The sequence below is a fragment of the Streptomyces sp. B5E4 genome (genome assembly GCF_039871555.1).
GTDB lineage: Bacteria > Actinomycetota > Actinomycetes > Streptomycetales > Streptomycetaceae > Streptomyces.
In genome coordinates, this window is sequence record NZ_JBDPMI010000015.1 from 1 (window position 1) to 198834 (window position 198834).

Below are 198834 nucleotides of genomic sequence, written 5' to 3' on the forward strand. Positions count from 1 at the left end.
GGGGGGGGGTGGGGGGGGGGGCCCGCTTGGGGGGTGGGGTCGGCCGGTGCGGGCTCCGGGTGCGGCGGCTGGGGTTCCGCCGTGCTGGAGCGGGCCGAGCTCCACGTGTCCGGGGCGTCGAAGTCCAGGCCCCGGGTGGCACGGGGGGCCACCGGGGCCGTGACGTACGTCGGCAGCGGCACCGGTACGGGGTCCCAGCCGGCGTCCGCCGGGCGGTCCCGCTCGCGCTGCTGGTCGACCCACTCCGCGTGGTCGGTCTGCTCCACCAGCGCCCTGCGGTCCGCCTCGTACGCCGCCGCCGGGGCGTCGAACGGGGCGGTCGCGGACGGGTCGTCCTCGGGGCCGGCCTCCGCGTCCCGGGGGTCCCCGTCACCGCTGCCGGGCGCGTTCTCCTGCGGCCGGCGCGGCGCCGCCTCGCGGTCCTCGCGCAGCCGGCGGGCCGCCGCCTCGCCGCGGGCCTGGTCCGCGGTGAACGTGCGGCGGCGGCGCTCCTGGGTGCGTACGCGGACGACGTACGCCGTGAGCAGCAGCACCGGGACCACGACCGCCCACAGGAAGCGCGGTCCGCCCACCGAGGCCGCCACCGCACCCACGGTCAGCGCCACGAACAGCAGCGTCAGCGTGCGCCTCCGGCGCGCCAGCACCCTGGCGCGCGCCCGGCGCTCGGGAGTGGACTGGGGCTGCTGGTTGCGGGCGGACGGCGCGGGGGGTTTCTCTTCCGGGGCGCGCGGGCCGGCGGTCGCGCCTGCCTGTGCGTCCGTACGCTCCACCGGAGCCGCCTCCGGCTCCTCGTCCGCCGTCGCCGCGACACCCTGGCGCACCACCGGGGCCGCCGGAGTCTCCTTGCGGGTACGGCGCGGGGCGGCGGCGCGGGGGTCGGTCACGGGCACGGCAGCGGCCCGGACGTCGACCACGCCGCCTGCGGCGGGTGCGGCATCCGGGCCCTCGTCGTCACCTGCGACGCCCTCCCCGGAACCGGAGACCGATCCCGGGCCCGGGTCCGCGTCCGCACCGGAGTCAGCGTCGTCCCGGTCCCGGGTACTACGGTCCGCCCCGCCCCGTCCGGTCAGCAGCCGGATGGCGGTGCTGAAGCGTTCCGTCGGACGGGCTTCGTTCAGCTCGTCCTGCCTACGGAGCCACATCGGCACCAAGTAGGCGGCCCAGGCCCCGACGATCATTGCGTAGATGAGGCCGCTGCTGCTCACGCCTTACACGGTAGAGGCCGCGGCGTCAGCGCATGGGCCAATTGGCTCGGTGTGTCGCACCATCTGGCTGATATCTCGACCTTTTCTTCTGACTTTTTACCCCGCGCTGTCGAATCTTTGTTTCATTTCTCCGAGTGGCGCAGCCCGCGCCAGCGGTTGACCAGCCCCTCGGGGACTTCCTCCGCGGTCAGCACGAACACCAGATGGTCGCGCCAGGCCCCGTCGATGTGCAGGTACCGCGGGCGCACGCCTTCTTCGCGAAAACCCAGCTTTTCCACGACACGACGGCTCGGGACGTTCTCAGGACGGACGCAGACCTCGATGCGGTGCAGCCCCACCGTCCGGAAACAGTGGTCCACGGCGAGCGCCACCGATGTCGGCATCACACCGCGGCCCGCGAAATCCCGGTCGATCCAGTAGCCGACGTGCCCGGAACGCATCGAGCCCCATGTGATACCCGCCACGGTCAACTGTCCGCACAGCGTGCCCTCGTATTCGATGACGAAGGGCAGCATCCTTCCGGCGCTCGCCTCGCTGCGCAGATGCCGGACCATCTGCCGGAACGTGGGGCGGCGGGTATGGGGGGTTCCGGGGGGCGGGGGCGGGACGGTGGCCTCCCAGGGGCGCAGCCAGTCGCGGTTGCGCTGGTTGATCTCCCGCCAGGCGCGCTGGTCGCGCACGCGGATGGGGCGCAGGGTCACGGGTCCCTCCGCCAGCACCGCGGGCCAGGACGCGCTCAGTGGGCACCGCCGGGGTGTCTGGGACGGCCGTCCTCCGCACGCGGGCCGTCGTCAGCGCGCGCGTGGTCGCCGCCGTGCACCTGGTCGACAGCGTGCGGCAGCAGCCGCGCGAGCACTGAGAGCCCGTCGCGTACGCCCCCGGACGAGCCCGGGAGGTTCACGATGACCGTACGGCCCGCGACCCCGGCGAGCCCGCGGGAGAGCGCGGCGGTGGGCACCTTCGCGTACCCGTACGCCCTGATCGCCTCCGGTACGCCCGGCAGGTGGCGGTCGAGCACCCGGGCGGTCATCTCCGGGGTGCGGTCGGTCGGCGAGACGCCCGTGCCGCCGGTGGTCAGGACCACGTCGTAGCCTGCGGCGACGGCCTCGCGCAGCACCGCCTCGACGGGATCGCCGTCCGGCACCACCCGGGGGCCGTCCGCGGCGAAGCCCATCTCCGTCAGGCCCGCGACGAGCAGCGGGCCGCCCGTGTCCGCGTAGACCCCCGCGGCCGCCCGGTTGGACACCGTGACCGCCAGGGCCCTCACGACCGGCTCCAGTCGCCGGACTTGCCGCCGGTCTTCGTCTCGACCCGTACGTCCGTGATGACCGCCGCCTTGTCGACGGCCTTGACCATGTCGACCACCGTGAGCGCCGCCACCGACACGGCCGTCAGCGCCTCCATCTCCACGCCCGTACGGTCCGTGGTGCGCACCGTCGCCGCGATCTCCACCGCGTCGTCCGCGACGGCGAGGTCGACGGTGACGCCGGAGAGGGCGAGCGGGTGGCAGAGGGGGATCAGGTCGGGGGTGCGTTTGGCGCCCATGATGCCGGCGAGGCGCGCGGTGGCCAGGGCGTCGCCCTTGGGCAGCGTCTCGCCGGGCGCGGTGCCGCGGAGCAGTTCGACGACGCGCGGCGAGACGAGGACGCGCCCGGAGGCGCGGGCGGTCCGTGCGGTGACGTCCTTGGCGGAGACGTCGACCATGCGGGCGGCGCCCGTGTCGTCGAGGTGGGTCAGGCGGCTTGGCTGGCTCATGCTGTCAGGAGCTCCCGGGGTGAATTCGCGCGGAGCCACGTTACCCCCACGGCCTGCGGTTCGGCTCCGCACGTTTCCCGGCTCCCGCCGCTCAGTCGAGGAGCACGACGTCCACGGGCGCCCCCGGCGTCACCTCCGTGGTCTCCTCCGGTACGACGACGAGCGCGTTCGCGCGGGCCAGCGCCGCGACGAGGTGCGACCCGGAGCCGCCCACCGGGGTGACCGCCCCGGCGTCGGGGTCCGTGCCGCCGTCGGCCCGCTCGTGCTCGTACCAGCCGCGGAGGAACTGCCGGCGGCCCGCGGGCGAGGTCAGCGGCTCGGTGCCGGCCAGCCGGGCCCGTACCACCGGGCGGTGCACCGGCTCGACGCCCATCAGCCTGCGGATCACGGGCCGGACGAACATCTCGAAGGAGATGTACGCGCTCACCGGGTTGCCCGGGAGCGCGAACAGCGGGGTGCGGTCGGCGCCGATACGGCCGAAGCCCTGCGGCTTGCCCGGCTGCATCGCCAGCCGCCGGAACTCCACTCCGCCGCCCGCCTCGCCGTCCAGCTCGGCCAGCGCCTCCTTCACCACGTCGTACGCCCCGACGCTGACGCCACCGCTGGTGACCAGCGCGTCCGCGCGGATGAGCTGGTCCTCGACGGTGGCGCGCAGCGTCTCGGCGTCGTCGGCGACGGCGCCCACGCGGTAGGCGATGGCGCCCGCGTCGCGGGCGGCGGCGGTCAGCGCGTAGCTGTTGGAGTCGTGGATACGTCCCGGGGCGAGCTGCTCGCCCGGGGGCACCAACTCGCTGCCGGTGGACAGCACGACGACCCGCGGGCGCGGGCGCACCCGCACCGTGCCGCGGCCGATGGCGGCGAGCAGGCCGATCTGCGTCGGGCCGAGCACGGTGCCGGCACGCAGCACCAGATCGCCGGCGAGGACGTCGCTGCCGCGGGTGCGCACGTACCGTCCGGTGTCGGCCGGCTCGTAGATCCGCACCGCGCCGCCGGCGCCCGCGGGCGACTCGCTGTGCGGGCGCATCGCGTCGACCCGGCCGCGGCCCGTGCCGCCGTCGGTCCACTCCACCGGGACGACGGCCTGCGTGCCGGGCGGCAGCGGGGCGCCGGTCATGATGCGGGCGGCCTCGCCGGCGCCGACGTGCGGCAATTCGCCGCCGCCCGCCGGTACGTCGCCGACGACGCGCAGGACGGCGGGGAACTCGTCGCTCGCGCCCTCGACGTCGACGGTGCGCACCGCGTACCCGTCCATGGAGCTGTTGTCGAACGGCGGGAGGGCGACGGCCGCGGCGACGTCCTCGACGAGGACGCAGCCCTGGGCGTCGAGCAACTGCATCTCCAGCGGCTCCAACGGCCGGATCTGCCGCAGTATGTCGTCGATGTGCTCATCGACGGACCACACCCCTGCGGCCCGGCGCCCCGGCCCGGCGCCGCCGGCCTCCTGTGCATCGCCGGTCACCGTCGCCTCGCCGCCCGTCTCCTGCGGCCCGGTCGCCGGCTCCTGCTCCCCCGTGTCCGTCGCGCCCTTCACGGCCTCGCTCAATCCGCCATCTCCTCCGCGACGTACTTCCGCAGCCACGCGCGCAGGTCGGCACCGAGGTCCTCGCGCTCGCACGCGAGGCGGACGATCGCCCGGAGGTAGTCGCCGCGGTCGCCCGTGTCGTACCGCCGGCCCTTGAACACCACGCCGTGCACCGGGCTCTCCAGCGCCTCGTCCGTCGCCAGCCGCTGCAGGGCGTCGGTGAGCTGGATCTCGTTCCCCCGGCCGGGCTCCGTCGTGCGCAGCACGCCGAAGATCGCCGGGTCGAGCACATAGCGGCCGATGACCGCGTAGTTACTGGGCGCGTCGGCGACGGCGGGCTTCTCGACGAGGTCGGTGACGCGCACCACGTCGCTGTCCGCGGTCGTCTCCACGGCCGCGCAGCCATAGAGGTGGATCTGCTCCGGGTCGACCTCCATCAGCGCGATGACGCTGCCGCCGTGGTCGGCCTGGGCGCGCACCATGCGGGCCAGCAGCGGATCGCGCGGGTCGATGAGGTCGTCGCCGAGGAGGACGGCGAACGGCTGGTCGCCGACGTGCTCGGCGGCGCACAGCACCGCGTGCCCGAGGCCGCGGGGGTCGCCCTGGCGGACGTAGTGGATGTTCGCCAGGTCGTTGGACTCCGCGACCTTGGCCAGCCGCCGGTCGTCCCCTTTCCTGCGCAGGGCCTCTTCCAGCTCGTGGTTGCGGTCGAAGTGGTCTTCGAGCGGGCGCTTGTTCCGCCCGGTGATCATGAGGACGTCGGTGAGTCCGGCCGAGACGGCCTCCTCGACGACGTACTGGATCGCGGGCTTGTCCACGACGGGCAGCATCTCTTTCGGCGTCGCCTTGGTCGCCGGCAGGAAGCGGGTACCGAGGCCGGCAGCCGGGATGACAGCCTTGGTGATCCGAGTACGCGAAGAATCCATGTTCAGCACCATAAGGGTAGGTACGGACAAGTGGGCAGCGACCAGGCCAGAAAGGCGGCGTTGCGCCGCACCCTACTCGCGGCGCGGGCCGCGGTGCCGCCGGGTGAGGCCGAGGCGGCGGCGCGGCGGCTGGCCCGGCGGGCGCTGGAGCTGCCGGAGCTGGCGGGGGCGCGGACGGTGGCGGCGTACGTGTCGGTGGGGCGCGAACCGGGCACGCGCGAGCTGCTGGAGGCGCTGCGGGCACGCGGGACGGCGGTGCTGCTGCCGGTGCTGCTGGCGGACGACGACCTGGACTGGGCGGAGTACGGCGGCCCGGACGCGCTGCGGCCCGCCGGGCGGGGGCTGCTGGAGCCGGCCGGGCCGCGGCTGGGTCCCGAGGCGGTGCGGACGGCGGAGGCGGTGCTGCTGCCGGGGCTGGCCGTCGACGGCCGGGGGCTGCGGCTGGGGCGGGGCGGCGGATCGTACGACCGGGTGCTGGCGCGGCTGGCGGGGGGCGCCGGCGGCGGTGATGGCGGCGATGGCAGTGATGACGGTGGGGCCGACGGCGGAGTCCCTGACGCTACGGGTCGCGCGGGCGACCGGCGTAGGGGCGTGAGCCCCCGGCGCACGGGCGCGGAGACCGGCGCGCCCCCCGCCGCCGCGCCTCCCGCCGCCGGGCCCGCCCTCGTCGTACTCCTCTACGACGGCGAAGTGCTCGACCACGTACCCGCCGAGCCCCACGACCGCCCGGTGGCCGCCGCGGTCACGCCCTCCGCGGTGCACCGCTTCCCGCCGCCGTAGCAGCCCGGCGAGCGGCCCCGTACACCTCACGGCGACAGCGTCATGGTGTCCTTCGCGGCCTCCTGCACCGCCTTGTCGGAGAAGGCCCACTCGTACAGCTCGCCCTTCGCCCACGCCGTCGTCTGGTCCGTGTAGTTCGGGTGGAAGGCGTGCCCCGAGGCGCCGGAGAGGTTGACCCAGCCGGAGGCGTCGAGGTCCGCCAGATCGACCACCATCCGCATCGACGGCACCCACAGCACGTCGTATCCGCCCGCCGCGTTCCAGCCGGTGGCGTTGACGGCGGCCTCGCCGCCGCTGAGGTTCCACGGGCCGCGGTTGAGCAGCCACTGCACGACGCCGGGGCCATCGGTGCCCAGCGTCTGGTTGCGCAGCATCAGTTGGTGCAGCCGGCCCCAGGACCAGGTGTCGATGTCCTTGCCCAGCTCGGCGGTCAGCTCCCAGCGGGCGTCGTTCATGGCGTGCTCGAACAGCTCGTCGCGGTTCTCGTCGAGGGGCTCGCCGTCGCTGCCGGTGGTCGTCCACCAGCGGTTGTCCTCGTCCTTGAGGATGCTCCGTACGACCTCGTACCACCGGTCGCCGCCGTCCGGCTGGGCGGCGTCCGCGTCGCGCTCGCCGCACTCGCGCACGGTGGCGGGGCCGTCGGGGTTGGCCGCCGGGTTGGCGGGCGGCACGTGCAGGCACTCGCCGTCCGGGCGCAGCTCCTTGGGCATCTTGTCGCCGAAGGAGAGCTTGAGGATGTTGCGCCAGACGGCGTTGAAGTACGCGGCTGCGGCGGAGTCGGTGTCCTGGCTGTAGTCCCAGTCCTTCAGCAGGTCCTGGGCCTCGCGCACCATCGGGTCGTCGATCTCGATCTTCAGCAGCAGCGGGGTGAGGAGTTCGGCGATCTCGCTGTGGTTGTCGAGCTGCATGGTGCGCATGTCGTCGGGAGAGACCTTCCCGCCGTCCTTGATCTTCTCCTCGATGAGATCGGAGATGCGGTTGCTGCGGGCACCGTAGCCGGGATCGGTGGTCAGAAGATACGGGTAGTCGTTCTCGTCGACGACGGCCTGGTTGGCGGTGACGACGTAGCCGCGGTCGGGGTTGAGCTCCCAGGGCAGCGCGTCGAAGGGGATGTAGCCGTCCCAGGAGTACGCCGGGTCCCAGCCGGGCGCGGGCAGGCTGCCGTCGCCGCTGCCGCGCCGGGGGATCTTGCCGGGCGCCTGGTAGCCGATGTTGCCGTCGGTGTCGGCGTAGACGAGGTTCTGCGAGGGCACGGCGAAGTCGCGGGCGGCGTCGCGGAACTCGTCGAAGTCCGCCGCCTTGTTGATGCCGAAGACGGCGTCCATGGTGCTGGACGGCTCCAGGGCGGTCCAGCGCAGCGAGACGGCGTAGCCGTCGCCGCGGTCGGGCGCCGAGTTGCCCACGGGGGCTTCCTTGCCCACTTCGGCCAGGTCGTCGCTGCGGTCGGAGATCACCGGTCCGTTGCGCGTGGTGCGTACGGTGATGCGTTTGTCCTCGCCGTCCGCGACCTTGATCAGCTCCTCGCGGGTGCCGAACTCGCGCGTCTTGCCGTCGTACAGATAGCCGTCGTCCTCGACCTTCTCCAGATACAGGTCGGCGACGTCGGCGCCCAGGTTGGTCATGCCCCAGGAGATGTCGGCGTTGTGACCTATGACGACGCCGGGCATGCCGGAGAAGGAGAAGCCGCTGACCTCGTACGGGCAGTCGTCGCTGACCCGGGTGCACTGCAGGCCCATCTGGTACCAGACGGAGGGGAGCTGCGCGGACAGGTGCGGGTCGTTGGCGAGCAGCGGTTTCTCGGTGGTGGTCAGGTCGCCGGAGACGACCCAGGAGTTGGAACCGATGCCGCTGCCGCTGGGGCCGAGGAGGGCGGGGATGTCGTCCATGGTCTTCGCCAGCGAGCCCATCTGGCTGCTGAGGCCCTCGGAGGCGGTGCTGTACGTGTTCTCCACCGCCTGCGCCCCGCCGGCGCTCTGCGGCTGGTAGCCGTCGGTGGTGGCGGCGCCGCCTTCCACTATGGGCTTGTTGCGCTTGTACGGGTACGGCGGATACAGGTCCGCGATCTCGCCGTCGTCGAAGCGCTGGGACAGCAGTGAGCGATCTATCTCGTCCTCGACGTTCGCCCGCAGGTCCCACGCCATCGCCTTCAGCCAGGCGACGGAGTCGACGGGGGTCCACTTCTCCGGCTCGTAGTCGTTGACGAACCCCAGGGCGGCGTACTCCACGGACAGGCTGGAGCCGCCGTGGTCCGCCAGGTAGGCGTTGACCCCGTCGGCGTAGGCCCGCAGGTACTTCTTGGTCTCCCCCGAGAGCTTCTCGTCGTACTCCTTCTGCGCCACCTGCCGCCAGCCCAGCGTGCGCAGGAACTCGTCGGTCTCGACCTGCTCCTTGCCGAACATCTCCGACAGCCGGCCGGACGTCATGTGCCGGCGGACGTCCATCTCCCAGAAGCGGTCCTGCGCGTGCACGAAGCCCTGCGCCCGGAAGAGGTCCTCGGCGGTGTCCCCGTAGAGCGTCGGCACCCCATGGGCGTCGCGCTTGACCGTGACCGGCGAGGCCAGGCCCGGCAGTTTGAGCGATCCGGTGGTCTGCGGGAAGGAGTCGCGCACCGTGCTGACGGTCCAGAACGCGGCGGCGCCGACGCCCAGCACCAGCAAGGTGGCGAGCCCGATCGCGACGTAGATGAGGCGGCGCCTCTTGCCTGCCGTGCGGCCGTTCTCGTTGACGGGCATGCCTGTCCTTCTGGAGCCAGCGGAGCACTTGCTGGAGCAACCTTAGGCGTCCGGTCAAGGGGCTCCGAACGGCCCCTGTGCTGTCCCCCGAAGCAGCAGGCGGACGGTCACTCCGGGTAAATTCTCCGTCAAGGCAGAAAAGACGAGAGGGAGAAAGCTGTCAGTCGAAGAACTCAACAAGCTCGCGCTCATCGGCGCCCTGGTTCTGCTCGTGGCGGTCGCGGCGGTCCGGCTCGCGTCCCGCAGCGGCCTGCCCAGCCTCCTGCTGTACATGGGCATCGGCGTCCTCGTCGGCGAGGACGGCCTGTTCGGCTACAACTTCGACGACGCCGAGCTGACCCAGGTCTTCGGCTACGCGGCCCTGGCGCTGATCCTCGCCGAGGGCGGCCTCAGCACGAAGTGGACTGAGATCAAACCCGCGCTGCCCGCGGCCGCCGTCCTGTCCACGGCGGGCGTCGCGGTCAGCGTCGGCGTGACGGCGACCGGCGCGCACCATCTGGTCGGCCTGGAGTGGAAGCAGGCGCTCATCATGGGCGCCGTCGTCTCTTCCACGGACGCCGCGGCGGTCTTCTCCGTGCTGCGCAGGGTGCCGCTGCCGAAACGGGTCACGGGCGTGATGGAGGCCGAGTCCGGGTTCAACGACGCTCCCGTGGTCATCCTGGTCGTCGCCTTCTCCACCTCGGGGCACATCGAGGCGTGGTACCTCCTCATCGGCGAGATCCTGCTGGAGCTGGCCATCGGGGCGGCGCTGGGACTGGCGGTCGGCTGGCTGGGCTCCATGGCGCTGCGGCACGTGGCGCTGCCGGCCTCCGGCCTGTACCCGATCGCGGTGATGGCCCTCGCCATCGTCGCGTACGCCGTGGGCGCCCTGGCGCACGGCAGCGGGTTCCTGGCGGTCTATCTGGCGGCGATGGTCCTGGGCAACGCGAAGCTGCCGCACTGGTCGGCCACCCGCGGCTTCGCCGACGGGGTGGGCTGGCTGGCGCAGATCGGGATGTTCGTGCTGCTCGGGCTGCTGGTCACGCCGCACGAGCTGGGCGACGACATCGTGCCGGCGGTGATCGTCGGGCTGGTGCTGACGATGGTGGCGCGGCCGGCGTCGGTGATCGTGAGCCTGCTGCCGTTCCGCATCCCGTGGCGGGAACAGGCACTGATGTCGTGGGGCGGGCTGCGCGGCGCGGTGCCGATCGTGCTGGCGACGATCCCGATGGTGAACGACGTCCCCGACTCCGGCCGCGTGTTCAACATCGTCTTCGTACTCGTCATCGTCTACACGATGGTGCAGGGGCCGACGCTGCCGCTGGTGGCGCGGTGGCTGCGGCTCGGGGACGGCGACGCGGCGTACGACCTGGGCATCGAGTCGGCGCCGCTGGAGCGGGTGCGGGGGCACCTGCTGTCGCTGTCGGTGCCGGAGCGCTCCCGGATGCACGGGGTGGAGGTCGGCGAACTGCGGCTGCCGCCGGGGGCGGCCGTGACGCTGGTGGTCCGGGACGGGGCGAGTTTCGTGCCGGCGCCGACGGACATCCTGCGGCGGGGGGACGACTTGCTGGTGGTGGCGACGGACCAGGTGCGGGACGCGGCGGAGCAGCGGCTGCGGGACGTGGGGCGGGGCGGCAAGCTGGCGCGGTGGCTGCAGGCGGACGAGCGGAGGGCACGGTAGGGCGGCGGCCGGGGCGCCGCCGGCTTCGGTGGCCTCCGGTCTTCGCCGGCCGGGGTGGGGTTCGGTAGGGTCGGGGTGGAATTCGTACGAACAGATGTCTCTGTCTGATGCAGGGCCGGCGCGCCTGACGGGTGCGCACAGCGGACGGCTCTCGGTGCGTGCCGTCGGACTTGCTCCCCGCCCGGTCCCGGGCGGGTGGGTCCCGCGCGAGCGGCGCGGTCGGCGCACTACCAGGCAGCAGGAAGGACCGGGCCGTGTCGCGCCCGTCTCAGCCTTCGCCCTCGGGACCCTCTTCCCCTTCGGGATCTCCCTGCCGTACGCCCCTGGATCGGGCTGCCGGTGCGCGGCCCGGTTACCGTCAGTTGCTGCGCACGCCCGGGGCCCGCAGCTTCGTCCTCCCCGGCTTCGCCGCGCGGCAGCCGTTCGCGATGCTGACCATGAGCATCGTGCTGCTCGTGGAGCACACCTCCGGCTCGTACACCCTGGCCGGCACGGTGGCCGCCGCGGCGGGGCTGTCCATGGCGTTCTTCGCGCCCGTCAGCGGCAAGCTCGCGGACCGCTGCGGGCAGTCCGCGGTGCTGCTGCCGAGCGTGCTGCTGCACGCCGCCGCGGTCGCCGTGCTGAGCGTGCTCGCGCTGGCGGGTGCGCCGGGGTGGGCGCTGGTGGCCGCGGCGGTGCCGACGGGCGCGGCCATCCCCCAGATCGGGCCGATGGTGCGGGCCCGTTGGTCGCATCTCTTCGCCGCCGGGCCGGATCCGCGTACGCCGCTGCAGCACACGGCGACGGCCTTCGAGTCGGTGACGGACGAGTTCACGTTCGTCGTGGGGCCGGTGCTCGCCGCGGCGCTGTGCACGGGGGTGCATCCGGCGGCGGGGCTGGTGGCCGAAGGGGTGCTGACGCTGAGCGGCGGGCTGCTGTTCGCCGCGCAGTGGCGGACGGCGCCGCCGGCGGGGCGCGGGGACCGCACGGGACTGCCGCGGGGGCGACGGGCCTCCGCGCTGCGGGCGCCGGCCCTGCCGGTGCTGGTCGCGGCGTTCTTCGGCGTCGGCGCGGTCTTCGGCGGCATGCAGGTGTCGCTGACGGCGTTCAGCGAGTCGATCGGCCGTCCCGGGCTGAGCGGGGTCCTGTACGGGGTCTTCGCCGCCGGCAACATGCTCGCCGGGGTGGTCGTCGGCGTGGTCCACTGGCGCGGCCCGGCGCAGCGGCGCCTGCTCGTCGCGTACCCGCTCCTGGTCGCCACCGCCTCGGGGCTGTGGGCGGTCGCGGGACTGGAGTCCGCGGCGGCGCTCGGCGGCCTCGGCCTTGCGGTGGGCGTGTGCATCGCGCCCGCGCTGATCACGGGCTTCACGCTGGCGGACGCACTGGTGCCCAAGGAGGCGCGCACGGAGGCGTTCACGTGGCTGACGGGTGCCGTCGCACTGGGGCAGGCCGCCGCGACGACGGCGGCCGGACGGCTGGCCGACGGCCCGGGCGCGAACGCCGGATTCCTCGTGCCGCTGGCCGCGACCGCGCTCGCGTGCGCCACACTGCTGCTGCTCCGGCGGCGACTGCGGCCTGCGGACAGCCACGGAGTGATCACGGTCCGTGGCGGCGGCCGCCCGGTGCCCGCGCCGGTGGACTGACGGGCGGGAATGCTGCATGATGAAGCGTCGTTAGCACTCAACAGTTGAGAGTGCCAGGAGGAAGCACGTGCCGACCTATCAGTACCAGTGCACCGAGTGCGGCGAGGGCCTCGAAGCGGTGCAGAAGTTCACCGACGAGCCGCTGACGGTGTGCCCCGCCTGCCAGGGGCGGCTGCGCAAGGTGTTCTCCGCGGTCGGCGTCGTCTTCAAGGGCTCCGGGTTCTACCGGACGGACAGCCGCAGCGGTTCGGGCTCGGGCGGTTCCGGTTCCGGCGGTTCCGGGTCGGGGTCGGGGTCGGGGTCGGGTGAGAAGAAGGGTTCGGAGTCGTCGACGTCGTCCTCTTCGCCGTCGCCCTCGTCTTCTTCCTCCTCTTCCTCTTCGGGTTCGTCGTCTTCCTCGACGTCCTCGTCCTCTTCCTCCTCGTCGTCCTCCAAGTCGTCCAGCGGGACGTCCGCGGCCTGAACGCCGCCGGGGCCGGCCGCGCGGTTATCGTTGCGGCATGGCTGAGGCAGCGGCAGTACAGGCAGAGATCGGCGTCATCGGGGGCTCGGGGTTCTACTCGTTCCTCGACGACGTCACGGAGATCGCCGTCGACACACCGTACGGACCGCCGAGCGACTCGCTGTTCCTCGGCGAGATCGCCGGGCGGCGGGTCGCGTTCCTGCCCCGGCACGGCCGCAAGCACCACCTGCCGCCGCACCGGATCAACTACCGCGCCAACCTGTGGGCGTTGCGCTCCCTGGGCGTACGGCAGGTGCTCGGACCGTGCGCCGTGGGCGGGCTGCGGCCGGAGCACGGGCCGGGGACGCTGCTCGTACCGGATCAGATGGTGGACCGTACGAAGTCGCGCGCGCAGACGTACTACGACGGCGAGCAACTGCCCGACGGCACCACGCCGAACGTCGTGCACGTGAGCCTCGCCGACCCGTACTGCCCCACGGGGCGCGGCGCCGCGCTGAAGGCCGCGCACGAGAGCGGCTGGGAGGCGGTCGACGGGGGGACGCTCGTCGTCATCGAGGGACCGCGGTTCTCCACGCGGGCGGAGTCGGTGTGGCATCAGGCGCAGGGGTGGGCCGTGGTCGGGATGACCGGGCACCCGGAAGCGGTGCTGGCCCGTGAACTGGAGCTCTGCTACACGTCGATGACGCTGGTGACGGACCTCGACGCGGGTGCGGAGACGGGCGAGGGCGTCTCGCACGAAGAGGTGCTGGAGGTCTTCGCGGCGAACGTGGGGCGGCTGCGGGGCGTGCTGTTCGACGCGATGGGGCGACTGCCTGCGACGGCGGACCGGGACTGCTTGTGCGCGGGGGCGCTGGCGGGGATGGACCTGGGGATCGAACTGCCGTAGAAACCGGTGGGGTCTCGGGGGTCTGGGCGCGCCGGGTTATCCACAACTGGGGAGTTATCCACAAGCTGGAGCGGGGAAGGCGGGGATCGGGCAGAGTCGAGGGCGTCACGGAACGCGATCGACTCGTCACGAAAAGGTGGTGCCCGCCCCATGTCCGCCCTGGTCCGCACTCGTCCCGACTCTCCTCTGACTCCTTCTCCCGGTAAGGACGCCGGCTTGCGCTACGGCGAGGCGGGCGCCGGAGACAACGGCCCGGCGGGCGCGGCGACTTCACGCGAAAGCGGCGGGTTCGCGACCGGATCGGGTTCGTCGCCGCGTGGGGCGCCGCCGCCGCGCGGGGTGCCTGAGTTCGAGCCGCTGCGCCCGGCGCGCGGGGCCCGGCTGCGGCGGGCGCTGGCGACCCGTCGACGGCTGCTGGCCGCCCTGCTCGCGATGACGGCGGCGGCCCTGGCCGCGGTGCCGCGCAGCGACGCGGAAGGCCCGCCGCCTGCCGCGGCGCCGGACGGCCCGGAGCGGGGAACGTCCGGCGACGTCACGGGTTCGGCGGCCGGGGGGCGGGGCGGGGGCGGTACCGGCGGCGGGGAGGTGCTGGCGCCGGTGCGGATCGCGGACGCGGGGGTGGCCGGGCTGCTGAGGCCGGGCGATGTGGTGGACGTGCTGGCCGTGGACGGGACGGACGGCGGCCCGGCCCGGGTCGTGGCGCGGGCGGCGCGGGTGGCGGAGATCCCTGGGGCGGCGGGGGTGCCGGATGCGGAGCGAGGAGCGGACTCGACGGCGGCCGCCGAGATGCCGGGGGCTGTGGAGGTACCCGGGTCGATAGAGGCGCCTGATGACGCTGCCGTGCCGGAGGCTCCTGAGCTGGAGTCGGCGTCCGGAGCACCGGGGTTGGCGGGATGGGAGGACGGGGCGCTGGTGGTGCTGTCCGTGCGGCGGTCCACGGCTGCGGCACTGGCCGGTGCGGGGGCCGGCGAGCGGCTGGTGGTGACGCTGCGATGACGACACTTGCGCGGATGGTCACCGGCATGGGCGGGAGGAGTGGACAATCCTTCCGTATCTCTGCCATACCTTGCTGGGTCGGCCGACCCGTCGAGAGTGAAGCGAGGAAGGGCATTGAGCACGCAGGGCGCCGGGAGCACCTCGGAGAGTCAGGGCGTCGTCGCCGGGTTCAAGCAGTTCCTGATGCGCGGGAACGTGATGGAACTCGCGGTCGCCGTCGTCGTCGGCGCGGCGTTCACGAGCATCGTGAACGCGGTGGTGAAGGGCGTCGTCAACCCCATCGTCGGCATCTTCGGCTCGAAGAACCTCGACAAGTACCACTCGTGCTTCAGCGATGTCTGCACGACGAGCCCGGAGGGCGAGGTCACCAAGGGCGTCGCGATCCTGTGGGGCCCCGTGCTGAGCGCGACGCTGACGTTCGTCATGACGGCGGCCGTCGTGTACTTCGCGATGATCCTGCCGATGAACAAGCTCAGGGAGCGGCAGGCGGCGAAGGCCCCGGCGGAGGCGACCCCCGTGGAGGTCACGGAGATCGAGCTGCTGACGCAGATCCGCGACGAGTTGGTGGCCCAGCGGAACGCCGCGACGCCGAACCGCGACGGCGGCACGCTGCCGACGCAGAGGTAGGGCTGCGGGCGGCCGCCCGGAAGCGGCGGACGCCGGGGGCACGTGCCGGGTCAGATGTGGTGCGGGGGCTTCTCGTCGAGGAAGCGGGCCAGATCGGCGGCGCTCCCCTCGGCGGCGGGCCGCTCGCCCCAGCCCTCGTCGGTGTCGTCCCGGCTCGGCTGCGCCAGCGGGTCGTCGAAGACGAGCGGGTTCTCGGGCTCGGTGCTCATGCATCACAGGGTACGGGGCAGCCGCGGTCGGAGGCCGGGGCGGCGGCGTAACGGAGCGGCGCGCCACGGCGCGCACGCCGGACGGGCGGCACGGGCACGGATGTAGGCCCGTGCGCGCTTTGGCCCGTGCACGGCGGCCCGTGCGTGGCCCTCCGACTTTGCCACCGGGGGGCGCGGGGTGGGCGGTTAAAGTGCGTCGCATGGGCGTGGACGGGATCACGGATGTGGCGGGGGTGCGGGTCGGGCATGCGTCGCGGGTCGGCGGCGGGTGGCTGACCGGGACGACGGTGGTGCTCGCGCCCGAGGGTGGCGCCGTGGCCTCCGTGGACGTACGCGGGGGCGGACCCGGCACACGCGAGACCGACGCCCTCGACCCGCGCAACATCGTGCCGCGGGTGGAGGCGGTGGTGCTGACGGGCGGCAGCGCCTACGGGCTGGCCGCCGCCTCCGGCGTGATGGCCTGGCTGGAGGAGCAGGGCCGCGGCTTCCGGGTGGGGCCCGACCCGGCGCAGGTGGTCCCGGTGGTCCCGGCGGCTGCCCTCTTCGACCTGGGCCGCGGGGGTGACTTCCGGGCCCGCCCCGGCGCCGCCATGGGCCGGGAGGCCGCCGCCGCGGCAGCGTCCTCGGCGTCCGGCGCCCCGGTCGCGGAGGGCAACGTCGGCGCGGGCACGGGCGCGGTGTGCGGGGCGATGAAGGGTGGTGTCGGCACGGCGAGCACCGTGCTGCCGTCCGGCACCACGGTCGCGGCGCTGGCCGTCGTCAACGCGGCCGGCTCCGGCCTCGACCCGGCCACGGGCGCGCTGTACGCCGAGCAGTCCGGCGGGGCCGCGGAAGGTCCGCCCGGTGCGGAGGTGCACGCGGCGGCGCTGCGGCGGTTGGAGGCGGCCCGGGAGGAGACCGGACGGCGGTTCGCCGCCTCGGCCCGGCCGCCGCTGAACACCACGCTGGCCGTCGTCGCCACGGACGCCGCCCTCGGCAAGGCGCAGGCGCAGAAGCTGGCCGGCTCCGCGCACGACGGTCTGGCCCGTGCCGTACGCCCCGCGCACCTGCTCTCCGACGGCGACACGGTCTTCGCCCTCGCCACCGGCGCCCGGCCACTGCTCCCCCCGGGCGAAGCCGCCCCCGACCCGGCGTTCGCGGTCCACCAGGAAGCCGGCGCCCTCAACGAGGTCTTCGCGGCCGGCGCGGACATCCTCACCCGCGCCATGGCCAAGGCCCTCCGCGCCGCGGAAACCATCGACGGCCCGGGTGGCATCTTCCCGTCGTACACCGACCTCTACACCCCAGCCTGACGGCAGGCTTCCCCGCCCGGCCCGCCCGCCTCCGTCGCGGGGCGGTGCCGTCCCGGGGCCGTATCCGCTCCTCGCGCGGGTGTCCGCCGCCTCCACGACCGGCGCCGCCGTCGGCGCGTAGTCCTGCGGGCACAAAGGAGCCCTCGATGCCGGGGGGAGGCACCGAGGGCTGCTCGGGGTGCGGTGTTACGCCGCGGACTCGAAGCCCGTGTCGCGGGCGAGCTTCTTCAGTTCGACCAGCGCGTGCTTCTCGATCTGCCGGATCCGCTCGCGGGTCAGGCCGTGCTGCTTGCCGACCTCGGTCAGCGTGCGCTCACGGCCGTCCTCGATGCCGTACCGCGCCTTGATGATCGACGCCGTGCGCGGCTCCAGGCGGCCGATGAGACCTTCCAGCTCCTCGCGGCGCATCATCACCAGCACGGAGTCCTCCGGCGAGTCCGCGCCGGTGTCCTCCAGCAGGTCGCCGAACTGGGTCTCTCCCTCGTCGTCCACCGCCATGTTCAGGCTGACCGGGTCGCGCGCCCAGTCCAGGACGTCCGTCACGCGCTCGGGCGTCGAGCCCAGCTCGGCGGCGACCTCCGCGGGCTCCGGCTCACGGCCGTGCTCGCGGTTGAACTCGCGCTGTACGCGCCGGATACGGCCCAGTTCCTCGACGAGGTGGACGGGGAGCCGGATCGTCCGGGACTGGTCGGCGATGGAGCGGGTGATGGCCTGCCGGATCCACCACGTGGCATACGTGGAGAACTTGAAGCCCTTCTTGTAGTCGAACTTCTCGACGGCGCGCACCAGGCCGGCGTTCCCCTCCTGGATCAGGTCGAGGAGCGGCAGCCCGCTGCGCGGGTAGCGGCGGGCGACGGCGACGACCAGGCGGAGGTTCGAGCGGATGAAGAGGTCCTTGGCACGCTCGCCCTGGGCCACGATCGCTTCGAGTTCGTCCCGGTCGGCCGACGCGCTCGGCGCGTCCACCGCCTCGGGTTTCGCCTCGCCGGCGAGCAGCTTCTCGGCGTAGACGCCGGCCTCGATGTCCAGGGAGAGCTCGACCTCCTTCGCAGCGTCGAGCAGCGGCGTCCGCGCGATCTCGTCGAGGTACATCCCGACGAGGTCGCGGTCGGCGATCTCGCCGCTACTGGCGCGAGCGCCACGAGCGCCGCGAGCGCTGCTTGCCCCGCCGGCCGGGGTCTCGGCCTGGCGGCGGGCGACGGCACGGGTTGCCATGCATACTCCCTTGCGAGTGAGTTCCAAACCGGTGGTCGACACCTACCGGGTGTCCCTTGCATCTCGTCCAACGAAGAGAATCAGGACAGAATTCCCCTCGGGTGCCCCGATTTTCGTGATCTTGCAGTATCCTGCCCCGCCTCAAGGCAGGCTCAGGACGCCGTACGACGCGCCGTACGGGTGCCCCGGGAGAGCCTGGTCAGACCCGGCGGTGAGCGGCTGCCCGCGGCCCGGGCCGGTGCCGGCCGCCGCTGGTCCGTGAGATGCCCGTCACGTCCGACATCGTGACCTTCCCCCCTGGGCGGCACCGCTCTGGGCCGCCCTCCCGTTGTGAAGACGGCGCGCGGGGGTTTCTGGTTGCTCCCGCGGCCGGAAAGTGCGGGTGGTGTGCCTGGGCCCGTAGACCTACGGGGACCTAGGGCCCGCGGCCGTTACGGACCGGCGGCGGCGGACGTAGCGTCGCCGGCATGGAGACGAGCCGTGAGGACGCACGTACTAAGACGGGCCGCACCCGGGACGACAGCGGGGTGCTCGACGAGGCCCTGGAGCGGCTGCACGCCGCAGGACCCGAGCGGCAGGGCTGGCTGACCAACCACGGGCCGATGGCCGTCGAGGCCCTGGTGCACGGCGACCGTGCGGCGACGGTGCACCGCTGGCTGGACCACTACCGCGACAAGCTGGAGGACATGCCGCCGCAGGCCCGGCCCATCGACCCGGCCGCCTGGCGCGAGGCGCTCGGCGACCCGGCGCGGCTCGGCGACTGGCCGACGTACTTCGCGCGGGAGTTGGACGCCCGCCCGTGGCGCGAGGTGCTGGCGGAGTGGTGGCCGCGGCTGCTGCCCGGACTGGCCGGCGCCGCGACGCACACCGTGATCCGCGCGGGCCATGCCGTACGGACCCTGCAGGACACCGAGGCCGCGGGCCACCCCGCCACCGGGCCCCGCGTCACCGAGCTGGCACACGCCCTGGGCTACTGGGCCGCCCGCTACGCCCGCCTGCCCAGCGCCCCCGTCCCCGCCGGCACGGCGGGCCCCGACGCCGCACTGGCCGCCGTGCCCGCGGTGCCCGCGCAGGCCGGCGGCATCCGCGAGCGGCTGGCGCAGCTCACCCCGGAGTCGACGCCCGGCTGGCCGGCGGCGGTGAGCGCGCTGACCCCGGCGCGTACTCCCGAGGAGGCCCGCGAGGCGCTGGCCGGGCTGGTGCGGGCCGCGGTCCACCGTTATGCGGCGTACGGCCACGGCGAGCCGGTGATGCTGGTGCACGCGGCGACCGCCCCGAACGCCGTGCTCCGCGCCCTGCCCGCGCTCCCCTGCGACCTGTGGGCCCCGAGCTACGCCGCCGCCTGGGCGGCGAGCGCCGCCGTCACCGCCGCGTACGGACCGGCCGCCCCGCTGCCGCCGGAGCGCGTCCCTGCGCCGCCGGCCGGGGACGCCGCGGCCGCCGCCGACGAGTTGCTGACCCGGGCGGCGGCGCACGGCGACGAGCACACGATCAAGTTCGTCGACACCGCGCTGGACGTCGGCGACGACACCGCGCGCGTCGCCGCGCTGCAATCGGTCGCGCTCATCGACCCGGTGTTCTGACGGGCCCACGGGCGGAACGCACGCGAGCACCGCACACCGGCACCGCACGCGAGCACACATCCGAGCGCGGGTATGGTTGAAGTCTAAACTTCAAGGGGACCGGAAGGCGGCGACCCACAGATGCCCACCATGCCCGCGCTCTACCTCTCCCACGGCGCCCCACCGCTCGCCGACGACCCCGTCTGGCCGGCGGAGCTGGCCGCCTGGGCCGCAGGGCTGCCCCGCCCGCGCGCCGTCCTCGTGGTCTCCGCGCACTGGGAGGAGGCCCCCGTCGCCCTCGGGGCCACCACCACCGTCCCGCTGGTCTACGACTTCTGGGGCTTCCCCGAGCACTACTACCGCGTCCGCTACCCCGCCCCCGGCGCCCCCGGGCTGGCCGAGTCCGTACGCAAGCTGCTGCGCACCCCGGGCGACGCCGTGCAGGACTTCCCCGACCGCGGCCTCGACCACGGCGCGTACGTGCCGCTGGTGGAGATGTACCCGGACGCCGACATCCCCGTGCTGCAGCTCTCCATGCCGACCCTCGACCCCGAGCGGCTGCTGGCGCTCGGCCGCCGGCTCGCGCCGCTGCGGGCGGAGGGCGTGCTGATCGTCGGCAGCGGCTTCTTCACCCACAACCTCGCCGCCCTGCGGCACACCGGCGAGGGGCCGCCGGCGTGGTCCGCGGAGTTCGACGCCTGGGGCCGCGAGGCCCTGGCGGCGCAGGACGTGGACGCGCTGCTGGACTTCGTGCACAAGTCGCCCGCCGGCCGGCTGGCCCACCCCCGGACCGAGCACTTCGCCCCGCTGTTCGTCACCCTCGGCGCCGCCGAGGACGACCTGCCGACCCAGCGCAGCGTCATCGACGGCTTCTGGATGGGGCTGGCCAAGCGCTCCCTCCAACTGGGCTGAGGGGGACGGCGGCAGGCACCGGCCGGCGGGCATGGAGAAGGCCCCTTCCCGTCCCCCCGAGGAACGGAAAGGGGCCTTGGCCCAGCCCTGAACTCTCCTTTGAGTCAGTGCACGAGCGCGGTCAGTGGACCATCACCGGCGCCTGCACCTCGTCCTCCGCGCCCTTGCCGCCGCCGACCGTCTCGTGGCCCGACTGGGCCCGTGCGGTGACGAGGGTGTACGCGATGGCGGCGGAGACCACCAGGATGCCGACCGCCCACCAGATCGCGGTGGAGTAGCCGTGCACGGCCGCGGCGTTCGCGAAGCCCTCGCGGCCCAGGGTGCGGGCCTCGGAGCCGTGCGAGGAGATCCAGCCGGTCGTGGCGCTGGCCGCGATCGTGTTCAGCAGCGCGGTGCCGATGGCGCCGCCGACCTGCTGCGAGGTGTTGACCATCGCAGAGGCGACGCCCGAGTCGCGCGGCTCCACCCCGAAGGTGGCCAGGGCCATGGCCGGCATGAACGCCGTGCCGAGGCCGAGGCCGAGCAGGATGAGACCGGGCAGGACGACCGCGGCGTACGAGCTGCCGGGCTCCATCTGGGCCAGCAGCAGCATGCCGAGCGCGCCGACGAGGAAGCCGGGCACGAGGAGCAGCCGCGGCTGCACGCGGGTCATCAGCCGGGCGCCGATCTGCGTCGAGCCGATGATCATGCCCACGATCATCGGAAGGAACGCCAGGCCGGTCCTGACCGGGCTGTAGCCCTTCACGACCTGCAGGTAGTAGGTGAGGAACAGGAAGACGCCGAACATCGCGATGACCGCGAGGCCGAGCGACAGGTAGACACCGCCGCGGTTGCGCTCCAGCAGGACGCGCAGGGGCAGCAGCGGGTTCCTGACCCGGGACTCCACCGCCACGAACGCGGCCAGCAGCACCACGGACGCGACGAACATGACCAGCGTCAGGGTGTCGGTCCAGCCCGCCGACTCGGCCCGGGTGAAGCCGTACACCAGCGCCACCAGACCGGTGGTCGCCAGCAGCACGCCCGGGATGTCGAGCGTCGAGCGGTTCCTGCTGCCCTTCGGGTCGTGGATGACGGCCATCGCGCCGAGCACGGCGATGACGGCGAACGGGATGTTCACGAAGAACGTCCAGCGCCAGTCCAGGTACTCGGTCAGCACGCCGCCGAGGATCAGCCCGACGCCGCCGCCGGCGCCGGCGATGGCGCCGTAGATGCCGAACGCCTTGGCCCGCTCCCTGCCGTCGGTGAACAGGACGGCGAGCAGGGACAGCGCGGCAGGCGCGAGCAGGGCGCCGAAGACGCCCTGGAGGGCGCGGGCGCCGAACATCATGGCCTGACCGGTCGCGGCACCGCCGAGCGCGGAGGCGAGCGCGAAGCCGACGAGACCGGTGATGAAGGTGCGCTTGCGGCCCCAGAGGTCGGCGATACGGCCGCCGAAGAGCAGCAGGCCGCCGAAGGCGAGCGCGTAGGCCGTGATGACCCACTGGCGGTTGCCGTCGGAGATGCCGAGGTCCTCCTGGGCGGAGGGCAGCGCGATGTTCACGATGGTCGCGTCGAGGACGACCATCAACTGGGCCACAGCGATGAACGCGAGGGCTTTCCAGCGCCTCGGATCAGGCTGAAGTGCCGTTTCTGGCATGGGGGTACCCACCATTCGAGTTCAGGGTTGATCTTGGTGAACGAATCAGAACGAACCGGTGCTCAACACCGCACAGGGCTCGGAAGCAGAAGAGTCTCGATGATCAGAACAGACTCACCGTGCGTGGATCACCTCATTTACGTGCCCTTCTGCCGCAAAGCCTCGAACGTGGCGGCGCTGCCGGACAGCGTTGACCTGGCCGGATTCATCAGCCCGTCGAGAAACAGCTCCAGATGCCTGTGCATATACGTGTCGAACCCCACACTGCACTCCAGGCCGGGCAGCGGCCGGGTGAGCTGCGCGAGCGCGACCATCAGGTCGCCGACGCCCACGTCGGACCGGAGCGTGCCCTCGGCGCGGGCCCGCGCCATCAGGTTCTCCAGCGCGGTGTCGAGCCGCTCGCGCATGTCGACCACTTCGGCCGCCGCGTGGTCGAAGCCGTCGGCGAGCAGCGGGCACAGCGACCCGATCCGCTCGTCGGCGCCCCGGTGCACGAAGCCACGCAGCGCCTCGAACGCCTCGGCGTCCTCGGCGAGCGCGGCCTCCGCCAGGTCGGCGATGCGGCGCATGGATTCCAGGGTCACCTGGAGGATGAGTTCGCGGCGGTCGGCGAAGTGCCGGTAGACCGTCGCGTTGCCGACGCCGGCGCGGCGGGCGATCTCGTCGAGCGGGACGTCGGGGCCCCACTCCACGAACGCCTCCCGGGCGGCGTCGATGATCCGTTCGCGGTTGCGGGAGGCGTCGGCTCGCATACGGGGCTGCCGCCGCTCGGGGAGCGTGGCGCTCTTGCCCGTGCCCATGGTTGCCTCCCTGATGGCTTCCGGGGAATCACTCCCCGCTTTCTTCGGACACCAGCTAAACGGGGAAGCACTCCCCGCTATTTCCCGGCCCCGATGTGATCTGCGCCACGCGGGCCCCGGGCCGCGGCCCGGACGCGCTCGGGCGCACCGGCACCGATAACTTGGGGCAGGTACCGTCTTTCGCTCCAGACTCGGAGGCTGACCGCCATGGCAACCACCCGCACCGCGAAGACCCACTGGGAGGGCAACCTGCTCGAGGGCAAGGGGACCGTCGCCCTTGAGTCCTCCAAGATCGGCACGTACGACGTGAGCTGGCCGGCCCGCTCCGCCGAGCCCGGCGGCAAGACCAGCCCCGAGGAGCTGATCGCGGCGGCGCACTCGGCGTGCTACTCCATGGCCTTCTCGCACGGCCTGGCCGGCAAGGGCCACACCGTGGAGTCCCTGGACACCAGCGCCGACGTGACGTTCCAGCCCGGCGAGGGCATCACCGGCATCGTGCTGACGGTGCGCGCGACGGTGCCGGGGCTGTCCGAGGAGGAGTTCCAGGCCGCCGCCGAGGACGCCAAGAAGAACTGCCCGGTGAGCCAGGCGCTGGCGGGCGTCAAGAACATCACGCTCAACGCCACGCTGGTCTGAGCGGACGCCGTACGCACCCTCCGGCCCGGCTGCGCAGGCGGCGGGGCCGGACCGGATCGCCCGGTCCGCGCCATGGCGCGGACCGGGCGATCGTTGTGCTCGCGACCCGTCAGGTCGTGCCCGACGGGTCCGGCGAGGTGGAGTCGTCCGGGCACGGGGACGGGTCCACCTCGCCGGGGCTGGGCGAGGGGGACTCGCTCGGGTCGGCCGGGCAACTGTCGCTGGGATCCGGGTCGCCGGGGTCGCCCGTGCCGCCGCCGGGGTCGCCGCCCGGGTCGCCGCTGCCGCCCGGGTCACCGGAGCCGCCGGTCTCCCCCGGGTCGCTGGGGCTGGGGCCCGGGTCGCCGCCGCCGGGGTCGCCGCTGCCGCCCGGGTCGCCGGAGCCGCCGGTCTCCCCCGTACCGCCGGATCCGCCCGGATCACCCGAGCCTCCGGAGCCCTCCGAACCCCCCGAGCCGCCCGAACCGCCTCCCGGCGGACTCGGCTGCGGGCCGACCACGATCCCGCCGCCCGGACCGTCGGAACCGCCCGGCGACTTGCGGCTCCCCTTCTCCGGTACGGAACGGGGGTTGCCCGCGCCGGAACTGGCCGGCAGCACGCCCGTACCGTCCGGCACCTCGTGCACGCCCGAGCGGTAGAACCCCAGCCACGCCAGCACGGTGTCGAGGTAGTCCCGCGAGTAGTTGTAGCTCAGGATCGCCCGGTCCAGATCGGCCGCCGCCGTCAGATCCCGCGTGCCCGCGCACAGGTAGTGGCCGGCCGCCAGCGTCGCGTCGTAGACGTTGTTCGGATCGGAGCGTCCGTCGCCGTTGCCGTCCGCGGCCCATCCCGCCCACGTCGACGGGATGAACTGCATCGGCCCCACGGCCCGGTCGTAGCCGGTGTCGCCGTCGTAGCGGCCGCCGTCGGTGTCGGAGATGTTCGCGAAGCCGTTGCCGTTGAGGACCGGGCCGAGGATCGGGGTGAGGGTGGTGCCGTTCGCGTCGACCGCGCCGCCGCGGGCGTGCCCCGACTCCACCTTGCCGATGGCGGCCAGGAGTTCCCACGGCAGCCGGCAGCCGGGGTCGCTGACCGCGAGCCGCCGCTCCGCCTTGCGGTACGCGTCGAGCACGGTCGCCGGGACGCCGGACTGCTGCTCGATCACCGCGGGCGGCGTGGGCTGCGTGCCGACGATCGGGTCCATGCCCTGCAGCGGCGGGATCTCGGTGTGGTACTGACCGTCGCCCGGCGTCCCCGGCGGCAGCACGGGCGTCGTGTCGAGCCGGTCCTCCGCCCCGCCGCCGCCCTGCCGGCCGGCCTCGTCGCCCGGGGCCTGCGAGGCGGTCAGCGCGACCATCGCCGCCGCCGCGAGCGCCGCCGTCGCCACGCTGTGGCGCATCCTGCTGAGTGAAGCCATGGACCTGCCTCCCGGCGGAAGTCGAGGGTTGCGGTTGCCGTGGTCGGTCGTGGTTCGCGGCCGTGCTTCGCGTCGTGGTCATGCGGTCGGGCGGTCGGGCGGTCGGGCGGTCGTCAGCCGAAGGTGTCGATGTTCGAGATCCGCCACCTGTCGCCGTCCTTCACCGCGTCCACCGCGACCATCGCGGCTCCGTACGACGTCTCGTCCGTGTCCGTACGTGTGTTGCGCTGGTCGGCGAAGACCAGCACGCGGGCCCCGCCGTCGTCGGCCAGCTCCACCGCCGAGTCGGTCACGGTCGTGGTGAGGACGAGCTTCTGCGACGGGGCCTGCTCGCGGACGTCGGCGAGCATCCGCCGGTGCTGGGCGACGGCTTTGCCGGTGAGGTACGTGCGGGCCGCCTGCCGGTTCTCGTCGAGGTCGGTGTAGTCGACGGAGAACACCGCCTCCACGGCCTCGCCGACGCCGCCCTTGACCTCGCTGGTCAGCGGCGCGTCCACGAGCGCGGCGTTGTCGGCCGCCGGGTCGCCGCCCCCGCTCGCCTGCACCGCTGCGAAGGCCGCGAAGCAGCCGAGCAGCACGGCGGCGGCGCCCAGCGCCGCGGCAAGCCGCCCGCCGCGCGCCGGCGTTGCGGCGTCCCGGGCGGTACGGTCCCCGGCGCCGCGGTCCCGGGTGTCGCGCCGCCGCCGGGACGGCGCCGGGGTCTGCTTCCCGGCGGGCTCCGCCGGCCGGGCCCCGGTCCTGCTCCTGGGCCGGGTCCGTACGGCAGCCGCGGGCGGCCGGCGGGCCGGCTTCTGCGCCTCCTCGGCGGGGGGTGCGGTGCGGCGGCGCCGGTTGATCAGGTGGCGGGTCGTCGACATCTGTGCGGTCCTCTCCGGAAGTTCACTGTCCGGCTTCGCCGGCCCGGCCCGAGTCCGAGCCCGATCCCTGGTCGGCGCCCTGACCGGAGCCCTCGCCCGCCCCCTCGCCTGCGGAGTCGCCCGCCGGCGCCTGCCCGAGGGCGCTGAGCTTCCAGCCGTCGCCGGTGCGGGTGACCTCGCCGAGCATCCGGCTCTCCTTGGCCTGCGGCTTCTCCCCGGGCGCGGCGACCGTGATCCGGACCGCGACCAGCACGTCCGCCCGGCCGGCCCGGTCGTCCAGCTCGGTGAGCGCCGCCGACAGCACCTCGGCCGTGGTCACGGTCTCCGCCTTCCGCACCTCCTTCTCGAACCCCTCGCGGCCCTGCCGCAGTTGGGCGAGGAGTTCGCCGGTGGCGGACGCCTCCCAGCGGTCCAGGCCCCCGTCCAGCTCGCGGTGGTCGAGGGTGTTGAGGTTCGTCACGGCCTGCCGGGCGGCGGCCAGCGCGTCGTCCCGGGAGGCGGCGAAGTCCGCCGCGTCGTCGTTCGCGGCCGCGTACCAGGAGGTACCGGCCCACACCGCGAGCACCGCCGCCAGCGCGGCCGCCACGAGGGCCAGCGTCAGCAGGGGGTTCTTCCTCAGGCTCACGTCGATCCGCCCTTTCGCTAGCGGGACTTCAGGTCGGTGATGCGCCAGTGCCCGTCCTGCCGCTCGGCGGTGACGGAGAGCTGCGCGCCCACGCTCGTCGGGTCCTTGCCCCGGCGTTCGGTGATCTGGTCGAGGAGGACCAGCAGCGAGGCGTCGTCGCCGTCGAGCCGGATCACCCCGGCGCGCACGACGTGGGTCGTCAGCGTCAGCTCCTGGGCGACGACCCGCTGCTCGATCTGGCCGAAGAGCTGCCGGTACTGCTCGCGGGCGCGTCCGGCGAGGAGTTCGTCGGCGTCCCGTGCGGTGACGCCGGGGTCTTCCGGCGTGTACGAGAACACCTTGCTGAGGGCGTTGCTGACGTCGCCGGCGACCCCGGCGGTGCCGGAGGAGTCGGTGAGCGCCCGGTTGGCCAGCGCGTCGTCGCCGTTGAGGCGGGCGGCCTGGACGAGGAGTCCGGTGCCGGCGAGGAGCAGCGCGACGAGCACCGCGGCGCCGGCGGCCCGCCGGCGCCGCCGGGCCGCTGCGGGTCGCCTACGCTCCTCACCACCGGACTCGGCAGCGTCCTCGCCGGATCCATCGGAGCCGGTGGCCTCCACCGGCTCCACCGGTTCCTGCTCGCGCGCGTCGACGGCGACGCCCGCGGTGCTGTCGCTGTCCCGGCTCATGAATCGCTCCCCTCCACCGTGATCGCGGTGAGCGACGCGATCTTCCAGCCGTCCGCCGTCCGCTCCAGGCCCGCCTCGAACCGCTTGCGGTCCGTCCGCTCGCCGTCCGCCCCGCCCCTCGTCTCCACCCGCACCGTGGCCAGGGCCTTCGCCGTGCCCGCGCGCGTGTCCAGCTCGGTGACGGCCGCCTCCGTGACCGTGGCGCGGGCCGTGACGCCCGCGCGGTCGAAGGCGTCGGCGCTCGCGGCCCGCGACCGGCGCAGGTCCTCGTGCAGCGGACCGGTGGTGGCGTCCTGCCAGCGCGCCAGGCCCGCGTCGGGGTCGGCGGCGTCGATGCTGTTGAGCGTCCCGATGTGCTCCTGGCCGGCGGCCAGCACCCGGTCGCGTTCGCGGCCGAAGTCCAGGTCGTCGCGGGTCGCGGCGGCGGCGTAGCGCCAGGCGGAAAAGCCGGCGAAGGCGAGGACCAGCGCGACGACGAGTGCGGTGACCAGCGTCTTTTGCTGCGGGGCGCCGCGGACGTACGGCGGTTGGGGGCTCATCGCGCCTCCTTCAGACCGAGCAGTCCGGCCATGTCGGTGGGTCCGTCGCCGACCGAGGGGAGCCCGAGCGCGCCGGGCAGGGCGCCGGGCGCGGCGCGGGTACCCGGCCGGTCGTCGGCGAGGCCGGAGCCGGGCTTGGCGGGCTCGGGCACTCCGCCGCCGCCCGGGGAGTGCGCGGAGCCGCGGACGTTGACGCCGCTCGACGCCGGGGCGGTGCAGCGGGCGGCGGTGTTGAAGCCCGCCGGGCCGGTCTTGAGGCCGTTGCGGTACGCCGTGGAGCCGTACCCCTGGGTGCAGGGCAGCGGGTCGAAGAAGCTGAGGGCCATGCCGAAGCGGGCACCGTCGGAGGTGATGGCGGTGGAGCCGGCGGCGGCCACCTGCGGTACCTGGACGAGCAGTTGCTCCAGGCCGTCCTGCCGGGTGACCGCGATCTCCGAGGTGGTCAGCAGGTTCGCGAGCAGGATGCTCAGGCTCGGGTCGAGGTCGCGCAGCAGCCCGGTGACCTGGCTCGCGGCGCCGGGCCCCGCCTCGACGACGCGGCGCAGGTCCCCGTCGGAGCGCTTCAGTTGCGCGGTCAGCTCCTCGGCGCCCTTCGCGAAGTCCTGCAGCGCCTCGCCGGAGTCGTTCTGCGTGCGCAGCACCGTCTCGCCGTCGATCATGAGCCGGGTGCTGTACGGCAGCGCCGCGTCGGCGGCCCGGATGAACTCGCTGCCGGTGTCGAGGAGCCGCTGCAGGTTCTCGCCCTGCCCGGCGAGGGCGTTGCCGAGTTCGTCCACGACGGTGCGCAGCTCGCCGGTGTCGACGGAGGTGGCGAAGGAGTCGACGCTGGTGAGGAGGTTGGTGACGGGAGCGGGCGTCGCCGTGTGCTGGCGGCCGACGACGGCGCCGTCCTTCAGGTACGGACCGCTCGCGCCGACGGGCTTGAGGTCGATGTACTGCTCTCCCACGGCCGAGTAGTTGGCGACGTCGGCCGACAGGTCGGTGGGGATCGGCGGGGCCGAGTCACGGATCTGCAGTTCGGCCTCGACGCCCGTGCCGGTCAGCTCGATCGCCCCGACGCGCCCGACCGACACCCCGCGATAGGTGACCTCCGCGTGGGTGAACAGCCCTCCGGTCTCGGCGAGTTCGACGCGCACCGTGTAGTAGTCGCGCATGCCGACGTAGCGGCCGAGGTCGGCGTAGCGCATGCCGACGTAGCCGATGACGAGCACCGCGACGAGGGCGAACACGATGTTCTTGACGATGACGGACCTGGTGATCACCGGCCCTCACCCCCGGGCGACCGGCTGCCGGACGCCGGCGGCGACTCCGGCTCCGTACCGGCCGGGCTGCCCGGCGGCGACCCCGACGGCGTGCCGGCGCCGTCGGACGGGCCGCCGCCGGGAGAGGCGGACCCCGGGTCCTCGGGTCCCGTGTCGTCCGGCGCCGGATCGCTCGGATCCGGGGACGCCGACGGGTCGGCGCCGGGCGTCGTGGGCCCCACGGACGGCAGCGGCAGCGGCAGCGCCAGCGCGGTGCCGGGCGGGGCGGCGAGCGGGTCGGTGGTGGTGCCCGCTCCGGTCGCGCCGGGAACGGGGTCCTCGGTCAGCGGCGGGATCAGCTCCGTGCCGCGGGGGGCGGTGACGCCGAGGTAGATGTTGAGGTAGTCGCCCTTGACGCCCCGCAGCACCTCGTCGGTGAAGGGGTACGTGAGCAGCACCTCCAGGGAGGCCGGCAGCGTCTGCCCGGCGTCGGCGAGATTCTTCAGCACCTTCCCCAGGGCCCTGAGGTCGGCGATCATGTCCTCTTTGCTCGCGTCGACGGTCTCCACCGCGACGTCGGAGAGCCGTTCCAGCGAGCGCAGCATGGTGACCAGCGCGCCGCGCTGCTCCTCCAGCACCTTCATGCCGGGGCTGAGGTCGTCGAGGATGACGCCGATCTCCGTCTTGCGGGTGGCGAGGGTGGCGGACAGCCGGTTGACGCTGTCGAGCGCGTCGGTGATGCCTTCCTTGTTGTCGTCGAGGCTCGTCATCAGGGTGTCGACGCGCTTGAGCATGGAGCGGACCTGCGGCTCGTTGCCCTGGAGCGCGTCGTTCAGCTCCCGGCTGATGGTGCGCAGTTGCTCGATGCCGCCGCCGTTGAGGAGCATCGACAGGGCGCCGAAGACCTCCTCGACCTCCGGGTTGCGGTTGGTGCGCGCGAGCGGGATGTCGGTCTGGGTGCCGTCGGGGAGAACGGCCGTCGTCACGTCCCCGGGCGCGGTGCCGAGGCCGGCCGCCTGCTGCGCGTCGACCTGCTTCTCCCGGGGCGGGGCGATGAGCTGGACGTACTTCTCGCCCAGCAGGCTCGACTGCTCGATACGCGCGTACGCGTCGGCCGGCAGCCGCACGTCGCCGTTGACCTTCATGGTGACCACGGCGGTCCACCGGTCGTCGGCCACCTCGATGTCGGTGACCCGGCCGACGGCCACGTCGTTGACCCGTACCGAGGACTGCGGCACGAGGCTCAGTACGTCCTCGAACTCGGCGGTGACCTCGTACGGGTGGCTGCCGAGGTCGGCGCCGCCGGGCAGCGGCAGGTCCTGGATGCCGGTGAACTCGACGTCGGCGCTCTCGTAGACCTCCCTCACCACCAGGGGGGAGGCCACCACGAGCGCGGCGGCCACGACCCCGGCGACCGTCTTGACGTGCCAGTTCATCGCCCGCCTCCCTGCTCCGGAGTGCCGTAGACGTCGCCGACCGCGGGCAGCGGCAGCCCGGGCAGCTCCTCTTGCCGGTCCGCGGGCGCCGGTACGAGTCCCTCGCGGCCGGTGGCGCTGCCGCCGGCGGCGTTCGCCAGGTCGGCGTCCGGCGGGCCGCCCATGCTCAGCTCGTTGAGGTTGCCCCGGCCGTCGATGGTGCGCTTGCCGGGGTTGTACGCGCGCAGCAGGTTGTCGGTGGCCAGCGGCGCGGCGTCCAGCGCCTCGGCGAGCGAGGCCCGGTTGTCCACGAGGATGCGGGTCAGGTCGGCGAGCTTGCCGACGTTGGCCTTGAGCCGGCCGCGGTTGTCCTTGATGAACCCCTGCACCCTGCCGAGCGCCTTGCCCAGCTCCTCCAGCGCCGCGGCCAGTTCGTCCTTGTCCTCGGCGAGGAAGGTGCCGACGTCGGCGAGTTGCTGCTCGGCGTCGCGCACCTGCCGGTCGTTCCGCTTCAGCATGGTGGTGAAGGACTGCAGGTTCTCGATCGTGCCGAAGAGGTCGCCGCTGCGGCCGGAGAGCGTCTGGGTGGCGTCGCCGAACCGGTCGATGCTGTCGCCGATCTCCTTGCCGTTGCCCTCCAGGTTGCGGGCGCCGGTTTCGAGCAGCTTGCTCAGCTCCCCCGTGGCGTTGGCGCCGTCGGGGCCGAGAGCGTCGGTGAGGTCGGTGAGGGAGGCGTACAGCTCGTCGATCTCCACCGGGGTCGCGGTGCGCTCGACGGGGATCTCGTCGCCGTCCGCGAGTTCGGGCCCGCCGGAATAGGGGGGACTGAGCTGCACGTAGCGGCCGGAGACCACGCTCGGCGCGATGACCGCCGCCTGGACGTCGGCCGGCGCCTGGACGCCGTCGTGGAGGGTCAGCCCGACGCGTACCCGGTCGCCTTCGGGCTCGACGGAGTCCACGGTGCCGACCTTGACGCCCAGGATCCGCAGGTCCGAGCCCTCGTACAGGCCGACCCCGGAGTCGAAGTAGGCGGTGACCGCCTTGCCGTCGGGGCCCGTAAGCGCCCGTACGCCCCAGGTGCCCGCGGCCACCAGCACCGCCGCGGTCACCAGCAGCGCGACCGGCCTGCGGGACCGCAGCCGGCCGGCGGCCGCGCGGATCCGCCGGACCGCTCCCGTTCGCGGCCGTGCCATCATCGGCCCCCCTCCGGCTTGGGCGGCCGGCACCCGCGGTTCGGCACGACGTCGGGCGCGTACTCCCGGGGGACGAGTCCGCACAGGTAGCTGTCGAACCAGCGGCCGCTGCCGAGGGTGTTGCCGACGAGCCGGTAGTACGGGCCGGCCGTGGCCAGCGCCTTGTCGAGGTTCTTCTCGTTGGCCTGGAGCACCCCGGTGACCCGGTCGAGGGCGTCGAGCGTCGGGCCGATCTGCTCCTCGTTGTCCTCCACCAGCCCGTCCAGCTCCTTCGCCAGGTCGCGGGTGCCGGTGAAGAGGGCGTGGATCGCGTCGCGCCGGCTGCGTACCTCGGCGAGCAGGTCGTTGCCGTCCTTCAGCAGCGTCTCGAACGTGTCGTTCTGGTCCTTCAGCGTCTTGGTGATCTCGTCGCTGCCGGACAGCAGCCGGGCCAGCTCGGCATCCCGGGAGGAGATCGTCTGCGACAGGTCCGCCAGCCCGTTCGCCGCCTTGCGCACGTTCGGCGGGGTGTCCTCGAACGTTTCCGAGATCACCTCGAAGCTCTCCGCGAGCGCCGTGGTGTCCAGCTCGCCGACGGTGGACGACAGATCCTGGAACGCCTGCGTGACGTCGTACGGGGACGTGGTGCGCCCGACCGGGATGGGCTGGTCGGCGTCCTGCCGGGCGTCCCCGAGGGGGTCGACGGCCAGGTACTTCTCGCCGAGCAGCGTCTCGATGGCGATGGCGGCGGTCGACCGGTCGCCGATCCAGGCGTCGCGCACCGTGAAGTCGACGGCGACCCTGGGCCCGTCGAGCCCGACCTCGTCGACCTCGCCCACCTTCACGCCCGCCACCCGCACCTCGTCGCCGGAGCGCAGCCCGGCGGCCTCGGAGAAGTGGGCCGTATAGGAGGTGCCGCCGCCGACGCCGGGCAGCGCCTCGGCGCGGTACGCCGCGAACCCGCCCAGGGCGAGGACCAGCAGTCCCACCAGCGCCACCGCGATGGGGTTGCGTTCGCGTACGGGCTTCAGCCCGGGAACTCTCATCGCTCACACCTCGGGGGCAGAACCGTGATCCCGGTCGGCGGCTCGCTGCCGTCGGACATGCTCACGCCGGTCACCCGCGCCTCGCAGAGATAGAGGTTGAACCAGGAGCCGTAACTGGCCAGCCGCCCCAGCGTGGCCATCTTGACCGGCGTCTGTTCGAGGAACTCCTCCACCAGCGGCACGTTGTCCGCCAGCCGCTCGGCGACGCGGCCGACCTGGTGGATGTCCTCCTTCAGCGGGGCGCGGCCGTCGCGTACGAGACCGGCGGTGGTGGTCGTCAGGTCGCCCATGGCGTCGACGGCGCGGAAGAGCGGCTTGCGGTCGTCGGAGAAACCGGACACCAGGTCCTGGAGGGTCACCAGCAGGTCGTTGAACTCCTTCTCGCGGGTGTTGACGGTCTCCACCACCTCGGTGAGGTTGTCGATGACCTCGCCGATCACCTGGTCCTTCGCGGCGAGCGTGCCGGTCAGTGAGCCGACCGTCTCCACGAGGCTGTCGACCGTCCCGCCCTGGCCCTGCAGCACCTGGACGATCTCGTTCGCGAGCTTGTTGGTGTCCCGCGGCGACAACCCCTGGAACAGCGGCTGGAAGCCGTTGAACAGCTCGGTGAGGTCGAGCGCGGGCCGGGTGCGCTCCAGCGGGATCGTGCCGCCGGGGTCGAGCGACCGGCCCACCGGGCCCTCGCCCTGCTCCAGGTCGATGTAGCGCTGGCCGACCATGTTGAGGTACTTCACCGAGGCGTTGACGGAGGCGGGCAGCTCACGCCCTTCGCGTACGGTGAACTCCACCCGCGCGTACCGCCGTCCGCTCAGCTCGATGGACTCGACCGCGCCGACCTTCACACCCGCCACCCGCACGCTGTCGCCCTCGACCAGACCGGTCACGTCGGTGAACCGGGCGCTGTAGCCGTCGGTGGGGCCGACGCCGGTGTTGGCGATGGAGAAGGCGAGCGCGGTGGTGGCGAGCGCGGTGACCACGACGAAGACGAGGGACTTGACCAGGGGCCCCGCGAGGCTTCTTCTGTTCACTTCAGCCGCACCTCCGTGCCGCGGAAGACGGGTCCGGCGAGCACGCTCGACCAGTCGGGCAGGTCGGCGGGCGGGCTCTCCATACCGGCCGCGAGGAGTTCGTTGACGAGCTGGTTCTCCGCCGGGGAGTTGGGCAGCCCGAGGGCCGTTTCGTCGGTGGCGAGGGTCTTCGCGGACTGCGGACTGCCCGCCGCGGTGCCGCTCCTGGCGGGGGCGCCGGTGTACGGGACGCCGTAGCACCGGGGGCCGCCGCCCGCGTCGAAGCGCGGGGCGTCCCGGCCGGGTACGTACTTGCCGCGGGCGGGCAGCACCTCGACGTCGACGTGCAGTCCGGGCTTCCCGGTGCCCTTGCCGAGCGCCTTGTCCATGACGGGCACGAAGTCGGCGAGGGTACGCAGCGTGCAGGGGAACGACGGCGAGTAGGCGGCGATCTTCTCCACCGTGGGCCTGCCCTCGGCGGACAGCCGGATGATGTTCTCCTGGTTCTGCTCCAGGAAGGTGTCCAGGTCCTGCGACGTGGTCGTCAGCGTGCCGTACAGCCCGCCGAGGTCCTCGGCCTTCTCGGCGATGGTGCTGCTCGTCGTCGTCGCGTCCTGCAGTGCCTTGATCAGGTCGGGGACGGTGTCCGCGTACAGATGGCCCAACTCGACCAGTTCGCGGATGTCGCGGTTGAGCGTCGGCAGGTGCGGGTTGAGCTTCCGCAGGTGCTCGTCCAGTTCGACGAGGGTGTCGCCGAGCTTCTCGCCGCGGCCGTCGAGGGCGTCGGCCATGGCGGTGAGCGTGGCGGAGAGCTTGGCGGGCTTCACGGCGGTGAGCAGCGGCATGACGTTGTCGAGCACCTGCTCCAGCTCGATGGCGTTCTCGCTGCGGTCCTGCGGGATGACACTGCCCGCCGCCAGCGTCTCGCCCGCCGTGCCTCCGTCCGCCGGCGGGACCAGGGAGACGAACCGCTCGCCGAAGAGGGTGGTGGGCAGCATCTGCGCGGAGACGTCCGCGGGTATCCGGTCCAGTTGGCCGGGCTTGAGCGCGAGCGTCAGCCGGGCGGTCCGCCCGCCGTTCGCCGCGGAGATCTCCCGCACCTCGCCGACGACGACGCCGCGCATCTTCACCTCGGCGTACGGGTGCATCTCGTTGCCGACGCTGCCGGTCTCGACCGTGACGGTCGCGGTGTCGGTGAACTCCTTGTGGTAGACGGCCACCGACAGCCAGACCAGCAGCGCCATCACCAGCAGGAACACCAGCCCCGCAACCCTGCGTCCCGTCGTCTCCAGATTGCTCATCCGGACACCTTCACCGTGGTCGTGGTGCCCCAGATCGCCAGGCTGAGGAAGAAGTCGGTGACCGCGATGAGCACGATCGCGGTACGCACCGAGCGCCCCACCGCGACGCCGACCCCGGCGGGCCCGCCGGTGGCGCGGAAGCCGTAGTAGCAGTGCGCGAGGATCACCATGACGCTGAAGATCAGCACTTTCATGAACGACAGGAGCACGTCGGTCGGGGAGAGGAAGAGGTTGAAGTAGTGGTCGTACGTGCCCGCGGCCTGGCCGTTGTAGAGGACCGTCACGGCGCGCGAGGCGAGATACGAGCTGAGCAGCCCGATCCCGTAGAGCGGGATGATGGCCACGACCCCGGCGATGATGCGCGTGGTGACGAGGTACGGCATGGAGCGCACCCCCATGCCCTCCAGCGCGTCCACCTCCTCGTTGATCCGCATCGCGCCGAGCTGGGCGGTGAAGCCGGCACCGACGGTGGCGGACAGCGCGAGGCCCGCGACAAGGGGGGAGATCTCGCGGGTGTTGAAGTACGCGGAGACGAAGCCGGTGAAGGCGGCGGTGCCGATCTGGTTGAGGGCCGCGTAGCCCTGGAGGCCGACGACCGTGCCGGTGAACAGGGTCATCGCGAACATCACGCCGATCGTGCCGCCGATGACGCCGAGGCCGCCGCTGCCGAAGGCGACCTCGGCGAGCAGCCGCTGCACCTCCTTGACGTAGCGGCGGGCGGCCCGCGGGATCCACAACAGGGCGCGTACGTAGAAGACGAGCTGGTCACCGGCCTGGTCGAGCCAGGAGAGCGGGCGGTCGAGGAGCCGGCCCGGCCGCAGCCGCCGGGGACCCCGCTCGTACTCCCCCGCCGTGTCGTCCTTCTGGGTCAGGGCCATCGCTCAGCCTCCCTTCGGGGGGACGACCTGCAGGTAGATCGACGTCAGGATGGTGTTGACGAAGAACAGCAGCAGGAAGGTGATGACGACGGACTGGTTGACCGCGTCGCCCACGCCCTTCGGGCCGCCGCGGGGGTTGAGGCCGCGGTAGGCGGCGACGATGCCGGCGATGAACCCGAAGATCAGCGCCTTGATCTCGCTGATGTAGAGGTCGGGAAGCTGCGCGAGGGCGGAGAAGCTGGAGAGGTACGCGCCGGGGGTGCCGCCCTGGAGGATCACGTTGAAGAAGTAGCCGCCGAGCGTGCCGATGACCGAGACCAGCCCGTTGAGGAGGACCGCCACGCCCATCGTGGCCAGCACCCGGGGCACCACGAGCCGCTGGACGGGCGAGACGCCCATGACCTCCATCGCGTCCAGCTCCTCGCGGATCTTCCGCGAGCCGAGGTCGGCGCAGATCGCCGAGCCGGCGGCGCCGGAGATCAGCAGCGCCACGATGAGCGGTGACGCCTGCTGGATGACCGCGAGCACGCTGGCGCCGCCGGTGAAGGACTGCGCGCCGAACTGCTGGGTGAGCGAGCCGACCTGAAGGGCGATCACCGCGCCGAACGGGATCGACACCAGGGCCGCGGGCAGGATCGTCACGCTGGCGATGAACCAGAACTGCTCGACGAACTCGCGTAACTGGAACGGCCGCTTGAAGGACAGCCGGGCGACGGACAGCGCCAGCGCGAACAGCTTCCCGGTCTCGCGCAGCGCGCCCGCACCGGGCACGGACCAGACCGGACGCGGCGGCTGCGGCGGCCCCGCGGCCTCCGGCTCCTCGCCGGGGTCCGGGTCCGGGGGGTCGGGCGGGTGCGGCACCGGCGGCAGGGTCGTGGTCATGGCCGCTCCTCCGGGGGCGCGGGCATGGTCAGCGTCTGCGCGTGCGCGATCGAGCCGCCGATGCCGGCGACGATGGCCTTGCGCGCGGCGGAGGGCAGTTGCGCGAGCATGCCGAGCACCCGCTCGCGGTGGCGGTCCACCGCCTGCCGCGGGGGCATCCCGGGCGACGGCTCCAACTGCGGCACGATCTCGCGGTGGCCCGCACCGGAGGCCGCGTCGGGGTCGAAGCCCTCGGCGGCGAGCGTGGCCGCGTCCTTCTCCTCCGACATGCCGATGGGGCCGAGCCGGCTGCCGCTGAGGAACTGCGAGACCACCGGCTCCTCGCTGGTGAGCAGCACCTCGCGGGGCCCGAAGGTGACGAGGTTGCGGCGGAAGAGCATCCCGATGTTGTCGGGGACGGTGGAGGCGATGTCGATGTTGTGCGTGACGATCAGCATCGTCGCGTCGATCTGCGCGTTGACGTCGATGAGCAGTTGCGAGATGAACGCCGTACGCACCGGATCCAGACCGGAGTCCGGCTCGTCGCACAGCACGATCTCCGGGTCGAGGACGAGCGCGCGGGCCAGCCCGGCCCGCTTGCGCATGCCGCCGGATATCTCGCCGGGGAGCTTGCCCTCGGCGCCGCCGAGGCCGACCAGGTCCATCCGCTCCATGACGATGCGGCGGATCTCGGACTCCTTCTTGCGGGTGTGCTCGCGCAGCGGGAAGGCGACGTTGTCGAAGAGGCTCATCGAGCCGAAGAGCGCGCCGTCCTGGAACATCAGCCCGAACTTCTTGCGGGCCTCGAAGACGTCGCGCTCGCGGTCGTTCACCATGTCGACGCCGTCGACGAGCACCTGCCCCTCCTCGGGCTTGAGCAGGCCGATGAGCGACTTCAGGAACACGGTCTTGCCGGTGCCGGACGGGCCCAGCATCACGCTGACCTCGCCGGCCGGCAGCGTCAGCGTGACGTCGCGCCAGATGTTCTGGCGGCCGAAGGACTTCGTCAGGCCGTCCACGACGACTTCGATTCCCATCACAGCCCCCTGGCGGGTGCGCAGCGCCGGCCGTGTACACCGCGGCCGGTCCCGTCAACTCCGGTGCGGGCACAGCACAGCACGGCCGACGCCGGGGTGCCCCCGCCGCAGGCGACGACTGGCATCCGGTGACAATCCCGGGCGACGCGTTTGTCTCCGGGTGAGCAAAGAGGAGCGGGCCGGGCCCGGCTTCTGCGCGACGCGTGTTCTGCCGTGCACATGCGTGCATCACTCCATGAGCAGTCCTGCAGCAGCCGGTGCGGCCTCTGCGCCTACGGGATCCACGCTGCGGCGGACCCGACTTCTTCGGTGCGGCCTTGCTGGGGGACGGGCTGCACGAGCACCTGCGGGGGGAGACGCTACGCACGGGTAACCGGGGAATCAATAGCCGTGTCAGGGAAAGTCACCGGCTCCTTACCGGCTGGTATTTTCTTGTAACACGCTGAGCAATCCGGCACACCGTTTTATCAACGGATGACAAGACACCTGCCGCGGCCTCCGACACTCACCGGGCAACAGAAAACCTGGCCCGGATTCTCACCGGATGACAATGAGTCCGACCATTCGGAGATCACCTGGACGGGCTCATTGTCAGCCTTATTACTGGCGCGTAGCATTCCCACGCAGACAGTCGGCAGTAATCAACCCGGGCTCCCCCACACAACATTGAGGAGAATCTCGATGGCCAAACGGTCGACTCTATCGAGAGGACAGCGGAACCTGAGCCGCGCGGTACTGGCGCTGCTCGCCGCGGCGGGCTTCACCGTCGCCACCTCGGGCACGGCGAACGCCGCACCCGTCCGGCTCGACTATCCGCTGACCGGCACGACGCACCTCGCGGGCACCGACTCGGACCTCGAACTGGGCCCGGGGAAGCTGGAGACCACCGTGGACCTGTCCACCGGTGCGCTCAGCGCCCACACGAAGCTGCCGCCCGCCACCGGCTCCTTCAAGACGCTCGACCTGATCCCGGCGACGGCGACCACGGAGTTCATCGAGACCGAGCCCACCACCGGCACCATCAGCACCGCGACCGGCGAGGTCAACACGGTCTCGAAGCTGACGCTGCGGATCACCGAACTGAAGGTCGCGGGGCTGCCGATCTGGGTGGGCAGCCACTGCCAGACCGAGGTACCCGCCGAGATAGCCCTCAAGTCCGAGCCGGGGTTCAACCCGTTCCGGGGCGGCACGCTCAGCGGCACGTACACGATTCCCGACTTCGAGCACTGCCTGCTCGCCACGCCCGTGATCAACGCGATCATCCCGGGTGAGGGGAACACCATCAGCCTGAAACTCGGCGCCGCGCAGGCGCCGACGGGCTGACCTCCGGCCACGGCGGCCCGCCCGGATTCCTTCGCGAAGGGAATCCGGGCGGGCGTTTGCTCAGCCGTGGGCGGGCAGTTCGGGGACCGCCGGCGTACACGGCATCGTGCACAGCGGCGACTGCTTCAGCTCGACGTAGTTTCCGGGACCCGACAGGGCCGAGGTGAAGAGGGCGTCCAGGTCCTCCCCGCCGGTGCCGCAGCCGGTGAACGGAGGCACCGTGACGAGGCTCCTCAAGGTGCCTCCGGTGAAGACCCGGTACTCCGGATACTTTCCTTTGAGTACGACGTCGAGAGGCGCGCTCGTACGGCACTCGCCACCCACGTCGAGCGGCACCCCGTTCACCTTCACGTCGTAAATCCTGAGAGCCTGATAGAAGCCCGCCGTGGTCTCGTTGGTGTCGATCGAGGAGCCCTGTTCCGTGACGATCGTCATCGGCTCGTTCGTGAACTCGACCTTCCCCGTGACGGGCATGAACCCGAAGGTGAGGAACGTCGCCTCGGAGTCGGGGAGGGTGAACTCGGCGACATTTCGCGTGCCGTTGTAGAAGTTTCCGGGCGAAATAATCATCTGCTTGTTCAGCAGCACGCGCACGCTGTCGAGCGTCGGAGCGTGCGGATCGTTGGCGATGAGCGCGCCGTTCAGCTTCCTGGAATTCACGACGCCGGCCGCGGCCGTGCAGGTGTAGACGCCCGGCAGGGTGAGGGTCGTCGTGCCGGGCGGCGGCTCGATCAGCCGGTCGGGGTCCAGTTCGGCCGTCGGCGGCTGGCCCGGGGGGCACGGCGTGACGTCACCGGTCTCGGCGGGCTCGTCCCCGGGTGCCGCATCCGCATCGGCGCCCGCGCCGCCGGGCCGCTCGCCCGTCGCGCCGGGAGTGCCCTGCCCGGCGCCGCCGTCGTCGGCGCCGCCGTCCCCACCGCCCGGCGTCCCGGACTCGCCCGGCACCGCGACCGTTGCCAGGGTGCCGTCCTGGCCGTCGGCGAGGGTGCAGGTGAGGGTCGTCGCGCCCGGGCCGACCGGATCTGCCTGGGCTGCCGGGTCGTCCGCCGGGGACGCCGGATCGGCCGGCGGCGAGGACGTGTCGCCCGGCGCCGGCGGGGTTCCCTGGAGCTCCAGGGTCAGCGGACCGAGGGTGAAGACCACGTCGCCGGCGCCGCCCGCCGTCGCCGACGACATCCCGCCGGAGAACGGCACGGTGGCCGTACCGTCGGCCGACACCTGTACGGGCTCCGCGGTCGCTCCCGCCCACGGATAGTCCGCGGACTCCCGCCCCTGGGCCACGCTCATGGCCGCCGACGCCGTCCCGCCGACGGTCGCGCCGTCCTCGGCCGGCAGCCCGTCGAGCAGACCGCCGCCCAGCGTGGCCGCCATCGTCAGGTCGCCGGGGCGGATGGCCTCTCCGGAGCGTACGGACGCCGGGAAGGAACCCGTGAACTCGACCGGAACGTCGACGGCCGCGCCGTCGGCGCCCGCGCACACGTAGCCGGCGGAGACCGACACGGCCCCCTCCTCCGCCGCCGAACCGGCGGCCGGGAGCAGCCCTGCGACGAGCGCACCGGCAGCGATCCCGGTGAGCCGCCCGGTACGTGGACTCATCGGACTCCTTCCGACGTGGTGGGAACGCCGTGGGCCCGGAGCCCGCGGCCGACCGGGAAGTCAGGTCGGCCACGGCCCCGGGCCGGTGGGCCGGGCGTCAGTCCAGCGTGATGGACTGGGCCGGCGTGACGTCGTAGTTGCCGGTGAACGCGGCGTGGTCGCCGTTGTTGATGATGCCCAGGCAGTTCGCGTTGTGGGCGGTGAGGTTGCCGTCCTGGATCACGAGCTGGTCGGTCCCGTTGTCGTAGTACCCGGTGACCGTCCCCGGGGCGGTGGGCCCGCTGGGCCCGGCGAACGTCGCCGTGCAGATGCCGTCCGGGTCGGCGATCTTCGCGACGATCCCGGAGATCGACCCCAGCACCCGGTTGGCGTTGTTGGGGTCGGGGCCCGTGACGTTCAGCTTCCACGGAAGGGCGCTCGACGTGTCGACCGTGAACAGGATCCCGGCCACGGAGCAGTTCGTGAACGTCAGGTTGTCGATGTCGCCGATCCCGGCACCGTCCAGCCCCGAGCCGCTCTTCAGCGTGCCGTCGGCGTCCGAGTCGGTACACGTGAGGACGGCGTTCGGCACGGCCAGTTGCGTGTTGCCCGAGTGGGCAGTGAACGGCCCGCCCGGAGAGACCGTCCAGGTCGCCTGCGCGGTCGCGGAGGCGGAGCTGACGGTGAAGCCGGCGGCTGCCACGACGGCCGTTGCTGCGACTGCGGCGCTTCTCGTGAGTCTTCGCACTGCGATTCCCCTCGTGAGTTGAAGTGACGGTTCTGCGCCGCTGCGCCATCCGCCTCCCGGGAGCAGACGGCGCGCGGCAAATCGAAACCGTGGGGCGATCCGGGCCCGGCATGCAGGCCACAAGGGATGCCCCGACCAGCGCCTTGCAGAGGGGTACGCTACGTACGAGTAACAAGTGAACGCAATACCTCGGTCCGGGAATCGGGGAACTTCCCGACGGCGGCGTATTTTCTTGTCAGCCACGCAGCATCCTGCCGCGGGAGTTTGTCGCCGAGTGCGCAATCGCGGGCGTTCCCCTCCCGCCCGGCCGCCCCGCCCCGCATGCTGGTCCGCGGCACGCGTGCGCCGCCGGCCGGTCCCGCCCCGCCGAAGGCCGCGCCCGCGGGCCGTCCGCCCCCGGCATCCCGCGCAGGCCGCGCCGACCCCGGACGCCGTCCCGCCGGCAGCCCGCTGACCAGCGCCGTCCGGCGACCCCGGCCGCGCGCGGCACGGCACCGCCCCCATGTCCCGCCGCTACGCCCCGTTCCACCGCCCTGTCGCACCGCCCCGTCTCACGCACCGCCCGCAACGGAGCCCGGCCGACCGGCGCTCCGCCCCGGGGTGGGAGGAGTCATGGAGATGCCAGACGCAGGACCCGCCGCCGGACTCGCCGAGCCGCCCGAGCCGCTGCCGCCGGAGTTCGCCGCGATCATGCGACCGGAACTGCCGAGCCTGGTCGAGGAAATCGCGCAGGAGATCAGGAGAGCGATACCGGAATACAACCAGTTGCTGGAGGGTCCGTACGGCGAGGTATTGCAGCAGGGGGTGGCACAGAATCTCTCCACATTCGTCGAGCAGGTGGCGAACCCGAAATCCTCGACCGCCCGCTGGGACGAAATGTGCAGAAGGCTGGGCAGGTTCGAGGCGTACGAGGGCCGCAGCTTCCAGTACCTGCGCTCGGCGCTGCGCATCGGCGCGCGGGTGGCGCTGCGCCGCGCCAAGTCCGTGGGCACCCGCTACAACATGTCCCCCACGCTCATGGCGATGTTCGCCGACGCCGTCTTCGCCCACGTCGACGCGGCCGAGGAGCTGTGCCGCGAGGGCTACCGGGAGGCGCAGTCGGGGCCCGAGGACGCCGAGGCGCGGCGGCGCCGGCTGCTGCGGCTGCTGCTCGCCGGCGGGACGCTGCCCCTGGCCCATCCCGCGGTCACCGACCTCGCCGAGGGGGCCGGCTGGGAGCTGCCGGAGGTGGCGACGCCCGTCGCGCTGGCCGCGGACCGCCGCCCGGACCCGGCGCTGCTCCACCCCGACGTGCTCGTCGAACTCACCGACCCGCAGCCGCACCTGCTCGTACCCGGCCACCTCACCGAGGAGCGCCGCGCCATGCTCGCCGCGGCGCTGGCCGGCTGCCGCGCCGCCATCGGCGTGACGGTGCCGCTCGGCTGGTCGGCGGACTCGCTGCGCTGGGCCCGGCAGGCGCTCGTGCACGCGGAGGTGGGCACCGTCCGCGACGAGCCGGTGTTCGCCTGCGACGACCACCTGGTGACCCTGTGGCTCATGGCCGACCCGCCGCTCGCCGAGGAGCTGGCCCGCCGGCAGCTGGCACCGCTCGCCGGCCACACGCCGGTCCGCCGGGAGCGGCTGGTCGACACGTTACGGGTCTGGCTGACGACCCGCGGCACGGCGGCGCGGATGGCGCGGATGCTGCACGTCCACCCGCAGACCGTCCGCTACCGGCTGCGCAGTCTCCACCAGCTCTTCGGCGCACAACTGGACGACCACGACGAGCGGTTCGCGGTGGAGGTCGCGGTACGGACGCTGCATCTGCGGGAGCGGGGCGACGACGGCTGAGCACCGCGCGCACGGCCCGTACCCGACCCGTACGTGGCCGATACACGACGCGTACGGAGACGGCGAACTATCACCGCCGTACAAAAGATGCGTACAAGCGCTTGCCGGGTGAGTAGTGCCGCATCCACTCTGTGTGGGCTACACCTTCCTCGCGGTACCGAACATGCCACGCAACACCGCGGTCACCGGTGCGCTGCAGGCCGGGCCCCCGCGGATCCTCATCCGAACAGTGAGCTGCCGGCACCACCGTGCGGCAGGGCATCTGACTTGCCACACCCCCCACCGGGTCGGTGTCCCTCTGCCTCGCCGGCGGCGTGAGGGGTAGACGTATGCCGTCCGAAGTGCAGGCAGTCGCACTGGCCGAGCCGCCCGAGCCGCTGCCGCGGGAGCTGGCCGCGCTGATCCGGCCTGAGTTACCGAGCCTCTACCGGGAGATCGTCGCGGCCATCCGCGGCGCGGTGCCCGAGTACGGGCTCCAGATGGGCGAGGCGTACGACCGGGCCCTCAGGCTCGGCGTCCGGCAGTCGCTGAACACCTTCACCGACCGGGTCGCCACGCCCCGCAAACGCGCCGTGCACCTCGCCGAGGTACACCGAAGACTCGGCCGGTTCGAGGCCCAGGAGGGCCGCAGCCTCGACGCCCTGCAGTCCGCGTACCGCATCGGCGGCCGGGTCGCCTGGCGGCGCGCGATGGTGGTGGGAGAGCGCAACCACCTCGCCTCGCATGTCATGAACGCCTTCGCCGACGCCCTGCTCGCCTACATCGACGAGCTGTCGGAGCTGGCCAGGGAGGGCTACCTCCAAGCGGAGGCCGACTCGGCGGAGCGGCTGAAGAGCCTGCGCAGGCGGCTGTTGCGGACGCTGGTCGCCGAGCCGCCCGTACCGCGCCACACCGTCGAGGACATCGCCGCGCAGGCCCGCTGGCAGTTGCCGGACGAGGTGACGCCGGCCGCGCTGATGCCCGCCGAGCGGCTGACGTCGCCGACCGGGCTGCCCGACGACGTGCTCGCGGACACCGCGGGGCCGCACCCGTACCTGCTCATCCCCGGCCCGTTCGACGACGCGCGCCGCGAGGCGCTGGACGCCGCGCTGGGCCCGGTCGGCGTGGCCGTCGGCCTCACCGTGCCGCTGCACAGGACCGCGGACTCGCTGCGCTGGGCGCGCCAGGCCCTCGGCATGGTCGAGTCCGGCGCGATCCGCGCCCCTTCCCCGGTCCGCGTCGAGGACCACCTGCTCACCCTGTGGCTGCTCACGGACCCCGCCCTGGTGGAGCAGATGGCGGGACGCCAGCTGGAGCCGCTGGCCGCCGTGACGACCGGCCGGCGCGAGCGGCTGGTGGAGACCCTGCGGGTGTGGCTGACCACGCGCGGCACCGCGGGGCGCATCGCCGAGCAACTGCACGTCCATCCGCAGACCGTGCGCTACCGCATGCGCACCCTCGGCCAGCACTTCGGCTCCCAGCTCTCCGAGCCGGACCGGCGCTTCGCCCTGGAGGCGACGCTGCGCGCGCTCTGGCTGCGCGACCAGGCGGACCTGCCGTCGACGGGCCCGATCACGGGACGTGCGGGACGGACCGAACCACCGCGCTGACGGCGGGCCGGGGCAGGACCGGGGCACGACCGGGGCAGGACCGGGCGGGGCGACGGGGGTCGCCGCGCTCAGTCGGCCTGGGGAATGTCGAACATGCCCGTCAGCTTCAGCGCGAGCGCCACGTCGCCGGTGACCTTCAACTTCCGCGTCATGAACAGCTTGACGGGCCCCGCGTTCCCCGACGTGACCTTCAGGAACTCCTCGTCGCCCATCTCCAGCGTCACCCGCGGCCTCCCCTCGCCCGGCCCCTCGTGCACCGCACAGGCGCCGCCCGAGACGGCCACGTCGTACACCACCTCGGTCACGCCCGCGATCCGCCAGCGGATGACCGCCTCCAGCTCCCCCGCCCTCTCCGGCCGGAACTGCTGCTCCATCCGCCGGAAGACCTCCCCGACGATCCGCGCGCGCAGCGCCTCGTCCCGGGCCAGTTCCCCGATCTCCCGCGAGGAGAGCCCCTTGACGATGCGCGCGTACTCCTCGGGGGACACCGCGGCGAAGTCCAGACCCTCAAGGCCCGGCGTCTCGTCGGTCATCCGCACACCCCATCTTCCTTACCGAACAGTAGACTTACTCGATCGTTAAATATAGGAGGCGGCAGAGTAGGCTCGCAAGGGTGACCGAAAAGCGCAGGCGGCGGCTTCCCCGGCAGGTGCGGGAGCAGCAGATCATCGACGTGGCCGTACGGGTCTTCTCCAAGCGCGGCTACCACGCTGCCTCCGTGGACGAGATAGCCGTGCTGGCCGGGATATCCAAACCGATGGTCTACCTCTACCTGGAGTCCAAGGAAGGGCTCTTCATCGCCTGCCTGCGGCGCGAGGCGGAGCGGCTGGTGGCCGCGTTCCAGGGAGCGGCCGAAGGGGTGCTCACGCCGGAGCTGCGGCTGCGGGCGGGGCTGCGGGCGTTCTTCTCGTTCGTCTCCGAGCACCGCGACGGGTGGGTCGTGCTGCACCGGCACGCCGCCGAGTTGAGCGAGGCCATCGCCGCGGAGTCGGCGCAGGCGCGGCGTGCGGTGATGGCGGAGGTCACCGCGCTGGTACGGACCGGGATCGAGGAGAACGACGGCCCGGCCCGGCTCGGGGACGAGGACGCCGAGTTCGTCGCCCACACCATCGTGGGCGCGGCGGACGCGCTGACCGACTGGATGGCGGAGCACCCCGCCGAATCGCCGGAGGGCATGACGCGGCGGCTGATGAACATGATCTGGGTGGGCATGCGCAACGTGCTCGACGGCGAGACCTGGACGCCGCCGCCACCGCCGCCGGAGCCGTCAGCCGCCAAGGGGTGAGACGGCGCCGCGCAGATGCGTGCGGGCCCCGTCCGCGCCGCTGACGTCGAACGCCCAGCCGTCCGGCGCATGTTCCGCCCGTTCCGCCCGGAAGCGCACCGCCGCCGGCAGCAGCACCGGCGCGCGGAACGACACGTCCACCGCGTACGCCCCGGGCAACTCGGCCGCCAGCGCCGCCAGACAGCGTGCCTTGGTCCACATCCCGTGCGCGATCGCGCGCCGGAAGCCGAAGAGCCGGGCGGCCAGCGGGTGCAGGTGGATGGGGTTGCGGTCGCCGGAGGCGGCGGCGTACGAACGGCCCAGCGAGCCCGGCAGCTTCCAGCTCTCCTGCCGCGCCGCGGCGGTGAGGTCCGGTGTCCCGGACGTCTCGGCGGCCGCCCGGCCGGTGCCGGGGCCGCGGCTCAGGTACGTGCTCGTCGAGCGCCACACCGTCTCGCCGCGCAGGCGCGCGTGGGCGGCGACCGGGAACGCGGTGCCCTTCGGGTGCGGCCGCGGGCGGCCCGTCGCGACGACGTACGTCAGCCGCTCGCCGGCGTCGACGGGCCTCAGGTGCTCGACGTGGTTGGCGAGGTGGACGAGCCCGAGGAGCGGGAAGGGGAAGTCGCGGGCGGTCATGAGGGACATGGCGAGGGGGAAGGCCACGACGTGCGGGTACGTGGCCGGGAGCCGGCCGTCGTCGGGGAAGCCGCAGACGGCGGCGTAGCGGCGCAGGCGGGCGGGGTCGGGGCGGACGTCGCGGAGGACCAGGCGCCGCGGGGGGATGGCAGGCAGCCCGGCGCCGGCTGCTGCCCCGGCCTGACCGGCGGCCCGGTCTCCGGGCGCGGCGGCTCCGGCGCCGGGCCCCTCGGCGGCGCGCGGCGCCGTCGCGTACGCCCTCCCCCGCCGCTTCGGCACCACCGCCCGCCCGTACAGCGGCAGCAGCCGAGGCGCTCCGCTCAACTCCCGTGTCTCCACCTCACGCCCCCAGCAGCGCCTGGCCGCACACCCGCAGCACCTGTCCCGTCACGGCCCCGCTGCCCGGCGCCGCGAAGTACGCCACCGCCTCCGCCACGTCCACCGGGAGGCCGCCCTGCTTCAGGCTGTTCATGCGGCGGCCCGCCTCGCGGACGACCAGCGGGATGGCCGCCGTCATCCGCGTCTCGATGAACCCGGGCGCGACCGCGTTGACCGTCACGCCGTGTGCCGCCACCTCGGGGGCCGTGGCCTCGACGTAGCCCAGGAGACCCGCCTTGCTGGCCGCGTAGTTGGTCTGGCCGACGTTGCCCGCGATGCCGCTGATCGACGAGGTGCAGACGACCCGGCCGTCCGCGCGCAGCAGCCCGTCGCCGAGGAGGCGGGCGGTGAGGGTTTCGACGGCGGTGAGGTTGACCCCGATCACCGCTCCCCACTGCTCGGCGCTCATCCGCCCCAGCGTCTTGTCGCGGGTGATGCCCGCGTTGTGCACGACGACGTCGACGCCGCCGTGGTGTGCGTCGAGGTACGCGGCGAGCCGGTCCCCCGCGTCCGCCGCCGTGATGTCCAGCTCCAGCGCCCCGCCGCCGGCCCGGCCCGCCACCGCCGCCAGTTCCGCCTTCTGCGCGGCGACGTCCAGGCACACCACCCGGGCGCCGTCGCGGTGCAGCGTCTCCGCGACCACCGCGCCGATCCCCCGCGACGCGCCCGTGACCAGCGCCGTCTTCCCCGCCAGCGGCCGTGCCCAGTCCACCGTCCGCGGCACCGGCGCCGTGCCCGTGACGCGCAGCGCCTGCCCCGAGACGTACGCCGAGCGCGCCGACAGCGCGAAACGCAGCGTCGACTCCACCCCGCCCTCGGCGCCCGGCGCGACCAGCAGCAGATGCGCCGTCGAGCCGTCCCGCAGCTCCTTGCCCACCGACCGGACGAACCCCTCCAGCGCCCGCTGCGCCACCGCCTCCCCGGCCCCGGCGGCGTTCTCCGGCGGCGTGCCGACGACCACGACGCGCCCGCAGGGGGCGAGTTCGCGTATCCGGGGGTGGAGGAAGTCGTAGAGGGCGCGCAGCCCGGCGGAGGTGTCGATGCCGGTGGCGTCGAAGACCAGTGCCCCGGCCCGTACGGACGCCCCGTCCGCGGCCTCCGTCACCACCGCGCCCGCCGCGTCCAGCAGTTCCCGCAGCGTCTTGTGCATCCGGCCGCCGGCCGCGCCGCCGAGCACGACGGGCCCGCGCGCGACGGGCTGCCCCGGCCGGTACCGCTCCAGGTGCGCGGGCCGCGGGAGGCCGAGCCGCTTGGCGACGAAGGCACCGGCTCCGCGGCTCGTGAATTTCCGGTAGCGATCGGCCATTGGCAATCTCCTTACGGCTGAGTAAGTTTACTACGGAGTAAGGAGCGTAGGGACGGAGCCCCCAGCCGCACAAGAAGCCGGCGGGGAGGCGAGGGAGGGAGCGCGGCGATGACGACACCGGCGAAGACGGGCAGGCGTACCGGCGGCGGCGTGCGGCGCGTCGCGATCGTCGGCGGCAACCGGATCCCCTTCGCCCGCGCGGACGGCGCGTACGCCACCGCCTCCAACCAGGAGATGCTCTCCGCCGCCCTCGACGGCCTCGTCGAGCGGTACGGGCTGCGCGGCGCGCTGCTGGACGAGTTCGTCGCCGGAGCCGTGCTCAAGCACAGCCGCGACTTCAACCTCGCCCGCGAGGTCGTCCTCGGCAGCGGGCTCGACCACCGCACCCCCGCGTACGACGTCCAGCAGGCGTGCGGCACCGGCCTCCAAGCCGTCCTCCTCGTCGCCAACAAGATCGCGCTCGGCCAGATCGACGCGGGCGTCGCCGGTGGCGTCGACACCGCGAGCGACGCGCCCCTCGGCCTCAACGACGGCCTGCGCCGCGTACTGCTCCAAGCCCGGCGGCAGCGGTCCCTCAGCCGCCGCGCCGGCGTCCTCGCCGGGCTCCGCCCCCGGCACGTCGTCCCCGACATCCCCCGCAACGCCGAGCCGCGCACCGGGCTTTCCATGGGGGAGCACGCCGCGCTCACCGCCCGCGCGTGGCGGGTGCCGCGCGCCGCGCAGGACGAGCTGGCCGCCGCCAGCCACCGCCGGCTGGCCGCGGCGTACGACGCGGGCTTCTTCACCGACCTGCTCACCCCCTTCCGCGGGCTGGACCGCGACCAGAACCTGCGCCCGGACTCGACACCCGGCAAACTGGCCCGGCTCAAGCCCGTGTTCGGCGCCGCGGACCCGGACGCCACCATGACCGCCGGCAACTCCACCCCGCTGACCGACGGCGCGGCCACCGTGCTGCTCGCGAGCGAGGAGTGGGCCGCCGATCGCGGGCTGCCGGTGGCGGCGTACCTCACGCACGCGCGCACCGGCGCGGTCGACTTCGTCGAAGGACCGGACGGGCTGCTGATGGCGCCCGCGTACGTCGTGCCGAGGCTGCTGGCCGACGCCGGGCTGGCGCTGGCGGACCTCGATCTGTACGAGATCCACGAGGCGTTCGCCTCCCAGGTGCTGGCCACGCTCGCCGCGTGGGAGGACGCCGCGTTCTGCAAGGACCGCCTGGGTCTCGACGCGCCACTGGGCACGCTCGACCGGGAGCGGCTGAACGTCGCCGGGTCCTCGCTCGCCGCCGGGCACCCCTTCGCCGCGACCGGCGGGCGGATCGTCGCGACGCTGGCGAAGCTGCTGCACGAGCGGGCGGCGGAGCGCACGGCCGGCGACGCCCGTCCCGTACGCGGCCTGATCTCCGTCTGCGCCGCCGGCGGCCAGGGCGTCACGGCGCTGCTCGAAGCCTGAACCTCCGCCGACCGAAGGAGCGATCGTGGGCGTACGGAAGGACCTCAAGACCGCGCGGAAGCGCTCGGACCTCGCCGAGCGCGCCCCCGTCGACGTACGGACCGACGACGGCGTCGTGCGCCAGGCCGCCGTCCCGCGGCTCGCCGGGCCGCCCCCCGCCCGCGGCAGCGCCGTCGCCGACATCCCCTACACCAACGCCGCCGAGGACCCCGGCGCCGTCGTCGTCCGCCGCAAGTCCGGCGGCCGGTGGGTCCCGGTCACGGCCCGCGCGTTCGCGGACGAGGTCACGGCGGTGGCCAAGGGCCTCGTCGCCGCCGGGCTGGAACCCGGCGGGCGGGTCGCGATCATGTCCCGTACGCGCTACGAGTGGTGCGTGCTGGACTTCGCCGTCTGGGCCGCCGGTGGCCAGTCCGTCCCCGTGTACGCGACCTCCTCCGCCGACCAGGTCGCGTGGATCCTGCACGACTCCGGCACCCGCTTCGTCGTCACCGAGACCGCCGCCAACGAGCAGACGGCCCGTACCGCCGCCGAGGAGGCGCACGTCTGGCAGCTCGACGCCGGCTGCCTCGACGAGCTGAAGGCGCGCGGCCGGGACGTGTCCGACGACGAGATCGCCAAGCGCCGCGCCGCCCTGACCCCCGACACCATCGCCACCCTCTGCTACACCTCCGGCACCACGGGACGCCCCAAGGGCTGCGTCCTCACCCACGGCAACCTGCACGCCGAGGCCGCCAACAGCGTCGAACTCCTGCACCCCATCTTCAAGGAGGTCACCGGGCAGACCGCCTCGACGCTCCTCTTCCTGCCGCTCGCCCACATCTTCGGCCGGGCGATCCAGATCGCCTGCCTGTCCGCGCGCATCGAGATCGGCCACTGGCCGTCGATCAAACCCGACGAGCTGCGCCCGGAGTTCAAGGTCTTCAAGCCGACGTTCCTCGTCGGCGTCCCGTACCTCTTCGAGAAGATCCACCACACCGGCCGGGAGATGGCCGAGAAGCTCGGCCGCGGCTCGTCGTTCGACCGCGCCGACCGCATCGCGGTGCGCTTCGGCGAGGCGCACCTGAACAAGTTCCTCGGCGCCGGCAAGGGCCCCGGGCCCGGCCTTTCGCTGGCGTGGGGCCTGTACGACCTGCTGGTCTACCGGCGCATCCGCAAGGAGCTGGGCGGCAGGCTCCACTACGCCATGAGCGGCGCATCCCCGCTGGACCGCAACCTCAACCTCTTCTTCTACGCCGCGGGCATCGTCATCTACGAGGGCTACGGCCTGACCGAGACCACCGCCGCCGCCACCCTCACCCCGCCACTGCGCCCCCGCCCCGGCACGGTGGGCCGGCCGCTGCCGGGGACGGCGATCCGCATCGCGGACGACGGGGAGGTGCTGATCAAGGGCGGCATCGTCTTCGGCGGGTACTGGGGGAACCCGGAGGCGACGGCGGAGGTGCTCGCGGACGACTGGTTCGCCACCGGCGACCTGGGCGCGCTGGACGAGGAGGGCTATCTGACGATCACCGGGCGGAAGAAGGACCTCCTGATCACCACGGGCGGCAAGAACGTCTCCCCCGCGGTGCTGGAGGACCGGCTGCGCAGCCGGCCGCCGGTGGGGCAGGTGCTGGTCGTGGGCGACAAGCGGTCGTACGTGGCGGCGCTGGTGACGCTGGAGCGGGAGGCGGTGGCGCACTGGCTGGCGGTGCGGAAGCGGCCGCGGGACACCCCGCTCGCGGAGCTGCGGGACGATCCGGAGCTGCGGGCGGAGGTGCAGCGGGCGGTGGACTACGCGAACGAGGCGGTGTCGCGGGCGGAGTCGATCCGCCGGTTCGTGATCGTGGACGGGGAGTTCACGGAGGAGAACGGGATGCTGACGCCGTCGCTGAAGGTGAAGCGGCACGCGGTGGAGGCGGCGTACGCGAGCGAGATCGAGGGCCTGTACGAGGGGTGAGCGGAGGTCACCGGGGCGGGTCGCGGGAGGTCGGCGGTGCCCGGGGTCGTACGGGGTACGGCCCCGGGCGCGCCGCACGGCGTCCCGGAGGTGTCCGCCGTGGCTCAACTCCGCCCGGCCACCGCCGCGGAACTCGCCGGCCGGCCGGGGCCGCCCGGGAGGCCCGCGCCGCCCTCGGACTCCTCGATGCCGTCGGTGATCTCTTTCAGCTCGTCCAGCGCGGGTGCCTCGTCGCCGATGTCGAAGCCGGCACGGACGAGGACCAGCGTGTCCGGGTTCGCCGGCGACGGGAACGCGAGGGACTGCACGTAGCCGTCGTCGCCCTCCTTCGTCACGACCTTCCAGCGCACCAGGTAGCCCTCCTCGCCGGCCACCTCGACCTCGCCGGACTCCACCTCGTCGTGCGAGGTGATGCCGCCGTACGCCTCGTCGCCGTACGACGCCTCCGCGTTGGTCTCGATGTCCTTCTCGGCGATCCTCTTCGGGCTGGTCCCGTCGAAGCCGAGGGCCAGGGCGGGCGCGGAGTTCACCCCGCCGCGTACGCACGTGTCCTTCGGTGACGTCGGGCACTTGTACTCGCCCACCGACACCGAGGCGCCTATCTGCCCGGACTGCCCCTTCCAGCCGTCCGGCACCGGGATCTTGATGCCGCTGGCGAGGTCCGTGGCGAAGCCGTCCTCGCTGGGGATCTCCATCGGCGGCTGCCCGCCGTCGGGGTCGCCGGGATCCTGCTCCCCGCCCTCGGGGTCCTGCGGACCTGGCGACCGGCCGGGCCCGCCGCCCGAGCCGCCGTCGGAGCCGCCCGAGCCGCCGGGCCCGCCGCCCGGCCCCTCGCCGGGGGCGGGCGAACGGGGCTCGCCGTCCGGCCCGTAGACCACGGGGCCGCCGCCGGCCTCGTCGCCGTCGTCGCCGCCCCACAGCGCGTACCCCCCGGCGATGCCGCCGCCGACGAGCGCCGCGGCGGCCACGCCGATGGCGATGCCGAGCGCGAGCGGGCGCCTGCCCGTCCAGCGCTTCTTGGCGTACGGCCCCTCGGGGCCGAGCGGTTCGGCGTGGCCGCCGGATATGACCTCCGTGGGCGCACCGTGCATCCCGCCGTCGATACCGCCGGGCGGAGCGTCCTGCGGGGCGGCCCCGGGGACCGGGGGCGCCGCGGTGACCGCGGGCCCGTCCGGACCCGTGGCCCCGTCGGCGGCTCCGTCGGCTCCGGTGGCCCCTCCGGGGGTCTGCGCAGGGACATCTGGGGCGACAGCAGCGGGCCTGACCTCGTCCGTCCAGCCTTCACCGTCCCACCTCCGCTCCCTCGGCGACTCGTCGTCGCTGCGGTCCGGGTCGGGATACCACCCTGCAGGTGCCATTCCACTCATGCATGCAGGCTATCGAGGCTCCCTGAGAACCGGATGAGAGCGGTCTGAACCTTATGCCCGTCCAACTGCGCAAACCCTCAGAAGAGGTTCTCCGGGAAGGCTCAGAAGGTGAGCCAGGTCCCCGCCAGTCCCTGCTGCCCCACCCCCGTCCGGGAGTAGTCGCAGACGCCCCGGCCGAAGACGGCCCGCAGCCGCCGCCACTCGGCGTCGGTCCACGTCACGCCGTACTCGCTCGCGTAGCTGTCCCGCCGCGGCGGCTCCGTACGGCACTTGATCACGTCCGTGGCGATGTCCTCGCCGGCGACCTCGCGCGGGAAGGAGTTCGACGGGTAGAGCCGCTCGCAGGTGCTGTCCGGGTCGCGGTCCAGCGCCTCGGCGACGAACCGCGGCTCGGCGTCCCGGGTGTTGCAGCCCTCCCGCAGGTCCGCGGGCCTGGCCGCCACGATCTTGTCGATGCGCGGGGCGGCCGAGGTGTCGGCGTCGAGGTTCGTGAGCCAGCGGTCCATCATCGTGAGGGAGTGGCGGACCAGGGGGCTGGCGGTGCTCTGGCCGCCGTAGCGGTTGTCCTCCATGAGGCTGACCATGTTGGCCGCGGTGCCGTTGGCCTTCGCCAGGCGCTTGCGCATGGACAGCGAGTAGTAGCGCAGGTGGGTGTCGCCGCGGGGGGCGTCGTCCACGTACGCGCGGTATTCGATGATCGGCACGTCCGCCAGGCCGCCGCCGCCGTTGGTGAGCCGGCCGGTGCGGTACGCGGTGCGGGTGGCGATCGGATCGGCGGTGGTACGGGCGTCGACGATCCGGGCGTCGTGGTCGTAGCCGCCGATGCGCTCGTTCAGCTCCAGGAACTGCTGCTTGTCGATGGTCCCGGCGGCGAGGGCGCCGAGGCCGTACTGCACGCCGACGTTGTCGAGCGGGCGGCGGGCGAAGCCGGTGCGCGGGTCGGGGCCGTAGACGTTGATGGCGTGGTCGTAGAGGTCGCAGCGCGCGCCGCGGGGGTTGGTCTCCGGGTCGTAGCGCAACTCCTCGGGCAGCACGCCGCAGTTGCCCTGCGGGTCGATGCGCGCGGCGTCGCCCTGGGTGCCGGTGGCGACGGCGTACGAGGCGAAGCCGGTGACGGCGCGCTTCTGCTCCTCGGTCCAGGCCAGTTCCGTGTCCCCGGCGAAGTACTCGGTGAGCAGGCGGGTGTCGGTGACTCTGTTGGTCATCGCGAAGCCGACGTCGGGGAAGGAGCAGGCGGGCAGGATGCCGTCGAGTATGCCGGGGTAGTTGTCCACGATCTGGTACGCCTGGTACGAGCCGCCGGAACAGCCGAAGCCGATGGTGTGGTCGACCGGCCCGTACGCCTCGGTGAACCGCTCCTTGACCGTCATCGCGGTCTCGGCGGCGGTGAGGTCGTGGCAGTTGGCGCCGAAGACGTTGAGGGACGACGACATGACGGCGTACCCGCGGCCGAGCATGAAGGCGTCGGTGACCCCGCCCGTGGTGTTGCCCTGCCGGTACCAGCCGCCGATGCAGCCGCCGCCGAGGGTGTAGACGGCGCGGCCGTTCCAGCCGGCGGGGCGGGTACGGGGATCGGGGTCGGACTCGGCGAGGGGGTCGTGGAGGATCGTGGACTGGTAGATGCCGCGGTTGGCGGTGCCGGTCTCCATCCGCACGATGAACGGGACGGTGCGGCCGGTGGAGGTGGTGGTGCGGCCGAGGTCGGCGGGGTAGGCGGTGGCGCCGGCGGGCCAGGCGGTGTAGACGCCGGCGGTGTTCCGGTAGAAGTAGTCGACGCGGGTCTCGGCGGAGCAGTCGGCGTCGAGCGGCTCGCCGAGGGTGCCGCCGACGACGGGCAGCCGGAAGGTGCCGGTCTCGCAGACGAAGGGCTGCTGGTGCGGACCGGAGAAGACGGGGCCCTGCGCGGGGTGGCCGGTGAGCGTGAGCCGGGCCGCGCGGTGGCCGGGGGCGGTGGCGGTGACGGTGTTGCGCCCGTCGCGTACGCCCTCCACGACGCCGGACACGGCACCGGGCCCGTCGGGGGCGAAGAGCGGGGTGACGTCCTCCCCGTTGAGCCGGACCCGCACGTCGGCGGGGTCGGCAACGGCGACACGGAGCAGGGCGTCTCCGCCGGTGACGGAGCCGGGGCGGCTGGAGAGCACGTCGAGGTCGATGCTGCGGGGTGCCTGGGGGGCGGCGGCCTGGGCGGTGAGCGGGAGGGCGAGGAGAGCGGCGAGCGCTGCGGAGAGGGGGACGAGCAGAGCACGGCGTGGGCGCATGCAGGAGTCCTCCGGTTCGTTGCGGCTTACAACTTGACCGTACGCGTTCAACTCCACCCCGAAAAGACAACGCGTCGCACGACCACCCCCGGCCCCACCCCCACCACCCGCGAAACGGGTTGCACGACACGGTCGCGCGCGACCGGATGCAGCCCTCAGGAGTTCGTCCTGAATCTCCTCCTGAACCTCACCGGGGAACCCCTGGCCACCACCGATCTCACCAAGCGGGTTCGGGTACCGCCGAGCTCGGTCCGCGCGCGACGCCCGGCGCATCGGCCCTCACAGGCATCGCGCTCACTTAAGCCTTACGCTGGGCTCACTGGAGTGGGTAGTTAACCTCTGGTCAGGTGATCGTGTCCGAGCCGTGCGGGCTGAGCAGCGGGGTGGGAGTGCAGGGTGGCGGAGAAGCGCGTCGCGAAGCGGGCTGCGGCGGCGGGCGCGAGCGCTGACGGCCGCGCCGACGGCCCTCGCGCAGTAGGGCAGCGGGTCCACAGGTTGCGTACCGAACGTGGCCTGACCCAGCGCGACATCGCCGAGCCCGCCTACAGCGCCGCGTACATCTCCACGGTGGAGGCGGGTAAGGCGCAGCCCTCGGAGAAGGCCCTGCGGCATATCGCCCAGCGGCTCGGCACCACCTATGAAGAACTGGTCAGCGGGCGTCCGGCCCATCTCGCAACCGAGCTGCGCATGCGGCTCACCGAGGCGCAGCGCGTGCTGACCACCGGCGAGCCTGCCGACGCCGCCGCGCGCTACGCCCGGCTCGTCCACGAGGCAGAGGAACTCGGTCTCGACGCCGAGCTCGCGGCCGCTCTGGTCGGCCGCGGGGAGTGCGCGCTGGAGAACGGCCAACTCGACCAGGCACGTGCGGACTTCGAACGAGCGGAGAACAACCTCGAAAAGGCGGGAACGCCCCTGCCTCAGCGCGTCCCAGCCATCCGCGGGCGCGCGCTGACGCACCTGATGGCCGGTGAGCTGCGCTACGCCTGCTACCTGCTGGAGAGCACACTCGACGAGCTCAACGCGTCCGGGCTGCACGACCCGCAGGCGCTGGTGCTGCTCTACACCGCCGTCATCGCGCCGTACATGGACATGGGCGCCCGCGCCCGCGCCGTCCAGGCCGCCGAACTCGCCCTGGCGCTCGCCCCCGAGGTCGCCGAGCCCGCCCTGGTTGCCCGGCTCCACCGGGGCGTCGCGCGGACCCTCATCGCCGAGGGCCGCACCGCCGAGGCGGACGCCGCCCTCGCCAAGGCGGCGGAGTACTACGAACAGCTCCACATCCGCACCGAACTCGCCCACTGCCACTGGATGCGCGGCTACGTCCAGGCCCAGGCCGGGGACCTGGAAGCGGCGGAAACGGCGCTGCGCACCGCGTACGGCATGCTGACCTCCCGGCGCGCGGCGCTCTACGCCCACCAGGTGGCAGTGGAACTGGCCGCGATACTCCACCGGCAGGGCAAGGACACCGAGGCCGAAGCACTGCTGCGCGGCGTGCTCTCCGGGCTGCGGTCGGCACACGGTGCGGTTCACGAAGCGGGCGCGCACCGCGTTCTCGGCCTGATCGCCGAACGGCGCGGCGACGTCCCGGAAGCCGAAGCGCACTACAGCAGCGCCATGGGCCTGCTGGAGCACGCAGGAGCGGCAGGGGATCTCGCGGACCTCTGCCGGCTGTTCGGGGATCTGCTGCGCAGAACGGGACAGACCGAGGCCGCCCTCGACGTCTACCGCGCCGGGCTGTGCCACCAGGCAAGACCCGGTGCCACCACGCTCGGACCGGCCCCGGCGCCGCCCTTCTGAGGCCCGCCCCGGCTTTGTCGACCCGTCGCACACCCGGGGACTTGTCAGGCTCGCGCCACTCAGCTAGCTTAACTCGTCAAGTTAGTTGAATTAACTTGCGACTTACAGTGGTCCCGGGGAGCCGGCGGCCGAGGTCGCACCCGCTGCCGCGACACCTGCGCCAGGTGGAACCGCCGCGGCGGAGCACAGCACCGTCAGCGGCCGCGCCCGGCACCCGGACCGGCCGTCACCCCCCAACAGACGGACATGGAGGGCGCTCATGCGCCGAAGAGGTTCCATCCTGCTGACCGCGGCCATACTCTGCGCCGCGGGACTCGCCGCTGCACCCGTACCCGCCGGAGCGTCGGACGACGTCCCGCCGCAGCCGACCGGATGGCGAGAGGTCTTCTCCCCTGACGGCACCACCACCCGCGTGCAGATACCCCAGCAGGTCGAAGCTGCCCCCTCTCGCGCCGACATCCGGGCGGCCGCGGCCGCCGAGGTGATCCCCATCCAGGACACCGGATCCCCCGACTCGCGCTTCGACCTGGTGATCGTCGGCGACGGCTACACAGCCTCCGAAATGAGCCTGCTCCGCCAGCAGGCCCAGGCGAAGTGGAACGAGATCTCCGCCACCGCACCGTGGGACAAACACCGGCAGAACATCAACGTCTGGCTCGTCAACGTCGTCTCCCACCAGTCCGGCGTGGACAACGACCCCACCCAGGGCGTCAACCGCGACACCGCCCTGGACATGGGCTTCTTCTGCGGCGGCATCGAACGGCTGCTGTGCCTCAGCGAGCCGAAGGCCAAGGCGTACGCCGCCGAGGCCCCCGGAGCCGACGCCATCGTCGCCGTCGGCAACACCACCAAATACGGCGGCGCCGGCTACCCCAGCCTCGCCACCGTCGCCGGCGGCAACGCACAGGCCGGACGCATCGCCATCCACGAACTCGGCCACTCCGTGGGCGGCCTGGCCGACGAGTACTACACGCCCGGAACCACCTACCCCGGCGGCGAACCGGGACAGCCCAACGTCACGACCGATCGGACCGGGTCCAAGTGGTCGTCCTACCTCGGCCGAAGCACCCCCGACGGCGGCGTCATCGGCGCCTACCAGGGCGGCAGCCAGTACGAGTACGGCATCTACCGGCCCTCACAGGACTCCCTCATGCGCAACATCAACAAGCCCTTCAACCTCATCGGCCTCTCAGTGATGGACCACGCGATCAGCTCCGAGATCAGGAGGGCGGCACCCGGCCGCGGATGAGCCGTCGGCCACACGGCACCGAAGGGATACCTCCGGGGCCAGAACCGGCCCGCGCCCGGTCCTGGCCCCGGAGGCAGCCGGCTTCTCAGGCCACTCGGGCCGCACGTGCCTGCGTGCGCACGCCGATCAGCCGTTCCCGTGGCCCGGCGGTGCGGTCGGGGTCACTGAAGGGCTCGGCGAGCAGTCCAGGCATGGCTACGCCCACGGGGGCCGGTGAGCCGGCGGGACGTATCGTGCCGCGCCTCGATACGGATGTCGCATACGTGGCCGCTGCTCGTAACTCCGCCCCTTCAGGCGTGGACCTCGAAGGTCCACAGGGAGTATCCGTAGTCGGTCTGGCGTGCCAGCCCCTTCATGCGGACGTGGGCGGCGTCCCTCGGTTCGGTGAAGTCCACGGTGTCGACGCCGGCTTCCTGGCGCCCGCGGCGCTCCACCACGGTGGTCCACACGGTGCCGTCGGCCGAGATCTGGATGTCGTAGTCCCGGCCTGCGGCGGCCTCCCAGTCGAGCACCACGCGGCGTACGCGGTGGGTGCCCCCGAGGTCCACCGCGAGCCACTGGTCGTCGGTGTACTGGGAGGCCCAACGTGTCGTGGGGTCGCCGTCGTTGGCATTCTCGGGGACGAGGCCCGAGGTCTCCGAGGAGGAAGCCGTGATCTTCTTGTCGCGCGCGAGGTCGGGGGCGGCGAGCACCTGAAGCGACCACAGGCCATAGCGGATCTTCTTGCCCTCCCTGCCCTTCAGCCTCACGTGGCGGACTGTGGTCGCGGGGAAGGTCAGCTCGTCCCGGCCCGGGCGGTCGCGGTCGTCGCGTGAGACGACGGTGCGCCAGGTGCGGCCGTCGTCGGAGACCTCGATGTCGTACGCCCGGCCGTGGTCGCCGCTCCAGTCCAGGCTCACCCGCGCGATCTCGTGCGGTTCACCGAGGTCCACGGCCAGCCACGGCCCGTTCTCGCGGTCGCTGGTCCACCGGGTCAGCGGGTCGCCGTCGGTGGCGTGCGCGGCGCTCGTACCGGCGGTCTTGGAGGAGGCTGTGGCCTTCACCTGGAAGGCGAGGTCGTCCGGCTCGGGCAGTGTCGGCCGGATGGTGGTCATGCCGGGTCCGTCGGCGGCCCGTCGCAAGGCGGTGGTGAAGTCGGCGTACGGCATCTGGGCAGCGGCTCCGCTCCACATCTTCTGCGCGAGGATGCCGAAGGTCTTCTGGACCAGGCCGTGTACGTCCTGCTGGGTGTAGGTGGCGTGCACCAGGTCGTTCCAGACGGCGGACATGGCGCCGCGCAGCTGCGGATCGCCCGGCTGCAGGCTCTGGTTGCCGGGGAAGACGTGGGGCTCCCAACTGCCGTAGAGGTAACGGCCGTCCAGCCCGTGCCCGTGGTAGTAGTCGGCGAACGGCACGATATAGAGCAGCGAGTCGTTGGTGTTGACGATCTCGTAGCCGTCGGCCTTGGCGGCCTGCGGGCCGTACCAGCCGTTGTTCCAGCTGTGGATGGTGACGTCGCGGTCGTAGCCGCCGGCGCCGCCGGCCATGTGGGTGAGGCTGCCCCAGGCGCGCGGGTGCTTGCCCAGGGAGCGCAGGTGCTCCGCCATGGTGTTGAAGAAGCCGCGGTACAGCTCTTCGGCGCCGGTGTATTCATCGGCGCCGTAGTGGACCTCGGGGCTGCGGAACCAGGGGGTGAACTCGTCGAAGACCTTCTTCACGAAGGCCGTCGTCTCGGGGTTCTCCAGGTCCAGATGGTCCGAGTTGCCGCCGTTCAGGCCGAGGTCGGGCCGGAAGCGCACGAAGGAGCGGGCGTGCGCGGGGGCGTCGATCTCGGGGGTGAGCTGGACGGCGTGACGAGCCGCGGTGTCCTCGAAGGAATCCCAGTCGGCGCGGGAGTACGAGCCGTCCTCGGCGGCGAGTCCGTCCCACTCGGGCTTCTCGCTGCGCAGACGGAAGGCGTCGTAGGCCCGGGACCAGTCGCCTTCGGGGGCATGGATCTCGTTGTCGTTGAGATGCAGTTGAAGGTCGTTGAGCTTGAACCAGCCCATGAACCCCAGGTAGTCGCGTATGAAGCCAGGGGTGAAGTAGCGGCGGCCGACGTCGAGCATGAAGCCGCGCAGCCGGTAGTTCGGCCAGTCCTCGGCGGTACCGACCGGGAGACGGGAGCGCTCGTCATGCTGCAGCAGTATCTGGAGCAGCGAACGGGTGCCGTAGTAGACCCCGCTGTAGGCGGGGGCGGTGACGGTCACCGTGCCCTCGGTGACCTCCAGGGAGTAGCCCTCCTCCTCGTACCGCTCCTGCCCCCGCTCGTGCCGGGCGCCGGGATCGCGCCGGAGCAGGATCTCGCCGCCACGGGGGGCGCCGGTGATCGTGCGCGGTGCGGCCAGGCGTACGCCGGTGATCTCTGCGATCTCCTCGGTTATCTGCCGGGCCAGGGGCAGCAGGTCTTTGGCTCCCGTGCCGCCGGTCACCACGCGGGAGGCGGCGGAGATGCGATGGGTGCCGCGGCCGCCGGTCCACTCTTGGAGGGCAGGGATCACCGCCGGTCGGGAGTTGGTGCCGTCGGCTGCCTGCCCGGGCCGCTCGGCGGTGGGCCATGCCGCGTGCGCGGCTGTCAGCCCGAGGGGAACGGCGGTGGCTGCGGTGGTCACCGCGATGGCGGCGAGCACACGCCGACGGGAAGTGCGAGGAGGTTCTGGTCTGGCGGCACCCTGGCTCACTTCGGCCCTCCTGAGAATGATCAAGCATCTGCGTACCTTCGACAACAGAGGTCTATACCGGTTGGACTGCATGAGGCAAGAGACTGGGCGCGACCTTCTCATGCACCGCGAGCAACTCGGCGAGGGGCTACGGAATCGGTTCGGCCGCGCAGCGAAGCCGCATCAACGCCACGGCTCACCCTGCCTTCCACCAGCGCCGATACCGTGCCGGTCGCGGCGTACGCCCGAAGGCGGCGACTCCACCACTGCAGCCCGCCCGGATCCCTTCGCCCTCACCGTCGACATTGGTCCAGTCCACATGCCCGTGTCAGCAACACGTATGCCTCAAGAAGCCGCATCCCAACCGCACGTGATCCCTTGCTTTCTGCTGGTCAGGCGTGGTTTCGCTCGGGTTTGAGGGAGGCATGCCGATGTCTTGCGTCCGCTCCATGGCCGAGGGGAGCGCCGTGGCTTCGGTGCTGGGAATGCCGGAGGCGGGGGAGGCGGCAGCCCGCGTGCGGGGGAGGGCTTGCGGGAGGAAGCCGCGCGGCCGGCTGAGGTGTGGGGAGGGCGGGAACACGCCCGCAGGGCCTGCGGAAAGTCCAGCAGGTAGTTCGGAAGAGTCCATCGATGGGTGGGGAAGAGTCCATATCCGGGCTGGGCCTTTCGAAGCACCTTGCTTGTCAGGGCCATGCTCTCCGCTTGGCCGAATGCTTCAGATTCGTCCCTGTCGGACGGCCACGGCCACCGATACCCCCCACACGAAAAAAGGACAGCACATGTCAATACCCGTGAGCGTGCGTCGATCCGCCGTAGCCGCCGCTGCGGCAGCGCTGCTGCTGGCCGCTGCCCCCACGGCGTCCGCAGACGTCGGCGGCGGGAACGTCTCGGTCGGCTGGTCCATCGACGGCACCCCGCCGGAGGGACTGACCGACATCACCTTCCCCATCACGGTGAACCCCGCCACGGCCCACAAGACCGGCATCTACTTCGCCCAGCAGTACAGCTTCGCCAACGGCATGGGCTACACGGGCCTTCAGCCCCGGGAGAACGACGGCAGCACCGAGCGGCTGTCCGCCCGCTTCTCCACCTTCACCGCCGGCGCGACCACCGCCGACCCGCTCTGCCACGAAGGCGCCGACGGTGGCCCCGGCGTCACCTGCGCGACGGACTTCGACGCCGTGTACGGCCACCGCTACGACCTCACGGTCGAAAAGACCGGGGCCGACACCTGGACCGGAACGGCCACCGACACGGTCACCGGCAACACCGACCACCTCGGTTCATGGACCCTCCCTTCGGGAAGCGGCAACATCCAGAGTTCCCAAGGAGGATTCGTGGAGTACTACGCCGGCATCCCCAGCTGCGCCGAGATGCCCCGCTCCGACGTCCTCTTCGGCGGCCCCACGTCAACCGATGCCGGCGGACTGAGCGGCACGTCCAGGGCCAACTACGAGTACAGCGACTGTGTCGGCGAGTCCGGCTACCACGCCGAGGACGACGGCGCGGGCACCCACATCACCCGCGGGTTCATCTCGTAAACGACACCGTGCGGACGGCAGCAGCCTCGCCGGCCGCGATCCCGCCAAGCCCGATCGGCCTGTCCTACGCCTGTACCTCGACAAGGACTCACCACACAGCGTGGCGACGGGCGGCTGCCGCCGGGCAGGTCCCTGACAGGCCAAGACGGCCCGTCCCACCCACGCCACGCGGCAAGAACACACCCGGAGCTGCGCATCCACAAGTCTCGTGCTCCGCCGAGATGAGCGACGCGGCAGCGCCCGCTGAGCCGGCGGAACAAGAACGACGACACGTACGACTCAACAACGCAAAGGAATACGTTATGCGCAAACGACCCCCCACCCGAGGACGGGCGCTGCTGATCGCAGCGCTCTCGGCGCTGGCTGTGAGCCTGCTCGGCTTCTCCACCACCGCCTCCGCCGATTCCGCGCCGTCAAACGCACCGGGCGATGTCGGCACGAAGATCTACGGTGGCGGCACGGTCACCGACGACCAGCCCTCGATCGCGGCGCTCTACAACGGCGGCGCCTTCTGCAGCGCCTCCATCATCGCCCCGCGCTGGGTACTCACGGCCGGCCACTGCGCCGGCGAGGGCGACACCCCCGAGGTACGGGTCGGCTCACTGGACCGCACCCAGGGCGGCACCACGGCCAAGGGCGTCCGGGTCGTCAGGCACCCCGGGTACAACTGGCCCGGCAATGACATCGCGCTGGTCCAGCTGGACCAGGACGTCCAGACCGAGTACTCACCGCTGGCCAACGCCGGTGACATAGCCCAGGGCCAGGAGGCAACGATCTTCGGCTGGGGTGTGGAGAACGCGGACTGGTCCGGTGACCTGCCCATCGGACTCAAGTACGCCAGTGGCACCGTCACCGACACCGACTGCACCAGCGCCAACCCCACCATGCTCTGCTTCGGGGGCAACGGCAGCGCGGTGGCCGGCGACTCCGGCGGACCGCTGCGGGTGAAGAGCCCGCAGACCGGCCAGTGGGTGCAGGCGGGTGTGAGCGCCGTCAGCCCGATCCCGGCCGGTGACTGGAGCGGCTACACCGACATCGCCAAGAACCGCGACTGGATCAAGGAGGTCGCCGGCGTGTAGATCAGCACCCGGCACGCTCAGCGCCGGGGGCGGCTCAGTCCACGGGCACGGCGCGGAAGGTTCCTCCGCCTGCGCCTCCCAGATCGCCGCCCCCGGCGCGTTCCTTGACATGCAGTCGTCCGACATCAGCGGCACGAGGCCGACCGGGGCGAGACTGGAGCCGTGCCTTGCCCATCGTCGCGGACACGCTCGCGACGTGGGGCCCGGACGGCGACTTGCCGAAGGCGCGCGGGCCCGGCGCCGTGACATCACCCGCCGAACGCGGCCCCGTCGTAGCGGAAGCGGAGCGATGGCGTGTCGTAGTAGTTCGTTGTCGTGCCGATGGCCGGGTCGTGAGGCTCCCCCTCGCCAGCGGCGTGCCAGTCGTCGAGACCCAGGAAATGGAGCGACGAGCCCGACTGGGCGAAGGCGACCGTGTTCCCCTCGCGGGGAAAGTACGTCCAGCGGGCCGTCGCCGCGGTGGAGCGGCAGGCGTCGGACATCTGCCGGACGGGGGCGCCGTCGCTCTCGGTGCCGGTATGGATGAGGCACATCCCGGTTGCACGGTTGCGGATGCGCACCTCCTGGGCGGCGCGGTCGACCAGCAGTTCCCACTGCTGGCTGCGGACGCCGTCGCACTCGGCCTCGTACGGCTCGGCGCCCTCGTCCGCGGAGATGTCCATGCAGCGGCCGGTGGAGGCGATCGGCAGCCGAGTGCGGTCATCCGCGGCCGGGGACCAGGACGGAAACGGCTCCGGCGGCGGGGCGGCGCTCCGCTGCGGTTGGGTGGCGGATGGCGACGGAGTGCGGGACGGCGGGGTTGTTCCCGCGGGCGGCTCGCTCCGCTCCCGGGTGGACGTGGGGGGCGGGGTGGACGGACCGGTGGTGGGCGACGGTGGTGGCGGTATGGGGGGTTGGCCGCGCTCTGGGAGGATCGCGTAGCCGCCGAGGGCGATGACAAGCACCGCGGCGCCGACGGCGCCGGCCTTGGCGGCCGCGCTCAGCCCCGAGGACGCGCCGACCGGCGCGGCACCGGATGCGGCGGCCGCAGGCTTCGCCCCGTACGAGGCTCCCGCCCACAGCAGGACACCGACGGGGAGCGCGGCCCTCAGCGTGCCGTTCAGCTCCCGCAGCTCGGTGTCGGCGCGGCGGCATCGGGTGCAGTCCGCGAGATGGCGCTCCAGGCCCCTGTGCGTGCGGCGGTGCCGCCCGGCCCGCCGGATCGAGGCGGCCAGCAGCTCTGAGAAGTGGCGGCACTCCGGGGACGCGGCCGGGTCCTCCACATGAGCGGTCAGGTACGCCTCGCGCAGGCCCTCTCGGGCGCGTGCGGTGAGTGAGGTGACTCCGCTGGGGCTGAGCCCGAGCAGCGGTGCGATACGGTCCGGTGACTCACCTTCAACGGCCGAGTGCCACAGCGCGGTCTGCCACCGCTCCGGGAGACTGCGAAAGGCGCGCAGCACCAGGACGGCGTCCTCCCGGCGCAGCGTTTGCTCCTCGACGCTCTCCTCAGTGCGCATCTCCGAGAGCCACGCCTCGAAGTCCGGTGCGAGGCTGGTGCGGTGGCCGGTGCGGGACCAGGCCGCGGCGGTGCGGCGAACGGTCGTCAGCAGGTACGGCCGCCAGGCGCCCTCCGGCCCGCTGCCGCCGCGCACGGCGTGCAGCGTGCGGGTGAAAGCCTCGGAAACCAGGTCCTCCGCGGTGTGCGAGTCCCGGGTGCAGCGGCGCGCGTACGCCAGCACCGGCCCGCGGTGCCTCCGGTAGAGCTCGTCGAGCGCTGCGTCGGCGGCAGGGGGCGGGCCGTTGCGTATGAGGGCGGCGAGGTCGACATCGCTCCCGGTGACTCCGGAGGGTGAGCGGGGCGGGCTTTGGCGCATGGCGGTCATTCCGTGAGCGGGCGGTGGGGGGATCGTCGTCTCGGGCAGAGCAGGCCGCGGCCCCGCGGCCCTCCGGACTGTGCCGGGGCGTGTCAGGTGCGGCCCCGGCACGATGTGCGTCACTTCGGTTCGTTGAGTCGGATGTTCCGGAAGGACGCCTCTTTTCCGTTCCCGGTTCTGCAGGCCGGCATGGCCGTCCTTCAGACAGAGCTCCGGGTCCGTGTTGGTGAAGTCGTTGATCTCGACCCCGGTGAGGTGGACATTGACGCGTTCGCCCTCGGCCGTGATCCGGTAGGTCTTTCACTCACCCGGCGGCCGCAGTGCCTGGTCGCGGGCCGCGGATTCAGCCGACTCGGCGTCGAGGTCCGCACCGTCGTCCATGTGCCTCTCATGGCCGTAGTGGACAGCATGCCAGGGGTCCTCGGGGGCGGTGAAGCCTGGGAAGACGCCCGAGTCGTCGTCGCCCGGCGGCCATCGGGGTACCGACCGCCAGGAGTAGCCCGACGAGCAGGACCGCCCCCTTTGCAGAGTGTGTTCTTCCGCGGGCGTTCTCGTTGCACTTGAGCTCCTTCCTTGCGGGGGTGGATCCCACGGGGGTGACCGGAAGGTACGGGGAGGTGGGACCGCCGGCCCCGGAGCAGCGCGGGTGCTCCAGGGCCGGTGGCTGTCCGGCCTTCCGGCCGGTGCGGGCCAGTTCGGCTACCCGAGGGCCCACTTCTGGTTGGCGCCGCCGTGGCAGTCCCAGATGATCAGCTGGGTGCCGTCGGCGGAGCTGTTGCCCGTGGCGTCGAGGCACTTGCCGCGGTTGCGGATGGTGCCGTCCGACTGCACGGCCCATTCCTGGTTGGCGCCGCCGTTGCAGTCCCAGAGCTGGACCTTGGCGCCGTTCGTCGTGCTCTGTCCGTCGACGTCCAGGCACTTGCCGAGCGAGCGCAAGGTGCCGTCTGTGGCGTTCCACTTCTGATTGGCGCCACCGTTGCACCCCCAGAGCTGGACCTTGGTGCCGTTGGCCGTGCCCAGAGCGTCCACCTCGACGCACTTGCCGTCGATGCCGACGATGTGCTTGCCGGCGGGTTCGGTGCCCCCGCCGACGCCCGGGCCCTCGAACGTCATCGAGTCGATGTCGTACGAGTTGTTCGAGGGTGTCTTGAAGACCATGAACATCTCGGTGGTCCCGGCGGGCTTGGTGATGCCCGCGGCCGGCATGCTGACGTAGTTGTCCCAGCCGCCGGTGCTCTGGACCGGCACCGAAGCGATGAGCGGGCCGTCCGGCGAGCCGCCGCGCAGTTCCACCGTGCCGCCGCCGGAGGGCGAGGACAGCCGCAGCGACACCTTCTCGATGCCGGTGAAGTTCACCGGGGAGAAGGAGACCCAGTCGTTGTCGCTGATGTCGCCGATCCGGGCGCCGGACTCGGCGCCGCCCTGGGAGACGACCCGTACGCCCGACTGCTTGCCGAAGAACTCGGCCTGCTTGTGCTTGGGCTGGAGCACCGCCTTCGCGCTGCCCGCCAGCGCGGGCACGCCGTCGGTGCCGTTGTCCGTATAGGTGGCGGTCGCGACGTAGGAGACGTCCAGGCCGGCGTGGGCCGAGTCGGTCTTCGGGGTGAGGGTCCCGGAGCAGCCGGTGACGGCGTCGGTGTCGTGGGCGTGGTCGTCATGCCCGAGGGAGGGCACGGTCTTGACCTTGTCGCAGTCGATCGTGCCGTCCTCGGGGTCGGTGACCTCCACCGTGTACGGGATCGGCTCGTCCCATTCGTACATGCCGCCGTCGGGAATCGACAGCTTCACCGTCGGCGCGGTGTTGCCGGAGGTCACCGTCACGTTCGCAGTGCCGGTCTTGCCGCCGGCGTCGGTCACCTTGAGCGAGGCGTTGAACTGCCCCTTCGCCTGATAGGTGTGCGTGGGGTTCGCTTCGGTGGAGGTGGTGCCATCGCCGAAGTCCCATTCATGAGAGATCGGAGTGCCTTCCGGGTCGTTCGAGCCTTCGCTGGAGAACGTCACCTGAAGGGGGGCGGCTCCGGAGGACGGGGTCGCGGCGGCCTTGGCGACGGGCCGCCGGTCGCCGGTGGTGTAGTCGATGCGGTACAGGCCGGAGTCCGGGTTGTCGCGGCCGAAGCCGGAACCCCACTCCAGCAGGTACATCGCTCCGTCCGGGCCGAACTTCATGTCCATCGGCGACTTGAAGCCCATGCCCGACAGGAAGTCGTTGATCTTCAGCAGCTTTCCGTCCCCGTCCAGCCGGAACTCGTGCAGCGTGTTGCGTGCCCACTCGCCGAAGAACGGCGTGTCGTCGAAGTAGGCGGGGAACTTCGTCTCCGAGGGGTTGTCCGGGTCGTACTGGTACGCGGGAAACGCCGCCGGCGCCTCGCCGCCGCCGCCCATCTCCGGGAACTTGTTGCCGTTCGCGCCGTTGCCGTACCAGACGTCGGCCTTCTTCGCGGCCGGCAGGTCGGTCAGGCCGGTGTTGTGGGGAGAGTCGTTGACCGGGTTGTCACAGTCGAACGTCGCTCCGGACTGGCCGGTGGCGAAGTCGTAGTCGTTGTATGGGATGTTGTCGCCGACGCAGTACGGCCAGCCGTAGAACCCCGGCTCCTTGATGACGTTCCATTCGACGATGGCCGCCGGGCCCCGGTTCGGGTTGTCGCTGCCGGCGTCCGGCCCGTAGTCGGCGGCGTAGATCGTGCCGTCGTCGGGGTCGACGGCGAAGCGGAACGGGTTGCGGAAGCCCATCGCGTAGATCTCGGGCTTCGTCTTGTCCGTCCCGGCCGGGAACATGTTGCCGCCCGGGACCGTGTAGGTGCCGTCGTCCTCGGGGTGGATGCGCAGGATCTTGCCCCGCAGGTCGTTGGTGTTGGCCGAGGTCGCCTGGACGTCGTTGTTCGCGTTGCGCTCGTCGATCGGCGCGTAGCCGTCGGAGCGGAACGGCTCGATGTCGTCGCCGGTGCCGATGTAGAGATCACCGTTCGGGCCGAACGCGAGGTAGCCGCCGGTGTGCCCCGGCTCCGGCGACTGCCGCGACGAGGGCACCTTCATCAGCACCTTCTCGCTGGCCATGTCCAGCGAGTCGCCGCTCACGGTGAACCGCGACACCCGCGCGACGTCCTCGCCGCCGCCGGCCGGCGAGTACATCAGGTAGATCCACTTGTTGGCGGCGAAGTCCGGATCGAGAGCCAGACCTGTCAGGCCGTCCTCGCCGCCGGTGTACGGGTCCAGCGTGCCCGCGGTGGACACCTGACCCGTGTCCGGCTGGTGGACCTTCACCTTGCCGCCGTACTCGGCGTAGAAGACCCGGCCGTCGTCGGCGACGTCCAGCGCGGCGGGCGCGACGGTGTTCTCGTCGAGCGCGACCTTCTCGTAGTTGGACCACGTCGTCGGGCCGCAGTCCGCCTCGGCCTTGCCGCCCGCCGACTCCACACCACCCGCGATGTGCTGACGGAAGGCTTCCTCGCTGTACGAAGCGGCTTCGTGGCCCATGGCGGTGGCCCAGACCTTGCCGCCCTCGGCGTTGCGGCACCAGGAGATCGGGTGGTCGGCGCCCATGGCGTCGTTGCCCGGGTTGTACGTCGTCTCGTCGGCGGTGACGAGGACGTGCACGTCGCCGCGCGGGTTGACGTCGAAGTTGTACCACTCCTCGTTGCGCACCCAGCGGTCCGGCAGGCCCTTGGTCGAGGGGTGCACCTTGTCGGCGACCTTCGCGGTGCCCTGAAGCGTGCCGGGCGAGTGGGTGGGCATGTGGGCGCCGCCGTTGATCAGGTCGTCCCACCAGGGGAAGTCGTTCTCGATCCCCATGTCGAGCGTGTTGTGGACAGCCGCGATGCCGCCGCCGTTGTTGACGTACGTCTGTATCGCCTGGCGCTGAGCGCTGGTCTCCCACACCATCCCGGACGTCTGGAACATCACCACCGCGTCGAACTCGGCGAGGGCGTCGTCGGTGAAGACCGAGGAGTCCTCGCTCTTCGTCAGCTCCCACTCCCGCTCGGCGGCCAGTTGCTCGAACATCGTGAGGCCGGCCGGGATGGAGGCATGGCGGTACGCCCCGGGTGCCGTCTTGCTGAACACCAGGACGTGGAACCCCTCCGGATGCGCGGACGCCGGCGCGGCCATCCCTCCCATCAGGAGGACTGTGCCGAGCAATGCCAAGAGCAATCGCGCTGGTCGTGATCTCATATCGGCTCCTGAGACTCATCGGATCACTGGGAAAAACGGGAACCGTCAGCAGCTCTGCACGCGGTGGAACGGACGGCAGAGGATGCATCATCCGGCCCGTCGGACGAGGCGATCCGTCAGCGTGCTGAGGTGCTGGGCGCCGAGACCACCGGTGCAGCTCGCGGGGCAGTGATCACTGCACCGGTGGGGCTTGTCTCGTCAGGGTGTCGGCGTGTCGGGTCGGTCGGGTCGGGAGAGGAGGGACATGGCCCGGCGGAGAAGGGCCAGGCCGTCGACGGCGATGGCGTCCTGCGTGGACCGCGGTCGGGGTCAGGCCACCCGACTGCAGCAGGTGCCCGACCCTCCGCGGTTTCCGGTCATCCTCCTGCTCCAGCGGCAACTCGGTGAGCTTGAGCCGCCCGGTCGCGGGCAGCCGGCGCGGGCGGGCGGCCGGCGCGGGGGCGTCGGTCCGTACGGCGGTCATGCGGCACTCCCCTCGGGGGCCGTGCCCGACGCGTCCCGGGTGGCGAGCCGCATGATCTCCTCTTCGCCCGCCCCGGCGGGGAGTTCGCCGGCGAAGGTGCCGTCGGCCATGACGAGGATGCGGTCGCTCATGCCGACCTTCTGCTGGTCGCCGCCGTGGGGGGCGATTCCGGTCTCGTCCAGCTCGGCGGTGCGGCGCTCCCTGGCGCGTCGGTCGACGAGCCCGCGGCGTACCGGCTCGCGGCCGAGGAAGCACTTGGACACGTCCTGCATCGTCAGCATGAATGGCAGCGTTGCGACGTTCCTTTTAGCCGTCAAGAGTTGAAGCATGGGCAGCACATGGACTCTTTTCCCGCTCTTAAGTCGACTAGCGAACAAAGCATGGCCGACTCCACGCTTAAGTCGGATAGTGGGCGACTGCTCACCCGCGTCGCCGTCGGGGAGCCGCAACCAGCACAGGCCCACGCCACCCTCGGCTGGTTGCCGCACCGCGTCCGTGCGCGGCAAGACCTGCCGACGCCCCAGTGTGCACATCGCCGGCAAAGCAGCGGGACGCGTGAGCCGGTGCTGGTTCACCCCCTCTGCGGCCACCCCGGCCGCCTGCCGGGTGGGGCCTCGTGGGGCGGGCCCGCCCCACGGTTGGGTCCGCCGTCGCCGAAGGCCGAAGGGCTATGCACGGACGAACGCCTGGCTGCCGATGTCCGAGGAGCGGCAGGTGTTGAGCTGGATCAGCGAACCGTTCGCGGTCGCGTCGTTCCGCACCCGCAGGCACTTCCCGGACTGCCGGCCGACGATCTGGCCTCTGTCGTCGAACGCCCACTTCTGGTTGTCGCCGCCGTGGCAGGGCCAGATGAGGATCGCGGTGCCGTCGTCGGTGCGCTCGCCCTCGGCATCGAGGCATTTGGTCACGTCGTTGACGGTCACCCGGAGTTCACCGGCGCCCGTGAGCTGCCAACGCTGGTTCGCGTCGCCGTGGCAGTCCCAGATGACCGGTTGTGTGCCATCGGACATGTCGTATCCGGGAACGTCCAGGCAGCGACCGGACGGCTGGTTGACGATGGTCGTGGACGAGTCGGCCGACGGCCAGTCGATCTGCTCGGAGCGGTAGAAGTCGATGCCCATGGTCTCCCACCGCGGGCCCTGCGCAGCAAGCCGTTCGCGGAACGCTTCCCAGTCATGCGTCTCGGCCGGTGACCAGCCCAGTTCGGCGACGGCGGGCAGGCGCGGGAAGGCCATGAAGTCGATGTGGTCGCTGGTGGAGATCGTCTCCGTCCACAGCGGCGCCTCGACGCCGAGGATCGCGCTCTCGGGCACGCCGCCGCCCATGTACGTGCCGGGGTCCCAGTCGTAGGACTGCCGCACGTCGACATAGCCGGCCCAGCTCAGCCCGAGCGGTGTCTGCGCGTGGTATTTCATGTCGAGGTAGGTGCGGTTGGCCGGCGACAGCACCAGCGGCGTGCCCGCCTTGGCGGCGTCGATGACCTCCTGCTCCTGCCCGTTGAGGCCCCAGTACTGGGCGACGGCGCCGTCGACCGGGTTCGCGCCGGTGATCTGGTGCCAGCCGATCACGGTCTTGCCGTACTTGCCGGCGATCTCCTGGGCGCGGTCCATGAAGGTGACGTACTGCTCGTGCGGGGTGGAGTGGGCCTCGTCGCCGCCGATGTGGAGGTACGTGCCGGGCGTCAGCTCGGCCAGCTCGCGGACGACGTCGTCCACGAAGTCGTACGTGACCTCCTTCGGCACGCACAGCGAGCTGAAGCCGACGCTCGTGCCCGTGTAGAGCGGCGGGGCGACGCCGTCGCAGTTCAGCTCGGCGTAGGAGGCCAGGGCGGCGTTGGTGTGGCCGGGCATGTCGACCTCGGGCACGACGGTCATGTGCCGGCTGGCGGCGTACGCGACCAGCTCGCGGTACTGGTCCTTGGTGTAGTAGCCGCCGGGCCCGCCGCCGACCTGCGTGCTGCCGCCGTACTCGGCCAGGTCCGGCCACGAGTCGATCGCCAGCCGCCAGCCCTGGTCGTCCGTGAGGTGCAGGTGCAGGGTGTTGTACTTGTAGAGCGCGAGCTGGTCGATGTACCGCTTGACCTGCTCGACGGTGAAGAAGTGCCGCGCCACGTCGAGCATCGCGCTGCGGTACGCGAACCGGGGCTCGTCGGTGATCCGCCCACCCGGAATCACCCAGGGACCCGGCTGCTCAGTGGCCGCCTCCACCGTCGGCGGCAGCAACTGCCGCAGCGTCTGCACGCCGTGGAACAGGCCGGTCGACGTCTGTGCCCGGAGGACCACCGCCGTGTCGGTCACGTCGAGCTGGTAGCCCTCCTCCCCGACCTGGGAGCCGGGGTCGGACAGCAGCAGCCAGACACCGCTGTCCGGCTCACCGGAGCCGTCCACCACCGGCAGTTCGTACCCCGTCGAGGGGCGCAGGAGGGCGGCGAGCTGATCGGCGACCTCGGACGCGCCCACGTCCGCATGTATCGCCGCGTCGGACGGGAGCGAGTAACTCACCCCCTCGGCGGGCGTCGTGGAGGCGGGCGCGGGCACCACGTCCCGCAGCGAGGCGACGGCCGCGGGCTCGGCCGCCGCGGGCGTGGACGTCGTGACGACGGCGGCGATCGGGGCGATCAGCAGCAGTGCGATCAACCCGCGTGCCAGGCGTATGGGCACGCGGGTCGATCGGTGTACGAAGGGCATGGTCAGGGCCTCTCGGGGGTCCGGTCATCGGCTTGTGAATGCCGGCGCGGAACTCGGGATCCGACGAGCCCTCAGGCGGTCGCAAACACACGGCAATCACAGATATCCCGCGTTCTATCGGCCCTCATCCCTCGCAGCAATGGCCGACGACGGGCTTTCCCATGGACTCTTTTGTCCGGAGGCCCGTGCCGGCAGGTTCCGGATTTCCCGCCGGCCACGCCGCCTTCTCCCCCCGGAGGCCGGGCCGGAGCACGCTCACCGGCGGTGTGCTCCTCGTCATATTCCAGCATCCGAACCGGACGGCCTCAACGCCGTCTGCTGACACCCCCCGCGCTGACTCGCCGTCAGCGCTCTCCAGCCGATATCGAGCCGGCGCGGAGAAAACGACCGATGACGACAGGTGACGAGCCGTCAGCCGATCCAGCCAAATTCCAGCCGCCGGAAAAGGCCGGTCCATGACTCCTGTTCACGCCGGATCCGCAGGCCGGGCGAGAGCCCGCCTGTGCGCTCAGGCGCTGGGTTATCCGGCCGCGGGGACACCCGCCTGGCCGGGGCCGGGAGCGTGGCATCAGGGGGCAGGCGGAGGAAACCCACGCCTACCCCCTGAGTGCGAAGCAGCGTCCCCGTCACCCGCCCGTGGCGGGATGCACCTGGACTTCGGCGAGTGAGAGCGGGTCGGTGCCTGCGAGTTGGACGCGCAGGTAGCGGGCGTCTGTGCCCTCCGGCAGTTGCACCGCTGTCGGGCGGCCTGCCTGTTCCGTCACGTGCACCGCCGTCACACCGGGCGCCGAGCGCGCCTCTTCGAGGCTGTCGGCGGTGATGGGTTCCTCCGAGGCGAGCACCCAGAAGTCCTTGAGGCGGTTCGCGCAGCAGTCGGTGCGGTTCCAGATGCTGACGTCATCCAGGGCCCGGGCGGCTCCGAGGTCGACCTGCCACCACGGCTCGGCGGAGCCGTCCTCCGCGGTGTGCGTGACGGACCCGCCGGGGAAGTTGCCGTTGGTGTCGCCGTCGACGGCGCGCCCGGCCGGGGCCTCCCAGGCCGTTGACTTCTGCTCGGCGGGCTTGCCCAGGGCGAGGTTCTCCGGCACGACGGTGACCGTGACGGAGGTGGTGGTGGTCTGCCGCCCGGTGCGCAGGGTGAGGGGGAGTTCGTACGTGCCCTTCTCCGCGTCGGCGTGTGGTGTCACGCGCAGCGGGATGCGGGCGTCGGCACCGGCAGCGAGCGGCCCGGTCCGGGTGGTGGCGGGGGAAACCGTCCAGCCCTCGGGCGCCCCGATGCGGACCTGGGTGTCCGCGGCCGTGGTGCGGCCGGTGTTGGTCACGGTCAGCGTGCCCTCCGCGGTGCTGCCGGCGTTGAGCTCCTTGGGGAGTTCGGTGTGCGTGCGCATCAGGCCGTTGACGCCCGGGGTGCTGATCTTGAAGACGTAGGCGTGCTCGCTGCTCGTGGCCTCCGCGCCCTCCTTCGGGGTGTCGACGACGACGCGACCGGCGTCGTCGCGGTGCCAGGGCAGGCTGCTGCCGTCGGAGCCGAGGAGGGTGACCTCGGTGCCGCTGCCGGTGGGAACGTCCGAGCCGAGGGTGAGCTGCTCGCCCGGCCAGCTCAGCGCGGTGGCGTAGAGGGTGCCGTCCTTGACGGTGTAGCGGACGTCGTCGTCGCCCGCGGGCTCCTCGGCGTGGTGCCAGTAGGTGGTGCCGTAGATGGCCTCGCCGTTGGTCTTGAGCCATGCACCCATGTCGAGGAGCCGCTGCTGCTGGAGTTCGGGGATGGTGCCGTCGGCCTTCGGGCCGATGTTGAGCAGCAGGTTGCCGTTCTTGCTGACGATGTCGACGAGGGAGTCGACGAGTTCGTCGGAGGTGAGGTAGTCGGAATCGGGTTCGTTCTGGTTGTAGCCGTAGGAGTGGGCGATGCCGCGGCTGGACTCCCACTTGTTCGGGTCGATGTCTTCCTTGACGGTGTACTCGGGCGTCTGGAAGTCGAGTTCCGTGCTGTCGAGCGCGCCGGTCTGGATCTTGCAGCGGTTGGTGACCGCGACCTCCTTCGGGTGCTCGCGGTTCTTCGCCCGGTTGTAGTAGTCGGCGAGCACGGGGGCGGTGTTCCAGTACTCGGCGGGCTTCTCCCACTGCCCGTCGCACCAGAGGATGTCGGGGTCGTAGCGCTCGATCAGCTCGCGCATCTGGGGCGCCATGTAGTCGCCGACGTAGTCGTCGACCGCGGGCGCGCCGGTGTACGGGACGGGCTCGCCGGTGTACGGGTTGGTGGCCGGGCGCCCGGTGTACGAGGGGTTGAACCACTCGTAGAGCGAGTAGTAGAAGCCGGCCCGCAGGCCGCCGTCGTCCCGCGCCGCCTTGAACAGCTCGCCCGCGAGGTCGCGCCGCGGGCCGAGGTCGACGGTGTCGCGACCGCTGACCTCACTGTCGTAGAGGGCGAGGCCCTCGTGGTGCTTGGACGTGAGCACGAAGTACTTGGCACCGGCGTCCTTGAAGAGCTCGACCCACGCCTCCGGGTCGTAGTTCTCCGCCTTCCACTGACCGATGAAGTCGTCGTAGTCGGCGTCGGTGCCGTAGGTGTCGCGGTGGTGGGCGTTGGTGGGGCTGCCCTTCTGGTTGAGGTAGTTCCAGTACCACTCGGCGTAGCTTCCGCGCGGGCCCCAGGCGGGCACGGAGTAGGCGCCCCAGTGAATGAAGATGCCGAACTTGTCGTCCTCGAACCACTCGGGTACGGGGTGGCTGTTGAGGGACTCGACGGTGGGCTCGTAGTCGGGGATGGGGTCGCGGGTGCCTCCGCTCGCGGATCCCGGTGCGGTGAGCAGGGCGCCGGCGGCGCCCAGCAGGGCGGTGGCCGCAACGAGCGTGCGGCGTCTTCTGCGAACCATGGTCTGCCTCATCTCCTCCGGTACAGCCGCGCGTTGCGCGGGCCAGACATCCGATCTGTGTTCGCACACTGCGGGCTGTTTCGTCGGACTTCACTCTCGCAAGAGGTGTTAGCAGGTGATTCATCGGATGACAGCTTGTTTGTAGCGCGCTGACTCAGACACGTCAACACCTGGGTGGCCTTCAGATGACGTAGCACGTGCCGGCAGGACATAGCCCAGTCCGGGACCTCGGATCGAGCCCAGCCGCACGGGCGCGAACACGGCGGCGATCGGGGCAGGTCTTCTCGCGATCGAACACGCACGGTCGCTCGCGCAGGTGGACAGGGCACCGACGGTGGGCACGACAGCGACGTAGGCCGTGCGGCCGGATCCAGCCTCGTACCACCTGCGCTCCGTCATGGCCCACGCCATGACGAGCAGGTCCGGCGTCCGAAGCGATCCTTCCCCGCCCGGTCGCGGCGGCCGTCAATGAGCGACGGCCGCCGCGACCGGCAGCCGGGAACTACTCGAACACCTGGACTTCGGCGAGGGACAGGGGGCGGTCGGCCCCTACCAGCTGGACGCGGACGTAGCGTGCGTCACTGCCGACCGGCAAGGTCAGCGATTCCTCGACGGCGCCGGCCTGGTGCCTGCTCCATACGCCGCTCTGGTTCTTGGTGGCTTCCAGATCGGTGGAAGTGAAGGGCGTGTCGGAGGCGAAGACGTAGAAGTCGCGGAGCCGGTCGGCGCAGCAGTCCGTACGGTTCCACAGCTTGACGGAGCCGACGTGCTGGGATGCACCGAGGTCGACCTGCCACCAGGGGTTGGTGTCCAGCGGCGTGTCGGAGGTGTGGGTGACCGAACCTGCGAAGAAGTCGCCGCCGGTGTCACCGTCCACCGCCCGGCTCGCGTCTGCACCCAGGTGGTGGGTGCTGGACTGGTCGGCGGGCTTGCCCAGCGCCGTGTTCTCGCCGGTGATGCCGTCCTGGTGCAGGGAGAGCGTGGAGATCGCCGGCGGGAGTGCCCGGGAGGAGGTGATCCGCAGCCGGATTCTGTTGGTGGTGACCGGGTTGTCCAGCTTGAGGAGGCGGCGGTAGCCGATCGTGGTGGCGTCGCCGACCTCCTTCCACGAGGTGCCGTCCCAGGAGTCCACGGCGAAACTCGAGACGCGCTGCCCGACCTGGATGTTCTCCTGCAGGTTCACCACGTTGAACGTCTTGGCCGACCCGAGGTCCAGCACGAGGTCGCCGGTGGTGCCCGTGGGCTGCCAGGCGGTGCTGTCGTCGGTGTCCAGTACGTTACGGGGGTGGTTGCCCTTGGTGTGGGAGGTGCCGGCATCGTTGTGCGCCGATGCCTGGGCAGAGGTCCTGGCCTGGATCGAGCGGATCCAGTCGCCGAACTCGTTCATCCGTGAGACCGCGTCGTCGGGGAGGCGCCCGGTGTTGTCGGGGGCCACGTTCAGCAGTAGCTGACAGTTCTTGCCCACCGAGTTGAGGTACATCCCTTTGAGCGTGTCCAGCGAGACCGGCCGGGCGCCCTGGTCCCAGAACCAGGAGTCGCCCTGCAGCCGGCCGTCGCACTCGGCCGGTGCCCACCGCAGCAGCTTCCACCTGTTGCTGCCGTCGGTCTGCTGTCCGAGCACCGTGTCACTGCCCAGGTCCTCGGCCGAGTTGCCCCCGGGCACGCGCAACACCGTGTCAGCCGCCGTCGCCGGATCTGCCGGGTTGCCGTCGTCGTCGGTGTCGTACGGGAGCGGCGACCATTCGCTCGTACGGTGAGTGAGCCCCCTCTCGTTGCCGACCCAGCGGACGTCCGGGCCACCGTCCTGGAAGACGACCGCGCCCGGCTGGAGGGTGCGGACCATGGTGATCCAGTCCGTGAAGTTGTACTTCTGGTTGGTGTCGGGCCAGGGGTTGGCTCCGTCGAGCCATACCTCACTGATCTCACCGTACTTGGTGAGCAGCTCGTACAGGGTGTTCATGTAGTAGCGGTTGTAGTCGTCGGCGACGAAGTCGAAGGTCGTGCCGTTGCCGTCACCGCTGCTCGGGATCCGGGTGGGCTGCGGTGTGCTGCCGTTGCCGTACCTGCCGTCTGCATCCCTGGTCTCGTACTCGTGGCCGTCCGCGGGTGACAGGTAGAAGCCGACCTTGAGACCGTACTTGCGGGCCGAGTCGGTGAACTCCTTGAAGACGTCGCCCTGGCCGTTCCGCCAGTTGCTGGAGGCCACTCCGTGGTCGGAGTAGTCCGAGGGGAACATCAGCATGCCGTCGTGGTGCTTGGCGGTGAGGATGACCTTCTTGAAGCCGGCGTCCTTGAACGTGGCCGCCCACTGATCGGTGTCCAGGTCGGAGGGGTTGAACACGTCCGGGTCCTCCAGCCCCGTCCCCCACTCCTTGCCGGTGAAGGTGTTCGGGCCGAAGTGGACGAACCCTGTCAGCTCCTCCCGCTGCCACGCCAACTGACGTGCAGAGGGCGTCACCGACGCCGCCTTCTCGAGGATCTGCGCCTGCGTGTCGGTGCTGCTGATCGCGACGACGGGATTCGGCTCCGATGCGGCAACGGGCGTACCCGCCATGACGGTGCCGCTGAACGCGGCGAGTGTGACGACAGCAGTGATCAAGCACTGCCGTGCTCCTCGGTGAGATCGTCGCAGGTCGAGCGGCTGTCTGACCATCTGCTTTCCTCTCCCGTGCGGGTGGGATGGATGGGTGGGGCGAGCGTGCGGCGGGGTCGGGGCCGGCGGGGCAAGTGACGGCGTAGAACACCGCGCGGCGGCGCCTCGTCATCAGGGCCGACGGGAAGGAGGGCGGCCCGCCGCCGTGGTGGCGCGGCGGGCCGCCCGGGTTGTTCACTCCGGGTGCGGTCGCTCGTGTCAGTTCGGGTGCAACTGCTGCCGCGGAACGATCTGCTGCTCCTGTCCGGGGCTCGACCACAGCAGCTTCATGTGGGCCTCGCCGGTCTGCTCCACGTACTCGATCTTGATGGAGTGGCGGGTGCCCGCGGTCAGGTTCACCTGGGCCTCGTCGATGTGCGACTCGTGCGGACTCCAGTTGTCGATGACAGGCTCGCCGTCGATCCATACACGCACGTTGTCGTCAGAGAGCGTGCTCAGGGTGTAGGTCTCCGTGCGGCGCGGCTCGATGCTGCCGGTCCAGCGCACGCTGAAGCTGTCCGCAGGGATGTCCGCGGCCGGCGAACCGGTGTACTTCCAGGAGTGGTTGACAGTCGGATCGGTGCGGGTGAGCTTCGGCGCTCCGGAGAGCGTGGGGTTGTCGAAGACCTCCTGCTTCAGGCCGGAGCCCTCCCCCGGGGCGGCCGTGGGCCCGGGATCGACGGTCAGCTCGATGACGGTGGCGGCCTCGTTGGTCGCGGCTCCGGTGGGCGTGAGGTCATAGCCGTCGCCCGCCTCGGTGACGGCCACCTCCTGGTCGGAGCCGAGCACCCGGGCGCCGGTGACGTCGAAGCCGGTGCGGGCGGTCACGTGCAGCGAAGCGCCTTCCTCGGGCCACTGGGTGACCGCCGCGTACAGCTTGTCGCCCTTGCGGCTGACCGTCCCCCACTCCGGCTGCTCGACCAGCCCGCCGTAGGCAACGCCGTAGACGGCCTCTCCCTGGCCCGCGGTGCGCAGCCAGTCGCCCATCTCACCCAGCCGCTCCACGGAGGGTGCGGGGACGCGTCCGCGGGCGTCGGGGCCGACATTGAGCAGGTAGTTGCCACTGCGGGAGGAGGTGGACAGCAGGTTGCGCACCAGGGAGGCGCTGGACTTCCAGTTCTGGTCGTGCCGGGCGTATCCCCAGCTGTTGTTGAGGGTCATGCACGATTCCCAGAGCTGGCCGTCGACCGGCTCGTCCGGGATCTCCTGCTCAGGGGTGCCGTAGTCGCCGTCGGTCACCCGGCGTTTGCCGACCCGGTTGTTGACGATGAGCTCGGGGTTCAGGTCGCGCAGATACTCTTCCAGGCGCTCGCCGTCGCGCGCGGTCCAGGGGTTGTGCGGGCGGTCGGTGTCCCACTCACCGTCGAACCAGAGCAACTCCGGGTCGTAGTTGTCGACCAGCTCCTTGAGCTGGGCGTACATGCGCTCCTCGTACGCGGGGAAGGTGGCCCGGTCGGGGAAGTCCGGGTCGTGCCAGTCCCAGATCGAGTAGTAGAAGCCGAGCTTGATGCCCGCTTCGTCGGCGGCCTGCTTCAACTCGGCGAGGATGTCGCGGTTCTTGTCGAACGCCGAGTGGTCCCGCAGGTTCCACGAGTTGACCTTCGTGGGCCACATCGCGTAGCCGTCGTGGTGCTTGGACGTGACGACGATGTAGCGCATCCCGGCGTCCTTGGCAGCGTTGACCACGGCCTCGGCGTCGAAGTCTGCGGGGTTGAAGGTCGCGGCCTGCTTCTCGTACTCCTCCTTCGGGATGTTGCACTCTCTCTGGATCCACTCGGCGTTGCGGCAGACGGTGCCGTCGGGACGGGTGTACTCGCCCTCCAGGTTCGAGTACGCGCCGAAGTGGATGAACATGCCGAATCGGTCCTGACGGAACCAGCTCGTGCGGTCGGACGTGAAGGGGTCGTCTACGGCGTAATCCGTGCCGGGTCCCGTCGCTTCCGTGGACGCCGCGGAGGCGCTTGGCAGTGCGGCGGCAGTCAGGGCGGCGGCGACCACAAGGGGAAATGCGGTGGCTCTCCGGATGGTGCGGGCGTGAGGGGTGTGCATCGCGGCTCCTCATTCATCGGATTACCCGGGACCGTAGGAACGTGCACATCGCATGTCAATGGACTCTTTTCCAGCAAAACTTCCCGCCAGGCCCCTCGCCTGTCCGCGTAGATATCCGATGTATCGTCAGCTCTTCGGCGTCTCTCGGCTCCGGCGGGGCGCCACGCACGCTTCTGGAAGCCGCCGCTTCGATCCCCCAGGACGCCGGCCGCCTCTGAAGACCCGGACGTAGGCCGTGAGGGCCTGCGACCGTTCTGGCGTAAAGCTTTGGCAAAGCGGCGGGACCCGAGAGGCGGCCCCCGGTGATCCCCAGGGGGACTTGGGCCCCGGTGGAAGGCCCGAGCTCACGGTCGCCACGCAGGCGCAGGACGGCGGGAGGCCGGTACCCCCAGTGACGCGACCGGCGAGAGCAAGGAAGGACGTGGGCAGCCATGGCAGCGAGCCGAGCCCCCGAGAGCGCACCCATCGACGAGGAGCGGTGCGGTGATCACTCGCGGGACGAGTCCGACGGCTCGTACGGGCCTCGGGGTGACCATCCACGTGTGGACAGGAACGCAGGTAGTCGGCTACTAGACCGCCGGGAGCCGTCAGTACCCCAGACGGACCCGGCATGGAGAGGCATGCAAACTCCGCCGCACCCCTCGGGGGGTGCCGATTGGGTTCCCGGCCGTGAGCACGGCGACGAGTGGCAGCGTAGGTTCGCGCCGCCCACGACAGCGCAGAGACCGGCTCTGGCCTGCACGGCGGTCGGGATGCAACCCGGGTACCCTGCCGAAGGGCCTCGCGCGTTCAACCACCACGTCGCGCTCATCATCCTCTCCGGATCGGGCTGGTTCTCCTGGGGCGGCCGTGAGCCCGTCGACGTGTCCGCCCCGGTGCTGGTCCGCCTGCCGCCCGGCGTCGAGCACTCCTACGGGGCGCACACTCCGGACTGGTCGGAGTGCTTCGTCGGCTTCACCGGCCCCGTCCTGGACGCGTACACAGAACTCGGGTTCACCGACGGCTTCGTCGTCCCGCTTTCCACGGCCGAGCACGTCCGCCGCGCAGTCCGCAAGATAGCCACGGTGTGCAACGAGACCGAGCCACAGTACGCGTCGTCCGTCGCGGTGGTCCTGCACGAGTTTCTGATCACCGTGCGCCGCAGCCGGGCCGACCTGGGCTCCCATGTCCCGACGGCGCTGGAGCGGTTCGCCGAATCCGCCTGTCTGCCGATCTCCGTGCCCGAGCACTCCCGAAGGCTCTCCCTCCCCCGGGATGAGCTGCACGACGCGGTCGGACGCGCGGCCGGATGCAGCCCCAAGGAGTTCATCCTGGCAACCCGCCTGAACCAGGCGAAGGACCTCCTTGCCCACACCGATCTCACCGTCGCGGCGATCGCACGTCGCGTCGGCTACGACGACCAGGGGTACTTCACCCGACTGTTCACCAAGCGGGTCGGGCTGCCTCCGAGTTCGTTCCGCAAGCGCCACGCCCGACGCTCCTGACCTCGGGAGCCACAGCTCACGCACACCTGCCGGGGTGGGCGGCCGAGCACGGTAACCACCGTGCGCTCCACTCCACACCAGTTCGGCCCGAAAGCTGATCGCCGACGGGCGGGGGCCCGGTCTCCCACCCACGAGATCGCGGTGTGCCACACGCTCCGCTGTGCGACCGAGTTGCGAAGGCGACACGGAGCCGCCCCAGTTGGGCTGTACACGCAGAACCGGTACACCGCGGTGCCGCCCGCACCGAGGCCCTGACGAGCCTGTTCGCCGCAATGACCATCGGTGACAACGGCACGATGAGTGTCTTCGACCGGCTGGGCCGATACGGCCTGGTGGGCACCGGCGCCAAGCGGAGGTTCACCGGCGAACTCATACGGCGCCTCGACATCCACGCCGAAGGTCCCGACCAGCCGGTCTCCGACCTGTCCGGCGGCAATGCACAGAAGATCGTCATGGCCCGCGCCCTGGCAAGCGACCCCCGCCTCCTCATCCTCATCAATCCGACCGCGGGCGTGGATGTGAAGTCCAGGGACTCCCTGCTCGCCCGCGTGGACGGCGCCCGAGACGACGGCACGGCGGTCCTCGTCGTCTCGGACGAACTGGACGACCTGCGCCGCTGCGACCGCGTGCTGGTGCTCTTCCACGGCCGGGTCGTCGCCGAGCACTCCGCCGGCCGGAACGACCACGAGCTGATCGCCTCGTTCGAAGGAGTGGACCGTGGCTGACACCAAGGCCCCGAAGGTCCGGGACACGGCGGCGGCCCGGGCCACCAACGGCGCGTCCCCCTCCGAGGTCGCTCGGAACGTCCTGCTGCGCCGCGCCCGCGAGCTGGCTCCCGTACCCGCGCTGCTGCTCCTGATGGTGCTGGGGACAGTGCTCAACGACTCCTTCCTCACCGAGCGCGACCTCCTCTCGATACTCGGCGCCTCGGCCGCTCTCGCCATGGTCGTACTCGCCGAGTCGCTCGTCCTGATCGCCGGCAAGTTCGACCTGTCGCTGGAGTCGGTCCTCTGCATCGCACCGGCGCTGGGAGCGCTGCTCGTACTGCCCGCGGCCAACGCCGGCTTCGGCACCGAGTGGCCGGCGGCTCTGGGGCTGCTGGCGATCGTGGTGGCCGGCGCGGTGATCGGTGCCTTCAACGGCGTCCTGGTGGTGACGTTCAAGCTCAACGCCTTCATCGTGACCCTGGCGATGCTGATCGTGCTCCGCGGCGTGCTGGTCGGTGCCACCGAGGGCAAGACCCTCTTCGGCATGCCCGAGGCCTTCTTCTCCCTCGCGACCACCACCTTCCTCAGCGTCCCCATGTCGGTGTGGGTCGCGGCTGCGGCCTTCGGGATCACCGGGTTTCTGCTGAAGTACCGGTGGGGGCGGGCGATATACGCCATCGGCGGCACCCGGACGCTGCCCGTGCGGCCGGTATCCGGGTGGAGCGGGTGATGCTCTCGGTCTTCATCATCGCAGGGGTGCTCGCCGCGGTCGGCGGACTGATGCAGACCGGCTACGTCGGCGCCATCAACGCCAACCAGGGCCAGATAGTCCCCAGGAGGTCGCCCGCGCCGCGCGGATCGCGACTGTCGGCTCGGCGGGCACCTCGCGGTGGGCTGCCTCGTACTCCCCGACGCGGTCCTGGAAGACCTTGGTGTGCAGGGTGATGCGCACCAGTGATGGTTCCACGAAATGCACCCACGACGTATACGCGGCGGTCGGACGCTCGTGCGAGCGAAAGATCACTGCCGATGGAAAGACTGCCTACAATCCGCTGCCAGTTCGTCAATTTGTCGCGCGAAAGGATGTCAATCGCTGGCGCTTCTACCACGAGGTTGAAATTCCGTGCCGAAATGGAGGCCACACCGAACTCATCCCCCTCTACGAGACGGCAGAGGATCGAACACTTGATCCCAGGACGAAGCGCATGAAGTTCAACCGCACCGAGCATCTCCGCCAGGTACCCCCGTTCACGCTCTTGGGCGGCAGGCTCAAGGGCTTCCGGCAGGACAGCGAGTCATCGAACTGCACCCTCGACTACTCCCACCGGGACAACCGCCTCCCCGCCTACGGAGCCGACGGAGCTCTCCTCATCCACATCGGCTACGCCTGGATGATCAACTCAATCACCCTGGCCACCTCCCGCCAGGCTTGAACCAGTCCTCCCAGCCACTGGCCCTGTCAGCTGCGGCCCCGGGCTGACCCGCTACACTAGCGGCGGTGCGCAGCCTCCACAGCTCGCGCACCGGCGCTCCAGCGGAAGACCGTGCCGGACCTTGCGGACATCGCCGCATTTTCCCACACATTTTCCCATAGAGCCCCGCCTCCGTAGCTCAGGGGATAGAGCACCGCTCTCCTAAAGCGGGTGTCGCAGGTTCGAATCCTGCCGGAGGCACCAAGCCGCGATACGTGAACCCCCAGGTCAGCGCGGCTCTGCATACGGAAGCGTCACTGCCTGCGACACATTTGGATGACGCCCCAAGGTCACGCCCCATCCTTGAGGGTAGGCGCCAAAAGCCAGGTCAGGCGCGTACGCACCCAGATGACACCGACCCGTTCCTGGTCGCAGGTTAGAACCCTACGAGGGATCGGTCCTCCGAGGGAAACACCCGCCGTCAACTCGTCCCGATGCAGCCGAGCATTCCAGCCGGCGCCGCTCGATTGGCTTTGGGGAGCAGGGCGGCCAAGCCTCCCGAGCCACGAACAACGGCAGCCGGCCTGAGAGCCGCACCCCGCCGCGTGCGAACCAGCGGCAACGCAACCGTCCCCAGCGTAAGGACGACCGGTGGGAGCCGCCGGATACGTCCTCCTCCCGGCTCCATGCGTTGCCGCGTCCGCGTCTACGCCGCCATCTGGAAGGAGGTCCCCTGGCCAAGCTCAGCGACGAGATCGCCACCAAGGACCACGCTGCCCACCAAGACCCAGACCTCCGAGCGCCGCATCGCCCTCCCCGCCCGCTGCCTCCGGTCGCTGAAGCACCACCACGAACAGCAGCAGCATGAGCGCAAGGCAGCAAGCAGAGATTGACACCACAGTGAGCACGTGTTCACCACAGCCCAGGGCCGGTCGATCGACCGACCAACCTCACCCGAACCTTCACCACACTCCCCCGCACCGCGGGTCTCCACCGCATCCGCTCCCGCGACCTCCGCCACTCCACCGCGACCCTCCTCCTGGAACAGGGGGCAGAACTCGTCGTGGTCAAGGGGCTGTTGAGGCACGCCCACATCGGCGTGACTGCCACCGTGTACGCCCACGTCCGACTCCGCCTCCAACAAAGACGCCATCGACCTCCTCGGCCACGCCCTCCACAACCCCGCCGAGATCGCTGACAAGCCCGACGACGACGAACCACCCCTTGCCTGAGCCGCCGTCCGCTGACGTTGCCGTCAATACTGCCGTCACCCCACGCAGAAGCCCCGCCAGGACGTACCTGACGGGGCTCAACTTCGCTGCTGCTACCCAGCGCGAGGGCAGCGGGATCAGGTAGCGAGGCTACACCTCACCCTCCAGCCAACGTTCGAATGGTGCGATCTTCGACAGTTCGGAATTGATCACCTTCAACGCTCTGGCGAAGTCCTCGGCCAACTTCGAGAGCATCGCGACTAGCTCGGTCCGTGCAATACTCTCGTGCTCTGGGTTTGGAACCCAATTGGTCCGCGACTCGCAGTGAATCATCACGAGATCCCCACTTGGATGGAAAGTCAAATTCCTCTCGATACCCTGCGAGTAGAGATCTACCTCGACTTCGCGTTGGTCGCGCACACCCACCAGGAGCGACGGGAGCTGCTCCATGAAGGCAGACAAGTCATACGCGACATCAAGCGGCCACTCCTCACTCCCGAAGCCGCCAATGTGGAAGTTGCTGCCTCCCGCATCAGAGAGGGCGCTACACGCCTCCATGACCAGGGTTTCGTAACCGTCACCCGCCTCCAGACTCGCTGAGGCAGGAGCCACAGCACCAGACGGCACGGCTGAATTGAACGACACGGAGAAGCTCATCTCTCCAAGCCTCCTATCTCCAAGCCTCCTAGTTCGGGCCAATGATCGGGAATGCCGTCTTGTACAGCCCATTTGAACTCGGGACGATGGTAGCCGCCCGCGCTTGCACAATACTGCCATCCGGCATAATCACCTGCCCCATACCTTCCGGAATGCGCACCGACCTGGGCCCGGCACCTTCGACATGGTGTCCCTTCAAGAAATCGGCTGCGGCGTCATTATCCAGCCACTGACCTTGCTGATTTCCGGTGCTGCGAGCGCGATCTGTCAGAGCCTTCGTGTTCTTCGCACCAGCGCCGTGAGTCTTGAAGGTATGACCCCACGTTTTCACGCTGTTGGGCGCCCAATTGGGACAATCGCTGTTGTGAACGAGAACCGGAGTCTGTCCCGCCAGCACGTAGTACGTGTGCTTGTCGGTGACGGTCAGATTGTAGACCGTGGTTTGGGTAGTCCAGCGGTGGATGGCTGTGATCTGGATGTGGGTGCCGGCGCTGGTCTGGAGCCACTGGCCGGTCTGGAGGTCAGTGGCTTCGATCCATTCGTCGAGTTCGGGGACCCAGAAGGGGTGGCCGTCGGTGGCGGTGACGGCGGCGGTCTTCTTCCCGTGCTTGCCGTCGAGGTCGATGGTGATCTCGACCAGGTTCTTGGACCCACTGCCGACGATCTCTGCTGTGACGGTTTCGATGCTGGTTTTGCCGGTTTCGGGGTCGGTGGCGACTACCTTGTCGCCGACCTTTACGTCTTCGATGGGTTTCGTGGTGCCGTCGGCCATTAGAACCGGCGTGCCGGCGGTGAAGCTGTTGCTTTCACACTTAGGTGATTTGGCGCCTGGTTTGGGATCCGCCCCTTCGGCCTTCCTGGCCTTCCGTGCGTCCAGGATCTTATCGCCGATCCTTTTTCCGATTTGCGCCACGGAGCCGAGGGCTTTGGTCCACGGAGTCTCCAGGAGGGCGGCCCCGCATTCCTTGGTCAGCCCAGGCGCGGTCACGCAGTCAATCGCACCTCCCACGTCCGGCAGCATGAGGTCCTCAACCACTTCGCGTACGGGCTCGCCATCCTCCCAGAGCTGGCTGACGTCGGGTATGCACCTCATCACGTACATTCCCACACACCCGCCTGCCGGGGCGGCCGTGAAGGTTGCCTGGGTAGCCGGGGTGGTGCCTCCTCCGCCTCCGCCACCGCCACCACCGCTGGAGGAGTTTCGGGTGGAGTTCTGGTGGATGACGGCGCGTTCCACCGTCTCCTGGATGAAGTCGATGATGCCTTTCCAGAAGAGGCCGGTGGGGTCGGCGTGGGTGATCGGGTTGTTGTTGGCGTAGGCGTATCCCTGCCACTGCTGGGGGTCGGTGAGATCCATCAGTGGGTCGACGGAGATGAATCTGCCGGTTGCCGGGTCGTATTCGCGTGCGCCGAGGTGGGTCAGGCCGGTGGTGGTGTCGTTGGTGCCGCCAACGAAGCCCTTGCTGCCGGGCCAGTCGGCGGGTTCCTGGCCGCGGGGGTTGCCGAAGGGCAGTTCCCGGCGGCGCTGGAGGTCCGCATTGGCTGCATTGACAGCGAGTTGGCCGGTGCCGTGGTGGTCGGCGATCGTGAACCAGACGCTGCCGTCGTCTTCCTGGACGGCCTGGTGGCCGTCGCCGAGGTCGTAGTACCGGGTGGCCTGGGCCTTCGTGGCGCCCTTGGGGAGGGTGACCTCGGTGTGGCCGAGGTAGAGGGTCGTGTCGCTGGAGGTGCGGCCGATGAGGCGGTTGCCGTCGGCGTCGTAGAGGTATGAGGTGCTCTTCGTGCCGCCGGCGCCGTCCGGTTCGGAGACCGAAGCCAGGTGGCCCTCTGCGTCCCAGGTCAGGTTCTGGGTGCTGCCTGCCAGGGTGCGGGTTTTCGTGTTGCCGACTTCGTCGTAGGTGTAGCTGTCGGTGCTGGTGCCCGTGGGGCCGGTGCTGGTCACGTCGGTGAGGGCGTGGGGCTGCGGCTGGCCGGGTGCGGGGTAGCTGTAGGTGTACGTGGTGTCCTGGGCTGCGCCGCCGGGCGCGGTGTGGTCCGTGTGGGTGGTGCGGTTGCCGGCCTTGTCGTAGGTGAAGGACTGCCAGTACGCCGCCGGGCCGCCCACGATGCCCGGGGACGGCGCTGTCTCGCAGTTCTCGTCGGCTTCGGTCCAGGCTTCGGTCATGCGGCGCAAGTAGTCGTAGGTGAAGCACTGGTTGTCGGTGCCGGTGCGGTTGACGTCCGAGACCGAGGTGATGTTGCCGGTCTCGTCGTAGGTGTAGGTGGCGTACTTCTCGACACCGGGGACGTTCTCCCGGTCCACGCGGGAGTTCTTCAGGCGCTGGGTGCCCCACTCGTAGGTGTTGCTGATCCTGGCGCGTCGGCTGCCATCGCTGGCGGCCAGGTCGTACTGCATCGGCTGGCCGGTGTGGCGGTACTCGAGGATGGACGAGCTGCCCCAGATGCCCTCGGCTTTGGTGGGCCGGAGGATGTCGTCGTATGCGAAGGTCATGCCGCCGCCGGGGAGTGATCCGGCCGCGGAGTAGGTTTCCCCGGCGACGAGGCCGTTGGGGTGGTAGGAGGTGCCGGCCTGGTAGGTGCCTGCCAGCGCGCCTTCCTTGGCGGGGATGGTGACGGCCGTTCTGTACGGCCGGTAGAGGTGGTCGTAGGCGGTGACTCGGGAGGTGTAGGCGGCGCCGTCTTCGTAGCGGGTGGAGGTGGCGAGCTGTCCCTTGGCGCCGGCGATGGTGTCGTAGACCCACTGGGACCGCAGGGTTCCGGTCGGTGAGTCGTTGCGCAGCTCGGTCTTGCGGCCCAGGCCGTCGTAGACGTGGGCGAGCTTCGCGCCGCGGGCGTCGGTGGTCGTGGTGAGCTGGCCGCGGTCGTCGTACGTGGAGGTGGTGGTCCCCTTGTCTGGGTCGTTCGCCTCGGTCTGCCGGCCGAGCTGGTCGTAGCGGTAGGACCATTCGTTCCCGGCGGAGTCGGTGAACGTGGCCAGTTCCCCGCGGGGGGTGTAGGCATAGCGGGTGGTGTCGTAGGCGGCCTCGGCCGCGCGGGCGTGGTGCTGGCGCAGTTCGGTGGTCTGGCCGCGCGCGTCGGTCAGCGTGGTGGTGGCGGTACCGCCTTGCGGCGGGATCACGGTGGTGCGGTCGCCGTGGTAGCTGGTCGTCGTGGTGGCGAGGACCCGGTGGGGATTGCCTTCGCCGTTGCCGGAGACCTGCTGCTCCTTGATGACACGGCCCAGACCGTCGTAGCCGAACCAGATCTGGGACTCCACGCTCAGCCTGTCGATGGGCTCGAACAGGGCCGCGGCCGGGGCGCCGGTGGTGTAGTACTGGGAGAAGATCTTCTCCCTCAGGCCGCGCTCGTCGTAGTGGACGTCGTTGACCAGCCGTCCGCCCTCGGGCCCGGGGGTTTGGGTCTGGCGTTCACGCAGGAAGCCGTCGTAGAGCATGTAGGAGGTCAACTGGCCGCCGCCGCCCTCGGTCAGGGTCTTGGTGGATACGGCGACCGGCTTGCCGTCGGTGACCTGGTAGTCGAACTCATGGGTCGGTAGCTGGCTGGTCTTGCGGTCGGGCAGCCAGACTTTGGTGGATCGGCCGAGTGCGTCGTAGGCGAACTCGGTGGCCTTCCCGTTCGTGTCGGTTTCCCTGATCGGCAGGCCGCGCAGTGTGCCCACGTCCGTGGTGGTGGTCTGCGCGGTGGTGGCGTCGCCTGCCTTGGCCGGCGGGCTCGTCGTGACGACCTGGGTGACGAGGCCGCTGGACGGCTTGTACTGGGTCTTGTCGGTGCGGCCGTCGTCCCGCTGCGTCCGTGAGACGAACTTGCCAACCGCGTCGAACACCAGGTTCGCGGTCAGGTCGGTGCTGCTGGTCTCGCGGCCGTAGGCGTCGTAGGTTGCGCCGGATTCCAGGTAGACCGCCTCGGAGGCGGTGTGGGATTTCAGTACGGCGGTGGCGGTGGCGTCGCCCTTCGTCGGCTTGCCGGTTGCGGCGGTGATGGCGTCGCCGTCGTAGGCGGTGCGGGTATCGGAGATCACGTCCTTGGTGCGGTCGACCGTCCCGTCGCATCCCTTGGAGACAGTCTCGACCCGGGCGGGCAGGGTGAGGATGTTGTCGTCCGCGTTGGTCGCGTACGTGGTGCGGGTGCAGCGGTTGTCGGCCGCGGTGGAGGTGTCACCGAAGTCATCAACGTGGGTGACGCGCCCGGCGATGGTGTCGTAGGTGTTACTGACCTGGGTGGTGCGCCAGTCGGTGCCGGCGCCGTTGTCCAGGGAGGTGAAGGTCTTGCGCTGCGCTGCGCCGGTGAAGTTGGCGGTGACCGTGCCCCAGTTGCGTTCCTTCTTGGCCGTCTGGTGGTGCCAGGGCCGGCTGACGGCCTTGTTCAGCACCTTGCCGCCGGGGCCGGAGAACTCGACGGTCTTGTACGCGAAGCCGGCGGCCGACTCGTGGTCGGTGAGCGGGTCGCCCTCGCCGCTGCCGAGGCCGACGGACACGTTCTTGGTGCCGCCGGAGGGGCTCTCGCGGTCACCGTGCATTCCGCGCAGGAAGTAGGTGTCGGACTGGGACTCCATCGCCTCGTCGCCGAGCAGCCCGCCGGTCTTGACTCGCACCTGACCGTAGCCGCGCCACTGGGACCAGGTCTTGAACTTCTCCTTCGTCAGACCGTCGTCATCGTCGTAGTGCCAGGCCGCCCCGCCCAGATATTCGTAGCGGGTCATCGAGCCGGAGGCGCCGCCGGTGCGGTCGGTACCGGTCACGGAGATGGTGACGTACTTGTTGAACCACTGCCGTTCCGGATCGGCGGTGGCGCTGCCGCCGATGTATTGCGGGAAGCAGCGGGTGGTGTTCGTCTGCGGGGTGGGCAGCGCGTTCCAGTCGCAGGCTGGTTGGGAGTAGTTGGCGGTGATCTGACCTCCGTACTCGTCGGAGACGCTCTCCAGCCGGGCCTTGATGAACGGCGCGTAGCCGTCTCCGGTCTTGTCCAGGCGGTTGGCCAACTGCTTGTAGGCGAAGGTGGTCTTCGGCAGGGTGATCGCCGGGGTGGCGGTGTGGCCGGTGTGCTGGATCGAGTCGAGCAGGAGCTGGTAGTCGATGTCGGCCTGGCCCCAGCGGTGTGCCAGCTTCCAGGAGTCGACCGGGCCGTAGGTCCCGTCGCTCTTGAGGACCTCGGTGGTCACTTCGGTCAGACGCTTGCGGGTCCAGAAGCTGGGCGCAAGTCTGCCCTGGTCGCAGGTGGCTGTTTCGCCGCAGTTCAGGTCCCAGGGTGTGTCGTACCAGTACGCGGAGTCGGTTCCGATCGAGTCGCAGGTCGTCTGCGCGTTGGGCAGGCAGCGCTCGGCGCTGCTGAAGTCGACCTTGGCCAGGGGCTTCGTGTCGTACACCGAGGAGTGCTTCAGCCCGTACTCGATACGGTCCAGGCTGCCGCCGCGGGTGTAGCGGGTGTTGTTGTCCGCCTTCAGGTTGCGGCCGTAGGAGTTCTCCTCCTGGTGGTAGTAGTAGGAGATGGCGTTGCCGTGCGGGTCGACGACGTAGTCGAGGTTCCAGCGCCAGGCCTGCTGGCACCACGACGAGCCGAAGCCGGCGGCGTCGTGGCAGGGCTCTCCGGAATCGTCGCCGAACACCGGGACCTTCCAGGCCGAACCCGTGGCCTCCTTCCCGTCGGCCCATCCGGGCAGCCGGTTGTAGCCGAAGTAGTAGCGCACGCCGTTGGGGTCGGTCAGCCGCCAGTACTCGCCGTTGTTATCGCCGTTGCCGCGGTTGGGTGACGCGAGGCGCTTGATGCGGGTGCCGTCGTCCTTCTTCAGCTTCCACTCGTCGGCGCCGGCCGGGACGAGTTCACCGGCTTGGCCGTTGAAGGAGATGTACGCGTTGTCGTATCCCCAGCACAGGTCGGCGGGCTTGTTGCCGTCGGGGTGTTCGACCCCGTCGTCCGCGCACGGCTTGTAGCGGCGTTCGATGAACCCGGGCCACATCTCGAATCCGTCGCCCACCCACGAGGACTGGTTGTTCGTACCGCCGGTGCGCCCGTCGACGCCACCGGAGGAGTACGACAGGCCGACCTTCGGAGTCAGCTCACCGGGCACCTCCGGGACGGGAAGGTCGTAGTCCCAGGTGAAGTCGCCCGTGTTCAGGTTGGTGTTCCAGGTGGCAGAGGGGGACAACTGGGTGGCCTTGAAGTCACCCTGATCGCCCTCCGCAGCGGTGGTGACAGCCAGGACTGTCGGCTCGCCAGCGCGCAGAGCGACTGCGTCGCCGGTCAGGGTCTGGTTCTCGGAGTCGTTGGTCGTCGTGATGGGCCTGACGGTGTGGCAGGCCGTTTTAACGGGAGTGGTCAGTGCGCAGGCGGGCAGTTGGACCAGCGTGAGCCGGGAGGCATAGCTGCCGCCATACGCCTCCGCGAAGTTGCTGTAGTCCACTTCCACGCCGGCACGACCCTGCGTCCCGTCCTTGCCGGTGACGCTGAACACGGGCCCGTTGGCACCGGTCTTCTCCGCAGTCGCGCGGTCCAAGGTCCTGATCTCGGCTTGGCCGGTCGCGAACCGCTTGGCATGCTTCCCGCCGGCCTTCGCGGCAATCAGCCGGACGGGCGGCCCGCCGGCCGAATCCGCCTTGCGCGCGCCCGCGGCTGGGATCTCGACGGTCGTGCTACCCGGGTTGGGCCATGCCGCCTCGGGGGCTCGTACCGGCGTGCGGGGGCCTTCGCTCTGAGGGCGGGGCTTGACTTTGCCCGCCTTGCCGGGGACAGCCTCTCCGGGCGAGGGCGCTTGTGGCAGTCCCCCGCTATCGGCGGTGGCCGCCGGTAGTGCCGCTGCCTGCAGCAGAGTGGCGCTCATCACCGCCGCCGCACCGAGAGCCACCTTCCGGCGCAGCCCGGCCCCGATACGCACACGCGCTCTGATCATGCTCATGCTTGCCCCTCCCGGGCCGGCGCCCGCCGACGGACAGCAGCGGGCGCCAGAAGAGAAGATCGAAGACTTGCTGGCGGAATTCGGCGGTGCGTCAGCCGCCCGGCGGCACCTGGGTGGGCACGTCAAACCACTGGGAGGCGAGCCAGGCGACCTGGTCTTCGCTCAGCGGGCCCTGGAAGGCCCAGACGTCATCGATCGTGCCGGGGAAGTACTCATCGAAGCCGCCGGCAGTCTTCGCGCGGCCGATCTGCAGTTCACCGGTGGCCTTGAACGACTGCGCGTGTTCCGCCCACGGCACCAGGTCCTTGCACCCGGCCTGGTCCGGCTCACCGTCGCCGTCGCTGTCGGAGCAGGCGGTCTCTTCCAACACGCCGTTGACGTACAGCTTCAGCTCCCGGGCGAAGCCGTCGTACACCAGGGCCAGGTGGTTCCACTCGCGTACGTCGTAGAAGTTCCCGTTGTCCGCGCGCACCACCGGCGCGTCCGCGGCATCAGATGAAGGCAGCACGACCTGCCACCTTCCCGGCGCGTTCGGATCCGCCGCGTCCGGCAGATACCGGACGGAGAATGCGTTGGTGGTGCTGCCTTCGGCACTGGCCACCGTCACCGCGCCGCCGGGCATGGCCGCGGCCTGAGCCCAGCCTGTGAGGGTGAAACTGCCTGAGGTGTCCACCGGCATGCTCGCGGCAGCGTGATCGTCGACGCCGTCGAGTTGCAGACCGGAGAAGTCGATCCAGCCTGGGCCCAGTTTCGCTCCGCCCTCCAGGGCCATGGGCCTGCCCTCCTCGCTGGCGTCCGGGGTGGTGGCCGGGGCGCTACCCGACATCTCCTCGAACAGCCACCGGCCCTTGACGAAGGCACGCTGCTTGTAGAGCTGCTGGACCTCGGCCGGTGAGATGGGCCGGTCGAAGAGCCGGACGTCGTCGATGGTGCCGGGGAAGTGGCTCTTGAGGTTGTTGTTGACGGAGACGGCACCGACGTACATGGAGCCGGCTGCGTAGAAGGCGTCGACCAGGGTGGTGGAGCCGGCTTTCTTGCCGTTGATGTACAGGGTGAGGGTGTTGGCGGTGGTGTCGTGCACGCCGACCAGGTGCGCCCACGTGCCGGCGTAGGCGTCTCCTGGCTGGTCGGCCATGGCCCGGATGATCGGTGCGCCGGGGGTGTCGGAGGCGTATTGGTTGAAGACCCAGCGGTCGTAGGCGGCGGAGTAGTAGAGCTCGAAGCCCAGGGCGAACTCGCCTGCCTGCGCCACGACGGTGGCCTGGCTGTTCGGTTTGCGGTCCAGTTTCGCCCAGGCGGAGACGGCGAAGGACCGTTCGCTGTTGATGTGCGGTCCGGAGGTCTGCCCGATACGGGCGTAGCCGTCGGTGCCGTTGAACTTCGTGGCCTTGCCCGCCACGCCGGGCACGCCGGTGGTCACGCCGCCGTGGTAGCGCGCAGGCAGGACACCGCCGCGGCCGGAGACCTCGGTGGCGCCGGCGGGCTCGTCGAGTTCGAAGACGGCGATGGCGGGGCGGCCGGGGTCGCCGATGGTCTGCTTGGCGTAGAGCTTGTCGACCTCGTCCTGGGCGATGCGTTTGTCGAAGATCTGGACCTTGTCGAGGGTGCCGGGGAAGAAGTCCTTGGCCACCCCGGCCGCCGCGCCGGCGCCGAGTTGCAGCCCGCGGCGCGCGTTCCAGGTGCTGACGAAGGGGGTCTCGCCGACGAGGGTGCCGTTGACGAACAGCCGCAGCGTGTCCTCGACGGAGTCGTACGAGCCGACGAGATGCGTCCAACTACCGGTCTGCACGCCACCGGGGTTCGGTGCCATGGCCCGGTGGACGGTGGCGTCGGGGGTGTCGGCGGAGAAGCCGTTGAAGATCCAGCGGTCGTGAGCGGCCGCGTAGTGCAGCGCGAAACCCATCCGCTCATTACCCGGCTGAGAGGCGACCACCGCCGCGCCGGTCGTCGGTTTGGTATCCAGCTTCACCCAGGCCGAGACGGTGAAGCCGCCGGTGTTGTTGACGGGCGACAGGTCGGTGGCGGCGTAGGCGTCGGTGCCGTTGAGCCCGAGTGCGGTGCCGTCGGCCCCGGCGGCGCCGGTGGTCGCCCCGCCCTTGAGGGCAAGGGTCCGCGCCGGCGTGGAGCCCTCGGCCTGGGTGGCACCGGCCGGCTCGTCGAGTTGCCACGTCGCGCGGTCCGGCTGGCCGGCCTTCACCCGGAACTGGTAGGTGCGGATCTCGCTGTTGTTCCCGGCCGTGTCGAAGGACTGGGCGGTGATGAAGTTCAGCCCCGGCCTGGTCGGGAGGATCTTCACGTCCCTGGCGGCGCCGCCGGAGGTGGAAATCTGGTTGCCGGGCAAGGGGTCGCCGTTGATGCCGTACAGATATCGGGTCGCATCCGCGGCGGGCGAGTCGAGGGTGAAGGTGCCGTACTGGCCCACCCCGTCCAGCCACGGATCGTTCGGGTTCGCCGGATCGGATTCCGGATACTCACCTGAGGTGATGGTGGGCGCCGCGGGCTCGTTCGTGTCCCAGACGAAGTAGCAGGCGGTCTTCGTATCGCCCGAGTACGACCACGGCGACCACTGCGCCCCGTCATAGGCGCGCGCGTACCAGTGCACGTTTTCGTTCTTCGGGATGGGGTTGGTGCCTGTCTTCGGCAGTGAGACCGTGAAGCTGGATCCGGACGGCTCGAACGGAGTCCGGGACGGGCTCCACCTATGAGTTGCACCGCTCGCGTCGGTCCACTGGGCCTGGAACTGCACCGCGACGTGGTCGCCGTCCGGGTCTCGGATCTCGTTGGCGGAGATCTTGCCCAACGAGTGGATACGGGCCTTCTCACCGGGCCGCTTGCACGCCCCGCCGTATTCCATGGTGAGTTGCGCCATCTTGATCTGCGGCGGCGGGCGGTTGTACTTCACCCGCAGGAACGCCTTGTCCGAGAACCGCTTCCAGGCGTACTTGTCGTCCTCGTTGGCCGCACGCAGCCCGAAGGTCATCGTCGACCACTTGTTGTTGGCCGCCTGCTGCACCGCGGCCTTGATTCCGAACTCGGCGTCCTTCGAGGCGCATCCGTCGTAGCCGTAGGCGAAGGATCTCGTGTCCAGCTTGTCCAGCCAGAACCCGGAACCCGAGTCCTGGCTGTTCCACGTGGTGGACGAGCTGATGTCCTTCGTCCGCCACAACTCCACGCTCCGCTCGGAGCAGGACGCTGACCAGTTGTTGCGGACGACGAACTCCGCCGACAGGATCGACTTGCCCGCGAACCGGGAGGTCGGAATGCGGTAGAAGACCCGCTTGGTGTCATGCGGCGCGCAGTAGTCCCAGCCGCAGTAGCCCATCCCCGCGTTGTTCTCGCCGTTGAACTTCCACTGCGGCGACGACGCCCAGTACTTCGACGCGAAGGTCCACGCCGACGCCCGCGGCGAGTACCACTGCGGGTCGATGAACACCGGATAGACCGTGTCCGCGCCCTTCAGCACCTGAGCGTCCGGCGTAAGCACCAACTGGTCCGGCGCTTGGGCGACCTGGACGTCGACCGGCGCCAGCTTGCCCGACTCCCCCGCCGCCGGCTCGCCCTCCGGATCCCCGGCGGCCGCGCTCCGGGCGCCGGATGTGGTGCCGCCGCTGGAGTCCCACATGACCGGCTGCGGTGCCTCGAACACCGCGCCCCCGGCACCGGCGTCGACCGCTTCGAGGCCACCGGCCGCCGTTTCGCGCACGGACACCCCGGTTGCGTCCAGGTGCATCCGGAGTTGCGCCAGATCCGGATTCTGCGCGGCCTCGGCAGACTTGACCACCAGCAGCTGGGTGAAGCCGTCGGCCTGCACCCCCATGCGCAAGTCGACTCCTGGCAGAACCTCCGGGTAGACGGCCGCGTCCCCCTCCAGCCGCGGCTGCGGCAGCGTACCCGGCCACGAAAGAGCCAACTCCCGCCCGGCCTTGGTCATGCGCACCAGCGGCGCCGTACCGCCGCCGGAGAACTCCATCCCCACCGTGGTCGCACCGGGCGTCACCATGCCGCCGTCAACCGGGGTGAGTCCCGTGTCGATCGCCTTCCACTGACCGTCCACGCGGGTCCGTACGGGCCGCAGGTACTCGCGCGCCTCCAAGTTCCCGTCGGGGGTGGCGAACACGTCGCTGGACTCGCCTCGGAGCGAGGCGATCTCCACCGGCTCACCGGTACGTTCCGCCTGCGCGGCCGCCTGTTCCTCGGTGCCCGCGGCCCGGGTGCCTTCGGCCGCTGCACCCGCCTTGGAGTCCGAGGCCGCCGAAGGTGCGCGCGTGCTGCCCGGAACCGCACTCGCCTCCACGACGGGCGCCATCCCGAGGAGCAGCGCCGTGCCCAACCCCGCTGTCAGCCAAGCCCGATATCGCTGCCATCGCCCACGCATCACCACAGAGCCCCACCCCTGAGACAACGGAACGTAACGTCGCGCTAACCTAACGAGATGAGCCCGAGTGGACTAGACCTTCTTAACGGGCAAACCCGGTAATTCACCTGCGCCCCTCGTGACTTACATCACACCAATTGCCCCTTCAGGCATAGGTACTTCAATAAAGCACAGCGGATATGAACTAAAGAGCACTCAAGTCCGGACACTTCTGAAGAGATGCGGGCACACGCGTGCGATCCCCTCGACGGCCACCCCTCGCTGGGACACCCTGTCAGCCGCTCAGGCCCCCGGATCGGCAGGCTGGCCGCGTCTAGCTAAAGGGCCAGCCCGCGCTGTATCCGGCGCAGGGTGTCAACGGCCAGGACCAAGCACGCGGCAGCGTGGTGCTGGCCAGGTGCAGCAGCTCCACGCGGGAGACTCCGGCAACACCCGGCAGAGTTTCGATCCCCACTCCTCACTCAGGTGTCACAGAGTCCCGTCGGCGACTGCGAACAACGCTGGAGCTTCAGAGGGGCAACGGGGACTCGATGGTGATCCATGCGCCCGGTGACCAGGGCCTACGACCGTTCCCATCTGTGTCGTGCCCTGCCGGGGGCACCCAGAACATGGGAACGGAATCGGGCGTCATCGCCCGATTTGCCGCTCTGGGTGCCGTGATCATTCGAAGCCTCTTCGACGTGGCTCTTCGATTCTTCGCGCCCTGTCTGAAGCCCACGCGCGAGCGGCGACGACACGCTCGGGCTGGACGACCGGCGTCGGCGGTAGGGGCAGGGCGACGAGCAGGGGCACAGGTCGTAGTGTCCGTTCAGCAGTTGCTCGGTGGCCTCGCGGTCGGCAGCCGTGACGCGGGACATGCCCACGCGCCAGATGTGCGGACCGAGACGGTTCTTCAGGTCGTCCAAGCGGGCCTGGGGGTCGCCTCAGTCGGCAGACCAGACGTCCGGGTCCTGGACGGCGCGCAGACCTTCGATGCTCTTGTGGAGATGAGCGAGCCGGGGATGGTGGGCTGGCGTGACACGGGCGTTCGGGCAGGCGGTGCAGGCCAGGAACGAGACCCGGCAGCCGGAGCCACTGCCTGTGAAGGGCTGTGGTGGTAGTCAGTGCAGGCCGCGGTGACCGTCTCCAAATCGCCGGGCTGGGCCGCGTCACTGAGCCGGGCCCGGTCGTGTTCGGTGGTCGTGATGCTTCGGGGATGCAGGGTTCGTGGGGTCCGTGACGGCAGCCGATGTGCAGCAAGTCCCCGGCGGTGGAGATCCGGCGGGTGGAGCCCGCCGTCCTCGTGCTGCAGGCGCAGGCTCCCCGACGGGAGATTCATGGCCGTCACGTACGGCTGGACCGCACTGCCCGGCCGCCCGCCCCATAGTCGGGGGAGGCCGTCGTACGCCCGGTGCTTCGCTGCCTCGCGCAGCGCCGACTGCGAGTTCCGGGTGAAGTCGAGCGTGCCGCCCCGAGAAGTTCTGAGAAGCAAGCTCAGGGCCCCGCTCAACCGGTGGGTCTCGGCACCGGTGGGCTGTCGTTCGCGGCCGTGGGGAAGGCCAGTCTGCCGTCGATGTCGACGGTGACGTGGCCCTCGACCATGGTGGCGACGACGCGATGGCGAAACGTCATGCCGTGAAACGGGGTGTTGTCCGACGCGCTGACCGACTCGGTCCGGTCCACCCGCCAGTCGGCCCGGGGGTCCACCAGGGTGAACGTCGCGGGCTCCCCCTCGGCCAACGGGCGGCCCGCCACGTCGGCGAGCCCCGCGATACGGGCGGGACGTGTGGACATCACCGTGGCCACGAGGCCCCAGTCCGGGGCGCCCCCGGCGCCCAGGGCCTCCGCGACCACGGGGAGCGCGGTCTCCAGGCCCAGCATGCCGAAGGGCGCCTCGCACCAGTGGTTGTCCTTGCTCGACGCGGTGTGCGGAGCGTGGTCGGTGGCGACGGCGTCGATGGTTCCGTCACGCAGGGCCGCGCGCAGCGCCGCCACGTCCTCGGCGCTGCGCAGGGGCGGGTTCACCTTGTACAGGGGGTCGGCTTCGCGGGTCATGAGATCGGTGAGCAGCAGATGGTGGGGGGTCACTTCGGCTGTGACGGGCCAGCCGCGCGACTTGGCCCACCTGACGATTTCGACGGTCCCCGCTGTGGAGACGTGACAGATGTGCAAGCGTCCGCCGGTGGCCCCGGCGAGTATCACGTCACGCGCGACGATCGTTTCCTCGCCCGTCGCCGGCCAGGGCGGCAGGGCTGTGGCCTGTGCCGCCGCGCCGGCGTTGACCTGGCCTCGCTGCACGAGACGGGGGCACTGGGCGTGTTGGGCGACGAGGGTTCCGGTGCGGCGGGCCGCCTCCAGCGCCCGCAGCAGGAGCCCGGGGTCGTCCACACACACGCCGTCGTCGGAGAACATCAGGGCGCCGGCCGCCGCCATGGCGTCGAGGGGTGCGAGCCGACGGCCGGCGAGCCCGTCGGTGACGGCTCCCACCGGGTGCACCCGGCAGGACGCCGTTCGCGCCGCCCGCTCGATGATGTGCCGTACCCGCTCGGGGGTGTCGGTCACCGGCACGCAGTTGGCCATGGCGAGCACGTCGGAGTACCCGCCGTGCGCTGCCGCCCTTGTGCCGCTGGCGATCGTCTCTGAGGCGGTGTCACCGGGCTCGCGCAGGTGGGTGTGGAGGTCCACCAAGGCCGGCAGCATGATCAGCCCGTCGCAGTCGGCTGTCGTCACGTGCGCGGCGCCGGTGCCGTCCCCGTTCCCAGGGGCCGTCACGGCGGCGATCCGGCTGCCCCGTACGGTCACGTCCCGGGATGCGCCGCCGAGGGGGCGGACCCCCCGCAGGATCGTCGTGCCCGCGGAACCGGCGGCCCGGGGGCCGTTCACCTGTCCGTGTCCGGGTGGGCGAGGCGGAAGACCGGTCCGTCCGCGCAGATCAGCGGGGACTCCTCGGGGCCGCTCCTGGTGCCGGTGGCGCAGCCGTGGCAGTAGCCGAGGCCGCAGGCCATGTGGGCTTCCAGCGATACCTGGACGTCCGCCGCCCAGCGTCGGCCGAGTTGCTCGCAGAGCCGGGTCAGCCGCTCCGAACCGCACGTCATGATCTGCTGTGGAGGGGCCTGATCGAGGTCTGCGGTCAGCATGTCCCGGAGCCGGGTCACCTCGCTGCTGCCGGTGTCGTCGGTGACTTCGTGCAGTCGTGTCACGCCGGCGGCCCGGTAGACGTCTGCTCCTACGACTCTGTCCGCGCTTCTGCCGCTGGCCACGGCGACGATCTCGACCTCGGTGCCCACGCATTCCTGGGCGACGGTGGTCAGCGAACAGGTGCCGATGCCTCGCCCGACCAGAAGGACGCGCCGCGTTCCCCGGGTGATCCGGAATCCCCGGCCCAGCGGTCCTACGACCAGCATGCGCTCGCCCGGTCGGAAGGAGGCCAGGCGACGGGTGCCGGCACCGACCACTCCGAGAAGGATGTCGATGGTGCCGGCCTGCGGATTCCGGGCGTATACGGCCATGGGGCGGGGCAGGACGGGACCCGTGTCCTCGTCCCGGGCGGCGGTCAGCATCACGAACTGTCCTGCCTGGCACGTCCGGGCGATACTCGGTGCTTCCAGGCGCAGGAAGTGGTGGCCACGTCCGTGCGGCGTGGAGGCGAGGACCTGGGCGCGGTGCCAGGTCGCGGCGGGCCGGTCGGTCCCGGACCCGGGCAGCGGTGTCACGCTGTCCGTGACCGGTATGTCGGCGTCCGTGTCGAGGGTGTTCATGCGGCTGCGGCCTCCTGTGCGGACAGCCGGGCATCGAGCCGCAGGAGACCCGAAGCCAGGATGTCGGTGCCGACCGCGAGTTCGGCCGGGAAGGTCAGCTCCTCGGGACTGTGGCTGACCCCGCCGTTGTGACTGGGGACGAAGATCATGCCGGTGGGCACCACACGGTTGATCATCTGTGCGTCGTGACTGGCCCCGCTGGGCATCACCCGGTGCGTGATCCCGGCCTCCGTCGCGGCCTCGGCGACGGTGTCGCGGAGCCATCTGGGGAGGATGACGGGAGAGGCGTCGGCCAGCAGCCGGGATTCGCACCCGATCCCGCGCCGGGAGCAGATGTGCTGGGCACTTTCGACGATCTCCGCCGCGGTCAGCCGCTGCCGGTCGTTGTCGACGTCCCGGACGTCGACATATACCGCGGTGCTCCCGGCGATCGTGGTGAGGGACCCGGGGGAGACATCCATGCGTCCGACGGTCGCACGGGTGCCGTGATGACGGCTGTCGTTGGCAAGGGTCTCGATCATCAGGATGATCTCCGCCGCCGCGGCCATCGCGTCGGCCCTCATCCGCATCGGGGTTCCCCCGGTGTGCGAGGCCCGTCCGGTGAGATCGAGGCGCAGCCGGGTACTGCCCGAGATCAGGTCGACGAGTCCGACAGGAACGGACTCGGACTCCAGCAGGGAGCCCTGCTCGATGTGCAGTTCCAGGAAGGCGGCCCAGTCCTCTCCGCGCCAGCGGGCCGTCTCGGTGTCGTTCGGGTCGAGGCCGACGGCTGTCATGGCCTGCGCCAGCGATACGCCCTCGGCGTCCTGCTTGGTCTTCAGGTCGGCTGGGCCGGTCAGTCCCGCGGCGATCCGGCTGCCCGTGCAGGCCTGTCCGAAGCGGGCTCCCTCCTCGGCGGCGAACGCCACGAAGCGGACCGGCCGGGTGAGCCGGATCCCAGCCGAGACGAACAGCCGCGCCACCTCCATCGCCGCGACCACACCGGCTATGCCGTCGTACGCGCCGGCGCCCGGCACGCTGTCGAGATGGGACCCGGTGCCCAGACCCGGCAGTCCGGGGGTCGTGCCGGGCAGTTCGGCGAGCGTGTTGCCGGCTGTGTCCGTACGTACGTCCAGGCCGAGCGCACGCATGTGCGCCGCGAATACGTCGTGGGCCTGGCGCTCCAGCGGGGTGTAGGCCAGCCGGGTGATGCCTGGGCCCCTGCCGGGCTCCGACATGCCGGCGAAGGTGTCCAGGTGCGTTTGGAGCCGGTCCGCGTCGGCGTGACGGAGAGCGGCGAGCGTCGGTGCGGTCATCGGAGTCCGGCCGACGAGGCTTCCGCCTCGGAGAGCAGCGACACCACAGGTGGGGAATCCACGGCTGCGAGCGTCGGCGTGTGCAGGACAGCGGCCACCGCGGTCACTTCGGCGGCGGCGCCGCGCAGCAGGCCGAGCATCACCCGGAGGGGTTGCGGCTCCCAGGCCGTCGCCAGCGGTACGACCCGGTCGCCGGGGGTGATCGCCGGGGCGACGGAGGTGATTCCGGACTCGTCGGTGACCCGTAGGACGGTCGCGTCCGTCGCCAGGGCCACGATATGGGCGAGCACGGCTTCGTCGCTGCTCTCCCACACCGAGATGCGGTCCGGCTCCAGGTGTCGCACGGCGTCGGCGAGGGCGCGGCCGATGAGGTCGGTCGCGGCCGGGGACACCTGTGTGTTCAGGGTGAGCCCGTAGGCGTCGGTGGCCGCGCCGAGTTCACGGACGCCGGAAAGGATCGCGGAGGTGCTTTCGGTCATCGGGGACCCTCCTCTTTCGTGTCGGTCGCGGACCTGGGCGGGGCCGGCGACGGGGTGGCGGGGAAGAGCGCATGGAACCGTACTCCGTACCGCTCCAGGAGCGTGTCCACCACGCTGCGGTCACCGAGATCGAGCACGCTCAGTACGCAGGAGACCCGCATCCCCGCTTGCAGGGCGGCGTGCACCGGCGGCGCGGCGTCCTGCGCCGTGCCCGTCAGCGGCACGACGACGACGGTGTGTTCGCCCGCGTGGGCCTCGCCGGTCAGACGGGCCTCGTCCCCGGTACCGGTCACCGTTGCGAACGGCAGCCCTGTGTGCAGGGCCAGGGCGGTGGTGGCGGCGACGCCTTGGGGGGTGGTGCACACCAACCGGTCGGTCCCGTGCGGGAGCACCTCGGCCAGCAGCGCCGCGATGCGGCGCAGGATGGACGGCCGGCACTGGACGGCTTCGATGTCGACCCGGCCGTCGCAGACGGGCGCCACCGCGAGTATGTCGGCGTACAGTTCGGCGCTTCGTTGCCGGGCGCTCTGGAAGGCACGGGGGGTGTCAGGTGCCGTGTGGAGGACGTGGTCGAGGTTCATGTGGGCTCCGTGGATGGGACGGTCTTCGGTGACCGTGCGAGGCCAGCGGGTCGCCGGTGGGGGTGTGGTCCGGCCGTGCGGGAGAGTCAGGTCCGCACCGTGCCGCGTTCGTCGGCGAGACGGGTGATGCCGAGTTCGCGGCACAGGGCCTCAAGGTCCCGCAGGACCTGGGTCATGGCGTACGGGCGGGTGAACGTCGCGGTACCCATCTGTACGGCGGTGGCTCCGGCCAGGACGAACTCCAGGACGTCCCGCGCAGTGCTGATGCCGCCGCACCCGATGACGGGTATGGCGACGGCCGCGGCGGCCTGCCACACCAGGCGCAGCACCATGGGCCGGACCGCGGGTCCGGACAGTCCTCCCACCCCGTTGCCCAGCACCGCACTCCGCCCGTTCAGGTCGATGGCCATGCCGGGGAAGGTGTTGGCGACTGTCACGGCGGTGGCGCCCGCCTGTTCGGAGGCGCGCGCGATGTCCCCGATCGATGTCACGTTCGGGGTGAGTTTGACGATGACGGGCAGCGAGGTACGCGCGACGACGCCGGAGACGACACGCTCCACGGTCGACGCGTCCGTTCCGATGGTGAGCCCGCCGTGCTCAAGGTTCGGGCAGGAGACGTTTACCTCCAGTGCCTCGCAGGGAGCGTCGGCGAGTTCCTCGGTGATCCGCAGGTACTCGTCCGGGGCGAGGCCCCCGACGCTCACCACGACGGGTACCCCGAACGACCGGTAGCGGGGCAGCACCGTGCGGATGAACTCCGCCGAGCCGGGGCTGGGGATTCCCACGCTGTTCAGCATGCCCTGCGCGCTCTCGGTGAGCCGGTGCGAGGGGTTACCGGAACGCCGTTGCGAGAAGAGGGTCTTGGTGACCAGGGCGCCCAGCTCGTGTACGGGCAGGAGAGCGGCGAGTTCAGGGCCGAAGCAACCCGACGCGGGCATCACGGGGTTGGCCAGACGCAGAGGGCCGAGCGAGACCGCGAGGTCGGTCCGGAACGCGGCGTGGTCCGCGAAATGCCGGTCGCGGTCGTCGAACGTCGCGGGATCGTGGTCTTGGACCTCCGTCATGGTGCCTGCCTTCTGCGTCAGGGGATCGGGGGAGAGTGGGCGCAAGGGCGCCGAGCCGGCCGGCGTGCGGGACGGCAGAGCGGGGACCGCGGGCCGCGGGGTCTCAGCCGCCGAATCGTTCGGTGAGCACGCGCTCGACCCAGCCGATGAGGGCGTACATGACCCATGCCATGAGGCAGAGCAGCCCGAGACAGATGATCACCAGCTTGATGTCGTCGTTGTCCTGGGCCTGCTTTTCCAGGTAGCCGAGCCCTGACTGTGCTCCGATGAACTCGCCGATGACCGCTGCCGTCACCGCCTGCAGAACCCCCAGGCGCAGACCCACGGCGATGGCCGGCAGGCTGTACGGCAGGTCGATCTTGAGGGCTCGGGCGACCGGTCCGATGCGCAGCAGACGGGCCAGGTCGTCGACCCCCTTGGGCACGGACCGTAGCCGGGTCACCATGTTGATCATGACGGGGTAGAACGACACCAGGGCCACGAGGGCGATCTTGGATCCGACACCGAGCCCCAGCCAGAGCACGATCAAGGGGGCGATCGAGATCTTCGGGGTCACCTGCGCCACGATGACGAGGGGCATCAGCACTCGTTCGGCAAGCGGCAAGCGGGTGAAGAGGATCGCCAGGACGATCCCTGCCACCGCGCCGATCAGTACACCCTGTACCACCTCGGCCAGCGTCTGCTGGATGTGCACCGTGAGCACGTCGTCCCCGGCCAGCTGCCAGGCGTGACCGGCTACCGCAGCCGGGCTCGGCAGCTTGTAGGCCGGTATGCCGAAAGCTACCGTGACCAGCCACCAGAGCGCGACGCCGGCCAGCAGGGACAACGTGCCGATCAGCACCGGCCGGACGGCGTCGGCCGTCCGGCCGGGGCGAGCGGCCGTCTCAGCCGAGGTCATTCGGCTTCACCACCAGATCACCCGCGTCGAAGGACTCGTCGAGGAGTTCGAACTGCTCCTGGGAGTCGATGGCCTGCTGCCAGCGCACGAGGTCCGGGGAGCCCAGGCCGTTCTTCCTGGTGTTGTCCGACTGCCACAGGCTCTTGGCGAAGAGGTCCTCGACGATGGTGGTGATCTCGTTCTCCTGGCCCTTGAAGGATGAGGCGTACTTCTTCACCGACATGTCCACCGCGGCGCGCGGGTTCTTGACGGTGTACTCGATGCCGCTGTTCAGCGCCTTGTCGAACGCCTTGACCGTGTCCGGGTCGTTCTTCACCTTGTCCTCGCCGGCGATGACCACGTTGCCGAAGGAGGGCAGGTACTTGTCACTCAGGATCTGGTTCACCTCGACCCCGGCGGACTGGAGCGCGTAGTAGCGCAGGCGCGAGAAGACGATCGCGTCGACCTGGCCGTTCTTCAGCGCGTCCACGATGACGCCGGTGCCCAGGGTGCGGACCTTCACGTCGGACAGCTCCAGTCCGGCGTCCTCCAGCATCGCCTGGAGCTGGATGTAGTTCGGGCTGCCGAGGTCGGTGACGGCGACGGTCTTGCCCTTCAGGTCGGCCGGGGACTCGATGTTCGCCGAAGGCTGCGACAGCAGGGCGCCGATGCCCTCCTGGTACGTGGTGTGCACGACCTTGGTCTTGATGCCCTTGCCGTACGCGGTGACGACCGAGTCGCCGTTCGGGAAGCCGAAGTCGACGTTGCCCGACGCCACGTTCTTCACGATGTCGGAGCCCTGGGCGTAGGTGAATTCGACGTCCAGGCCCGCGTCGGCGAAGTAGCCCTGCTCCTTGGCCGCGTACAGCGGGGCGTAGTACGGCACCGCGGCGCCGTCGATCTGGATGGTGACCTTCTTGCTGCCGTCGGACGACGTCTTCGCCGAATCGGAGGAGCCGGGGCTACAGGCGGCGAGGAGAGCGGCGGCGGACACGATGGCGGGGATACCGACCAGCTTCAGGGGCCTTCTGTTCATGATCTTTCCTTAGGGCGAAGTGGGAGTGAAAACTCAGCGGCGTCCGCGCAGGAGCCTGCGTTCGGCCAGGGAGACAAGGCCGAAACCGAGGAGTCCGACCGCTACCGTGATGAGGACTGCGGCTATCAGCAGGGGGGTGTCACTGGACGTGTTGCCGAGCACCATGAGGTAGCCCAGGCCGCGTTCGGAGGCGAGGTACTCCGCCAGGAACGCGCCGGTCATCGCGTCGATGACGGCGATCTTGGCACCGGCCAGCAGCGCGGGCAGGGCCGCGGGGAGCTGGATCTTCCGCAGGTACTGCCACCGGGACAGGTGCAGCAGCCGGCCCAACGAGCTGATGTCCGCGGGCACGTCCTTCAGCCCGAGCATCGTGGCCATGGCCATCGGGAAGAAGACCAGCAGCAGGATGAGCCCGTACTGCGACGTCGTGCTGAGCCCGAACCACAGCACCAGCAGCGGTGCGACGGCGATCTTGGGAGCCGCCTGGAGCAGCACCATGTAGGGCGCGAGGATCTCCCGGACGGTGCGGGAGGCCCACAGGACCCAGCCCAGGGCGATCCCGATCAGTGACCCGCCGACGAAGCCCAGCACGATGTTACGCAGGGTGTAAGTGAGGTGGGGCCACAGCGTGCCGTCCCGTACCAGGTTCAGCCCCCCGTCCAGCACCTCGCCGGGAGCGGGCAGCAGATAGGACGGTACGTCGGCCAGCGTGACGTAGGCGCTCCAGGCGGCCAGCACGGCTGCCACGTAGGCGAGCGGCGTCAGTACGCGTACGACCCTGTTGAGGGCGGCGCTGTCGCGGAGGCCGGACGCGGCGGGACGCTTCACGGCCCGCTCGGGGCGGGCCCGGCGCGTGAGTGTGTCCTTGCTCACACCAGCTCCCGACGGAGCATGCCGGCGAACTGCGCGAATTCGGGCAGCTGCCTCGTCTCGGGGGTGCGCTCACGCCCCAGAGGCACGGTGTGCACGGCCTTGATACGCCCCGGCCGCGCCGACATCACGGCCACGCGGTCGGCGAGGTAGGTGGCCTCCTCGACACTGTGGGTGACCAGGACGATGGTCTTGTGGGTCGATTCCCAGATACGCAACAGGTCGTCGTGGAGCCGGTCCCTGGTGATCGCGTCCAGCGCCCCGAAGGGCTCGTCCATGAGGAGGATCCGGGGGTTGTAGGCCAATGCCCGGGCGATGGCGGTGCGCTGGCGCATGCCCCCGGACAGCTCCTTGGGGAACGACTCGGCGAAGTCGGTGAGACCGACCAGGTCGAGCAGCTCCGACACCCGATCGCGCCCCTGCTGCGAGGAGTCGCGCTGCGCCTCCAGCCCCAGGGAGACGTTGCGCCTCACAGTGCGCCAGGGAAGCAGCGCGGGTTCCTGGAAGACGAAGCCGATGTCCTTGCCCGGACGCGGTTGAACGCTCCAGGTCAGGTCTCCTTCGAAGTCCGTGTCCAGGCCGGCCATCATCCTCAGCAGTGTCGACTTGCCGCACCCCGAGGGGCCGATGAGCGCGACGATCTCGCCCTCGCCCACATCCAGGTCGACGTCCTCCAGAGCCACCACCGTCGAGCGCTTGGCAGCGGTGTAGGCCTTGTGGACGCCTTGCACCGACAGAAGGGGGTTCATGCGGACCTCACTCCCGAAGTCGCGCGTCCCGGACCCGGGGCGCGCGCGCCACGGTGACGCCCGTGATCGGCGTGTATGGAGCGGTGTGGCATGAAGATCTCCTCAATAGTCACGGCGGCTCGGTGTCCGTACGGAGCTCAGCGGGATCGTTCCGGACCACCGGCACGGCATCACACCACAACTTCCGTATCTGGAAAGTACACCTCCAAGAATGTTGTTCAGAGGTTGGACTCTTTCCCGGCCACAGTCAAGCCCTAGATCTGGTCGGCAATTCGGTGTATACCGTGACGTGGACTCGATCTCTCGCGGCACGGATGGCTGCGCGAGCCGCAACCCGGACGGCGAAAAATTACGCCTCCGCCACCCACCGTTTCCATATATGGAATCTGAGGACTCATACGGAGGTCGTCGCCGATGGCGAGAAGCGCGCAGGATCCCTGGCACAGGGGGGCACCGCCCCATCTCCCGGTCAGCGCCGCAGAAGCCCTTCCACCGGTCTGTCTGCTCCCGGGAGACCCCGCGCGAGTCGACCTGGCCGCCGAGGTGCTCGACGACTTCCACATCCTCGGCCAGAACCGGGAGTTCAGGATCGGTACCGGCCGCGCACCCGGCGGCCGGCGAATCGCGGTCTGCTCGACCGGCATCGGAGGCCCTTCAACCGAGATCGCCGTCGTCGAACTCGCCCGGCTCGGAGTCAGGAGCGTGCTGCGCACCGGCGGCATGGGCGCCCTGACCAGCCGCATAGCCCCCGGCACCGTCTGCACGGCCACCCGAGCGGTGCCGGGCAGCGGCGCCGCCTCGCACTATCCCGCCGACACGGCCGGACCAGCGGCCCATCCGGCCGTCCTGACCGCCCTCCGGCGTGCGGCACGTGACCTGGACGAACCGCTCACCGAGGTCACCCTCGCCACGGTCGACTCGTACTACCTCGGGCAGGGACGACCGCTTCCCGGACACGAAGAGCGCGCGGCCGCGAGGATGGGCGTCCTGCGCGGACTGGGCGTCGACGGACTGGAGATGGAGACCGAGACGGTGCTGGCCGTGGCCGGGGCCCTCGGCGTACGAGCAGGCGCCGTTCTGGTCGCGCACGCCAACCGCGCCACCGACGACTGGCTGGAGGACTACCGTCCCGCCCAACTCGCCATGCTGCGGGTGGCGGTGCGCGCCGCGGCGCTACTCTCGGACGACGACCCTCCCCAGGCGGGCACCGCGGTCACGACGTGAACAGGTTGACAGCGCATCAGTACGATCCCACTGTCCCCGCCCGGCAGTCCTTTGGCCTTGACGAACGGACAGACCGCTGAGTACCGACAGTTACACCAGAACGCTGCGCGTCCTGCGAGTCATCGCGGCCCACGTGCGCGGTTTGTCGTTGCAACAGCTACACGAAGAGCTGGGCATCCCGATAGGCAGCCTGCACCGGGTGATGGCCGCGCTCGTCGAAGAACGCTACGTCACCCGCTCCCCCAGCAACCGCCGCTACTTCCTCGGACCGGCCTTCACCGAGCTGTCCACGATGGCCATCGCCTCCCAGGGTACGGCGGTCAGCCCGCCGCGCCCCATGCAAGACGCCGCCAGGGAATGCGGCGAGACCGTATTCCTCACCGAACTGACCGGCACCCGCCTGCTCTGCGTGGCCCTGGTCGAGGGCGTGCACCCGCTCCGCCTGTTCGTCCGGGTGGGCCAGGTCATGCCACCGCACGCGGCAGCCTCGGCACGCAGCATCCTCGCGTACCAGACACCCGAGACCGTCGCCATGGTGCTGCGTGCACAGGAGCTGACGGCCTACACCGCAGACACCCCGCACACGGAGGAGCAGGTGACCGCCCATCTCGCCCAAGTTCGGATGCAGGGTTTCGACGTGTGCGAGAACGAACTGGACGACGACGTCTGGGCAGTGTCCGCCCCCGTGTTCAGGTCCACCGGCCAGGCCACGTCCAGCATCACCCTCGCTGCCGCGGGCCAGCGCATGCGGGACCCACTGGCCCGCACCAGCGCCACCGAGACCGCCCTGCGGGCCGCCCGCGCACTCTCGATGGAACAGGGCTACGCCGGCGCTGCCTTTCCCGCCCGAAATCGCTCCTCACCCGAACCCGCCGGATAGCACCGGCAACCACCCTTCCCGGCGGGGGCAGACCGTTTCGGGCCAGGAAGTCTTCCGCCCCGTCCTCGAATGCCGCGAGCACGGCCGGGGATGCGAGCCGCTGGAACCGTGCCTGCTCGCTGAAGATGTCGACCCCGTCCGCCCACATGCCGTCAGCAGAATTCGGGCGGTCCTCCCCACCCATCAGCTCCAGGAACCTTCCGCGCCTGCTCAGGCTCCAGGTCAAAGGTGAGTTCTTCCATCGGCGGCTACTTCTTTCCCCTGTGCTGGCGTGGGCGGACGGGGAATTGATCTCCCGAACGGCGACCCGGCGAGCGATCCCGGGGAAGCGGCCCGGCGCCGCCGGATCAGCGGAACAGCGTGGATCCGAGCGGGTGTTGCCGGTCGAAGCCGGGGAGGATCAGGAAGGTCGCGCCGGCCGTCGTGGTGGTGAAGGGCAGCAGTGCGTCGGAGGTGTCCATGCGGGTGAGCGTGGCCGTGAAGGTCCGCAGCTCGTTCTGGAAGCTGATGAAGAGCAGGCCGGGGGCCGGCTCGTCGGTGCTGTAGGAACGGCGGAGCATGTGGCCGACGCCGACCGCGGTGGGGTTCGCCCTGCGCACGTGGGCGTCCACGGGGACGAGATAGCGCCCGTCGGGTGTCTTGGCGCCCAGTTCCGGGCCGGAGGCGACGGTGCCGCCGGAGAGGGGTACGCCGCTGTCCCGGCGCCGCCCGAAGACCGCCTCCTGCTCGGCGACGGTCAGGGCGGCGAACCGTGTCAGGGCGAGTTCCATGCGCCGTAGTACGGCCAGGGTGCCGCCGGCGACCGCGGGGGGCCCGGCCAGCCACAGGTCGCGTTCCTGCTCGGCGTCCGTGTGCGGGCCCACGATGCCGTCGATGAAACCGAGCAGGTTGCGCGGCGCGGTGCGGCCCTCGGCGACCGGCACGTCCGTACCGCGGCGGCCGGACTGCCGCCACCGTTCGCGGACGCGGTCGCCGGCCTGGTCCAGGAGCGCGGCGGCGGCGGTCGGCAGGAGCAGCGCGTCGTCGGCGCAGATCTGGATCAGCAGATCACCGCCGCGTTCCCGCGGAGCGATCCGCTCGCGGGAGAACCGCGGGAGGTCGACCGCGCCGGGCAGTGAAGCGCCCGCCGTCCGCACCAGCCGCGGACCCACGCCGACGGTCACGGTCAGGTCCCCCGGAGACAGGCCCAGCAGCCGCGGGTCGGACCCGGCGGTGAGGGCGAGGACGGTCTCGCCGAGTTCGGCCAGTAACGGGCCGGGCGACGCCGCGGTGGCGAGGTCGGCCACCACGGCAAGCAGATTGCGCTGTGCCGACCGGGGAGACGTGACGCCCGCCTGATGTCGGCCCGTCGCCGGAACCCGCGTGGGCACGGCCGCGGCGGAAGGGGCGGGCCGACGCGGCTCGGCGGAGTCCCATGAGCACCCGGAGGCGACGAGACCGGCGGCCACCGTGGCACCGGTGACATCGAGGAACGCGCGGCGTGACGGGGGACGATCGACCCGGTCCATGAGGTGCAGAGTGCCACACCTGCCTCGCATTTTGCCGCTCAACCGCCTTGTTCCGGCGGCCAATTCGCCTTCGTGCCAGACTGCAGCCATGTCTCGATCGGCACTTCGCGTGATGGCTGCGTTACTGGGCGCACTGACTCTGCTGGCCGGCTGCAGCAGCGGTGACGGCGACGACGGATCGGACAAGGGCCGCCGGCCGGACGGTGCGCGGGTCACGATCCGTGTGCCCGGAGACGCCCCGACGATCTCGGCAGGCGTGTCCCTGGCCCGGCCCGGTGACCTGGTGCTGGTGGCTCCGGGTGTGTACCGCGAGTCGGTGAAGCTCGACACGGCTCGTATCACGCTGCGGGGCGAGTCCCGGGCCGAGGTGGTCGTCGACGGTGAGCTGCGGCGGCCGAACGGGGTGGTCGTCACCGCGCCCGGCGTGGCCGTGGAGAACCTGACCGTGCGGAGGAACACGCAGAACGGGGTGCTGGTCACCGGTTCGGCGGCGGCGGTCGACGGGCTGCCGGGCAGCGGCGGTTACGACACCGGTGAGGAACCCGTCACGCTCCTGAAGTCGTTCCTGGTCTCGCACGTGACCGCGACCCGCAACGGTCTGTACGGCATCTACGCGTTCTCCGCACAGAACGGTGCCATCGAGCACTCCCACACATCGGGCGGGGCGGACTCGGGGATCTATGTCGGCCAGTGCAAGCCGTGTCGGATCGTGGTACGCGACAACGTCTCCGAACTCAACGCGGTCGGATACGAAGGCACCAATGCCGGCGGCGAGATGTATGTGGTCGGCAACCGTCTGGTCGGCAACCGCGTCGGACTGACCACCAGTTCCGACCACCAGGAGAAGCTGCTCCCGCAGCGCGACGCCGTCGTCGCCGGCAACCTGATCGCGGACAATCAGCACCCGCAGACGCCCGAGCAGGCCGACGGCGGCTGGGGCATCGGTATCGGCGTCGACGGCGGCAGCGACAACCGGTTCGTCCGCAACCGGATCACCGGGAACACCAACGCCGGACTCGTGATCACCGCGACCGCCGACCTGACCGCGGACCGCAACACGATCACGGACAACACCTTCACCGCCAACGGCGTCGACGTCGGCTCGACGTTCCCCACCGCCACCCGCGGACAGGGCAACTGCCTGGAAGGGAACGCGCTTCGGAAAACCGTGCCCACCGGGCTCGCGGAGACCGCGTCCTGCCCGGTTCGCGGCACGTCACCCACGCCCTCCGGCAGTTGGCCGAGTGCGAAGGGGCCCGCGGGCATCCCGTTCACCGACACGGCCGCGCCGGGCCCGCAGCCGGAGTTCCCGCGTGCCACCACCACGGGCGCCACCGTCGTGCCGGACGTTCCGGCGCTGCCGGACATCGCGGATATCGCGCTGCCGCCGGAGTCGCTGCTCGCCACCCGTGCGCGGGTGCGGACCTCGTGAGCGGCGGCTACGGCGCCGGTGTGGCGCCGGGTACCGGCTTGACGGGGACGTACGCCCGGTCGTCGAAGTCGAAGACCACCGGCTGCGACTCGGAGGCGACGCCGACCTGGACCCGGTACATGGTGCCGTCCGAGCCGATCCAGTAGCGCACGGTGGGTGACGCACCGGCCTTCGCGGACGCACCGGTCTTGTCGGACGAACCGGCACTGGTGCCGGCGTCCGGCCCGTTCATGATGTCCGTCCGGTGGCCGTGCACCTCGTCCCGCCCGACCCATGCCGCGCCGTTCTGCGGCAGCAGCGCGGCGTTCTCCGGCCGGTCGCTGCCGAGGCCGAGTGCGATGCCCAGCGAGGTGTCCAGGGCCATGCCGGACCCCTGCAGCGGACGACTGTGCCAGCCGGACGCGGGCGGCGACGCCGGTGGGACCGCCGGGGGGTCTGCCATGGGGTGGACGAGAACGGTGGCGGCCGTCCACTGGATCAGCCCGTCGCTGGACGTGTCGCGCCCGGTGCCGCGCACCACCCCGTAACCGGTGTGGGTGCGATAGTCGACGGACGCGGTGATCACCAGCCCGCCGGTGGCGTTGGGCACCGTGATCGTCACCGCCCGGCCGCCCGCCTGGTAGTTGAGGAACCGGGTGACCGCCAGCCGGTTCGCCTCGTCCGAGGTCAACGCCCGTGGAGCGGTCGGGCCACCGCTGTCGCCGAGGAGGGCGAAGGCGGTGACGGCGGCAGCCGTGATGCCGAGGGCGGCGGCTGCCACCCAGCGCAACCTCGGCCACCGGCGGCGCCGACCCGTGTCGGGCCCCCTGGGGCGCCGCCTGATGTCGATGTTCCGCGTTCTGATGCTCCGCACGCGGCGCGACTGTAACAGGTCCCGCGGAGGCGCGGGCAAACTCTGCGTTTCACGGACATGACCCTCTGTCACCCATAAACTCACCCTGGAATATGCCGATTTAGCGTCGGCGTCGAACAAATGAAGGAATGCCATGCCATTACGTGGAGTGGTGCGTTTGGGGCTGTCCGGCCTCTTACTGGTGGGCGGCGGCACAGGCACACTCTTGACCGGCGCCGGGCAGGCCAGCGCTTCGGCCTCCGACGGCAGCCTGACCGTTCAGGTACTGCGGGACTTCTTCGGCACCGGCGTGATCAACTCGACCATGGACGTGCCGCAGCGGGGAATGAAGGTCGACGTCACCGACCCGGCCGGCCATCGCGTCAGCGGCGTCACGGACGCCACCGGAAAGGTCGTCGTGCCGCCGTCGAGCGAGCTGACCGGCGGTCGATACCGCGTCGATGTCACCGTCCCGGCACCGTACAGCGACTATCTGCGGGCGGCGCCCGCCTCGACCGCGCCGAACCACTTCGACAGCTTCACCACCTTCGTGGACGTCTCGGACGGCAAGGACGACTCGGTGACCACCGGAGTCTGGGACCCGGCCGACTACGCACGGCCGGATTCCCGCTATTTCGTGCCGATCCAGAGCGGTGCCGGCGGAACGGACACCCGGGCACTGGTGGCGTTCGGGACGGACGCCCGCGGCAACTGTCCCGACCAGCAGGCATGCCCGGAGGTGCTCAACACCCAGGACCAGGTGGGCACGACCTACGGGCTGGCCTACGACAAACACCGCGACCAGCTCTTCCAGTCGTCGTTCGCCCGGCGGTACACCGAGTACGGGCCGGACGGCGGTGACGCGATCTACACCGTGCCGGCCGACGGCGGGGGCGCCCCGAAGCTGTTCGCCAAGGTCCCGGGCGCCACGGAGACGCCACACGACACCGACAACCTGATCAAGGACGCCGGCTTCACCGACGCACCGGGCAAGGAGAGCATCGGCAGCCTGGACCTGTCGGAAGACGGCTCGACCCTGTACGCGGTGAACCTGCTCACCCGCAGCCTCGTCAGCTTCGACGCCACCGGGCCCACGGCCTCGGCGCCCAAGGCGACCGTGCCGATCCCCGACCCGGGCTGCGCGTCGGCGGACGACTGGCGCCCGTTCAGCGTGGCCACCCACAACAACACCCTGTACGTCGGGGGCGTGTGCAGCGCGGAGAGCACGCAGGAACGTGCGGACCTGAAGGCCGTCGTCGCGACCTATGACGGCGAGGAGTTCACCACCGTGCTGTCCCAGCCACTGACCTTCGAGCGCGGGGCCGTGCTCACCGGCAGGGCCGACTACGACCAGGTCAACCACTGGAACCCGTGGAACACCGACCTGGCGGACTGGGACGACCGCAACGTGGACGGCCCGATGATCGATCCGCAGCCGGAGCTGGCGAGTCTGGCCTTCACCCGCGACGGCTCGCTGATCCTCGGCTTCCGTGACCGGTTCATGGACGTCGTGAGCTGGGGCGGGCTGGACCCGAGGCCGGGCAACGACACCCCGCAGAACGGCATGTCCGGCGGCGACATCAATATGGCCTGCACCACGCCCACCGGCGGGTACGAGTGGGAGGGCACCGGAAACTGCCCCGACCACGCCACGGACCCGGCCCTCGACGGGGTCCAGCCCGGCGGCGTCGTCGAGTACTTCCCGGGTGACTTCTTCCCGAACGGCGGCTCCGCGACCCAACCCGGTCCGCACCAGGAGTCCTCCCTGGGATCGGTCGCCTACATCCCGCAGCAGCAGTGGGCGGTCAGTACGCAGATGGACCCGACCGGCCAGGTCATCACCAGCGGAACCGGCTACTACGACGTCGCCACCGGCCTCGGCCCCGGCAACGATCCGGCCGCCAACGCCTACCAGTTCGTCGGTCCGAACCAGAACGGGTTCGGCAAGGCCGGTGGCCTCGGCGACATCGCGTACGCCGCGGCGAACGCACCGATCCAGATCGGCAACGTGGTGTGGTTCGACGGCGATCACAACGGCGTCCAGGACGCCGGGCACGTGCTGCTGCCGGATGCGACGGTCAACCTGCTGGACGCCGACGGCGAGAAGGTCGCCACGACCACGACCGATGCCTCCGGTGAGTACTACTTCGGTGGTGCCGGAGCGGAGTACGAGCTGACTCCGGGCGCCGAGTACACCGTGCAGTTCGATGTGTGCACGGCGGACACCGGCGAAGTGCCGGGCCGGCCGACCGCCGACGACCTGCGGTTCACCCTGCCGCGGGCCGGTGACGACCGGGTACATGACTCCAATGTGACCCCGCCGACCAGCGGACGGCTGTGCAACGGGTACGCCCCGGTCACCGCGCCGGCCAGGGCAGGCGGGGTTGATCACACGATCGACGCCGGTGTGTACGTTCCGAAGGAGGCACCGCCGAAACCCACGCCGCCGACAACCGAACCACCGACACCGTCACCGGCGCCCCCGACGACCCCGGCGCCCCACACCCCGGCACCGGCAGGCGACCGGAAGCCGGGGGGTTCACTCGCCGGCACCGGCGCGTCCGGCATGGGAGAGGTTCTCGCCCTCGCCGCCCTGCTGCTCGGTGCGGGTGCGGCAGTCGTCCTGATCAGCCGCCAGCGGCGCGCCAGACACCGCTGACACCCGAAACCCCCGACGGGCCGGTGCGATCGCACCGGCCCGTCGGCATGGACGCCCCCGGGTGTCGCGGGTTCGAATCCCGCCGGGAGCACCACACCATCGCGGCGCCTTACCCGGGAATACCGCGGAGTTACCGAAGGGTGTTGTTCCGGTTTGTTGGGCGTGCCGTGTCGCGGTACGGCGGTGGGGCGCAGGGGTCTTGACAGCCGGGGACTGAAGAATCTACAACTAGTATTGCGCCGCTGAGGTTCGGGCTCTGGTCCCGATTTCCCGGCGCTCACGTATGTCGGCTTCCTTCTCCCCGTGACCGCGCTTCGCGGGTCGGCGCCTTCGGGGCGCCCTCTCCTCTGAGGTCGTCTTCCGACCTTCTCTGACTCCCCCCACACCTCACATAGCCACGTTTCGACGCCGCCGGCCGGGAGGCTCATCCCGGCGGCGGCTTTGCCCTGCCCGCACGGAAACGACTCGCACCGGGAGGAAATCTTGGCAGAAAAGACCGACGTGGAAGAAGTGTATGCAGCGCTGGAGGAATCGGCCCGGCTCGTGGGTGCGGTCTGCTCGCGCGACAAGGTGTGGCCGGTGCTGGATTCGTTCGGTGCCGCGCTGGGCGAGGACCTGGTCGTCCTCGGGGTGCAGAGCGGTGAGCGTAACGCCGCCGAGCTGGACTTCAGCTTCAGGGTGCCGGCCGGGATCGGCAATCCGTACCCGTATGCGCTGGCGAAGGGCTTCGTCGGCGAGACCGACCACCCTGTCGGCGCCCTGCTCTCCGACGTCAGCGACCGTATTCCGGTCAACGAGTACTACATCGACGCCGGCGTCGTCGGCGGCTTCAAGAAGCTCTACGCGCACTTCCCGCAGGCATTGCAGCCGCTCGCGGCGCTCACCGACATCCCGTCCATGCCGGACGCGGTCGCCGAGAACGCGGGTCTCTTCACGCGCTACGGCCTCGACAAGGTCGCCATGGTCGGGGTCAACTACCGGGCACGCACGATGAATCTGTACTTCCAGTTCGCCCCGGACAACCGCCCGGAACCCGGTGCCATCGCCTCGATGCTGCGCGAGATGGGAATGCCGGAACCCGACGAGGCGGTGCTCCAGTACGTCAGCGCGGCCATGCGGGCGAACATCACGCTCGGCTGGGACTCCGCGCATGTTTTCCGGGTCGCTCTCGCCCCGCCGCCGAGTGCGGGATTCGACCCTTCGGAAATCCCCGCCCCCATGGAACCCCACATGGAACGGTTCGTGCAGCGGGCGCCGTTCGCCTACAAAGGTGAGCGGGTGAATCTGATCGCCGTCAAGTGGGTGCCGGAAGAGCAGTTCGTCGAGGCGAATTCCTACTACCAGCTCTCGCCCATGCTGAGGAAACTCACCCAGGCCGATGCCATGTCCGAAGCCGGTCGGGCGGGGAGCGCCGCCCCCGGGAATCTCGCCGCGCGGGCGAACGCGCTCTTCGAGGAGGCGGTCTCCGGCCCCCGTACGCAGCTCGGCGAAAACCTCCTGCGCATGTCCCTGACGGCCTGGGAGAACCCGGAGCTGCAGCCGCAGCTCCTGGGGAAGGTCCGGGCCGCGACCAGCAGCACCGAGGGCGCGGAGTACTTGCGCCGGCACTTCTCCGCCTTGCTCGTCGACCGGCTGGGAGAGGTCGTCGACGTGCCCCGGCTGCGGCTGAACGCGCTGGTGGTGCAGGTCGTCGGAGTGATCATGCTGCGCTACGTGATGAAGATGGAGCCGATCGCTTCGGCATCGGTGGACGAACTCGTCGAGACATTCGCGCCCACGCTCCAGGGCTACCTGAGTGAGTAACCGCGACCTCAACGACAGGAGAATCATGTCCGGTTCCGGAGAGAATCTTTACGCCGCCATCGAGAAGACCGCCCGGCTGGTGGACGTGCCCTGCGCACGCGACAAGGTCTGGCCCGTCGTCAGCGCGTTCGAGGAACTGCTCCCGCAGGCCGCGATCCTCTTCCGGGTGGCGACCGACGCACGCCACGCCGGTGAGATGAACTGCCACATGATGATGCTCCCGAGCACCATCGACCCGCATGCGCTCGCGCAGGCCAACGGCCTCCTACCGCGAACGGACCATCCCATCGACTCGCTCCTCCGAGATATCGAGGGACGGTTCCCCATCGGCAGCTACGGCATCGACTTCGGCCTCGTCGGCGGCTTCCAGAAGGCGTGGTCGTGCTTCCCGGGCGAGCAGATGCAGAGCCTGCCGAAGCTCGCCGCGCTTTCCTCCATGCCGCCCAGCGTGGCCGGGAACATGGACTTCTTCGACCGCTACGGGCTGGCCGAGAAGATCACCCTGATCGGCATGGACTACGGGCACCGGACGATCAACGTGTACTTCGGGGAGGTGGACGACTGTCTCAAGCCGGCGGCCGTCCGGTCGATGCTGAGCGACATCGGCATGCCGGAGCCGAGCGAGCACCTGCTGAAGTTCGCCCAGCAGGCGTTCGGCTTCTACGCCACCCTGAGCTGGGACTCCCCGGACATCGAGCGCTTCTGCTACTCGGCGATCACCCCGGACCCGCTGGCGATCCTGGACCGGGTGGAGCCGAAGATCGAGCACTTCCTGCGGGAGATCCCGTACGGCGGCGACAACCCCAAGGCCGTCTACGTCGCCACCTCTCCCGGTGACGGCGAGTACTGCAAGGTCCAGTCGTACTACCAGTGGCGCCCCCGCCTGGTGAACCACATGCACACCAGGGCGCCCTCGGCCACCGACTAGCGAACCGGCCGGGCGGACCCCGTCCGCCCGGCCCTCAGGGCCGGCGCTGTACGGAGAGCGCGGTGAGTTCCTCGATGTCGAAGTGGGAACGGCGGTTCGGGGCGCCGTAGCGGGTCAGCTTCCCCCGGCTCACCCATTTCCGGATCGTCGCCTCCGACACACCCATGGCCAGCGCGGCCACCTTGGTCGAAACGAGCCTGTGGTGCGGTGGTTTACTCACGCCTCGCTGCCCTTCCGCTGCCGTTCCATGAGGTGCCTGAGCAGAAGCCACTCGTGCGCCTCCCAGGCGTGCCCCGCCGAGCACGCGATGCTGCGCACCGGCACGGTCTCGCCGGGGCGGAGCGAAGCGGTGATCGTCCCGCCGCAGCCGTCCTTGACACACTCCTCGACGAGGGTGAACTGCCCGCTGGGTTCGGGATCGACGGTCTGCCGTAGCTCCTTGACCAGGGACTCGACCTCGTCGGCGAAGTCCGCCGCCTCGGGCTGGGCGGTGATCCAGTCCAGGTGCCCGGCGAGAAACACCGCCAGGTGGGGAACGCTCCGCTTCGGCGCGGCGGCGCTCCGCTTCTCGACGACCATCCGCGACCACGACTCCAGCAGGGAGGAGATGTGCCGCCGCGTGTCGAGCACCGAGATGTCGGGATAGTCGAGGCGGCGGCTCGCGGAGACCTTCGTCGGATTGCTCAGCCGGGTCGTCACCATCGGCGACGCCTGGTACAGGACCTCGCGGTGCAGGCCGGCCAGTTCCCGCAGATGACGCTCGACCTGCCTGGTGCAGGGGCCGCACAGGAGAGAGGGGGCAGCGGCGCTGGTTCTTCGCGCATGGCCTCTCGCACAGGGATGAAACGGCATCGCAGCCCCTCCGTCAGACACGTCGCCCCGAAAATCGCTGCCCCCCCGAGGGACCCGCGCCGACTGCGGCAGTCGGTCGGTTTGCTCACCCGCCCGGCGCCGTAGTGCCGGTTGCCGGCTCAAGATTGACCTGCCCGGCTTGAGGGTGACTTGCCGGTGACTTGCCGCCGCCCGCCTGCCGGGCCGGTACGGTCCGGGCCGCGACCGACGTCGCTGGCGTGGAGGTCCGGGCCGTGTCACACTTTGGGCACGTCACCCCTGCCCGGATGAGGAAATGCGGAGGGTGAGATTCCCCGTCAGAATCTTCGGCAGCACGGCGGACCGTCAACCGGAAGAGCCGGTGCCGGTGGGGGACTTACGCATCCGGCCCCGCGCCGCACGACGCATGATCTCGCTCTCGGCCGCGGCCGAGGCCGGCGCGGTCGGCCGTCTGTGTTCGCTATCCGACGTCCTGCTGGAACGAGCAGCGGGCAGGTCCTTCTCACATCGCCCCATGGGGGAGCAATGATCGCAAATCCCGGGATCGAACGTCTGTGTGCGGCTGCGGAGGAAGCGGCCGGGCTGGTGGGCCTGGACTGCCCGCCCGAGAAGATGACCGCGTTGCTGACGGCGTTCCCGAACGTCGTCACCGACTCCACCGTCGTCTTCAACGTGGTGAACAAGGGGGGCCGTGTCCGGGACATATCCTTCGACTTCACGGTGCCGCTGGCCGAGGGCAATCCCTATGAGCGTGCCCTGGAGCACGGCCTCGCCGAGGAGACGGACCATCCGGTCCGCGGCATGTTCGCGGACCTGCTGACCACGCTCCCCGTCGACTGCTACGGCGTCGACTACGGCGTCAACGGCGGCTACAACAAGACCTACGCCGTCTTCCCGATGGGCCAACTGCAGGACCTGGGTCCGCTCGCCGCCGTCCCCGCCATGTCCGGCGCCCTCTCCAAGTGGATGGACGTGCTCGTCGAGTACGGCCTGGACGGCAAGGTGTCGACCGTGGCGATCGACCACACGAACCGGACGTGGAACGTGTACTTCAACGGGCTGTCCCCGGAGCACTTCGAGCGCGCCACCGTCCAGGCGATGCTGCGGGACTTCGGGCTGCCGGAGCCGAGCGGGCGACTGCTGGACTTCGCCGAGACCTCGTCGGCGCTGTACCCGACCTTCGGCTGGGACGCCTCGGAGATCGAGCGGGTCAGCTTCTCCACCCGTACGACGGACCCGGCGGCGCTCCCGTCGCACGTCGAACCGAAGATCGGCGTGCTCGCCGCCAAGGCGCCGTACACCTACGAGGGCGACCGCAAGCTCGTCTTCGCCGGCGCGCTGACGGCCGGCGGGGAGTACTACAAGCTTGCGACGTACTACCAGTTGGCCACGGCCGCACACGACCGGGTACGCCGCGGGGACTGACGTACGAGCGGCCACCGGCGCCGCGTCCGGCGCCGCACGCCGACGCGGGGCCGAACCGCCCGGTGGCCGGACGGCGCCGGGCGGTTCGGCCCCGTGGTGCCGGAGTGCGGTCGCCGGTCAGGCGGCGTTGTGCGCGATGAGGCGGTTGAGTGCGGTCAGGGCCTGGACGTCGGCCAGGACGGGGAAGTCGAAGGGCAGCGGCCGCGGACCCGCCTGGTCGGCTATCGAGCTGAAGCCGCCGTCGTCGTGCTGCTGGTCGATCAGGTACGCCAGCGGCTTGGCGAGATCGGTCTCGGGCGCGTGCCGGGCGAGGGTGGCCAGGGCCTGGGCGGTGGACAGCACGTCGCTGTCCTTGCCCGGTGTGTGCCCCCAGCCGCCGTCGCTGCCGCGGCTCTCGTCCAGGAACGCCACGGCCTTGGCGGTGGCCTCGTCGGCGCGCCGGCGCCGTGCGGACTCCGCGGCCGGCACGCAGGCCAGGGCGTCCAGGATGCGCAGGATGGCGCTGGACCTGCTCAGCGTCCAGCTCGGCTCGAAGCTGCCGTCCGGCTGCTGGGCGTCGATGAGGACGTCGACCGCGGGGCCCAGCATGTCCCCGTAGCGGCTCCAGGGCATGGCGATCACCGCGCCGGCCGTCATGTCCAGGTCCGAGGTGTGGCCCCGCAGATACGTGGGGAAGCCGCCGGCCTCGTTGGTCCGCGAGCAGAGGTACTCCTCCCCGGCCGCGATGCCGTGGCGGAACCGCCGCGCGTCGAGCAGCCGCAGCAGTTCCACGCACCGGGCGGTGTCGTCGGTATCCGTCTGCGTGGTCGCCTCGTTGTACCCCCAGCCGCCGTCGAAGTGCTGTCGCGAGGCGAGGTACTGCCCCATCCGCGCCGCCAGCCGCTCGTGCCCCGGCGCCGCCGCCAGCGCCAGCCCGGCCAGTGACGTCACGAAGACCTCCTGCCCGTCGATGAACGGCACACCACCGTCGGGGCCACGCAGCCGCGCCAGCGCCTCGATCCCCTCCCGCATCAGCTCGCACCCGGGCCGGAAGGTGTGCAGGGCGTGCAGCGCCACCAGGTGGCACAGAGCGTTCCCCTCCCACACCCGCCTCGCCGGGAAGGCCGCCAGCCGCCGGGCGAGCAACTCCTGGTACTCCGCCAGCTCCTGCCCGGACTCCCCCGCGTCGGCACCGGCGTTGTCGTGGACGTACAGGATCGTGGCGGCGTACAGCGTCAGCTCCGTCCACACCGCCTGCGGCCGCGGGGCGATCTCCCGCGGATCAGGACGCGTACCCTCCGGCAGCACTCCGCACAGCACGAGAATCGTGTCCAGCAGCAGCCGCTTCCGCGTCCCGGACCCGTGCCGTGCCCCGTTCAGGCCCGCGAGCAGTTCCCCGGCCTCGCACGGCCGGCCGGAGAGCGCGTCCACGACCACCCGCTCCAGCGTGCCCTTCGGCTGGGCCCGCTGCAGGTACTCCTGCAGCTCCTTCTGCACCCGCGGCAGCGCACGCTCCTTGCGCAGCAGCAGCAACAGCAGCGCGGACTCGATGATCCTGCCGGCACACCGGTCCCTCAGCGCGCCCTCGCCGTCCACCTGCACCGCCAGGTGCCGCGCGACACGACGCCGCACCTCCTCCGCCCCGGGCCGCTGCCCCCCGGAGCCCACGGCCACGGGCTGCGAAACGGCGTCGGCCGCGGAACCACCCAGACGATCAGTCATCAAGGACTTCCTTTCGGAATTGCCAAAGACCCGGCCCGCTGAAACAGCGGACCGGGTATCGGAGTTGCCGGGTACGAAGGGGAAGGACAAGCAGTCGCAGGCATTCCGAAGGAGGGCCTGGGCCCATGCCGCAGCGGCATGGGGACGAACGGCGCTGAAAGCCGAAAGCCTTGCGAAATCAGTGGAGCGGCGAAGAACGCCGGCATGTGGCGGCGATAACCGCCACGCCAGAGAGGGGAATCTCGCCCTCCGCATAACTGATTTCGGACAGGGGAGACTTGCCGGAAGTGTGACACGGCAGAATCCCCGCGTCAACGGCCCCGGTGGCGGCTCGACCTCGGCCCTCCGCCCCGGCCCTCGCGCCCCCTATTCCCTTCCCCGCCGGCCTTTCGCCCGCCGCCGTGTTCGCCTACGCGCCCGCGTCGTCCGCGTCCCCCCGCAGGATCGTCGCCGCCGTCTCGCGCGCGTACCGCGCCGGGGCGCTGCTGCGGGAGATGGCGGCGCACGTGAGGGAGCCGGCGTACAGGATCAGGAAGCGGTTCGTGACCGCGTCCGGGTCGGCTATCCCCGTGGCCGCGATCAGGCCGCGGAGGTACGCGCTGACGGCGAGCTGGTGGTCGCGGACCGCGGCGGCGGCGCGGGCGCTGTCCGCGCCGATCTCGTTGAAGGCGTTGGTGAACGGGCAGCCGCGGAAGTCCGGTTCGCCGAACCACCACTCCAGCCAGTCGAAGACCGCCAGCACCCGCTCGCGCGGCAGCCCGGTGGCCTCCTCGGCGACGAAGTCCGCCAGCGCCGTGCGCACCCAGCGATCGCGCCGCCGCAGGTACGCCTCGACCAGCTCGTCCTTGGAGGCGAAGCAGCGGTAGAGGCGCTTGAGGGAGACGCCGGAGGCGTCGCGGATCCGGTCCATGCCGACCGCGCGGATGCCGTGGGCGTAGAAGAGCCCGTCGGCGGCTTCGAGTACGCGCTGCCTGGCGACCTCGTTGTCCGCGTCGTCCATGTCCGCCGCTCCGTTCCGCCCGCGTTCCCGCCCGTCACGCCGCACCGTCGCCCCCAACGTACCGGCGCTGTCCCGATCGTGTCGCGGCGGTGTCCCGCCGCTTGAGAACGACCGTTCTCGACACTACCCTCTGGGCGGAGAACGGTCGTTCCCCGACCGTTCCACACCGTCGGTGCCGGCGGGCCCGGAACAGGGGACCGGGTCCGCCACGCACCGCCGGCAAGGCCCGGAGCAGCAGAGTCCGGGGTACGGGGGACGTGCCCGGAGACGGGACACGACACGGGGAGGGCAGTTGCTGCGCGTGCATTTCACCGCCGCCGACCTGGCGCGCACCCGGATCGCCGACGGACCGGACCCGCTGTGGGAGACCGTCCTGAGCGTGCATCAGCTCACGGAGCAGAGCCCTGACCCGGCGCTGCGCGCCTGGCGTACGCGGGAGTGCACCCACGGCCGGGCCGCTCTGCGCATGCTGCGGCCGGTGATGCCGCCCCGCGGCTACTTTCCCGACTTCCTCACCCCGGCCGCCTCGCTCGGCGGCCTGGAGTCCGGCATCGGCGCCGTGCTGTCCACGCCCCGGCAGCGGCTGCGCGCCGAGCTGACCCGCCTGGTGGACCGGGCCGCGCCGCCCGCGTGGATGCGGCCGCTGGCGGAGGGCGAGCCGGAGAGCCTGCGGCGGCTGGGGCGGGCGCTGCGCGCGTACCACACGTCCGTGCTGCGGCCGGCGTGGCCGTGGATCGGCAGGCATACGGAACAGGACCGGCTGTGGCGTGCGCAGACGCAGAGCGTCGCGGGCACGGACGCGATGCTGCGCACCTTCGGCTCGCTGCTGCGCTGGCGGCCGCCCGTGCTCACGGTGGACTACCCGGTGGACCGCGACCTCCATCTCGACGGGCGCGGACTCCTGCTCGTGCCGTCGTACTTCTGCCGGCAACTGCCGGTCGCGCTCGCGGACGGGTCGCTGCCGCCGGTCCTCGTCTACCCGGCCCGGCCACCCGCGGGCCGGGACACAGGCGGCGACGCGGCGGGTGCCACCGGGACCGAGAGCCTGGCACAGCTCCTCGGGCACACCCGGGCCGCCGTCCTGCAGAGCCTCGGCGGCCTGTGCACCACCTCGGAACTGGCCCGCCGGGCGGGGGTGTCGGCCTCCTCCGCGAGCGAGCACGCGGGAGTGCTCCGGCGCGCCGGGCTGATCACCAGCACGCGCCTGCGCAACCGGGTGCACCACTCCCTCACGCCCCTCGGCACGGCCCTGCTCGCCGGGCACACGGTGGCCGTCACGGCGTGAGCCGCGCCCGTACGCCTGTCATTCGGGTACGTCCGAAAGAGCTGTGGCCCGCACCGCCCGGTCCCGCAGCCTGCTCGGGTCGCCTACCGACCACGGCAAGGAGTACGTCGATGAAGAAGACCGCAGCGCGGCTGACCGCCACGCTCATGCTCGCCGGCGGCGCCCTCGGGGTGTCCGCGGGCGCCGCGACGGCCGAGGACTTCGACCGGGACTACGCGTTCTCGCCCCCGGTGAGCGAGTGGAACGTGGCACCGCAGGAGACCGACTGGCAGGTCGCGCCCCTGGAGATCGACTGGAACTGAGGGCCGCGGCCCTCCGGCCACCCGGGTGAGGCGGGCGGGGCCGCTGCTGCGGCCCCGCCCGTGTCGGGTTTGTGTGAGAGCGCCCTCGAAGTCGTAGCGTCCGCGACATGACCCACACGACCACTCCGCAGCAGCACACCGGCTCCGGTTTCGACGCCCGGAGCACCACCGCCGACGTCCTGCGGGGCGTCGACCTGAGCGGCCGGCTCGCCGTCGTCACCGGCGGCTACGCCGGCCTGGGGCTGGAGACCACCCGCGCGTTCGTACGGGCCGGAGCCCGCGTCGTCGTGCCGGCCAGGCGGCGCGACGCCGCCGAGCAGGCGCTCGGCGGCCTGGAGGGCGAAGGCCCCGGCGGCGTCGAGGTCGACGAGATGGACCTCGCCGACCTGGACAGCGTCCACGGCTTCGCCGACCGGTTCCTCGCCTCCGGCCGCTCCCTCGACCTCCTCGTCGGCAACGCCGGCGTCATGGCCAGCCCCGAGACCCGCGTGGGCCCGGCGGGCTGGGAGGGGCAGTTCGCCGTCAACCACCTCGGTCACTACGCCCTCGCCAACCACCTCCGCCCCGCCCTCGTCCACGGCGGCGGCGCCCGCGTCGTCGCCCTGTCCTCCCGCGGCCACCACCTGTCCGGCATCCGCTGGGACGACCCGCAGTTCCGCGCGGAGCCGTACGACAAGTGGGTGGCGTACGGCCAGTCGAAGACCGCGAACGCGCTCTTCGCCGTCCACCTCGACGCTCTCGGCCGCGATGCGGGCGTACGGGCCTTCAGCGTGCACCCCGGGATGATCTTCACCGAACTCGGCCGCCACGTCCCCCGCGAGGAGCAGATCGCGCAGGGCTGGATCGACGAGGACGGCAACCTCAGCGGCGCCTTCAAGACCGTCGAGCAGGGCGCGGCCACCCAGGTCTGGGCGGCGACCGCGCCCGCGCTGGCCGGCCTGGGCGGCGTGTACTGCGAGGACTGCGACGTCGCCGAGCGGGCGGCTGCCGGCGGCGAGCAGGAACTGCGGGCGGGCGTACGGGACTACGCCACCGACCCGGACCAGGCCGCCCGGCTGTGGGCGCTGTCGGCGGAGCTGACGGGCGTCGACGCCTTCGGGACGGCGGCCGGCGGGGCGTGACCCCGCCGGCCGGTTGTCCGGCCGTCCGGTCGGCCGTCCGGAGGTCGCGCGGCAGGTGATCCCGCCCCAACCGGGCGTCCGCTGCCTAGAGTTGCGTGCATGGAGATGCGACGGCTGGGGACGGAAGGACCGCTGGCGGCCGCGATCGGCCTCGGCTGCAGTGCGATGTCCGGCGCGTACGGGCCCGCGGACGAGAAGGAGTCGGTGGCGACGATCCACGCCGCGATCGACGCCGGGGTGACGCTGCTCGACACCGCGGACTTCTACGGCATGGGCCACAACGAGTGGCTGATCCGGCAGGCACTGCGCGCCGGGGACCGGGAGAAGGTGGTCCTGAGTGTGAAGTTCGGGCAGTTGAGCGGCCTGGACGGCACGTTCGGGATCAGCGACGGACGGCCGGCGGCGGTGAAGACCTTCCTGGCGTACTCGCTGCAGCGGCTCGGCACCGACCACGTCGACATCTACCGCCCGGCCCGGCTCGACCCCGCCGTGCCGGTCGAGGAGACGGTCGGCGCCATCGCCGAGGCGGTACGGGGCGGGTACGTGCGCGGCATCGGGCTGTCGGAGGTGGGCCCGGAGACGATCCGGCGGGCGCACGCCGTCCACCCGATCGCGGATGTGCAGATCGAGTACTCGCTCTTCAGCCGCGGCGCCGAGGACGGCGTGCTGCAGACGTGCCGGGAGCTGGGCATCGGCGTCACCGCGTACGGGGTGCTGTCGCGCGGCCTGCTCTCCGGCGGCTACCGGCCGGTGGCCGACGCGACCGGCGCACGCTCCCATCTGCCGCGCTTCCAGGACGGCAACGTGGCGGCCAACCTGGCGCTGGTGGAGAACCTGCGGAAGATCGCCGAGCCGCGCGGCCTCACGGTCGCGCAGCTCGCGATCGCCTGGGTGCTGGCGCAGGGGCGGGCGGGGGCGCGACCGGAGGGGGACGTCGTCGCGCTGGTCGGGGCGCGGAAGCCGCAGCGGGTCACGGACGCGGTGACGGCGGCCGGACTGACGCTGAGCGACGAGGAGTTGGCGGCGGTGGAGCGGGCGGTGCCGCGTACGGCGGTTGCGGGCGAGCGGTACGGCGCGGCGGCGATGACGCATCTGGACAGCGAGCGGCAGGACTGACAGCCGGTACGCCGGCGGGCCCGCGACGCGGATGCGGGTCCGCCGGCGTACGGTCGACCGGCCTGCGGTCGACAGGGCCGCGCCCGGCCGGCCTGCCGTCGACCGGGGTACGGCGACGCGGCGTCAGCAGCGCTTCTCGGACGCGCCCTGGTTGGGCAGCGCCGCGCCCTCGGGGCGCAGCGTGCCGACCGCGGCCGTGCACTCGTTCGCGGTGGCCGTGCCCTGCGTCCAGAACTCCTGCTGCTTGGTGTCGTTGCGCGTGAGCTTGCCGACCACGGCGTCCCGGTCGTAGCTGAAGACGCCGAGGGTCACGTCGTACGGCTTCGCGCCGGTGTGGAAGCTGTCCCACACCCACAGGTAGCCGTAGTTCTCCTTGCACGACGGCGAATAGAACTGCTTCACCGAGGCGATGGTCGTACCGCTCCGCTTGATGTGGCCGGTCGCCCCGACCTGGTAGGCATCGTCACAGACCCCGGCGGCCTGGGCCCGCTTGCTCTCCGGGTTGCCCTGGGCGGTGGGCGCGGTGGGCGCGCGGTCACCCGTGTCCGAGGGCGCCGGCGCGGGCCCGCTGCCCGCGTAGGCGGCGCCGGCGGGGGTGAGGACCAGCACGGTGGCCGCGGCCGCCAGAGCGAACTTCCTGACTCGGGTGGAACGCATAACTGTACTCCCTTTTCTGGACACAGAGGGATTTCAGAAGCATACGGCTCATGCCCCGGATACCCGGTAAGACCCATGACGCCCCCGGGGGGTTGTAGAAGCAACCGGCGCACATCCACACGATCTTCAGGCCCCGGACGGGGAGCGCACGACGCGTCACGGGGCGCGGGCGCGCGGGCCCGGCGGCGGCGTACGCGGGCGCCGCTAGAGTGAGCCCCGTGACCTCCCCTCCTGATGACGCATCGACGCTGGTCGGCGACGACGAACGGGACGGCGGCGCCCGGCGGTTGCGGGACGCGTACGCCGAAGGGCGCCTGACCCGCGAGGACATGGACGCACGCCTCGACCGCGTGCTCACCGCCACGACCCGCGGCGAACTGGCCGAGGCGCTGGCGTCGTTGCCGGCGGAGGACCCGGGCACGTCGGCCGCGATCGGGGCCGCGACCGGGCGGGTGAAGCGAAGCGGTGCGTGGCGGGTGCCGCGGACGCTGAAGGTGGATTCGGCGCTGGGGCGGGTGCGGTTGGACCTGTCGCGGGCGATCATCGAGCACCCGGTGGTCGACATCGTGCTCAACGTCGGCACCGGCAGGGCCTCGATCACCGTGCCGCACGACGCCGTGGTCGACCTCGACGGCGTGCAGACGGGCATGAAGGACTCCGTCTACAAGCCCCCGCGCCGGCCGGCCGCCGGAGGGCCGACGATACGGATCTCGGGTGTCATGGGCTTCGGCCGGCTGACGGTGAGGCACGCACGCCGCTGACCCGACGCGGACCGGGCGTCAGCCGTCGAGTTCCACGTGGACGAAGAGATCGCCGCGGGTGTCCTCCCTGAGCCGGGGCATCCCCAGCTCACGCAGGCGGAGGGCCTGGCCGTCGCGGATGGTGGCGGGGATACGGACGGTCTTCTCGCCGTCGAGCAGGGTCGGAACGCGGACGGTGGTGCCCCCGGCCACCTGCTCCCGGGTCAGCCCGACGCGGATGTGGAGGTCGTCGTCCTCGCGGGTGAAGTCGGGATGCGGCCGTTGGCTGACCTCGACGTACAGATCCGCGGCGGGACCGCCGCCCGGGCCGACTTCGCCCTCACCTGCGAGCTTGATGCGAAAGCCGTCGCCGATGCCCGCCGGGACTCTGACGTGGAGCGTACGGCGGATGCGTACCCGGCCGTCACCGTCGCACGTGGGGCAGGGATGCGGCAGGAAGGTGCCCAGGCCCTTGCATTTCCTGCATTCGGACGACGTCTGGACCTTGCCGAGGAAGCTGCGCGTGACCTGCTTCGCCTGACCCGTGCCGCCGCAGTGCGTGCACTTCTCCAGCGTGGTCCCCTCCGCCGTGAGCCGGCCCGAGCAGGCCGAGCAGAGCACCGCGGTGTCGATGTCGAACTCCGCGACCGTGCCCCGGGCCATGTCCTCCAGGTCGATGTCGAGCGCAAGCGTGGCGTCGGTGCCGCGGCGGGAGCGGCCCGGCCCCGGCTGTGCGCCCGCCGCGCCGAAGAAGGCGCCCAGGATGTCGCGGAAGTTCGTGTCGTCCACCGCCGCCGGTGCGGGCTCGTCGTCCACGGGCGCCGGTGCCGGCTCGTCGTCCACGGGCGCCGGCGGCGGCACCCGGGCGATGACGACCTGATACTCCACGTCCGCCCACATCCGGGGCCGCTGCCGTATCCCGGCGCGGTGCAGCGACTCGTAGACGTAGTCGTACAGCTCCGTCACGGTGATCCGGCCGTCGCCGTCGAGGTCCGCCGCGCCGGTGGCCAGCCCTTCGATGAGCGCGCCGGTGAAGAGGGACGGCTGCGGGGCGGTGGATTCCAGGCGGTCGCCCTCCCAGGCGTACTCGGTGCGGCTGGTCGCGGTGAGCACCACCCGCCCGGAGCCGGCGAGTTCGTCCCGCAGATGCACCTGGTCGTCGCCCTTGGCGCCGGTCAGGAACGCGCCGCTGTAGCAGCAGTCGAGCAGCACGACGACCGTGCGCGCCCGGCAGCGCTCCAACTGACCGCGCAGGAACGCGGCGGGCATGGCGGTCGAGGCGGGCAGGTCGCGGTCGGTGTCGCGGGCGGCGAAGTGGAGGTGGCCGTCGTCGTCCTTGATTCCGTGGCAGGAGAGATGGAGAAGCAGGAGGTCGTCGCGGCTGCGGTCGCGGAAGAAGCGCTCGACGGCGCGCATCACCTGGTGCGCGGGCGCGTCCTTCACCTGCTCGGCCCGGAAGCCCCCGATCGCCGGATCGGCCAGCGCCCGGGCAAGGCCGGCGCAGTCCTGACCGGGCGAACGGAGCGGGCGGAAGGCGCCGTCGTCGTACGTGTCGGTGGCGATGAGCAGCGCGTCACGACTGCCGGAGCCGGGGCCGGCCACGGCTAGTCCCGGGCGTCGAGGAACGCCTCGATGAGGCGCTGCTTCTCGGCGTCGGTGGCATCGCCGAGTTCGAGGGTGCGGCCGTCCAGCTCCAGCCGTACGGACCGGACGGGCCGGTTCTGCAACCACGCCTCCACCAGCCGCACGACGGACCGCAGCACGACCGGCGCCAACGTCACCGCGAGCACCCCGACGGCAAGGCCCTCCCCGGACTTGGCCCCCGCCGGCACCTCGCCCCCGGCCTGCCCGGCATGTACGTCGTCGACATCCAACTCCAGCAACGCGGACCGCAACTGCCGGGTGAGGACATCCAGTTCCCCGTCATCGACGTCGGCCCCACCCACCACGGTCACCCGCACCGCACCCGCGCGATCCCCACCCCTGTCCGCCATGGGCAGGAGTCTATTCAGCCCGCGTGCACGTAGGGGTCGTACGCCGAGAGCGGCGCGGACTCCGGCTCGGGCTCCGGCTTACGGTGCGTACAGCAGGTCGCGGAAGCGAGGCCACCTCGCTGTCGTTCGCCGCGCGCGGAGAGCTGCCCCCTCGTCAGGGGGCTGCGGTGGCGGGTGGGGCGGGAGCGGGGGTGTGGGTCGTGTGGGTGGTTGGGGTGTGGGTGGCTTGGTGGAAGGCCTTGTAGGGGCCGTTGCGGGTCAGGAGGGTGTCGTGGGTGCCCTCTTCCGCTATGCGGCCGGCGTCGAGGAAGACGATGCGGTCGGCGCGGCGGACCGTGCGCATGCGGTGGGCCACGATGATGACCGTGCGGTCGGCCATGAGGCGTTCGATGCCCTGGTGGACGGCCGTCTCGTTGACCGGATCGAGGGCGGAGGTGACTTCGTCCAGCAGGACGACCGGGGCGTCCTTCAGCAGCGCGCGGGCTATCGACACGCGCTGCCGTTCGCCGCCGGAGAGTGCGGTGCCGCCTTCGCCGACGTCGGTCGCCCAGCCGCCGGGGAGGCGGTCGATCACCTCGTCGAGGCGGGCGGCGGTGGCGGCGGCGCGGACCTCGGCGGCGGTGGCGTCGGGGCGGCCGAGGCGGATGTTGTCCTCGATGGTGCCGGCGAAGAGGTAGACGTGCTGGAAGACGATGGCGATCTTGGCCATCAGGGACTCGGTGCTGATCGCCCGGACGTCCTGGCCGCCGACGCGGACGGCGCCCGCATCGACGTCGTAGAAGCGGGTGAGCAGGTGCAGCAGGGTGGTCTTGCCCGCGCCGGACGGGCCGACGACCGCGAGGCGTTCGCCTTCGGCGACGGTGAGGGACACGCCGTCCAGGACCGTGCGGTCGCCGTGGCGGAAGCTCACCTCGTCGAACTCCAGGAAGTGGCCCGCCGGCTCGACCGGGTCGGTGGCTTCGGGCAGGGGTTCCGTGCGCAGCAGGCTGTCGAGTCTCGTCACCACGGTGCGGGCGGCGCGGAACTTGCCCGCCACGTCCGACAGGGACAGCAGCGGGTCGGCGCAACGGGCGGCGAGGACGAGGATCGCCAGCACCTCGGCCGCGCCGATATGGCCGTCGAGGGCGAGGGAGGCGCCGAGGGCGAGGAGGGTGGTGAAGAGCGCCTGCACGGTGAGCGTGAGGCCCAGGGCGCCGGGCAGGACGGACAGCGTGGTGCGGCGGGAGGCGCGCTGCACGTCGTGCAGGGAGTCGTCCAGCAGCCGGAAGCGCTCGGCGGATCTGCCGCCGGCGCGCAGCACGGGCTGGGCCTGGAGGTACTCGATGACGCGGTCGGCGGCCTCGTGGTCGCGCGCGGCGCGCTCCTCGTCGGCGGCGGCCATCGACCGGCTCGTCCAGACCTGCATGGCGGCGACCACCGGGACGGCGGCCAGCGCCGCCAGCCCCAACTGCCAGTTGAAGACGAGCATGACGGCGACGATCGTCAGCGGGGTCACGGCGGCGGAGATGGACGGGGCCAGCAGGTGCGCGATGACGCTCATGGCCTGCAGCACGCCCTGTCCCGCGAGGGCGGAGACCTCGCCGACGCGGCCCGCGCCGTACCAGCCGACGGGCAGCCGGGCGAGGTGGTCGCCGAGGCGGTGGTACAGGCCGCGCAGCAGCTCGACGCCGACCCGGAAGCCGGCGAGGTCGCTGGTGAACCGCAGTACGCCGTAGACGGCGAAGGCGGCACCGAAGGCGATCAGCCAGGGCCAGGCGTCCTCGGGCGAACTGCCGAACAGAGCGCGCAGGATGGGGACGAGCAGCGCGTAGGACAGCCCCTCGACGACCGCGGTCGCCAGCATGAGCGAGACGGTACGGCGCAGGGGGCGGGCGTGCTGGTGTCCCAGCACCCGCAGCAGGGTGCGGATCATCGGGGCTCGTCTCCTTGCCGGACACCGTGGGTGGTCGTGGCGCCGGCGGGTGGGGCGGCAGGGGCGAGTGGGGTGTCGAGAGCGGGTGCGGTCGGCGACGGCTTCGCCGCGGTGGGTGCGGACACGGGCCTCGTGTCGGCGGCGGGCCACTTCTCCGCGTCGTGTGCCGTAGCGGACCGGTGCGCGTGCCAGAAGTCGGCGAAACTGCCGCCGCGGGCCAGGAGTTCCGCCGGACTGCCCTGTTCGGCGATCTGCCCGTCCGCCAGCATCACGACGGTGTCGGCTTCGGCGACGGTCTCCAGGCGATGGGCGATGATCAGCGTCGTCCGATCGTCGCCGGCGGGTGTCGCGAGGGTGCGGCGCACCGCCAGTTCGATCTGCGGGTCGGCGAAGGAGGTCGCTTCGTCGAGTACGAGCACGGGGGCCGCGGCGAGCAGGGCGCGGGCGAGGGAGAGGCGCTGTGCCTCGCCGCCGGACAGCTCCGCCTCTGCGCCGATCACCGTCTCGTAGCCGCGGGGGAGTTCGAGGATCCGGTCGTGGATGTGCGCCCGGCGGGCGGCGCTGATGATGTCCTCCCTGTCGGCACGGGGTACGGCGAGGGCGATGTTGTCGGCGACGGAGGCGCGCAGCAGCCGGACGTCCTGGAAGACGAACGAGACCGTGCGGTACAGGTCGGGGCCCGCCATGTCGCGCAGGTCGACGCCGCCGAGGAGGACCGCGCCCCGGTCGGGGTCGAAGAACCGCGGCAGCAACCGGACCAGGGTGGACTTCCCGCTGCCCGAGGGGCCGACGACGGCGGTGACGGTGCCCGGTTCGAGGACCAGGTCGATCCCGCGCAGCACCTCGCGCTCCGCCTCGTAGCCGAACCGGACGCCCCGCAGCTCGACACGGTGGCCCTGCGGCGTGCACGGGCGGGTGGGCTGCGGCAGCGGGTCCACGTCGAGTACGTCCCGGATGCGGCCGACGGCGCGGCGGGCGCCCTGGAGGTCGTCGAACCCGTGGCCGAGGGCGGCCACGGGGGCGGTGAGCCCGAGGCCGAGGAGGAGGAAGGGCAGGAGGTCGGCGGGGGACAGCGCCCCGGCAGTGATCATCGAGGTGCCGCCGACGAGCACGACCAGCAGCACGAACGGCGGCGACAGCGCCACCTGCATGCCCGCGCCGATCGGGGAGAGGCCGTGGACCATCCGCTTGAAGGTGTCGGCGAAGTCGTCGGCGGCGGTACGGAACGCGCGGTGGGCGCGGTCGCCGCCGCCGAACGCCTTGACCTCCGCGATCCCCTGCGCGAACTCGACCGACGCGCTGGAGATCCGGCCCATGGCCGCGTCGAACTCCTCCTGGTCGCGCACCCGCGCGGGAGCCATGAACAGCGGGACGTGGGCGAGGGCGACGACCACCGGGATGAGCGTGATGAGCGTGAGCCGCCAGTCGACGCTGAAGAGGTACACCAGGGAGGCGGCCGGTACGACGAAGGCGGAGATCAGCTCGCTGGGCGCGTGGGCGATGAGCGGGTGCATCGCCGCCACGTCCTCCCCGACCACCTTGGCGAGTTCGCCGGTCCGGCGCCGGGAGAACCAGCCGATGGGCACGCGGCCCAGGCGGGCGGCAAGCCGACGCCGGAACGACAACTGCACCCGGCCGTCGAGGAGATGACCGACTCCGGACGACGCGGCCGTGAAGAGCAGCCGCACGAGCAGTCCCGCGGCGCCCGCGGCGACGACGGCCCAGACCCGGTCGCGGTCGACGGGACCGGGGGACAGCAGCGTGCGGCCCAGCTCGACGACGGCGAGCAGCGGCACGAGTCCGGCGAGGGCGCCGACGACCTGGAGGAGGACGACGGCGGTGAACCCGCGGAGGTGGGGGCGGAGGAGCCCGGAGATCGTACGCGTGGGCGTCGGCCGCGCCGCCCGGGGCGCGGGCTCGGTGCGTTCCGCGGCGGGGCGGGCGTCCGCGTACGGCGGTGGGGTCGGGGCCTGCGCCGGGTCGCCCTCGGCATGGACCGCGCGCGGGATCACGGGCGGGCCCGCGTGCGGCGCGTCGGCCTCCGGCTCCGTCCCGTCCGCGTCCGCGTCGGTGCGCGGCGGGGCCTCCTCCGGGCGGCGCGCTAGCACCGTCGTGGCGATCAGGACCGCGACCAGCAGCAGCGCCGCGCACAGCGTCAGACCCAGCGCGTATCCGTCGTTGAGGGCCGCCGGGGTCCGGGCGTCCCCTGTGCGGTGGTGGGCCGCGGTGCCGAGGGCCGCCAGGCCCAGGGCGGCGCCCAGTTGGCGGGCGCTGTTGAGCAGGCCGGAGGCCATGCCCGCCTCGTGGGCCGCTACGCCGCCGGTGGCGACGTTGACCAGCGGGCCCAGGACGAGGCCGAAGCCGACGCTGGCCAGGATCGAGGGCCCGAGCACGTCCACCGCGTACGTGCCGTCCGCGTCCACGAGTCCGAACCAGGCGAAGCCGGCCGCCGTCAGCAGCCCGCCGCCGGCGAGCAGGACCTTCGGCGCGTACCGGTAGCCGAGCTTCACCGCGAGCACCGATCCTGCGACCACCCCGAGGGCGAACGGCAGGAACTGCAGGCCCGTTTCCGCCGGGCCGTTGCCCAGGACCCGCTGCAGGTAGAGCGACATGAAGTAGAACGACGAGGCCATCGCCGCGCCGATCACCAGCGTGTACGTGAGCGCGCCGAGCACCGCGCGGTTGGCGAGCAGGCCGAGGCGCACCAACGGGTCCCGGCTGGTGGTCCGTTCGACCAGGACGAACGCCGCCAGCAGCGCGAGGGCGACGGCAAGCGTCGTGACCGTGACGGCGGAGGTCCACGCGTGCCGGTCCGTACGGACGATCCCGAACACCAGCAGCGACATCCCGCCCGTCGCCAGCACTCCCCCGAGCACATCGGGACGGCCCCCCTCCCGGCCCCGGCCCTCGTCCGGATCCCCGCTCCGGGCCTCGCCGCCGACGCGCCCCCGCGGCCCGTCGGCCGCGACGCCGCGCCAGGTCATCGCCAGCGCGACCAGCGCCATCGGCACGTTCACGAACATCACCCAGCGCCAGCCCGCGTACTCCGTGAGCACTCCCCCGATCAGCACGCCCAGCGCACCGCCCGCCGCGTTCATCGCGCTCCAGATGCCGAACGCCCGGACCCGCGCCCGCCCTCCCGGGAACGTCGCCGTCAGCAGCGCCAGCCCCGCCGGGGCGAGGGCCGCGGCGCCGACGCCCTGCGCGGCGCGCGCCGCGACCAGGTGCCCCGGCTCGGTGGCGAAGCCGCCGAGGAGCGAGGCGACGCCGAACAGGCCGAGGCCGACGAGCAGCATCCGCTTCCGCCCGTAGCGATCGGCGGCCTTGCCGCCCAGCAGAAGCAGTCCGCCGAACGTGAGCGCATAAGCATGGATCACCCACGTCAGGCCCACGTCGCCGAAGCCGAGGGCGGCGCCGATCTCCGGCAGCCCGACGTTCACCACCGACAGGTCCAGCGACACCAGGAACTGCACCACCGCCGCCGTGGCCAGCACGAGCCCCGCCCGCGCCGCACCCCCGGAGCCCTCTCCCGGCCCTCCCGGGCCCGGCGCCTCTTCCCGGCCTGCCGTCCCGGTCCGCTCCCCCGTCATGATCCCTCCCGTGCTCCGACCGACTTCCGGAACACGTTCCGGAACACGTTCCTAAAGTACACCACCCACCCGACAACGCCCCGGGCAAGCCTCCTGACCTGGGTCGATTTCCCCGGCCGACCCCGGGGCAGCATGATGGGACGGTGCCCGGACAACGAGACCGCCGACAGCCCGCCTCCACGCCCACCGGCAGCACCGGCCGGACCGGCCGGCCGCGCTCGACGTCGCGCGCCGAGATCCTCGCGGCGGCCCGCCGGGTCATCGACGAGGACGGCTGGGAGACGCTGACCGTCCGCCGGCTGGCCGCCGAGATCGGCGTCGGGACGACGACGCTCTACCACCACGTCCACAACAAGGACGACCTCGTGGTCGAGCTGGTCAACCAGCACCTCGACCAACTCGCCCGCCCCGAGCTGCCCGACGACCCGCGCGAGCGCATCATCGTCGCCGCCACGACGATGCACGACGCGCTCACCAACTGGCCCTGGGCGGCCGAAGCGCTGACGGCCGACGGCTTCATCGGCCGGCTCGGCGACTCCGCCCTGTGGATCGTCGAGACGATCGTCGCCGGCGCGGTGGCCGCCGGCTGCACGCAGGAGCGGGCCGTCGACCTCTTCCGGAACATCTGGTACTACACCGTCGGCGAAGTCCTCGTACGCGCCCGCTCGGACCGCCGCCGCAGCGACGTCGGCTCGGCCGACCTGGCGTTCGGCCTGCGCCGCCTCGACCCGGCCCGCCAGCCGCAGTTGGCCGCCATCGGCGACCTGTGGCCGGAGCGCTCGGCCCTCGACCTGTACCCGCAGGTGCTGCGGATCATCGTCGACGGACTCCTCGCCGAGGCCGGCCGGACCGTCTGAGTCCGCCCCACCCCGCTCCCTCCCCGCCCCCGCTCAACAATTTGAACAAAACAACAACTAGAACTATCGTTCAAGAAATGAGGCAGTCGTCCATACGCCGAGGGAGCCCTCTATGACCACGTCCGTCGCCCGCCGCGCCGGCCCCCGCGAGTGGGCGGGGCTCGCCGTGCTCGCCGTTCCGACCGTGCTGCTCGGCCTGGACGTCACCGTCCTCTACCTCGCGCTTCCCGCGCTCGCCGCCGAGTTGCACCCCAGCGGCACCCAATCCCTGTGGATCATGGACGCGTACGGCTTCCTGATCGCCGGATTCCTCGTCACCATGGGCACGTTGGGCGACCGCTTCGGCCGCCGCCGGCTGCTGCTCGGCGGCGCCGCCGCCTTCGGCGCCGCCTCGGTCGCCGCCGCGTACGCGCCCAGCGCGGAGGCGCTGATCGCCGCGCGGGCGGCGCTCGGGGTCGCCGGGGCGACGCTGATGCCGTCGACGCTGGCGCTGATCAGCAACATGTTCGCCGACGCCCGCCAGCGCGCGCTGGCCATCGGCATCTGGGCGACGATGTTCGCGCTGGGCATGGCCGCCGGGCCGCTGGCCGGCGGGGCGCTGCTGGAGCGCTTCTGGTGGGGCTCGGCGTTCCTGGTCGCCGTGCCGATGATCGTGGTGGTGCTGGTCGCGGCGCCGTTCCTGCTGCCCGAGTACCGGGCGCGCCAGGACGGGCCGCTCGACCTCCCCAGCGTCGCCCTGTCGCTCGCCGCGATCCTGCCCGTGGTCTACGCGGTCAAGCACGTCGCGGCCGAGGGCGCCGGCGGCCTCGGCGGTGCGACGGTGCCCGCGCTGGCGGTCGGGGCGGCCTCGGGGGCGTGGTTCGTACGGCGGCAGCGCACGCTCGCCGCACCGCTGCTGGACCTGCGGCTCTTCGCCGAGCGGACGTTCGGGGTGGCGCTGGGGCTGCTGCTGGTCGGGCTCGTCGGTGTCGGCGGGGTGATGTATCTGGTCACGCAGCACCTGCAGTTGGTCGAGGGCATGACCCCGCTGAGGGCGGGGGTCTGGATGGGCCCACCCGCGCTCATGATGTTCGTCGCGGCGATCGGGGCACCGCTGCTGGCGCGCAGGGTCCGCCCGGGGTACGTCGTCGGGGCGACGCTGGGCGCGTCCACGGTCGGGTACGGGCTGCTCGCCACCGTCGACCGCACGGACGGCGCCGGCCCTGTCGTCGCCGGCTTCGCGCTTATCTACCTCGGGCTCGGCGCCCTCGCCGCGCTGGGTACGGACCTGGTCGTCGGCTCGGCGCCGCCGGCGAAGGCGGGGTCCGCGTCGGCGCTGTCGGAGACGGTGCAGGAACTGGGGCTCGCGGTGGGGGTCGCGGTGCTGGGGAGCGTCACGACGGTGGTGTACCGCGCCCGGATGGAGGGGTGGATTCCGGCCGGGCTGCCGGACGGGGCACGGAAGGCGGCGGGTGACAGCCTCCCGGCCGCCGCCGGTGCGGAGGTGCCGGGGCAGGTGCTGCGGCGCGCGGAGGAGGCGTTCGTCACGGGGCTGAACGTGGCCACGGGGATCACGGGGGTGGCGGTGGCGGCGCTCGCGGTGGTGGCGGCGGTGGCCCTGCGGGGGGTGGGGCCGACCCAGCCGGAGGACGACGGCTGAGCAGGGCGGTTGCGGAGGTGCGCGGCCCGTGGCGCGGGGGTCCCCGGCCTCGTACGGGCCCCGCCACCCGCGCGTCGTACGGGCCCCTCCCCGGCCCGTACGAGCCCGCCGGCCGCCCCGCTCCCCGACTACCCTGGTCCTCACCCACCACCCCCGACGGGAGGCCCGCATCGTGGAGCACGGCGTGACGCGCCGCAAGGCCGAGCCCGTCACCGACGGCCGCCGCGCCCGTGGCGCGCGTCGCCGGGCGGAGATCATCGAGGCCACGCTCCGCGTCGTCCAGCGCGACGGTGCCGGCGGCGTCACGCACCGCACGGTGGCACGCGAGGCGGACGTCACCACCAGCCTCACCGCGTACTACTTCGCCACCCTCGACGACCTGCTGGTCGCGGCGCTGTCCACGGTGGCCGACGAGTACACCCACCGCCTCCACGAGATCATCGAGAGCGACGCCGACGACCTCGAAGGACTCGCCGCCCTCGTCGCCTCCGCGGGCGGCGAAGGACGCCGGCGCGCGCTCGCCGAGCGCGAGTTGTCCACGATGGCCGCCCGCCGCCCCGCCCTGCGCCCGGTCGCGCGGCGGTGGCGGGAGGTCGTGGCGCAGATCGGCGCGCGGCACTCCACCGACCCGCGGGCGGTCGACGCGCTCGTCGCCGCGACGGACGGGCTGTGCGCCGACATCCTGCTCACCGACGCGCGCCCGGACGTCCGCCGGATCCGGGCCGTGCTCGCGCACAGCCTGCGGACCGGCGAGGACTAGGGAAACGGCGGGCTAGTCGACCACCGCGGCGACGGCCTCGATCTCCACGAGCTGGTCGTGGTAGCCGAGGACGGTGACGCCCATCAGCGTGCTGGGTACGTCGTGTTCGCCGAAGGCGTCCCGTACCACCTGCCACGCCGTCACCAGATCCTCCTGCCGGGTGGAGGCGACGAGCACGCGGGTGCTGATCACGTCGGGCAGCGCGGCGCCGGCGTCCGCGAGCGCGGTGCGCAGGTTGGCGACCGACACGGCCGCCTGGCCGGCGTAGTCCCCGACCGCGGCGGTGGAGCCGTCCGCGTTCAGCGGGCAGGCGCCCGCGAGGAAGATCAGCCGGGCCTCGGCGGGTGCCGTGGCGGCGTAGGCGTATTCGGCGACGTCCGACAGGGACGCGGAGCGGATCAGCGTGACGGCACGGGGCACGGGCACTCCTTGTGAGCGGGGGGCGAACACCTCTGACCCTGACAAGGATCGGCCCCGCCCGCCACGCATTTCTCTCCGGCCCGCAGAGCCCCCGGCGTTACACGGGGCAGGGGTGGTAGTGCAGCCTCAGCGCCTCGTCGACGGCCGTGCTGGTGCGGGTGGAGGCGGCGATGACCTCCGGCCACGAGCCGTACTTGGCGTGGAGCTGGTCGGCGGTCGGGCCGAGGGGGTTGCCGTACTTGGCCTGGTTGCGCTCCTCCAGGACCCGGACCTCCGCCGGCGTCATGCCCGCGCGGGTGATCTCCTTGGCCTCGTTGCGCATGCCGACGAGCATCCTGGCGATCTCCTCGTCGGACGCGCCGTCCGCCCGCATCCGGGCCTCGGTGCGGCGCATGTCCTCCAGCAGCCCGTGGTATCGCATCCGCGTCTGCTGGGCCTCGACCTTCTCGCCCCACGGCAGCACCCGGATCCGGCACACGACGGGATCGGGGCTGGGGCACGGCTCGCCGACGGGGGCCGGCGGGGCGAGCGGGGCGGTGATGACGGAGCCGCAGGCGCCCGCCGGGCAGGCGGCGGCGGGGTCCGCGGCCGGGCCGGCGAGCAGGGCGGCGGCGGTGAGGAGGGGCGCGAAGAGGAGCGTGAGAGCGCGCCGGAGGCGGTACGCACCGCGGGGAACGTATGCAGACATACCCGGAGTTTTGCCTCGTGTACGCGTACGGGCCCGCAGGCGCACCGGCAACCACCCCGCCCGGCGGATACCCCTCCCGCCTCGCCCCTCCCCAGGAGGCCGCCGGGGTCAGATCACGCCGTCGAGGTCCCGCAGGAGACGGGCCTTGGAGCGGGCGCCGACCACGGAGCGCACGGGCTCGCCATCCTGGAACACCAGCAGCGTCGGCACGGCCAGGACGCCGTGCGCGACGGTCGTCTGCGGATTGTGGTCGACGTCGAGGCGTACGGCCCTGACCCGGTCGCCCAGTTCGGCGGCGAGCGCGCCGAGGACCGGGGTGAGCTGCTTGCACGACGGGCACCACTGGGCGGTGAACTGCACCAGCACCGGCACGTCCGCGCGCAGCACCTCCTCGGCGAACGTCTCGTCGGTGACGTACGGAACGCCCGGGGTCGTCGTCTGCGCCGTCATCTGCGGTGTCGTTCCCGGTGTCGTCATGTGGTCTCTCCCGTCAGCCGCCGCACAGCGGCACGTCCGTGTCGGTCCCGCCCGCGCCGCACGGCGACGGCAGCGCCTCCGCGCGCGCCAACTGCGCGGTCAGGTGGTCGCGCGCCGCCCGCAGTTCGGCCATCAGCCCGTCCAGCTCGGCGATCTTCCTGCGGTACACCGCGCGCGCGTCGGGGCACGAGTCGCCCGCCGGATGGCCGGCGCGCAGGCACTCGACGAACGGCCGGGTGTCCTCCAGCTCGAAGCCGAAGTCCTGCAGCGTGCGGATCTGCGCGACGAGCCGCAGCGCGTCGTCGCCGTACACGCGGTGTCCGTTGGCGCCGCGGTCGGCCGCTGGCAGCAGCCCGCGCGACTCGTAGTAGCGCAGGGTCCGCGTGCTGACCCCGGCTCTCTCGGCGAGTTCCCCGATGCGCATACCGCCGACGTTAGACGTTGACGCCGACGTCAGGACAAGCGCGGAGGGCTACGCCTGCGGCCGGCGGGCGAGGACGTAGGCGCGCGTCGTCTCGGGCTCCTGGGGGTAGTGGGCGCGCTCCAGCGTCGCCTCGACGTCGAAGCCGGCCGCCCCGAGCAGAGCGGTCACCGCCGCCGGCTCCAGGAATCGGAAGTCCACGTCCACCGGGTTCCCCCACCAGTCGTCCAGGTGCCGCACCTCGGTGCCGACGTGGAACGAGACCAGCAGCCGCCCGCCGGGCCGCAGCACCCGGCGCGCCTCGGCGAACGCGGGCGCCAGCTCGTCCGGTTCGAGGTGGATGACCGAGTACAGCGCGACCGCCGCGCCGAACTCGCCGTCCGCGGCCGGCAGCCGCAGCAGGTCGCCCTCGCGGAACTCCGCGGCCGGGTGCTCGCGCCGGGCGAGCGCGACCATGCCCGGCGACAGGTCGATGCCGACCGCCCGCACTCCGTGCGCCGCGAGCCACCCCGTGACGTGGCCGGGCCCGCAGCCCAGGTCGGCGACCGGAGCGCCGTCCCCGGCCTGCTCCAGGAGCGCCGCGAGCAGCGCCCGGTCGAGCGGCTTGTGGGCCAGCTCACCGCCGATGGTGCCGAGGTACGTCTCCGCCACGGTGTCGTAGCTGGTCCGGGTCCTGTCGTGGTCTCCCGCGCGCGCCATGGGGCACAGCATCCCACCCCGGGGCCGGGCCGGGCGCGCGGGTGTCAGCGCGCGCCGGGCCCGCCGTCACGTCCGGGCCGTCACGTCCCAGCCGTCACGTCCGCGCCGGAACCGCGGCCTCCGAGGCGTCGTCCGGCAGCGGCATCGAGTCCATGAAGGAGCTGACCGAGAACACCGCGCGCCCCGCCCCCGGCGGCCCGTACCCCGGAGGGGACGACAGGCCGTGGGTGTCCAGCGCGTCCTGGTACGTCTCCAGCAGCCGGATGTGGTACTCCAGCGGCGCGCCCTCGGGGTTGGCCTTGCCCAGCGGCGTCGTCGGCTCCGGGCACCAGGTGGTGAACCGCGGCACGACCCCGTGCGACATGAAGAAGTCCAGCCCCTCGCGCGTGGAGGCGATGGCCTCGTCGACCGTCGTGAAGCCGAACGGCTCGGCCATCTCCACGCCCGCGACGAAGTTGGGGATGACGTTGGAGGGACCGAAGACCTCCGCGGAGTCGAGGATGCGGCGGTGCCACTCGTCGCGGCCGACGTAGCGCTCCTTGCCGGGGCAGTACAGCTCGAACAGCCGCCGGTCCCACACCTCGAAGTTGGGGTGGTAGATCTGCGCGCCGTAGTCGCGGAAGCGCTGCACGTCGGCCTTGGGCAGCGCCTGGGCGACGACCTTGCCGATCCAGCGTCCCGGGAAGCGCTCCTCGATGGCCTTGGCGTACTGGCCGTAGAAGTCGGCCTCGTCCTTGCCGCCGATGTGGGAGGTGACGGCGCCGCCGGTGAGGGTGTACGCGGTGGAGGTCCTCGCGGTGTCGTACCGGTCGATGATCTCCAGCGCCTCCAGCACCTCCTCGACCGGCTTCACGCCCGTGTACGGGCGTCCCGCGGCCTTGTGCTGGCGCCAGTTGTGGTTGATGTCGCAGTACTGGCACTCCTCCTTGGCGCCGAAGTACTGGCAGACCCGGAAGACCGTGAGGTAGATCAGGTAGCCCCACTGGATGGTGGGCGCCACCTCCATGACGGACTTCCCGTTGGCGAGCTTGTGCCGGTAGTAGTCCGGCATCGGCGGCAGCCCGACGTCGGCGATGCGCACGCCGTCGAGATAGAGGCCGAGGGCGCCGTCGTCACCGGGCTTCACGCGGTACGGGGACGAGGGGTTGACCCGTACGGAGACGACCGTGCGGCGCAGGTCGTACGGGCCGCCGGTGAGGACGACCTCCTCCGGCGGGCGGTTGAGCGCGGCGGCGCCCAGCTCGGGGAGCGTGCCGTGGTCGAAGGAGAAGATGAAGTACGACTTCGGCTTCACCTCGCCGGAGCCGTCCTCGCCCGCGCCGCTGAGCGCGGAGTCGTCGAAGGCCATCCCGCCGCGCAGCAGGTCTTCCTTGATCACGGCCTCTCTGGGCACGTTCGGGAAGCGGGCCATCAGGCCCTCGACGAGGTCGGTCCGGCTGCGGCCGGCTGCGGTGGCTGCGGTGTCCATGCACTTGCTCCTTCCCGGCGTCCGTGGCGGAGCGACGCCGCACCCTCCATTGAACACGGACGGCCTCCCGTCCCGGGCGCCGGGGGAGCGCACGTGCCGCGTCAGCGGGGACCGGCGGGCGCCCCGGGGGCAGGGGTCCCCGCAGCCCGTACGGGTCGTACGGCCACCGCGTCGACCTCGAAGAGCATCTCCGGCAGCGCCAGCGACGCCACCCCGACGAGCGTCTGCGCGGGCAGTGCGTCGCCCCACACCCGGTGCAGTGCGGCGAGGACGGTCTCCAGTCGCGCGCGGTCGTGGCCGACGACGTACGTGCCGAGGCGCACGACGTCCTCGACGCCGAGCCCGGCGGCCGCCAGTGCGGTGCGGAGGTTGGCGAAGGACCGCTCGACCTGGGTGGCGAAGTCGGCGGATACGACGGCTCCGGTCTCGTCGGAGGCGTACTGGCCGGCGATGAAGACCGGCTCGCCGGGGGCGGTGGCGACGTGGCTGTAGCCGTATCCGGTCGGGTCGTGGAGCTGCGGGGGGTTGAGGAGCGTGCGCGGCATGGGAGGTCTTTTCCTTTCGGGTGAAGTTCGGGACTGCGGGGGTCCGGTGGGCTCACGGCGTCCCGGTGGGCGCGGCGGCACGGGCGGCGGCGGGCGGCATGCGTCTCGTACGGGTGCACAGGACTACCGCCGCCAGGGTGAGTACCGCCCCCGCGGCCGGCGCCGCCCCCAGCGCGACCGCGTCGACGAGCACGCCCCCGAGCGCCGCCCCCGCCGCGATGGACAGGCAGAAGGCGGCGACGTACAGCGAGGTGGCCGCCTCCGCGGCGTGCGGCGCCGCGGCCAGAAACCACGACTGCAGGCCGACCGAGACGCCGCCGTACGCCAGCCCCCAGCCGCCGAGCAGCAGCACGGCGGGGATCGCTCCCCCGCCTGCTGCCGAGCCGACCGGGTCGGGCAGCGCGGGCAGCAGCGCCGGCGCGGCCAGCGCGGCGGCGAGCCCGGTGGCGACGGTGAGCACGGTCCGCCGCGGGTTGCGGGCGGCGGCGGCGCCGGCCAGGAAGTTGCCGGCCAGGCCGGCGGCGCCGTAGCCGAGGAGCAGCACGCCGACGAGGCCGTCCCCGACGCCGTAGCGCTCCTGGAGGACGGGCCGGATGAAGGTGTACGCGAGGAAATGGCCGGTGACGAGGAGCACCGTCAGGGCCAGGCCGGCCCGCACCGCCGTGCTCTCCCGCGGCAGCCGGGCGAGGTCGGCGGGGCGCAGCCCGCGCTCGGCGGGCAGTCTCGGGAGCAGCAGCACCAGGGCGGCGAGCACGGCCAGGGCCAGCGCGCCCAGGACGGCGAAGGCGACGCGCCAGCCGCCGAGTTCGCCGGTGAGCGTGCCGGTCGGGACGCCGAGCACGGAGGCGGCCGAGACGCCGCCGAAGATGACGGCGGTGGCCCGCGGCACCTCGCGCTCCGGTACGAGCCGCAGCGCGAGCCCGCCGGCAAACGCCCAGAAGCCCCCGATGCTGACGCCCAGCAGCACGCGGGCGGCGACCACGACGGCGAAGTGCCCGGCGAGCGCGGAGGCCGCGTGCGCGGCGACGACCAGGGCCATCAGCCCGGCCAGCACCAGCCGCCGGTCGGCCCGCCCGGCGGCCACCGTGAGCAGCGGGGCGGAAACGGCGGCGACGAGGCCGGGGACGGTGACCATGAGGGCGGCGGTGCCGGCGGAGACGTCCAGGTCACGGCCGACGGGGGTGAGCAGGCCGACGGGCAGCAGTTCGGCGGTCATCACGGTGAAGATCCCGAGCGTGACCGCGGCGACGGCGAGCCGGCCACGGACGGCGGAGCGCGTGGGCGCCCGCCCCGCCGCGACGGTCTCCGCCCCGGTCGGCTTGTCCTGGATATTCGACATCCAGAATTGCTCCCTGCTCCGGCACCGGCCGGTCCGTATCCGAAAAGTCCGTCAGCCGTTCGCGAGCCAGCGCCGCAGCCGCTCGGGCGCGGCGGGCGCCTGCGCCTCCGCCTGCTCCCGGACGTCGTCCAGCGTCTGCCCGGCCAGCTCCCGGCGCCACGCCAGCTCGGCGCGCGCCATCGCGTGCGCGAAGGCGCACGGCAGCCGGTAGCTCGCGGGCGCCCCGGCGCCGGGCCCCTGCTGCCGGATCTCGGTGCAGCGGAAGGCCTCGTCCGGGCCCTCGATGGCGGCGACGACGTCCATCAGCGTGATCTGCGCGAGCGGCCGGACGAGCCGGAAGCCGCCGCGCGGCCCGGAGGTGGAGGCGACGATGCCGGCCCTTACGAGGGCCTGGAGCTGCTTGTTGAGGTACGGGGCGGGGAGTTCGTGGTACGCCGCGAGGCGGGCCGCCGTCACCGGGCGGTCGGGGCCCGCCCACGCCAGGTTCAGGCAACTGTGCAACGCCCACTCGACGCCCTCGGTCATCCTCATGATTCTGGATATTAAATCTCCAGGATTACCAACGCAAGCAGGAGAGCTGCGGAATCGTGGATACGCCCAGAAGACCGTCGGACATCGCGACTAAGCGCCCAAGTCGGTTACTTTTCAGCACAACTGACTTTAGCGGCACACACTCAAATGGCGGATCAAATCCGGATACTCCGGCTACTGTTCTCCTCAAGTCGCAGTAGCTAGAGGGGAGTAGTGCGGATGGGGCCGATGAAGAAGATCCCGGGACAGCGCAGTCCGGTGGAGTGTGCGCGCGCCTTGGACCAGGCACTTGAGGCCAAGCGAGCCCGGACCGCGCTGGTTCGGGCGATCAAGAACGGGGAGGTCGACTGCGTCCAGGCGCTGGAGCGCGCGGCGCGGGACGCCCTGGCCGGGGACATGCTGGCGAAGGACTTCCTGCTGGCGCTGCCGGGCGTGGGCCCCGCGCAGACGGCGAAGCTGATGACGAAGCTGGGCCTGTCGGACACCCGCAGGCTCCGCAGCCTGGCGCCGGTGCAGCGGGAGCTGATCGGCGCGGCGGTGCGGAGCTGACTCCCGTCGGGGGCGGGGGGTACGGGGGCGGGGTCGCGGGGTGGCGTCGGCGGCAGGGGTCGCCGTACGGACGGCGCGACCCGGGTGGGGGCCACGGATCGTGGGGACCGGGCACCCGGGGACGCGCGGGCGCGCCCGGGAGTGGCGGCCCCGGCGAGGGTCACGCCAGGAGACAGGGCGGCGCGGGCCGCGCAGTGACGGTGCGGCGGGGGCCGCGCACCGGGTCGTACGGACCGGGCGCCCTCGGACCTGCGGCGGGCCGGCTGGAGCGGCGTGCCGAGGCTCGCGCCCGGGCCGCCGGCCGGGTGCCGGGCCCACGGCACCGCCGTCCCGCGCGGGCCGGCGCACCGGGTTCTTCCGTGCGGACTCGGACGGACACACCCGGCGCCGGCCCCTCCGCCTCTCGCCGGCGCTACGCGTGCGGGCCCACGTCACCTTCCGTCCGCAACTCCACCCACATGGCACCCCGCAGACCGCCCTCTACCACCAGCCCCACCCCCACGCGGCCGTTTCCCGCGGAATCGGCCCGCGCTCCCGCTCTCCCCACCACACTGGAGGCACGGTCGGCGCACGGGGCAAGGCGCGGGCCGAGGAGGTGGTCGCCGATGGCATGTGGCTCGTGGAACTCCCGCCGTTGCAAGACCAGGCGCTACTGGCGCACGCCGGCGCCGAGACGCTGCGCCGCGCCCGCGAGACCCCCCGTACGCGACCGGAGGTGCGCGGCGAGCCGCCGGCGGCCCAGCCGCTGGCCCTGACGCCCGCGTACGCGCCCGGCCGAGGTCGCGGCTCATCGCACGGCTGAGGAGAGCCGGCGACCGCCCCTTGCGGTAGGTCGTGTCGCATCCTTACCACTCACATCATCGCTGCCAAAATGGATAAAAAGGAGATATCCCCCACGACCGAACGGACTCGGCATGGCACAGGAAACGCCCGGGAACCTCGATGACGCCGTCGACTGGGAGGAGCTGGTCAGCGAGCGCGGCCAGACATACCACGTCGGCCGCCTGCGGGACGAGCACGCCACCGCGCAGGAAGAGGCGGCCCCGACGGCAAAGAGCAACTTCGGCATCGCCGCCAGGTGGCCCGTCACGGACAACGAGACCTGGGTCGACACGGACGCCGAAGTCCGCGGGGCGGCGGCGATCACGAAGTACACGCTCCACAAGCAGGAAGCCGGGTCGGCTTGGCAGTACATCCTGAAGTTCGTCAATACCGAGCACTACGACTACTACTTCTACGACCGGACCGGCGACAGGTACCAGTGCAACACGTTCGCCAACGGTGAGCACTACGTGCGGTACAACTCCGCCAAGCCCCAGATCGAGTACGTCTCAGGCTTCTGACGGACAGCACAGACGCAGCGGTGCACTCCTGGACCGGACCACGACCGTTCTCGACGGCACATGGCGTCGCGGCTGTTCGCAGCCCGAGTCCAGGAGCAGGGGGCATCAGGGCGTCGAGGTCGTCCCGTCACCCGGGTGACGCGTATCCCCGTGCCCCTGACCGGCGGCTAGATGAATGAGTCTGATGTCTTCAGTGGTCGTAGGCGATGAGAGATCGTTTGCTGTCGGCTCCGGTCGCCCAGTTGTGCCAGATCGCGGTGGCCATGGCCAGGAGGCGTTGGCCGACTCGGGAGAAGACTCCGTCCGGGGTCCTGCCGCCGTGTTGTTCGAGGCTGAGTTGGCCTTTGAGGGTGTCGAAGACGGCTTCGATCCACTGACGGCATCGGGCCAGGCGACCGTGACGGGATGGCTCGTCCCTGCGGTCGGGGCGCACCAGGTGGACTCCGAGCCTCTCGGTGAGGAACGCCTCGAAGTCCCGGCCGGCGAAGCCCTTGTCGGCCAGGATCACCTGGCCTGCACGGACCAGGTGGTGATCGGCTTCCAGCAGCGCGGTCATCACCTCCCGCTCGCCCAGCTTCGGGCTGGCCAGGCACCAGGTGACGGGCATGCCCTCGGCGGTGGTGACCAGGTAGAGGCGCAGGCCCCAGAAGTATCGGGAGTGGCTGCGGCAGTAGCCGTAGCCGGCGTGACCGGCCAGGCCGGAGCGTTTGACCGTCTCCCGGGAGGCCGCGCACGGCAGGGGTGTGGAGTCGATCAGCCGCAGGCCGTCGTGCCAGGTCGGTACCTGTTTGGCCAGGGCCTCGATGGCCTGGGCGATCAGCGGGCCGGCGGCGTTGAGGCGCTTGGTGTAGCCAGACTGCTGGGGCAGGTAGCGGAAGAGGTGCCCCAGCCGGGCGTGCGCGAAGCGGATCCAGTGCCGGGCCGATGGAAAGCCGAGCAGCACCTGCGCCACGGCCAGACACAGCAGTTCCGCGTCCGTCAGTTTCGGGGGTCGCCCGATCCGGCGACACGGGGGCCACATGGTCGTCGATGAACACGTACAGTGCCGCCAGAAGGGCGTCCAGGTCCGATGTCACACTCAGACCAACGGGCGCCCTTCGCCATGGTCGCGGCCAGCACAGACATCGGACTCATTCATCTAGTCCGGGCAGTGCGTGCCGCGGGGCAGTTGGTACGGGGCCGAGATGCGGTACGTCCCGGGGCGCGGGGCGTGCAGCCGGGTCCATTCGCCGGCCTTCGTCACGCAGCCCTCCAGGTTGACGTAGAGCTGCCCGCTCTCCGACCACTCCCGGACCCCGTCGACGTCCGCCCCGTCCGACCCGTCGCCCTCCAGCACCTGCGGCGCCTCGACGCCCTCGCCGTCCTCGTCGACGAGCCCGAGCCACGGTGAGAACGGCACCCGCACCAGCACGGGGCCCGCGTACTTCACGTCGATGACCAGCTCGCCCTCGTCCGCCCGCCGCACCTCCGCGGGCGCCTCGACCAGCGGCGTGGGGTCGTTGACCCGGAACAGCCGCCAGTTCGCGTCCGCCCAGATCTCCGTCAGGTACGGCTGCCCCTTGGCGACGATCTTCGCCTCCTCGTGCGCCCCGGTGTCCGGCCGGTCCTCCACCGGCAGCACCACGTACCGCACCGCCCACGTCTTCAGCCAGGTGTGGTACGTCTTCGGGTTCAGGCTGCCGTCGTAGAAGATCTCGTGCCGGTCCAGGTCCGCCTGCCGGTTCCAGCCGCGCGCCAGGCTCACGTACGGCGACAGCGCGCTGGCCTCCCGGTGGCTGCGTACGGGCACGACCTCGACCCGGCCCGCCTCCGCGTCCACCTGCTGCAACTGGTCCACCAGCGGCGCCAGCTCGCGCGTCCAGGCCGCGGTCGGGCTGGTGAGCACGAGGTCGACCACGGGCTTGACGATCACCCACACGGTGATGGCCGCGAACGCCAGATACGCCGCCGCCACCGAACGCATCACCCGCGGCGCCGCAGGACGGGTCCCCGTCTGCGCGATGACCAGCAGCACCGTGCCGCCGAAGATCAGCGCGAACCGCTCGATGTTGCTGCCGACCGGAGAGGGGATGACCCACGCGCCGAGCGTGCCGAGGAAGTAGAGCGCCGCGCAGATCCGGACCGTACGCCACGACTCCGGCGCCATCAGCCAGATCAGCGCGGCGGTGATCATCGGTGCCACCGCGGAGATCCACGGCATCGGCATGTTCCCCTGGAACGGGAAGAGCCAGCTCGACAGCGCGACGACCACCGGCGGCGCCGCCCCGAGCAGATACGCCTCGGTGCGCCGCTTCTGCAGGAACAGCCCGGCGGCGACCACCCCGGCGAACAGCCCGGCCACCGGGCTCGCCGCGGTCGCCAGCATGCTGGTCAGCACGACCGCGGTCCCCCGCCAGCCGCCCACGCGCCGCCGGCCCTTCTCCCCCGCTCCGGCCCCGCCGTGCCCGTCGTCCTCGTCGTCGCGGTCGCCCGGGAAGACCAGCGCGATCGCGACCAGCGCGAAGAGCAGCCCCAGCGCGAACGTCACGCGGCCGGAGGCCGCGTTGCCCACGAGCGCGAAGGCGCCGAAGAGCGAGGGCACCAGCGGCCGCGGCACCTGCCGGCAGCGGGCGAGGATCAGCGCGAGCACACCGGCGGACAGGGTGCCGGCGAGCACCATGGTCGTCCGCACGCCGAGCACCGCCATCAGATACGGCGAGACGACGCTGTACGAGACCGGGTGCATGCCCCCGTACCAGGCGAAGTTGTACGCCGTGGAGGGATGCCGGCCGGCGAACTCGGCCCAGGCGTCCTGCGCCGCCAGGTCGCCCCCCTCGTTGGCGAGGAGCAGCAGCCACAGGAGGTGCAGGATGCCGGCGGTGACGAGCGTGGTGAGCACGGGGCGCTGGGCGAGCCAGCGCAGGTGCGGCCGCAGCCGGTCGGGCGGGGCGAAGCGCGCCGCGCTCTGCTGCTCGGGGCTCGGGGGGTCGCCGGAGTCGGCGGACGCAGGCGCGGGCCGGCCCCCGGCGGCTCCTGCGGCGGCTCCATCTGCTGATCGGCCGCCGGCCGCGGCTTCGCGGTCCGGCTGCACGGTGGTCACTGCGACGACTCCCCAGTCTTCCTTGGACGTCCCCGGGGGCGGTGCCAGCGACGCTAGCACGGGCGTACGACGCCCCCGGGCGCTAACCGAGCCTGCTCAGCTTCGCCCCCATGCCAGGCTCCGCCATGTCCTCGGCCAGCGCCACCGGCACCCGTACTTCCCCCTGGCCGGAGCCCATCGTCAACACCCCGATCAGGTCACCCTTCGCACCCTCGTGCGGCACCTCTCCGGAGCGGTCCTCGCCGAGTTCCAGGCCCACCTTCAGCCCGCCCCAGCCCGGCGCCACGACGTCCTCGGTCGCCACCACCGGCGTCGAACCCCCGAGGCCGTCGTCGACCTCGCCGACGACGTCGCCCTTCTTCACGACGGTCATGTCCGTGAGCGCCTTCTCGCCGGCCGCCATCAGTTGCCGGCCGTACTCCATGGCGGTCGGAAGCTGCGGCACCGCGTACTGCCCGAGGACCGCGCCGACGATCAACTGTTCCTCCCCCGCGACCTTCTCCTCGGTGGCGAAGAGGAAGTTGCCGCCGGCCTTGGTGGTCGAGCCGACCTTGATGCCGATGCCGTGCAGCGGCACCATCTTGTTGCTGTTGTCGTGGTCGTCGCCGCGGCTGTCGGTGTAGACGGGCATGGCGACGATCTGCTTGAACAGCGGGTCCTTCATCGCCGCCTTGCCGAGGACCACCTGGTCCTCGGCGGTGGAGACGGTGGACTCCTCCAGGCCGCTGGGGTCCGTGTAGGTGGTCCCGTCCATGCCCAGCTCTTCCGCGGTCTTGTTCATCTCGTCCACGAACGCCTGCATGTCGCCGTCCGAGTGCCAGCGGGCGAGAAGGCGGGCGACGTTGTTGGCGGAGGCGATGAGCAGGGCCTGCAGGGCTTCCTTCTGGCTGAGCTTGGAGCCCGGGTCCAGCTCGACGGTCGTCTCGCCCTCGGAGCTGAGGGCGGCCTCCTCGACGGCGGTGTCGTCGACGGGGATGCCGGGGCCCTTGCCGCCCGGCTTCATGGGGTGGTCGCGCAGGATGACGTAGGCGGTCATGACCTTGGCGACGCTGCCGATCGGCACGGACTTCTGCTTCCCGTACGAACCGAGGCTGCCGAGCCCCGCGACGTCTATCGACGCCTGTCCCTCGCTGGGCCACGGCATCTCGGGGGTGCCGCCCTCGAAGGAGTAGCTGGAGGCGGCGGTCAGGGTGAGCGCCGGTGCGGGCAGCGGGCGGAGCATCTGGACCACGCCGAGGACGATCGCGAGCAGGATGACCAGCGGCGTCCAGATCTTCACGCGCCGTACGAGCGTACGGGTGAGGGTCTCGGGCGGCGGCGGGGTGTTGGTCAGCTCGGCGAGCAGGTCGAGCGGCCGCTTCTCCTCGTACGGCGGGAGGGGCTGCTGCTGTGTCCGCTCCCACCCGGGCGGCGAGTCGGGCCCGCCGGAGGGCTTGGGCGGCGCCGAGTCGGGCGCCGCGGCGGGCGCGGGGACCGACGGCGGTGCGGCGGGGAACGCCGGCGGCGCGGCGACCGACGGCGGCACGGCCGGGGGCGGCGGCGGCGCGGCGGGCCTGGGGGGCAGGTCGGCGTCGGTCTTGAGCGGTACGAAGGTGCTGCCGGGCGGCCCGGCGAGCTTCCCGACGGGCGGGGTGTCGGAGGGGTCGTCGCCGGCCGGCCCGGGTACGGCGTCGGCCGGCTCGTCCTCCACGGACACGTCTTCGATGTCGCCGGCCACGGCGACGGCGTCGCCGGGCTCGTCGTCGCCGCTCTTCGTCACCCACGCGGCAACGGCAGCCCGCAGTTGCTCGTCGCCACCGGCCTTGGCGGCCTCGGCCTCGGCGACGAGCCGGAAGCTGGCGGTGGCGGAGTCCTTGGCACCGGCGGGAGACCTCGTGGAGCGGGAACCGCCGGTGGCGTCGGAGCCGGTGGCGGGAGAGTCTTCGGCGGCGTCGGGCCGGCCGCCCGCGGCCTCCCGGGCACGCCCGCGGGCGAGATCGCCCTCCACACGCGCCTCAGCGGCCTCAGAGCCCCCGGACCCACCCGAGCCCTTCCGGGCCCCGCGAGAGCCGCCCAGAGGCCCCTCAGAGCCCTCCCCGGCCCGCGCCCCGGGCACCGCACCGCTCCCCGCGGACGCGCCCCGGGCCCCGGCCCGGTCATCGGAAGCGTCGGAGCCCGCCGACGACCCGCCCCCGGCCTTCGGCCGGGAGGAACTCGGCGCGGCCGAGCCATCGTCGTCCGGCGCGAGGTCGGCGACCCGGAACGTGGTGGTCGCCGTGTCGTCCTTGGCCCCGCCCCCACCGGCGGCCCCCGGCCGGCCCGGGGCACGAGCACCCGAACCCCCGGCACCCGTCGCGGCTTCCGGCCGGGACGGGGCGTGAGCGCCCGAACCGCCGGCACCCGCGGACGACCCGGCACCGCCCGGTCTCCCGGCCTTCGACCGCGAGGCACCCGCCGCGGCGTCGGTGCCGGGCGCACCGGAAGCCGAGCGGGGCGCATCAGAAGCCGCGCCCTCAGCCGCAGCGTCACGCCCCACGGGCGCGTCCGCGGCCCCCGGCCGGGAGGAGCCCGGCGCGGCGGCGCCTTCGGGCGCGTCAGTCGTCGTATCGCCCTCTGCGCCGCGCCGCGCCGCAGGCGCGTCCGCGGCCTTCGGCCGGGACACGGGCCCCGCGTCGGAACCATCCGTGCCGGCCGCGTCGCCCTCGCGCTTCGGCGGCGCCGCAGCGGCGGGCGCCTTGGGCGTCGCAGCGCCCTTCGAGGCGGCGCCGCCTCGCGGCCCAGGCGCGTCCCCGGGCTTCGGCCGGGACCGGGACCCGGCGTCGGGATCGTCCGCGCCGGCCGCGTCGTGCTTGGGCTTCGGGCGCGGCGCAGCACCCGCGGCGGCCTGCTTGGGCGCGGTGGCGCCCTTCGCGGCGGCGTCGCCGTCGGCCGACGGCGACTCGGCGTCGGCCGATCCGGCGGGCTTCGGAGCGGGCGGTGCCGTGGGGCGCTTCTTGGGGGCCGGGGCCGGGGCTTCGGCCCCCGAAGCCTGCCCGGGTGCCTTGCCGCTCTTCGTCTTCGGGGCGGCCTTGGCCTTCGGCCCGGACGCCGCCTTCGTGCCGGAACCCTCCGGGCGCGTCGACCGGCCTGACGCCTTGCCGTCGTCGCTCGCGGGCTTCGCCGCCGCGTCGTCCTTCGCACCAGGCGTGGCCGCGGCCTCGGCGCCGGCCGCACCCGTCGCCGCGCGACCACCCGAAGCCGCACCTGCGTCAGCCCCGCCGGACGTCGTGTCCCCGGTCCTCGGACGGGATCCGGTCCGTACGGCCGAGCCCTCGGCGCTCGCCGAACCCGTCGCCTTGCCGCCGTCGCCGTCACCCGCCGGCTTCCCCGCGGCGGTGCGCTTCGCGCCGGACGGGGCCTTCGGCTTCCGCTCGGATGCCGACCCCGCGTCCGCACGCGGCGCCTCGCCGTCCTCGTCCGCAGGCTCCCCCGCCGCGCCCTTCGGCTTCGGCCCCGCCGCCTTCGTGCCGGAACCCTCGCCGCGCGCCGGCGCCGTGCCGTTCTTGTTCGCGGGCTTCGCCGCGGCGCCGTTCGTGGTCTTCGGCCGGGACCGGCGCTTGCCGTCGCCGGTCCTACCGCCGGAGCCGTCGCCCTCTACCTCCCGGCCGTCCCCGGGCTCGCCGTCCGCCGCATCGCCCCGCGCGTCCGCGGCCTCATCCGCCGCCGCCCCGGGGCCGGTTCGCTCCTCGCCCCCCTGGGCGGGAACCGGCGCAGCGGTGGGGGCGTTGTCGGTGGAGGACGTGAACGCCAGGCGCGGATCGCGTCCGCCGTCCGGATCGCGAGGTTCGTGTTCGTCCACGGTCGCCGACCCCGACGGTTGCTGCTCCTCGGGCCTCCCGGGGGACTCGACCGCCACCGACTTCCTCCTCCTGCGTCACAACCGCACAACCGCGTCAACCAGGCGTGGCCACCCACCCTAAGGGGACGCAGCCGTCTCTCGCCCGCATCTGAGAGACGAGAACGACATACCTACAGGTTCCCGATCAAAGCGCCCACGCACTCTCGACAGACCAATGTGAGAGGCGTCACCCTGTCATTCATCCACGCGGGGAGGCATGGATGGGCAGGAGCCGCAGAACACTTCCGGAGGAGCTTCTGCTGCTGGCACTGGACCCGGCCACGGGTACCACTGCGCAGCCGCAGTCGCTCGACCTCGGCCTGGCAGGAGCACAGCTCGTCGAGCTCGCTCTGGCCGGGCGAATAGCCCCGGACGGGGATCGTATCGCCGTGATACTTCCGCGTCCGACCGGGGACCCCACTTTGGACACAGCGCTTGAGTTGCTGCGTCGCCGGGGCAGTCCCGTGCGCGCGGTGAACTGGATAGGTGGGCCACGTCTGGGGTTGCGCCAGACGTATCTCGCTCATCTGGAGCGCTGCGGCATGGTGCATGCCGTGGAGAGCCAAATGTGCGGGGTACTCCCCACCACTCGATATCAGGCAACCGACACCGCCATCAGCCGGGAGATACGTGCCCGGCTGGACAGCGCGATCCGCACCGGCGTCCCGCCGGACCCGCGGACCGCGGCGCTTGCCGCGCTGGCCCATGCGGTCGGACTCGGCAAGCATCTCTACCCCGGGAACGAGGGGCGCTCCGCGCGCTCCCGGCTCCGGGATCTGATCAGGCACGACCCGATGGGCGGTCTGGTGGCGCACGCCGTGATGGACGTGCAGAACGGCGTCACCGCTCAGCCGCGGCGCACACCCGGAGGCGGCCGTCCCGCGGCCCGTCCGCCGGCTGTCGCACAGCCTGCCGGAGTTCCCGCGGGGTCCCGCCGCGCGGGGATGATCCGGACGGCCGCGGTGCGCTGAGCCCGCCCGGCGGTCGTCGCAGGCGACGCCGCGCCCGTACGCACGCATCCGCGTACGGGCGAGGCGTCGCACGCCGGTGCGCCGGACCCGGGAACGGGAGCCGCAACGCAGGGCCCCGTCCCGTCGAGTGGTCTCGACGGGACGGGGCCCTACCCTGCGTTCCGGCGGCTCCGCCGGCTCCCGTGACGTACCGCGGCCGCGGTGGCCGCGGCACACCCCCGACGCCTCGCGCGGCGCACATTGTGGGCCAAACCTTTGCCCTCTGCGGCGATTTCGCGACGATCGCAGCGGCGCACACTCCGTCGGTGGCAGGCTGCACCCAGTAATGAGATACGTCCGTACGCGGATTACGCACCCGGAGGTGCAACTCCCTTGGCGTCCAACGTCAACCCCACCGTCAGGCGACGCCGTCTCGGCCAGGAGCTGCGCAGGCTGCGCGAGCAGAAGAACATGACCGCGGAGCAGGTCGCGGACCGGCTGCTGGTCTCGCAGTCGAAGATCAGCCGGCTGGAGAACGGCCGGCGCAGCATCAGCCAGCGGGACGTCCGCGACCTGTGCGGGGTGTACGAGGTGGAGGACGAGCGGATCGTCAGCTCCCTGATGCAGATGGCGAAGGAGTCCCGCCAGCAGGGCTGGTGGAACGCCTTCGGGGACGTGCCGTACAGCGTCTACATCGGCCTGGAGACCGCCGCCGCCTCGCTGCGGATCTATCAGTCGCTCGTCGTGCCGGGGCTGCTGCAGACGCGCGGGTACGCGGAGGCCGTCATCTCCGGCAGTTCGCCGGAGATGACCACCGAGGACGTCGACAAGCGCGTGAACGTGCGGATGCGGCGGCAGGACCGGATAAGGGAGACGGAGCAGCCGCTGCGGCTGTGGGCGGTGTTCGACGAGGCCGCGCTGCAGCGGGTGGTGGGCAACGCGCCGGTCATGCGCGAGCAGTTGGAGCACCTGATCGAGGTGTCACGGCTGCCGCACGTCACGGTGCAGGTGCTGCCGTTCGAGACGGGCGCGCACCCGGGGGTCACGGGGCAGTACGCGATTCTGGAGTTCCCCGAGGAGTCCGACTCCAGCGTGATCTATCTGGAGGGCGTCACCAGCGATCTCTACCTGGAGAAGAGCGACGACGTCCACAACTACAGCATGATGTACGAACATTTGCGGGCGCAGGCACTCAATCCGGAACAGACCCGGAAATTCATCGCGGATACGGCCAAGAAGTACGCTCCCTGATAATCGGGTGCGCGGCCGGGTATCCCGAAACGGAGGCACGGTACACCCGTACCGGGACGCTCCGGAAGCGCAGTGGCCTTTCGCCATCCGGTTGAGTGAAAGCTCCCTGACCGGTGGGTGGGTGAGCGGTAGCGTCTCGGCGTCGGGCCGGGGCGTCGACAACACTCCGGCCTGGAACGGGCAGGAAGAAGTTGAGTCCCTCAGCAAACCGGAGAAGAACATGGCAATCGAACTCGGCGCCACCGGCGCCTGGACCAAGTCGACCTACTCCGCGGGCAACGGCGAGTGCATCGAGGTGCGTTCGACCGCCCCCGGGCTGGTCTCGGTGCGCGACTCGAAGGTCCCGGACGGTCCTGTCCTGGACTTCACCCCCGACTCGTGGGCCGCATTCGTGGCCGAGGCGGCCGGCGGCGCTTTCCGTACCGTCTGACCGACGGTGACTCCGTGACGTAGAACCGGAATCTGCACAACCGCATGTCCGATCCGCATGTCCGATCGCCCTCTCGACTGGCTCGCCGTCCCGGCCGAGAGGGCTCGGCCTTTTCCGCCTAGCTAGCTCGCGACCGGTCCGAAGACCTCGCGCGGCTGCCGGCCCTGGCGCCACAGGCCGGCCGCAAGGGCCGCCGCCGCCTCCAGCAGCCCGGCCCGGTCCAGTCCCCCGCCGTCCAGCGGCTCGCCCCCGGCCTCCCGTACGAGGGTCCGCACCACCGCCAGCGCGTCCTCGTCGTCCCCGCACAGCGGCACGGCGACCCGGGTGTCCCCGGGCCCGGGCCGGCTGCGCCGCCAGACGTCCGCGGGGGCGAGGTTGAAGGCCTTGACGACATGCGCGCCGCCGGCGAGACCGGCGATCCGCCGGGCGGCGCTCGGCCCCCCGGCCAGCAGGTCCGGATCGGGCTCCATGGTCGCCGTGTCGAGGGCGTTGGTGCAGTCGACGACGGTACGTCCCCGCAGCACCCCCTCCCCCGCGCCCGCCCGGCGCAGGGCGTCCGCCAGCGCCGTGTACGGCACGGCCAGCAGCACGGCGGGCCCGAACCCGGCCGCCGCACGCGGGCTGCCGGCCCGGCCGCCGACCCGCTCCGCGAGTTCCGCCGCCTTCGCCGCGTTCCGCCCGCCGACCAGCACGTCGTGACCGGCGCGCGCCCACGCTCCGGCCAGCGCGTCCGCCATGGCCCCGGTGCCCAGCACTCCGATACGCATCGTCGCTCCTCCTTCGGTCCTCACCCGCGCGACCCGTGTCCGCGGTGCCTGACGGGGACACTAGGAAGACCGAAAGGCACCGTTCGGTGCGTAACGGATGCGCTAGAAGGACGACGAGAGCAGCAAGCAGGAGGAGGAGTGGGAATGAGCGAGACGCTGCCGGCCGTCCCGGTGCACACCAGCCCCTTTCTCGCGGACTGCCGCGCCCGCGTGGGCATCGACGTGCTCGCGCACGCCTGGAACGGCATCGTGGTCTTCGCGCTGAGCGAGGGGCCGCGGCGCCCCGCCGAGATGCGGAGGGCCATCGGGGGCATCAGCCCGAAGGTCCTCAACCAGACGCTGCGGCGGCTGGAGGGCTACGGGCTGGTGGAGCACCGGCGTTACGCCGAGGCCCCGCCGCGCGTCGAGTACCGGCTCACGGACAGCGGGCAGTCGCTGCTCGGGCCGCTGTGGGCGCTCGCCGCGTGGTCGCGGGAGCACGGCGACGGGGTGCTGGTGGCGCAGGAGCGGGCGGAGCGGCGTCAGCGCGGGTAGCGCAGGAGCCAGGCCTCGTTGGGGGCGGTCTCGCCGTGGAGCGCCGGGCCGAGGGTCATCTCCAGGGCGAAGTCGTCGGCCAGTTGGAGGATCGTGCCGCGGCCCTCGACCTCCGCCACCCACGCCGGCGGCAGCGCCGTCTCGCCGTGCTGCGCGCCCAGCAGGCTGCCGCAGAGGGAGCCGGTGGCGTCGGAGGCGCCGCCGTGGTTGACGGCGAGGAGCAGCCCGTGGCGTACGTCGGTCGCCGCCAGCGCGCAGTACAGGGCGAGGGCGACGGCGTCCGCGGCGCTCTCGCCGGTGCCGAGCCGCTCCACCTGCTCCGGGCCGGGGTCCGGGCCCTGGCGCGCGTCGAGCGCGGCGCGCAGGGCCGCGGTGGTCTCCTCGTGGCCCGGGCGGCCGGCGAGGATCTCCAGCGCCCGCGTCACCGCCTCCTCCGGCGCGTCGCCGCGGGCGAGGCCGTGGACCACGACCGCGTACGCGCCCGCCGCCAGACAGCCGGTCGGGTGGCCGTGGGTCTGCGTGGCGCACTCGGCGGCGAGTTGGAAGACCAACTGCGGCTCCCAGCCCACCAGCAGCCCGAACGGCGCGGAGCGCACCACGGCCCCGGGGTCCTTCGCCTCGGGGTTGCGCGGCTGCTGGAGCGTGCCCATGCGGTCGTCGGCCAGGCCCCGCAGGCTGGCGCGGGGGGCGCCGCGCTGCGAGTACAGCCACTCCTCGCGGGCGAGCCAGCCGTCCTCGGCCTTGCGCTCGTCGGGGCCCCAGTCCTTCTGCGTGGCGTACCAGCGGCGGTACGCGGCGTGCACGTCTGTCGGCGGGTGCCACCGGCCGCCGTCGCGGCGCACCTGGGCGCGGATGAGCCCGTCGACGGTGAACAGGGTCATCTGGGTGCCGTCGGTGACCGCGCCCCGGCGGCCGTGGGCGGGGGCGAAGTCGGCGGCGCCCGCCGGGCCGTGCTCGTCCCGTATCTCCGCCAGGGAGGCATCCGCGACGCCGGCGCCCAGGGCGTCGCCTATCGCGCCGCCGAGCAGGCAGCCGCGCACTCTGCTGCGGAAGTCCTGCTGCTCGGCGCGGCCCCAGGTGCGGCGTGCGGTCGTCACTCGGCCACCTCCGTCCGGACGTTCGGTCTTTCGCGGTCTGGTCTCGCTGTCTGGTCTCGCTGTCTGGTCTCGCTGTCTGGTCTCACTCTGTCGGCACGTGCTCCGGCCCAGCACTGTAATCGAGGGAAATCGAGAGGCCAGAGGGTGTATCCGCGTCAAACGCCGGGCAGTTCGCGGAGCAAATCGCCGAGTACCCGCTGATACCCCTCGATCCGGGCGCGGTCCGCCGCCGCCGTGTCCGGAGCCGCGGCCAGCACGTGGAGCATCGCGCGCAGGTCCTTGAGCAGCATCCAGTACGCCGCCCCGGACGACAGCTCCGGCAGAGCCGCGTCCGCCGCCGCCCAGTCCCCCGCGGCGATCCCGCACAGCAGCCGGCATGCCGCCTCGTCCACGTCGGTGGCGCAGTCCGCCAGCATCCGCGCCTCCACCGCCGCCCAGCGCGCGGCGGGCTGCGGGCCCCGCATCACCCGGTCCAGCAGGACGTCGTCGAACTGGATGAAGCCGTTCTCCCGATCGGCCGCGAGCGAGGCCGTGACGTCCGGCCGCGCCTGCGCGTACCGGCCGAGGACCATCAGCACCTCGGCCCGGTCGACGAGCGCCGACTGCTGCTCGGGGTCCAGCTCGACCGCGCGGTCGAGCGCCGCGAGCGCGTCCTCCCACCGCTCCTCCAGCGCGTGCACCTGGCCCCGCAGGTGCAGCGCGCCGAGGTGGTCCGGGCTGCCGTCGAGGACCGTGTCCAGCTCCGCGTGCGCCTCCGCCGACCTGCCGACGTAGCCGAGGGTGCGGGCCCGGCCGAGCCGGGTCCAGACGAGCGTGGGGTCGAGCTCCAGGCCGCGGTCGTAGTTCGCGAGCGCGTCGTCGAAGCGGTTGAGGATCCGGCACAGGTCGCCGCGCTCCTCCAGCACCCACGCCATCCCGGGGTCGATCTCCAGCGCGCGGTCGAAGTCCGCCATCGCCTCGTCGACCCGCCGCAGGGTCACCATGCACTGGCCCCGGCTGGCGATCGCCCAAGGGCTGTCCGCCTTCAGCTCCACGGCCCGGTCGAAGTCCGCGACCGCCCGCTCGGTCCGGCCGGCGAGCCGGTGCACCTCACCGCGCTCGCCCCAGCACCAGGACCACTGCGGGTCTATCTCCAGCGCCCGGTCCAGGTCCGCCAGCGCCTCGTCCAGGCGGCCCATGGCCCGGTGGCAGTGACCGCGGTTGGCGTACGCCCAGTCGTAGTCCGGCGACAGCTCCAGCGCGCGGGTGTGGTCGGCGACGGCGGCCTCGTACCGCGCGGCCCGCTGGTGCATCAGGCCGCGTTCCGTCCAGCACCAGGACCACTGCGGGTCCAGCTCCAGCGCCCGGTCCAGGTCGGCCATCGCCTCGTCGGTACGGCCCAGCTTGGCGAGGCACTGGCCGCGGCTGGCGATGGCGTACGCGTAGTCGCCGTCGGCCGCGTCGACGGCCCGGTCGAAGTCGGCGAGCGCCTGTTCCGGGGCGCCGGTGAGGCGGTGCGCCTCGCCGCGCATCGCCCAGGTCATCGGGGAGGGGCCCAGCTCGATGGCCTGGCCCAGGTCGGCCTTCGCGTCGTCGAAGTGCTCCAGGGCGAGCCGGGCCCGGCCGCGGTGGGTCAGCGACCAGGAGCGGTCGGGGTCGTGCTCGACGCAGTGCGTGAAGTCCGCCTCGGCCTCGGCGTAGCGGTCGAGGAGTACGTACGCCTGGCCGCGGCCCGCGTACGCGCGGGTGAAGGCCGGGTCGAGCGCGAGGGCGCGGTCGAAGTCCGCGACGCTGGCATCGAGTTCGTCGGCGTTGCGGCGCTCCCGCCCGCGCAGCGTATACGCGAGCACCCGCTCCGGCTCGGTCAGCTCCGCCTCCCGCAGCAGGAACGTGCACACCTCGACGACGCCGCGGGCGTTCTCCTCCAGCGCCGCCAGCAGCCGCCGGCCCCAGTCCCGTACCGGCTCGCTGTCCGCGTCCGTGCCCGCCTGCTCCACCGTCCGCGCCCACCGCCGGGTCTCGGCCGGGCCGATGTCGGCGGCCTGGAGCGCGTCGCGGCGGGCGCGGGGCAGCGCGCCCTGGGGGTCGGCGCAGAGCAGGTGGTACGTCTGGTTGCGGCGGTGGCCGAACCACCGCTCGTCCATCCAGCGTTCCTCCCGCGGATCGCTGTCGGCGGGCAGGCTCGCCTCCAGCTCCGCGCACCAGCCGGCGTGCGCCGCCGCGAGCGCGCGGTGCTGCTCGCGCCACCGCTGCGGTGAGCGGGTGCGCTGCACCCGCAGCATCGCCGAGCGCACCACGCCGTGGTACTGCACCCGGCCCGCCTCGTCGCTGACGAACGGCAGCGCGCGCAGCCACCCGTACAGCCCGGCTGCGGCCGGTGCGACGGCGACCCGGAACACGTCCTCGTCCAGCGACGGCGGCAGCGCGGCGGCCTGGGCCGCGGCCTTCTGCACCGGATCCGCCACCCACTTCAGGAACCGCTCCACCGCCGTGCCGCTCGGATCCCCGCCGCCGGGGCGGACCGGCGGCGTCTCGGCGAGCATCGAGGTGAGCACCGGCAGCCGCCCGGACAGGTGCAGGATCTCGTCCACGACCCGGATGTCCGCGATGCCCCTGGCGGCGATGAGGCCGCGGGCCTCCTCCTCGGTGAAGAGCTCCAGCTCCAGCTCCGCGGCGAAGTCCCCGGCCGGCCAGCGGGCGGGGTCGAGCCGCTGCTGCCCGGCGCGGGTCACCACGACGTTGGCCGGTAGTGCGCCGTAGCGGTCGCTGGTCATGACGTCGCACAGCCAGGCGTCGAGGACGGGTCCGGTGCGCTCGTACGTGTCGAAGAACAGCGCGATCCACGGGACGGCGGTGCCGACGCCGCGCAGGTCGTCCAGGAAGGCGGGGGTGAGGGCCTGGAGCGGGGAGAGGACGAGCTGTACGTCGTCGTGGCTGCGCAGCCGGGTGGAGAGCGCGGCGCGCCAGCGGTCGAGGCTCTGCGCGACCTGCTGCGGGTCCATGGCGCCCGCGACGGGGCCGAGTCCGGGCACGAGGCCGAGGCCGGCCAGCCCCGCCTGGGCGGCGATGCCGGCGGCGGGCGAGGCGGCGGGCGCCTGGGCGACGGGCCCGGGTCCCGCGGCGTCCACCGGTCCCGCCTGGTGCGGCACGCCGGGCGTCCCCGCGCCGGGCGGGCCGGGAGCGCCGTCGAAGGTGGCGACGACGGAGTCCGCCTCGTGGCGCCGCTGGCGGTAGCGCTGGAGCAGCCGGTCGAAGCCCTTCAGCGGGTGGCCCTGGCGGGCGAGTTGGGTGCTGATCGCCTCCATCGCCTCGGGCACGCTGGCCACGGCCTCGTCGACCTGCGCGGTCAGCGCGCCCTGCTCCCCGGCGAGTTGCAGCAGGCGGCGCAGCAGCGACGTCTTGCCGACGCCGGCGACACCGTGGAAGTGGAAGAGGAAACGGTGCGCCGGATCCTCCGGGGGACAGCGGAAGTTGTCCCGGTACGCGGTGATCTCGCGCTGCCGGCCGACGAAGCCGGACCGGCGGCGGTCGCGGATCAAGTCCTGCATGGACGGACGCACTTCGGGCACGGCGCCACCTCCCCCGGGGCGAGCTTAGAGCCTCGGGGACGGCGAGGGGGCGGGCCCGGACGGGTTCGGTCCGGGTGCCCGTCCGGTACGGTCCGGGCCTCCCGTCCGCACGCCGCACGCGCCCCCTCCGCGCGCTGCGCGCCCCCGGTCCGTACGGGCCGGGACGCCTCCGTACGGACCGGGCGCGCCGGTCCGTACCGCCCGCTACTGCCCCAGCACCGGCAGCAGTTCCGGCAGCCGGCCGTCCGCCGCCTCCGCCGCGCGCAGCCGCTCCTCCGGCACCTCCCCGTACGTCGTCGTCCGCGGCCGGGCCGGGCGGCCCGCGGCGGCGGCGATGGCGACGAGGTCCTTCACCGAGCGGTACGACCCGTACGACGAGCCGGCCATCCGCGAGATGGTCTCCTCCATCAGCGTGCCGCCCAGGTCGTTGGCGCCGGAGCGGAGCATCTGCGCCGCGCCGTCCGCGCCGAGCTTGACCCAGCTCGTCTGGATGTTGGTGAGGTGCGGGTGGAGCAGCAGCCGGGCCATGGCGGTGACCGCGCGGTTGTCGCGCATCGTCGGCCCCGGCCGGGCGATGCCCGCCAGATAGACCGGCGCGTTGGTGTGGATGAACGGCAGCGTGACGAACTCCGTGAAGCCGCCGGTGCGCTGCTGCAGCTCCGCGAGCAGCCGCAGGTGGCCCAGCCAGTGCCGCGGCTGGTCCACGTGCCCGTACATCATCGTGGACGAGGACCTCAGGCCCAGGTCGTGCGCCGTGGTGACGACCTCGATCCAGTCGGCCGCGGGCAGCTTGCCCTTGGTGAGGATCCAGCGCACCTCGTCGTCCAGGATCTCGGCGGCCGTGCCCGGGATGGAGCCGAGCCCCGCCTCCTTGGCGGCGGTCAGCCAGTCGCGTACGGAAAGGCCGGTGCGCGCGGCGCCGTTCATGACCTCCATGGGCGAGAACGCGTGCACGTGGATGCCGGGCACCCGCTCCTTGACGGCGCGGGCGATGTCGAAATACGCCGTCCCCGGCAGGTCGGGGTGGATGCCGCCCTGCATGCAGACCTCGACGGCGCCCACGTCCCAGGCCTGCTGGGCGCGGTCGGCGACCTGCTCGACGGAGAGGGTGTAGGCGTCGGCGTCGGTGCGGCGCTGGGCGAAGGCGCAGAAGCGGCAGCCGGTGTAGCAGACGTTGGTGAAGTTGATGTTCCGGGTGACGACGTACGTGACGTCGTCGCCGACCGTGGCGCGGCGCAGGTCGTCGGCGATGCCGCAGAGGGCGTCCAGGGCCGGGCCTTCGGCGTGCAGCAGGGCGAGGGCCTGGGCGTCGGTGAGCCGGGTGGGGTCGTCGGCGGCGCGGGCGAGGGCGGCGCGTATCTCGGAGTCGAGACGGTCGGGGGCGGGGCCGTCGGACACCGGGCCGTCGGGGGCGGGGGCGGGGGAGGATGCGGCGGGGTCGCCGGACAGCTCCCGGGCGGTCTCGCGCAGTGCCTCCCAGTCGCCGTACACCGCGTCGAAGTCGGCCCGCCTGTCGCCCGTGCGGCCCTCGCTGTCGATGGTGCGGTGCAGGTCCGTACGGCCACTGGCGGCGAAGCCGCCGTCCGGCTCCTGCCAGGGCAGCCCCCGCGGAGTCACGTCCCGGGCGAGGCCGGTCTCCGGGTCGGCCAGCGCGCTGACGTGCGGCAGCACCCGCGGGTCGAGCCACGGCTCGCCGCGGAGCACGAACTCCGGGTAGACCGCGAGCCGTTCACGCAGCTCGAACCCGGCCTCCGCCGACCGCGCCGCCAGCTCGTCGACCTGCGGCCAGGGCCGCTCCGGGTTGACGTGGTCCGGGGTCAGCGGCGAGACCCCGCCCCAGTCGTCGATGCCGGCCGCGATGAGCTTGCCGTACTCCGCGTCCACCAGGTTCGGCGGCGCCTGCACCCCGATCGCCGGGCCCAGGATGAGCCGGGTGACGGCGACGGTGGCGGCGAGGTCGTCCAGCTCGGCGTCCGGCATGCCGCGCATCGCCGTGTCCGGCTTGGCGCGGAAGTTCTGCACGATGACTTCCTGGAGGCCCTGGTACGCCCGCTGCACCCGGCGCAGCGCGAACAGCGACTCGGCGCGCTCCTCCGGCGTCTCGCCGATGCCGATGAGCAGCCCGCTGGTGAACGGCACGGAGGAGCGGCCCGCGTCCTCCAGCACCCGCAGCCGTACGGCCGGTTCCTTGTCGGGCGAGCCGTGGTGCGGCCCGCCGGGCTCGCTCCACAGCCGCTCGGCGGTGGTCTCCAGCATCATCCCCATGGATGCGGCCACGGGCTTGAGCCGCTGGAAGCCGGCCCAGGTCACCACGCCCGGATTGAGGTGCGGCAGGAGGCCGGTCTCCTCCAGCACGCGGACGGCCATCGCGCGGACGTACGCCTGCGTGTCGTCGTACCCGTGTGCCTCCAGCCACTCGCGCGCCTCCGGCCAGCGGTCCTCGGGCCGGTCCCCGAGCGTGAACAGCGCCTCCTTGCAGCCGAGCGCGGCGCCGCGGCGGGCGATGTCCAGCACCTCGTCGGGGGACATGAACATCCCGTGTCCTTCGCGGCGGAGCTTGCCGGGGACGGTGACGAACGTGCAGTAGTGACAGCGGTCGCGGCAGAGCCGGGTGAGCGGCAGGAAGACACTGCGGGAGTACGTGATGACGCCGGGCCGGCCGGCCGCCGCCAGACCGGCGTCCCGCACCCGGGCGGCGGAGGCGGAGAGGTCGGTCAGGTCGGCACCGCGGGCCCGGAGGAGCACGGCGGCCTCGGACACGTCGAGGGCGACGCCGTCGCGGGCGCGCTTGAGGGCGCGGCGCATGGCGTTGGCGGTGGGGGCGGGGACGGGCGGGGGCTTCATCTTTCGAGCATACGAGGCAGGTCGGACACCGGTGCGCGGCGCGGGGCCCGGGGTGCGGCTGCGGCGGGCGGGGTTCCTGCCTGGTCAGAGGAACTGCGCGTACGCGTCGAGCGCGCGCAGCACCTCCGTCTCGCCGGCGGGCGGGAGTTGGACGACGGTCTCCCGTACCCCCTGCGCGGCGAAGTACGCGAGCTTGCCCTCGCTCGGCCGCACGGCGTACGGCACCACCTCCAGCGCCCCCGGATCCCGCCCGGCGTCCTCCCACGCCTGCCGGAGCCGCGGGATGCTGTCGGTGAGCCCGCCGCCGCCGATGGGCATCCAGCCGTCGGCGTACTCGGCGACGTGCGCGAAGAGCTTCGGCCCCGGCCGGCCGCCGAGCAGGGTGCGGGGGCCGTGCAGCGGGGGCGCGCCCTTGCGGTGGCGGGGGGCCTGGACGGGCTTGGGGTGCGCCTCGGAGGCCCGTACGGCGGTACGCGGCGCGGAGCCGCCGGCCGCGTCCTCGGCCGCGTTGTCCGTGTCCTCCGCCTCGTCCTTGTGCGTGTCCTCCGCCTCGTCCTTGTGCGTGTCCTCCGCCTCGTCCGAGTCGTACGCCGTGGGCTCCGGCGCCCAGAGCGCGTTCATCAGCCCCATCCGCCGCCGCCCCAGCTCCCGCCGGCTGTGCCACTCGACGCCGTGGTCGTCGGCCTCCTCGGCGTTCCACCCGAAGCCGACGCCGAGCGTGAACCGGCCCCCGGAGAGGAAGTCGAGCGTCGCGACCTGCTTCGCCAGCACGATCGGGTCGTGCTGGGCCACGAGCGTGATGCCGGTGCCGAGCGCCAGCCGCTCGGTGACGGCGGCGGCCTGGCCGAGGGCGACGAAGGGGTCGAGCGTGCGCCCGTACTCGCGGGGCAGCGGTTCGCCCATCGGGGCAGGGGTGTCGCGGCTGACGGGGATGTGCGTGTGCTCGGGGAGATAGAGCCCGTGGAAACCGCGTTCTTCCAGCTCACGCGCGAGGGCCGGAGGACGGACGGTCTCGTCGGTGAGGAAGACGGTCACGGAGATACGCATCCGCGCAGTATCCAGCGGGCGGCGTACGCTGGGAACAACCCCCGCGGCGATTCCCCGCCGTGAGACGGGAGGCCCGTCATGTGCGTCCGGCCGCGTCGTTCGTCGTCCCTTGCGGTGTCGGCCCTGTGCGCCGCCCTGTTATGCGTGTTCTTCCAGCCGGCGGTCGCCGGGGCGCAGTCGTCCGGCGGGGTCGGCGGGGCGAGCGGCGCCGCGGGCCGGTACATCGACCCGGGTATGAACGCGGGCGCCTCCACGGGAGCGACGACGACGGTCTCCGGCGGGTTCTCGACGAGTACGGGGATCACCACCACGTCCGGCGGCACGGGCACCACGACCACGAGCGGGGGCGGCGGCTTCGGCTGGGGATCGCTGCTGCCCTTCGGCGGCGCGCTCCTGGTCTTCGTCCTGGCCGGGCGGGCGATGTGCCTGATCGGCGCCACGGCGGCCGCCGTACGCCGCCGCCGCGGGCGCTGACGGCGGGTCCCGCCCGTACCGCCCCTCGCTCACGACCCACGCGTCCCGCACTGTTCCCTTCCGCGTCACCCGCGTATAGGACCCGTGTAGCACCGTCTCAGCGATGAACCGACGCGAAGGGACCGCACCCGTGGACAGACGCGACCTGTTGAAGCTCTCGGCGGCCACCGCCGGAGTGATGACTCTCTCCCCCGTGAGCTTCGCCGGCGCGGCAGACGACGCAGGCGGCGCCGGCGCCGCGGCCGACTCCGAGGACAGCCGGACCGTCACCGGCCATCTGGAGCCCGGCGCACCGGACTTCGTCTACCTGCCCGTCGACGTGCCGCGCGGGGTGCGCGAGATCCACGTGTCGTACCGCTACGACCGCCCCCAGGTGCCCGCGGGCACGACGGGCAACGCCCTGGACATCGGCATCTTCGACGAGCGCGGCACCCGCGACGGCGGCCGGGGCTTCCGCGGCTGGTCGGGCGGCTTCCGCACGGAGTTCGCGATCAGCGCGGACCGGGCGGCGACGACGCCCGCGTATCTGCCGGGGCCGGTACGGGCCGGCCGCTGGCACGTGGTGCTCGGCCCGTACACGATCGCCCCGCAGGGCCTCGACTACGAGGTGACGATCACCCTGCGCCACGGCCCCGCGGGCGAGACCGCCCCGCCGCGGTTCCCGCCGGAGCGCGCGAAGGGCCGCGGCCGGGCGTGGTACCGCGGGGACTGCCACCTGCACACGGTGCACTCGGACGGCGCCCGTACGCCCGCGGAGACCGCGGCGGCGGCGCGGGCGGCGAAGCTCGACTTCCTCACGACGACCGAGCACAACACCTCCTCCGGGCACGCCGCGTGGGAGGGGCTGTGGGGCGACGACCTGCTGGTGCTGTGCGGCGAGGAGGTGACGACGCGCAACGGGCACTACCTGGCGGTCGGTACCGACCCGGGCGTGTTCGTCGACTGGCGCTACCGGGCGCGGGATGACGCGTACCCGCGCTACGTACGGCAGATCCACGCGGCCGGCGGGCTGGTCGTGCCGGCGCACCCCAACTGCCCGTTCGTCGGCTGCCAGTGGAAGTTCGGCTACGAGGGCGCCGACGCGGTCGAGGTGTGGAACGGGCCGTGGACGACGGACGACGAGCTGGCGGTGGCGGCCTGGGACAACGCGCTGACGGCGGGCCGCGAGGGCGGCGGCGCGATGGACTGGCTGCCGGCGGTGGGCAACAGCGACGCGCACCGGGACGGGCAGGTCGTGGGCCTGCCGCAGACGGTGGTGCTGGCCGACGACCTGTCCCGGCAGGCGCTGCTGGCGGGCCTGCGGGCGGGGCGGAGCTGGCTGGCGGAATCGGCGGACGTCGACGTGGAGTTCACGGCGTCGGGCCCGCGGGGCGAGCACGCGGGCATCGGGGAGCGGCTGCGGGCGGCGTCGGACGGAAAGGTGACGGTACGGCTGAAGGTCACCGGCGGCCCGGCGAAGGCGCAGGTCCGCTTCCTGACGGACGAGGGCCAGTTGTACGCGACGACGCTGGCGGACGGCGCGGGGACGGTGGAGTGGCGGACGACGCCGTCGTACGCGGCGTTCGTCCGCGCGGAGGTCCGCCACCCGGCGGCGGACGGCGGGGCGAGCGGGCTGCCGGGGGCGATGGCGGCGATGACGAACCCGATCTGGCTGGGGCGCTGAGGCGGGGGGCGGGGGCGTAGCGCCCGGACAGCGGCGCCCCCGCCACTCGGGCGCGGCGAGCCCCGCCGGCCGGACCACACCGCGTCACGCCTCTCCCCGCACTCCCGCCCAGGGTAGGCCGCCCCACCGACAGAGCCGCATTACCGCAGCCTCCGTACCATGCCTCAAGATTTCGGACACCCCTGTTTCGATGCTGCCCGAAGGGGCAGCGCCTCTTCAGGACATATAGAATCCAGCCGAACTGACGCGCACGGCAGGTTTGGCCCTTGTGGTCGTCCACCGTGATCGTCTTCGCCAAGGTGGTCGGCACGGGCTTCCCGTAACGCACTCCTGACGAGGCGTCAGCTCACCCGCGGTGCGTGGACGGGGGCGCACGGCGAGGATCACGCGCCGCGCCGTTGCGCGGGGTGTGCTCCCGAAGGCCGAAAAACGTCCACTTACTGGGCCATTGGCCCAGCCAGAGCGCTGTCGTTGCTGACTAAAACACCCCCGGCAGGGCAGACTTGGCTATCTGGAATCACCGGGACCGGGGAGGGGGCGGCCATGGCCCACGAAGACGAGACGAGTGCGCTGCGCTTCGCCGTGCTCGGTCCCGTCCGTGCCTGGCGCGGTGAGGAGTCCCTGCCGGTCGGTACGCCGCAGATGCGTGCGATGCTCGCGGCGCTGCTGCTGCGCGGTGGTCGCACGGCCACGGCCCAGGAGTTGGTCGACGGGATCTGGGGCGAGGACCCCCCGCCGCGTGCGGTGTCCGCCCTGCGCACGTACGCGTCCCGGCTGCGCCGGACGCTCGGCGCCGACGCCCTGGTCAGCGAGGCCGGGGGCTACGCGATCCGGGCCCACGGCACCGAAGTCGACATCGCCAACGCCGAGAAGCTGGCCCGCTCCGCCGAAACCGCCGCCACGGCGGGCGACTTCGCCCAGGCGCGCGAGCTGTACGCGGGCGCGCTCGCCGAGTTCACCGGCGAGCCGCTCGGCGGCGTCCCGGGCCCGTACGCCGACTGGCACCGCGACCGCCTCGAAGAGCTGCGCCTGACCCTGCTGGAACACCGCATCGAGCTGGACCTCGACGCCGCCCGGCACGCGGAGGCCGTCTCGGAGCTGACGGCGCTGACCGCGGGCCACCCCCTGCGGGAACGGTTCCGCGAGCTGCTGATGCTCGCCCTGTACCGCAGCGGCCGGCAGGCCGAGGCCCTGGCCGTGTACGCGGACACCCGCCGCCTGCTCCAGGACGAACTCGGCGTCGACCCCCGCCCGGAACTCGCCGACCTCCAGCAGCGCATCCTCCAGGCCGACGAGGACCTGGCCGCCCCGAAGACCGAACCCCTCGCGGGCGACGCCCCGTTCCGCGTCGTACGCCCCGCGCAACTGCCCGCGACCGTCTCGGACTTCACCGGCCGCGTCGGCGTCGTGGAGGAACTGGGCAAGGAACTGGCGAACGCGCCGGACACGGTCATGGCCGTGTCCTCCGTGTCGGGCATCGGCGGCGTGGGAAAAACCACGCTCGCGGTGCACGTCGCCCACGCCGCTCGCGAATCCTTCCCCGACGGCCAGCTCTACGCGGACCTCCAGGGCTCAGGCCCGTCCCCGGCCGAACCGGCCGCGGTCCTCGGCGCGTTCCTCCGCGCCCTGGGCACCCCGGACGCGGACATCCCGGAACCGGTCGACGAGCGCGCCGCCCTCTACCGCTCGGTCCTCGCCGGCCGCCGCATACTGACCCTCCTGGACAACGCCCGCGACGCCGCCCAGATCCGCCCCCTCCTCCCCGGCACGGAGGGCTGCGCGGCCCTGATCACGTCCCGCACGAGGATGACGGACCTGGCCGGCGCCCACCACGTCGACCTCGACGTGATGGCCCCGGACGAAGCCCTCCTGCTCTTCACCCGCATCGTCGGCGCCGAACGCGTCGACCTCGAACGCGACGCGGCCATGGACGTCGTAGCCGCCTGCGGCTTCCTCCCCCTGGCCATCCGCATCGCGGCATCCCGCCTGGCGGCGCGCCGCACGTGGACGGTGTCGGTACTGGCCCGCAAACTGTCGGACGAACACCGCCGGCTGGACGAACTCCGCGTGGGCGACCTGGCGGTCAAGGCCACCTTCGAACTCGGCTACGGCCAGCTGGAACCCGAACAGGCCCGGGCCTTCCGCCTCCTGGGCCTGGCCGACGGCCCGGACATCTCGGTCACGGCGGCAGCGGCGATCGTGGACCGCACGACGGAGGACGCGGAAGAACTCCTCGAAGCCCTGGTGGACGCCAGCCTCCTGGAGTCGGCGGCCCCGGGCCGCTACCGCTACCACGACCTGGTGCGCCTCTTCGCCCGCGACTGCGCGGAACGCGAAGAGCCCCCGGCGGAACGCGAGGCGGCACTGTCGCGCCTGCTGGACTTCTACCTGGCGACGGCGGCACGGGTGTACGAACTGGGCCGCCCGGGCGACACGCTGACCAAGCACCTTGCTGCGTTGAGCGAGTTGGGGCTTGACTTCGACAGCCAACAGGCAGCTCAGGACTGGCTGTTCAACGAGGCCAGCTGCATGCTCGCCATCGCCCGGCAACTCGCCCACGGAGAGACGCTGGGCCGCACGGCCGACCTGCTCATGGCGACCAAGGATCTGGCAGAGTCCGGTGCGTACTCACTGCAGTTCGTACCCGCCGCCACCACCGTCCTTGAGGCCGCGCAGAAAGCCGACGACATCCGTAGCCAGGGGCGTGCCAACACGATGCTGTCGTTCTCGCATCTCCAGACCGGCCGCTTCGAGGAGGCCGACGAGTACGCGACTCGGGCCATGCTGCTCAGCCAGGCCTCCGAAGACATCCTCGTGACCGGCGAGGCGGCCTCCGACCGCGGCGTAGTCGCCTCCATCCAGGGCCGCCACGAAGACGCGGACGCTTATTTGCAGCAGGCTCTCTCCGCGTACCGTTCGGACGGCAACCTCGACTGCGAGGCCAGCACGCTGAACAATCTCTCTCGCGCCCACACCGATATGGGCCGCATGCGGACGGCGGTCGAGCTCGCGGAGCAGGCCCTGTCGATCTACAAGAACCTCAATACAGCGACTTTCCGCATGGCCAACAGCATGTACGCCCTGGGAATCGCCCTGACGGGCGTCGGCCGGCACGAGGACGCGCTGCTCCAGCTGAGCCAGGCGCTCGATCTCTTCCGTACCCACCGCATGCCCCTGTGGGAAGGCATGACGCTGTTTCGGCTTGCGCAAGTGCACTGTGCCGCGGAGCAGTCGGCGCTGGGAGCAGCGAAAGCGGAACAGGCGCTCACGTGCCTCCAGGGCATCGGCGGGGACTGGCACCGGGCCAATGTCCTGACGGTGCTCGGCCGCGCGCTCACGCAGCTGGGGCAGACCGGGAGGGCGCGGGCGTGCTGGAACGAGGCCGTCTCGCTGCACGAGGATTCATCGCCCGGCGAAGCCGCACGCGTACGCGAGTTGCTCGCTCTGACACCGGCTACCTGACTCGGGATCGGTTCTGTGACCGACCTCTGACCGGCCCGTGACCGCGCAACGACGTCGTTCATCGAACGTTTATCACGACTCGCCATGCTCCTTGTCATAGGCCCGACAGCCGGGGGAGGCCGGGCCGAGGGGGCTGGCCGCTTGGCTCAGATCGTTAGGCTAAGCGGCCACGTGGCGCCCGGTCCGGCGACCCGCGGGGGAGTCGCTGGGCCGGGTCGCTCAAATTGCGCATACTGAAGGGGGAGTTCAAGTGCCGGACAAGAAAGAGCAGGAGCCGACAACGCTCGGGTCCAACAGGCCTGCGCCGCCCAAGGACGAGGCCACCGACGTCAACGAGCCGATCAAGACCGTCGAGTCACCGAAGAAGGATGACGACTCGGAAGGCCCTGTCAAGCCGCTTGGCAGCAACAGGCCCTAGTACCGAAGGACGGCCCGAGGGGGGCCAGACGGCCCGGTCGCGGCAGCAAGATGGGGACTGCTGCGGCCGGGCCTTTCTCTTACCTTGGAGCAGAATTCACGTGCGTCCCAAGTCTGCCCGCCCGGTACCACCGAGCCGCCGACGCGCCTTCGTCACACCAAAAAGACCCACCGTCAACCATCGCGCCCGTCGACATCAGGCCGCACGGCCCGACGCTGCTGACACAGCGCCGCGCTCCACGGCAGACTGTCGAAACGGGGCTGCGTGTACCGGAGGGGGTGGCATATGGCTGGGGAACCGGGGGCAGGGGCCAGTGGTGGGGTTGTGTACTTCGCGCTGCTCGGGCCCGTCGCGGCGTGGCGCGGCACTACGCGCGTCAACGTCGGGCCACCGCAGCAGCGCACCGTCCTCGCCGCCCTGCTCATCGGCTCCGGCCACCACGCCACCACCCACGAACTCGTCGACGCACTCTGGGGCGAGGACCCGCCGCGCGATGCCGTGGGGACGGTACGCACCTACGTCTCCCGGCTCCGCAAAGCACTCGGCCCGGACGCCCACCTCATCACCGGCCAGGCCGGCGGCTACGTCCTGCGGCCAGGCAGCAACACCGTGTCGGACGTGGCGATCGCCGAACAGGCCGTCGCCCTGGCCGACGCGGCAACGCAGGACGGCGACACCGCAAGGGTCAGAGCGCTGCTCCGCCAGGCACTCGGCCTGTGGGACGGCGAGCCGCTCGCCGGCCTGCCCGGGGCGTTCGCCGAGACCGAGCGCGCGCGGCTCACCGAGTGGCGGCTGTCGCTGCTGGAGCGCCGGTTGGTCCTCGACATCGAGTCGCACGACTACGCCGAGGCGGTCTCGGAGCTGACGGCGTTGACGGCGGCCTACCCGCTGCGGGAACGGCTCCGGGAGTTGCTGATGCTCTCGTTGTCCCGCAGCGGCAGGCAGGCGGAGGCGCTGGCCGTCTACGCGGACAGCCGACGGCTCTTGATCGATGAGCTGGGCGTGGAGCCCGGCCCGAAGTTGGCGGAACTGCAGCAGCGGATCCTCCGGGGAGGTGAGCGACCCGTGGCACCAGTGGCCACCACCACTGCGCGGTTGTCACCTGCTCAGTTGCCCGCGAGGCTGGCGGATTTCACCGGCCGGGACGCGTTCGTCGACGAGCTGGGCAAGCAGTTGAAGCAGGCGTCCGGCATGGTGATGGCGGTGTCGTCGGTCTCGGGCATCGGCGGGGTGGGCAAGACGACGCTGGCCGTGCACGTCGGGCACGCGGTTCGGGATTCGTTCCCGGACGGGCAGTTGTACGCGGACCTCCAGGGCGCCGGTGCGTCACCGGCGGAACCGGCCGCCGTCCTCGGCTCGTTCCTCCGTTCGCTGGGCACCCCGGACGCCGAGATCCCCGAACCGTTGGAAGAACGCGCCGCCCTCTTCCGGTCGATGCTCGCCGGCCGCCGCGTCCTGGCCCTGCTCGACAACGCCCGCGACGCCGCCCAGGTACGCCCCCTCCTGCCCGGCACCGAGGGCTGCGCCGCGGTGATCACCTCCCGCGCCCGCATGACGGACCTGGCGGGCGCCCACCACGTCGATCTCGACGTGATGGCCCCGGACGAAGCGCTGCTGCTCTTCACCCGCATCGTCGGCACCCACCGCGTCACCCCGGAGCGCAACGCGGCCATGGACGTCGTCGCCGCCTGCGGCTTCCTGCCCCTGGCAATACGCATCGCCGCCTCACGGCTCGCCGCCCGCCGCACGTGGACGGTCTCCGTCCTGGCCCGCAAGCTGTCCGACGAACACCGCCGCCTGGACGAACTCCGCGTCGGGGACCTGGCGGTGAAAGCCACCTTCGAACTCGGCTACGGCCAACTCGAACCCGAACAGGCCCGAGCCTTCCGCCTCCTGGGCCTGGTCGACGGCCCGGACATCTCCCTCAACGCGGCGGCGGCGATCCTGGACCGTACGGAAGACGACACCGAAGAACTCCTGGAGACCCTGGTGGACACCAGCCTCCTGGAATCCGCAGCCCCGGGCCGCTACCGCTACCACGACCTCCTCCGCCTCTTCGCCCGCACCTGCGCCCACCGCGAGGAACCGGAATCTCAGCGCGAAGCGGCCCTGTCCCGCCTCCTGGACTTCTACCTCGCCACGGCGGCACGGGTCTACCAACTGGGCCGCCCGGGCGACACCCTGACGAAGCACCTCCCGCTCGCGTCGTACGAGGGTCTGGCCTTCAGCCGTCGCGAAGCCGCACAGGACTGGCTCTTCAACGAAGCGGAGTGCCTGCTCGCCGCCGTTCGCCAGTTCGCCCACGGCGACTTGCTGCCGCGCACCGTCGATCTGCTCCTCGCCGCCAAGGATCTCGCGGAGTCCGGCCTCTACTCCCCGCGGTTCGTGCCCCTGGCCACCGCTCTGATCCAGGCGGCCGAGCAACGAGGCGACATACGCAGCCAGGCCCGTGCCCACGTCGTCCTGGCGTCGGCCCATCAGTTCACGGGACGGTTCGAGCTGTCGTACGAGCATGCGGGCAACGCGTATCGCCTGGCCGGTACCTGCGATGACGTCTGGGTGGCAGGTGAGGCCGCGAACGACCGTGGAGTCACGGCTTCCCTTCTGGGGCGTCTAGACGACGCCCGGTACTACCTAGACCAGGCCCTGGTCTCGTACCGCGCGGACGGGAACCTGGACGGGGAGTCGTGCGCACTGGGCAACCTCGCGCGCGTCCACCTAGACGCAGGTGCCACGGCCACGGCGATCGAAATGGCCGAGCAGACCGTGGAGATCGACCGGAAGGCCAGCGCGCCGCTCCGCATGGCGTGCAGCAGATACCACCTGGCCATCGCGCTCAGCCAGGCCGACCGGCACGTGGGCGCCCTCACACAACTGGACCTGGCGGTCTCTGCCTTCCGTGAGGACCGCATGGGGCTCTGGGAGGGCCTGGCCCACTTCCGTATCGCGCAGGTCCATCTCGCCATGCGGCAGCCCGCCCAGGCCGCTTCGTACGCGGAGAAGGCCCTCTCTCAGCTCCGCGGCATCGGCGGCGACTGGCACCGCGGCAGCGTGCTGACCGTACTGGGCCGCGCCCTCGACGAACTCGGGCATGCGGACCGGGCGCGGGCGTGTCTGTCGGAGGCTCGTGCCCTCCAGGAATCCGGCTCGACGCAGGCACCACAGGGCTGAGGGACCGGGCCGCGCGGCGGACAGCCGAAGCGCCGTACGCATCCTTCGGGTCTCACGGGCTTCGCAGGGCCCTTCAGCGCGCTCACTGCGGTCGCGGGAGACAATCCGGACTTCTGGATTCCGCACACCCGAGATGAGGTGCGGTAGAGGGCGGCGCGGGCGCGCAGGAACGCGCCCAGGACGCCCGTCGGGTCGACCGGGGGACGGGCCCCAGCCCTGCCTCCGCCTGCCTGCCGCTGCGGTACAGCGCCGGCATCAGCAGCTCACGGAACCGCTCGCGCAGCGGGTACGCCGCCGTCAGCGCCGTCAGCTCTTCCACGGCCACGTGCCGGCCGCCTCGCAGCAACAGCACGGCGAGCACGGCCCGTTGCTGCGGTGAGCCCATGCTCAGGGGCTGTCCGGCCCGCCCGGCCCGCACGGGGCCCAGCAGGGCGAAGCGCACCGGCGCACCCGCCGGCGGGTCCTCGTCGGATAACTCCGCGCGCTCACCCTCGGACATCGCCACCCCCTGTCCAGTCCCGCGCACACAGTCTGCCGCACCCTGGACACCCCCCGCTACCGGCCCGTTTCCGACAGCTTGCCGGGCCGATTGACAGCGGATTGACGGCCTCCGACGCACCGTCCACAGCATGTCCATGGCCGTCCGTTTCGCTGGACGGCATGAGCGACTCGACTCCCCGGAAAGAATCGCACGCACACGGTCTCCGTCTCGTCGTCGGCGCGTTCCCGGACGAGCGGTTCACCCCGCGGCCCGCACGGCAGCCCTTCGCACCGCCGCCGCCTCATCTGGTGCCGGTGCTGGCCGAGTTGTCGCGCGGGACGCCCGACACGGTCGCGTGCCGGAATCTGCACATGTCCCCGCGGACGTACAGCAGGCGGGTGGCGGAACTGCTGGAGTGCCTGGGCGCGGAGAGCCGGTTCCAGGGCGGGGCGCAGGCGGTGCGGCGGGGGTGGCTGGTGGGGGCGTACCTCGCCGATACGGCGGAGGGCGGCTGACCGGGCGACCGGACCCGCGGCTGATCTGCCACCGTCCGCGGTCGTTCTGCGGCCGGTCCGCGGGTGACCGGCGGCTGATCTGCCACCGGTCCGCGGCTGATCCGCGCATCATCGGCGATCCGCCGCCGTCTCACGTGCCCTTTCGGCTACGGCCCCTGCCACCGCACCGCCGGCAGCGGCACGGTGGCCAGCGCCCCGGCAGCGGCACCGGGTCCCCGTCGGACGGCCGGTAGCGCGTGTGGCTCGCGGGGCCGCGGCGGCCGGAGCGTGAGACGTGGTAGACGGTGAGCGTCAGACCCGGGTGGTCCGGCGGCGGGCGCAGGGGCTTCGATGCCATCGGGACGCCCCCTCACCTCGGCTCGGCGGCCGCCGGGATGTCGACGAGGTCCAGATAGGCGAACGCGAAGACCGCCGCCGCCGAGCGCGAGCGGACCCCGATCTTGCGTACGGCGTTGCTGAGATGCGCCCGTACCGTCCGTTCCGAGATTCCCAGCCGGCGCGCGATGAGCCGGTTCCCCGCGCCCGTACCGACGAGAAAGAGCGTCTGCCGCTCCCGTTCGGTCAGAAACGGGATGCCGCCCGGGTCCCCCGGGGCCCGTAAACGCCCTTCCGTGGCGGCCTCGCACAGGCTCGGCTTCGTCTGGCCCACGACAGTCAGTCCTCCCAGCCCCCCGTTTCGCAGTGGCATGGCAGCCGCGAAAGTATTCCGCGGCCGGACGCGGGTCAAGGAATCCGGACGTCCCCGTGCAATGCTGGCGATTACTCGCCAATGTGCCCGCGGCGCCCTTGCGGCAGCACCTCGTACGCCCCGTCCGCCCCGCCCGCATACGGGCCCCGGACGGCGGTCCTGCGGCCCCGGAGGGCGCTGAACAAAAGCTTGACGTGGGCATTAACCAAACGTTGATCGGGCCCTGCCATTCTCTTCTCAGGCCCGCAACAGGGGGAAAAGCCGGGCCGAGCGGTCGGCCGCTTTCTACACCGATGAGGTGAGCGGCCAACACGGTGCCCGTCCGATGACCATCAGGGGAAGTCGTCGGACGGGCACCGTCCTCGTTTTACGGCCGCGTTCACGTACCGTCGGGCTCCTCGGGCGGGAAGGGGCGCGCATGGAGCGGGACGTACGGTCCGTGGAGGACGTACTGCGACTGCTGGACGGGATGTTCGAGACCGGCGCCGACCGCTGGAGTACCCAGGGCGGCGACTGGTGGGACGGTTTCTACGCGGACCGGGAGCGGGAAGTTCCCTTTTTCGTCGCCAAGCCCGACGAGAACCTCGCCGGTTACCTCGACCGCGGCCTCGTCGCCCCCGGGCGGGCCCTCGACCTCGGCTGCGGCCCCGGGCGCAACGCCGTCTTCCTCGCCGGGCGCGGCTTCGACGTCGAGGCCGTCGACCTCTCCGCCACCGCCGTCGCGTGGGGCGAGGAGCGGGCGCGGGAGGCGGGGGTGGCGGTGGGGTTCCACCGCGGCGACGCCTTCGACCTCGTACGCGCCGAGCCCGATCCCCCACGCCCCGAGCCCGGGCCCGCGTACGACGATCCGGGCCCCGCGCGCCCGGAGCCCGGCCCGCCGCCCGGCGGCCCGTACGACTTCGTCTACGACTCCGGCTGCTTCCACCACCTGCCCCCGCACCGCCGGGTCAGCTACCTCGCCCTGCTGCGCGCGCACGTCGCCCCCGGCGGGCGCTTCGGCCTCGCCTGCTTCGCGGCCGGCGCGGGAGGGAGGGGGTCGGAGCTGTCCGACACCGAGTTGTACGGGGACAGGCGGCTGCACGGCGGGCTGGCGTACACGGCGGAGTCGCTGCGGTGGATCTTCGGGGCGCTGGGGTGGGAGGAGGTCGAGCTGCGGCGGATGCGGGACGAGGGGGCGGAGTCTGCGTACTTCGGGGAGGCGTTCCTGTGGACGGCGCTGTTCCGGCGGCCCGCGTGAGGCAGGCCGTCTGACGGTGGGCGGCCCCTGAGGGCGTCCCCCGCGAGGCAGCGGCCGGATCCGTGCAACTGCCGGCGGCTCCTGGTGACTTCGGCGGCCGCGTCTCGTTCCGCCGCCCCGCCCCGTCTCAGTCCTCCCGCGCGGCCTCTCCCGCCAACTCCCCCGCCTCCGCGCCGATCTCCCGCAAGCTGCCGCTCGCCGGACCCGTGTATCCCACGAAGTGCAGCCCCCGTGCCCCCTCCGGCGAGCGCCACCCCCGCGTGCGGGGCAGGCCGTCGGCGTTCAGCACGTCCAGGTGGCCGACCAGGTCCTCCAGGCCCCGGCGCCAGCCCGTCGCCGCGATCACCGCGTCCGGTTCCGTACGGTCGCCGTCCGCCAGGATGACGCCGTCGCCGTCCAGCGCGGCCACCGCCGGGACCGGGAGCACCCGGCGGTCGCGTACCGCCGCGATCAGGCCCGTGTCGACGACCGGGACCGCCCCCTCCCGCAGCCGGGTGTAGAGCCCGCTCGCCGGGCGGGGCAGGCCGTACGCGCCGAGGTCCGGGACCCCGATCCGGCCGACCCGGCCGGCCAGCCGGTCCACCGTCCTGGCCGGCAGCGCGCCGCTCAGGCGCCGGCCCGCGACCGCGCACCAGCCCGCCGCCGGCCTGCGGACGACGTGCGGCAGCGTCCGTACCGCCAGCCGCACCCGCTTCGCGCCGCCCTCCGCCAGGTCCACGGCTATCTCCGCGCCCGTGTTGCCCCCGCCGACGACGAGGACGTCCTTGCCCGCGTACGGGGCGGGATTGCGGTAGTGCGCGGCGTGCAGCAGTTCGCCGCGGTACGTGTCGCGCCCCGGCCAGTCCGGTACGTGCGGCGTGTGGCAGTAGCCCGTGGCCACGACGACCCGGCGGCCGTCGAGGACGCGGCCCCCGGTCGCGGCCACCGTCCAGCCGGAGCCGGAGCCGGAACCCGAACCCGAACCCGCGCCCGCGCGGTCGACCCGCGCCACCTCCACGTTGTGCACGATCTCCAGCTCGTGGCCCTCCGCGTACTCCTCCAGGTAGCGCGCGAGCTCGTCCCGCCCCACCCACCGCCCGTACCGGCGCGGGAGCGGCGTGCCCGGCAGCCCCGACATCCCCCGCGGCGTGTGCAGCCGCAGTCCGTCGTAGTGCCTGCGCCACGAGTCGCCGACCCGGGCGCCGCGCTCCAGGACGACGGCCCGGATCCCGGCCGCGCGCAGCGCCGCCGCCGTCGCGAGCCCGGCGGGGCCGCCGCCGACGACGAGTACGGGCCGGTCGTCCCGGCCCTCCGGCTGCCGCCCGCGCTCTGAATGGACACGGTCATGAGACATGCGGCTGAGCGTAGTGCCGCGCGGGCTTCCGCCCGGCGGCTTGCCCGGCTCGGTGGGTTAACGATTCAGCAGCCGCTACGCTGCGCGCTCACACCTGCTTCGGCGGCTTGCGCCCCGTCACCCCGAGGTGCACCAGCAGCGCCAGCGACGGCTTCAGGTCCGCCTGTTTCACGCCCCAGGTCTGGAACGCCTTCTGGTGCGCCGCCACCCCGGCGAGCATCACCACCAGCGACCCGGCCACCGCCGCCGGGTGCACGGCCTCGTCGACCTTGCCCTTCGCCTGCAGCTCCCGGATCGACTCGGTGAGGGACTTGGTGACGGAGTTGAGGATCTTCATCCGGATCTTGTAGAACCGCTTGTCACCCTCCGCGGCCCCGAGGTCGACGACCCGCAGGATCGCCTCGTTCCGCCGCCAGAACCCGAGGAATCCGTCGACCAGTTCCTCCGCGGCCCGGGCCGCGGACTTGCCCGTCCAGGAACGGTCCGCCACCAGCCCGGTCAGGCCGGCGCCCTCCTTGGCCATCTGCTCCGCGAGTTCCAGGACTGCGCCCTCGACATCGGGGAAATACTGGTAGAAGGTCGCGGGTGAGGTGCCCGCCCTGCGGGCGACGTCGATCACCTTCACGTCCCGGTACGGGGAGGAGTCGAGCATGTCGCCGAGGCATGCGAGCAATTTGGTGCGGGTCGCCTGGCCGCGCCGGCCGGCGACACGGCCGTCGACCGTCCGAACTTGACCTGTCATGCCGTCAGCTTACCGACGCGTGATCGAACCGCGATCTGACGAGTGCAAACGGGGAGGTCACACGGTCGGAAGTGCGCGAATTGTCACTCTCGAACAGAATTGACGTGACGTTCGGGGTATTTTCGCAAGAGCCCATGTCCGCACCGGATACGTTGGCGATGCGACCCATCGCGCGATCCCCGTCCCGCCAGTCCCCCATCACGCCAGTCCCCACCACGGTCCCATGGAAGGACGACGACGGTCATGGCCGCATTCGCCGAGGGCTCACCCTGCTGGGCCGACGCCGCACTGCCCGACCTCCGCGCCGGTGAGCGCTTCTACGGTGAGCTGTTCGGCTGGACGTTCACGGAGGGCGGCGAGGGTACGGACAGAAGCCCCGGCTTTCCGCGGCACTCCCGGGCCTACCTCGGCGACAAGCCGATCGCCGCGCTCGTCGCCAAGCGCGACGGCCGGATGCCCACGGCCTGGGGCATCCACCTGGCCACCCCCGACCTCGCCGGCACCGTGGAAAAGGTCCGGCGGGCCGGCGGCACCGTGCTCACCGAGCCGGCGGCGACCTCGGAGGCCGGCAGCTCGGCGACGGTCGCGGACCCCGACGGCGCGGTGTTCGCCGTCTGGCAGGCCGGCGAGCGGCGGGGCTTCGGCGTGACCGACGTGCCGGGCTCCTTCTGCTGGACCGAGGTCTACGTACGGAACGCGGAGGCGGCCGACGCCTTCTATCCGGCCGTCTTCGGCTACGAGTTGCAGGCACCCCCGTTCGACGCGGGCGACTTCAAGGCGTGGACGCTGCCGGACTCCGGCCGGCAGGTGGCCGGGCGGGCGATCGTCGGCGACGTGCTGCCGCGGGAGATGCCGCCGCACTTCCTCGTCTACTTCCGGGTGGCCGATGTCGGCGACGCCCTGCGGACGGTACGGCTCGGGGGCGGGCGGGTGCTCGTGGACCGGCAGGAGATCCCGGGGGCGACGTTCGCGGTGGTGGTGGACAACCAGGGCGCTGCGTTCGCGGTGATGGACGGGGCGTCGGCCGGGGACGCCGAGCCGGCCGCGGAGGGCGAAGCGGCCGCAGGGGGCGCGCCGGCCGCGGAGGGCCGGCCGGCCGGGGCGGGCGACACCGCCCGTGACGGGCGTACAGCGGAGACTCCCTCCGCCCCCGCCACCAGCGCCGACGGGACCTGACCCGGTGCTGCCCCGCGCCCCGCGGCCGGCGCGGCCCGCGGGGCGCCACCGGACCCGGCGGTTCCGGGGGCGGCGGGGGCCGGAGCCGCCCCCCGGGTTAGCCCAGGGGGGTTCCGGAGTGGAGAATCGGCAGGCGTACTTTCGGGACTGACGGCCGTACGCCTGCGGTGAGAGGCTGCAGGGGGGCCCGGTTGCGGGAGCCCCCCACGGGGAGGTGGATGGTTACGTGGTCGAGCAGCTTGCGCAGCACGACCCGAGGCGGATCGGTCCTTTCGAGGTGCTCGGCAGGCTGGGCGCCGGCGGGATGGGTCTCGTCTATCTCGCGCGGTCGGCCTCCGGCCGCCGCGTGGCGATCAAGACTGTCCGCACCGAGCTGGCCGAGGACCAGCTCTTCCGCGTGCGCTTCACCCGCGAGGTCGAGGCGGCCCGGGCCGTCAGCGGCTTCTACACCGCCCCCGTCGTCGACGCCGACCCGCGGGCCGCCGTGCCGTGGCTCGCCACCGCGTACATGCCCGCGCCCTCGCTGGAGGAGATGGTCAACGACTGCGGGCCGCTGCCGCCGCAGGCCGTGCGGTGGGTGGCCGCGGGCGTCGCGGAGGCGCTGCAGTCCATCCACGGCGCCGGGCTCGTCCACCGCGACCTCAAGCCGTCCAACGTGCTGGTCCTGGAGGACGGGCCGCGCGTGATCGACTTCGGTATCGCGTCCGGGGTCTCCAACACCCGGCTGACCATGACCAACGTCGCCGTCGGCACTCCCGCGTACATGTCGCCGGAACAGGCGCGCGACTCGCGCAGCGTGACGGGCGCCAGCGACGTCTTCTCACTCGGCTCCACCCTCGTCTTCGCCGCTACGGGCCACGCGCCGTTCCACGGCGCGAACCCCGTCGAGACCGTGTTCATGCTGCTGCGCGAAGGGCCCGACCTGGAGGGGCTGCCGGGCGAGCTGCGGCCGCTCATCGAAGCCTGCATGCAGATGACGGCCGACCACCGGCCCTCGCCGGAGGCGCTGCAGTCCGACCTGGCGCCGCACCTGTTCGGCGCCGCGGGCGACGACAGCGGTACGGCGTCGGCGTGGCTGCCGCGTACCGCGATCCGGATGATCGAGACGCGCCGGGGGGCCGCGGCCACACTGGGCGGGGCCGGGGGGCACGGGGGTTCCGCGGGGCGGCACGGGGGGTCGCGGGGGTCCTCCGCGGCGCGCCGGTCGATGCCGCCGCGGCCCGCGCACCCGCCGTCGGCGGGTCCGGGGGGCGTACCGCAGGCGCCGCCGCAGTCCGCGCCCCATGCCGTACCGCAGTCGGCGCCGCACTCCGCCCCCGGGCGGCACGCCGGGCCACCCGGGTCCGGCCCTGCTCACGGCCCCGGCCCCGGCGGCGCGGGGCCCGCCCATGCTGCGCCCGGCGGCGCCCCGGCCGCACCCCCCACGGCGCCGCCGGAGCGCGTGCCCGCGCAGCCGGCCGGGGCCTCCCCCGCCGCGCCGCCGCAGGCTCCCGGTGCCGAGGTCCAGTTGGCCGGTGCCCCCGTGCCCATCGGCCCCGGCCCCCGTGTCGTGGACGCCCGCGCGGCGCGCGCCCGCGCCGCCGCGGACGGCGGGCTCGACCTGGGCTGGGCCCGGCCCCGCGGCGCGGCCGCGGCGCCCGGCGCCCAGCAGGCGCCCGCCGCGCACTCCGGCGGCCACCCGCACGCCGCCTCCCCGCCGACGACCGCCCCGGCGCCCCCGGCCGAGGCCGCGCCGCAGGAGCCGCCGCGGTGGCGGCCGTGGCGGTTCCGGATGTCCAACGACGTCTGGGGCAAGCCGGTCGTCTCCGGAGACCTGCTGTACGTCACCTCCTTCGAGGTCCACGCCCTCGACGTGACCAGCGGCAGGCGCCAGTTCAAGACCCGCGAGGTCGCCTGGTCGATGGCGCTGTCCGAGGGCCTGATCCACGCCTCGGACGGCCCCAGCCTGTACGCCCTCGACGCCGCCGACGGCCGCGAGCGCTGGCGCCAGGGCACCGGCGGCTGGGTGTACTCGCTCCAGGTCGCCGCCGGCACCGTCGTCACCGGCACCCGCGGCGGCGGCCTCCAGGCCCGGCACGCGGCCACCGGCGAGCCGCTGTGGGAGCACAGCGGCGCCCAGACGGAGTTCGAGACCCAGGAGGCCGGGCCGCTCGCCCACGACGGCACGGTCTACGTCTGGGGCGACGGCCGGCTGCGCGCCCTGGACACCCGCTCCGGCGCCGAACGCTGGTCGTACCCGATCGGCGACGCCGCCGCCTGCGGCGGCGTCCCGGTACGGCTGCTCCCCGCGGACGACGTCGCCGCCGGGCCCACGGTCTTCGCCGCGGCCGGCAAGCGGGTCCTCGCCCTGGACGCCGCGTACGGCACGCTGCGCTGGACGTTCGAGGCCCCCGCGGTGATCCTCAGCCCGCCCGCGTACGCCCCGGGCGCGGCCCTCACCGGCGGCGGCGTCTTCGTCGCCGACCACCTCGGCACGGTCTACGCCCTCGACGCCGCCGACGGCCGCGAACGCTGGCGCATCGCCACCGAGGCCCGCCAGTCCATCGAACCCGTCCTGGTCGCCGACAACCACGTGCACGTCGGCAGCGGCGCCGCCCTCTACACCCTCGACGCCGTCGCCGGCACCCCGATGTGGCGCTTCGCCACCCGCGGCGACCTGATCGGCGCCCCCGTCGCCGCCGACGGCCGCGTCCACTTCGGCTCCGCGGACCACTGCATCTACGCCGTCGACGCCGTAGGCGGCCAACTCCGCTGGAAACTCGCCACGGACGGCGAGATCACCGGCTCCCCGGTCGTCGCCAACGGCGTCGTCTACGCCTGCAGCAAGGACCGCTGCGTCTACGCCCTCGACGCCGAAAAGGGCACGGCCCGCCGCTGACCTCCGCGGCCGATCCGGCTCAGCGCAGGAGGAGGTCGACCAGGCCCTTGGGGTTCTTCGCCTCGTTCCGCTCGGTCAGGCCGCGGCGCATCAGTTCGAAGTACGGGGCCAGCAGTTCGGCGCTGACGCCCTGTTGGCGGGCGGTGTCGAGGAACGTGGGGGTGCCGGCCACCTGCATGGCGAGGCTGGAGACGTCCTCCTCGGGGGCTTCGTCGGCGGTGAGTTCGGCGGCGATGCCGTGTGCCGCCGGAGCCATCGCCGTGAGCCAGCCGGTCAGCAGTCCGGCGAACGCCGCCGGGTCCAGGTCCTCCCTGCGGATCAGCGCGAAGGCGTGCGTCGTGCCGGCGAACATCCCGTACATCGCGCTCAGCAGCGCCACGTCCTGCAAGGCCGCGAAGCCCGGGTCCTCGCCGGCGTAGGTGGCGCCGGTCGGGACCGCCAGGGTGTCGCGGTAGTGGTCGAACAGGTCGCGCGGGCCGCTGTAGAGCACGTAGCCGCCGGTTTCGGGGACGCCGATCATCGGCGGGATGGCCATGATCCCGCCGTCCAGGTAGCGCGCGCCCCGCTCGCTCGCCCAGGTCGCGCGGTCGCGGGCCTGGTCGGGCGTCGACGTGGTCAGGTTGACGACGTCCTTGCCGCTGAGGTCCGCGTCGGCCAGTACCTCTCCGACCGACGCGTCGTCCAGCAGGCAGACGACGACCAGGGTCCCGGCCGCGACCGCCGCCGCCGGGCTGTCCGCGGTACGGGCGCCCTCGTCGGCCAGTGCCCCGGCGCGGGCGGGGGTGCGGTTCCAGACGGTCAGCGGGTGGCCGGCGGCGAGCCAGGTGCGGGCCAGGGCGCTGCCCATCGCGCCGAGGCCGAGGAGGGTCACGGGGGTCTTCTCTACGGTGTGCGGTGTCATGACGACAAGGCTGGTCACAGGCCCGTAAACGATCAAGTACGCACTTCGGAGTGGGTGGTTACCCTGGGGTGAGCGAGCACGTCGGCGGGGGTCCCGGGGTGCGGAAGTGGGAGGGGAGAGCATGACCACGCTGAACCGGCCCGGTGCACCGGACGGCCACGTCTGCGGCATCGACGCCGCGATGGAGATCATCGGCGGGAAGTGGAAGGTGCTGATCCTCTGGGCGCTCGACGGCCGCCCGACCCGCCGCTTCGGCGAACTGCGCCGCCTGCTGCCGGGCATCACGGAGAAGGTCCTCGCCTCCCACCTGCGCGAGATGGAGGCGGACGGGATCGTCCGGCGGGTGTCGTACGAGGAGGTGCCGCCCCGCGTCGAGTACTCACTGACGGAGTCCGGCACGAGGCTGAACGCCGCGCTGGTACCGCTGGCGGACTGGGGCCGGGAGCAGGCCGCCGCGGCGCCGGCGGCCGATACCCGGGCGCCCGGGACGCAGGCCGCCGACGAGCAGGCCCCCGACCCGCAGGCCGCCGACGAGCAGCATCCCGACCGGCGCACCGCCCCCGCGCGGCGGTTCGCCGGGGAACGGGCTCCCCGCGCACGGCCCGCCGCAGCGCGAGACACCGACGCACCGGCCGCCGGCGACAAGCGCCGTGGCCCGCCCGCCACCCGCGTGCCGGTCGCCGCGCCGCCGACCGTCCGCGTGCCCGCCCCTGCCCCCGCCCGCGGCAGCACCGAGCAGGCCCGCTAGATGCGCCGTCACTCCCTCGCCCCGCCCTCCCCCGACCGCCTCACCGTCCGTCCCTCCGACCCCGCCGACGAGCCCGCCGCCCTCGGTCTCGTCAACGCCGACCGGCTCCCCGGTCAGCCGCCCGCCACCCCCGCCATGTTCGCCGACGCCCTCGCCGGGCGCTCCCGCGCCGACGCCGACTGGTGGGCCGAGCTGGATCCGCCCGTCACGGTCGTCGCCGCCGGCCCCGGCGGCGCCGTGCACGGCATCGTGTCGTACGCGCTGCGCCCCGAGGACGACACCGGCCTGATCCTCTGGGCCCACTGCGGCGAACAGCCCTCCGTCGCCCGCGCGTTGATCGGCCAGGCCGTCGCCGCCTTCGCGCACCGCGCCGTCGACGCCTTCCACATCACCTCGGCCCTCACCCTCGGCCTGGAGTGCCTGCCGGTACGCCACCGCCCCGCCACCCGCGCCGCCCTCGTGCGCGCCGGCTTCGCGGACGGCCGCCGCTGGCGCTACCTCCGCCGCGAGCTTCCCGCCCCCGAACTCCCCCGCGTCCCGGCCCTCCTCGTCGGCCCCGGCCCCGACGGCGACCCGCGCAAGCGGCAGTTGACCGTACGGGACGAGCGGGACGGCACCGTCGTCGCCGAAGCCCTCGTCGGCGCCCACGACGGCTACGGCGCCCTGTGGTGGATCGGCGTCGAGGAGCACGCCCGCGGCCGCGGCCTCGCCCGCCCGCTTCTCGGCTCCGCGCTCGCCACGCTGGCGGACGATCTGGGCGCCACGCAGGTCATCCTGCTGCTGGACGACGACGACACCGACGCCACGGCCCAGGACATCCAGGACCGCACGGCCGCGGCCGCGCTCTACGACCGCGCGGGCTTCACCGAGATCGACGTCCTGCACGCCTTCACCCGCCCCCGCACCGGCCCCGCGTGACGCAGGCCGCAGCGCGACCCGCCCGGAGCCGCCCCGCACACGGGCCGAAGGCCCCGTCGCGTTCCACAACCCGTCAGGGGCCCCGCCCCCCGTGCGGGGCCCCTGACGGCGCTCACCGCCTGCGTCGGGGACGAGGCCGCCGTGGTTGTCCCACGCGACGGCCCCGGCCCGTGCCGGTCCGGGGGAGCGGACCGGCTTCGCCGAGCGACGGGCGGAGCGCGACCGGCCCCCGTGACCAGCGCCGCCGCCGCCGAGCGGTTGCGGCGACTGAGACCGAGGATGTGTGCCGCGGCGCGAACCTGACAAGGCGGACGACGGCCCCGAGCCGCCGCCGCCCGCGGCCGCCCCGCGGTGGCGGTGGGCGGCCGGGCTGCTGGCGGCGGTGGGGCTCGGCGCCGGGGGCACGCTGGGCGTACAGGCGCTGCTGCCGGATAAGTCGGAGCCCGGCGAGCCGCGTGCGGCGGTCAGCGGCGATCCGCTGCCGGGGCCCGGTCTCAGGGAGCTGAAGGGCCTCAAGGCCGTGGGCAGTTGGGCGCAGCTTCATCCTGCCCGCAGCCCCGGGCTCTGTGTCACGGAAGGCTCCGACCGTACGGGCCGCTATCGCACGGCGGTCGCGGCCCAGCAGCCCTGCGGACGGGCCGTCGTGCCGCGGGTCTACCTCGAACCGGTCGGCGACGGCGCCGTACAGATCCAGTGGCACCACCCGGAGCACGGCATCGGCTGCCTGACCGCCATGCGCGAAGGCCCCGGCCGCGGACTGCTCGAACCCCGCGACGCCTGCGCCGACGACGACCCGGCGCAGCGCTTCCGCCTCGAAGCGGCCGGCCAGGGGGCGGACACCCCCTTCCGCATCCTCCCGGGTACCGGCGCGTGCCTGGCGCCGCGCGACGAAGACACCGCCCCCGGCGCCGAGATCGTCCAGGCCCGCTGCTCGGACGCGGCGGACCAGGAGTTCCGGATCAGCCTGACCCCGCCGCCGTAGCCGACCCGCCCGCGTAGTGGGCGGCGAGGGCCGCGGCGCGGTCGCGCAGGGCCGTACGCAGCCACTGCGGCGACAACGCCTCGGCGTCCGTCGCGAGTTGCCACACCGCCCACTCGGCGTGCCGCGCGTCCTGGAACGCCGCCTCCAGCCGCAGCCGCCCGTCCGGCTCCACGTCCTCGGCGAGCACCGCGAGCGCGGTGCCCACCAGCTCCTCGCGGCGCCGCGGCGTGATCCGTACCGTCACCGCGACCTGGTCCCCGCCGCTACGGAACCGGGCGCTCCGCTCCTGCCACGCCCGGTCCAGGTCGACGCGCTCGGGGCGCTGCGCCGGTTCGGGGAGTTCCTCCGCGGCGCGTACCCGCGAGAGCCGGTAGGTGCGGTCGGCGCCGTCACGGGCGGCGAGCAGGTAGCCCTTGTCCCGTACGGTCACCAGGCCGATCGGGTCCACCGTGCGCCACGCCGCGGCCCGCCCCTCGGGGGCGTAGCGGATCCGCAGCTTCCGCCCGGCGAACACGGCGCCGCGGATGGCGGCTATCACGTCGTCCGGTACCTCGTCCGCGGTGAGCGGGCGGGCGAGGAGGTCGGTCTCGGGGTCGACGAGGAGCCGTTCGGCCACGCCCGCGGCGGTGTCGCGGTAGCCGGGCGGCAGCGCGTCGACCACCTTGAGCATCGCCGACGCGAGCGCCGAGCCGAGCCCGAACGCCTGCGCGCCGCGCCGCGATCCGGCGATGAGGAGGGCGAGGGCTTCGTCGTGGTTGAGCCCGGTCAGCTCCGTACGGAACCCGGGCAACAGCGCGAACCCGCCGTGCCGGCCGCGCTCGGAGTGGACCGGGACCCCGGCCGCGGACAGCGCGTCGATGTCACGCAGCACGGTGCGGGTGGAGACCTCCAGCTCACGCGCGAGCGTGGCCGCGGAGAGCCGGCCCCGCTGGCGGAGCAGCAGGACCAGCGAGACCAGACGATCGGCGCGCATGCGAAAAAATCTAGCAGGATATACGACACAGGATGTCGTCATTCGTTGCGAGGCTGACGCCCATGGAACGTACAGCGATAAACCCGGTCACCTGGTCGACGGAGATGGGCTTCCACCAGGGCGAACTGGTCTCCGGCCACACCCGCACCCTCTTCGTCTCCGGCCAGACCGCCATGAGCCCCGAGGGCAGGCCGCAGCACGCGGGCGACATGGCCGCACAGCTCACGCTCAGCCTGGACAACCTGGAGGCGGTCCTCGCCCAGGCGGACATGTCCCTGGAAAACCTCGTCCGCCTCAACGTCTACACCACCGACGTCGACGTCCTCTTCCAGCACTACGGCGAGTTGGCCGCCCGCCTGGCCGCGGCGAAGACCGCCCCGGCGACGACGATGCTCGGCGTCACCCGCCTGGCGATCCCGACCCTCCTGGTGGAACTGGAGGCCACCGCCGTCGCGTAGCGCGTCCCGGGACGGATCCCCGGCCGGCCCTGGCACGCCGGCCGCCGAGCCGGACCGGGAGGCGGGCAGCGATGAGCAGTTGCTTCGGTTTCGTTCTGGTCCTCGGCCTCGCCTTCGCCGCCGGGTTCGGCCTGGGCGGCGGCTGGGGCCGGGGACTTGCTGCCGTGGGGCTGGGGATCGTCCTGATACTGCTGTACAGGCACCGCTGTCTGCTCGGCTCGGTCCGGGTCCTCCGCGCCCACCTGCGCCACTACGGCGGCGGCGCGGACGGGTTGAAGGTGCGCTGGGTGCGCATCGAGGGTGTCGCCGGACTCGACACGGGGCCCGACGGCCCCGCGCCGCTGATCCCCGCTCCCGGTGGCCCGCGCCGGACGCGCCACCGGGAGCGGGGGACGCTCAGCGTTTGAGGGTGAAGGTGAAGTCGCCGGTCACTTTGGCCGTGAGGCGGATCGCCGAGAGGAGCCTCCCCTCGTCGATCAGGCGCTCCGCCTCGGCTCGCGTGAGGTCGCAGCCGTCCGCGATCAGCCGCACCGGGCGGACCGGGATCCGGGCCGCGAAGCGCACCGTGACGTCGATGACCTCGCGGTTCAGGTGGTCCGTGCCGCCCGTGTCCAGGCGCCAGGCGCCCGTCCAGTCCAGCGCGATGCGGTTGCGGCGCCGGAGGGCCGGGTCCTGGAGCAGGGTGGCGGCCAGGTGGATGTCGTCGTGGTGGAGCCGGGCCAGGAGTTCGGGGCGTACGGAGCGTACGTTCACCCGCTCCAGGACCGTGAGCTTCGCGGTCTCCCCGCAGCCCGTACAGAGCGCGAGGAGCCAGACGTCGAGGAGCTTGTGGTGGGCGTTGACGCGGAACTTGCCGTTCGCCCGGAAACGCCCGGACGCGCACGCGTGACAGCGGCGGCGGACGAGCGGCAGGCAGGTGGGCATGACCAACCAGTCTGTGAGCACAGAAGTACACCGGTATCTGTGTGAGAAAACCGCAGCAAAAAGCAGCGCGACGGCGCCCGCACGGAGCGGCGCACGACGCGCGACCAATCAGCGCTTGGGAGGTCTCACACGGTGTACAACGGCACGCCCTTGCCTCGACGACTCGGTCGCGGTCACCGTACGGGCGCGGGGCGGCGCCGCTCCACCGGTTTTCCCGGCCCGGAAAACCGTGGACGAACCGGCGGTGATCACCTACTGTGTGACGGCACGCCCTGAGACGGACGGAAGGAGGCGAGTGCCGTGACGTTCACCCTTACCCGGCGCTCCCCTCGTCCGCAGTCCGGCGTGGTTCGTAAGTCCTGACGGGAGCGCGCCGTACAGCACGTATCCCGGAGGATTCCATGACCGATACGGTCATCCGTGCGCTCACCGAGAGCGACGCCCCTCTCTTCGACGCCCTGCCCGACCCCCTCGGCGCCCGCGAAAGCCACCGCCGCACCCGGTTCCGTACGGAATGGAAGCGCGTCGCCCTGCGCGACGGCCGGGTCGTCGCCCGCGGCGCCTGGTGGGGCGGCCCCGACGACGCGGAGCCCCTCAGCATCAACTGGTTCGACGTGGCCGAAGGCGAGGAGGAGGCGGGGGCCCGGCTCCTGCGCTCCGTGCCCTGGCGGGTCGAACTCGAAATCAACCTGCCCGGCGACTGGCGCGACGACCCCGCCCTGCGCGCCGCCGCCGACACCCGCTTCGCCGCCGCCCGCGCCGCCGGGTACGAACTCCTCGTCGAGCGGTTCCTCTACCGCTGGACCCCGGACCACGGCCTCCCCGAGCGCCCCGGGCGGCTGCGCTTCCGCGCCGAACCCGACGACAGCGTGTTCTTCGACGCCCTGCGCCGCATCCACTCCGTCACCCTGGACGCCCACGCGCTCAAGGCCATCGAGGAAGGCGGCCTCGACCAGGCCGCCCGGGAAGAACTCGACTTCTTCCACTGGTGCCCCTCCCCCCGCCAGTGGTGGCAGACCGCGTACACGCCCGACGGCGAGCTGGCCGGAATCCACATCCCCGCCCACAACCCCTCAGGACCGACCATCGGCTTCATCGGGGTTCTGCCCGAACACCGCGGCAACGGCTACGCCTACGACCTCCTCGCCGACTGCACCCACTTCCTCGTCGAGCAGGGCGCGGAGTTCATCAGCGGCGCGACGGACCGGGGCAACTTCCCCATGGCCGCGAACTTCGCCAAGGCCGGCTACCCCGTCGTCAGGGAACGCATCAACTTCCACCCGGCGGACCCGAAGGCGTAGCCCGGGAGGCTGGGGCCCGGCAGGAGGCCGGGCCCCACGCCCCTCGGCGCCCGCGGGCTCAGGCGCCCACGGTCCCGTCGATGCCCTCCCGCAGGAAGTCCGCGTGCCCGTTGTGGCGGCCGTACTCCAGGAGTACGTGCACCATCACCATCCGCAGCGACACCTCGCCCTCCCACCTCGGCTGATACCCGGTCCGATCCAGGGAGGCGGCCGCCCGCTCGATCCGGCGCGAGTGCGCCACCTCGGCCTCCCAGGCGCCGAACGCCTCGGCCCTCGTCGACCCGCTCGCGTCGTACGCCGCCTGGAAGTCGATCCGGTCGGACCAGACCATGGGCACGTCGTGGTCCTCGAACACGCGGCGGAACCACGCACGTTCCACCTCGGCCATGTGCCGGACCAGACCGAGCAGCGAGAGCGTGGACGGCGGCATCGACCGCCGCCGCAGCTCCTCGTCGCTCAGCCCCGCGCACTTCATGGCGAGGGTGGCGCGGTGGTAGTCGAGATAAGCCCGCAGCGTGTCGCGCTCGCTTCCCGAGCGGGGCGGTCCCACACGGTTGTCACCGGTCACCGGCCGTACTCCTCATCCGCCTGTGTTCCGTTCCGAGGGCCCAGTATCTCCTCGGACTCACGGCGGCTAGGCGGCGCGGGGCGGTTCCTCGGGCCGGTCGGCGGGGGGTTCCGCCTCGCCGGGGGGCCGGGCGGGGGATTCCGCCTCGCCGGGCCGCCGGGGCTTGTCGGTGGTGGAGACGACACGACGGTGGGCCTCGGTCGTGGTCCCTTCCGCGGTGACGGGGCGGCGGCGCTGCTTGCCCCAGACGACCACGCCGATCAGCATGAGCGCGGCGCCGATCACGGCGTTCGCCGTCCCGACGTCCAGACCGGTGCCGTCGGTGTTGACCTTCAGGCCGCCGACCAGCTGGCTTTGCCGGAGCATCCACAGCGCGGTGATGAAGAGCACCAGCAGGGCGGCGAGGACGACGAGGACGCGCGAGCGCGCCAGCATCCCGTAGACGGCCACGAGCGCGGCGAACGCGAAGGGCAGGAAGATCGACCCGAAGAGCTGCGCGCGGGTGTCCGAAATCCCGTCGAAGACGCTCCCGAGCGCGTAGAACCGACCGTCCCGGCCGTTGTACCAGGGCAGCCAGACACTCCAGACCACGCCCACCACACCGGCGAGGACGAGGACGGATCCGACGATGTAGCGCTTGTTGCGCGCGGTGTTCTCCAGCATCTTCGTACTCCTCCGATGCCGTAGTCCCCCATCCGACGCTACGTCCCACACGCCCCTCCCGCCACCGGAAGAACAGAAGGGGCCTCTGCGGCGAAGAACTAGCGTCTTGTTCGACTACATCTGGGGGGCACGGACCACGCATGCGTATGTCATTCCTGCTGCACAATACGTACGGAATCGGGGGCACCATCCGTACGACCTTCAACCTCGCGCGGGCCCTGGCGGAGCGGCACGACGTGGAACTCGTCTCCGTCTTCCGGCACCGCGACGAGCCCATGATGGAAGCGCCGGAGGGCGTCCCCATCCGCACGCTCGTCGACCTGCGCCGAGCAAGCCCCGACTACGCGGGCGACCTGCCGGACCACCGCAAACCGGCCCGGGTCTTCCCGCGTGGCGACGGCAGACACCGGCAGTACAGCAAGCTCACCGACGACCGCATAGGGGCCTACCTGCGCACGGTCGACGCCGACGTCGTCGTCGGCACCCGCCCCGGCCTCAACGTCCACCTCGCCCGCCAGACCCGCCGCGGCCAGGTCCGCGTCGCCCAGGAGCACCTGACGCTCGACGGCCACGGCGGGCGCCTGCGTCGCGAACTCGGCCTCCGCTACGGCCTCCTCGACGCGGTCACGACGGTCACCGAAGCCGACGCCCACGCCTACCGCACCCGCCTGAAGTTGCCCGGCGTCCGCATCGAGGCCGTCCCCAACAGCGTGCCGACGCCGGCCGTCGCCCCCTCGGACGGCAGCGCCAAGGTCGTCGTCGCCGCCGGCCGGCTGACCCGGGTCAAGCGCTACGACCTGCTGATCGAGGCCTTCTCCAGGGTCGTCGCCGTCCGACCCGACTGGAGCTTACGGATCTACGGCAGCGGCGACCGGACCGGCAACGAGCGCGACGCACTGCGCGCGCTCATCGCGGACCTCCAGCTCACGGAGCACGTCTTCCTCATGGGCAACGCGAACCCCATGGAGAAGGAATGGGCCAAGGGCTCCCTCGCCGCGGTCACATCGAGCAAGGAGTCGTTCGGCATGACGATCGTGGAAGCGATGCGCTGCGCGCTGCCGGTCGTCGCCACCGACTGCCCGCACGGGCCGGGCGAGATCATCGAAGACGGCGTGGACGGCCGCCTGGTCCCGGTCGGCGACGCGAACGCCGTGGCGGAGGCATTGCTTGAGCTGATCCAGGACGACGACCTGCGCCGCCGCACGGGGGCGGCGGCGCGCGCCGCCTCCGCACGCTTCGACCCGGCCCGGATCGCGGCCCGCCACGAGGCGATCTTCACGGAGTTGATCGAACAGCGCCGACCGGGCGGAGCACTCCGCGACCTGGCCCTACGAAGCCGCGGCACGGCCTACGGCAGCGCCTACGCCGCGCGGTACCTGGCTGCTACCGCCCTGTGCCGAGCCCGGAGGAAGTAGAGCTGGCGCTGGGCGGTTTTTGCTACCGGGGCAGGCTGGAGGCGAAGTCGGTGAAGGCCGACCAGGCGTCGGCGGAGAAGGTGAGCATGGGGCCGTCGGGGTCCTTGGAGTCCCGGACGTGAACGGCGGCGGGGGTGGCGGCGACCTCGACGCACTGGCCGCCGTCATCACCGCTGTGGGACGACTTGCGCCAGTCGAGGGCGACCTCGACGCACGCACCACCCTCGCCGTCGCTGTAGGTGCTCTTGAACCAAGTCGGCGTGCTCATTGCCCTCCCAAGAGCTTCTCGATGAAGTCCAGTGATTCGCGAGGCGTCAGGGCCTGCGCCCGAAGGATGCCATACCGCCCCTCGATGTCGCGGACCTTCTTCCGCTCGACGATCAGTTGGCTGGTGCTCTGCACTTCGACATACGCAATCCTGCGCTGCTCCTCAGTCTCAAGCAAGGTCAACGGACCCGCCAGCCCGGCGTGTTCTTCAACGTCCGTCGGCATGACCTGGATCTCGACGTGCGGCCGTCGCCCGATGAGGATCAGGTGCTCCAATTGGCCACGGAGCACTTCCTTTCCACCGATCGGTCGTCGCAGCACAGCCTCTTCCAGGACGAAGCTCAGCAACGGCGGAGGCTGACGGTCGAAGATCGCCTGCCGGTCGAGTCGAGCGGCCACTCGTTGCTGGATGGTGTCCTCACTTGCCGGTGGACGACGGGCGCCCATGACTGCACGGGCGTACTCCTCGGTCTGCAGGAGACCATTGATCACCTGCGAGTCGTACACCTGCAGTTCCACCGCCTCCTTCTCCAGGGCCGCGAAGTCCTCGAAGAACGCGGGATACCGGACCCGTAGCAGCTCCGGCTTCGCCACCTTCAGCAGCCCGCCCGCGTCCAGCGCCACGTCCACCTGGTCGACGTACTCCGGGCGCGGGATCCTCCGCCCCTGCTCGACCGCCCCGACCAGGTACTCGCTGTACCCGATCCGACCAGCCAACTGCGGCTGTGTGACGCCGATCCGCTCTCGGAGGATCTTCTGCTGCCGCCCGAAGGCGCGCAGGATCCCCGCCCCTTCGTCGTCCACCGGTCGACTCGGACGCTTGGATTCCGCCATACTGAATCGCCTCCCCACTCGCACTACGTGCCCGGTACAGCACTCTCCGTAGGCGCTGTACGCCTGGCCAGGGTATTCGCCTCACCGGCACCGTGGGGATCCATGAACACCCCAACGATTGCACGAGAACCGGAACGCGCCCCCGGCGCGCAACCAACCGCGCTCGCCCGGACGTTCGCGATGCAGTTCACGTCCAGCCGCCGTGGCGCCCGCCTTGCTCGTCTGCTTGCCGTGCAGCGGTTGGAGACGTGGGGCTTCCCCCGCAACGGGGAGGTGTCACTGACGGCAGAGACGGCGGTCGCGGAGTTGTGCGCGAACGCCGTGCTGCACGGCCGGGTCCCGGGGCGGGACTTCCACGTCGCGATGCGGCTCCGCGTCGACGGCGTGATCCGTATCGAGGTGGCCGACACCCGGCGGGAGCGGCTGCCGGCGCGGGAGCGGCCGTACGACGTGGAGGACGAGTGCGGCCGGGGGTTGCTGCTCGTAGAGGCGATGGCGGCCCGGTGGGGGGTGGCGGAACGGAGGGGCGTGGGCAAGATCGTGTGGTGCGAGCTCGACACCTGACCCGCCTACGCGGCCTCCATGGGCGGCAGTGCAGTCGACCAGTCGGCAAGGCCGACGGCGCGCCGCCTCCTCGGGTCTCTGGATCCATGACGCAGCATCGCTCCGGAGCGCAGGGCGATGAACCTCGACCCGGACGGCTACCTGGTGCACACCAAGGACCGCGTGGTCGAGACGGTCGACCTGCGGTGGTGATCACGGGTTCAGCGGCAGCGTGTGCTGCAGTCGCCCGCCTTCGGCGAGGCCGCGGAAGACCCGGCCGCGCGCTTCCGGCTCCAAGCGGTCAAGGTCGGGCTCGGCGGCCCACACTCGCGCGGTGCCGTCGAAGGAACCGGTGAGCAGGCGAGTGCCGTCACGGGACCACGCGACCGAGGCCACACTGTCCGGTGCACGTCCACGGTCGGCACGGGCTCGGCCCGCTCCACGAAGTCGGACGGTGGCATCCGGCGGCCGCCTTCGGTCGAGGCAACCGTGTGCTTCGAGTACCGCACGTGGTCCCGAGTTGCTCCCGACTCAACCCCGCTTGTTCGCACAGCACTCGGACCACCGTCCCGAAGGTCCTCATGCTGTCCGAGGGCTCCGGCTCACCCCCCAGCCAGTCGTCCCGCCCACATCCCCGGCCATCAGCAGCCACTCCCCGCTCACCCGGCCCGCCTCCCGAGCGGAGAAATGCGGCCGTAACTCGCGGTAACACCCCCCGATCCGCCCCGAATCAGGCCCTCAGCGCCGACTTTCGCCCCTCCAGACGCACCCACCCACCGCCAGCCGGCCGCCCCCTCCCCCAGGCCACCCGGAATGCGCGCCACCGCCAAAAACTCGCCACAACAGCGGCAAAAACCCAGGCAAAACGCCCCCGCAGCCCGACTTTCGCCCACCTACCACCACCCCGCCCACACCCCAGCCCGAAGCCGGGGACGAACCCACCCCGCCGAGCCAGCCGACAACTGGGCAGGAGACCCGGCTCCGCAAGCCACCGGCACAGGACCCACCCGCAGCACCAGCACGGGACCCGTCGGCAGCACCGGCACCGGGCGGGGTCACAGCCACCGGCCCAAGGCCCGCCCGCAGCCACCGGCCCAAGGCCCGCCCGCAGCCACCGGCCCAAGGCCCGCCCGCAGCCACCGGCACAGGGCCCGTCCGCGCACAGGGCGGGCCGGCTCCGATGGCCCGGCCCCCGTCCACCGGCCCACCGACCCGTACGCGCCTTCAAGGAGCGCCGCTCCCTCCGGGCCACCCATAGCCGCCGGTCTGTCACGGGCCGGAGTCCGCAGTCAAGGGTGGGGCGAAGCCCCATCGCGCAGCGACGCCCCTCGCAGCGAAGCGGAGAGGGACGCCCTTGACGGCGGACGCAGGCCCGCACACTCAGGAGTGGGGTGGCCCG

Annotated in this window: 151 protein-coding genes, 1 tRNA gene and 10 pseudogenes; 66 read left to right on the plus strand and 96 right to left on the minus strand. The window is 72.0% G+C overall.

Annotated features, from left to right (window positions below; translation table 11 throughout):
- The 6 genes from glpR to galU form a co-directional block, all read right to left on the minus strand.
- On the minus strand, positions 1-1178 hold a 1178-nt coding region (glpR, locus tag ABGA99_RS20085; protein ID WP_347583184.1), incomplete at its 3' end, for a gephyrin-like molybdotransferase receptor GlpR.
- A 149-nt stretch (positions 1179-1327) separates the two neighbouring features.
- Positions 1328-1906 carry a GNAT family protein gene (locus ABGA99_RS20090; RefSeq protein ID WP_347579103.1) on the minus strand — a complete coding sequence of 193 codons (579 nt, stop codon included), beginning with the start codon at positions 1904-1906 and terminating at the stop codon, positions 1328-1330.
- Between the two features lie 35 nt (positions 1907-1941).
- A complete protein-coding gene (locus tag ABGA99_RS20095) occupies positions 1942-2472 on the minus strand; it encodes a MogA/MoaB family molybdenum cofactor biosynthesis protein (RefSeq protein WP_347579102.1) in 531 nt (176 codons plus the stop codon).
- Entirely contained in the window at positions 2469-2960 is a 492-nt protein-coding gene (gene moaC / locus ABGA99_RS20100) for a cyclic pyranopterin monophosphate synthase MoaC (protein WP_347579101.1), read from the minus strand. The genes ABGA99_RS20095 and moaC overlap by 4 nt, the downstream gene beginning before the upstream one ends.
- Positions 2961-3051: 91 nt before the next feature.
- Positions 3052-4419, minus strand: coding sequence for a gephyrin-like molybdotransferase Glp (gene glp / locus ABGA99_RS20105; protein ID WP_347579122.1), 1368 nt, complete (start codon positions 4417-4419; stop codon positions 3052-3054).
- An 80-nt stretch (positions 4420-4499) separates the two neighbouring features.
- Positions 4500-5408, minus strand: a complete 909-nt coding sequence (galU, locus tag ABGA99_RS20110) for a UTP--glucose-1-phosphate uridylyltransferase GalU (RefSeq protein WP_347579100.1) — start codon at positions 5406-5408, stop codon at positions 4500-4502.
- A gap of 30 nt (positions 5409-5438) precedes the next feature.
- Between galU and ABGA99_RS20115 the strand changes: the two genes are divergently transcribed.
- Positions 5439-6188, plus strand: a complete 750-nt coding sequence (locus tag ABGA99_RS20115) for a 5-formyltetrahydrofolate cyclo-ligase (protein WP_347579099.1) — start codon at positions 5439-5441, stop codon at positions 6186-6188.
- A 26-nt stretch (positions 6189-6214) separates the two neighbouring features.
- Here ABGA99_RS20115 and ABGA99_RS20120 read toward each other — a convergent pair whose 3' ends face one another.
- Complete coding sequence (locus tag ABGA99_RS20120; protein ID WP_347579098.1) at positions 6215-8920, minus strand: penicillin acylase family protein; 2706 nt, start codon at positions 8918-8920, stop codon at positions 6215-6217.
- A 157-nt stretch (positions 8921-9077) separates the two neighbouring features.
- Here ABGA99_RS20120 and ABGA99_RS20125 point away from each other — a divergent pair, with 157 nt between their 5' ends.
- The 6 genes from ABGA99_RS20125 to mscL all read left to right on the plus strand — a co-directional run bounded on the left by ABGA99_RS20125 (position 9078) and on the right by mscL (position 15174).
- Positions 9078-10580, plus strand: a complete 1503-nt coding sequence (locus ABGA99_RS20125; protein WP_347579121.1) for a potassium/proton antiporter — start codon at positions 9078-9080, stop codon at positions 10578-10580.
- 362 nt (positions 10581-10942) lie between these two features.
- Positions 10943-12202, plus strand: coding sequence for an MFS transporter (locus ABGA99_RS20130; protein WP_347583115.1), 1260 nt, complete (start codon positions 10943-10945; stop codon positions 12200-12202).
- Positions 12203-12269: 67 nt separating this feature from the next.
- Entirely contained in the window at positions 12270-12665 is a 396-nt protein-coding gene (locus ABGA99_RS20135) for an FmdB family zinc ribbon protein (protein WP_347583116.1), read from the plus strand.
- Between the two features lie 37 nt (positions 12666-12702).
- Entirely contained in the window at positions 12703-13551 is an 849-nt protein-coding gene (locus tag ABGA99_RS20140) for an S-methyl-5'-thioadenosine phosphorylase (protein ID WP_347583117.1), read from the plus strand.
- Positions 13552-13890: 339 nt separating this feature from the next.
- On the plus strand, positions 13891-14547 hold the full coding sequence (locus tag ABGA99_RS20145; RefSeq protein WP_347579094.1) for a hypothetical protein: 657 nt from the start codon (positions 13891-13893) through the stop codon (positions 14545-14547).
- Positions 14548-14661: 114 nt separating this feature from the next.
- On the plus strand, positions 14662-15174 hold the full coding sequence (gene mscL / locus ABGA99_RS20150) for a large conductance mechanosensitive channel protein MscL (protein ID WP_347579093.1): 513 nt from the start codon (positions 14662-14664) through the stop codon (positions 15172-15174).
- 50 nt (positions 15175-15224) lie between these two features.
- Here the strand turns inward: mscL and ABGA99_RS20155 are convergent, their stop codons facing one another.
- Positions 15225-15383 carry a hypothetical protein gene (locus ABGA99_RS20155; RefSeq protein ID WP_018839180.1) on the minus strand — a complete coding sequence of 53 codons (159 nt, stop codon included), beginning with the start codon at positions 15381-15383 and terminating at the stop codon, positions 15225-15227.
- A gap of 200 nt (positions 15384-15583) precedes the next feature.
- Between ABGA99_RS20155 and ABGA99_RS20160 the strand changes: the two genes are divergently transcribed.
- Positions 15584-16675 carry a P1 family peptidase gene (locus ABGA99_RS20160; RefSeq protein ID WP_347579092.1) on the plus strand — a complete coding sequence of 364 codons (1092 nt, stop codon included), beginning with the start codon at positions 15584-15586 and terminating at the stop codon, positions 16673-16675.
- Positions 16676-16861: 186 nt separating this feature from the next.
- Here ABGA99_RS20160 and ABGA99_RS20165 read toward each other — a convergent pair whose 3' ends face one another.
- A complete protein-coding gene (locus ABGA99_RS20165; protein ID WP_347579091.1) occupies positions 16862-17890 on the minus strand; it encodes a sigma-70 family RNA polymerase sigma factor in 1029 nt (342 codons plus the stop codon).
- 467 nt (positions 17891-18357) lie between these two features.
- Between ABGA99_RS20165 and ABGA99_RS20170 the strand changes: the two genes are divergently transcribed.
- Both ABGA99_RS20170 and ABGA99_RS20175 read left to right on the plus strand, forming a co-directional pair.
- The gene (locus tag ABGA99_RS20170) at positions 18358-19473 is read left to right on the plus strand and encodes a questin oxidase family protein (RefSeq protein WP_347583118.1); all 1116 of its coding nucleotides are present in this window, start codon (positions 18358-18360) and stop codon (positions 19471-19473) included.
- A gap of 120 nt (positions 19474-19593) precedes the next feature.
- Entirely contained in the window at positions 19594-20364 is a 771-nt protein-coding gene (locus ABGA99_RS20175; protein ID WP_347579089.1) for a class III extradiol ring-cleavage dioxygenase, read from the plus strand.
- A 121-nt stretch (positions 20365-20485) separates the two neighbouring features.
- Here ABGA99_RS20175 and ABGA99_RS20180 read toward each other — a convergent pair whose 3' ends face one another.
- Both ABGA99_RS20180 and ABGA99_RS20185 read right to left on the minus strand, forming a co-directional pair.
- On the minus strand, positions 20486-22000 hold the full coding sequence (locus ABGA99_RS20180) for an MFS transporter (RefSeq protein WP_347579088.1): 1515 nt from the start codon (positions 21998-22000) through the stop codon (positions 20486-20488).
- A 137-nt stretch (positions 22001-22137) separates the two neighbouring features.
- Entirely contained in the window at positions 22138-22800 is a 663-nt protein-coding gene (locus ABGA99_RS20185) for a helix-turn-helix domain-containing protein (RefSeq protein ID WP_347579087.1), read from the minus strand.
- A gap of 207 nt (positions 22801-23007) precedes the next feature.
- Here ABGA99_RS20185 and ABGA99_RS20190 point away from each other — a divergent pair, with 207 nt between their 5' ends.
- Positions 23008-23436 (plus strand): OsmC family protein, encoded by a 429-nt coding sequence (locus ABGA99_RS20190; RefSeq protein ID WP_125935238.1) that lies wholly within the window; start codon positions 23008-23010, stop codon positions 23434-23436.
- 109 nt (positions 23437-23545) lie between these two features.
- Here ABGA99_RS20190 and ABGA99_RS20195 read toward each other — a convergent pair whose 3' ends face one another.
- The 14 genes from ABGA99_RS20195 to ABGA99_RS20260 all read right to left on the minus strand — a co-directional run bounded on the left by ABGA99_RS20195 (position 23546) and on the right by ABGA99_RS20260 (position 37476).
- Complete coding sequence (locus ABGA99_RS20195; RefSeq protein ID WP_347579119.1) at positions 23546-24814, minus strand: lytic murein transglycosylase; 1269 nt, start codon at positions 24812-24814, stop codon at positions 23546-23548.
- Between the two features lie 131 nt (positions 24815-24945).
- Positions 24946-25689 carry a hypothetical protein gene (locus ABGA99_RS20200; RefSeq protein ID WP_347579086.1) on the minus strand — a complete coding sequence of 248 codons (744 nt, stop codon included), beginning with the start codon at positions 25687-25689 and terminating at the stop codon, positions 24946-24948.
- 22 nt (positions 25690-25711) lie between these two features.
- Positions 25712-26314, minus strand: a complete 603-nt coding sequence (locus ABGA99_RS20205; RefSeq protein ID WP_347579085.1) for a hypothetical protein — start codon at positions 26312-26314, stop codon at positions 25712-25714.
- Positions 26315-26331: 17 nt separating this feature from the next.
- Complete coding sequence (locus ABGA99_RS20210; protein ID WP_347583119.1) at positions 26332-26979, minus strand: hypothetical protein; 648 nt, start codon at positions 26977-26979, stop codon at positions 26332-26334.
- Positions 26976-27518 (minus strand): hypothetical protein, encoded by a 543-nt coding sequence (locus tag ABGA99_RS20215; RefSeq protein WP_347579083.1) that lies wholly within the window; start codon positions 27516-27518, stop codon positions 26976-26978. The genes ABGA99_RS20210 and ABGA99_RS20215 overlap by 4 nt, the downstream gene beginning before the upstream one ends.
- Positions 27515-28780, minus strand: a complete 1266-nt coding sequence (locus ABGA99_RS20220) for an MlaD family protein (RefSeq protein ID WP_347583120.1) — start codon at positions 28778-28780, stop codon at positions 27515-27517. The genes ABGA99_RS20215 and ABGA99_RS20220 overlap by 4 nt, the downstream gene beginning before the upstream one ends.
- Entirely contained in the window at positions 28777-30195 is a 1419-nt protein-coding gene (locus ABGA99_RS20225) for an MlaD family protein (protein WP_347583121.1), read from the minus strand. Before ABGA99_RS20225 ends, ABGA99_RS20220 begins: the two co-directional genes overlap by 4 nt.
- A complete protein-coding gene (locus ABGA99_RS20230; RefSeq protein WP_347583122.1) occupies positions 30192-31367 on the minus strand; it encodes an MCE family protein in 1176 nt (391 codons plus the stop codon). The genes ABGA99_RS20225 and ABGA99_RS20230 overlap by 4 nt, the downstream gene beginning before the upstream one ends.
- Complete coding sequence (locus tag ABGA99_RS20235; protein ID WP_347579080.1) at positions 31367-32392, minus strand: MCE family protein; 1026 nt, start codon at positions 32390-32392, stop codon at positions 31367-31369. Before ABGA99_RS20235 ends, ABGA99_RS20230 begins: the two co-directional genes overlap by 1 nt.
- A complete protein-coding gene (locus ABGA99_RS20240) occupies positions 32389-33420 on the minus strand; it encodes an MCE family protein (RefSeq protein WP_347579079.1) in 1032 nt (343 codons plus the stop codon). Before ABGA99_RS20240 ends, ABGA99_RS20235 begins: the two co-directional genes overlap by 4 nt.
- Positions 33417-34700 carry an MCE family protein gene (locus ABGA99_RS20245; protein ID WP_347579078.1) on the minus strand — a complete coding sequence of 428 codons (1284 nt, stop codon included), beginning with the start codon at positions 34698-34700 and terminating at the stop codon, positions 33417-33419. The genes ABGA99_RS20240 and ABGA99_RS20245 overlap by 4 nt, the downstream gene beginning before the upstream one ends.
- Entirely contained in the window at positions 34697-35578 is an 882-nt protein-coding gene (locus ABGA99_RS20250; protein WP_347579077.1) for an ABC transporter permease, read from the minus strand. The genes ABGA99_RS20245 and ABGA99_RS20250 overlap by 4 nt, the downstream gene beginning before the upstream one ends.
- Positions 35579-35581: 3 nt before the next feature.
- Entirely contained in the window at positions 35582-36460 is an 879-nt protein-coding gene (locus ABGA99_RS20255) for an ABC transporter permease (protein ID WP_347579076.1), read from the minus strand.
- Complete coding sequence (locus ABGA99_RS20260; protein ID WP_347579075.1) at positions 36457-37476, minus strand: ATP-binding cassette domain-containing protein; 1020 nt, start codon at positions 37474-37476, stop codon at positions 36457-36459. Before ABGA99_RS20260 ends, ABGA99_RS20255 begins: the two co-directional genes overlap by 4 nt.
- 681 nt (positions 37477-38157) lie before the next feature.
- Between ABGA99_RS20260 and ABGA99_RS20265 the strand changes: the two genes are divergently transcribed.
- Entirely contained in the window at positions 38158-38799 is a 642-nt protein-coding gene (locus tag ABGA99_RS20265) for a hypothetical protein (protein ID WP_347583123.1), read from the plus strand.
- A gap of 60 nt (positions 38800-38859) precedes the next feature.
- Here ABGA99_RS20265 and ABGA99_RS20270 read toward each other — a convergent pair whose 3' ends face one another.
- Together ABGA99_RS20270 and ABGA99_RS20275 are read right to left on the minus strand one after the other, a co-directional pair.
- Positions 38860-40395 (minus strand): DUF6801 domain-containing protein, encoded by a 1536-nt coding sequence (locus ABGA99_RS20270; RefSeq protein WP_347583124.1) that lies wholly within the window; start codon positions 40393-40395, stop codon positions 38860-38862.
- Between the two features lie 97 nt (positions 40396-40492).
- Positions 40493-41077, minus strand: a complete 585-nt coding sequence (locus ABGA99_RS20275; protein ID WP_347583125.1) for a hypothetical protein — start codon at positions 41075-41077, stop codon at positions 40493-40495.
- Between the two features lie 663 nt (positions 41078-41740).
- Between ABGA99_RS20275 and ABGA99_RS20280 the strand changes: the two genes are divergently transcribed.
- Together ABGA99_RS20280 and ABGA99_RS20285 are read left to right on the plus strand one after the other, a co-directional pair.
- The gene (locus ABGA99_RS20280) at positions 41741-42952 is read left to right on the plus strand and encodes a helix-turn-helix domain-containing protein (RefSeq protein WP_347583185.1); all 1212 of its coding nucleotides are present in this window, start codon (positions 41741-41743) and stop codon (positions 42950-42952) included.
- A gap of 329 nt (positions 42953-43281) precedes the next feature.
- Positions 43282-44541 (plus strand): helix-turn-helix domain-containing protein, encoded by a 1260-nt coding sequence (locus ABGA99_RS20285; protein WP_347583126.1) that lies wholly within the window; start codon positions 43282-43284, stop codon positions 44539-44541.
- A gap of 68 nt (positions 44542-44609) precedes the next feature.
- Here ABGA99_RS20285 and ABGA99_RS20290 read toward each other — a convergent pair whose 3' ends face one another.
- Positions 44610-45074 carry an SCP2 sterol-binding domain-containing protein gene (locus tag ABGA99_RS20290; RefSeq protein ID WP_347579070.1) on the minus strand — a complete coding sequence of 155 codons (465 nt, stop codon included), beginning with the start codon at positions 45072-45074 and terminating at the stop codon, positions 44610-44612.
- Between the two features lie 80 nt (positions 45075-45154).
- Here ABGA99_RS20290 and ABGA99_RS20295 point away from each other — a divergent pair, with 80 nt between their 5' ends.
- Positions 45155-45826: a TetR/AcrR family transcriptional regulator gene (locus ABGA99_RS20295; protein ID WP_347583127.1), complete on the plus strand. Its 672-nt coding sequence runs from the start codon at positions 45155-45157 to the stop codon at positions 45824-45826.
- Here the strand turns inward: ABGA99_RS20295 and ABGA99_RS20300 are convergent.
- Together ABGA99_RS20300 and ABGA99_RS20305 are read right to left on the minus strand one after the other, a co-directional pair.
- Positions 45809-46765, minus strand: a complete 957-nt coding sequence (locus tag ABGA99_RS20300; protein ID WP_347583128.1) for a MaoC/PaaZ C-terminal domain-containing protein — start codon at positions 46763-46765, stop codon at positions 45809-45811. The genes ABGA99_RS20295 and ABGA99_RS20300 overlap by 18 nt on opposite strands.
- A 16-nt stretch (positions 46766-46781) precedes the next feature.
- Positions 46782-48125, minus strand: a complete 1344-nt coding sequence (locus tag ABGA99_RS20305) for a 3-oxoacyl-ACP reductase (RefSeq protein ID WP_347583129.1) — start codon at positions 48123-48125, stop codon at positions 46782-46784.
- 108 nt (positions 48126-48233) lie between these two features.
- Here ABGA99_RS20305 and ABGA99_RS20310 point away from each other — a divergent pair, with 108 nt between their 5' ends.
- Both ABGA99_RS20310 and ABGA99_RS20315 read left to right on the plus strand, forming a co-directional pair.
- Positions 48234-49574, plus strand: a complete 1341-nt coding sequence (locus ABGA99_RS20310) for an acetyl-CoA C-acetyltransferase (RefSeq protein WP_347579066.1) — start codon at positions 48234-48236, stop codon at positions 49572-49574.
- 25 nt (positions 49575-49599) lie between these two features.
- Positions 49600-51510, plus strand: a complete 1911-nt coding sequence (locus ABGA99_RS20315; protein ID WP_347583130.1) for an AMP-dependent synthetase/ligase — start codon at positions 49600-49602, stop codon at positions 51508-51510.
- A gap of 104 nt (positions 51511-51614) precedes the next feature.
- Here ABGA99_RS20315 and ABGA99_RS20320 read toward each other — a convergent pair whose 3' ends face one another.
- Entirely contained in the window at positions 51615-52877 is a 1263-nt protein-coding gene (locus ABGA99_RS20320) for a DUF2510 domain-containing protein (protein ID WP_347583131.1), read from the minus strand.
- A 101-nt stretch (positions 52878-52978) separates the two neighbouring features.
- Complete coding sequence (locus ABGA99_RS20325; RefSeq protein WP_347583132.1) at positions 52979-55135, minus strand: DUF6351 family protein; 2157 nt, start codon at positions 55133-55135, stop codon at positions 52979-52981.
- A 474-nt stretch (positions 55136-55609) separates the two neighbouring features.
- Here ABGA99_RS20325 and ABGA99_RS20330 point away from each other — a divergent pair.
- Together ABGA99_RS20330 and ABGA99_RS20335 are read left to right on the plus strand one after the other, a co-directional pair.
- Positions 55610-56929 (plus strand): annotated as a pseudogene (locus ABGA99_RS20330) (helix-turn-helix transcriptional regulator); the annotation flags it as partial.
- Between the two features lie 259 nt (positions 56930-57188).
- Entirely contained in the window at positions 57189-58178 is a 990-nt protein-coding gene (locus tag ABGA99_RS20335; protein WP_347583133.1) for a M64 family metallopeptidase, read from the plus strand.
- A gap of 290 nt (positions 58179-58468) precedes the next feature.
- On the opposite strand, the gene ABGA99_RS20340 is transcribed toward ABGA99_RS20335, so the two are convergent.
- Complete coding sequence (locus tag ABGA99_RS20340; RefSeq protein WP_347583134.1) at positions 58469-60826, minus strand: discoidin domain-containing protein; 2358 nt, start codon at positions 60824-60826, stop codon at positions 58469-58471.
- Positions 60827-61635: 809 nt separating this feature from the next.
- Between ABGA99_RS20340 and ABGA99_RS20345 the strand changes: the two genes are divergently transcribed.
- The gene (locus ABGA99_RS20345; protein ID WP_347583135.1) at positions 61636-62397 is read left to right on the plus strand and encodes a hypothetical protein; all 762 of its coding nucleotides are present in this window, start codon (positions 61636-61638) and stop codon (positions 62395-62397) included.
- A gap of 302 nt (positions 62398-62699) precedes the next feature.
- Complete coding sequence (locus tag ABGA99_RS20350; RefSeq protein WP_347583136.1) at positions 62700-63476, plus strand: serine protease; 777 nt, start codon at positions 62700-62702, stop codon at positions 63474-63476.
- A 248-nt stretch (positions 63477-63724) separates the two neighbouring features.
- Here ABGA99_RS20350 and ABGA99_RS20355 read toward each other — a convergent pair whose 3' ends face one another.
- From ABGA99_RS20355 to ABGA99_RS20390, 8 genes and pseudogenes are all read right to left on the minus strand, one after another.
- On the minus strand, positions 63725-65329 hold the full coding sequence (locus ABGA99_RS20355) for a sigma-70 family RNA polymerase sigma factor (RefSeq protein ID WP_347583137.1): 1605 nt from the start codon (positions 65327-65329) through the stop codon (positions 63725-63727).
- 699 nt (positions 65330-66028) lie between these two features.
- Complete coding sequence (locus ABGA99_RS20360; RefSeq protein WP_347583138.1) at positions 66029-69442, minus strand: ThuA domain-containing protein; 3414 nt, start codon at positions 69440-69442, stop codon at positions 66029-66031.
- 513 nt (positions 69443-69955) lie between these two features.
- Positions 69956-70240 (minus strand): hypothetical protein, encoded by a 285-nt coding sequence (locus ABGA99_RS20365; protein ID WP_347583193.1) that lies wholly within the window; start codon positions 70238-70240, stop codon positions 69956-69958.
- Between the two features lie 387 nt (positions 70241-70627).
- Entirely contained in the window at positions 70628-71050 is a 423-nt protein-coding gene (locus tag ABGA99_RS20370) for an RICIN domain-containing protein (RefSeq protein WP_347583186.1), read from the minus strand.
- Positions 71042-72646 (minus strand): annotated as a pseudogene (locus ABGA99_RS20375) (beta-N-acetylhexosaminidase); the annotation flags it as partial. The gene ABGA99_RS20370 and the pseudogene ABGA99_RS20375, both read right to left, overlap by 9 nt.
- Positions 72647-73272: 626 nt before the next feature.
- Positions 73273-75519, minus strand: coding sequence for an alpha-L-fucosidase (locus ABGA99_RS20380; protein WP_347583139.1), 2247 nt, complete (start codon positions 75517-75519; stop codon positions 73273-73275).
- A 502-nt stretch (positions 75520-76021) separates the two neighbouring features.
- The gene (locus tag ABGA99_RS20385) at positions 76022-78118 is read right to left on the minus strand and encodes an alpha-L-fucosidase (protein WP_347579052.1); all 2097 of its coding nucleotides are present in this window, start codon (positions 78116-78118) and stop codon (positions 76022-76024) included.
- Positions 78119-78370: 252 nt separating this feature from the next.
- Positions 78371-80200, minus strand: coding sequence for an alpha-L-fucosidase (locus ABGA99_RS20390; RefSeq protein ID WP_347583140.1), 1830 nt, complete (start codon positions 80198-80200; stop codon positions 78371-78373).
- Between the two features lie 752 nt (positions 80201-80952).
- On the opposite strand from ABGA99_RS20390, the gene ABGA99_RS20395 reads away from it, so the two are divergent.
- From ABGA99_RS20395 to ABGA99_RS20405, 3 genes and pseudogenes are all read left to right on the plus strand, one after another.
- Positions 80953-81684, plus strand: coding sequence for an AraC family transcriptional regulator (locus tag ABGA99_RS20395; RefSeq protein WP_347579050.1), 732 nt, complete (start codon positions 80953-80955; stop codon positions 81682-81684).
- A gap of 260 nt (positions 81685-81944) precedes the next feature.
- A pseudogene (locus tag ABGA99_RS20400) lies at positions 81945-82409 on the plus strand (ATP-binding cassette domain-containing protein); the annotation flags it as partial.
- 82 nt (positions 82410-82491) lie between these two features.
- A pseudogene (locus ABGA99_RS20405) lies at positions 82492-83216 on the plus strand (ABC transporter permease); the annotation flags it as partial.
- Position 83217: 1 nt separating this feature from the next.
- Here ABGA99_RS20405 and ABGA99_RS20410 read toward each other — a convergent pair.
- Positions 83218-83343 (minus strand): annotated as a pseudogene (locus ABGA99_RS20410) (L-rhamnose mutarotase); the annotation flags it as partial.
- Positions 83344-83596: 253 nt separating this feature from the next.
- Here ABGA99_RS20410 and ABGA99_RS20415 point away from each other — a divergent pair.
- The 3 genes and pseudogenes from ABGA99_RS20415 to ABGA99_RS20425 form a co-directional block, all read left to right on the plus strand.
- The gene (locus ABGA99_RS20415) at positions 83597-83824 is read left to right on the plus strand and encodes a hypothetical protein (RefSeq protein ID WP_347583141.1); all 228 of its coding nucleotides are present in this window, start codon (positions 83597-83599) and stop codon (positions 83822-83824) included.
- A gap of 167 nt (positions 83825-83991) precedes the next feature.
- Positions 83992-84067: transfer RNA gene (locus ABGA99_RS20420), tRNA-Arg, on the plus strand.
- A 503-nt stretch (positions 84068-84570) separates the two neighbouring features.
- A pseudogene (locus ABGA99_RS20425) lies at positions 84571-85035 on the plus strand (tyrosine-type recombinase/integrase); the annotation flags it as partial.
- Positions 85036-85164: 129 nt separating this feature from the next.
- Here the strand turns inward: ABGA99_RS20425 and ABGA99_RS20430 are convergent.
- The 13 genes from ABGA99_RS20430 to ABGA99_RS20490 form a co-directional block, all read right to left on the minus strand.
- Positions 85165-85671: a hypothetical protein gene (locus ABGA99_RS20430; protein WP_347579047.1), complete on the minus strand. Its 507-nt coding sequence runs from the start codon at positions 85669-85671 to the stop codon at positions 85165-85167.
- Positions 85672-85699: 28 nt separating this feature from the next.
- Positions 85700-92509, minus strand: a complete 6810-nt coding sequence (locus ABGA99_RS20435) for a polymorphic toxin-type HINT domain-containing protein (RefSeq protein WP_347583142.1) — start codon at positions 92507-92509, stop codon at positions 85700-85702.
- Positions 92510-92651: 142 nt separating this feature from the next.
- Positions 92652-96866 carry a LamG-like jellyroll fold domain-containing protein gene (locus ABGA99_RS20440; protein WP_347583143.1) on the minus strand — a complete coding sequence of 1405 codons (4215 nt, stop codon included), beginning with the start codon at positions 96864-96866 and terminating at the stop codon, positions 92652-92654.
- A gap of 1554 nt (positions 96867-98420) precedes the next feature.
- On the minus strand, positions 98421-99797 hold the full coding sequence (locus ABGA99_RS20445) for a dihydroorotase (RefSeq protein WP_347583144.1): 1377 nt from the start codon (positions 99795-99797) through the stop codon (positions 98421-98423).
- Positions 99794-100672: a dihydroorotate oxidase electron transfer subunit gene (locus ABGA99_RS20450; RefSeq protein WP_347583145.1), complete on the minus strand. Its 879-nt coding sequence runs from the start codon at positions 100670-100672 to the stop codon at positions 99794-99796. The genes ABGA99_RS20445 and ABGA99_RS20450 overlap by 4 nt, the downstream gene beginning before the upstream one ends.
- On the minus strand, positions 100669-101967 hold the full coding sequence (locus ABGA99_RS20455) for a Zn-dependent hydrolase (RefSeq protein WP_347579043.1): 1299 nt from the start codon (positions 101965-101967) through the stop codon (positions 100669-100671). The genes ABGA99_RS20450 and ABGA99_RS20455 overlap by 4 nt, the downstream gene beginning before the upstream one ends.
- The gene (locus tag ABGA99_RS20460) at positions 101964-102446 is read right to left on the minus strand and encodes a hypothetical protein (RefSeq protein ID WP_347583146.1); all 483 of its coding nucleotides are present in this window, start codon (positions 102444-102446) and stop codon (positions 101964-101966) included. Before ABGA99_RS20460 ends, ABGA99_RS20455 begins: the two co-directional genes overlap by 4 nt.
- Complete coding sequence (locus ABGA99_RS20465) at positions 102443-103027, minus strand: hypothetical protein (protein WP_347579041.1); 585 nt, start codon at positions 103025-103027, stop codon at positions 102443-102445. Before ABGA99_RS20465 ends, ABGA99_RS20460 begins: the two co-directional genes overlap by 4 nt.
- An 86-nt stretch (positions 103028-103113) precedes the next feature.
- Complete coding sequence (locus tag ABGA99_RS20470; protein ID WP_347579040.1) at positions 103114-104091, minus strand: dihydroorotate dehydrogenase; 978 nt, start codon at positions 104089-104091, stop codon at positions 103114-103116.
- Positions 104092-104194: 103 nt separating this feature from the next.
- Positions 104195-104989 carry an ABC transporter permease gene (locus tag ABGA99_RS20475; protein WP_347579039.1) on the minus strand — a complete coding sequence of 265 codons (795 nt, stop codon included), beginning with the start codon at positions 104987-104989 and terminating at the stop codon, positions 104195-104197.
- Positions 104976-106004, minus strand: coding sequence for an ABC transporter substrate-binding protein (locus ABGA99_RS20480; protein WP_347579038.1), 1029 nt, complete (start codon positions 106002-106004; stop codon positions 104976-104978). Before ABGA99_RS20480 ends, ABGA99_RS20475 begins: the two co-directional genes overlap by 14 nt.
- Positions 106005-106037: 33 nt before the next feature.
- A complete protein-coding gene (locus tag ABGA99_RS20485) occupies positions 106038-106877 on the minus strand; it encodes an ABC transporter permease (RefSeq protein WP_347579037.1) in 840 nt (279 codons plus the stop codon).
- Entirely contained in the window at positions 106874-107623 is a 750-nt protein-coding gene (locus tag ABGA99_RS20490; protein ID WP_347579036.1) for an ABC transporter ATP-binding protein, read from the minus strand. Before ABGA99_RS20490 ends, ABGA99_RS20485 begins: the two co-directional genes overlap by 4 nt.
- A 414-nt stretch (positions 107624-108037) precedes the next feature.
- Here ABGA99_RS20490 and ABGA99_RS20495 point away from each other — a divergent pair, with 414 nt between their 5' ends.
- Positions 108038-108847: a nucleoside phosphorylase gene (locus ABGA99_RS20495; RefSeq protein ID WP_347579035.1), complete on the plus strand. Its 810-nt coding sequence runs from the start codon at positions 108038-108040 to the stop codon at positions 108845-108847.
- A gap of 103 nt (positions 108848-108950) precedes the next feature.
- Positions 108951-109727 carry an IclR family transcriptional regulator gene (locus ABGA99_RS20500; RefSeq protein WP_347583187.1) on the plus strand — a complete coding sequence of 259 codons (777 nt, stop codon included), beginning with the start codon at positions 108951-108953 and terminating at the stop codon, positions 109725-109727.
- 347 nt (positions 109728-110074) lie between these two features.
- On the opposite strand, the gene ABGA99_RS20505 is transcribed toward ABGA99_RS20500, so the two are convergent.
- Positions 110075-111235, minus strand: a complete 1161-nt coding sequence (locus ABGA99_RS20505) for a Dyp-type peroxidase (RefSeq protein WP_347583147.1) — start codon at positions 111233-111235, stop codon at positions 110075-110077.
- An 88-nt stretch (positions 111236-111323) separates the two neighbouring features.
- Between ABGA99_RS20505 and ABGA99_RS20510 the strand changes: the two genes are divergently transcribed.
- Positions 111324-112667: a right-handed parallel beta-helix repeat-containing protein gene (locus ABGA99_RS20510; RefSeq protein ID WP_347583148.1), complete on the plus strand. Its 1344-nt coding sequence runs from the start codon at positions 111324-111326 to the stop codon at positions 112665-112667.
- A gap of 7 nt (positions 112668-112674) precedes the next feature.
- Here ABGA99_RS20510 and ABGA99_RS20515 read toward each other — a convergent pair whose 3' ends face one another.
- Positions 112675-113406: a hypothetical protein gene (locus ABGA99_RS20515; protein ID WP_347583188.1), complete on the minus strand. Its 732-nt coding sequence runs from the start codon at positions 113404-113406 to the stop codon at positions 112675-112677.
- A gap of 247 nt (positions 113407-113653) precedes the next feature.
- On the opposite strand from ABGA99_RS20515, the gene ABGA99_RS20520 reads away from it, so the two are divergent.
- The 3 genes from ABGA99_RS20520 to ABGA99_RS20530 all read left to right on the plus strand — a co-directional run bounded on the left by ABGA99_RS20520 (position 113654) and on the right by ABGA99_RS20530 (position 118889).
- Positions 113654-116158, plus strand: a complete 2505-nt coding sequence (locus ABGA99_RS20520; protein ID WP_347583149.1) for an SdrD B-like domain-containing protein — start codon at positions 113654-113656, stop codon at positions 116156-116158.
- Between the two features lie 483 nt (positions 116159-116641).
- Positions 116642-117961 (plus strand): aromatic prenyltransferase, encoded by a 1320-nt coding sequence (locus ABGA99_RS20525; protein ID WP_347583150.1) that lies wholly within the window; start codon positions 116642-116644, stop codon positions 117959-117961.
- Positions 117962-117986: 25 nt separating this feature from the next.
- On the plus strand, positions 117987-118889 hold the full coding sequence (locus ABGA99_RS20530) for an aromatic prenyltransferase (RefSeq protein WP_347579030.1): 903 nt from the start codon (positions 117987-117989) through the stop codon (positions 118887-118889).
- Positions 118890-118923: 34 nt separating this feature from the next.
- Here ABGA99_RS20530 and ABGA99_RS20535 read toward each other — a convergent pair whose 3' ends face one another.
- On the minus strand, positions 118924-119109 hold the full coding sequence (locus tag ABGA99_RS20535) for a hypothetical protein (protein ID WP_347579029.1): 186 nt from the start codon (positions 119107-119109) through the stop codon (positions 118924-118926).
- Positions 119106-119591, minus strand: a complete 486-nt coding sequence (locus tag ABGA99_RS20540; RefSeq protein WP_347579028.1) for a hypothetical protein — start codon at positions 119589-119591, stop codon at positions 119106-119108. Before ABGA99_RS20540 ends, ABGA99_RS20535 begins: the two co-directional genes overlap by 4 nt.
- Before the next feature lie 654 nt (positions 119592-120245).
- Here ABGA99_RS20540 and ABGA99_RS20545 point away from each other — a divergent pair.
- Entirely contained in the window at positions 120246-121145 is a 900-nt protein-coding gene (locus tag ABGA99_RS20545; protein ID WP_347579027.1) for an aromatic prenyltransferase, read from the plus strand.
- A gap of 117 nt (positions 121146-121262) precedes the next feature.
- On the opposite strand, the gene ABGA99_RS20550 is transcribed toward ABGA99_RS20545, so the two are convergent.
- Both ABGA99_RS20550 and ABGA99_RS20555 read right to left on the minus strand, forming a co-directional pair.
- Positions 121263-122846 carry a prenyltransferase/squalene oxidase repeat-containing protein gene (locus ABGA99_RS20550; RefSeq protein WP_347579026.1) on the minus strand — a complete coding sequence of 528 codons (1584 nt, stop codon included), beginning with the start codon at positions 122844-122846 and terminating at the stop codon, positions 121263-121265.
- Between the two features lie 409 nt (positions 122847-123255).
- Positions 123256-123846 carry a TetR/AcrR family transcriptional regulator gene (locus tag ABGA99_RS20555; RefSeq protein WP_347579025.1) on the minus strand — a complete coding sequence of 197 codons (591 nt, stop codon included), beginning with the start codon at positions 123844-123846 and terminating at the stop codon, positions 123256-123258.
- A 292-nt stretch (positions 123847-124138) separates the two neighbouring features.
- Here ABGA99_RS20555 and ABGA99_RS20560 point away from each other — a divergent pair, with 292 nt between their 5' ends.
- The 4 genes from ABGA99_RS20560 to ABGA99_RS20575 all read left to right on the plus strand — a co-directional run bounded on the left by ABGA99_RS20560 (position 124139) and on the right by ABGA99_RS20575 (position 127670).
- Positions 124139-125131 carry a winged helix-turn-helix domain-containing protein gene (locus ABGA99_RS20560; protein WP_347583151.1) on the plus strand — a complete coding sequence of 331 codons (993 nt, stop codon included), beginning with the start codon at positions 124139-124141 and terminating at the stop codon, positions 125129-125131.
- 110 nt (positions 125132-125241) lie between these two features.
- A complete protein-coding gene (locus ABGA99_RS20565) occupies positions 125242-125433 on the plus strand; it encodes a hypothetical protein (protein ID WP_347579023.1) in 192 nt (63 codons plus the stop codon).
- Positions 125434-125540: 107 nt separating this feature from the next.
- A complete protein-coding gene (locus ABGA99_RS20570; protein ID WP_347579022.1) occupies positions 125541-126554 on the plus strand; it encodes an oxidoreductase in 1014 nt (337 codons plus the stop codon).
- 99 nt (positions 126555-126653) lie between these two features.
- Complete coding sequence (locus tag ABGA99_RS20575; protein ID WP_347579021.1) at positions 126654-127670, plus strand: aldo/keto reductase; 1017 nt, start codon at positions 126654-126656, stop codon at positions 127668-127670.
- Between the two features lie 123 nt (positions 127671-127793).
- Here ABGA99_RS20575 and ABGA99_RS20580 read toward each other — a convergent pair whose 3' ends face one another.
- Positions 127794-128279 (minus strand): hypothetical protein, encoded by a 486-nt coding sequence (locus ABGA99_RS20580; RefSeq protein WP_347583189.1) that lies wholly within the window; start codon positions 128277-128279, stop codon positions 127794-127796.
- A gap of 266 nt (positions 128280-128545) precedes the next feature.
- Here ABGA99_RS20580 and ABGA99_RS20585 point away from each other — a divergent pair, with 266 nt between their 5' ends.
- Positions 128546-129088 (plus strand): DUF1707 domain-containing protein, encoded by a 543-nt coding sequence (locus ABGA99_RS20585; protein ID WP_347579020.1) that lies wholly within the window; start codon positions 128546-128548, stop codon positions 129086-129088.
- An 18-nt stretch (positions 129089-129106) separates the two neighbouring features.
- Here ABGA99_RS20585 and ABGA99_RS20590 read toward each other — a convergent pair whose 3' ends face one another.
- The 4 genes from ABGA99_RS20590 to ABGA99_RS20605 form a co-directional block, all read right to left on the minus strand.
- Positions 129107-130669, minus strand: coding sequence for a DnaJ C-terminal domain-containing protein (locus tag ABGA99_RS20590; protein WP_347583152.1), 1563 nt, complete (start codon positions 130667-130669; stop codon positions 129107-129109).
- Between the two features lie 2 nt (positions 130670-130671).
- Positions 130672-131061 (minus strand): hypothetical protein, encoded by a 390-nt coding sequence (locus ABGA99_RS20595; protein WP_347579018.1) that lies wholly within the window; start codon positions 131059-131061, stop codon positions 130672-130674.
- Positions 131062-131215: 154 nt separating this feature from the next.
- On the minus strand, positions 131216-132973 hold the full coding sequence (locus ABGA99_RS20600; protein WP_347579017.1) for an ABC transporter ATP-binding protein: 1758 nt from the start codon (positions 132971-132973) through the stop codon (positions 131216-131218).
- On the minus strand, positions 132970-136467 hold the full coding sequence (locus ABGA99_RS20605) for an MFS transporter (protein ID WP_347583190.1): 3498 nt from the start codon (positions 136465-136467) through the stop codon (positions 132970-132972). Before ABGA99_RS20605 ends, ABGA99_RS20600 begins: the two co-directional genes overlap by 4 nt.
- Before the next feature lie 239 nt (positions 136468-136706).
- Here ABGA99_RS20605 and ABGA99_RS20610 point away from each other — a divergent pair, with 239 nt between their 5' ends.
- From ABGA99_RS20610 to ABGA99_RS20620, 3 genes are all read left to right on the plus strand, one after another.
- Positions 136707-137420, plus strand: a complete 714-nt coding sequence (locus ABGA99_RS20610) for a TetR/AcrR family transcriptional regulator (RefSeq protein WP_347583153.1) — start codon at positions 136707-136709, stop codon at positions 137418-137420.
- A gap of 112 nt (positions 137421-137532) precedes the next feature.
- Positions 137533-139059: an MFS transporter gene (locus ABGA99_RS20615; RefSeq protein ID WP_347583154.1), complete on the plus strand. Its 1527-nt coding sequence runs from the start codon at positions 137533-137535 to the stop codon at positions 139057-139059.
- 184 nt (positions 139060-139243) lie between these two features.
- Entirely contained in the window at positions 139244-139819 is a 576-nt protein-coding gene (locus tag ABGA99_RS20620) for a TetR family transcriptional regulator (protein WP_347579014.1), read from the plus strand.
- Positions 139820-139831: 12 nt separating this feature from the next.
- Here the strand turns inward: ABGA99_RS20620 and ABGA99_RS20625 are convergent, their stop codons facing one another.
- The 9 genes from ABGA99_RS20625 to ABGA99_RS20665 all read right to left on the minus strand — a co-directional run bounded on the left by ABGA99_RS20625 (position 139832) and on the right by ABGA99_RS20665 (position 146401).
- Positions 139832-140239, minus strand: coding sequence for a Rid family hydrolase (locus tag ABGA99_RS20625; protein WP_347579013.1), 408 nt, complete (start codon positions 140237-140239; stop codon positions 139832-139834).
- A gap of 97 nt (positions 140240-140336) precedes the next feature.
- Entirely contained in the window at positions 140337-140927 is a 591-nt protein-coding gene (locus tag ABGA99_RS20630) for a hypothetical protein (RefSeq protein ID WP_347583155.1), read from the minus strand.
- A gap of 108 nt (positions 140928-141035) precedes the next feature.
- The gene (locus ABGA99_RS20635; RefSeq protein ID WP_347583156.1) at positions 141036-141404 is read right to left on the minus strand and encodes a thioredoxin domain-containing protein; all 369 of its coding nucleotides are present in this window, start codon (positions 141402-141404) and stop codon (positions 141036-141038) included.
- 13 nt (positions 141405-141417) lie between these two features.
- Positions 141418-141828, minus strand: coding sequence for a MerR family transcriptional regulator (locus ABGA99_RS20640; protein WP_347583157.1), 411 nt, complete (start codon positions 141826-141828; stop codon positions 141418-141420).
- A 48-nt stretch (positions 141829-141876) separates the two neighbouring features.
- Positions 141877-142524 (minus strand): class I SAM-dependent methyltransferase, encoded by a 648-nt coding sequence (locus tag ABGA99_RS20645; RefSeq protein ID WP_347583158.1) that lies wholly within the window; start codon positions 142522-142524, stop codon positions 141877-141879.
- Between the two features lie 94 nt (positions 142525-142618).
- Positions 142619-143992: a radical SAM protein gene (locus tag ABGA99_RS20650; RefSeq protein WP_347579008.1), complete on the minus strand. Its 1374-nt coding sequence runs from the start codon at positions 143990-143992 to the stop codon at positions 142619-142621.
- Between the two features lie 101 nt (positions 143993-144093).
- Complete coding sequence (locus ABGA99_RS20655) at positions 144094-144537, minus strand: Rid family hydrolase (protein ID WP_347583159.1); 444 nt, start codon at positions 144535-144537, stop codon at positions 144094-144096.
- A 52-nt stretch (positions 144538-144589) separates the two neighbouring features.
- The gene (locus tag ABGA99_RS20660) at positions 144590-145876 is read right to left on the minus strand and encodes an MFS transporter (RefSeq protein ID WP_347583160.1); all 1287 of its coding nucleotides are present in this window, start codon (positions 145874-145876) and stop codon (positions 144590-144592) included.
- Between the two features lie 51 nt (positions 145877-145927).
- A complete protein-coding gene (locus ABGA99_RS20665; protein ID WP_347583191.1) occupies positions 145928-146401 on the minus strand; it encodes an Rrf2 family transcriptional regulator in 474 nt (157 codons plus the stop codon).
- Between the two features lie 225 nt (positions 146402-146626).
- On the opposite strand from ABGA99_RS20665, the gene mihF reads away from it, so the two are divergent.
- From mihF to ABGA99_RS20680, 3 genes are all read left to right on the plus strand, one after another.
- Positions 146627-146956, plus strand: a complete 330-nt coding sequence (gene mihF / locus ABGA99_RS20670) for an integration host factor, actinobacterial type (protein WP_347583161.1) — start codon at positions 146627-146629, stop codon at positions 146954-146956.
- A 595-nt stretch (positions 146957-147551) separates the two neighbouring features.
- Positions 147552-147758 (plus strand): hypothetical protein, encoded by a 207-nt coding sequence (locus ABGA99_RS20675; protein ID WP_347579004.1) that lies wholly within the window; start codon positions 147552-147554, stop codon positions 147756-147758.
- A gap of 112 nt (positions 147759-147870) precedes the next feature.
- The gene (locus ABGA99_RS20680) at positions 147871-148299 is read left to right on the plus strand and encodes a hypothetical protein (protein ID WP_347579003.1); all 429 of its coding nucleotides are present in this window, start codon (positions 147871-147873) and stop codon (positions 148297-148299) included.
- A 190-nt stretch (positions 148300-148489) separates the two neighbouring features.
- On the opposite strand, the pseudogene ABGA99_RS20685 reads toward ABGA99_RS20680, so the two are convergent.
- The 3 genes and pseudogenes from ABGA99_RS20685 to ABGA99_RS20695 form a co-directional block, all read right to left on the minus strand.
- Positions 148490-149375, minus strand: a pseudogene (locus ABGA99_RS20685) (IS982 family transposase).
- 62 nt (positions 149376-149437) lie between these two features.
- Entirely contained in the window at positions 149438-151378 is a 1941-nt protein-coding gene (locus tag ABGA99_RS20690) for an MFS transporter (protein WP_347579002.1), read from the minus strand.
- 82 nt (positions 151379-151460) lie between these two features.
- Entirely contained in the window at positions 151461-153365 is a 1905-nt protein-coding gene (locus ABGA99_RS20695; RefSeq protein ID WP_347579001.1) for a D-alanyl-D-alanine carboxypeptidase, read from the minus strand.
- A gap of 2090 nt (positions 153366-155455) precedes the next feature.
- On the opposite strand from ABGA99_RS20695, the gene ABGA99_RS20700 reads away from it, so the two are divergent.
- The 3 genes from ABGA99_RS20700 to ABGA99_RS20710 all read left to right on the plus strand — a co-directional run bounded on the left by ABGA99_RS20700 (position 155456) and on the right by ABGA99_RS20710 (position 157865).
- Positions 155456-156205, plus strand: coding sequence for a GPP34 family phosphoprotein (locus ABGA99_RS20700; protein WP_027770634.1), 750 nt, complete (start codon positions 155456-155458; stop codon positions 156203-156205).
- 372 nt (positions 156206-156577) lie between these two features.
- A complete protein-coding gene (locus tag ABGA99_RS20705) occupies positions 156578-157435 on the plus strand; it encodes a helix-turn-helix transcriptional regulator (protein WP_347579000.1) in 858 nt (285 codons plus the stop codon).
- 220 nt (positions 157436-157655) lie between these two features.
- Positions 157656-157865 carry a DUF397 domain-containing protein gene (locus ABGA99_RS20710; protein WP_347578999.1) on the plus strand — a complete coding sequence of 70 codons (210 nt, stop codon included), beginning with the start codon at positions 157656-157658 and terminating at the stop codon, positions 157863-157865.
- Positions 157866-157987: 122 nt separating this feature from the next.
- On the opposite strand, the gene ABGA99_RS20715 is transcribed toward ABGA99_RS20710, so the two are convergent.
- Positions 157988-158632 carry an NAD(P)-binding domain-containing protein gene (locus ABGA99_RS20715; protein ID WP_347578998.1) on the minus strand — a complete coding sequence of 215 codons (645 nt, stop codon included), beginning with the start codon at positions 158630-158632 and terminating at the stop codon, positions 157988-157990.
- Positions 158633-158776: 144 nt separating this feature from the next.
- Here ABGA99_RS20715 and ABGA99_RS20720 point away from each other — a divergent pair, with 144 nt between their 5' ends.
- Positions 158777-159166 (plus strand): helix-turn-helix domain-containing protein, encoded by a 390-nt coding sequence (locus ABGA99_RS20720; RefSeq protein ID WP_347578997.1) that lies wholly within the window; start codon positions 158777-158779, stop codon positions 159164-159166.
- Here the strand turns inward: ABGA99_RS20720 and ABGA99_RS20725 are convergent.
- The 4 genes from ABGA99_RS20725 to ABGA99_RS20740 all read right to left on the minus strand — a co-directional run bounded on the left by ABGA99_RS20725 (position 159154) and on the right by ABGA99_RS20740 (position 167702).
- A complete protein-coding gene (locus ABGA99_RS20725; protein WP_347583162.1) occupies positions 159154-160263 on the minus strand; it encodes an ADP-ribosylglycohydrolase family protein in 1110 nt (369 codons plus the stop codon). The genes ABGA99_RS20720 and ABGA99_RS20725 overlap by 13 nt on opposite strands.
- 155 nt (positions 160264-160418) lie before the next feature.
- Positions 160419-163811, minus strand: coding sequence for a tetratricopeptide repeat protein (locus ABGA99_RS20730; protein ID WP_347583163.1), 3393 nt, complete (start codon positions 163809-163811; stop codon positions 160419-160421).
- 204 nt (positions 163812-164015) lie between these two features.
- Positions 164016-166655, minus strand: a complete 2640-nt coding sequence (locus tag ABGA99_RS20735; RefSeq protein ID WP_347583164.1) for a bifunctional FO biosynthesis protein CofGH — start codon at positions 166653-166655, stop codon at positions 164016-164018.
- Positions 166656-166739: 84 nt separating this feature from the next.
- Positions 166740-167702: an LLM class flavin-dependent oxidoreductase gene (locus tag ABGA99_RS20740; RefSeq protein WP_347583165.1), complete on the minus strand. Its 963-nt coding sequence runs from the start codon at positions 167700-167702 to the stop codon at positions 166740-166742.
- Between the two features lie 144 nt (positions 167703-167846).
- Between ABGA99_RS20740 and ABGA99_RS20745 the strand changes: the two genes are divergently transcribed.
- The 5 genes from ABGA99_RS20745 (at position 167847) to ABGA99_RS20765 (ending at position 176890) form a co-directional block, all read left to right on the plus strand.
- Positions 167847-168176: a hypothetical protein gene (locus ABGA99_RS20745; protein WP_347583166.1), complete on the plus strand. Its 330-nt coding sequence runs from the start codon at positions 167847-167849 to the stop codon at positions 168174-168176.
- 178 nt (positions 168177-168354) lie between these two features.
- Entirely contained in the window at positions 168355-169839 is a 1485-nt protein-coding gene (locus ABGA99_RS20750; protein ID WP_347583192.1) for a CehA/McbA family metallohydrolase, read from the plus strand.
- A gap of 543 nt (positions 169840-170382) precedes the next feature.
- On the plus strand, positions 170383-173301 hold the full coding sequence (locus tag ABGA99_RS20755; RefSeq protein ID WP_347583167.1) for a BTAD domain-containing putative transcriptional regulator: 2919 nt from the start codon (positions 170383-170385) through the stop codon (positions 173299-173301).
- Positions 173302-173551: 250 nt separating this feature from the next.
- Positions 173552-173719, plus strand: coding sequence for a hypothetical protein (locus ABGA99_RS20760; protein WP_347583168.1), 168 nt, complete (start codon positions 173552-173554; stop codon positions 173717-173719).
- Between the two features lie 285 nt (positions 173720-174004).
- A complete protein-coding gene (locus ABGA99_RS20765; protein WP_347583169.1) occupies positions 174005-176890 on the plus strand; it encodes a BTAD domain-containing putative transcriptional regulator in 2886 nt (961 codons plus the stop codon).
- A 217-nt stretch (positions 176891-177107) separates the two neighbouring features.
- On the opposite strand, the pseudogene ABGA99_RS20770 reads toward ABGA99_RS20765, so the two are convergent.
- Positions 177108-177332: pseudogene (locus tag ABGA99_RS20770) on the minus strand (BTAD domain-containing putative transcriptional regulator); the annotation flags it as partial.
- Between the two features lie 218 nt (positions 177333-177550).
- On the opposite strand from ABGA99_RS20770, the gene ABGA99_RS20775 reads away from it, so the two are divergent.
- A complete protein-coding gene (locus ABGA99_RS20775; protein ID WP_347583170.1) occupies positions 177551-177886 on the plus strand; it encodes a hypothetical protein in 336 nt (111 codons plus the stop codon).
- 349 nt (positions 177887-178235) lie between these two features.
- Here ABGA99_RS20775 and ABGA99_RS20780 read toward each other — a convergent pair whose 3' ends face one another.
- Positions 178236-178535, minus strand: coding sequence for a helix-turn-helix transcriptional regulator (locus ABGA99_RS20780; protein ID WP_347578987.1), 300 nt, complete (start codon positions 178533-178535; stop codon positions 178236-178238).
- 457 nt (positions 178536-178992) lie between these two features.
- Here ABGA99_RS20780 and ABGA99_RS20785 point away from each other — a divergent pair, with 457 nt between their 5' ends.
- Positions 178993-179811 (plus strand): class I SAM-dependent methyltransferase, encoded by an 819-nt coding sequence (locus ABGA99_RS20785; protein WP_347578986.1) that lies wholly within the window; start codon positions 178993-178995, stop codon positions 179809-179811.
- A 127-nt stretch (positions 179812-179938) separates the two neighbouring features.
- Here ABGA99_RS20785 and ABGA99_RS20790 read toward each other — a convergent pair whose 3' ends face one another.
- A complete protein-coding gene (locus ABGA99_RS20790) occupies positions 179939-181144 on the minus strand; it encodes an NAD(P)/FAD-dependent oxidoreductase (RefSeq protein WP_347583171.1) in 1206 nt (401 codons plus the stop codon).
- An 88-nt stretch (positions 181145-181232) separates the two neighbouring features.
- Positions 181233-181886: a TetR family transcriptional regulator gene (locus ABGA99_RS20795; RefSeq protein ID WP_347583172.1), complete on the minus strand. Its 654-nt coding sequence runs from the start codon at positions 181884-181886 to the stop codon at positions 181233-181235.
- Between the two features lie 243 nt (positions 181887-182129).
- On the opposite strand from ABGA99_RS20795, the gene ABGA99_RS20800 reads away from it, so the two are divergent.
- Positions 182130-183062 (plus strand): VOC family protein, encoded by a 933-nt coding sequence (locus tag ABGA99_RS20800; protein ID WP_347578983.1) that lies wholly within the window; start codon positions 182130-182132, stop codon positions 183060-183062.
- A gap of 226 nt (positions 183063-183288) precedes the next feature.
- Positions 183289-185940 (plus strand): serine/threonine-protein kinase, encoded by a 2652-nt coding sequence (locus ABGA99_RS20805; RefSeq protein WP_347583173.1) that lies wholly within the window; start codon positions 183289-183291, stop codon positions 185938-185940.
- A 19-nt stretch (positions 185941-185959) separates the two neighbouring features.
- On the opposite strand, the gene ABGA99_RS20810 is transcribed toward ABGA99_RS20805, so the two are convergent.
- A complete protein-coding gene (locus ABGA99_RS20810) occupies positions 185960-186841 on the minus strand; it encodes an NAD(P)-binding domain-containing protein (RefSeq protein WP_347583174.1) in 882 nt (293 codons plus the stop codon).
- Positions 186842-186962: 121 nt separating this feature from the next.
- Here ABGA99_RS20810 and ABGA99_RS20815 point away from each other — a divergent pair.
- The 3 genes and pseudogenes from ABGA99_RS20815 to ABGA99_RS20825 form a co-directional block, all read left to right on the plus strand.
- Positions 186963-187289, plus strand: a pseudogene (locus tag ABGA99_RS20815) (helix-turn-helix domain-containing protein); the annotation flags it as partial.
- Positions 187290-187589: 300 nt separating this feature from the next.
- Complete coding sequence (locus ABGA99_RS20820; RefSeq protein WP_347583175.1) at positions 187590-188507, plus strand: GNAT family N-acetyltransferase; 918 nt, start codon at positions 187590-187592, stop codon at positions 188505-188507.
- 283 nt (positions 188508-188790) lie between these two features.
- A complete protein-coding gene (locus tag ABGA99_RS20825) occupies positions 188791-189489 on the plus strand; it encodes a hypothetical protein (protein ID WP_347583176.1) in 699 nt (232 codons plus the stop codon).
- Here the strand turns inward: ABGA99_RS20825 and ABGA99_RS20830 are convergent.
- Positions 189467-190462 carry a WYL domain-containing protein gene (locus ABGA99_RS20830; RefSeq protein ID WP_347578978.1) on the minus strand — a complete coding sequence of 332 codons (996 nt, stop codon included), beginning with the start codon at positions 190460-190462 and terminating at the stop codon, positions 189467-189469. The two genes, ABGA99_RS20825 and ABGA99_RS20830, sit on opposite strands and share 23 nt — an antisense overlap.
- A 62-nt stretch (positions 190463-190524) precedes the next feature.
- Here ABGA99_RS20830 and ABGA99_RS20835 point away from each other — a divergent pair, with 62 nt between their 5' ends.
- Both ABGA99_RS20835 and ABGA99_RS20840 read left to right on the plus strand, forming a co-directional pair.
- Positions 190525-190920 carry a RidA family protein gene (locus ABGA99_RS20835; RefSeq protein WP_347578977.1) on the plus strand — a complete coding sequence of 132 codons (396 nt, stop codon included), beginning with the start codon at positions 190525-190527 and terminating at the stop codon, positions 190918-190920.
- A gap of 71 nt (positions 190921-190991) precedes the next feature.
- Complete coding sequence (locus ABGA99_RS20840; protein ID WP_347583177.1) at positions 190992-191327, plus strand: hypothetical protein; 336 nt, start codon at positions 190992-190994, stop codon at positions 191325-191327.
- On the opposite strand, the gene ABGA99_RS20845 is transcribed toward ABGA99_RS20840, so the two are convergent.
- Complete coding sequence (locus ABGA99_RS20845; RefSeq protein WP_347578975.1) at positions 191317-191844, minus strand: DUF1062 domain-containing protein; 528 nt, start codon at positions 191842-191844, stop codon at positions 191317-191319. The genes ABGA99_RS20840 and ABGA99_RS20845 overlap by 11 nt on opposite strands.
- 401 nt (positions 191845-192245) lie before the next feature.
- Between ABGA99_RS20845 and ABGA99_RS20850 the strand changes: the two genes are divergently transcribed.
- The gene (locus ABGA99_RS20850) at positions 192246-193145 is read left to right on the plus strand and encodes a GNAT family N-acetyltransferase (RefSeq protein WP_347583178.1); all 900 of its coding nucleotides are present in this window, start codon (positions 192246-192248) and stop codon (positions 193143-193145) included.
- A gap of 58 nt (positions 193146-193203) precedes the next feature.
- Here the strand turns inward: ABGA99_RS20850 and ABGA99_RS20855 are convergent, their stop codons facing one another.
- Together ABGA99_RS20855 and ABGA99_RS20860 are read right to left on the minus strand one after the other, a co-directional pair.
- Positions 193204-193713: a DinB family protein gene (locus ABGA99_RS20855; RefSeq protein ID WP_347578973.1), complete on the minus strand. Its 510-nt coding sequence runs from the start codon at positions 193711-193713 to the stop codon at positions 193204-193206.
- A 66-nt stretch (positions 193714-193779) separates the two neighbouring features.
- Positions 193780-194376 carry a hypothetical protein gene (locus ABGA99_RS20860; protein ID WP_347583179.1) on the minus strand — a complete coding sequence of 199 codons (597 nt, stop codon included), beginning with the start codon at positions 194374-194376 and terminating at the stop codon, positions 193780-193782.
- A 140-nt stretch (positions 194377-194516) separates the two neighbouring features.
- On the opposite strand from ABGA99_RS20860, the gene ABGA99_RS20865 reads away from it, so the two are divergent.
- Complete coding sequence (locus ABGA99_RS20865) at positions 194517-195791, plus strand: glycosyltransferase family 4 protein (RefSeq protein ID WP_347583180.1); 1275 nt, start codon at positions 194517-194519, stop codon at positions 195789-195791.
- Between the two features lie 22 nt (positions 195792-195813).
- Here ABGA99_RS20865 and ABGA99_RS20870 read toward each other — a convergent pair whose 3' ends face one another.
- The gene (locus ABGA99_RS20870) at positions 195814-196059 is read right to left on the minus strand and encodes a DUF397 domain-containing protein (RefSeq protein ID WP_347583181.1); all 246 of its coding nucleotides are present in this window, start codon (positions 196057-196059) and stop codon (positions 195814-195816) included.
- Positions 196056-196892, minus strand: a complete 837-nt coding sequence (locus ABGA99_RS20875; RefSeq protein ID WP_347583182.1) for a helix-turn-helix transcriptional regulator — start codon at positions 196890-196892, stop codon at positions 196056-196058. The genes ABGA99_RS20870 and ABGA99_RS20875 overlap by 4 nt, the downstream gene beginning before the upstream one ends.
- A 102-nt stretch (positions 196893-196994) precedes the next feature.
- Here ABGA99_RS20875 and ABGA99_RS20880 point away from each other — a divergent pair, with 102 nt between their 5' ends.
- Entirely contained in the window at positions 196995-197456 is a 462-nt protein-coding gene (locus tag ABGA99_RS20880) for an ATP-binding protein (RefSeq protein ID WP_347578968.1), read from the plus strand.
- A 192-nt stretch (positions 197457-197648) separates the two neighbouring features.
- Here ABGA99_RS20880 and ABGA99_RS20885 read toward each other — a convergent pair whose 3' ends face one another.
- Together ABGA99_RS20885 and ABGA99_RS20890 are read right to left on the minus strand one after the other, a co-directional pair.
- A complete protein-coding gene (locus tag ABGA99_RS20885) occupies positions 197649-197831 on the minus strand; it encodes a WD40 repeat domain-containing protein (RefSeq protein WP_347583183.1) in 183 nt (60 codons plus the stop codon).
- A gap of 32 nt (positions 197832-197863) precedes the next feature.
- Positions 197864-198018 (minus strand): annotated as a pseudogene (locus tag ABGA99_RS20890) (helix-turn-helix transcriptional regulator); the annotation flags it as partial.
- Positions 198019-198834 lie beyond the last annotated feature (816 nt).

Coding starts and splice junctions, on each gene's coding strand:
- moaC (WP_347579101.1), bottom strand. CDS start 2,960: ATGAGCCAGCCAAGCCGCCTGACCCACCTCGACGACACGGGCGCCGCC.
- galU (WP_347579100.1), bottom strand. CDS start 5,408: ATGGATTCTTCGCGTACTCGGATCACCAAGGCTGTCATCCCGGCTGCC.
- ABGA99_RS20120 (WP_347579098.1), bottom strand. CDS start 8,920: ATGCCCGTCAACGAGAACGGCCGCACGGCAGGCAAGAGGCGCCGCCTC.
- ABGA99_RS20140 (WP_347583117.1), top strand. CDS start 12,703: ATGGCTGAGGCAGCGGCAGTACAGGCAGAGATCGGCGTCATCGGGGGC.
- ABGA99_RS20155 (WP_018839180.1), bottom strand. CDS start 15,383: ATGAGCACCGAGCCCGAGAACCCGCTCGTCTTCGACGACCCGCTGGCG.
- ABGA99_RS20160 (WP_347579092.1), top strand. CDS start 15,584: ATGGGCGTGGACGGGATCACGGATGTGGCGGGGGTGCGGGTCGGGCAT.
- ABGA99_RS20165 (WP_347579091.1), bottom strand. CDS start 17,890: ATGGCAACCCGTGCCGTCGCCCGCCGCCAGGCCGAGACCCCGGCCGGC.
- ABGA99_RS20170 (WP_347583118.1), top strand. CDS start 18,358: ATGGAGACGAGCCGTGAGGACGCACGTACTAAGACGGGCCGCACCCGG.
- ABGA99_RS20175 (WP_347579089.1), top strand. CDS start 19,594: ATGCCCACCATGCCCGCGCTCTACCTCTCCCACGGCGCCCCACCGCTC.
- ABGA99_RS20180 (WP_347579088.1), bottom strand. CDS start 22,000: ATGCCAGAAACGGCACTTCAGCCTGATCCGAGGCGCTGGAAAGCCCTC.
- ABGA99_RS20185 (WP_347579087.1), bottom strand. CDS start 22,800: ATGGGCACGGGCAAGAGCGCCACGCTCCCCGAGCGGCGGCAGCCCCGT.
- ABGA99_RS20190 (WP_125935238.1), top strand. CDS start 23,008: ATGGCAACCACCCGCACCGCGAAGACCCACTGGGAGGGCAACCTGCTC.
- ABGA99_RS20195 (WP_347579119.1), bottom strand. CDS start 24,814: ATGCGCCACAGCGTGGCGACGGCGGCGCTCGCGGCGGCGGCGATGGTC.
- ABGA99_RS20200 (WP_347579086.1), bottom strand. CDS start 25,689: ATGTCGACGACCCGCCACCTGATCAACCGGCGCCGCCGCACCGCACCC.
- ABGA99_RS20210 (WP_347583119.1), bottom strand. CDS start 26,979: ATGAGCCGGGACAGCGACAGCACCGCGGGCGTCGCCGTCGACGCGCGC.
- ABGA99_RS20215 (WP_347579083.1), bottom strand. CDS start 27,518: ATGAGCCCCCAACCGCCGTACGTCCGCGGCGCCCCGCAGCAAAAGACG.
- ABGA99_RS20225 (WP_347583121.1), bottom strand. CDS start 30,195: ATGAACTGGCACGTCAAGACGGTCGCCGGGGTCGTGGCCGCCGCGCTC.
- ABGA99_RS20230 (WP_347583122.1), bottom strand. CDS start 31,367: ATGGCACGGCCGCGAACGGGAGCGGTCCGGCGGATCCGCGCGGCCGCC.
- ABGA99_RS20235 (WP_347579080.1), bottom strand. CDS start 32,392: ATGAGAGTTCCCGGGCTGAAGCCCGTACGCGAACGCAACCCCATCGCG.
- ABGA99_RS20245 (WP_347579078.1), bottom strand. CDS start 34,700: ATGAGCAATCTGGAGACGACGGGACGCAGGGTTGCGGGGCTGGTGTTC.
- ABGA99_RS20250 (WP_347579077.1), bottom strand. CDS start 35,578: ATGGCCCTGACCCAGAAGGACGACACGGCGGGGGAGTACGAGCGGGGT.
- ABGA99_RS20255 (WP_347579076.1), bottom strand. CDS start 36,460: ATGACCACGACCCTGCCGCCGGTGCCGCACCCGCCCGACCCCCCGGAC.
- ABGA99_RS20260 (WP_347579075.1), bottom strand. CDS start 37,476: ATGGGAATCGAAGTCGTCGTGGACGGCCTGACGAAGTCCTTCGGCCGC.
- ABGA99_RS20265 (WP_347583123.1), top strand. CDS start 38,158: ATGGCCAAACGGTCGACTCTATCGAGAGGACAGCGGAACCTGAGCCGC.
- ABGA99_RS20270 (WP_347583124.1), bottom strand. CDS start 40,395: ATGAGTCCACGTACCGGGCGGCTCACCGGGATCGCTGCCGGTGCGCTC.
- ABGA99_RS20280 (WP_347583185.1), top strand. CDS start 41,741: ATGCCAGACGCAGGACCCGCCGCCGGACTCGCCGAGCCGCCCGAGCCG.
- ABGA99_RS20285 (WP_347583126.1), top strand. CDS start 43,282: ATGCCGTCCGAAGTGCAGGCAGTCGCACTGGCCGAGCCGCCCGAGCCG.
- ABGA99_RS20290 (WP_347579070.1), bottom strand. CDS start 45,074: ATGACCGACGAGACGCCGGGCCTTGAGGGTCTGGACTTCGCCGCGGTG.
- ABGA99_RS20305 (WP_347583129.1), bottom strand. CDS start 48,125: ATGGCCGATCGCTACCGGAAATTCACGAGCCGCGGAGCCGGTGCCTTC.
- ABGA99_RS20310 (WP_347579066.1), top strand. CDS start 48,234: ATGACGACACCGGCGAAGACGGGCAGGCGTACCGGCGGCGGCGTGCGG.
- ABGA99_RS20320 (WP_347583131.1), bottom strand. CDS start 52,877: ATGAGTGGAATGGCACCTGCAGGGTGGTATCCCGACCCGGACCGCAGC.
- ABGA99_RS20325 (WP_347583132.1), bottom strand. CDS start 55,135: ATGCGCCCACGCCGTGCTCTGCTCGTCCCCCTCTCCGCAGCGCTCGCC.
- ABGA99_RS20335 (WP_347583133.1), top strand. CDS start 57,189: ATGCGCCGAAGAGGTTCCATCCTGCTGACCGCGGCCATACTCTGCGCC.
- ABGA99_RS20345 (WP_347583135.1), top strand. CDS start 61,636: ATGTCAATACCCGTGAGCGTGCGTCGATCCGCCGTAGCCGCCGCTGCG.
- ABGA99_RS20350 (WP_347583136.1), top strand. CDS start 62,700: ATGCGCAAACGACCCCCCACCCGAGGACGGGCGCTGCTGATCGCAGCG.
- ABGA99_RS20355 (WP_347583137.1), bottom strand. CDS start 65,329: ATGCGCCAAAGCCCGCCCCGCTCACCCTCCGGAGTCACCGGGAGCGAT.
- ABGA99_RS20360 (WP_347583138.1), bottom strand. CDS start 69,442: ATGGGAGGGATGGCCGCGCCGGCGTCCGCGCATCCGGAGGGGTTCCAC.
- ABGA99_RS20365 (WP_347583193.1), bottom strand. CDS start 70,240: ATGCTGACGATGCAGGACGTGTCCAAGTGCTTCCTCGGCCGCGAGCCG.
- ABGA99_RS20380 (WP_347583139.1), bottom strand. CDS start 75,519: ATGGTTCGCAGAAGACGCCGCACGCTCGTTGCGGCCACCGCCCTGCTG.
- ABGA99_RS20390 (WP_347583140.1), bottom strand. CDS start 80,200: ATGCACACCCCTCACGCCCGCACCATCCGGAGAGCCACCGCATTTCCC.
- ABGA99_RS20395 (WP_347579050.1), top strand. CDS start 80,953: ATGCAACCCGGGTACCCTGCCGAAGGGCCTCGCGCGTTCAACCACCAC.
- ABGA99_RS20415 (WP_347583141.1), top strand. CDS start 83,597: ATGAAGTTCAACCGCACCGAGCATCTCCGCCAGGTACCCCCGTTCACG.
- ABGA99_RS20430 (WP_347579047.1), bottom strand. CDS start 85,671: ATGAGCTTCTCCGTGTCGTTCAATTCAGCCGTGCCGTCTGGTGCTGTG.
- ABGA99_RS20440 (WP_347583143.1), bottom strand. CDS start 96,866: ATGGCGCCCGTCGTGGAGGCGAGTGCGGTTCCGGGCAGCACGCGCGCA.
- ABGA99_RS20450 (WP_347583145.1), bottom strand. CDS start 100,672: ATGAACACCCTCGACACGGACGCCGACATACCGGTCACGGACAGCGTG.
- ABGA99_RS20455 (WP_347579043.1), bottom strand. CDS start 101,967: ATGACCGCACCGACGCTCGCCGCTCTCCGTCACGCCGACGCGGACCGG.
- ABGA99_RS20460 (WP_347583146.1), bottom strand. CDS start 102,446: ATGACCGAAAGCACCTCCGCGATCCTTTCCGGCGTCCGTGAACTCGGC.
- ABGA99_RS20465 (WP_347579041.1), bottom strand. CDS start 103,027: ATGAACCTCGACCACGTCCTCCACACGGCACCTGACACCCCCCGTGCC.
- ABGA99_RS20470 (WP_347579040.1), bottom strand. CDS start 104,091: ATGACGGAGGTCCAAGACCACGATCCCGCGACGTTCGACGACCGCGAC.
- ABGA99_RS20475 (WP_347579039.1), bottom strand. CDS start 104,989: ATGACCTCGGCTGAGACGGCCGCTCGCCCCGGCCGGACGGCCGACGCC.
- ABGA99_RS20480 (WP_347579038.1), bottom strand. CDS start 106,004: ATGAACAGAAGGCCCCTGAAGCTGGTCGGTATCCCCGCCATCGTGTCC.
- ABGA99_RS20490 (WP_347579036.1), bottom strand. CDS start 107,623: ATGAACCCCCTTCTGTCGGTGCAAGGCGTCCACAAGGCCTACACCGCT.
- ABGA99_RS20495 (WP_347579035.1), top strand. CDS start 108,038: ATGGCGAGAAGCGCGCAGGATCCCTGGCACAGGGGGGCACCGCCCCAT.
- ABGA99_RS20505 (WP_347583147.1), bottom strand. CDS start 111,235: ATGGACCGGGTCGATCGTCCCCCGTCACGCCGCGCGTTCCTCGATGTC.
- ABGA99_RS20510 (WP_347583148.1), top strand. CDS start 111,324: ATGTCTCGATCGGCACTTCGCGTGATGGCTGCGTTACTGGGCGCACTG.
- ABGA99_RS20520 (WP_347583149.1), top strand. CDS start 113,654: ATGCCATTACGTGGAGTGGTGCGTTTGGGGCTGTCCGGCCTCTTACTG.
- ABGA99_RS20530 (WP_347579030.1), top strand. CDS start 117,987: ATGTCCGGTTCCGGAGAGAATCTTTACGCCGCCATCGAGAAGACCGCC.
- ABGA99_RS20540 (WP_347579028.1), bottom strand. CDS start 119,591: ATGGTGACGACCCGGCTGAGCAATCCGACGAAGGTCTCCGCGAGCCGC.
- ABGA99_RS20545 (WP_347579027.1), top strand. CDS start 120,246: ATGATCGCAAATCCCGGGATCGAACGTCTGTGTGCGGCTGCGGAGGAA.
- ABGA99_RS20550 (WP_347579026.1), bottom strand. CDS start 122,846: ATGACTGATCGTCTGGGTGGTTCCGCGGCCGACGCCGTTTCGCAGCCC.
- ABGA99_RS20555 (WP_347579025.1), bottom strand. CDS start 123,846: ATGGACGACGCGGACAACGAGGTCGCCAGGCAGCGCGTACTCGAAGCC.
- ABGA99_RS20565 (WP_347579023.1), top strand. CDS start 125,242: ATGAAGAAGACCGCAGCGCGGCTGACCGCCACGCTCATGCTCGCCGGC.
- ABGA99_RS20570 (WP_347579022.1), top strand. CDS start 125,541: ATGACCCACACGACCACTCCGCAGCAGCACACCGGCTCCGGTTTCGAC.
- ABGA99_RS20575 (WP_347579021.1), top strand. CDS start 126,654: ATGGAGATGCGACGGCTGGGGACGGAAGGACCGCTGGCGGCCGCGATC.
- ABGA99_RS20595 (WP_347579018.1), bottom strand. CDS start 131,061: ATGGCGGACAGGGGTGGGGATCGCGCGGGTGCGGTGCGGGTGACCGTG.
- ABGA99_RS20600 (WP_347579017.1), bottom strand. CDS start 132,973: ATGATCCGCACCCTGCTGCGGGTGCTGGGACACCAGCACGCCCGCCCC.
- ABGA99_RS20615 (WP_347583154.1), top strand. CDS start 137,533: ATGACCACGTCCGTCGCCCGCCGCGCCGGCCCCCGCGAGTGGGCGGGG.
- ABGA99_RS20630 (WP_347583155.1), bottom strand. CDS start 140,927: ATGTCTGCATACGTTCCCCGCGGTGCGTACCGCCTCCGGCGCGCTCTC.
- ABGA99_RS20635 (WP_347583156.1), bottom strand. CDS start 141,404: ATGACGACACCGGGAACGACACCGCAGATGACGGCGCAGACGACGACC.
- ABGA99_RS20640 (WP_347583157.1), bottom strand. CDS start 141,828: ATGCGCATCGGGGAACTCGCCGAGAGAGCCGGGGTCAGCACGCGGACC.
- ABGA99_RS20645 (WP_347583158.1), bottom strand. CDS start 142,524: ATGGCGCGCGCGGGAGACCACGACAGGACCCGGACCAGCTACGACACC.
- ABGA99_RS20650 (WP_347579008.1), bottom strand. CDS start 143,992: ATGGACACCGCAGCCACCGCAGCCGGCCGCAGCCGGACCGACCTCGTC.
- ABGA99_RS20655 (WP_347583159.1), bottom strand. CDS start 144,537: ATGCCGCGCACGCTCCTCAACCCCCCGCAGCTCCACGACCCGACCGGA.
- ABGA99_RS20660 (WP_347583160.1), bottom strand. CDS start 145,876: ATGTCGAATATCCAGGACAAGCCGACCGGGGCGGAGACCGTCGCGGCG.
- ABGA99_RS20665 (WP_347583191.1), bottom strand. CDS start 146,401: ATGACCGAGGGCGTCGAGTGGGCGTTGCACAGTTGCCTGAACCTGGCG.
- mihF (WP_347583161.1), top strand. CDS start 146,627: ATGGGGCCGATGAAGAAGATCCCGGGACAGCGCAGTCCGGTGGAGTGT.
- ABGA99_RS20680 (WP_347579003.1), top strand. CDS start 147,871: ATGGCACAGGAAACGCCCGGGAACCTCGATGACGCCGTCGACTGGGAG.
- ABGA99_RS20700 (WP_027770634.1), top strand. CDS start 155,456: ATGGGCAGGAGCCGCAGAACACTTCCGGAGGAGCTTCTGCTGCTGGCA.
- ABGA99_RS20710 (WP_347578999.1), top strand. CDS start 157,656: ATGGCAATCGAACTCGGCGCCACCGGCGCCTGGACCAAGTCGACCTAC.
- ABGA99_RS20715 (WP_347578998.1), bottom strand. CDS start 158,632: ATGCGTATCGGAGTGCTGGGCACCGGGGCCATGGCGGACGCGCTGGCC.
- ABGA99_RS20720 (WP_347578997.1), top strand. CDS start 158,777: ATGAGCGAGACGCTGCCGGCCGTCCCGGTGCACACCAGCCCCTTTCTC.
- ABGA99_RS20735 (WP_347583164.1), bottom strand. CDS start 166,655: ATGAAGCCCCCGCCCGTCCCCGCCCCCACCGCCAACGCCATGCGCCGC.
- ABGA99_RS20740 (WP_347583165.1), bottom strand. CDS start 167,702: ATGCGTATCTCCGTGACCGTCTTCCTCACCGACGAGACCGTCCGTCCT.
- ABGA99_RS20750 (WP_347583192.1), top strand. CDS start 168,355: ATGACTCTCTCCCCCGTGAGCTTCGCCGGCGCGGCAGACGACGCAGGC.
- ABGA99_RS20755 (WP_347583167.1), top strand. CDS start 170,383: ATGGCCCACGAAGACGAGACGAGTGCGCTGCGCTTCGCCGTGCTCGGT.
- ABGA99_RS20765 (WP_347583169.1), top strand. CDS start 174,005: ATGGCTGGGGAACCGGGGGCAGGGGCCAGTGGTGGGGTTGTGTACTTC.
- ABGA99_RS20775 (WP_347583170.1), top strand. CDS start 177,551: ATGAGCGACTCGACTCCCCGGAAAGAATCGCACGCACACGGTCTCCGT.
- ABGA99_RS20785 (WP_347578986.1), top strand. CDS start 178,993: ATGGAGCGGGACGTACGGTCCGTGGAGGACGTACTGCGACTGCTGGAC.
- ABGA99_RS20790 (WP_347583171.1), bottom strand. CDS start 181,144: ATGTCTCATGACCGTGTCCATTCAGAGCGCGGGCGGCAGCCGGAGGGC.
- ABGA99_RS20795 (WP_347583172.1), bottom strand. CDS start 181,886: ATGACAGGTCAAGTTCGGACGGTCGACGGCCGTGTCGCCGGCCGGCGC.
- ABGA99_RS20800 (WP_347578983.1), top strand. CDS start 182,130: ATGGCCGCATTCGCCGAGGGCTCACCCTGCTGGGCCGACGCCGCACTG.
- ABGA99_RS20810 (WP_347583174.1), bottom strand. CDS start 186,841: ATGACACCGCACACCGTAGAGAAGACCCCCGTGACCCTCCTCGGCCTC.
- ABGA99_RS20820 (WP_347583175.1), top strand. CDS start 187,590: ATGCGCCGTCACTCCCTCGCCCCGCCCTCCCCCGACCGCCTCACCGTC.
- ABGA99_RS20830 (WP_347578978.1), bottom strand. CDS start 190,462: ATGCGCGCCGATCGTCTGGTCTCGCTGGTCCTGCTGCTCCGCCAGCGG.
- ABGA99_RS20835 (WP_347578977.1), top strand. CDS start 190,525: ATGGAACGTACAGCGATAAACCCGGTCACCTGGTCGACGGAGATGGGC.
- ABGA99_RS20840 (WP_347583177.1), top strand. CDS start 190,992: ATGAGCAGTTGCTTCGGTTTCGTTCTGGTCCTCGGCCTCGCCTTCGCC.
- ABGA99_RS20845 (WP_347578975.1), bottom strand. CDS start 191,844: ATGCCCACCTGCCTGCCGCTCGTCCGCCGCCGCTGTCACGCGTGCGCG.
- ABGA99_RS20850 (WP_347583178.1), top strand. CDS start 192,246: ATGACCGATACGGTCATCCGTGCGCTCACCGAGAGCGACGCCCCTCTC.
- ABGA99_RS20860 (WP_347583179.1), bottom strand. CDS start 194,376: ATGCTGGAGAACACCGCGCGCAACAAGCGCTACATCGTCGGATCCGTC.
- ABGA99_RS20865 (WP_347583180.1), top strand. CDS start 194,517: ATGCGTATGTCATTCCTGCTGCACAATACGTACGGAATCGGGGGCACC.
- ABGA99_RS20870 (WP_347583181.1), bottom strand. CDS start 196,059: ATGAGCACGCCGACTTGGTTCAAGAGCACCTACAGCGACGGCGAGGGT.
- ABGA99_RS20875 (WP_347583182.1), bottom strand. CDS start 196,892: ATGGCGGAATCCAAGCGTCCGAGTCGACCGGTGGACGACGAAGGGGCG.
- ABGA99_RS20880 (WP_347578968.1), top strand. CDS start 196,995: ATGAACACCCCAACGATTGCACGAGAACCGGAACGCGCCCCCGGCGCG.